Source organism: Cohnella herbarum, from assembly GCF_012849095.1.
GTDB lineage: Bacteria > Bacillota > Bacilli > Paenibacillales > Paenibacillaceae > Cohnella > Cohnella herbarum.
Genome location: NZ_CP051680.1, coordinates 2133846 through 2364531, shown reverse-complemented (window position 1 = coordinate 2364531; position 230686 = coordinate 2133846). Strand labels below are relative to the sequence as shown.

The window sequence follows — 230686 nt, the reverse complement described above, 5'->3', positions numbered from 1 at the left end:
TGCGGCGGAGGAGACGGACGCTTAAGGCTGACGCCTCGCAAGCCGATCGTACCTACAGAAGCGGAATTGGAAATCAATCCGCGGGCGCGATCATCCAGATTAAGAATCGCAGAGAAACTCGTAACCAACGAGATCGAATAGATATCGCTGAGAGGGGCACAAGGTAAACATGGCATATTACGGCAACTTGGCGCTTCGTCCGGAGCGCGTACAAGAAGAGAAGGTTCAGCCGGCAAGACCACCCCAGAGAAAACAAGAGCCGCAAAGAAAGCAATCCCCCCAACAGCGCTCGATTCCGATCGGAGAGAAGCTGCTTTATTTGCTGACGATTGGGTTAGTCGTGTTCGTCGCGGGCTTTATTATTTTCCGTTACGCGCAAATCTATCAAATTAACGGTGAGATTCAAGCGACTAAAAAGAATTACGAGCAAGTCATAGAGCAAAATAAAGAACAACAAAGAGAAGTCGAACGCCTAAACGATCCAAACCGAATTCAAGAAGTGGCAATAAAAGAACTAGGGATGGTCAAGGTTGGCGCGGGAATTACCGCTTCCAAAGACGATCAAAATGCTATGGCGAAGAAGCGCTGAGCATGATCGGGAAATGAAGAGGATTAAGCTATGACGAAACGAATTAAATTGCGGACGTTGCTGACGGGAGGGTTATTTACCCTCCTGTTTCTTGGTTTGATCGTTCGAATCTATTGGGTTCAAGTTGTGAAGGCCGATTTCTGGACGGAACAGGCGATGAAGACGTGGATGACGAGCGAGACGATCCGGCAGGAGCGCGGGATGCTGCTCGATCGCGACGGCAAGGTGCTGGCCGCGGATGCCCTCGCCTATACAATCGCCGTTAATCCTAAGCGAATCGCGGAACTGGAACAAGCTCATCCCGAATGGAAGCTGACGGATCGTATCGTATCGAAGCTCCATATCGTGTTAGGCACGTCTGAGAGCGATCTGCGGGAAATGGTCACTTCCAAGAAGGAAGACGGTACGTACCGGGACCAACGGGAAATCCGCCCGGATGGCTGGAAGGTCGACAAACCCGTCAAAGATCGTCTTGATGCTTTCCGCGAGGAATTACGCAAAATCACGGAAACGAAAAACGTCGGTCTTATTTTCGTGGAAGAGCAGAAGCGCACCTATCCGAACGATTCTTTGGCTTCGCATATACTAGGTTACGAGGATAAGGAAGGTAAAGCGGTCTACGGCTTGGAGAAAAAACTCAATAACGAACTAAGCGGATCTCCCGGCTTCATCAAGTACCAGAAGGACGGGGCGAGAACGCAGCTGCCTAACGGCGAAGTGGAGTTCAAGCAAGCGATGGACGGCAAAGACGTCACGTTAACGATAGATTTGGACATTCAGTTCTATATCGAAGAAGCGCTGAGAACCGCATACGCAACCTACAAGCCGAAGAGCATAACGGCCATCGCGGCCGACCCCGATACGATGGAAATTCTCGGCATGGCCAGCTTGCCGGATTACAATCCGAACAAGTATTGGGAGTTCGCGTCCAACCAGAACGCTTTCCGGGACAACGCGATCCAGTCGGTGTACGAGCCCGGATCGACGTTTAAGATCGTGACGCTGGCCGGAGCGGTGGAGGAAGGTTTGTTCGATCCGAACGAATATTATAAATCGGGTTCGATTAAATACAGTAAGAAGGACAAGCCGGTTAAAGACCATAATAACGGCGTAGGTTGGGGCGAGAACGGAATGATCACGTATTTGGAAGGGTTGCAGCATTCCAGTAACGTGGCGTTCGTCAAGCTCGGATACGAGAAGTTGGGCAAGGAACGGCTCGTCCAATATATTAACGACTTCGGTTTCGGGCAGAAGACGGGCATCGAGTTGCCGAACGAGGTTTCTGTGCCGTATAGCCTGGATTATCCGTCCGAGGTAGCCACGGCGACTTTCGGACAAGGGAAAGTGTTGGTTACGCCGATCCAGCAGGTGGCCGCGGTCGCCGCGGTCGCGAACGGCGGCAAGCTGCTGCAGCCGCACATCGTAAAGTCGATAAGCGATCCGAATACCGGGGCAAAGACGATAACCGAGCCGAAAGTCGTTCGCCAAGTCATCTCTCCCGAAACGTCACGCAAAGTCGGCGATTACTTGGAAACCGTAGTCAGCGACCAGAAGAACGGGACCGGCCGGATCGCCTACACTCCCGGATACCGCATCGCCGGCAAAACCGGAACGGCGCAGAAGGTAACGAAGAATGAAACGGGTAGCGGGTATTCCAAGGATCGATATGTCGTTTCTTTTATCGGATACGCGCCCGTCGAGAAGCCTAAAGTCGTACTGTACGTCGTCGTGGACGAGCCGCAGGTGGATAATGCCGGGGGAGGCGCGGTCGCAGGTCCAATCTTCAAGGAAATCATGACCAAGTCGCTAATGCATCTCGGCATCAAGCCGAATTTGCCGATCGATGACGAAGCATCGCCAACGGAATCCGCTGAATCCGGCGAATCGGCCGAGAAAACGGCAACCGTGCCTGACGTGACGGGATTGACGGTCACGCAAGCCCGTGAGCAGTTGAAACAGCGTTCCTTCCCGATCGGCGTGCTTGGCAAGGGCAACAAGGTGCTGCAACAGTTGCCGAAAGGCGGCAGCGTGTTGCCGTCGACGCAACAAATCTACTTGCTTACGGATGCGAAGCCCGGTAACGTGCCCGATCTAACGGGGTTGTCGTTGCGCGATGCGCTGGAGATGTGTTCGCTGCTTAAGGTCGTCGCTACGGTAGAGGGCGAAGGGTACGTTACGGGGCAGAAAGCCGTTAAAGTCGATGGAAAATGGATTCTTCAATTAAAGTTATCTCCCGCGGATCAACCCGCCGAGCCGCCCGGTTCGTCCCCTCCGGCCTCGCCCGAAGGCTGAGGGCTTGTTCTAACCCACTTGTCCCGAGAATAGTCTGGAACTAGGCGAAAGCCCGTTCAGACGTTCCCGGTAAAGGGGGTTTTTCATTTTGAAAATATCACAGGTTACGGTTCGGAAAAGATTGTATTTCGCGTTAGTGTTGGCTGTCGTTGCTTTTGCGGCATTAGTGATCAGACTCGGATACGTCCAATTGATGATCGGCGACGAGATTACGAAGAGGGCCGAGGATTCTTGGCGACGCGATATTCCTTTTCAAGCCAAACGGGGGGAAATCCTGGATCGCAACGGAACCCGTCTCGCCTACAATATCAGCTCTCCGACGATCTACGCGATTCCGGTGCAGGTCAAGGATAAACGCGAGACGGCCCGTCTATTGTCCGGCCCGCTAGGCATGTCGGAGGACAGCTTGTTCAAGAAATTATCGACGGTCGCGTCGAACGTAGAGCTAAAACCCGGCGGGCGCAAGATGACCCTCGAGAAGGCTCAGGAAATCCGCGGTTTGAATTTGCCCGGCATCGTCGTGTCCGAGGATAACAAAAGGTATTATCCGTTCGGAAATCTCGCCGCGCACGTTCTCGGGTTTACCGGAAGCTATAATCAAGGGCTGACGGGATTGGAGCTCAGATACGACGAGAGGCTAACGGGGCTGAAGGGCAACGTATCATCGCTCGCGGACGCCGCGGGACGCAAAATGCCGCAAACGTCGGATAAATTCGTGCCTCCGCAGGACGGCTTGTCATTGCAGCTTACGATCGATCAGACGGTTCAATCGATCGTCGAACGCGAACTGGATCAAGCGATGCTGCAGTATCAAGCGAATAGCGTGATCGCCATCGCCATGAACCCGCAAACCGGCGAAATCTACGCGATGGGCAGCCGTCCGACTTTCCAGCCGGACCACTATCAAGAAGTGTCCGCCGAGGTTTACAATCGCAACCTGCCGATCTGGATGACTTACGAGCCGGGATCGACTTTTAAGATTATTACCCTTGCCGCCGCGCTGGAGGAAGGGAAAGTGGATTTGGAACACGAGCATTTCTACGATCCGGGTTACATCGAAGTAGCCGGGGCGAAGCTTCGCTGCTGGAAGAAGGGCGGACACGGCAGCCAATCGTTCCTCGAAGTCGTCGAAAATTCCTGCAATCCGGGTTTCGTGACGCTTGGCAACCGGCTGGGAAAAGAGAAACTATTTTCGTATATCTATAATTTCGGTTTCGGGAAGAAGACGGGCATCGACTTGAAAGGCGAAGAGAACGGGATCATGTTCAAACCTAAACAGGTCGGACCGGTGGAGCTCGCTACGACGGCTTTCGGTCAGGGCGTCTCCGTAACGCCGATTCAACAAATAACCGCGGTATCGGCCGCCATTAACGGCGGTAAGTTATATAAGCCATTCGTATCGAAATCTTGGATACAACCGGAAACCGGAATGATTTTGGAAGAAACGAAGCCTGAGCTGGTGAGGCAGGTGATTTCTCCGGAAACGTCCAAGAAGGTGCGAGAGGCGTTGGAGAAGGTCGTCGCGCAAGGGACTGGGCGCAATGCTTTCCTGGACGGATACCGGGTAGGCGGGAAGACGGGAACCGCGCAGAAGGTCGTGAACGGTAAATACTCTAAGGACGAACATATCGTCTCGTTCATCGGTTTCGCGCCTGCCGACGATCCGCAATTGATCGTGTACGTTGCCGTCGATAACCCTCAAGGCATTCAGTTCGGCGGAGTCGTCGCCGCGCCGATCGTGCACAATATTATGGCGGATGCGCTGCCTTATTTAGGAGTTAAGCCAAGAACGACCCAAGTGGAAAAAGAGTTCAAATACGGAAGCGGCGAGCCGAAAGTCGTGACCGTACCGAATCTCGTAGGCAAAACGGTATCCGATCTGTACGAGGATATGAATTCGAACTTTCAGTTAGCAAGTTCTGGAAGCGGAAGCACCGTGATCAGGCAAGCTCCCGCAGCGGGAACGCGGGTTGATCAAGGTTCGGTTATTCGAATCTATCTAGGCGCATCGGACTAAAGTTCGTTTTTCCACTTGAATGATTAGGAGTCATTGGAACATAATGAGTGTACATTGTAGATAGGTTCGTCAGGAGGCCGTAAGTTAATGAATTTAAAAGAACTCTCCCAACAGTTGTTGTTATCCCGTATTATAGGAGATCCTTCGGTTGCGATTCGGAGCTTGGAAAGCGACTCGCGCCATATCGAGCCCGGATGTTTGTTTTTCTGCTTACCCGGACATACGGTGGATGGGCACGACTTCGCGGCTCAAGCGATCGAGCAAGGGGCCGCCGCGCTCGTCACTTCCAGAGAGCTGCCGATAGACGCCGCGCAACTCGTCGTGCCCAATACCCGGCAGGCGTTGGCGCAAATCGCGGACTTCTTCTACGGAAGGCCGTCGCATACGCTTCGTCCGATCGGCATAACCGGCACGAACGGGAAGACGACAACGTCTTACTTGATCGAGCAAATCTGGGCGGACGCGGGAGTGTCCGCCGGGGTCATCGGTACGATCGAAACCCGATACGGCGGACAAAGTTTTCCGATGTCGGGAACGACTCCGGACGTCCTTCAGCTGCAGCGTATTTTCCGCTCTATGGTCGAGAATGGAACGGAACGGTGCGTGATGGAGGTGTCTTCCCATGCATTGGAACAGGGAAGAGTCAAAGGCTGTCGGTTCCGTACGGCAGTATTTACGAATTTGACTCAAGATCATTTGGACTACCACGGGACGATGGAGGCGTATGAAGCGGCTAAGGGACTGTTTTTCTCCCGGCTGGGCAATACGTATTCCGATCAACCGGAGGATCGTACTTTCGCGGTTTTGAACGGAGACGACGAAGCGTCGGGGCGGTTCGCCAAGCTGACGGCTTCGGAGGTGCTTACATACGGAATCAAGAACGATTCCCATCTTAAAGCTTCCGAAGTGAAGATCACGGCCGGAGGAACTTCGTTCCGGCTAGAATCGTTCAAAGGCAACCGTCAGGTCGAATTGCGACTGGTCGGATTGTTTAACGTTTATAACGCGCTTGCGGCGCTCGGAGCCGCCTTGTGCGAAGGGATCGACTTTGACGCCGCGATTCATAGCCTGGAGCGGATTGAAGGCGTTCCGGGTCGCGTGGAGCCTGTTAACGAGGGGCAACCGTATGCAGTTATCGTCGACTACGCCCATACTCCGGACGGTTTGGAGAACGTGCTGAACACCGTCAAAGAATTGGCCACGGGCGAAGTCATTTGCGTATTCGGCTGCGGAGGCGATCGGGACAAGACGAAACGTCCGATCATGGGGCGAATCGCGGCGGAGCTAGCCGATAAATTAATCGTGACCAGCGATAATCCGCGCACGGAAAATCCGCAAGAGATTATTCGCGATATCGAGGCCGGGTTGAAAGCGGCGGGCGTTACGCCGGATCGCTACGAGTTGGAGCCCGATAGGCGGATCGCGATCGAAAAAGCGGTTGAAATGGCAAGCCCCGGCGATGTAGTATTGATTGCGGGGAAAGGCCATGAAACCTATCAAATCATCGGCGGGATTACGCACGATTTCGATGATCGCCTCGTGGCGAAAGAAGCGATAAGGAGTCGAATCTTGTGATGCGAGCAACGGTTCATGAAGTAAGCGAATGGAGCGGAGCGGGTGAGATTGTCGGATTAGCCGGGAATGACGACGTTCTGTTGACCGGCGTCTCCACCGATACGCGCAAGATCCAGCCGGGACAATTGTTCGTGCCTTTGCGCGGCGAACGGTTCGATGGCCATGATTATATTCGAACGGCTAAGGATGCGGGAGCTTTCGCTGCTTTGTGGGACAGAAGCGTTCCTTTGCCGGAGATAGACGTCCCTCTTGTCCTGGTAGACAATACGTTAGAAGCGCTGCAAGCTCTAGCCGTCGGATACTTGAATAACCGGTTATCCGCCAAGGTCGTTGCGATTACGGGCAGCAACGGCAAAACGACGACGAAAGACCTGATTTCCTCCGTTCTATCGACAAGGTTCCTTGTACATAAGACAGAGGGGAATTTCAATAATCATATCGGATTGCCGCTCACGGTTTTAAGCGCGGCGGAGAATACGGAAGTGCTCGTTCTGGAGATGGGGATGAGCGGACAAGGAGAAATTTCCTTGCTGTCGGCCATGGCGAAGCCGGATGCGGCTATCGTTACGAACATCGGAGAGTCTCATTTGTTGCAACTGGGAACGCGTAGGAACATCGCCCGAGCGAAGCTGGAAATTACGGACGGCTTGAAGCCGGGAGGGACGCTCGTCTATAACGGCGATGAGCCGTTGCTGGAAGATGAACTTGCCGCAAGAGCGCAGGATAAGCAGATCGATCTCGTGACCTTCGGCGAAAATCCAAGTAACGCCTGGGTAGCAAGGTATATTCGGGTGAACTCGGAAGGGACGCAATTTACGGTCAGCGCGGAGGGGGACCATTCCTTCGAGCTGCCGATACCGGGAAGGCACAACGCCGTGAACGCTCTAGCGGCTATAGCCGTCGGACGGCTGTTCGGATTGTCGTTCGAGGACATCGGAGAAGGGCTCAAATCCGCGAATCTGACCGGGATGCGAATCGAACGAAGCGTGGCTTATAACGGGGCAGTCGTTCTTAACGACGCCTACAATGCGAGCCCGACTTCGGTTCGGGCGGCGATCGGACTCGTTGCGGAACTATCGGGCTACCGGTGTAAATGGATCGTGCTTGGAGATATGCTGGAGCTCGGAGCGGATGAAATTGCTCTGCATGGAGAAATCGGACGTTACTTGAACGAGACCAAAGCCGATCGGGTATTGCTTTACGGTCCGTTGTCGCGCGAAACCTTCAAGGAAACGTCGCTGAATTATCCGGAAGGCTGCGTGCGCTACTTCGAGAACAAGGACGACATGGCTAACGATTTGATCGAAGAGCTGGCGCCTGAAGATTTGGTACTCGTCAAAGCTTCAAGAGGAATGCGCTTGGAAGAAATCGTTACGAAAATACAGAGAGGAGCCGGGGGGTGACGGAATGGATTATACTTCGATTTTTTGGACTTTAGGCGTATCCTTCGTGTTATCGGTGTTATTCGGGCCTCTTTTCATTCCGCTCCTGCGCAGGCTTAAATTCGGACAGCAGGTAAGGACCGATGGGCCGGAATCCCATTTAAAGAAGACGGGCACGCCGACGATGGGCGGCATTATTATTTTGGTCGCTTTGACGCTCGCGTTTTTGAGATTCGCCGATCAAGGGCTGGAATATTGGGCGCTGTTAGTCGCGTGTCTCGGATTCGGCCTGGTCGGATTTCTGGACGATTACATTAAAATCGTATTCAAACGCTCGCTCGGACTGACCGCGAAACAAAAGTTATTCGGTCAACTGCTGTTTTCCGCTATTTTCTGTTATATTTTATACAAAATGGATCATAGTACGGTTATCGGCGTTCCGGGTACGGATTGGTCCTTCGACTTGGGATGGGCGTATTACTTGCTCGTCGTCGTCATGTTCCTCGGGTCTACGAATGCCGTTAACTTTACGGACGGGCTCGACGGACTGCTGTCCGGGACAAGCGCCTTGGCGTTCGGAGCTTTCGCGATCATCGCTTTGGAAGCGACGCAGCCCCAATCGGCGGTGTTTAGCGCGGCCGTCGTCGGAGCCGTGTTAGGTTTTCTTGTATACAACGCGCATCCGGCGAAGATTTTTATGGGAGACACGGGCTCGCTCGGTCTTGGAGGCGGTATCGCCGCCGTTGCGATCCTCACGAAGACGGAATTGCTGCTCATCGTGATCGGAGGCGTATTCGTGCTCGAGATGCTCTCCGTGATCATTCAGGTCGCTTCGTTTAAGACGCGAGGCAAACGCGTTTTCAAGATGAGTCCGATCCATCACCATTTCGAGCTGTCCGGTTGGTCGGAATGGAGAGTCGTTACGACTTTCTGGTTCGTCGGATTGTTGCTGGCGGGAGCCGGATTGTTACTGTATAAAGTAAGTTAAGAGCGATAAAGGGGCTATTACGAGATGAAGCAACTTACTTCCTACCGGGGACGGCAAGTCGTCGTGCTCGGTTTGGCCAGAAGCGGCGTAGCTGCTGCAAAACTGTTTCACAGCGTCGGAGCGGAAGTGACCGTTAACGACAAAAAAGAGCTGGAACAATGCCCTGAAGCCGATGAACTGACGGCTTTGGGCATTTCTGTTGTGTGCGGGCATCACCCTGAAGGGCTCGTTACGAAGGAAACCGCGTTGCTGGTTAAGAACCCGGGCATCCCTTACGCGGCGCCGCCGATCGTCGATGCCTTGAGACTAGGGGTCGAAGTGATCAGCGAAGTCGAAGTGGCCGGCCAGATTTCTCCGGCACCGCTGATCGGGATTACGGGTTCTAACGGCAAGACGACGACGACCACGTTAACCGGCGTGTTGCTGGAAGCGGCAGGCTTAAAGCCGCTTGTCGCCGGCAATATCGGCATTCCGCTTAGCGAAGCCGCTCAAGAGGTATCCGAGGATGGATGGCTCGTTGCCGAGCTGAGCAGCTTCCAGTTAAAGGGGACGTCGGAGTTCCGTCCGACTATCGCCTGTTTGTTAAACGTTGCGGAGACGCATTTGGATTATCATGGCTCGATGGAGGATTATGTCGGTTCGAAGGCGAAATTGTTCGAGAATCAAACTTCGGACGACATAGCCATTTACAACGAGGATGACGAAACTTGTCGCAGGCTGGCTGCCGATTTCAATGGCCGGTTATTTCCGTTTTCCGTTACGCGGATTTTGGCGCAAGGAACGATGGTCATTCCGCCATATTCCGCGATTCGTCCGACTGAAGACGAGGAAGAGCTTGAACAAGAGAGATGGATCGTCCATCGGGGCGAGGACGGTTTGGAGCAGCGAATCATTCGCGTCGACGAGTTGGGCATTCCGGGACGCCATAATACGGCCAACGCTTTGGCGGCGATCGCGATTGCTCTATCCGCGGGAGCGAAGCCGCAGCAGTTGGCGGAGCCGCTGCGCAACTTCCGAGGCGTGGAACATCGCTTGGAATACGTCGGAACTTTTGGCGGCGTTAAGTTCTATAACGATTCCAAGGCAACGAATCCGATGGCGACCACGATGGCAATTTTATCTTTGCCTTCCCCTCTCATTCTTATCGCCGGAGGCTCGGACAGAGGTTCCGATTATATGGAGCTTTTGCCGATATTCCGTGATAGGGTGAAAGGATTGACCGTAATTGGAGAGACGAGGGAGAAAATAGCCCGCGTTGCGGCGTTGGGCGGTTTAACAAGCGTGAAAATCGTCGAACCTGAAGAGGACGCCGAGCAAACGCTTCGCCGAGCCGTCAAGGAAGCAGCCGCCATGGCGGCGCCGGGAGACATCGTGCTTTTGTCGCCCGCGTGCGCAAGCTGGGACATGTTCCCATCCTATGAGGTTCGAGGTCGCATTTTTAAGCAATCGGCGCATACGTTGTAGAAGGGGGCATGTCCCCACTTTTGCAAACCGTGAGGTGTCCGGTTCATGGCCAAAACCCGCTCCGTTCCCGATGTATGGATGATCGCCGCTACGCTTGGCATTCTGGCCATTGGCGTAGTGATGGTGTATAGCGCCAGCGCTGTCGCTGCTTTTCATGATTATGGAGATTCCTATTACTACGTGAAGAGGCAACTCTTGTTCGCGGTTCTTGGAATCGTCTCGATGTTCGTTATGATGAACGTAGAATATACGTTCTGGCGCAAATGGGCCGTCCCTGCTTTGCTTGTTTGCTTCGGCATGCTGATTATCGTATTGATTCCCGGACTCGGCGTCGTGCGCGGAGGAGCCCGAAGCTGGCTCGGAATCGGTTCTTTCGGCATTCAACCTTCGGAGTTTATGAAGCTAGCGATGATCTTTTTCATAGCGAAGCTGCTATCGGAGAAACAAAACCAGATCACGAATTTCACGAAGGGTTTGCTTCCGCCGCTTGGGATTCTGGGAGCGGCGTTCGGACTGATCATGCTTCAACCGGACTTAGGGACGGGCACCGTCATGATCGGCGCTGCCTTGCTAGCTATTTACGTCGCCGGGGCTCGACTTGCCCATCTAGGCGGTTTGGCGCTGCTAGGGGTGCTAGGGTTAGTAGGGTTAATAGCGGCAGCGCCCTATCGGTTGCAACGGATTACGGCATTCCTGGATCCTTGGCAAGACCCGCAAGGCGCGGGATATCAATCCATTCAGTCGTTGTACGCGATTGGTCCGGGCGGGCTCGTTGGTTTGGGTCTTGGGATGAGCCGACAGAAATATAATTACTTACCCGAACCGCAAACGGATTTTATATTTTCTATTATCGCGGAAGAACTCGGGTTTATCGGCGGTTCCTTGCTGATCATGTTGTTTCTGCTCCTCATATGGCGCGGAATGCGAACGGCGATTACGTTATCGGATCCGTTCGGCAGTTTGCTCGCCACGGGGATCGTTGGCATTTTCGCCATTCAGGTGTTGATTAACATCGGCGTCGTTATCGGGTTGCTGCCCATTACGGGGGTTACGTTACCCCTCGTTAGCTATGGCGGTTCGTCGTTGACGTTATTGTTAACGGCGCTTGGCATTTTACTTAATTTATCCCGTTATTCGAGGTGAAGTTCATGCGTGTCGTATTAACCGGAGGAGGTACGGGCGGACACATCTACCCGGCATTGGCCATCGGTCGCGAAGTCGAGGCCAGACAGCCCGGCTCTTCCTTGCTCTATATCGGAACGAGTCGCGGATTGGAGAGCCGGATCGTTCCGGAGCAAGGCATCGCGTTCGAAGACGTCACGATTACCGGCTTCCGCCGTTCTCTGTCTTGGGAGAACGTGCGGACGGTCATGCGTTTTGTGCAAGGCGTGCGTCGCTCTAAACAATTACTTAGAAAATTCAAGCCCGATGTCGTCGTCGGAACCGGAGGATACGTATGCGGCCCTGTCGTCTACGCCGCTTCGCGTCTCGGAATTCCGACGCTTATTCACGAACAGAACGTCATTCCGGGTCTTACGAATAAGTTTTTAAGCCGATACGTGGATGGAGTCGCTGTCAGCTTCTCCGAATCCGTCGGTCTCTTCGAGAAGTGTCCGGATGTCGAGTTCGCCGGAAACCCTTGCGCTACGAGGGTATTGAAGGCGGATCGGAACAAAGGTTTCTCGTCGTTAGGTTTAGCAAGCGGTACGCCGTTCGTGCTTGTCGTGGGCGGCAGCGGCGGAGCGAAAGCCATTAATCAAGCAATCGAGCAGACGTTGCCGATGTTGCACAAGATGACGGATACCCACTTCGTATTCGTGACCGGCGAAAGATTTTTCAAAGAAACGGAAGCGGCAATCCATCGGTTGAACCCGGAGGCTTCTAAACGGGTGCACGTGCTTCCGTATATTCACAATATGCCTGAAGTATTGGCCGCGGCGACTTTATTCGTCGGTCGGGCCGGGGCATCCTTCTTGGCGGAGGTTACTTCGCTGGGCTTGCCGTCCATCCTGATTCCTTCGCCTAACGTGACGAATAATCATCAGGAGGCCAATGCTCGAAGCCTTGCGGACGCAGGCGCGGCTATTATGATTCTGGAACGGGAATTGACCGGCGAATTGTTATTCCGGCATATGAGCGCCATCATGGGCGATGCCGTGCGCAGAGACTCGATGTCCCGGGCTTCGCGCGGAATGGGCATGCCTAAGGCGGCTGCCGCGATTTATGATCAGATCGTTCGTATACAACGAAAAAGATAAACTATCAGGTCCTTCGGAAAGCTAGCTAATGGGCGATTGTCACCACCCCCGCCCAGTCGTCATAAGATACAGCGTGATCGTGACTGCCGAACCGAGGCGGACGGTAACGACGGCAACGTGCAGCCCTGAAGGACGCGTAAGGAGGATAACACCATGCAACGATTGGTCGCTGAACTAGAACAAGCAGGAATCGGCCATGTGCGGGTGAACGAACCGCTTGCCGGACATACGACTTGGAAAATCGGCGGACCTGCGGATATTTTGCTGATCCCGGGGACGGAGGATGAACTCGCAGCAGCTTTGCGGATATTGCAAAGCCATGGCGTACCTTGGTGTATGCTCGGTCGGGGATCGAATACTCTGGTATCCGATAAAGGGGTTCGAGGAGCCGTCATTAAGCTAGGCGACGGTTTCGACGAAGTACGATTCGATGGCGAGACGGTGTCTGTAGGCGCGGCGTACTCGTTCATCAAGCTGTCGGTCATGTCGGGCAAGGAAGGCCTTACCGGCTTGGAATTCGCGGGAGGAATTCCGGGAACGGTAGGCGGAGCCGTGTACATGAACGCCGGAGCCCATAGTTCGGACATTTCGCGTATCTTACAGTCAGCCGACATCATTTGGGAAGACGGGAGTCGGGATGTATTTGGGAAAGAAGAGATGAAGTTCTCTTATCGCCATTCCATTTTGCAGGAACGGCGGGGGATTATTACCCGAGCGGTATTCCGGCTGGCGAACGGAGACCGTAAGGAAATCGCGGCGGCGATGGCCACTTATAAAGACCGGCGACGCCGTACCCAACCGCTCCAAATGGCTTGCGCGGGCAGCGTTTTTCGCAATCCGCTTAACGATCATGCCGCGAGGCTCATCGAAGCGGCCGGATTAAAGGGGCTGCGCGAAGGCGCTGCGGAAGTTTCCCAAGTGCATGCTAACTTTATCGTCAACCATGGCGGTGCGAAGGCTGAGGACGTTCTCACCCTCATACGACGAGTACAACACACTATCGAACAAACTTATGGAATCCTACTAGTACCGGAGGTTCTCTTGTTGGGTGAGCGGTAATCCGGAGGTGAAACCCTTGGACAATTTGGTGATTGAAGGCGGGCAGCCGCTTTCGGGCACCATTCGTATCCACGGAGCCAAAAATGCTGCTTTGCCGATTTTGGCCGCCAGCTTACTCGCGGAAGGAAAAGTGACGATCCGCAACGTTCCCAGGCTGCTTGACATCGAAGTCATGCTGGACATTTTGCGGGATCTCGGGTGTAAGGCCCGACATCAGGATGCGGTAGTGACGGTCGATTCGGCAGTCGCGACATCCTCTCACATTCCGGAGACGCTGATGCGGAAAATGCGATCATCGGTCTTTTTGATGGGACCGCTTCTCGCTCGTTTCGGGGAAGCTCAGCTCTACCAGCCGGGAGGGTGCGCGATCGGCGAAAGAAAGATTGATTTGCATTTGCGCGGTCTTGCGGCTCTTGGTGCGAATATAGAAGAAAAGGGCAGCAGAATCGTCTGCTCCGCCCGTCGTCTCAAAGGAGCCGAAATCAGTTTGGATTTTCCTAGCGTCGGCGCTACGGAGAACATCATGATGGCTGCCGTTCTGGCTCAAGGCCGGACGACGATCATAGGTGCGGCAAGAGAGCCGGAAATACAAGATTTACAGCAGTTTCTCAATCGGATGGGCGCGCAAGTATCGGGCGCCGGTACGGATACGCTCACGATAGATGGAGTAGATTCGCTGTACGGTTGCGATTTCGAGGTTATTCCCGACCGTATCGTTACGGGAACGGTCATGGTCGCGGCCGCCGCAACCCGCGGGGAAGTCACGCTTGAGAACACCCAACCGGGACAATTGACGTCGCTCATTCACGTCCTTCGTCGGGCAGGTGTTCAAATAGAGGTCGGCAATGATATAATGAGAGTCGGCGCGATTAAGCGCCCTTCCGCGGTCGATCGTATCGTCACGTCGCCTTATCCTGCTTTCCCTACGGATCTGCAGGCCCAGGTGATGACGTTGTTGGCGTTAGCGGACGGCGTGAGCGTTATGAAGGAAACGATTTTCGAAGGCCGCTTCAAGCATGTGGATGAACTGTGCCGCATGGGAGCCGATATTCGGGTCGATCTGAATAATGCTTTTATTCGCGGCGTACCACAGCTTTATGGAGCGACAGTCGAAGCGACGGATTTGAGAGCGGGGGCAGCTCTGGTTATTGCGGGGTTGGCTGCGCAGGGTCGAACCGTAGTGGAGCAAGTGCATCATATCGATCGCGGGTACGATCGAATAGAAGAGATGTTTCGCCAGATCGGCGGCAACATTACCCGCGAAGTCCACAAGAGCAAGGTCTACAGCTAAAGGTGATGGTTCCCCGCCGCAGAAGCCTTCTTCCGCTGCGGGGCTTTTTTGTTAAATTGTTGGACAAGGGGGGACGGATAGTGGCTGAAAGGATTCCCGCGTTAAAGCGCGAGGAGAAGATTCCACGCACTCGACGCGGGAAAAGATTGTTGAGACTTTTAATCGCACTGATTGTAATCGTGCTTATCGTGTTGTTTTTCCGGTCCCCTCTAGCCGAAATCTCGGAAATCCAAATCGCGGGCACCGAATACTTAACCAAAGAAGAAGTTTTGCAACAGCTCGACGTAACCCCCGGAGATTCTTTTTTCGTTCCGAGCATCGGCCAAATTAAGGAAAGGCTGAAAGGGCTCAAACCGATAGAGAAAGTGACGATTATTAAAAACTTCCCGGGAGTGCTGCGCGTCGAGGTCAAGGAGTTCCCGCAAGTCGCGGTGAAGCTTTCCGCGGACAATAAAGTGCTCGCCGTACTTTCCAATGGGTTGACGTTACCGATCCCGGAAGGTAGAGTGCTAGATAAACCGATTCTATCGGGATGGAAACCAGAAGATGCAAACTTGATTGCGCTGTGCCGAGTATTGAATGAATTGCCCGGATATTTACTTGCCGATTTATCGGAGATTCATCCGGATCCGTCCGTTTCTTATCCGAACCGGATCAAAATGTTTACCCGCTCCCGATTTGAAGTCCTTACGACAGTGGAGAAGCTGAAGGATAAAATACCTTACCTTGGCGATATCGTGCAAAATCGGGAGCCGGGAAGGATTATTATGTTGGAAGCGGACACTTATTTGCCCTATTCGGCGGAAAATGTTACAGATGCGCCTGGAGGAGCCGATAAAGTTAAGGAAAAGGACTCTACTCAATAAACCAAAAGAATGCTAGAATTTCTTTTAGGGTGAAATGGGTAGTGCGAAATGAGACTTTTTCATCTTCCTAACGTATAACCAAAAAAATTGTAGAAAAAAGAGGGAAAACCTCGTGGATGTGGAATATGTAGAGGAAGCATCCCTTGTACGCAGCTACTTTCATCGATCTACGGGAGGTGCCACCGGTTGAGTAACAACGACCTCATCGTCAGCCTGGATATTGGAACTTCGAAAATCCGGGTGATTATCGGGGAGATCAGCAACGGGGCCATTAACATCATTGGCGTTGGATCTGCAGATTCCGATGGAATCCGCAAAGGCGCCATTGTAGATATTGACCAAACCGTGCAGTCCATCCGCAATGCCGTCGATCATGCAGAACGCATGGTCGGTATCGGAATTAGCGAGGTTTACGTCGGGATCTCCGGCAATCATATTGCTTTGCAGAGTAATCACGGAGTCGTCGCCGTTTCCAACGAAGATAGGGAAATCGGAGAAGAAGATATCGAACGTGTTTTGCAAGCGGCCAAAGTGGTTGCCTTACCGCCTGAACGGGAAATCATTGGACTTGTTCCCAAGCAATTTTTAGTTGACGGGCTGGCGGATATTCAAGATCCGCGCGGCATGATTGGCGTTCGTCTTGAAGTTGAATGTACGATTATCACAGGAACCAAAGCAGCGGTACATAACCTGATGAGATGTGTTGAGAAGGCAGGTCTGCGTATTTCGGGCCTTATCTTGATGTCACTCGCGTCAGGTATGATGGCTTTAACCAAAGACGAGAAGCAAATGGGTACCGTTCTAGCCGATATAGGCGCAGGCTCGACAACGCTTGCCATATTCGAAGGCGGAAGTCTGGCAGCCGTTTCAACGCTTCCGATCGGCGGAGACTATGTGACGAGCGATATTTGTTACGGCCTCAAAACTCAAACGGAACACGCGGAGAAAATCAAGCTCAAGTACGGGTGTGCCCGTACGGAGGATGCGGCAGAGGATCAGAAGTTCAAAGTGATGAGGGTCGGAAGCAACATGGAGAAGGAATTCTCCCAGTTCGATCTTTCCAACATCATTGAGCCTCGCATGCAAGAGATTTTCCAAATGATCCGTCAAGAAGTCAAACGGCTTGGTTACCACGACAAAATTAATGGATACGTACTGACGGGAGGATCCGTCTCTTTACCTAGCGTTCTACCATTGGCGCAAATAGAGTTGGAATCCAATGTAAGAATCGCTGTTCCGGATTACATCGGTGTGAGAGATCCGTCTTTCAGCAGCGGTGTCGGCATGATTCAGTATGTAACCAAATACGTTCGAACGCGCGGCGCAGTCGGAACCAAACGCGCACCGAAAGCGAAAGCGGCCGGCGGCAGCACGAATACGGCGTCAAAGCCTGGCATTGTTGAATGGTTCAAAAACATGTTCAAGGAATTTATTTAAGCCGCCGCTTATTAAGGAACCATTCAAGCGAAGCAAGGAGGAGTTAGCAAATTATGTTGGAGTTTGATTTTGAAATGGAGCCACTCGCGAAAATCAAAGTCATTGGAGTCGGTGGCGGCGGCAGCAACGCTGTAAACCGGATGATCGAGAACGGCGTCAAAGGCGTCGAGTTCATTACCGTTAACACGGACGCGCAAGCCTTGCACTTAACGAAGTCTGAGCAAAAGCTGCAGATCGGGGACAAGCTTACTCGAGGTCTCGGTGCGGGAGCAAACCCGGATGTTGGTAAAAAAGCAGCTGAAGAATCCAGGGAGTTCATTACGAATACGTTGCGTTCCGCGGATATGGTTTTCGTTACCGCGGGAATGGGTGGTGGGACCGGTACCGGTGCTGCACCAGTCATCGCGGAATTGGCGAAGGAATGCGGAGCGCTTACCGTCGGTGTCGTTACTCGTCCTTTTACATTTGAAGGGCGGAAACGTTCTTCGCAAGCGGAAATCGGCATCGAGGCGTTGAAGGAAAAGGTAGATACGCTTATCGTTATTCCTAACGACAGACTGCTTGAGATCGTTGATAAGAAAACGCCTATGATTGAAGCATTCCGAGAGGCTGATAACGTATTACGCCAAGCCGTTCAAGGGATTACCGATTTGATCGCGGTTCCGGGACTGATCAATCTAGATTTCGCGGATGTGAAGACAATTATGTCGGAACGCGGATCTGCATTGATGGGTATCGGACAAGCAGCAGGCGAGAATCGTGCAATGGAAGCCGCACGAAAAGCGATATTGAGCCCGCTATTGGAAACTTCTATCGAAGGTGCTCGCGGTGTTATCATGAACATTACCGGCGGCTCGAACTTGTCTCTTTACGAAGTCAACGAGGCAGCCGAGATCGTTATCTCAGCGTCCGATCCGGAAGTGAACATGATTTTCGGAGCGAGCATTGATGAAAACTTGAAGGACGAGATTAAAGTCACGGTTATTGCTACCGGATTCGAGCACAAAGGACCTTCCAGACGTCCTGTTGCGACTCCTTCACAGCAACCTCAAGTAAATTCGGTCACGGAAACCGCTAGCGCGGCAGAGAGCCGTCAGACGGGTAATCTTCGTCCGTTCGGCAATCAGAGCTTATCGAGCGATCAATTGGACATTCCTGCGTTTTTACGCAATCGTCCGCGCAATGATCGTTAAATCTATTCTTTTTATGATAAAGCCTCGTATTCACACTTGTGGATACGGGGCTTTTTTGTCGTTTCGTAGAGAATAGAATTCGCTCATCTATTCCGAAGCATCTACGTCCATAAATTTATCCCGCCATCCCAAAGGACGGCGTAAGCCGTTTATGCCAGTCGACAAAAAAAGGTTTTGGGGGTCGGCAAGATTAGACAGACACCGAATTTGAAAGCGATTATACTGGGTTCATCCATCCCGGCCTGCCAATGCGCTACCGTTTTCCGGGCGAATAAGGATGGGGGGTTACCTATGATCGTTTATGTAGATTTAGTCTTCTTCACCAATCTTGCCGTTGATGGTACCGTTCTTCTAACAACCGCCAAAGCGCGTCAGCTTCGGCCATCCCGGGGTCGGTTATTTGCTGCCGCTTTTCTGGGGGCCGCTTATGCGGCTGTGATGTTCTGGGCTCATGTCCCTTATCTCTATTCTTTCGGAGCTAAGGTGTTGATCTCGCTCGTAATGGTTCTGCTCTCTTACGGATATGGGGGACCGTTGCACTTTATTCGTAACCTGGGCGCTTTTTACTTGGTGAGCTTTGCGACGTTAGGCGGGGTTATCGGGTTATCCTTTCTACTTCGGTCTGCGGAATCCCCTTGGAGCGGAATCACCTACACCTCGGATGGCGGATTGCTCTTGGAGTGGCAATCCCAACTCGGTCTGTTCGTGATCGCCTTCCTGTTATCCGTATGGTTATTTCGAAGTACATCGGAAACGAGACGAAAGAGGCAAGATCTGGAGCAACTGTTCTGGGAAGTTGAAATCAGGATAGACGACGGTAGTTGGAAAATGAACGCTCTCTTAGACACGGGCAATCGACTCTACGATCCGCTGACCCGTATACCCGTCATGATCATGGAGGCAAGCGTTTGGAAGGAACAACTGCCCTCGGGGTGGTGCGAGAGATTAAAGGGCGAATCCGCGGATAAGCTTATTTCCGAGCTGGATGCTCGAGCCTCCGAGGAATACCGGTGGGGTAATCGGCTCCGACTTGTGCCTTATCGTGCGGTTAACGGCTCTACGCGTCTTATGTTGGCCATAAAGCCTGATGTGGTCGTATTGTCTCGGGAAGGACATCCCCTTCTTCAAGTGAACCGGGTTCTTATTGGTTTAGATGGAGGCACGTTGTCATCCGAAGGAACTTACCGCGCCATCGTCCATCCCGACATGGCTCAAGCCGACCCTATAACATCGGCTCCATCTCAACCTGCGTGACAGGAGGTTAGCAGAAATGTTCGTGAACTTGAAATTAAGGTCCCAATTGTCGTTTTATCGCCTGTTATTCTGGTTTGGTTGGAAGAGCGAAGAAGTCTACTATATCGGGGGAAGCGAAGCATTACCTCCGCCTTTGAGCCGTGAAGAGGAAGAATATTTACTGGAAAGATTGTCGACGGGGGATGCGGCTATTCGGGCTATGCTTATCGAGCGCAACCTTCGACTAGTCGTCTATATCGCTCGTAAATTCGAGAATACGGGTATCCATATCGAGGATCTTGTATCGATCGGAGCCATCGGTCTTATTAAAGCTGTAAATACGTTTGATCCGGATAAAAAAATTAAATTAGCTACTTATGCTTCCCGGTGTATCGAAAATGAAATTCTGATGTATTTGCGAAGAAATAGCAAGACGCGTACGGAGGTCTCTTTCGACGAACCATTGAATATCGATTGGGATGGGAACGAGTTGTTGCTTTCCGATGTGCTAGGTACCGAGAATGATACGATTTATCGCAATATTGAAGAACAAGTCGACCGCAAGTTGCTTCATAAAGCTCTAGACAAGCTTAGCGAAAGAGAGCGAACAATCATGGAGCTTCGCTTCGGACTAGCTGACGGAGAAGAAAAAACCCAGAAGGACGTTGCCGACTTGTTGGGCATTTCTCAATCGTATATTTCAAGGCTGGAAAAACGCATAATTAAGCGGCTCCGTAAGGAATTTAACAAGATGGTGTAACAATTGCGAGAATATTCATGGTTTTCGCACTTCTTTTTTCGGTATCCATTAGTGTCAAACATCGGAATAAAAACCCCCTACCCGGAGATACTTTACATTAATGCTGCTCCCCGGGAGGAATTGCCTTGACCCGCAACAAAGTGGAGATTTGTGGAGTGGACACCTCAAAGCTGCCCGTTCTGACCAATGCCGAAATGAGGGAATTATTTCTCGCTCTGCAAACCCGAGGTGAGATTACCGCCAGGGAAAAATTAGTAAACGGTAATTTGCGTCTGGTATTGAGTGTAATCCAACGGTTCAATAACCGTGGAGAGTTCGTTGACGATCTCTTTCAAGTCGGTTGCATTGGCTTAATGAAAGCCATAGACAACTTTGATCTGAGTCAGAACGTCAGATTTTCTACCTATGCGGTTCCGATGATTATTGGGGAAATCCGTCGATATCTGAGGGATAACAACCCGATCAGAGTGTCCCGCAGCTTGCGCGATATTGCTTACAAGGCGTTGCAAGTAAGAGACCAACTGACGAATCAACACTCCAGAGAACCGACGATATTGGAAATATCGGAGGTACTGAACGTCCCGAAAGAGGATATCGTATTCGCTTTAGATGCGATTCAAGATCCGGTATCTTTGTTCGAGCCGATCTATCATGATGGCGGTGACCCCATCTTCGTTATGGATCAGATTAGCGACGAACGCAACAAGGACGTGCAATGGATCGAAGAGATTGCCCTTCGCGAAGCGATGAGGAAGCTCAATGATCGCGAAAAAATGATTCTATCCATGCGGTTTTTCGAAGGCAAGACCCAAATGGAGGTCGCCGACGAAATCGGCATCTCGCAAGCTCAAGTATCTCGTCTGGAGAAGTCAGCTATTCAGCAAATGCAAAAACACGTAAAAACTTAATTCCAGCGCTGTTTGAGAGGGTGAAGGCGACTTCATCCTCTTTGCGTTACTCGAGACAAATCCCTCTGACCATTATCCCTTTCGCTCAGTATTCGAGGATTTACCCCAATCCCAATCCCAATCCCAATCACAATCACAATCACAATACAATTAAAATCCAATCCAATCCAAATCAAAGTCACAGTTTCAGACTCTATGCCAAACAAACTTCATCCGCGATCCTTTAGAACAATTTCAACCCTTTCAATTCACAATCTCAACCAAGCTCAATTCTCCAAAACTCAATCCTTAACCGGCATTTGCATCCCCAGCCATAGCGACAGCTATGGTTCATCTTCAACCCATCCCCAGCTCATCTTCAACCCATCTAGAGCCTATCTCCAGGCCAACTCCAGCCTATCTCCAGCCTATCTCTAGCCTATCTCTAGCCTATCTCTAGCCTATCTCCAGCTCCAATCCATCTCATCTCAAGCCATCCTCAGACCCATCCTCAGACCCGTCCTCAATCCCTATAGCCATTATCCCCTTAGCTCAGTTTTCGAAATGAGTCAAGCCGAGTGATACGTTTCGGTGAAGGATAAAAAGCATGAATAGGAGCAAAGCAGTTGATGATCTTAACATAATCCAGTAACACCTAAGATTCTAACTCTGATATGCATGTGTTGGACTGCCTGATCAAGAAATCTACCCAGCATTTTTCAGGAGTTCAAAGTAGCTTCGCTTATGGAGATTGGAATTGTTCGAGCGGCCGATTAATGTAGGATAGTCTAAAGCAGGCGTCGTGCCACTATGCAGAAGGAGGGAGCTAAACCGGCTGGAATTTCTATTCGCACTATTGAAACCATAGCAAAATTGATCTAAATAAGATTGCAAGTGTTTAGAGCCAATGCCATTAAAAGTGAAATTTATCCAATTGGAAGCTTGAATGCTCATTTGGATGAGCGGGAAGTGTCTATTGCGGCTAAACTTCTGTGTAATGACTGTAATATCAGTAACTGAGGGATCAACGTATTGCGTGATGAAAGACTGACTCGCTGCGGGAGTAATACGGTCATGGATGAGGTGGTGATCGGGAACTTGCATGATTTTGAGGTGTGTGATTTGGTTGTGTTCATCGATAGAGGCGCCGGCGAGCAAAGGCTGCTCTTGCGGATGCCGGAACACCGTTGGATTGTAAGGATGACCATAGACTGACCAGTTGACCCGAACTACTCCGGAAAGCAGTTCAGATGAATCGGCGAAGGACATTGCATGTCGAATTTTGTGGCAAATCAGCCAAGCTGTTTTGTAGGTTGTACCTATGATCGAAGACAGTCTTGTAGCGCTGATTCCGCGAGGTTGCGAATGCAGAAACAAGGCTTGAAACCAAAGGATTAGAGGTGTGCGGCTGTTTTCCATGATCGTACCGGCTGTTATTGATGTTTGGACATGACAAGAACGGCATTCATATAATGGATGTTTACGGGTACGGATGAGGTAAAAATTTTCGTGCGAGCATCGTGGACAACGAAATCCTTCAGGCCAACGGGCGGAAAATAAAGCTTGAGTACACTTTTCGTCGGTGTCAAAGAGCTCACAAAAAAGCTCGTAAGTTAGTTCGTTATGCACCATGGATCACCTCTTTACAGGAACATCTGTTCTTATTTTATTTTACATAAATTGTGTGTTTTAGTCAAGGGTTAGAGGAAAGGGATGCTGATTTTATGATTCTGAACGAAGGGGATATTCAGATAGCGCGACGACGAATTACTGATCGAAGGGGATAATGGCTGCAGTAGCTGGAAGGTGATATTTAATCGCGATGGGCTGGGTAATGGAGGTGGTGAGGAAAAGTTTACTGATCGAAGGGGATGATGGCCGTAGTAGCTGGAATGTGATATTTAATCGCGATGGGCTAGGTATTGGAGGTGGTGAGGAAAAGTTTACTGATCGAAGGGGATAATGGCCGTAGTAACTGGAATGTGATGCTTAATTGGCTGAGGGGTGAGGCATTGGAAAAAGCGGGGGAGGAGTTTTTCTGAACGAAAGGGATAATGGCAGCAAAGGTTGGAGCGAGATGATCGATCGGCGCTGAGGGTCGTAAGGATGAACATGTGGAAGGACAGGAAGAAATTGCAACAAAGTTTTGCGCACAGACGTTTATTTATTATGCTCCCTGATGCGTACTCCGTACATTTTTCCAGACTGGCTCATATATTGGATAGTAGGGTACGAATGCCCGGTCGATTGGGGGCGAGGGAATTGAAAATATCGGACTTTCAGACGAAGGACGTAATCAACATAGTGGACGGAAAGAAGCTGGGGCAAGTTAGCGATTTGGAATTGGATTTACGTCAAGGACGGATTGATTCGATCGTCGTACCTACTTCCACTCGACTGTTCGGAATGTTCGGCAGCGGTAACGATGTTGTCATCCCATGGAGGAATATCGTAAAAATCGGAACGGACGTCGTGTTAGTGCGTTTGGATGATGCGAAAGTATATCGGCTAGAAGACGGGGAACAGCATTCGGGAAGATAGCGCGCCTAGGCGCTTTCTTCCGATTGCCGCGGAGCTATGTTAAACTGAGTTCGGAGGTGTGTATGACTTGGAGCCTTTTCAATTGCGCCTGGAGGACGAGGGATCTTCACTGTTATTGCTGCAATCTTGGTGCGATAGAGACGGGATAACCGCCGGATTCACAACTAGACATGCAGGGAATACTGCTCTTCATGTGGGAGATGAACCTCAGGCCGTAATAAACACTCGCAAAAAAATCAGCTCAAGTTTAGACTGGAAATTCGAAGTCTTCACATGCGCAGAGCAAGTTCATAGCAACGAAGTGTTTGTAGTGACCAAAGAGGATGCGGGGCGAGGCAGGGCGGATCGGACGAGCGCGATTCAAAGCACGGATGCGTTGATTACGAATGAAACCGATGTTTTGCTGGCGATGTATTTTGCGGATTGCGTTCCTTTGTACTTCTTTGACCCCGTAACCGAGAGTTTGGGACTTGCACATGCGGGATGGAAAGGAACCGTATCGGAAATAGCGGTAAAAACGGTTGAAAAGATGCGGGACGTATATGGCGCGCGACCGGAAAATCTGATGGCGGCTATCGGTCCTTCGATCGGGAGTTGTTGTTACGAAGTAGACGATCACGTGCTTCAACACGTATATCCGCTAGTACAATCGTTACGCGAAAATAATTCATTATTTAACGGGACGGACACGATTATAACTGATAAAACGGATAGTCGCGCGAACCTTGACTTGAAACATTTAAACCGACATCTTATGATAAAAGCAGGAATTTTGCCGAGCCGCATCGAAATGTCATCATGGTGCACAAGTTGCCGTAGTGACGTTTTGTTTTCCCATCGTAAGGAAAACGGGGTCACGGGACGGATGATGAGCTGGCTAGGAAAGAAATCGAGGTGATCGTTTCGTGACATTGCAAAGCCGTCTGCGAGACGTGGAAAGTCGGATTGAACAAGCTTGCATTAGAAGCGGCAGACAACGAGAAGAAGTAAAGATTATCGCCGTTACCAAGTATGTCTCCGTGAACACGGCCCAGGACGCGGTGCAAGCCGGCGTTTCACATATCGGCGAAAACCGCTGGCCGAATGCGAAAGCGAAATGGGATTCATTGAATGGACAAGCCGTTTTTCACTACATAGGATCTATGCAAACGAACAAAGTAAAGGATGTCATCGGAAAATTCGAATACGTTCATTCTCTAGATCGTCTGTCTCTGGCAGAAGCCATTCACAATAGGGCGGTATCGCTGGACATTCATGTTTCATGTTTCGTGCAGGTTAACGTTTCAGGCGAACAGTCGAAGCATGGCATGTCTCCGGATGAAGTTAAGCCGTTTTTGACCGAACTTCGTAAGTATGATCGGATAAAGCCGATCGGCCTAATGACGATGGCGCCTTACGAAAGCGAGCCGGAAGAGACAAGACCCGTATTTCGAGCGCTGAGGCAGTTAAGAGACGATTTAAACGAATGGTCCTTTTTGAAGGAGCCGCTGACGGAACTTTCGATGGGAATGTCCAATGATTTCGAGGTTGCCGTAGAAGAAGGGGCTACCTGGGTGCGTTTGGGAACGGTGCTGGTAGGGAAAGAAGACATAGAGGAGGGATAGTTATGGGCGTCATGAACCGGTTCTTGAATTATTTTGGTTTACAAGAGGAGAATGAGCTCGAGCAAGACATGGATCGCGAACGTTATGTGGGTTCCGAAGAGCAAGAAATTGAAACCCCTACGTTCGATTCGCGTAAACAATCAGGAAAGAATAACGTCGTTAGTATTCATTCCCAGAAAAACTCCCGGGTCGTGCTCACGGAGCCCCGTTCCTATGATGAAGCGCAGGAAATCGCCGATCAATTGAAATCCCGCCGTTCCGTCGTTGTAAACCTGCAGCGCGTCAGAAGGGATCAAGCGATTCGGATCGTGGACTTCTTAAGCGGTACCGTGTATGCACTCGGAGGCCACATCTCCAAGTTAGGACCGGACATCTTCCTCTGCACGCCGGATTCGGTGGAAGTGTCGGGAACGATTACGGAGATGTTGTCTGAGGAAACCGCTGACTACCCCAAAATGAGGTGACACCAGGTTGGATCAAATAGAAAGTTATATCGGTATTTTGTATCGCATCTACTCGTATATGATCATTATCTACGTACTTATGTCTTGGTTACCTTCCGTCCGCGAAAGCTTCGTAGGGGAACTGTTAGGCAAGTTAGTGGAGCCATACTTAAAACCGTTCCGCCGTCTGATTCCTCCTATTGGAGGAATGCTCGATATTTCGCCTATCGTTGCCTATTTCGCATTGGGCTTCGTAGCCCAAGGGATTATAGCCGTATTGAATTTCTTGTTCTAAGATTGAAGGTGTCAAATGTCGCATAGAGAAATTTACGAGCATTTTCATCCGGATGAAAAAGCATTCGTGGATCGCGTCTGGGAATGGGTCGAACGCGCCGCTGAACGTCACGAGACGAAGCGGACGGATTTTCTCGACCCTCGCCAGGCGCATATTTTATTTACGCTTGCGAATCGCCATCCCGATGCCCAAGTCCTGTTATCCGGCGGTACGGCTCAAGCCGAAAGGCAACGGGCAATCATCGCGCCCGACTATAAGAGGTTGGATGATGTCGATCTTGGTATCGCGGTATTAGTCATAACCTCCGAAGACCGCCGCATATCCGAATTGGATCATGGGGACTATTTGGGGGCGCTGCTCGGGCTTGGCATCAAAAGGGATAAGATCGGCGATTTGCACTTGAACGAGGATGGCTGCCATGCGCTTATTGCCGAAGAGATCGGTGATTTTCTCATCGGTCACATGAAGCAAGCTCACCGTATCGACGTAAGCGTCAGTATACGGCCTCTCGAAGAACTAAAGGAAGTCGTTATTAAGCTAGAAGAGCAAGTGTTATCCGTAGCTTCCATGCGGTTGGACGGTATCGCAAGCGACGTGTTTAGGCTGAGCCGGACGAAAATTCTCGCTCCGATCAAGGCGGGACGATGCAGGGTGAGTTGGAAGCCGGTCGAAGATCCGTCTCATCCGTTGAAGGCGGGAGATATCGTTTCGATGAAAGGGTTCGGCAGATTTAAGGTGCTCGAAGTGGAAGGCGTGTCGAAAAGCGGACGAATCAGAGTGAGAGTCGGTAAATTTGTGTAGCCGGTTAGAAGGATTTTCGCGGCTTTCGTCGAATTCAGTCATTGAACAAGCTACATAACATGGAAACTAGACTCTAGGAGGTGCGCCAATGCCACTTACGCCATTGGACATCCATAACAAAGAATTCGCACGCCGACTTCGCGGATACGACGAGGATCAAGTGAACGAGTTTCTCGATCAGATCATCAAGGACTATGAAGCGATGATCCGCGAGAACAAGGAGCTGCAAAATTTAGTCGCGGCGTCTCAGGATAAGCTCGGCCACTTCTCTAACATTGAGGAAACGCTAAGCAAAACCATCATCGTCGCGCAGGAAGCCGCAGACGAGTTGAGAGGCAATGCGAAGAAAGAAGCTCAGCTCATCGTGAAGGAAGCGGAGAAGAACGCGGATCGCATTATTAACGATGCGCTGTCCAAGTCCCGCAAAGTCGCTTTGGAAGTCGAGGAATTGAAGAAACAAGCGACGATCTATCGCGCTCGGTTCCGCGCATTGATTGAAACGCAGATGGAACTGTTGACGCAAGATGGATGGGATTCGCTGGATAGCCGCGAACCTCGTGGCATCGAAGCCTAAGTTCCGTCGGGAAAGATCCCTCTTGGGATCTTTTTTTGATTATATTATCGATAACGGGTTTGACAAAAGCTTCGCCAAAAAGTATAACAGGGATATAAGATTAATTCCTGAAATGTCGAAGACGGGAAAAAGTAGTCACGTTGTCCGAAATCCAGAGAGCTGGCGGCAGCTGCGAGCCAGCATGAGGAACGTGCCGAAAATCATCCCCGAGATGCTCCGTAGAACCCCGAGGACATGAAATGCCCAAGGGTAGTAAACGGCGCCGGACGTCCACCGTTATAGGGAACGCGCATGACGTAAGGAATCGCAGCCAAGCTGTCGAGCCTTCGATGCGTTGCGAGTTGCCGTCAGTTTCCCACGAGGAAGCAGGGCGGAACAAGGGTGGTAACGCGAGATAACCTCGTCCCTTTCCAGGGGCGGGGTTTTATTTATTGTCACGAAAGGATGAGGAACGATGCAACGCGTAGACGTTAAAGAAAAAGCAAGAACACGCGAACGGCGTATTTTGGAACAATGGAACCGGGAGGACACGTTCCGCCGGTCGATCGACAATCGCGAAGGGAAACCAAACTTCGTTTTCTATGAAGGACCGCCAACCGCTAACGGCAAGCCGCATATCGGTCATGTACTCGGTCGTGTCATTAAGGACTTCGTAAGCCGCTATAAAACGATGTCGGGCTATCGCGTTATTCGTAAAGCCGGCTGGGATACGCATGGCTTACCCGTCGAGCTTGGCGTCGAGAAGCAGCTCGGCATTTCGGGTAAACAAGAGATCGAAAAATACGGCGTCGAGCCGTTCATCATCAAGTGCAAAGAGAGCGTGTTCGAATACGAGCGCCAATGGCGCGAGCTGACGGAAGCGATCGCTTATTGGACCGATCTGGACGATCCTTACATCACGTTGGATAACAACTATATCCAGAGCGTATGGCATGTTCTGGCGACGATCCATGATAAAGGATTGCTGTACCGCGGTCACCGAGTAAGTCCGTATTGCCCTTGCTGCCAGACGACGTTAAGCTCGCACGAGGTTGCCCAAGGTTACGAGGATGTCAAAGATTTGACGGCTACGGCGAAATTCAAGCTGAAGGAAACCGGGGAATTCATTCTCGCATGGACGACGACTCCGTGGACGCTTCCAGCGAACGTCGCGCTTGCCGTTAATCCGGAATTGGATTATGTCCGAGTTCGCCAAGACGGAGAAGTATACATTATCGCTTCCGCTTTGGCTGACAAAGTCATGAAGGGCGAATACGAAACTTTAAGCACCGTCAAAGGTCGCGAGCTTGTCGGCCTTCATTACGAGCCGCTGTTCCCGTACGTGACGGTAGAAAACGCTTATCGCGTCATCGATGCGGACTACGTTACGGATTCCAGCGGTACGGGGATCGTTCACATTTCCCCGGCGCACGGGGAAGACGATTACCGCGTAGCTCGCCAGCACGAAATCCCAATGCTGATGGTCGTGAACAACGAAGGCAAATACATCGACGAAGTAACGGACTTGGCTGGTCGTTTCGTCAAGGATTGCGACGTCGACATCGTCAAGATGTTATCCGAAAAAGGCTTGTTGCACCACAAAGAAAGAATGGAGCATAGTTATCCGTTCTGCTGGCGCTGCAAAACGCCTCTCCTCTATTACGCGACGGAGAGCTGGTTTATCAAGACGACCGCCGTTAAAGATCAATTGATCGAAAACAATAAGTCGATCCAGTGGTATCCCGAGCATCTTCGCGACGGCCGCTTCGGAAAGTTCCTTGAGGACCTGGTCGATTGGAACATCAGCCGTAACCGTTATTGGGGCACACCGCTTAACGTATGGACTTGCGAATCTTGCGGTAAAGAGAAAGCACCTCATAGTATCGCGGAGCTTCGCGTTCTTGCCATCGGAGACGTTGCGGAAAATATCGAGCTGCACAAGCCTTACGTTGACGCGGTTCACCTTCGGTGCGAATGCGGCGGCGTCATGAACAGAGCTTCGGAAGTGATCGACGTCTGGTTCGACAGCGGCTCCATGCCGTTCGCTCAATATTTTCACCCGTTCGGGGACGAAGCGAAATTCCAAGAGCAATATCCGGCCGACTTTATTTGCGAAGGAATCGACCAAACTCGCGGATGGTTTTTCAGCTTGTTGGCGGTCTCGACGTTGTACAACGGCAAAGCGCCGTACAAATCGGTTATCTCCACGGGTCACGTTCTGGACGAAAGCGGTCAGAAAATGAGCAAGTCCAAGGGGAACGTAATCGACCCTTGGGAGATCATAGATGAATTCGGGACGGACGCTTTCCGTTGGTCGTTGCTAGCGGATAGCGCACCTTGGAACAGCAAACGATTCTCTAAAGGAATCGTGGGCGAAGCCAAATCCAAAGTCGTGGATACGCTCGTCAACACTCATGCTTTCTACGCCCTCTATGCATCAATCGACGGTTACGTAGCGGATGAGCACAAGAAGGTGCAAACGAATAACAAGCTTGACCGTTGGGTCATCTCGCGCTTGAACACATTAATCTCTGACGTTGCAAAAGGGTTGGAAGTCAACGATTTCCTGAATCCGGCCAAAGCGATCGAAACGTTCATCGACGAGTTGTCTAACTGGTACGTGCGTCGCTCCCGCGATCGTTTCTGGGGCAGCGGATTGACGGACGACAAGCTTGCGGCTTATCAGACGCTTGGAGAAGTTCTGTTGACCCTATCTAAGCTGATTGCTCCGTATGCGCCGTTCGTATCCGAAGATATTTACGGAAACTTGGGCGGCAAAGGAAGCGTGCATCTGGCGGATTATCCGCGATCGGATGTGGCGGCAATCGACGCGAAACTGGAGAGCGAAATGGCCGCTGTTCGAAACATGGTGGAGCTAGCTCGGAACATTCGTAACGAGTCTAGTTTGAAAACGCGTCAACCCCTCTCGGAATTACTCGTTTCCTTAAGCGGAGAATTCGATTTGTCGGGTTACGAGGACATCATTAAAGACGAGATTAACGTCAAAACGATCACGATCGTGAAAGACGACAGCGGATTCGTTAACTTTAACCTCAAGCTCAACTTAAAAGTCGCTGGCAAAAAATACGGCAAAAACGTCGGTCCGATCCAAAACGCATTTAAGGGGCTGTCAAGCGAAGAGACTCGCCATATCGTTCAGACGGGCAAATACGACTTCGTATCACCGGACGGCGAGGCGCTAACGGTGGAGCTAGAGGAAATTCTAGTCGAGAAAGAAGCGAAGACGGGTTTCGCGTCGGCATCCGGAAGCGGTCTTACTGTCGCGTTGAATACCGAAATTACGCCCGAGCTCGAGCAAGAGGGCTGGGTACGCGAAGTCATTCGCGCGGTGCAAGACACCCGCAAAAAACTGGATCTGCCGATCGAGAAAAGAATCGATCTCGTTCTCGAGGTCGATGCCGAGCTCGAAGCCGCGCTTCGCGCGTTCGATCACGTGTTGAAGGAAAACGTCCTCGTGAACCAAGTATCGTTCGGACGGACATCCGGTACGGAGGCCGTGCAAGCCGGAGAGAAAACGATCGGCGTCGCCATCGTAACGGAAGCATAATTAACGAGGCAAGTAGCTAAACATAATAAGGAAAACGAAAAGACGAGCTCCTGACTCCGACGGTTAGCGGAATAAATTACCGTTAACCTTCGGAAGGGCTCGTTTTTCATTCGGCGGACAGGGGTAATGAAGGAAAAAGACGCCTGAAGGGATGTGCGGTTATGGGCGACAATTCCAAAAACGAGAAACAACCGAAGGCGAATCAGATCAGCGTAAAAACGACGCCCGAGGCGAAAGCGGCGGCCGAATCGACAGAACGCTTGGCGCATGAAGCGAAAGATTTAAGGGGAACGCTCGGATTTCTGTCGGAGAAGCTTGAGCGTTTATCCATTGATATGGAGAAGGCGCAATTAAAGGAATACGTAAATCTTATGCACCGGCCGTGGCAGCTGATTTGGAAAAATTTCATCGCGGGATTATCGCGGGGAGTGGGCATCGCGCTCGGCTTTACTTTTTTTGCCGCGACGATCGTTTATTTATTGCAGTTTCTGGGGGCGCTTAATTTGCCTATCGTCGGGGATTACATCGCGGATATCGTGCGGATTGTGCAGCGTCAGCTTGAAATTAATCCTTATTGAGTTGCCGGAGTATGATGCTTTAATGCCAAATCTACGCAAATGTACCTTTCTCCAGCCGCTTCCTCTCCGCCCATTGCCTTGATGAGATTTAAGGGTGGCAATGGGCTCCAAGAGGCGGACGTAAACTCTCAGAAAGATACATTTACTTCGATTTGGCAACGCATCCGACTATTAATATTAATTTGATAAATCTCAAGGGATTTTATTTATAAGTGTCATCCACCACTTCATCCGGCTCGAGGAGATGGTCGCCTTCGTTGGAGGCCATGTATTGACGGTAAGCCCGATTGCGGACGATCGCTACGTTGTGGCCTGTAATGTCGGTGGCGAGGAAGCTTTCGAGCGGTTCGACGTAACCGTCGTTCTCGTCCGCTTCGATGGCCATGTTTCCGTAATCGTCGATGTTATTGCCTTCGGCCATGGCCGGACTGTTAGAAGAGCCCCATGATTCGACGATTTGCCAGGCATCCTCTCCGTCGAATCCGGTTTCGTCCCGTTCGTCTACGCTGCTGCGCCCGAAGGGCGGGTAAAGGAATAATTCCTCCGCGGGACGATTATCCGAAGTTTCTTGCCTAGGCTCATGTTCTACGCAATAGATCGCGGTCGGCATGGCTTCAAGCCGTTCGAACGGAATAAAGCTTCCGCAGGCGACGCACCGGCCATACTCTCCCGTTTCCATGCGGGACAACGCTGCATCGACTCGCTCCAGGCGGAAAGCTTCCTTTTCCAATAGGGCCAAATCTTTACTTCGTTCGAACATCTCCGATCCCGCGTCCGCAGGGTGGTTATCGATTCCGGATAGCTCTCCAGTTGAATCTCGGTACGAAGACGCCAAGCCGAAGTGGCCGTTCTCGTGTACTCTTTTTTCTAAATCGTCGCGTTCTTGAATCAATCGTCTCTTAAGCGCTTGAATTCGGTCTTGCCCTAACGAAAAAGTCAAGATGTCCACTCCCTTCATCTTCTGACTGCTTGTAGTTTTCTCGAGTTGCACCTGTTTTACGTGCGGATTACCGCGGGCAAGTATGGGGGTTCTGTCGAATTTTACTTGCCCTTCATGGACGCTCCTTATCGCAATGTGATAAAATCAACACGCAGGAGAAACGGATGAGGAGCGGATAAATCGGATGCAACGTCGAGTTTGGCCTATTTGGACCTATTATGTCATCGCAGTTGTCGTTTTTCTAATTGATTATGCGAGCAAAAAAATCATTAATCGCACGGTGGAACTGGATACCGAGAAAATTCCGGTTCTGGGGGATTTTTTCGTTATCACTCATATCCGTAACCGAGGCGCAGCATTCGGAATGCTTCAGGAGCAACGTCTGTTTTTTCTGATCGTTACGGTTGTCGTCGTCGTGGGCATTCTTTGGTATTTGCACCGTTCGTTCCGCTCGGGAAGCACGCTTTTGCTTGTTGCTTTGGCTGTCATTCTTGGCGGCGCGGTAGGGAATTTTCTGGATCGCGCGCTATTTGGAGAAGTCGTGGATTTTCTGCAATTTAACTTTGGGTCGTATACGTTTCCGATCTTTAATCTGGCCGATACCGCAATATGCATCGGCGTAGGATTAGTCATCTTGGATTCGTTTCTGACCATGAAACAGGAGAATAAATCGAATGGCAATGGAGATCAACCCCAAGAACAGCAATCCGTCTGAAGATCTTGAACAAGGAACCGAAAGTCAATTCAACTGGAAGATCGAAGACGGTCAATCCGGAGAACGGATCGACAAGCACATCGCGGAAACGCTAGCGGACAAGTCCGTATCCCGTTCGCAAGTTCAGGAATGGATCAAAATCGGAGCGGTTACGGTTAACGGCCAATCCGTGAAAGCCAACGCCAAGATTTCGCATGGAGACGAGATTCAAGTGTCTTTGCCCGAGCCTGAACCTTTGGAAGCTTTTCCGGAAAATATCCCGCTTGATGTCGTGTATGAAGATAGCGACGTTATCGTCATCAACAAACCTCGCGGAATGGTCGTTCACCCTGCGGCAGGTCATCCTAGCGGCACTGTCGTTAATGCGTTGCTATACCACTGCAAAGACCTTTCCGGGATCAACGGAGTCATGAGACCCGGAATCGTACATCGGATAGACAAAGACACTTCCGGCTTGCTAATGGTCGCGAAGAACGATCTTGCGCATGCGTCGCTTGCCGAGCAGTTGAAGGAGCATAGCGTGACCCGCAAGTATTACGCGCTCGTATACGGCGTGATGCAACATGATAAAGGAACGATAGACGCTCCGATCGGACGAGCTAACCACGACCGTAAATTGTACGTCGTAACGGATAAGAACAGCAAACACGCCATTACTCATTTTGCCGTTGCGGAACGTTTCGATGAATATACGCTACTCGAACTAAAGCTGGAAACCGGAAGGACTCACCAAATCCGGGTCCACATGAAATACATTGGTTTCCCGCTGGTCGGAGATCCCGTGTACGGGGGAAGAAGCGGCCGTACGCTAGGCATGACCGGCCAAGCGTTGCATGCGGGCATACTCGGCTTTAAACATCCGCGTTCGGGACAATATTTGGAGTTCTCGGTTCCGATCCCGAATGATCTGGAAGAAGCGTTAACTATTCTTAGAACCCGTTAATCGGGCTTGTACGATAGCGCTGCGATTTCTGCAAATGATGTGCATAAAAATCCATGGAGGTTCAAGTCGTTATAAGTCATAGTTTGAATCATAGAATGAGAAACTAATGGACTTATAAGGAGTGTCTGAACTTGACCGTGGAAAAATACCAATCGACCTTTATTCAAGAGCAGTTCGCAAGCCGCATCGGCGGAGCTAACTATGGTAAGGACACGAATATTTATAAATTCGAGAAAATCAAAAGGGCGAAAGCGGCAGCTAAAAAAGCTCACCCCGACATGGAATTAATCGATATGGGCGTTGGCGAGCCGGATGAAATGGCAGACGCCGGAATCGTGGCCAAGCTGGCGGAAGAAGCGGCCAAGCCGGAAAACCGCGGTTACGCCGACAACGGGATAACCGAATTCAAAGCCGCGGCAGCCCAGTATTTAAAAGAAGTTTTTTCCGTCGACGGCATAGACGCCGAAACGGAAGTTCTTCATACGATCGGCGCTAAGCCTGCTCTTGCGATGTTGCCGACGGTCTTCATCAACCCGGGCGATGTTACGATTATGACCGTACCGGGTTATCCGGTTATGGGAACGCACACGAAGTATCTTGGCGGAGAAGTGTACAATATCCAACTGACCAAGGAAAACAACTTTCTTCCGAATCTCGATGCGATCCCGGAAGATATCGCGCAACGCGCGAAATTGCTGTATTTGAACTATCCGAACAACCCGACGGGCGCCGCGGCTACCGTAGCGTTCTTCGAGAAGGCTATCGCGTGGGCGAAGAAGTACAATGTCGTTGTCGTTCACGATGCTCCGTATGCCGCGCTTACTTACGACGGAGTTAAACCGTTCAGTTTCTTGTCCGTACCGGGCGCGAAGGACGTAGGAGTTGAACTGCACTCACTGTCCAAGTCCTACAACATGACGGGTTGGCGGATCGGCTTTATCGCCGGTAACCCGCTTATCGTTAAAGCTTTCGGAGACGTGAAGGACAACAACGATTCCGGTCAATTCATCGCGATTCAGAAAGCGGCCGCATACGGTCTGAACAATCCGCAAATTACGGAAGCGATCTCGGCCAAATATTCGCGGCGCCACAATAAACTCGTTGCGGCACTGAACGAAATCGGATTCCGCGCCGAGAAACCGAAGGGCTCCTTTTTCTTATACGTAGAAGCTCCTAAAGGCATCGTGGGCGGACAACGTTTCGAGTCGGCGGAAGACTTCTCCCAATACTTGATTCGCGAGAAGTTGATCTCCACCGTGCCTTGGGATGACGCGGGTAAATTCGTCCGCTTCTCCGTTACGTTCATCGCGCAAGGAGAAGCCGAAGAAGCGCGCGTGATCGATGAAATCAAACGGCGGTTGACCGATGTGCAATTCGAATTTTAATCTAGCCGAATTCCTTGACACTTCATGTCGAACATGGGATAATCATTGTTAATGAAACGGGTACCTTTAACTCAGTCCTGAGAGGCTGGCAAGGTGGCGCAGAGTTGACACATATCTAAGGTTTTGCGGCCTTTAGCATGGGCATGTCCTGCAGACTTATTGCAGTGCGTGGACATGTTATGCGGACGCGAGCCCCGATATCCTCATCTGACTGATTCCTCCTTGCGTAAGACGCAAGGAGTTTTTTTATGTGCAAGTATCGCGTGAAGGAGAGGAGGGATCGAGATGTCAGACTCCCGCGTCATCATGGATGAATCCGCCATTCGGCGGGCGCTTACCCGAATTGCTCACGAGATGGTCGAGAAAAATAAAGGGATTCAAGGCTGCGTGCTCATCGGTATCCGGACAAGGGGCATTTACCTTGCCAAACGCGTAGCCGAGCGGATTTTGGAAATCGAAGGCCATCCGGTTGCGGTCGGCGAGCTGGACATTACCCGATATCGCGACGATCGGCCTCACATCGCCGAATCAAGCATCACGACTCCGGATGAGGAGTTGAAGCTTTTGGTAAAGGATAAACGAATCATCCTTTTCGACGATGTGCTCTATACGGGACGGACGATACGCGCGGCATTGGATGCTCTCATGGATTGCGGGCGACCGCAGTCGATCCAACTCGCGGTTCTGGTGGACCGGGGACATCGCGAATTGCCGATTCGTCCCGATTACGTTGGCAAGAACGTGCCGACCTCTCGGCACGAGCAGATTGACGTTTCGTTACAGGAGATCGACGACGACGATTGCGTCACGATTCTTCATCCGCGAGAAGCGGAGATCGGTCGATAACGTCAGCAAATGACAACAGCAGAGGAGGCGCAACAGAAATGGCAACATGGATACTAAACGCGAAGACGCTAAACCAGGAAACCGGCTCTACTGAGATCAAACACGTAAGGGTAGACAACGGACTTATCGCGGAATGGTTGGACGGCTCCGTTATGCCGGATACGGCTGGCGCAGAAGTCATCGATGCGCAGGGCAAGCTAATCTCGCCAGGATTGATCGATATGCACGTTCACTTGCGCGAACCGGGTTTTGAATATAAGGAAACGATCGCTACCGGAACCGAATCCGCCGCGAAAGGCGGTTTTACCGTCATCGCGCCAATGCCTAACACGCGCCCCGTGATGGACACACCGGAAACGATTCGACTCGTTCTGGATAAAGCGGCGACCGAAGGCGTCGTACGCGTACTGCCTTATGCGGCGATTACGAAAAACGAGCTCGGACGCGAATTGACGGACTTCGCCGCGCTTAAGCAAGCCGGAGCGATCGGATTCACGGATGACGGCGTCGGCGTACAGAACGCGCAAATGATGAAAAACGCGATGACTCTGGCTCAGTCGCTTGATATGCCGATCATCGCGCACTGCGAAGACGACACTCTTGTTGAAGGAGCGGCAGTCTCCGAAGGAGCTTTTGCTAGGAAACACGGTCTGAAAGGCATACCGAACGAATCCGAAGCGATTCATGTCGGCAGAGACATCCTGTTATCCGAAGCGACAGGAGTTCATTATCATATCTGTCACGTCAGTACGGAACAATCGGTGCGCCTGATCCGCTTGGGTAAATCCGTCGGAGTGAACGTGACCTCGGAGGTTTGCCCGCATCATCTGCTCCTCTCGGACGAACATATTCCGGACAGCATGGATGCCAACTGGAAAATGAATCCGCCGCTACGGACGCCTAAAGACGTGGATGCTTGCATTCAAGGTCTGGAGGATGGAACGATCGACATTATCGTCACCGACCATGCTCCCCATAGCGAAGAAGAAAAGGCTCGCGGCATGGAGAGGGCTCCGTTCGGAATCGTCGGTTTTGAAACGGCATTTCCGCTTCTTTATACGAAATTCGTCCGAACGGGACGTTGGAGCCTAGATTTCCTGATTCGCCGCATGACCTCCGATCCGGCAAGAGTATTCCGGTTACCTTACGGAACGCTGAAGGTAGGCGCACCCGCGGATCTTATACTTATCGATCTCGAGAACGAACGGGAAGTCGATCCCGGGAAGTTCCTTACGAAAGGCCGCAACACCCCGTTCACGGGGTGGAAATTATTTGGCTGGCCGACATTGACGATGGTTGATGGCAAGATTGTTTGGACAGAAGAGAACGGCATTAACCGCTAAGGAGTGATTGGGATGCAAGCTAGATTATTATTGGAAGACGGTACGTTGTTTACTGGAAAAAGCTTCGGCGCCGAAGGCGGATCCGTCGGCGAAGTGGTGTTCAACACGGGAATTACGGGATATCAGGAAGTCATTTCCGATCCGTCCTACTGCGGACAAATCGTTACGATGACTTTTCCGCTTGTCGGGAACTACGGCATTAACCGCGACGACTTCGAAAGCATTCGCCCGTTCATTCACGGCTTCGTGGTTCGCCGCCACGAGGACGTGCCCAGTAACTGGAGGGCGCAATATACAATCGACCAACTGCTGAAGGAGTACGGCATCCTCGGCATCAGCGACATCGATACTCGCATGTTGACGAGGATTCTTCGTCAACACGGGACGATGAAAGGAATGATTACGACGGGCAACGAGCGCGTAGAAGAACTGAAGGAACGCCTTGGAACGACGGCTTTGCTTCGCGACCAAGTGGCGCGTACTTCGACGAAGAACGTGTTCTCCAGCCCGGGAGAGAAAGAACGCATCGTGCTGATCGATTACGGCGCGAAGAGCGGAATTTTGCGCGAGCTGACCAAACGCGGCTGCGACGTCGTCGTTGTTCCGCAAGACGCAACCGCTGAAGACATTCGTCGCCTTAGCCCGGACGGAATCCAGCTGTCCAACGGACCTGGGGATCCGAAAGACGTGCCGCATGCGGTCAATACGATCCGCGAACTGCTGGGAGAATTTCCGCTGTTCGGCATCTGCCTAGGTCACCAGTTGTTCGCGCTCGCTTGCGGCGCGGATACGGATAAGCTGAAATTCGGGCATCGCGGAGGCAACCATCCGGTTAAGGAGCTGGAATCCGGCCGCTGCTTCATCACTTCCCAGAACCATGGCTATACGGTAAAGGAAGAATCCGTTTTCGGCACGGAGCTAGAAGTGACGCACATCAACAATAACGATAAAACGATCGAAGGCTTGAAGCATAAGAAATTCCCGGCGTTCACGGTTCAATACCATCCGGAAGCGGCGCCAGGACCTTACGATAACAGCTACTTGTTCGACCGTTTCTTGGAAATGATTCGCGACAATAAGATCGCCAACCCGGAACGCCCGCGCCAAGCGCAATTGTCGGAAACGCTGAGAGGAGAGCTGCTATATGCCCAGAAATAATGACCTCAAGAAAATTCTCGTTATCGGCTCAGGCCCGATCGTTATCGGTCAGGCGGCGGAATTCGATTATGCCGGCACGCAAGCTTGCCAAGCTCTGAAAGAAGAAGGCATCGAAGTCGTTCTGATCAACAGCAACCCTGCTACGATCATGACCGATACGAACATCGCAGATAAAGTTTACATCGAACCGATCAACCTAGAGTTCGTTTCCCAAATCATTCGCCAAGAGCGCCCCGACGGCTTGCTGCCGACGCTAGGCGGCCAAACGGGCCTTAACATGGCCGTTGAGCTGGCTCGCGCAGGCGTGCTGAAGCAAGAGAACGTCAAGCTGCTCGGAACGCAATTGGATGCGATCGAGCGCGCGGAAGACCGCGACCTGTTCCGCGAATTGATGCGGGAACTAGAGCAACCGGTGCCGGAGAGCGTTATCGTAACAACGGTTGAAGCCGCGGTTGAATTCGCGAACGGCCTGGGTTACCCGGTTATCGTTCGCCCGGCGTATACGCTCGGCGGTACGGGCGGCGGGATTGCCGCTAACGAAGAAGAGCTGCGCGAGACGGTCGCTAACGGAATCCGTTATAGCCCGATCGGGCAATGTTTGGTCGAGAAATCGATCGCGGGCATGAAGGAAGTCGAATACGAAGTTATGCGCGACGCGAACGACAACTGTATCGTCGTTTGTAACATGGAGAACTTCGATCCGGTCGGCGTTCATACCGGCGATAGCATCGTTGTGGCTCCTAGCCAGACGTTGTCCGACCGCGAATACCAAATGCTCCGCTCGGCTTCATTAAAAATCATTCGCGCATTGAACATCGAGGGCGGCTGTAACGTACAATTCGCGCTCGATCCGCAAAGCTATCAATATTATGTCATCGAAGTTAACCCGCGCGTAAGCCGCTCTTCGGCGCTCGCTTCCAAAGCGACAGGTTATCCGATCGCGAAAATGGCTGCGAAAATCGCCGTAGGTTATACTTTGGACGAAATCGTTAACCCCGTTACCGGACAAACCTACGCTTGCTTCGAGCCGACGCTCGACTACATCGTGGCTAAGATCCCGCGTTGGCCGTTCGATAAATTCACATCGGCGAACCGTAAGCTCGGCACGCAGATGAAAGCGACCGGAGAAGTCATGGCGATCGGCCGTACTTTCGAGGAAGCCATTCATAAGGCGGTCCGCTCCCTGGAAATCGGCGTTCACCGCATCTACTTGAAAGGCGCTAACGAGCTGTCCGACGAAGTATTGACGACGCGTCTGATCAAAGCGGACGACGAGCGCTTGTTCTTGGTAGGCGAAGCGTTCCGCCGCGGTTGGACGTTGCAGCATATCCAAGACCTGACGAACATCGACTGGTGGTTCTTGGACAAGATCGAACGCATCGTGCAATTCGAGGACGTTATCCGCCGCGAGCCTGCCTTGACGCCGGAAACGTTGCTGGCCGCGAAGAGAAACGGCTTCACGGACCGTGCTATCGCCGAACTTCGCAACGAAGGTCATCCGAACAGCGCCCTGACGAAGGAAGCGGATGTGCGCACGCATCGCTTGAACCAAGGCTTGAAGCCGGTTTACAAAATGGTAGATACTTGCGCGGCCGAGTTCGAAGCGACGACGCCTTACTACTATTCGACTTACGAGACGGAGAACGAGGTCATTCCGAGCGCGAAAGAAAAAATTATCGTGCTGGGATCCGGGCCGATCCGGATCGGACAAGGGATCGAATTCGATTACTCTACCGTTCATGCCGTATGGGCGATCCGCAATGCGGGTTATGAAGCGGTAATCATTAATAACAACCCGGAGACGGTTTCCACCGACTTCAGTACTTCCGACCGTTTGTACTTCGAGCCTCTGTTCTTCGAAGACGTCATGAACGTCATCGAGCAAGAGAAGCCGATCGGCGTTATCGTGCAATTCGGCGGCCAAACGGCGATCAACCTAGCGGCACCGCTTGCCAAGGCCGGAGTGCGCATTCTCGGTACTTCCTTGGAAAGCATCGACGAAGCCGAGAATCGCAAGAAATTCGAAGCGTTGCTTAGCAAGCTGAGCATTCCGCAACCGAAAGGAACTACGGTTACTTCGGTAGGCGAAGCGGTAGGCGCGGCGCAAGAACTCGGATATCCGGTTCTTGTTCGTCCTTCGTACGTGCTCGGCGGACGAGCTATGGAAATCGTATACTCCGACGAAGAGCTCCTTTCCTACATGGAAGTGGCCGTTAAAATCAATCCGGAGCATCCGGTATTGATCGACCGCTACATGCTCGGCAAAGAGATCGAAGTCGACGCGATCTGCGACGGCGACACGGTTCTTATTCCGGGGATCATGGAACACGTCGAGCGCGCGGGCGTTCACTCCGGGGACTCCATCGCGGTTTACCCTCCGCAATCGTTGTCGGATGATATTAAGCAGCAAGCGATCGATATTACGATCAAGATCGCTAAGGAATTGAAAACGATCGGTCTCGTTAACATCCAATTCGTCGTATGGCAAGACAAAGTGTACGTGATCGAGGTTAACCCTCGTTCGTCCCGTACGGTACCATTCTTGAGCAAAGTGACGAAAATCCCGATGGCGAACTTGGCCACGCAAGCGATTCTCGGCAAGAAGCTGATCGAGCTCGGCTACCAAGAAGGGCTTTGGCCGGAAGATGAATTCGTCTCGGTTAAAGTGCCGGTATTCTCCTTCGCTAAGTTGCGCCGGGTTGACCCGACGCTGACGCCGGAGATGAAATCGACGGGCGAGGTAATGGGACGCGACCGTTATTATGCGAAAGCACTGTATAAAGGTTTAGTCGGCTCGGGAATGAAAATCCCGAATTCGGGCGCGATCATCGCAACCGTCGCCGATAAAGACAAAGACGAAGCGATTCAAATTCTGAAAGGCTTCTATAATTTAGGTTACAAGCTGCTCGCCACAGGCGGAACGGCGGATGCCTTGGAAGCGGCAGGACTTAAAGTGCGCCGTGTGAACAAGCTTTCCGACGGATCGCCGAACATTCTGGATCTCATTCGTACCGGGGAAGCGCAATTCGTCGTTAACACGCTAACGAAGGGCAAGACGCCGGAGCGAGACGGCTTCCGTATTCGTCGCGAAGCGGTCGAGAACGGAGTAGTCTGCTTGACTTCGCTAGATACCGTTAGCGCGCTGCTAAACATGCTGCAAGCGTTAAGGTTCTCAAGCGAGCCTATGCCTGCTTTCCACTCTTAATAATGGCGTGCCGCCCGGTCCTCTATCCATTTGGGGATCGGGCTTCTATATGAACTTCAATGCAGAGGAGGCTTTTCTATGGCAGCACTAACTCGGTTAGAAGCAGCGGGGAAAATCATGGTTGCGCTAGACAAACCGGATGCCGCGGCCGCATTGGCGGTGGCCGATCAACTGCGGGGATCGGGGTGTTGGATGAAGGTTGGAATGGAGCTCTTCTACGCAACCGGTCCATCCATTGTGCAAGAGTTGAAGGCAAGGGGGTTTCGTATCTTCCTCGACTTGAAAATGCACGATATCCCGAATACCGTCCGCGGCGGCGCTAGGAGCATCACCCGAATGGGAGTCGACCTGTTTAACGTTCACGGAGCCGGAGGCATCGCCATGATGAAAGCCGCCGCCGAAGGGGTAAAGGACGCGGTAGATGCAGGCGAAGCGAAACAAGCGCCTATCGTCATTGCGGTTACGCAACTTACGAGCACGAGCCAAACCGTACTTAATGAAGAAATCGGCATCGCCGGGCTAGTAGAAGATGCCGTAGTCAGGTATGCTAAGCTAGCTCGCGAAGCTGGTCTTCAGGGTGTCGTCGCCTCTCCTCTCGAAGTCGCCGCGATTAAAGCCGCATGCGGAACGGACTTTGTTACGGTAACGCCTGGCATAAGGCCAAGAGGAGCGGATGCGGGCGATCAATCCCGTATCACGACGCCGCATGAAGCGGTAATGGGCGGAACCGATTACCTTGTCATCGGTCGGCCGATAACGGCGGCGCTTAACCCGTCTGAAGCATTGGACAACATATTGAAGGAGATGACCGAACAATGAGCGAAATTTCTTTGGAGCAATTGCCGGCATCCATCGCAGGCAACCTGCTGGATATCGGCGCGGTAAATCTTAGACCTAACGATCCGTTTACATGGACATCTGGAATGATCTCGCCGATCTATTGCGATAACCGCCTTACGATGAGCTATCCGGCTATTCGAGAGTCGATCGCCGAAGGATTCGCGACGCTGATCCGGGCGCACTACCCGGATACGGAAGTCATTGCGGGCACCGCGACGGCGGGAATCCCTCACGCGGCATGGGTCGCGCAGAAATTAAATCTTCCGATGGCCTACATTCGCGACAAAGCGAAAGGCCACGGCAAGCAAAATCAGATCGAGGGCCTCATTAAAGAAGGGCAGAAGGTCGTCGTGATCGAAGATTTGATTTCTACGGGCGGCAGCTCGCTCAAAGCCGCGCTTGCCGTTATCGAAGCGGGCGGAGACGTACAGAGCGTGTTAGCCATCTTCACGTATCAATTCGCGCTAGCGGAGGAAGCTTTCCGCGAAGAAGGAATAGAGCTTCAAACGTTGTCGAACTATTCGGCATTAGTAGAAGAAGCCCGTAATCGCGGCACGATTAGCGACGCGGACGTAAAGGTGCTGCAGTCTTGGAGAGCGGATCCGCAGGCTTTCGGCAAATAAAACGAATATGAGACTGCCTTCGTATGATGCGGAGGCAGTATTTTTTATGCAAAAAAGTTGATGAAAAATGGGACGACCTATGCTAGTATTGGTTCAATAGAACCAATGAGTGGGGTATTCATATGTCAAAGGAACTAATGGTTGCCCATTGTCCGGATTGCGGTAACGTATTTCAGAAAAACGTTCGAAACCTATGCTCGAGCTGCGCGGCGCTCTTAGACGAACAGATTGTTACGATGGAGCGCTATTTATCTCGCAACCGGTTTGCAACGACGGAACAATTGTCTCTAGCGACGAATTTGCCGGTTCAGAAAATTCGTGGCTGGATCAGGAAAGGCAAACTTCGCGTATTCGATTATCCGAACTTGGCCGATCAATGCGATCTATGTAGTGCTCCGATTCGAAGAGGGCATATTTGCCCGACTTGCTCCTCGAGAATCAACGACGATATCGCTAAGACGTTAGAACGGGAACGAAAAATGAAAGAACGATTAATTGCCGCCAATAGCTATTACCATAAAATCTAATGTTGTAGTAAATAATCGAGGCTGTTCACTTGGTTTCTAACCGGGGAATAGCTTCTTTGCGTTGTTTCGATCGCGTCATCTCAGTCTTAAGACTGAGATCAAAAGACTACCGCAGACCGTCGAGTAAGCCTAAAGGCTAGGGTACAATGGGGCTATTGAAGAGCGATTTGGAAAAAGAAGGAGAGGAATACATGTCCATTTTAGAGGTGAAGGGTTTGCGTAAATCCTTCGGGACCGTAAAGGCGGTTGAAGAGATAAGTTTTTCCGTTGAAGCCGGGGAAGTATTTACAATCATCGGGCCGAACGGGGCGGGCAAAACGACGACCTTGGAAATCATCGAAGGCTTGCAGGCTCCCGATGCGGGGACGGTTTCAGTGAACGGACTCACATGGGACAAGAACGCGGATCAGATTAAAAAGATTATCGGTGTTCAACCGCAATCCGGCGCTATGTTCGATTTATTGACCGTAGAAGAGAATCTTGACTTATTCGCTTCATTCTACCCTAGTTCTAAGCAGACATCGGAAGTGTTGGAAATGATTAACCTGACCGACCATCGCGGTAAAAACGTGAAGTCCTTGTCAGGGGGGCAGAGACAGCGGCTAGCGATCGGCCTTGCGATGATCAGCGATCCTTTGATTATTTTCCTCGATGAACCTACGACCGGACTTGATCCCCAAGCGCGCCGCAACATTTGGGATATCGTGCTAAAGCTCAAGGAGCTTGGCAAAACGACGATTCTAACGACGCATTATATGGAAGAAGCGGAGAAGTTGAGCGATCGGGTGTGCATCGTCGATCAAGGGCGAATCGTTACTCTCGACACTCCTGCGATGTTGATTGACCGGTTAACGAAAGAAAGAGAGGTTCGGCTGTTCTTCCAGGACGGCGAGGAAGCGGCCGAAAGAACGGAAGAGATTGCAAAGGAGCAAGCGACGGTCGTTCGCACTTTGCGCGAAGGCTCTTCGTTGAAGGTGTGGTCCGTTCAACCGGAGGAAACGTTGTACGGAATATTCGGATATACGAAGGAACGGGGGTACCGGGTCGAACAGGTATCCATTCGCGAGATGAGCTTAGAGGACGTATTTATTGCCTTTACGGGCAAAGAATGGAGGGACTAGGGTGAGCAACGGTAAACAATTGGGCAAGCTCTTCGGCGCGCAAATCAAGATGATGTTTCGCGAGAAGCAGGTTTGGTTTTGGAATCTTTTTTTCCCGATTATATTAATGGTTATTTTCATGGTCATATTCGGCGGCGGCAGCGACAGCGAATTTAAGGCTAAAATCGCCGTCGTCAAATCGAGCGCGAACGAAACTTCGGATATGCTCGAGAACGCGATCCGTCAGGTACCGGTTTTCGAGTGGAAATCGGAACAGCCGGTCAGCCAGGAGCAAGCGGATAAATGGATCAAAGATAAAGACGTTGACGCGGTTATCACTTTGCCGGCGACCAAGGAAGCGACTACTTTGGAATTCGTCGTGAACAAGGAGAACGAGAATGGCGCCACCACGCAGGCCATTAGAGGAATTCTGGATCAAGTCGTCCAGCAATCCAATTACGATGTCGCGAATATTCAGCCAACGTTTAATTTGGATATGAAGTCCGTTTCCAACGGCAGCGAGGATTTGAGTTACGTCGATTTTCTGTTAACCGGTATGATCGCGCTGGCAGTCGCGCAGGGCGGTTTGTTCGGAATGGTAGATATGGTGGAGATGAGACGGAAAGGATTGCTTAAGCGATTAAGGATGACTCCCGTTAAAATGGGGCTGTTCGGAGTCGGAGGCATGATGGTTCGCTTCGTTCTGGGCGTTGTGCAAATCGTTATTTTATCCTTGATCGGAGTGTTCGGTTTCGGAGCAAACTTGCATCTTGATTTTCCGACGCTGCTTGTCGGTTTCTTCATCGGCGCTCTTGCTTTTAACGCAATCGGTTATTTAATCTCTTCCTTCAGTAAATCGATAGAAGCCTATATGGGAATAGCCAATATCGCGAGTTTCTTGATGATGTTCCTTAGCGGAATCTTTTTCCCGACGAGCGGGTTTCCAGAATGGCTGGTGCCGGTCTCGCAGGTGTTGCCTCTGACGTACTTCGTAAACGGAATCCGGGACGGAATGGTCTATGGCAGCGGAATCGCTACCGGGGATTTCTGGACGGGAATCGGAATATTGGGAGTATGGGGCGTCGTTGCTTTCGGTCTGGGGGTTTTGATTTATCGCAAAGGGAAAGTGGAAGTCCGATAATTTACTCGCTATCGCCATTATCCCGTTCGATCAGGAACCGATCTCGAGTTTGCAGGCAGTAACTCGCTATCGCCATTATCCCGTTCGATCAGGAGCCGATTTGGTGTTTGCTGGCAGTAACTCGCTATCGCCATTATCCCGTTCGATCAGGAGCCGATCTCGTGTTTGCGAGCAGTAACTCACTATAGCCATTATCCCATTCGATCAGGAACCGATTTGGTGTTTGCTGGCAGTAACTCGCTATCGCCATTATCCCCTTTGATCAGTTGCGATTATTATGTTGTGATCTGGATTGGAATTCCTCTACGTGTTGTATCTCTACTTACTTAATTGTAACCTGAGCGAGAGGGATAATGGCCAGAGGCAGTACACTCGAGGGAATATTGGATTTACTGAATGAAGGGGATAATGGCAGAAGAGAATCGCACGGTGTTAGTAGGAAGAGCTTACTGAGCGAGACGGATAATGGTGATAGGCGTTACGATCGAGACTAAATTGGGTTTACTGAGTGAAAGGGATAATGGACGTAGGGGAGGCGCACAGTGCTAGTGAGGCGGATGGGCGGACCTACTGAGCGAGAGGGATAATGGAAGTAGCGACGGAAATAAAATAAGGACCGATAAGGGCTGAGGCGAAAGACGTCTCGGCCCTTATCGGTCCTTATTTGTGCTAATACCACGTGCGATGATTTACTTCAGGCGAGCGAGCCATTGTCGGATTTCATCGTTGGGCAAATCGTCAATCGACGGAGTGGGGACAGGCTCGTCGGAAACTTGATATTTGCTTTTCAGGACGAGTATGCGGCGAACGCTTTCGTCGATGCGCGACTCTTCGATTTTTCCGGATTTCACGGCTTGCAGCAACTTATCGTAGACTTGCTTGGCTACATCGTACCCATGGGCGACAAGAAGAATATCGCTTCCCGCTTCTACCGACTTGACGGCTGCATCGGCGATACCGTAGTGATCGGAGATGGCGCCCATCGTCATGTCGTCCGTAATGACTACCCCGTCATAACCAAGAGTGCCGCGAAGCTGTTCGCCGATAATGATCTTGGAAAAGGAGGCTGGCGCATCGGGATCAATAAGAGGGAAGAGGATGTGAGCGACCATGACGGCAGCCGCATCTTCCTCGATTGCTTTTCGGAATGGAACCCATTCCATTGCTTCAAGTTGTTCGGTCGTCTTACGGACGACGGGCAATTCAAGGTGCGAATCGACGGAAGTATCGCCATGCCCCGGAAAATGTTTGACCACGGCGATCGTTCCACCCTCTTGCAACCCCTTCATGGCGGCAATCCCCATGTCCGTTACGAGTGTAGCGTTATCGCCGAACGATCTGCTTCCGATAACCGGATTTTTGGGATTGCTGTTAATGTCGAGTACGGGAGCGAAGTCCACGTTAAAGCCCATGAGGTTAAGCTCTTGGGACAGTAAAGAGCCCATTTCCTTAGCAAGTTCCGGATTTCCTGTACGTCCAACTTTAGCGGCATCGGGCATAGCCACGAAATCTTTGGGAAGTCTGCTGACCTTGCCGCCCTCTTGATCGACGCTCATGAAGATAGGCAAGGGATTGACGGCATTCGCTTTCTTCAGATCGTTAACAAGCTTGGCGGAACCTTCAAGATCGGAAAAATTGTTTTTGTAGAGAATGATGCCTCCGACATGCTGCTCAGCAATCATTTTCTTCATGGACGAATCGATTGCCGTTCCGTCGATGCCCGCGAGTATCATTTGGCCGACTTTTTGTTCCAGCGTTAGGCGGCTTATCGTTTCCTTAATCGGATCCGTATCGGTTGTCGAAGAAGGCGAAGGCAATTGAGATGGCGAAGGGGTAGCGGATTCGACAGGCTGTTCGCCGCTAGGCGTTGGCATGACCGATGGGGACGAAGTTTCGGATGGCTCTGGAGTTGAATTTGCCGAGCATCCCACGAAGAGTAGGGATAGAAACAAACAAACGACGACGATACATATCGGTCGAGCTAAAATCGTTCTCATGATACGGCGAACCTTCCTCCTAAGCAAAAGGCTCCTGCGCTTTCCCTAACGGGGCGGCAGGAGCACATTTACATGAATTATACTTCGAAAGAACTTTTTAACGAAACGATACGATTAAAAACCGGATGACCCGCAGTTGAATCTTTAGGGTCTACGTTAAAGTAACCGTGACGGAAAAATTGGAACTTATCTCCGCCGGCGGAATCCTTCATCCCTTGTTCCACGAAGCCTTCCAATACTTCCAATGAATTCGGGTTCAGATGGTCAAGGAACGATTGTCCGTCCTCTTCCTCTTCATCGGTTATGAGCGGCTCGTACAGGCGGAATTGGGAGGGAACGGCATGAGTAGCTTCGACCCAGTGAATCGTGCCTTTCACTTTGCGGCCGGTAAATCCTGAACCGCTCTTCGTTTCCGGATCGTAAGTGCAACGCAGTTCGATCGCATTGCCATCCGCGTCATGGATGACTTCCTCGCATTTAATGAAGTATGCGTGTTTCAGACGAACTTCGTTTCCAGGGAACAGACGGAAATATTTTGGCGGCGGATTGTCCATGAAATCGTCTCTTTCGATGTATATCTCTCTAGAAAACGGAATCTGCCGATGACCCATGTCCGGATTCTCAGAGTTGTTCTCGGCATCCAGCCATTCCGTCTGACCTTCGGGATAGTTCGTGATGACGACTTTCAGCGGCTGCAATACGGCCATCGTACGAAGCGCCTTCAGTTTGAGATCCTCGCGGATAAAATGCTCCAACATTCTCTCGTCGACGATTCCGTAGCTTTTAGCTACGCCGATCTCGCGGCAGAACGCGCGGATCGCTTCGGGCGTATAGCCTTTGCGGCGCAGTCCGGAGATCGTCGGCATGCGCGGATCGTCCCAGCCGTCAACGGCTTTCTCGTCTACGAGCTGCTTCAGCTTTCTTTTGCTCATGACGGTATTCGTTAAGTTCAAGCGGGCGAACTCATATTGATGGGGGACCCACTTCATTTCGCATTCGCGTACGACCCAATCGTAGAAAGGGCGTTGATCCTCGAACTCCAGCGTACAAATCGAGTGGGTGACGCCTTCGATAGCATCCTCGAGCGGATGCGCGAATGCATACATCGGATAAATGCACCATTGATCCCCGGTATTATGGTGATGGGCATGAACGACCCGGTACAGAATCGGATCCCGCAAATTGACGTTCGGCGAAGCCATTTCGATCTTGGCGCGCAACACCTTCTGACCGTCCGAGAATTCCCCGTCCTTCATCCGGCGGAACAAATCCAAATTTTCCTCAACCGACCGATTGCGGTAAGGACTTTCTTGTCCGGGAGCGGTCAGCGTTCCTCTCGTCTCCCGAATTTGATCCGCGGTTTGGTCGTCTACGAATGCCAGACCCTTGCGAATAAGAACGAGCGCTCTTTCGTACATTTCCCCGAAATAATCGGAAGCGAAGAACAAACCGTCCCATTGGAAGCCGAGCCATTCTACGTCTTCCTTAATGGATTCCACATACTCCACGTCTTCTTTAACGGGATTGGTATCGTCGAATCTCAGGTTCGTTCTTCCCTTGAATTCGTCCGCGAGCTCGAAATTAAGGCAAATGGACTTTGCATGCCCGATATGCAGGTAACCGTTCGGTTCGGGAGGGAAGCGGGTTACGACTTCTTTGACTTTCCCCGAAGCGAGATCCTCTGCCACGATGTTTTTGATAAAGTTCGATGACGACGTCTTAGTATCCATGCGGATCAACCTTTCTCACACTAACAAGTTATATCCTCTAATAATACACAAAAATGACGTTGCTTATAAAGGGTTGAGCGAAAAAATGATGAAAAGTCGAATGCCGTCGAGAGGGATTCCACACGGTTAATGTTTTTTCTCCTAAAAAAATGATAAAGATTTAATTTTTTCAGTAACTTTTCAGATAGAAGCGTCGTTATAATCATTGAAGAGTTTGGTAAGGGAGGAAATGGTATGCTGTCATGGTTGAGCCGAGGTTCCACAGCGGAGAAGGCTGGCGAACAAACGGAAGCTCCGGCGCAAGAATCGGCTCCGGCCAAAGAATCCGCAAGCAAGATCGTTGCGGGGGAACCGCTGCTGACCGTTAGGAACGTAGAACGGTCATTCGACGTCGGCAGCCAGAAAATTCGCGTATTAAAGGGGATTAATCTAAGTTTGCAACCCTCGCAGCTGGTTATGCTTAGGGGGCGCTCGGGTTCTGGCAAAACAACTCTGATGAATTTAATGGGAGGGTTGGATACGCCGACCGAAGGCGAAATTTTTTTCAAGGATCGCCCGTTCCACAAGTGGGATGACGACAAGCGCACGGAGGTGCGTCGCAAGGATATCGGGTTTATTTTCCAAGCGTATGCCTTGATGCCATTATTATCCGCTTACGAGAATGTCGAGTTATCGCTCCGAATGGCGAATGTTCCTCGGGCCGAGTGGAAAGCGAGAATCGTTTCCTGCCTCGATCTGGTTGGCCTGTCGAAGAGGATGCATCACCGTCCTTACGAATTATCGGGCGGAGAGCAGCAACGGGTAGCGATCGCCAAAGCGATAGCGCACAAGCCAAGCTTGCTGTTAGCGGATGAGCCGACGGCGGAATTGGACAGTCAGATGGCCGCGCAAGTTATGCAAGTATTCAAGGAGATCGTGGCGACGGAGAACGTATCCATCTGCATGACGACACACGATCCTACAATTATGGAGGTAGCAGACCATGTCTATGAAATGGTGGACGGCGTATTCGTCGACAAGTAAACGCAATGCAATCCAACGAAGGAGCCGTAAGAGCGCTGGAGCCATAGCGGCATTAGCTCTTTCGATGGCAATAACAGGATGCAGCTTGCTTCCGAGCGAGCCCGAGGAAGAGGATTTGTCGGCGATCACGCTACCGAAAATTTCGGAAAAACCGCATTATGCAGTAGAGACGAAGACGTTGGAGACGACGGCCCAAGGTTCCGGGAGGGTCATGTCGACGCAAGAACAGCAATTATATTTTACTTTGGAAGGCAAACGCGTTAAGAAAATATACATACAGTCCGGCGACAAAGTAGAAGCGGGACAAACGATTGCCGAGCTGGATGTCGACGATCTGAAGAAGTCGTTAAACAAAGAATCGTTGGCGTTTAAGCGGAGCGAATTGGATATGAAGAAATTGCTTCGCGAGAAGGACACGATGGATGCGATCGAGTTCGAGACGCAAATGCTCAATTTCGAGGAATCCCGTCAAGCATTGGTGGATAAGCAAGAAGAAATTAATAAAGCGGTGCTGACCGCTCCGTTCGCCGGAACGATCGTTTCCGTAGCCGTGCAAGAAGGCGACCAGATCAAAGCTTATGATACGATCAGCGTAATCGCCAATCCGAGCAGCTTGGTCATTGCGGCCGAGTTAAGCAAGGACGATCTCGAAAGGGTAGCCGTCGGCATGGAAGTTCGCGTCGATATCAACAATTCGGGGCAGTTAGTAGGCAAGATCAAGCAGTTGCCGATCCCTTCCACGGAGAATAATCAGAACGGCGGCAACAAAGTTCAGAGCCTGAATGACTTCCTCTTGGTTCAGGTAGACAAATTGCCGAAAACGGTCTTAAGAGGAACTCCGTTATCCGTAGCCGTTATCGTCAATCGCAAGGAAAACGCGACGGTCATTCCGCTGGCGGCTCTTCGGACGATCGGCGCGCGCACTTACGTTCAAGTCGTCGAGGAGGATGGCAGCAAACGCGAAGTGGACGTGGAGGTAGGACAACAAACGTCTACCGATGCGGAGATTTTGAACGGATTGACGCCGGGACAGAAAGTCGTAGGGCGGTAAGCGATGAACGCACTCATTCGGTTTCTCTTTCGCAAAATGTGGAACACGCGCTGGATGACGCTTAGCACGCTTGCCGGATTGTTCGTAGCCGTTGCGTTCACGACGAGCATTCCGATGTACGCGGACGGAGCGCTCAAGCGAGTCGTTTCCCAGTCGCTTCAAGATAACAGTGAAGGCTTGCCGGCAGGTTCGATGTTGATACGATATCAATCAACGGACGGCAAGACGGATATGGAAGGCTTCGGTAACGTCGACAAGTATATTCGGGAAGACGTGAAGTCGAGTATCGGATTTCCCGTGGATGTCGAACAACGCAGCATGATGCTCCGCAGCGGGGAAGTTTCGCCTGAGGACCCGACCAAAGTGGACGCCAGCCGCACTCGTAAGCTGACGATCGCCTCTTTCGGCGGTTTGAAAGAGCAGGTGGAAATGGCTGGAGGCAAATGGTTCGCGGACCGCGCGGAATCGGATGGCACCTTGCAAGCCGTCATGATGGAAGAGGCGATGTTCCGCAACGACCTGCATGTCGGCGACGTACTGCTCTATCCGATTTCGGGAGGGCTGAATCTGACTCTGCGGGTTCAGATCGTTGGATCCTTTAAGCCGGCGGACGAAGCAAGCGCTTATTGGTACCAAGGCATGGAAGGGCTCATGAACAACCTGTACATCGCGGAACCGGCTTTCCTCGAGGATTTGGCCGGAAAGCAGAAAATTCCGATTCAGATGGCAGGATGGTATTCCGCGTACGATCTGCGGGAAATCAAGACGAGTCAGCTTTCGCCGCTCACAAGCAAAATTAATCGCATCGACATCGAAGTTTACAAGAAGCTGAAAGATACTTCTCTTGAGCTTAGCTTCGCCGACATGCTAACCGATTTCCGCCGCGACAGCATACAGTTGCAGACGATGCTGTTTACGTTGGCGGCGCCGATGATCGCGATGGTATTCTACTTCATCACGATGAACACCCAGCAAGCGCTAGAGAAGCAACGCTCAGATATCGCGGTAATTCGAAGCCGCGGAGCGAGCACGAGGCAGGTTTTCATGCTCTTCCTCTTAGAAGGAGCTTTGCTTGGGCTCGTTGCCTTGATGATCGGACCACTCTTCGGCTGGTTCATGGCCAAGAGTATAGGTTCGGCAAGCGGCTTCTTGGAATTCGTCGATCGCGAAGCGATTCCGGTCGGTTTCTCGAGCGACGGCGTTCTGGCCGGAGTAGCTGCGGTGCTCGTTGCGATCGCGGCAACGGTCATTCCGGCGCTCGTATTTACCCGGACATCTATTGTCGATTACAAGCGGCAGATGGCCAGGGGAGATCGCAAACCGTTCTGGCAAAAATGGTTCCTGGACGTATTGCTGCTAGGAGTTGCCGGCTACGGCTGGTATTTGTTTAACGAACGTCAGATGGTCTCGTTCAAAACCGGCATGACAACCGATCAATTGAACGTTCAGCCGTTCCTGTTCTTCGTTCCGGCTATTAGTATTTTCGCGGCGGGACTTGTTTTCCTGAGGTTATTCCCGCTCTTGCTGAAACTATTTAACCTGATCTGGAAAAGGATATTACCGGTTCCTTTCTATCTCACGCTCACGCAATTGTCCCGTTCGTCCAAATCGTATTATCCGCTCATGATTTTGCTCATTCTGACGCTCGGGCTAGGCGTATATAATTCTTCGGCCGCCCGTACGATCGGATTGAATTCGGAAGAACGGACGATGTACAAATACGGTGCGGACGTCGTCGTGAAGACGGTGTGGGAAGGTCAAGCCGAGTTCGAGAAGCCGACGCAAGGCGGAGGCGGTTCGGGCGGAGGAGCCGGAGGAGGCGGTGGCGGTGGCGGTCAAGGATCGCGTCCGACCCCGACGAAGTTCAACTATAACGAACCTCCTTTCGAGATCTTCCGTACGTTGCCGGGCGTCGAGCATGCGGCCAGAGTGCTGCAAACGAAAAGCAGCCTGACGATTTCCGGCAAGACGGCAGGTCAAGCGACGATCATGGGCTTCGACAATGTCGACTTTGCCCGCGTCGGCTGGCTTCGCAAAGATATGTACGCCACGAATCCGAATAAATATCTGGAGTGGCTGGGTCAAGTTCCGGAGGGGGCATTCATCTCCTCCAACGTGGCCAAGAAATTCGATCTCAAACGCGGAGACATGGTTCAGACGGTCATACAGGAACAACAGATCGAATTCATTATTCTCGATGTTCTGAACTACTGGCCTAGCCAGTATCCGGATCAGACGCCATTCCTGATCGCTAACTTGGATTACATCTACGATCAAGTACCGATGCTCCCTTACGACGTCTGGTTGAAGATGGATCCCGGAGCTAAAGTGGGCGACATCGTTCCGGTGCTTCAGAGCAAAGGCGTCGACATTGCTTCTATTGAAAGCATGAGAAGCGAGCTCGCCACGCAGAGCAAACATCCTGCCAGAGGCGGAGTGTTCGGGATTCTGAGCTTAGGTTTCATCGTAACGATTATCGTTTCACTGTCCGGTTACGTCTTGTTCTGGTTTTTCAACCTGTCGCGTAGGGTTGTACAGATTGGGATTTTGCGGGCGATGGGTTTATCCCGTAAACAATTAACCGGAATGCTATTGCTAGAACAAATCTTTACGGCAGGCTTATCTATCGGACTAGGGATAGGAATCGGAAAACTCACGAGTATTCTATTCTTGCCATTCCTGCAGACGACGGATAATTCCGCCAATCAAGTTCCGCCATTCCGCGTCGTGTTCGAGGCGACGGATACGATGAGGCTGTACATCGTCGTCGCGGTAATGATGACGATCGGCGTTGCGCTTCTGATTACGCACATCAGACGATTGAAGGTTCATCAAGCCGTGAAGCTCGGAGAGGAGCGATAAATCCATGATTACGTGCGAAGGTCTCGTAAAAATATACAAAGCCGACGACTTGGAGGTCGTAGCTCTTCAGGGACTCAATTTGTCCGTCAAACCCGGAGAAATGATGGCTATCATCGGCAACAGCGGAAGCGGGAAATCGACGCTTTTGAATATTCTTGGTGGGCTTGATCGCCCTTCCGCGGGTCAAGTTCAAGTCGGTCCTTGGAATCTGCTTAAAGTGAACGACGAGGATTTGGTGAAGTACAAACGGGATACGGTCGGATTCATCTGGCAGAACAACGCCCGCAACTTGCTTCCGTTCCTAAGCGCGCTCGAGAACGTCGAGATGCCGATGATGTTTTCCGGCAAGCTTGACCGGCCCTACGCGAAGCAATTGCTGGAGTGGGTAGGACTGAAAGACCGGATGCACAACAAGCTCCAACAGTTATCCGGGGGGGAGCAGCAGCGGGTGGCCATCGCCATCTCGCTCGCTAACCGCCCGCAGCTTCTGCTGGCGGATGAGCCGACGGGATCCGTCGACTCCCGCACGTCGGATGTCATTATGGATATTTTCCGCAGGTTTAACCGAGAGTTGGGCCTTACGATCGTTATCGTAACGCATGACTTGTCGCTCGCGGGCAAGGTTGACCGGGTCGTCGCGATCCGCGACGGTTTGACAAGTACGGAATTCATTAAACGTAACCCAAATCTCGACTTATCGTTGCCTTTATCCGAAGGTCAGAACCAGGAAGAAGTTCATGAGGCGTTCGTCGTCGTGGACCGGGTCGGCAGGCTGCAAGTTCCGAAAGAGTATCTACAGGCGTTATCGATCGGCGACAAAGCTACGATGGAGTTTGACGGCGATAAGATCGTAATTACGAAACCGAAATCCCTAGAGGAGGATCAATCCGCATGAACAAAAGAATTCGCAAGTGGACGATGACCGGACTGACGTTGTCCTTATTAGTTCCTACATTAGCGGCTTGTAACACGAGTAAAGAAAGCGAAGGGGACAATCGGCGCACGTTACGCATCGGAACGATGTACGGCAGCAAGCAGGATGAAACCTATTTCCGCCAGCAATTCACCGATATGTTCGAGTTTACCCACAATAATATCGATATCGAGGTCGTTCCGGCTATCGATTACTCCGAGATGCAATTCGAGGATCAATCCAAGGAACGCGAACAACCGGATCCGTTGGAGCGGGTTAAGGCGATTATGACGGGAACGAATCAAGTCGACGTCATGATTTTCGATATGAGCATGCTTGGTCAATTGGTTAACGAGAATCTTCTTAAACAGCTCGATCCGATGCTTAAGGAAGAGAAGATCGATACGACGGAATTCGTTCCCGCGGTAATCGACGGAATTAAAGATGCAGGAAACGGGTTCTTGTACGCCCTGACGCCTACGTTCCAGCCTTCCGCGCTGTATTACAACAAAAAGTTATTTTCGAAAGCAGGCGTAGAGCCTCCTAAAGACAACATGAGCTGGGATGACGTGTTTAACCTGGCAAAACGGATGAAGTCGGGAACCGGGAAAGACGCAGTATTCGGATTCTCCTTTAATCAATGGGGTTCTTCCGAAAACTTCTGGGATCTTCAGAACTTCGCCGCTCCTCTTCAGCTAAGAATGTTCGACGAGAAGGCCGAGACGATGACGGTAAATACGCCACAATGGGAAGCCGTTTGGAAAGCGGTGACGGATCTGTATAAGGACCATGTGACGCCTCGTCAAGAGGATATGCAGTACGATCAACCGCAGGGCGAGAACGTACGCTATAACCCATTCCAAGGCAGGCTATTCTTGAATGGCAAAGTGGCGATGACTATCGGCGATTACAGTATGATCAACGAAATCCAGCAAATGAACGACAATGCCGATAAGCTGAAAATCGAGAAGCTCGATTGGGACGTTGTTACGGCACCGTTCCACGCTGGCATGACGGGAGTCGGCGGAAGCATGTATATGGGCTCTCTTTCCGGAATTAACGCGACTGCGGCTAACCCGGACGACGCTTGGGAGTTCGTGAAATTCATGAACGGCAAAGATTGGGCGAAGCTGAAGTCCCGCAGCACTTACGAAATGTCGGCGCGCAAAGAATTCGTTAAAGTACGCGACGGAATGAGCTACAACGTCGAAGCGTTTACGAAGATGAAGCCAGCTCCGCAAATGATCTCATCTCTTAAGGATCAACAACTGTATCGTGAGAAGCCTAACCTGCAGATGGTTACCGAACTTGGGTCGAGAGCTTACTCGGAAGTGATCCAAGGCAAGAAAACGGTTAAGGAAGCGTTGGCGCAATGGGAAACGAAAGGCAACGACCTGTTGCAGAAGATCAAGACGAATCCGAAAGGCCAGATCGAAGGGATCTTCGAAGAGAACGGCGAAGGAATGTCGCCTGAGAAGAGGGCGGTCATGGAAGCGGCCGGAGAAGCGGTTATCGTTAACTAAACGGTGCGTTATAAAAGAAGCGATCCATCCGAATTCGGGTGGGTCGTTTTTTGTTGAAATCAGGGTAAAAGCAGGATTCAAAAATGCCAAACCCGTACATGCTATGAGCATCGACATATTCTACAATTCGGAGGGAACGACATGAAATGGATCTATTGGTCGAGGCTGTACGACAGTAAATTTCAAGCGGGATGCCTTGTTCAGCGCATGGAGCATGACAGTTGGGTGTTCGGGGTCGATGTTCCGCAAGAGATCGAGGTTTTTCGTTCCAGAAAGGGGAAATACGGCGTTCGTTATTTGCCTTGAGCGTCTTAATTGCTCAGATTGCCGTTGCCATATTGGCAACATGCGTACTCCTGTGCTAAGCTGTTCTCTAGGAAATAGGGGATGGAGGGACCAAAATGCGCAGAATACCACTCTCGGCGGATACGGCGGTTAAGCTTGCGGAGTATATGAAAGTTCCGCTCGAACATTTAATGCATATGCCGCAACATATATTGCTACAGAAGTTAGCGGAAATGGCGAAATCCCAAACTGGGGATTCGGAGAAAAACTTGGAAACGGAAGAAACGAAAAGTGAATAAAGTTCTTGACGTTGGCATGTTTAATGTAGTATATTATTACTTGTCGCCAATAAAGGCGAGATGCTTGAAATGACGCGGGGTGGAGCAGCCCGGTAGCTCGTCGGGCTCATAACCCGAAGGCCGCAGGTTCAAATCCTGCCCCCGCAACCAACCTTTCTCTGGACCGAGACGGGGGCCTTTAGCTCAGTTGGTTAGAGCGGTCGGCTCATAACCGATTGGTCGGGGGTTCGAGTCCCTCAAGGCCCACCACATGGATATTACTTAGAAGATTGCCTTAGGTTACATACCCACTGTGAACATGTTCTAAGCAACAATGTTCAGCTTGCCGGGGTGGCGGAATTGGCAGACGCACAGGACTTAAAATCCTGCGGTAGGTGACTACCGTACCGGTTCGACCCCGGTCCTCGGCACCATACTTATGAAATTAAACGCCTCACTTTCGAACTTGGACAACCAAGACCGGGAGTGAGGTTTTGCGTTGTTCGCAGTAGAGGAGCCGGATCGCGGAAAACGATCCGACTCCCCGACTTGTAAGTGGCGGCTCTTTAGTCAGTATGGTATCACGTTAGACATGAACCAATCTGATTATTTCCTCTTTTCAATATAGGTCAACAATGAAATGAGGAACACACCAAAAGCGAAGATGACTGAGAGCGTTTGAAAGATATCCATTAACAGCCTCCTCCTTTCGAGTTGAGCTGTCCGCCATCTTACAAGTGTAACTTTACTATACTTCTGTATGGGTATTTTTGGAAGTTGGCAACGAACTATCTTTCCACTCTTTTTCGACAGCGGACTTTATCAAACAATCTCTTCGAATCGGGTCATTTTGGATTATAATCAATACAGAGGTGGGACTTATGGGTACAGGATTAGCACATCCGAATTTGAGGAATGATTGGGGAAAATGGTTGGAGGACGAACACGCGAAGCCGTATTACATAGAGCTGCTTGAGCGTATTGAAGAGCAGTACCGCGAATGCGTCGTGTATCCTCCGCGCAACGATATCTATCGGGCATTGGAGCTGACGCCTTACGAGAAGGTAAGGGTCGTTATCCTCGGCCAGGATCCCTATCATGGACCGGGACAGGCGCACGGGCTGAGCTTCTCGGTGCAGAAGGGCGTGAAGTTGCCGCCGTCGTTGAAAAATATATATATAGAGCTGCAGGAAGACATCGGCTGTACGGCTCCGAATCACGGTTTTCTGGAACATTGGTCGCAGCAGGGGGTTCTCCTCCTGAATAGCGTCCTTACCGTCCGGGAAAGCCTTCCGAACTCGCACCGTAAGCTCGGTTGGGAGACGTATACGGATCGGATTATCAGCTTATTGAACGAACGAGAAACCCCGATCGCATTCGTGTTATGGGGCAAGCATGCGCAAGATAAGGGGCGGTATATCGATTCGTCGAAACATCTTGTGTTGAATTCGGTTCATCCGAGCCCGCTGTCTGCATACGGAGGCTTCTGGGGCAGTAAACCTTTTTCGCAGTGCAATGCTTTTCTAATGCGTAACGGTTTGGAAGAAATCGATTGGCGAATACCGGATTGAGGCATGGGCGATCGTCTATAAAGAGATTACGATAACAAGAAGGATAGCCCTCATCGCGAGGACTATCCTTCTTGTTCGTTGCGGTATCGATTATTTACCTGGAAAAGGAGCTATTGGTTGCTCTTGTCCCAATATGGCTTTGAATCCCGATGGAATATAGGTGACCGCAGTAATCTTGGCGAGAGCCTGAGGGTACATCATATCCGGATCGGGTTGTATCGCCCGATACTGAATGACGGCTTCGCCTTTCACGAATTGAATGCCGGTAATCTCGAGTCCGTAACCGCGATGCGGGGCCGTCACGGAAAGCGTAACCCGCGTGACGGAATCCGTTTCTTTATCCGTGGCGAGGTGAGCATCGCTTAACACGGCGGTTTCCGGAGGCGTCACCGGAGGGGTAGTCTTGATGAACTTAAGCGTCCGGTTAATCATCGTGGCAGCCTCCGTTCGCGTGATGTTGCTGCGCGGGTGGAATTTTTGCTTGCTGTCGAGGGTAGCGATTTTGGAAATAAGCAGCTTCTGAATGCTATCCCTATAAACATTCGTCACTTGTTCCGCATCGGCGAATGAATGGTAAATATCGATCCAGGCGTACGATCCCTTATGGCTTAGCGCTCCGAACAACCAGTAAGAGAATTGCTCCCGCGTGACTTTGCTGTTCGGATCGATATCTTTCGGTAGCCCTAGCCCATTGAATTGCGCGATGATGAAGTGTTCCGCGTAAGAAGCGTTGTCTTTGACTTTCGTGTAATAGTCGCTTGCCATCGGTTGCTTGATAAAGCGGATATTATCGATGTTTAAGTTCAAACCTTCCACGATCATTGTGACTGCAGCGGAGACGCTAATGCTGCTCTTGTACCGTATGCTGTTAGATTTACTGTCTTTACTCGCGTAAGCCGAGCCGCCGATCGCCATGCTGAATATAGCGATTAACATTAACAACATTACAGGTGTTTTCAAAACTTTGCTCATTATTGTTCCCTCCATTATCTATTTCATCTTTTACCCGTTAGGTACCCCTTAGACGCCAACCAACTGGCAAATGTTGCGAAAAGAAATAAAAAAGTAAAATTCGGATCAGGCAAACATGAAAATCCCCAGTAGGCTCTTGTGAGCTTTCCGGGGAGATCAAGGAAATTAACTTAGTACATGTCGAGAACAAACTCCTTATTCGAACAGTTCATCCATGAGGCGGTTAATCTCCGAATTACGTTTCGAGGTGTCTTGTCGATCCAAACGGATTTCTCCGTTGTCGATAACGACAACATCCCCAACCTTCGCTTCGTTCGGCAATGAGGCCCTAGGGAAGTCTCTAGTAGTACCATCCACTTCAATGACTGCCGTCTCATCCTCGAACCGATCAATTACGCCGCGTTCCATCATTTCACCTTCAGGAAAGATATTTTTTTACCGTCGCTAATCGCTGTAACCGTTCCGTTAAGGTCAGTTCTATAGGTCGTAACATTAGCGGATTTAAGCCGGTTTAATATCGTTGCCGCCGGATGTCCGTAACTATTATCGCCAACGCTAATGACCGCATACTTGGGCGAGACGGCTTTCAGCAATGCTGGACTCGTCGAAGAGACTGAACCGTGATGTCCGGTTTTTAAGACATCGGCTTTTAACGTCTTTTTCGCAGCGATCATGTCGGCCTCCGATTTCTTCTCGGCATCTCCGGTGAAGAGGAAGGCATTCGTTCCATAAGCGAGATGGAGAACGGCGCTCCATTCGTTCAAGTCGTCTCCATAAGCTTTGACAGGACCGACGAAGGATGCTTTCACGCCCTTCAACGGGAGGGTAACGCCGGCTTTCGCTTCCTTGATCGTTAGCCCTTCTTTTTTAACCGCCAGCAGGAAGTCTTTGAACGTGTCCGTCGTGTGGGATACTTTGGGGGCGTATACCGATTCGACCTTAAAATGAGTTAACACCGTATCGAGCCCGCCGACGTGATCCGCATCGGGATGGGTGGATATCATAATTTCTAGATCATCCACTCCTAATTGTTTCAAGTAATCGACGACGACATCTCCGGCTTCGTTTTTTCCGGCATCGATCAGGATATCATCCCCGGCGGGCGTCTTTATGTACGTGGCGTCGCCTTGTCCGACGTTAAGAAAGTACACGGATAGCTTTCCTTTGGCAGGCGGCTTGATTTTATCGGCTTTGAGCTTAGCGTCTCCGGACGAGTTGGGCGATTCTGTGGGCGTGGGAGTTTGTGTCGAGCCGTTACCGTTGTGATAGTGGTATTCCCCATCTTCGAGTCCCCACTTCGCGCAATTCGTGCGACAGGTGTGACCGCCCTTGGCATCCGTAGCTCCAGGATGTGCCATAGCGATGTTAGTACTTAACAGGAAGGTTGATAACAGCAATAGAGTTGTTCGTGCTGTGCGCATGGGAGTTCTTCTCCTCTATGATGTGATAGGTCTATTTTACAGGGGAGAAGGGTGAATACCAAGCGAATAATGATAGAATTCGACGATCATGAGGATTTCGTTTAAAAAGCAAATTAAGGGAGGCCTTAAAGACCTCCCCGTTTATCTCCTTTAAAGTGATCGTTCAAAATACCAGAATAAACCTTTGACTACGCATATGTTTATAAATCTGAAACACAATAAGATGTCTTGCCAAACCAATCCTAGGGAGTGTTGTATATGCGAGAAGGTTTGATTCCTGCGGTTCTCGGAACTGTAGTTACGGCTTCCGGTTGTACAATTCTTCGGTCTCCTAGGGTTTGGTGCCGCTCACTTCATTCTTGGAGCGATCGATTTGATTGAACATCGGGATCGATAATTTTGGCGAGAATAAAAGGTACTAGTTCGGTGATCATAACTAGAAAATGAAGGAGTGATTAGGTATGGGAGAATGTAGATATGTTGCTGAAGTTAAAACCTCAAATGAGGGCGGATCAGGTACAGATGACGATGTTCTACTCTCAATTGCTTCATATACAAAAGTTCTCGACGGCAACGGAAAAGAAAAATGGAGCAATGAAGTTAAATTGGCTGATTGGAATCTTGATACGGATAACGATGATTTTGAAACCGGGGCTGTGAACAAGTTCTATCGTGAAGATATTTATTTTGCAAATATAGACAGGATTAGTTTGGAGATTGTGCCTAATGGTACGAATGTTACACCCTCTTCAGCTTGGAAAGTGGAATACGTCAAAATAATTCGAACGTATGCTGGGGAGAGCACTTCGTTTATATTCCCAATAAATACATGGATGGGTATCGAGGAACGGGATCCAAGTCAAAATGATCTGAAAGCGATCGTAATTGCTGACAAGACAGGAGTGATCTGTCATTACAAAAAGGTTATGACTGATGATCTAAATTTGAATATGAAAACGGCTTTTGAAAATTGCAAATGAAGTTTGGCTACAAAATTAGCCCTTTTTTGTATCGTAAGAAGGGATTTATTTTTAATTAATTAACTTGAGTGTTGCAAAAATATCGCCGTCGACAGCCCTCAGTTAAAGGCAAGATCTTAGAAGCTTCGTCGAATAACAAAATAGAAAGAGGACATCGTTCCTTTGCGGAGAAATTGTCGTTTACCAGACCGCAATTTCCAGATAAAGGAGATGTCCCATTCTCATGGCAGCTCTCTATCTACCGATCGTCAAGTTCATTTTGGCTCTCAAATTAGAGCTTTCTAAAGCTTTCTAAACCTCACGAAATCACATGTTTTCACTTGTTCACGGCATTATTCTTTGTGCAGGGCGAAAGAATATTACACAGATTCGAAACGCCACTAGGAAAGATTCCCATCTAAGCAGCACCACTAATTTCCTTAATCACGCCCCCTGGTGCGTGAGCCGCATGCAGCGCCGACGGATGAATTTCGTTATGGAGAAAATCCGGACGAAACATACGTAGCGTTGCGACTCCCGACGTCTTGTCTGTTTCATCGTGGATGATACTTGCTGCAAGAAGGAAACCTCGACGAAGAAGATGGAAGCCCTTAGCTTTCAGTATTCGCATGAAGCAGGAAAATCAGTTTGGTGCCACTGCGTTGTTACTGCTCACGTGGTAAGCGAAGGCAGTTCTTACGCATGGGATTTCCATCCTTATTATCGTGAAGAGTATTGCACTGAACATGACTTGCCTTCAAGAGCAAAAATGATCTTGCCCTTGAGATGATCGAAGCATTCCCAGCTACGCCAGATGAACAGATTTACGTTCTCATGGATAGTTGGTACACCAGTGAAAAGGTTATTAATGCCTGCAATCGCAAGGGATTTCACGTCATCGCCGCTGTAAAGAACAACCGGCTTATCTGCGTGAGCGGCTTAACAATCTCCATGGTTGATTTCGCTGTCCAGTATCTTCACAAGTCTGACCTACGCTCCGTTACGGTGGAAAGTCAGGGGACGTACTGGATTTATGAATACGAAGGACCATTAAGCGAAATGGAAAACGTCAAGGCTTTGCTATCTTGGAAAGATGAATACGCCGATTCGAGCAAACCTCAGGTTTGTCTCCTATGCACGGATCTAAGCTTGGATCTCGTTACAATCCAACGCTATTACCACGTCGGTGGAACATCGAAACTGGCTATCGTTATTTCAAGGAGCTATTAGGCTTTGACCAATATCAGTTGCTTTCATTCGAAGGCATTCAGCGGTTTTGGGCCATTCAGTTTCTGACGCAGAACTTTTTGGAAACACAACGTCAGGATTGGATGAAGAAAGACAAGCATCTCACGCTTGGAGATGTGGTGAATCGGATTCGGCAAGAGTATTTCGGGCAAATCATTGTTTAAGTTTACCAACAAGCCCTAGAGAAGAAGCCGCTAATCGACATCCTAAAACATCTCAAGATACCTGCCTAAGCTACCGATCGATTGTTCCTACTACAAGTCTGTCTAATTCGGCTCTACGATGAAGAAATTGCAACACTCAAGTTAATAAATGTACCCGAGAGCCGAAGCCCTCGAGTTGATCGTGGTCGATAGTGATCGATCTTGTTTCCACTTGCCTATCAGACACCATCTATATTCGTACTCGAGGGTTGAAAAATTATTATCGTAAACCGATCCTATAAAATAGGCCCCGCTTAGGTTGCGGAGCTTCAAATATTTCACCTGTAATCGTCTCGTACTGCTGCTCGTTGATCTTTCCCGCAATGACAAACTTAGCGACGTCTTCCGGGTGATACCGTCCAGCATCGTAAAGTCGCTTTACCGTTCCATACCAATCCACTTAGAGCACCCCCTTGTCCGCGAGTTCGAGTAATAGCGCTGCTTGTTCCGTTTCTGACTGCTCTAACCGGCGCTCCGTATCGTCTAGCCTGATTCGCGTATCGACGAGTTCGAGCGTCAGCATGGCGGACTCGTTTTCGAGTTGGGTTATTCGTTCGCCAGGTTCCAATGGTAATGGGTCAGGACGTTCTGTTCGAGATTGTTCTATATATTCGCTCAATTCATTGTTAAAAACGTAGGCTATATCGACAACAGTATTTGAGTCAAGCCTTTGCGTGTTTATTTTCGTCAACCCACCAAGAGCGTGCACTGAACGATAAGTCTCACCGATAATTTCCTCAAATACAATTCCGTTTTCAACGTACTTCCTTGTACTCTCTGACATTTTGGTATCACCTCACATTTTATAAAACTTCGTAAGCATAACGAGCAGTTACAGAATATCCGGCGCCTGCAATAGGTACAATAACTTGTACTACTAAACTACTATTGAAAGCCAGATCAAAATTCCTTTTCTCGTTGTATTCAAACCCAGTAGGGGTGTGATACAATAATCTATTTTCTCCTGCTACTGCGACCTCATACACAAGAATCCCGTCAATAATAACTTGTGTCGTATAGCTCAAGCCGACATTGGAGTAAGTTGCTAGCTGCTTCAAAGAGCCTTGGCCACTAACATTGATTACTAGTACGGTTTTTGCTACTTCAGCGTTGATAACGCTCGTCCCTGTTTTACCGCTTCCGTATCCTGCCACTGTATTCCACGCCCCCCCATTATAGAACTGAAGTTTGTTTGCGTTAACTCGTAATCGTCCATCATGCCACAGCTCATGCGCTACTGCACCTGCGCTGTAACCGCCGACTTTCCATTTGTTATCGGTATCGATACCAAAGTGACCCGCAAACAATCCCGGTCTGTGAAACATAGCAAATGCCGCGCTTCCAGGGGTACCATCACTATTCACGCTAAATTGCGCCCCACCTCCCGCACTTGATATAGCTCCAACGCTTCCTGTAGTGTTTAGTGGCCCCGTCATATTGCCACCTGATAATGGTAATCGCGTGTTAACCTCTGCTAACCTAGCAATGTCGTCCATCGCTACAGGAGCAGCCACCTTGGCCCGACCGGCGGAGTCGCGCAATACAGTACGATTAGCCGTTGCAGCCGTGTCCGGACGCATAGATATCCAAGTCGGCGTAAAAATGGCGTCAGCCGTCGTTGCTATCGCGCCAGTGTCAAAATACTCCATCGTAATCGAGGCGTGATTAAACCTGATTCCGCGCGCGCCCATAGTTGCGTGACTATTGCTAAAACGGTACTCGTTGCTATTTGACGTGTAGCAATTTTGTGCAATTAGCCCGTATCCGCTACTGTTAGCGCTCAAGTCAACCCACGATCCGGCGCTGATCTCGCGACCAGTGGTCTCTACGCGTAACAGCCCGGTAATTTGTCCGCCCGACTTAGGCAGAGCGGTGCTAGCCACGTTCATGACATCATTAACTGCTTTTGGCGTCGCCGCTAGATTCTCGGCTGTGCTATTCGTAGCGCTGGAGAGTTGCACCTTACCCTTTGTCGTCAGCGTGGCGTCGGGGATGTCGGCATTTTCAAGAGCTTCGAATAATTCCGTAATCGCCCCGGCCGCATCCTTAGCAATAGTCGGCACCGACGTTAGATCCCCAATAGCCAGATCGATCACATCCATGTTTTCATTCAATACGGTTATGTCCGCTATTTCGGTCTTCAAAGGTTTCTTTAAACCAATATGCGAGGTCAGTTCAGGCATTTTCTTCAACTCCTTGTCTCCAGTTATTTTCCTATCACCTATTGGTGGCAAACGTACGACAATATGAGTAAATGAGGAATAATTTAGATTTTTTTGAGTCCTAATTATGTGTTATTGTACTTTGATCATGGTATATTTAAATCATCGGAAAACCGAACAGAGGGGACCGCAGGGGCATGAAGGCGCTCTGAAAAGCCATCGTTTCAGGATGGCTTTTTATTATGCGGTGAAAGCTCCGACAGCGGTTCCGATTTTGTATAACTGTGGGTGCCGGAAGATAAACGGAACGTAGAGGTAAAACCAAACAAGCGGCAATTTGAGGATTGCCATTCATGGGTGAGAGTCCTATGATCCACAGAGATTTACCATGCGTGTAAAAGTCCAAGGCTCTAAGTCAAACCTACCCTTCCCATAGGAGGGAGTTAAGGACGGGGAAGTTGAGCGGCGCATAAAGATTCAAGTAGGTCGGTGGGAACTCCAAGTGGGTTCGGCGCTGGCTTTCTCAATTTGCGGACGTAGCATAAAGGTAATGCTTCGGCCTTCCAAGTCGATTACTTCGGGTTCGATTCCCGCTGTCCGCTCCATCACTTATTCCTGAGAGCTCAATACATCATTGCATATCGTAGATAAGATCTTGAGAACTCTCGTTATCGTTACGCCGGATCTCCCCAAATCATCCCAAACCCCTTTCTGACAACATTGACTGCCGGCAGGGGTAAGTGCCAGCAGGGTGGGATGCTCACTCCTTGGACGTTGATGCCAAGCGTCTATAAGGTTCGGATCGGCAGCGCATGCGGCCAGCTTCAATAATGGCCGTTTTTAGATCGAAGCCTTTAACCGTTCTGTCCGGACGGATTCGCGCTTTGGGGATGCCTGATAAGCTTCCTTTCCGAGTGTCGGTTGAAGGTTTCGGTGTATCGAAAACTAGATTGGATATAAGAACTAACGTTCGTGTATAATGAGAACACCAAAAGTAAAGGGTGATCCATTATATGAGTGGTTTTGATCCCGTCATTTCACTTAATGCTCACATCGCTTTGTTGACACTGGTCGAAGATGCCAAAAAAGAGTTAGAAGCTGTGAGGGGAATTATACTAATGGCTACCAAGGCCCTAGGTCGAAGTCTCATGGCGGAGCTTGAGAAGTCCCGAGAGGTAATGAAGGTTAATAAAATGTGGGTGCAAGATAGTCCAATCGGCGATAGACGGTATCGGTATTCTTTTTCCGGGCATCGCGATGAACACGAGATTTCACAAAACGATTTAGATCTACATCGCAAGATGATTATGGGGACTATAGAAAAGAGCTTGGCGGATAAATAAAAAAAGAGTGATGCTTATGCTTGTTTATGGCTAATAAGCTCGAGGGCAATGGTCTATGGGAATCATCTTGGGGCGCAATTAGAATAAAAGGAAATGCCATCCTTTTTGTCGAAGTATGACTTGGGGAAGGAGGAGTTTGATTGGAAAAGTGGGAATATATGACTCATAAAACGGAAATGCAAAGTGGTTGGGTTGATCATGTTGAAACTTACAATGATGAACTAAACAGTTTTGGGGAGCAAAATTGGGAACTAGTCTCTAGTTATACTATTGACTCTAGAGGTACTACATTGGCGATTATTAGTGTATTTAAGAGGCGCAAGGCATAATGTGATAACAAATCCTAGTTAAATATTACTCTGCGATTGGTGAAATGGAGATGTTTGGTTATCCCGTTCCAACGACAGAAGGACGTACACTTCTTACCGTAACTATGATCAACGGACTCGAAAAGGAATACGATCTATCCATGGCTGAGGTTAATGCATTCATCTCATGGTATGACGCTAAAGACGCCGGATCTGGATTCGCTAAGTATAAATTCGTAAAAGCGTGGAACAAAGGGCCGTTTAAGTCACGAGCCGAGTACGTGATCTTCGATAAGATCCTTACGTTTGATGTGGACGAGTATGATGTAGTAAATCCATAGTTGATTAGCCCGTTGGCTTCGGCTGGCGGGTTTTTCTATAAACAAAACCCCGCTTAGCCGAGTGGCCGGGCGGGGCTGAACAGTCTCATTGATTAGCTTATGCGCTACGGATAGGTTCGCAAAAAGTACAGTGATATTTTCAAAAAATAAGTATTTGACAGATCCTAAAAGAAACAACTGCAGGCTAGGACTTGATTAGACTTTCGCTAAAAATTATATTTCGTTAGGTACCTCAGCGTATCTAACAATGGATCTCATACGCTGCTGCTTTACTTGCATAGTGGATTGTTTCATCAACATAGATTTTTGCGACTCTTCTGTACAAGTGGGGATTTTCATCAAAAAATTCTCGTGTTACATAGGGGACCACTATTTTCTTAAGTCCTCATTTGAAATATGGGTCATCACTATTCACCACCCTTCGGAAATAATGTTTCCTTCCGATTCAAAATTATCCGAGTAAATAACTTACTATTGAGAGGAGCAATTATCCATGAAAGCAACTATTGACGCATAATTCAATAAACAAACGATCGATTCGAAAAAGGAACTCATGCAATCAGCTTTGTCGGGAAGTAGTTGAACTTCGAATCGATGAGATCGATGACGTTACTATCACTGCCGAATTCAGCAAAAAAACGAAGGATACAAAAAAGACTGTTTTGGAGTTCATTGTAAAAGGTGATGTTTCAGTTGAACATTCATTCGAGCTTTATAAGCTGGCTGGGGATGATGTAACGCTAACGATTGAAAAATCGTCGATTTCGACCGAGTTCAAGCAGGCATCTAAGGGAGTAACTGGAAAAATCAATCCGGACGGAACGGTCGATGTCGACGGCAATCAAATGAGCTTCGACGAAAGGTTTCGCGGTCCAACGGGATTAACAAGTGATTCGACGGCTAGCATCGCGATTCGGAATGTAGATGAACCTGAGATGAGGCATATGTTTATTGATAAGGTTGATCGCTGCGTTAATAGACTTCCGGAACTGCAGAAGAAAATTATTAAACTGAAATATATGCAGGACGAAGAAATTTACGATTACCAGGTGTATCAGATCGAGCTAGGGATCGCCGAAGGGACATTCACCAAGTTCAAATGGAAAGCTTTTGAGAAGCTGGCCGGGAACTTTATATAAGCAAACTGGTGTTTAGGAAGTGGTTAGAGGGAACTAATCATAATAAATTCCAAAAAAGTGAGGGCAGGGGCGCATGAGCTCCTGCTTTTTTTGATTCTCAAAACTATAGTTGTTTCCAATTGATTACATTATTATAAAAAAGCATTATTTCAATATTGTTCTAAGGAATGTGAGGGAATCTTGTAGTGCAATCGCTATTTTTTTTTAATATCACTTTTATTGTAATTCTATCTTCGTATCTTAACTCTCGTAAATTATATAATGATGAGGTGTCTCACATGTTTAGTAATAAGCTCTTAAAAGGAGCGTTCATTGCACTGATTGTTGCAGGAGTTGGACCAATTTTCACGGTACTCTTATATAAATACATCGACGAAGATATTGCGAAAGTTGGACCGGTAGGTGATTGGTTAGCAGGATCTACGGTCCCTTTTCTAACTTTAGGTGCATTTCTTGTAGCATATGCTACTTTTAAAAGTCAAAAAAAGGAACTTGAATTATCAAGGTTGGAATTTAAAAAACAAAATGAAATGTTAGATAAGCAAAGATTCGAAAACACTTTTTTTATTATGCTTAAAGAATTACAAAGATTTCATGATACTAATCGAGTAAGGGAAGAGCTCGGTCCTGATCTGAAATATGATGCATACGTGGAATCTATATCTTCATTAAAAGTAAAATGTGTGATCTCTGAGGATAAACTGGAAAAAGAATATAATAGGTTAAGGCAGAGTGACAATGCTTCAAATACAATTTTCTATGTCTATAAATATAGGTTTCATGAATATCTCGATGGAATCCTTAATATGCGTGATGAGTTAGACTCAAATGGTATTAATAAATTATATCGATATGTAGATAAAATATTTGAATTGATAAGACGTAGTAACCTTACTAGTGCTGAAGCAATTTTTTATGCTGATTTCCTCAGAATATACATCTCCTCTGAAGCATTAATTTCGTTGTTTTATTATTCATTATCTGGACTTAGAGATCCGGAGAGTTGTTTTAATGAATTTTCTAAATACAAACTATTTGATCTGATTCACGGGAACGCGGACATTTGTATAGATAGTTCTGATTACAAGTTCTTTAATTTCTTATCGAAACTTAGCGACGAGGATAAATCAAAAATAGATCCATCAATAAATTGGGAAAATATAACAAACCAAAAAGAACGCGTTTAGATATTATGCAATTCGTATCAAATTCGTATCACGCAACTAAAAAGAACATTATTTATGAAATTAAAAAACTGTAAAACAAAAAAGAACCCTTACGATGTAAGAGTTCTGGCCGTTTAAGTATGGTGATCTGAACAGGGATCGAACCTGTGACCCCCACCCTGTCAAGATGGTGCTCTCCCAGCTGAGCTATCAGATCATGTTATTTTTCGCGGCGACAAGTAATATAATATCAAGTTGGCGATCTGAAGTCAATCACTTTTCAACATTTTTTTTACACAATTCACGCCAAGGTTTCAAGGCGGGATTTCTCGCAAAAAAAGGGATGTTTCTCGTTTAGCCGACATACAAATGTAACAACGGTATTCGGCGGGAGGAACGGCGATGAGAGACGCGGCATTGCTAACGGTTTGGTTAATTGGTCTGTTCGGGTTAATCGGTTGCGTGATGGCAGCGGTTGCACGATTTGTGAAGAAGGACTCGATGAAGTACGATAAGCAGTTTACATGGCAATCCTATCCGTCATGGGAAAGTAAACGAACCGAGGGGACGACCACGAAGCTCGGGCTTAGCGACAATTAATACAATACGTATTGCAAAGAGGGATGGCTGCAAGCCGATGTCGGCGCGCAGCCATCCCTAAATTCGTTTATTCTTCTTCGTCCCATTTGCGCGAATAAGCTTTCTTGGTTACCCACAGGACGATCCAGATTAACAATACGGCGATGATGGCGCCAAATATAAACGTGGCAAGCAAGGGATGACTTCCTTTCGTGCGGTGGTATTACTCTATCATACCGGATTGTCCGGCAAATGTTAACCGAGCGAGCTCGTAAGTCTTCTGCTGCTCAATGAACCTCATGAGACCGGTGCGCCCGATGAATTCCGGTTGGTCATCTCCATAATGCATCAAATACAGTCGCTCTTGGATATGAGCAGGGAGTGTCAGCAATTGAGACAAGCAAGCATGAACAACGCCCGGCGGATGTAATTGGCAGTCGTGGAAGATAAGCTGTACTCCGCGCTTGCTTACTAAGGACTCCAACAATTCGCCATCGAAAACGATATCCCCGGAATAGAAAAAGAAACCGTTAAACAACAAAGAGTAGTTGGCTTTGTTCGGAATATGATTTGTTGCGATCAACTCCACTTGCAAACCGGGGAGGAGTTCATGAACGATCCCTTCCGCGATCGGGCGAAGCACGAAGTAATCGCTCAACGTATCGGACGGATTCTGCTGAAGTCCGCCCTTAAGCGAATTTTCCCATAACGGCTCCGCTAACGTATCGGCAATATATAGGGTCGGCTTACGGCCGTAAATAAATTTCATTTGAAAAGCAAACTCTTCCAAGCCCCCGATGTGATCGCCATGGATATGGGTGATAAGCACCGCATCCAGGTCATTGAAGCTGTATCCCAACTCGTGAAGCGCTTTGGGGGCGGTTATTCCGCAGTCCACCAATAGGCGGCGGCCATCGACGGTGAACAAAGCATTATTATTATGGAATGCTTTGGCAAAGGCGCTGCCCGTACCTAACATTTGAACTTTCATATCGATACCCCCTACAATGGATGCGGTAATGTTCAACGATAACTTTAATCAATGTACCATAATTTACCTCGTTAAGTAAGAAGCTTTGTCGAAAAAACATATTTGGCGGCAGTGACGTTCTGGGCGCATTTCGCATAGTCTGAGGGGAAGTTGTTTTCTCCTATGCGCTAGCGAAAGGAAGATCCCGATGTCGAAGGTGAACAAGAAGAAGAAATCCGTTGCGGCTGCCGAACAGCGAAGGGCGCAAATGAAAATCGTGACCTCCGATGTTTGCCTGGTGTGCAAGACCCCATGCAAAAGAGGGCTTGATTATTTGGAGCATTTGAAAGAACCGGGATCGGTCGGCTATGGCGTTCCTTGCGTGCTTACTTTACCCTCTAAAAAATGATCATTTCCCAGGCGAGCGCAAGCTTCGCTACGATGCGACATACCGCGTCGAAGCATGGATTAGAAAATCTTAAGAAATTTTTAACCTTCAAGCGCAACTTTCCGCCCGACCGTCGGTATAACCAAATACAGACGAGGAAGTGAGTCGGCGAAGACGGAGGATGCGAATAATGAAAGCTCGTAAACTTATATTGTTAACATTAACGTTTACTTTACTCTGCGGTAGCGTCGCCTATGCGGATACCGTTACACAGAAATGGCGAGTATTGGTCAACAAGAAGTGGGAAGAAGGAAGCGATGGCGTCATTGTCGACAACAAGGCGTACATTTCCTCCCAAGTCGTATCGGATAAGCTTCAAGCCATCGTGATTAAGGACGATAGCGACAAGAAGATTTCGGTATTTAAACCAAACGTGCATATGCTGACAAGCTCGGGCAGCGACATCTTCGCGGAAGTTAAGCAGAGCAAGACGGCCAAGTTTAATACGTTTATCCAAGTGGACTCGTTAAAAACGGAAATAAGCGCATTAAAGCTAACGATCGCGAATCCGTACGGGGAAGAGACGCTTATCGAGCAACGCAAGTCGGGCGATAGCGATTTCCCTGACGGCAAGAACGATTTCTGGATTACGATGAAAGATATCTCCTATAACTTCGATTCGGTGGGCATTTATACGCTTCGCTTCTCGGTGAAACCCGCGGGAGAAACTTCCTTCCAAGTCGTATCGGAGAAAACGATCGCTTCCAAAAGTTAATGACAATCGGCGCTTAAACCTCATGTAGGTTTAGGCGTTTTTCGTTTGACCCCCGTAACCGGAAGTGTTACGATACGTTAGTAGGTAAAATCAACCGATTGAACGGAGGTTCGCCATGAGCGATCATGTCCACGACGAGAATTGCGAACATGACCACGACGAAGCCGTATTCATCGTAACGGATGAGGACGGCAACGAGCACGAGATGGTGCTCGTGTACACATTTGAAACCAATGATCGCGCTTATGCCGTTCTGTTGGACCGTAACGATCCAGAAGATGATGGCGTTATTTTCCGTGTCGAAGAAGAGGGCGAAGACGAAGTTCTCGTCAACATCGAAGACGATCAAGAATGGGAAACGGTCATGAAGGTATATGAAGAGTTGGCTGCCCTTGAGAACGATAACGGGTAAGCAGCAGTCATTTACGATGTGAGTCATTTACAGCAAGATAAAGCAGAAGCCAACGTCCCCGAGGATGTTGGCTTCTGCTTTATTTATAGGTTTTTTGATTATTTGCGAGGATTGAAATAGATCGTACGGCCGTTAAACATTTTCACTTCGGCTTGCAGTTGTTTGCCGATCCATTTACATAATTCGTTCGCCTTCGCTTTGTCCCCATGGGTAGAATCGTTCGGCAAGACGAGGTGAATATAAGGTACCGATGCACCATTGTCTTCCCGCGTACCGGTTCCGACAACGATATAGCGGTAGAGAGGATTAGTCCCCTTCAGGTAAAACCATTGCTCTTTGGCTTCAGGTTTAGTCTCGATGCTATACGGGAACGCGGCATCGGCGTAATCCCAGCCTAGCTGTTGGCCGGTTAAAGCCATTTGCTCCCGGTAATGGTGAAGCTGTCCCTTAACGGCGTCCAGATCGATTTCGGCTACGGTCGAGCCTTGCACAAGCGAAATGTAAGCGCTTTGACTCATCGGTTCCACCCCCACGCTCATGATAGCATTTCCATCTTTTGTTGGCAACGGGTACCAGTTACGCGCAACATAAAAAGGAAGGGTCCGATACTCGAACGCTCGGGTATCGGACCCTTTCGTAAATCAGGAAATCGCCGTTTCTTCCATAATGACCTTTACGTTCGTGACGGAACGATCTTCCGGACCTTTGACCGGAAGCCCAACTTCGAGATGATCGATAATATAATCGACGTTTTCTTGCGAAATGACTTCGCCCGGGAGAAGAATTGGAATACCCGGCGGGTAGACGTATATGAACTCGGCAATGATTCGACCGGCCGATTCCTTGAAGGGCACGAGTTCGGTTTCCCCATAGAAAGCATCCCGAGGCGTGAGGGCGAGATGCGGGATTTCCGGTATTTTAACGATAACTTCCGGAATTTCATTCGTATCCGCGTGATAAGCATCGGACATCGCTTTTAAGGATTCCAACAAGATCGCAATCGATTCCTCGTCATCGCCTGGAGTGATGAGACAGAGGATGTTATACATGTCGCTAAGCTCAACTTCAAGCCTGTAGTGCTCCCGAAGCCAATTTTCCGCATCGTATCCGGTGATGCCCAGATGACGTACGTGTATCGTCAATTTCGTAGGATCGTAGTCGTAGGTCGCTTCATCCCCAAGCAGTTCATCGCCGAAGCTGTATAGCCCCGGAATTTGATTAACGGCCGAACGAGCTTTTTTCGCAAGATTCACGGTCCGTTCCGCAAGCTGCTTACCATGCAAAGCCAGTTGACGTCGAGCCGTGTCCAGAGAAGCAAGCAATGGGTAAGAGGTAGAAGTGGTCATTAGCAAACTCAGAATCGTTTGTACGCGTTGCGGATTAACCAAGCCTTTGCGAACGTTTAGAATCGAGCTCTGGGTCATCGAACCGCCGAGTTTATGAATACTCGTTGCGGCCATATCCGCTCCGGCTTGCATGGCGGACAAAGGCAATTCGTCGGAAAAATGAATCAAGGCGCCATGCGCTTCGTCGACGAGCACCGGAACATCGTATTCGTGTACCAGATCGACGATTTCCTTAAGATTCGCGCACACTCCGTAATAGGTAGGGTTAATGATCAGAACCGCCGAGGCATCCGGGTGACGTTCCAAGGCTCTTCGAACGGAACGAGTCGTTACGCCGTGATCAATCCCTAGATTCGTATCTCTGACAGGAGATAGGAAGACGGGACGAGCGCCTGCGAAAATAATCGCGGACAGAATCGATTTGTGTACGTTACGCGGCACGATGATTTTGTCGCCGTTACCGCATACGGACAAGATCATCGTCATGATGACCGTGCTCGTGCCCTGCACGGAGAAATAGGTTGCATCCGCTCCGAAGGCGTCGGCGGCAAGCTGTTGCGCTTCGAGAATGACGCCGACCGGTTGATGCAAGTCGTCAAGCGGCGCGATATTGATCAAGTCGATGTCTAGAATGTTTTGTCCGATATATTCGCGATACTCGGGATCCATACCTGAGCCTTTCTTATGGCCCGGGATGTGAAATTGCACTGGATTCTGCTTCGCGTGGGAACGCAGCGCGTCGAATAACGGAGTACGATTATGATCCAATAGAAGTTCCCTGCCTTTCTGAAACATGCGTTCTGATGGGTTCGAATGCGTAGTGCAAACAAGCATGAGTATAACAAAAATGCGGGGGAAATCAACAACTGTCTAATCGAAGCGAAGATTGTCACCAAAACGTCAATAGATCAGATTTGGAACAAGGCCTTCAATATGCTACGATCAAGTAAGATTGTCGATCTGATTTATACGTTTTATCGCTCAAGACAGAGGAGAGAGAATTTTCCGTGAAAAGCAAACTAGCTATCGTAGGACTTATGCTCTTTACGATTTTTATCGGCTTTGGCATCATTATTCCGGTACTCCCCGAATTGGTGACGGAAGCAAGCAAGGAGACGGCGAATTGGCATACGGGCGCGATGCTTGCGATCTATTCCTTGATGTCGTTCTTGCTTAGTCCGGTTTGGGGAGGGTTATCCGAACGGATTGGCCGTCGTCCCGTCATTATGACGGGTGTTTTGGGATTCGCGATCAGCTTCTTGTTGTTCGGATTATCGGGAGATAATCTCGTTATTATGTATGCTTCTCGTATTCTGGGAGGGCTGTTCTCTGGTGCCGTCGTATCCTGTATTGTTGCCTATGTCGCGGATATTACGACCGAGGATGAGCGAACGAAAGGAATGGCCGTCGTTGGGATGAGCATCGGACTAGGGTTTACGTTCGGACCCGGTTTTGGCGGGTTCCTAAGCGAAATTACTCTCCATACTCCTTTCTATGCGGCAGCCGCGCTTTCGCTTATCGTATTTATCGCTGCTTGGTTCAAACTTCCGGAGTCGCTTCCGCCGGAGCGCCGCGCTTCCAAAGAAGCGGCCAAGAAAATCTCTCGATGGACGGCTTTCCAAGGACCGCTCAAATTTTTGTACGTTCTTGCCTTCTTCGTTACTTTCTCATTGGCGATATTGGAAGCAACGTTGCAATTGTTCGGGATGGAAAAGTTCGGCGTAACCCCGCTTCAAGTAGGGATGATGTTTTTCTTCTGCGGTCTTGCGGGGGCTCTCGTGCAAGGCGGCATCGTGCGACGTCGGGTGAAGAAAGGACAAGAAGGGCAGTACATTGCGATCGGATTGTTAATCTCCGCCTTGGGTTTCTTCTTGCTGCTCACCGCGAATAGCTGGGGAATGGCAACCGTATACTTATGCATATTCGGTATTGGCAACTCGCTCATCAAACCATGCGTCACCTCGCTGATTACCCAGAAGACTACGGTCGGTCAAGGCATTGCGTCTGGACTAAGCTCGTCTATGGATAGCTTGGGCCGAATCGTCGGTCCGTTGCTCGGAGCGGCTCTGCTCGGAGCTACTTCTTGGCTGCCATTCGTCGTCTCCGGTTTTCTCTCGATTGCCGCTCTTGGATTACTTGCTCAATTCCGAGTGCAAGATAAGAGGCAGAAGGCTCAAGCCTAACATGCCAAACATGACCTAACCTGTCTAAACAGAAAATAAACATCGTTACTACCGAAACCGGGGGCTATCGCCTTCGGTTTTTTTGGTGCTTACGTGGAAAATGACTTTCGTCACTCGAGAAGGGTGACTCGTTGCACCTTCGGAATCCGCGTCGGACAGATACAATGAGAATCATAGAACGACTATCGTTCAGTTCACATCCGGTTCATACTCACGCCTTATATTAGGTGTGGTGGAAAGAGGAACCAAACAAACCAGATGTAGTCAAGATCAGACTTTAGTCTAGGGTGAAGTCCGGTCTTCAGTCGTTTCTCGAGATGCTGTTTGTTCCATTATGCTGAAAGCAAGAAAACGTTGGAGTGGAAGGGGAACAATAAGTTGAAAAGTTTCATTAACGGTGCATTTCGCAACAAAGCAGCAATGATTATTATCGTGATTATGGTTTTAGGAATGGGGATTCTGAGCTACACCAAACTTCCTATGGAGTTCTTACCCGAAGCGGATAATCCTCAAGTAACCGTGTCCGTTATCGGACCGGGATACGATGCTTCTTCGATGGACAGATCGGTTACGGGGCCACTCGAGAAATCGTTGTCCGCGATCAAAGGAAAGACGAATGTCTTCTCGACTTCAGGGGACGGCTTCTCGCAAGTGAACTTGAACTTCGATTCCAGCACGAACATGAAGGAAGCGAAACTCGAAGTCGAGAAGGCGGTTAACTCGGTGAATCTTCCCGATAACGTGTCCCCTCCGTATGTCGTACAGTTCAACACTTCGATGATTCCGATTTCGTTCGTCACGCTGACTTTCGCCGACGGTGTAAGCGATGCGCAGAAAGAAACGTTGGAACAGCAGGTTCTTGAAGACTTCCGGGCGATAGACGGCGTTGGCGAAGTTCAAATGTCCGGTAAATCGCAACCGAAAGTAAGCATCGTTCCGGATGCCGCTAAACTTGCGGCCAAAGGCGTTCCTCTGCAAGCATTGTACGGCGTCCTTCAGGGACGAAGCGCTTCTGCTTCTGTTGGTGAAAGCACGTTGGATGGCCAGATCGTCAACTTGAACGTTTCCGCAAGCTTGCAGGACGTAGAATCCGTGAAGAAGCTTCCCGTAGCGGCAGGAGTAACGCTCGGAGACGTGGCGAACGTAACGTTCGACGACGATAAGGAAAGCACGTTCCGAATCGATGGCAAGGACGCTCTTGAATTCGTGATTTCCAAGGGCGCTAATTCTAACGCGGTCAATGTTGGCAAGGGCGTAGACGAAATCATAGAGAAATATAACGAAGAAAATAAATCCGTGAATTTGAAAGTGATGATAAGCACGTCAGAGCAAGTCGTCCATTCCGTTAACAGCATGATGAGAGAAGTTCTTCTCGGAGCCCTGTTCGCGACGATCGTCATCCTCATCTTCATGCGGAATGTACGGGCAACATTGGTTACGATCGTATCCATCCCGCTTTCATTGGCGATGACGCTCTATCTGTTGGATTTGTCGGGCATCACGCTTAACATTCTTACGCTTGGCGGAGTCGCGGTCGCCGTAGGGCGCCTGGTCGACGACAGCATCGTCGTTATCGAGAATATTTTCCGCCGGCTGCAGAAAGAAAAGTTCTCGCCGGAATTGGTTATTGATGCCACCAAAGAGGTAGCTAGGGCGATTACGGCGTCCACGTTGACTACGATTGCCGTGTTCTTGCCGATGAGCTTGCTAAGAGGAGGACTGCAATCGTTCCTGCTGCCGTTCGCATTAACGATGACTTACTCCCTACTATCGTCGTTGCTCGTCGCTCTTACCGTTATCCCGCTAATGAGCTCTGGCGTGCTTCGCAATTCCCAGATCAAAGAGCATCAGCCTTCCAAACGATTCGTCAAATTACTTGAATGGAACCTGCGCTTCAAATGGCTTCCAATCATCGCGGCTTTCTTACTGCTAATTGGTTCCATCGCTACGTATATCTCGATGCCGAAAGGTGCGATCGACTCGTCAAGCGCGGAAAACTTAACCGTAAGCTTGGAATATAAACCGGATACGCCGGTTGCCGAGGTCATGGAGAACGGAAGCAAACTCGAAGCTTTCCTGATGAATAGGGAGGAAGTGGAATGGGTTACTTTGGCGAACGGCAACAGCGCCGATGCCGCTAAGTACGGTTCCGTATCTTCTCCGACTCTTGTGTCTTACATGCTCAAAATGAAAGAAGGCGCCGATGCCGAGAAAGTCATGGAAGCCGTTAAATCCGAACGCGCTAACTATCCGGGAGCCGAATTGAATACCGGAACGGGCAACTTCATGGCCGGCGGAAGCTCGACGCAAGTATTCGTCGATATAACGGGGAACGATTTGGATTCCATCGGCAAAACGGCAGAAGAAGTCATCGCGAAGATCAAACCGGTCAAGGATGTTCTTAAAGTCGAGAGTAACCAAGAAGAGAAGAAAACGGTCTATACGCTTCAAGTCAACCCGACGGAAGCGAAGGCCGGAGATATCGCAATGCAACTTCAGGGCATGTTGAATCCGGTTCCTATTGGCGCGATTACCGTCGACGGGCAATCCGTGCAGGTTCTGCTGGAGCCAACCTTGAAGCCGAAGTCCGAAACCGATCTATCCTCGCTAACGGTCATGACGGATTCGGGACCGAAGCCGGTGTCCAGCGTGGCCAAATGGGTTAAAACCGAGCAGTCGACGACGTTCTTCCACAAGGATGGCAAAAGCTACGTTCGCGTATCGGCTTCCGTAGAACCGTCTCAATTGTCTGCCGTAGGTGCCGAGATCAAGAAGCAATTAGCGGACGTGAAGCCGCCAGAAGGAGTCAAATTGAACATAGGCGGCGCTTCCGCCGATCAATCGGCGGATATGATGAGCCTGTTCAGCATGATGCTAGTTTCCATAGGTATCGTATACCTAATCATGGTGATTACGTTCAAAACGCTTAGAGCGCCTCTTGCCATTATGACTTCGATTCTGTTCGTTCCGATCGGGGCAGTGCTCGGATTGATCGTAACCGGAGTAACGCCCGACTTTACCGCGATCTTCGGTGTCGTCATGTTGATCGGAATCGTCGTCACGAATGCCATCGTTCTGATCGACAGAGTGAAGCACAACGAAATCGACAGGAACATGTCGATTCGCGAAGCTTTGCTAGAAGCAGCAGGCACGCGCATGCGTCCGATTCTAATGACCGCTATCGCGACGGTCGGAGCCATGCTGCCGCTAGTATTCGGCTCTTCGGAAAGCGGAAGCATCGTCTCCCAGAGCCTTGCCATCGTCGTTATTGGCGGCTTGGTCGTCTCGACATTGCTGACGCTTGTCATCGTTCCTTGTATCTATGAGCTTCTTCATTTCCGCAAGTCCGCTAATCAGCGCAAAACGATTGCAACGACAGTCCGCGAGGTAGCGGCGGAATAACTTCATAAGCAAAAGCAAAAAGGAGCCTGCATCTATCTGCTAGGCTCCTTTTTGCTTTTGCTATGTCCGCAGATCCAACCTCTGACCATTATCCCGCTCGCTCAGTAGATGCTCTGGCAGATCTAACTCTCTGGCCATTATCCCGCTCGCTCAGTGGATGCTCTTGTAGCCCCAACCCTCTGACCATTATCCCGCTCGCTCAGTGGATGCTCTTGCAGCTCCAGCCCTCTGACCATTATCCCGCTCGCTCAGTATAAGAAATTGCAGCGTATCTATCTGAGCGAAGGGGATAATGGTCATAAGGTGCTCCAAGCGGCAGTTGCTGAGCGAAGGGGATAATGGCTATAAGGAGCACCAAGCGGCAGTTGCTGAGCGAAAGGGATAATGGCCATAAGGAGCACCAAGCGGCAGTTGCTGAGCGAAGGGGATAATGGCCATAAGGAGCGCCAAGCGGCAGTTGCTGAGCGAAGGGGATAATGGCCATAAGGTGCACCAGTCCGCAGTTGCTGACCCTCCCCCTCAGTATCAGGCAAACGCCATCCGGTACAACGGCAGCAACGTACGGTATGTCTCGTCTACAAGCTTCAAGAATGCTTCGCCATCCTGGAGCACTTTGTCGTCGCGCATAATGTGAATTCCGCAAGTGAGCTCGGAAGCTTTAACTGTTCTAAGGCGTTCGAATAAATCCGACAACTCGGCGTCCGACAATTCGCTATGTTTGAGTCCTGTCGGAATCATATGATCCTTGGACCAAACGAAATGAGCGGGAACCGCGTTGCGAATCGAATTCAGTTCGCGCAGAGCACGTTCCGCAAAGACGTTCTTATTTGGGCACTCATAGATAATGGCGAATTGAACGAACACGTGCGTGGACCAAAGCCCGATTTGAAAGTGGGGGTGCGCCTTGTATCCCCGTTTGTTGTTCGCGAAAGCAACCCAAGAATCGTTGGGCGCGTTTACGGTTCTGCGAGCATGCTTGGCGACATGCGTGAACATTTCTTCCTCGCACATTGCTCCTAGCATAGGAGTAACCAGTTCTCCGAGGTGGTGAAACTTCGGACGGACCCTGTCTATCAAAGCCTCCATTCGAGACTCTAGTCCTTCAATTTCGAATACCTCGAAATCACGATTGTCGAATCCGCTAAATGCGATAGCTGTAGTAGGTGTGCTCATAAGAGAATCTCCCTTGCTGCGTAGTTTAATTTTTCAAATAGAAAATGGCAATTTGCGTACGGTCCCTAAGCGCTAACTTACCTAGAATTTCCGATATGTAGTTTTTTACCGTACCTTCGCTCAGGAACAGGGCTCCGGCGATTTCTTTGTTGGATTTGCCATCCGCGATGTGCCGGACGATATCTTGTTCGGCCGCGGTCAATCCTGTACCCGAGAGATCTTTCCCCTTACCGGAACGATCAGCCGCCGCTCCCGCTGCTAGCGACAGCATCTCGTCACGAGAGTTTAACATGCCCGCGAGCTTGCGAGCAATGTCCGGATGGATAAGATGATTACCTTCGTGCACCGATTTGATTCCGGATATAATTCGCGCGGGCGGAACGTTCTTAAGCAAATAGCCGTTAGCTCCATTGCGTATAGCTTGAACGATATATTCATCATCGTCGAAGGTGGTCAGAATCAGCACCGAAGGCGGATTATCCAGAGATTTAAGCTTAAGGGTTCCTTCGACTCCGTCGCACACGGGCATCCGGATATCCATCAGGACAATTTGCGTTTCCGGATGGGACTTGGCGAATTGATAGCCTTCCTCGCCGTTCCCGCATGTTCCGATAACTTGTAATTCGGGATCCAAGTCTAGAATCAGTTGCAAGCTTTCACGGATAAAAGGGTCATCGTCTACGATAAGAACTTGTATCATGAAATCATTCTCCTCCTGCTCGGTGACCGGTCTCCTGGATTGGAACGATCGTCGAGATGACGAACCCGCGTTCCAACGACACCCGGAGCTGTCCTCCAATGACCGCAAGTCTATCTTGCATTCCTGTTAACCCCATCCCATAAGAAACGGACTCGGGGAGCTTGCCGTTGTTGGTGATGCTCATTATGACTTCATTTTCGGAGAAATCAAGTCCTATCTTCACCGTTGAAGCGCCGCCATGCCTAACGGCGTTCGTTATCGCTTCCTGCGCATTTCGGTACAGTACGAACTCGATGCTAGGATATAGCGGGAAGGGGATCCCGGTGAGCTCGAACGATACGTCTATCTGCATATCCCGCGCGGCGTCTTCGATGAGACGGTGCAGCGCGTATTTCCTGTCGGCGTGAGATTCGACAGGTTGAAGCTTGCGAACGGTATAACGCATATTGTTCATGCTTTCCTCTAACTGCCCGCGAACTTGCTCAACCATGCGAACGGCTTGCTGAGGATGGTGCTCCATGAGCTGAAGCGCAGCTTCCGTCATCATTTTCACCCGAATAAGCCGGTGCCCCAGGTCGTCGTGAAGCTCGGTCGCGATTCGCCCACGTTCTTGGACCTGCGCATAATTTTCGACCTTTCGGGCGTATTCAAGCGCTCTTGTTCTTTCTTGCTCGATATGTTCTTGCCTTTCGAACAACACTTCTATTTCTTTTTCCAGATCAGCTTGTTTACGAATTATCGTAAAATTTGCGCTTAGCAGGAAGAGGAAAGCAAGCCAGATTAAATTCATTACCCACGTCGTCTGAGCGCTGTCCGTAATCGCAACTGAATTTAGAATAACCCCTGACAAAATAACAATGGTTACGATCTCTAAGGGTTTACGGAAATAGAGGTAAGCGGATATCATACCGGAGTAGATAAGGAAATAGAGCACGCCTCCATACGTATGCGCGAGCGACCCGAATCCGATCAGTTGTAGCGGTAGTAATACAATGGCGAACTTCGGGATGATCTCTATAACCCGGACGGAAAGCAATGCCAGTAAAATGGATCCAACATAAAGAGCTTCGGAAGGGGGAGCGGTAATGTATATGGTAGCGATCGCAGGCAGCACGATGAGTAAGTGCACTAGCCAGACAAGCAGTAGCCGCATGAAGACGCTCCTTCTCATTGGAACTGATAGGAACATTATAACATTGTGAAAATGACTTTTGTCACCTCCTGTCTTCCCGTAGAGATGACCAAGGGTACCTGCGGGAAACCGCTGGATTGCTTACAATAAGATAAACGAGTCGGGAGAGGGGAAATCAAGCATGGCGTTGGTACAATTCAATGGGGTCGTCAAGAAGTACGACACGAAACTAAGCGTAAATCATTTGAATTTAGATATCGCCCAAGGAGAGATTTTCGGGTTGTTGGGACCTAATGGCGCAGGTAAAAGCACGACAATTCATTTGCTAGCGGGACTTCTAAGCATGGATTCGGGAGAAATTACGCTAGACGGGTATTCAACGGCGATAGATCCGCTTGAAGTGAAGCGTCGGATCGGGTTGGTGCCTCAGGAATTGGCGATCTACGGCATGCTTACCGCAAGGGAAAACGTTACGTTTTTCGGCAAGCTGTTCGGATTAAAAGGCAGTCTGTTGAAGGAGCGGGTAGAGGAGGCGCTTGCGTTCACCGGATTGCTGAATTACGCCAAAGACAAACCGGATACGTTCTCCGGCGGGATGAAAAGAAGGCTTAATATCGCATGCGCCATTATGCATCGGCCCAAGCTAATTATTATGGACGAACCTACCGTCGGCATCGACCCGCAATCTCGGAATCATATTCTGGAATCCGTCAAAAAATTGAACGCCATGGGATCTACCATTATTTATACAAGTCATTACATGGAGGAAGTCGAAGCGATCAGCACTAGGGTCGGCATCATGGACCAAGGAAAGTTAGTGGCGCATGGCACTAAGGAAGAGCTTATCGAACAAGCCGGACTCAAAGAGAGGCTCATGCTCGAAACGAACAAATGGACCGAAGAAGCGATTGCGGAAATCCGCAAACATCCGCGTGTCACCGCTTTCCAACGTAGGGAGGGGACGCAGATTGAGCTTGTACTGCAAGAGTCGCAAACCTACCTACAGGACATTTTGTTCATCTTGGGCAAACATGATTTGAAGCTGCAAAAGCTAACCCGGGTAGAACCGGATCTGGAAAGCTTATTCTTGACGTTGACGGGACGTACGTTGCGGGATGGCGTTTAAGATTTAAGCTATCGGAAGGAGGACGATTGCCTTGAGATTAGTGTTATTAATGGCTTGGAACGAAGTCATACAATTATTTAGAATCCGTACCGTTGTCCTCATGTTATTGGGGCTTCCGCTACTGCTAATATTTCTGTTAGGTAATGCACTGGAGAGCGATTACAAACCCGTCAAGTTGTCGATTTACGCAGTAGGGTCGGATCCTCTAGGCGACGCGGCGGTGAAATATCTTACTTCGTCGTCCATCGAAGCTTATGTAAGCCCTCGAATTCGCGAGAGCGAGGAAGAAGTTCGGGAGGACTTGCGCACTGGTAGGGCCGATTACGGGATAGCGGTAGATCAAAGCGGTCTTCACTATTATCCGGGGAAGTTCACCGAACGGAATATGATCGTTGAATCTAATCTTAAACGATTCGTAGCCGATGTTAACTTGCGGCAATCTGCTGCCATCGTGCTTCCCGAGCTTTCCCAAGAACAAATCAGCAGAAGCGGGGAGTCAGCATCGTCTCGCGAGCTCGTACAAATCGGCAATCTGGTTGCACGCGATAGTGCGGATTTTAATAACTTTTCGGCTTTGCAGTACTATTCCGTCGCCTATTTGATCATGTTCCTGCTCTACTCCGGCATGACTGGCGCGATTAGCCTTTCGGAGGAACGGGATAAAGGAACTCTGCTCCGCTTGTACGCGATGCCGGTTTCGCTTAACGCAATGCTGTTCGGTAAGCTAATGGGCGTAATTTTCTTTGCTTTCATTCAAGCAGCCATTATCGTACTGTTCACCAAAGGAATATATGGCGTCGACTGGGGCGGGAATTACGGCGGGATCGCTCTCATCTGCGTGCTCGTGTCGATGGCTACCGTATGTTTTGCGGTTATTCTAGCGTCTTTCATCCGAAGTCGCAGAGCCATAGATTCTATTTTCAGCTTGCTCATCCTGGTTATGACCTTCCTAAGCGGCGGAATGATCTCAGATTTAGGACCAACAATTAGGCAACTCGGCAAATTCACGCTGAACCATTGGGCTAACGAAGCGCTTCGCACGATGATGGCCGGTGGGACTTGGCAGGATAGCTGGCATTTTGTCGCCATTCTGAGCGTAATTACGGCGCTTCTCCTTGGCTTGTCAATCGTTAGATTCAGGAAGGCGGTGGCGCTTGCATGAGCAGCCTGATCATAGCTAATCTCAACATTCGCAGAACGCTGGGTACCCGGAAAGGTTTTCTTGTGCTGGCATTGCTACCGATCCTTATTATTTCGCTCATCGTGGGCTTATTCGGCAATTCGTCGGATGATAAAGTTAAAGTCGCGGTGTTAAATGAAGACCAGGCTTGGTTAAGCGACTACGTGTTGGTTTCTATTCGATCGGTTGACACCTATGAGGTTGTTTTACAGGATGGGAAGCAAGGAATCCTGGAGCAATTGAAGCAAGGGGTATATGACGGAAAATGGGGCGCATTGGTCTATATCCCGTCAGGTTTCACCGATAAGTTGCTGCGGGGCGAGCAAACGGCCGTTAATCTGTTTCGCAAGAATGAACAGCTATGGAATTCGTCGCTTGGCATCACGTTAACGGATGCGACGGAACGGCTTGCCCGGAACGTCCAGCTTGCAGCCGATTCCGACCCGGCTCCCGGGCAATTGGACAATGTCGTTCGGCAACTGTTGGAACAACAGGACAAGGTCAAACTTGCCGTCACGAGCGAACAGCTCGTTCCGCCTAACAATAACGCGTATGTTCTCGTTATCGGGTTGATGCTTATGTTCGTCATGATCTTGGTGAACCAATCCATTCATGGCATCCTGGAAGATCGCGGTAACCGGACGATGGCCCGTATATTTTCAGCTCCCGTGAGGGCATGGGAAATCGCGTTAGGCAACTTCTTAGGTTGCTTGCTGCTAGGAACGTTGCAACTCGTTCTTATTCTCGCCGTAACGCGTTACGTTCTCGGATTCGACTTCGGGGTTTCATTCGGCAAGCTGCTCGTCATCATGGAATTTTTCTTGCTCGCGGCGGTAGGCATATCGTCGGCCGCGGCCGCAATCGTCAAGAATGCCGCCCATCTAAGCAGCATTAACAATCTGGTAGTCATCCCGACGTGTATGCTCGGCGGATGTTTCTGGCCGGTTACGATGATGCCCGACTTCATGCAGAAACTCTCTCATTTCATGCCGCAGAGATGGGCGATCGTTGCGCTAGAGCAAGCTTCATCCGGTGCTTCCTTGCAAGAAATCGGATTGCAGCTTGGAATACTGATCTTGTTCGCCGCCGTGTTATTGGCCTTCGGCTCCTACGTTCTGAGGCCTGCCGAGAGTTGAGAATAGAACGACGAAACCCGCCCGGAAATCGGTAGCGGGTTTGTTTTCGCAAAAAATAGGAAGGAAAATAGTCAAGAAACCAAGTTGCCATAACATAAGATGGAGTATAAGATAGAAGTAAGCCACAATATTCAGACAATTCGGTCAACATCTCAAACCATGCGATAACGCAGGAGGGGGGATGGCCGTGAACCGCAGCCATGAAGTGGAATATTGCAACCTGGAGCTTCGTTTTGATCGTCGCCAAATTCAGAATCTGATCCGAGAGTTAATCCAGGAAGGTTATTCCCTGTACTGGAACGAGAACGAGCACCAATTTATCGTATCCGTGCGAACGGGACGGAGGCTTCTCAAGCTAAGGTTCCTGAGGGTGCTCAATCGTTACAAAATGGTAGGAGATTACCTGGTCAAGGATGAGAAGCTGGCGCAATGGATCGAGAAGCTCATTAACGATTCCCGCGGCCACGCCATTGTGAAGAGGTTCCACGATCGTCAGGTGCTTAGAATCGAGAATATCATGTTCGGTGAAATTATCCGTCTCGTGGAGGTGTCCGGCATGGAACATCGGATTATTTTTCAGAAAAGACCGCAAATTACCGTAGAAGACATGGTGCAGGCTTTCAAATCGAGAAGAGCCGAGCATCGAGCGGGTGTTCTTCGTCTTGAAATCGACTACGAATTAGCCGTTCTGCACGAAGCGATCGTGAATGAATGGCCGGAGACCATCGAAGCCAGCAAGGAAAGATTAAAGGGAATGCGAACCGAAATGCTGCTTCTAGAACTGTAAGAAGCGGCGTCCCCCACATACAACAAAAGCGGAGCTCCTCCTGTAAAGAGGAAAACTCCGCTTTTTTCTGTTGATCGATCCGTTATGGAGAAGGGCGATTAGTTGCCTTGCGCGAATTCCAATTCAATGTGGATCTTGATCGCATCTCCAACGAGCAATCCGCCCGTTTCGAGAGCGGCGTTCCAAGACAATCCGAATTCGGAACGGTTGATGACTCCGTCGGCGACGACGCCGAATTTCGTGTTGCCCCAAGGATCTTTAGCAGGCCCGGAAATCTCTGTGTTGAGAGTGATGGATTTGGTGACGCCGGCAATCGAGACATCGCCGGTAAGCTTGTAATCGTCTCCGCCTGCGGATTCGAGAGCGGTTTTCTTGAAAACAATGTGCGGGAACTGCTCGACATTGAAGAAATCCGGGGATTTCAAGTGTCCGTCGCGTCCTTCGTCTTTGGTGTTGATGCTGGCGGCGTCGATCGTGATCGTAGCTTCCAAGGCGGAAAGATTGTCTTGGTCGGCCGAAACTGCCGCTTCGAAGTCATTAAAGCTTCCCCGAACGTTCGTGATCATCATATGACGTACGCTGAAAGTAATGCCGCTGTGAGACTTATCCAGATTCCAAGTGGTTGCTGCCATCATTAACACATCCCTTTACTTTTTATATATACTATTAAATAATAAGTAACCGAAAAAATCAAGAGGAAAATGGGCAATCATGGAAAAGTAAATGGAGGTTTTCATCTGCGCGTAAAAAGAGTACAATAATCCTATTGTGAAAATTTTGTACTAAAAGGATGAATAAAACCATGTCGAATGCAAACATTGGCGTCGTCGGCTTAGCCGTAATGGGACGTAACCTTGCTCTCAACATCGAGAGCCGTGGATTTACCGTCGCGGTATATAACCGCTCGAGAGAGAAAACGGACGATTTGCTGAATACGGACGGCAAAGGCAAAAACCTTGTCGGAACGTATTCCGTGGAAGAATTCGTGGCTTCTCTTGAGAAACCTCGTAAAATTCTGATCATGGTTCAAGCCGGAGCGGGAACGGATGCAACGATCGAATCCCTCATTCCGCATTTGGATCAAGGCGATATTATTATCGATGGCGGCAACGCGTATTTCCCCGACACGCAACGCCGCAGCAATGACCTTAAAGCGAAAGGTTTCCACTTCATCGGAACGGGCGTTTCCGGCGGAGAAGAAGGCGCGCTTAAAGGGCCTTCCATCATGCCGGGCGGACCGGAGGAAGCTTACCGTTTAGTAGAGCCGATCCTTACGGGCATTTCCGCTAAAGTGAACGGCGACCCATGTTGTACATATATCGGACCGGACGGTGCCGGACACTATGTCAAAATGGTGCATAACGGGATCGAATACGGCGACATGCAATTGATCTGCGAAGCTTATCAATTGTTGAAAGACGTACTGGGCGTTTCCACGGACGAACTGCACAACATCTTCGGCGAATGGAACAAAGGCGAGCTCGATAGCTACTTGATCGAGATCACGACGGATATTTTCGCTCAGAAGGATCCGGAAACCGGCAAACCGATGGTAGACGTTATCCTCGATGCCGCAGGCCAAAAAGGAACAGGAAAATGGACAAGCCAAAGCGCCCTCGATCTAGGCGTGCCGCTATCCATCATCACGGAATCCGTTTTCTCCCGTTTCCTCTCCGCAATGAAGGAAGAGCGCGTTGCCGCAAGCAAAGTGCTTAAAGGGCCGAAAACGAAAGCTTTCCAAGGCGATAAAGCCGCATTCATCGAGAGCGTGCGCAAGGCGCTGTTCGCCAGCAAAATTTGCTCGTACGCGCAGGGCTTCGCGCAAATGCGCGCAGCTTCCGACGAATACGGATGGGATTTGCGTTACGGCGACATCGCGATGATTTTCCGCGGCGGTTGCATCATCCGCGCGCGGTTCTTGCAAAACATCAAAGACGCGTACGATCGCGAGCCGCAGCTTCGCAATCTGTTGCTGGACGAGTACTTCAAGAACATCGTGGAGTCCTATCAGGATGCATGGCGCGAAGTCGTGTCCACGGCCATCGCGTACGGCGTTCCGGTTCCTTCGTTCGCTAGCGCCATCGCGTACTATGACAGCTACCGTTCGGAGCGTCTGCCGGCTAACTTGCTGCAAGCGCAACGCGATTATTTCGGAGCCCATACGTTCAAGCGTTTGGACAAAGAAGGTTCCTTCCACCACAACTGGATGAACTCTTAGTTTAAATCGCGCGGCAGGAACTCGCCCAACATCGCGCGGAAGCACGCGGTCTCTTGAGAGCTTGGACTGCGTCGATGCAGCAGCAACAAGGCCATATCCGCGAAACAGGCAAAATGGGCAAGCAGCTGTGGCCGATCGAGCCCCGACCATTCGGGCGCTCCGTCGGCCACTTTTTTCTTGATGAAGCCTAACGCCCATAATACGTCTTCCCTGCAAAGAGGGTATGACGGATCTAGTAGACGGCGAAGCGGTTGCTCGGAATGCGAGATCATTCGATTATTGTCCAATATGCAGCATCACCTTTGACGATGTGTTCGTACACTATCAAAGTTACGGATAAACTCGTCGTTTTATACCTTAGGATCGATATGCTATGATATTAAAAGCGTAAAATCAAGGAATGGGGAACTCGTGAACGGTTAAATCGACGCTCAAGTCGATTGTTGTCCGGGTGCGCGGGTTGGGCTATACGATGTTGTCGGGGGATAGGCCTCGAAGATGCCATCTCTTATGGCTGGCGGTGCGGAGGGAACGAGCCAACGCTTTGCTGGAGACGAGGCGCCATGCCTACGATTCCGAGCAAGAGACGGTAGACGCGTCCGATCGCACGCCTTTCGAAGTACCGGTTTTGCTAATGGACGAGGTTTCTAAACCGCGATATTAAGGAAGCTGGTTCCAAGCAAGCATTCCGCCAACGAGGTTCGTCGTTCCCGTATAACCGAGCGACGATAAGTATTGGCAAGCTTGATCGCTGCGATATCCGCTACGGCAAATGAAAATAACTTCTTCGTCTTTCGGAATCGAGGCTAACTGCTGCGGAACCTGTCCTAAAGGCAAGTGTAACGCTCCTGGAATCATGCCTTGCGCGACTTCTTCTTCCTCGCGAACGTCGATGAGGTGAATTTGTTCTCCGGCATCTAACCGGGATTTAAGTTGTTCGACTGTAATGGTCGCATAGTTGCTCATGATCGGCCAACCTTTCTTCTTCTGAATATAGGTTCATCATATGAAACTGCGCAAGGGCTGTCAATGTAAGGACGGGGGAAACGATGAAGATCGCGATCGGCGTTGCCGTAGCTGGGTTCTTGGGGGCAATCGCCCGTTATGAGATCGGATTTCTTTTTCCGCGATACACGGATCCGGCAGCGTTCCCTTGGGCTACGCTAATGATTAATCTGGTCGGCTCCTTGCTCCTCGGCCTGTTGACGGGTTGGTTATTGAATCGATCTTCTGCGCCCGTTTGGATAAGCGACGTCATCGGTACGGGTTTTCTGGGTTCGTTCACGACGTTCAGCGCTTTTAGCGGTCAGTTGTGGCACCTATTCCAGTCCGAAGCTTACGGTTCGGCAATCGTTTATTTGCTGGTTAGCGGAGCGGGCGGTTGGTTGTTGGCATCTAAGGGGATCGGTTGGGGAAGGGGCCGCGGCGCATGAACGGATTAGGGTTAGCCGCCTTGGTGGGGATCGGCGGATCGATCGGAGCGTTGCTGCGATACGGAATCGGTCGTTTAACCGTTCTCAAGGGCAAACCTGGCTATTACGGAACGTTATTCGTAAATGTTCTAGGTGCTTTCGTGATCGGCCTGTTTATAGGACTGAATCTGGAGCGGGAGCATGCGGCAACGTATGCGTTCGCCGGCATTGGCGTATTGGGAGGTTTAACGACCTATTCCACCTTAAACGTCCAGAAAGCGACGCTTTATCGCAACGGATCAAAGAAAACGTTAGTTTACTATCTGGCCTTAACCTACGTCGGAGGGATCGCTTTAACGGTTCTTGGCGTCGGATTAGGGGATCTACTACATACATAGTTTCCAAGGAGCGTGTTATTCATGGATATGATCGTTACCCCAACCGGAAAGCTCGAAGGAGAAATTCAAGCGCTATCCTCGAAAAATTATACGACGCGTTATTTGCTCGTTTCCGCGTTAGCGGAAGGGACAAGCACGATTCTCTATCCGGCCCATAGCGAGGACGGCGAAGCAATGCGGCGCTGTATCCGCGATCTAGGGGCCGTGGTGGAAGAGGATGACGAGAAAATCGTGATCACCGGCTTCGGGCGGAACCCGCGCGCGACCAAAGAACTGAACGTCGGCAACGCGGGAGCGGTGTTGCGTTTCGTCATGTCGGTCGCGGCGTTGCTGCCTGAAGTACATTTCGTCAATGCTTATCCCGAGTCGCTTGGCAAACGTCCGCACAACGATCTGATCGTGGCGCTAGAGAGCATGGGCGTAACCATCGAGCATCAGAACGGGCGTCTGCCGATGACGATCAAAGGCGGCAATCCCCGGGGCGGTAAAATTCAAGTGTCGGGCAATGTCAGTTCGCAGTTTTTAAGCTCATTGCTGTTCTTGACGCCCCTATTGGATGAAGACAGCGAAATCGAAGTGCTGCACGACTTGAAATCCAAGGTCGTGATCGGACAGACGCTCGAAGTATTGGCGCAAGCGGGCATCGTGATCGAAGCTTCGGAAGATCTGATGCATTACCGGATTCCCGGCAAGCAGAAATATAAAGCTCAGACGTATACGGTGCAGGGAGACTATCCAGGCTCCGCGGCGATCTTGGCCGCCTCTTCGGTAACGGAATCGGACGTTATCGTTCATCGCCTTATGGAAGACAGCAAACAAGGCGAGCGTGCCGTCGTTGACGTATTGCGCGCGATGAACGTCCCTCTAACGCACGAGAACGGAATCGTTCACGTGAAGGGGAACGGTCGTTTGACCGCGGGCGAATTCGACGGAGACGAATTTACCGACGGCGTGCTCGCGATGGTTGCGGCGGCCGTATTCGCCGAAGGAACGTCCCGTTTCTACAACGTGGAAAACTTGCGCTATAAGGAATGCGACCGAATTACGGACTACTTGGCCGAGCTTCGCAAAGCTGGAGCCCGCGTCGAAGAGAAGCAAGACGAGATCATCGTGCACGGCCGTCCCGAAGGCGTTGAAGGCGGGGTCGAAATCGACGCTCACTTCGACCACAGAGTGATCATGGCGCTGACGATCGTAGGTTTGCGTTCCGCGCAGCCGATTCGCATTAAGGACGCGCATCATGTCGCGAAGTCGTATCCGATCTATTTCGATCATCTCAAATCGCTTGGCGCCAAGGTCGAGTGGGTAGACTAAAACGAATCCAGAACCAATAGGGAGGCATGTTAAGATGTCGTACATACATCCGTCGCGCGATGAAATCAAGCAAATTTTGCAGGATTCGCAAACGATCGCGGTCGTCGGATTATCCGATGATCACTCTAAAGTGTCGTATATGGTTTCAGAAGCGATGCAGCAAAAGGGATACAAGATTATCCCGGTTAATCCGAAGGCGACGTCCATTCTCGGCGAGACGAGTTATGCTTCCCTGAAGGACGTTCCCGTTCCGATCGATATCGTTAACGTTTTCCGGCGCCCGGAGCATACGCCTCCGATCGCCCAGGAAGCCGTTGACGTCGGCGCTAAGACGTTGTGGCTCCAACTAGGCATCGCGAACGAAGAAGCCGCGTCGATCGCCACGGAAGGCGGTCTCCGGATGATTATGGACCGCTGCATTAAAGTCGAGGACTCCATCCTCCTCCCGAACGGTAAAGGTTCGAATTAAAACATTGTAGATAATCTACGGTTGAGGACGACGATGTATCTCTCTCCAGCCGCTTCCTCTCCGCCCATTGCCTGATTAGGTTAATAAGGTGGCAATGGGCTCCAAGAGGCGGACGTAAACTCTTACGAGAGATACATCTTTGTCCTTTTTTCGGATTATCTATATTAGTTTTAAATCCCCGCACACTGTCAGAAACCGTTCGGAAGGAGGATAGGAGAAATGTATGGTATAGGATATCTGCAGAGATTGGGCCGGGCGATGATGCTGCCGATGACGGTGCTTCCGGCCGCGGCCATTTTCCTAATGCTCGCGCGACTGCCATGGGATTCGTTCGGATGGCCACAGGTGCCCGAGCTTCTTTATGCTGCGGGGATGGCCATCTTCCAATACATTCCGTACGTGTTCGCGATCGGCATCGCGCTCGGAATGTCGAACCAGACGGCGACCGCGGGAATGGCCGCGTTAACCGGCATGTTTATTTTCCAAATCGTCACCGTCACTTACGATCCTAACGGCGTTCAACCATCGATGTTCGCGGGAGCCGTGATCGGGATTATTTCAGGCTGGGCGCACGATCGGTTCAAATCCTTCCAGTTGCCGGAATTTCTGCATTTTTTCGGGGGCTCCCGGTTCGTTCCTTTATTCATGAGCGTCGTAGCTCTCGTATTTGCTTGGGTCATGATCGGAGTCGGAGAAGGCTTAAGAAGCTGGGCGGCATCCGCGGGAACTTTGGTTTATTCCGCAGGCGGCTTCGGTATTTTCCTGTACGGATTTTTGCATCGCATTCTGGTGGCGTTCGGCCTCCATCATCTATTGAATAACCTCTTTTGGTTCCAAGTCGGGCAATACGAAGGGGCCGATGGAGCGGTTTACTTCGGCGATTTGCCGCGCTTCTTCGCGGGCGATCCATCCGCGGGCATATTCATGGCCGGATTGTATCCGACGATGATGTTCGCGCTGCCGGCTGTCGCGTTCGCGATTATTCACGAAGCTCGCGAGGATTTGAAGCCCAAGACGAAGAAGCAATTCCGGGTAGCCGCGCTGAGTTCTTTCCTCACCGGCGTGACGGAGCCGATCGAATTTGCCTTTTTATTCGTGGCCCCGTACCTGTTCCTCATTCACGCTCTTTTGTCGGGCGGATTAATGTGGCTTGTCTACGAGCTCGACATTCATCATGGTTTTACCTTCTCTGCGGGAGCGCTGGAGTATCTAGTAAATATGCCGCTGGCGCAAAAGGGTTGGTTGCTCTTGCCGATCGGCATTGCGACGGGACTGATCTATTACGTCATGTTCCGATGGAGCATTCGTCGCTTCCAATTGGCGACGCCCGGACGCGAAGACGCCACCCGGTTGGACGACTGGGCAGGCGATATCCCTTATCGGGCGCCCCTGATCCTGCAAGCCTTGGGCGGCAAAGAAAATATGGTTCGGCTTGAGGCTTGTATCACGCGGTTGAGGCTTACGCTGGAGGATGACCGGAAAGTCGACGTGCAATCGCTTCGCCACTTGGGCGCGGCCGGCGTTATTCGGCTCGGCGGAGGTCATGTTCAGGTCGTGTTCGGAACGTTCTCCGAGCTTATCCGCGAAGAAATACATAAGCATATGCAGATGGACGTTCAACAAGTGCAGTTTCATTCCCCCGTCCAGGGCAGGATGATTCCCCTCGAAGAGGTGGATGATCCGATTTTCGCCCAACGATTGGTCGGTCGCGGCGTCGCGTTCATTCCGGACAAAGGAGAGCTGGTCGCTCCCGTACAAGGAAAGATCATTCACATCCACCCTTCGATGCATGCGATCGGTTTGCTGACGAAAGACGGACTAGAGGTTCTGCTGCATGTCGGCATTAATACCTCGCAGATGGAAGGCAAGGGCTTTACGCTCCTAGTGAAGATGGGGGATGAAGTTTCTCCCGGTCAGCCATTGCTGAAATTCCATCTTCCGACTTTGAAGCAACACGCCAAATCGTTGGCGACGCCTATGGTCATAACCAATAGCGATATCGTTAAATCGTGGCGGTTTGCACCGTACAAGGTTGTTAAAAAAGGTCAAGCGGCCGTCATGTCGGTTGTCGTGCATCAGAGAGAGAACAAGGGGGCGGAGAAATGATACAAGCTTTGGGGGCCTCGCAAGGAATTGCTATAGGGAAAGCGTTCGTTCTCCCGCATTGGGAATGGGAACTTCCGGATCAGAAGATCGACGTGGCGGATTTGGCCAAAGAGTTCGATAGGCTGTATGAAGGAATTCGTCGCTCCAAGACCGAGATCAACCAAATGAAAACGGAACTGGACGAAGTCGTCGGTTCGGAGGAAGCAAGCATCTTCGACGCGCATTTGGCGATTCTTGAAGATCCTGTGTTCATGAATGAAATTCAAGGGATTATTCAAAGACAATACAAGGTCGCCGAGGTCGCCGTTAAGGAAGCGATCGACCATTTCGTTACGATGTTCGATCTTCTGGACGACGAGTATATGAAGGAGCGGGCGCTCGATATTAAGGACGTGGGAAATAGGCTGCTTAAGCATTTGCTGGGAGCTCCCGATATTTCCTTGCCCGAAGATACGCAACCTTTCGTTCTCGTCGTTAGGGAGCTATCCCCGTCTCAGCTCGTTCATCTGAAGCCGGAGCTCGTGCTGGGAATCGTCACGATGGTCGGAAGTCCGACCTCGCATGCAGCGATCATGGCGAGAGCTTTCGGGATCCCGATGGTCATGGGCGTGGAAGGAAAGATCGAGCAAACGATCAATACCGGGGATTTACTCATTATCGACGGCGGTACCGGCATGCTTCAAGTCGACCCATCGTCGGAAACGGTGTCCAGGTATACGGATTTGCGCAAACGGCAGATCGCCGTAAGAGAACAACTGCTAACGATTGCCGAAGTGCCTTCCGTAACGCCGGATGGAGTTTCCATAACGTTGGCCGCTAATATTAGCTCTTTGAAGGAACTGGAGGCTGCGCTCAGTAACGGAGCGAAGGGAGTCGGATTATTCCGCACTGAATTCCTCTATATGGACAGGAGCCATTTTCCGACCGAAGAGGAGCAGTTCGAAGTTTATCGGGCGGTCGTGCAGAAGCTTAAGGGCGAGACGCTGATTATCCGAACGCTCGATATCGGCGGGGATAAACAGCTTGATTACTACGAGCTGCCCGAAGAGGAAAATCCTTTTCTTGGTTTCAGGGCGATCCGATTCAGCTTGGAGCGTAAAGATTTATTCAAAACGCAGCTTCGCGCGATTCTTCGCGCTTCAGAGTATGGCGACGTTCAGATTATGTATCCGCTGATCACTTCCGTAGAGGAAGTTCGGGAAGCGAACGAAGTGTTGGCCGAAGCCAAACGGGAGCTGAGTGAGGAGGGAATCCCTCATCGCGCTTTTACGAAAGCGGGCATCATGATCGAGGTTCCGGCAGCGGTCGCGATCGCGGATTTATTGGCCGAGGAAGTGGCGTTCTTCAGCATCGGGACGAACGATTTGATCCAATTTACGCTAGCCGTCGATCGGATGAACGAACAGATCAGCCATATGTACGAGCCTTATCATCCTGCCATCCTGCGCATGATCCGCACGGTGACCAACGCAGCTAAAGCGCAAGGGATACCCGTAAGCATCTGCGGCGAAATCGCGGGCGACGTAAACGCGATTCCGATATGGCTAGGTTTGGGGATCGAGGAGCTTAGCTTGTCGGCGCAAGCGATTCTTCCCGTGAAGGAGAGCATCCTGCGTACGAAGGCTTCGGATAGCCGCAAACTTCTAGAGGATGTGTTCCGCTGCAAAACCGCGAAAGAAGTGCGTGCGCTCGCCGATCTGTTCCGCGCGGAAACCGCGCTTGCGCCGGGAAGCGTTCAGCCTCTCATCTGACGAAGCCGCGCTAAACCGCACTATGCCGAGCGAAAAGAAAAGGCCTCCTTGCGCTTACCGTTGGATGGACCAAGGGGAAGAGCAGGGAGGCGCTTTGCTTATCGGCCGAACAGCAAGTCGCAGAAGGCTTTCGCATACGGTGGAAGATCGGGCGGTCTTCTGGCGGATACGATATTCCGGTCGATGACGACCGCTTCATCCAGCCAGACCGAGCCGGCATTTTCCATATCGTCCCGGATTCCCGGGGTAGAAGTAACGGTTCTGCCCTGCAAAATCTTGGCGGAGATAAGCACCCACCCGGCATGGCAAATTTGTCCGATCGGCTTGTCCGCGTCGTTCATTCGGCGTACGAAATCGAGAACGCGCGCATCTCTGCGGATTTTATCGGGTGCCCAGCCTCCGGGCACGAGCAGCCCGTCGAATCGATCGGCGTCGAGATCATCGTAGGAAATATCCGCGACCGCGGGAACTCCGTATTTGCCGATATGTTTTTTCCCTTTTTCGGGACCGGCATAGAGGACTTCGGCTCCTTCTTCGCGTAAACGGTACACAGGATACCATAGCTCTAGATCTTCGAATTCGTCATCAAGCAAACAAACGACTCTTTTTACCGTAGTCATTATCGTAATCCTCCATTCATTAGTCTGGTTAAGTAGAAATCTATTGTACCAAATCATCGGCATTCGTTCACGCAAGTCTTATTCATTGGAGGAAAAGCGCGATATGAAGTCAAAATGGAGATATGTTCCCGCCGTAGTCTGCATGGTTGCCATCTTCATCTCATCGTCCCGAAGCGGGGATCAATTAGACAGCGTTCTACCTTGGGTGCAGAAGTGGCTTCCAGGGTTAGCGGATTTCAATCCGATGCACTATGTCGCCTACTTCATCTTAGGCCTTACGGTTGCCTTTGCATTGGGGAAACGGGCCGCAACGTGGTCAGGATGCCTGTTAAACGTCATCATCTGCGTACTGTACGGGCTGTCGGACGAGTGGCACCAATCGTTCGTTCCGATGAGGAGTCCCGATCCGCTTGACCTGCTTCACGACGGAATGGGAGCGGCCGCCGCGGCCTTGATTGTCTTGCTCGTGCTTACCGTGCGCAACCGAAGAGGTTCCAGAAATTACACGGGCAGGTAAAGCAGGATAATAAAGTTCCGGAGCGAATATATTTCGGGTAAGCTCTTTGTTCATTAAGGAGAGAATCCCGTTGCTTAAACATTGCTCTTGCGGAGGCGAAATGCACCTTAAACTCCGCACCGTCATTTTCGCTAAAAAAGTGAATATTAACAACGTACCGGTATATAACTGTTCCGATTGCGGACGAAACGACGTGTTTCCCGGAGTGAAAGAGGATGTGGGAAAATTGGTCGGTCAGCTTGGCGTCACTCCGGCACCTCACAGTATCCCTTTCGATCAAGTTCACGAGTGGGCGGGCGTATTGTCGCAAGCTTTGTTGCTCTCGGATTCCTTGCAAGCTTCGGTCATTGCCAGAGCCGCGGAGGAGCGAATCAATCAATTGCTCGATCTTTGGCTGATCGCATCCTCGTTGGAAGACGAGACCTGGAAACAAGAATTGCAAAGCCGGCTATCCCAACTGAGCGCACAATACATATCCTAGTGCTGGGACGGGGGAGTTTTTCCCTCGTTTTTTTGCGAATGATTCCTTTTTCTGCTACGATATTCGTATTGACTTCGATTCTCAAGGAGGCTATACCAATTGGCGAACATTCAGCAACTGACATCATTAGACCAGTGGGAGCAAGTGCGGAAGGGAACGACCGCTAAGCCGCTGCTTGTATTTAAGCATAGCACGAGTTGCTCGGTTAGCGCCGGAGCGCACGAAGAATTGATGCGCTTCATTGAAGACGACAAAGCAAATACGGTCGATTACGCGATCGTTCACGTAATCGAAGATCGTCCGGTCAGCAATACGATCGCCGAGCAGTTGGATATTAAGCATGCATCCCCCCAAGCCATTCTCGTACAGGATGGCCAGCCTGTCTGGAACACGTCGCATTGGCATATTACGTATTCTTTTCTGTCGGAAAAGCTGGGTTCTTCTGTGAACAATTCCTAATCTCGACTTCATGCGTTCATTAAACCTTATGTTTGATTGCTAAACATGCGGTTTTGTCGTATGATTACCTTAATAATCCATGACTGGACAAGGGTTTGCAATCCAGTCTTGAACATTGGAGCGAATTATTGTGACGGTAACCATTTACGACGTAGCACGCGAAGCTGGCGTTTCAATGGCGACAGTATCCCGCGTCGTCAACAACAACCCCAACGTTAAACCGCAAACTCGTAAGAAGGTCTACGAGGCGATAGAACGTCTGGGCTATCGGCCGAATGCGGTCGCGCGCGGTCTAGCCAGCAAGAAAACGACAACCGTAGGCGTTGTCATCCCCGATATCGCGAATGCGATATTCGCAGAAGTTGCAAGGGGCATCGAAGATATTGCCAACATGTATCACTACAATATTATTCTTTGTAATGCGGACAAACGCAAAGACAAAGAAATACGGGTCATTAACACGCTCTTGGAGAAGCAAGTCGACGGACTGCTATTCATGGGCGGAGCCGTGACGGAAGAGCATATTCAAGCTTTCAGAACGTCCAACGTTCCGATCGTGTTATGCGCGACGACCGACGAGAAGGGCACGATTCCGTCCGTCGATATCGATCATGAAGCGGCGGCGTTCGATGCGGTTAACCGTCTTATCGCCGAGGGTCACCGAGAGATCGCGATGATCAGCGGTACTTTGCAGGATCCAGCGAACGGTTATGCCCGTTATCAGGGTTACAAACGCGCTCTGGAACAAGCCGGATTACCTTACCGGGAACAATACGTTCGGGTCGGCAATTATAAATACGAATCGGGTATCGATGCGATGCAATACTTCCTTGATCTCCCGGATCGTCCGACCGCCGTGTTCTCCGCTACGGACGAAATGGCGATCGGAGCCGTCCATTGCATTCAGGATGCGGGTTTGAACGTACCGGCGGAAGTGTCCGTCATCAGCGTGGATAACAGTCGCATCTCCTCGATGGTTCGTCCTCTTCTCACAACGGTCGCTCAACCGATGTACGACATCGGAGCGGTATCGATGAGACTTCTCACGAAACTGATGAAGAAGGAATCGGTAGAGAACGCTAAAGTCACTCTTCCGCATGAATTGATCATTAGGAAATCCGTTGCAGGTCCAAGAGGGAACTAAGACGTTGTTAAACAAGAGCCCTGCTCCGGCATGTACGTAGCCGAAGCGGGGCTTCTTTATGAATAGCGAATGGGAAGGATGAGCGGTATGTCTTACGGTACGATTGGAATCATCGGTGCGATGCAGGAGGAAATCGAGCTCTTGCTGGCGCAATTGGACGATAAGCAGACGGATTGCCATGCCGGTATTACCTACCATCAAGGGTTGTTTAAGGGCAAGAAGGTCGTTCTGACGCGCTCGGGAGTAGGTAAAGTAAACGCGGCGGTCTGTACGCAACTGCTCATCGACCGATATAGCGCGGATGCGGTCATTTTTACAGGCGTGGCGGGAGCGGTAGACCCCCAATTGAACATCGGGGATATCGTCATCTCCACGAGCAGCGTTCAGCATGACGTTGACGTGACGGCTCTCGGATTCCCGCGGGGGACGATTCCATATCAGGAAGTATCGGAATATCCTTCGGATGCCCGGTTAATCTCGCTTGCGGAGGAAGCCGGACGGAAAGTATATCCGGGACGTTGCTTAACGGGTAAAGTGCTTTCGGGAGATCAATTTATCGCCGATCGCTCGGTGGTCAAAAGATTATTCGACGAGCTTGGAGGAGCGTGCACGGAAATGGAAGGCGCTTCGGTCGCTCAAGTGTGCTACATGAACGACATACCGCACGTGATTATTCGGTCCATGTCGGACAAAGCGGACGGATCCGCGCACGTGAACTTCGCAGAATTCACCATCGAAGCGGCTAACCGGTCGTTCGCGATCGTGGAAGAGATGATTAAAGTAATATAAGCTTCGGCAGCTTGCCTATACCCAATATCCCGTTCGCTCAGGGTCGAATCCGACGACGAAGAATACTTCGTCTGAGCGACGGGGATTGCTGAAGATAACAGAGATAACAGAGACAACGCGGACACCAATAAGAAGACCGTCATCGGCGGAAATGCCGACTGACGGTCTTCTTGTTGGTCCTAATTATCCGATATGCTGCAGAGCAATCTCCAGATTCGCTTTGTTTTTCTCGCTGATTTCCTTTCTTCGCGGCATGGGCGTCCAAGAAGCGACGTCGTCTAACCACGTCTTCGGAAGCGGCCCGTCGGCTTTATCGCTGCTAATGTCAGGCCATTGTTCCGGCAGCAGACCGCCATTCGGCTCCGAATCGATGCTCGCCAGAAGGGGATGCTCGTTCATCTCGAGCCATAACATGCCCCAAGCTCTAGGAACGACTCTCCAATGATCATAGCCGCCTCCGCCGAGGGCGACCCATTTGCCTTGCGTGTAACGGTCGGCAAGTCGATGAATGATCTTCGGCATCTCGCGATAGATTCGCATGCTGCAGTGAATGTGCGCCAGCGGGTCATAGGCATGGGCATCGCAACCGTGTTGGCTGACGATAATATCTGGCCGGAAGGAGCGGGCGGCGTGTTCAACCGCTTGATTAAAGCAAGCGAGCCACGAATCGTCTTCCGTATAGGGTTCCATGGAGATGTTAAGGCAAGCTCCATAACCGGAAGAGTCGCCCCTTTCATGAGGAAAACCGCTCCCCGGAAACAGGAATTTACCGGTTTCATGAATGGATAACGTGAACACTTCGGGGTCGGTATAGAAAAACCACTGCACGCCATCGCCATGATGAACGTCGGTATCTATGTATAATACGCGTGCATTATATTTTTCCCTAATGTACGAAATGGCCGCCGCGGCATCGTTATACACGCAGAAACCGGATGCGCGATCGGGAAAGGCATGGTGCAGCCCGCCGGCCAAATGCAGGGCGTGTTCGGCGCGACCGGACATAACCGCGTCCGCCGCGGCTATAGAGCCCGCGGATATCGCCACGGCCGATTCGTGCATGCCGGGAAAGTAGGGAGTATCCCCGTCCTCCTCAAGTCCATACCGGATTGCTTGTTTAATCGCGTCATCGCTAGGCGAGTCCGTACTAAGATCGATTACGCAGTCGATATAATCGGAACGATGAATGGCGCGTATGATCCGTTCCGTCTCCTCCATGGAGAAGGACGGAGCTACTTGATCGTTATCAATCGCATCGCATTTACTTAAAAGGTCTTCCGTCAATTCCAACCGCACGGGGTGGAACGGATGTTCATCCGAGAACCGATAACGCCCGGAATCCGAGTTGTTGATCCATAACGTCCTAGAGGCCAGAGAAGGTCGCCTGCCTTTCTATAAGCTGCGCGCGACGGCGCCGTATCGATAAGCTAGCGATTCGCACCGAACCTAGCTCATGCTAATACATAAAGCGTTGCCGGAAACGAACCCGATCGAATTGCTCCACCGATGATAATGGGACGTCCTTGCCGATTCGCACCATCAGACAGTTGGCCGGATGGGCGCATATTTCCGGATCGTCCGTGGCAAACCAGACCATGCCGACCGATTTCATCAGACGCTCCATCATTTCGCGGTATTCCCATACGTTTAATCCGCTGGATTCCAAATCCCAGTGCCAATAATATTCCGTCGTGAACACGATCATATTGTCCAGTTGCCCATGCTCGAAAGCGGTTGAGATGAGCGCTTTTCCGAGCCCGAAATTCCGATAATCGTCCGCGACTTCTATGGCTCCAAGCTCGACCAAGTCCAACATTCCGCCTTCCGACCAGCGTTCCATCTCATCGGGATAATGGAAGGTGACGTATCCCACGATGACGTCGTCTTCCCGAGCCAAGATGATTCTTCCTTCCGGCAATTCGGATATTTCGACCAGCGCCTGATGCTGTTCTTTCGGCTTTCGAAAAGCATCCAGCTTAGGATGAAGAGAGAGCGTGCGCAAAAATTCCGAAGGTACGGGGCCCTCTACGATAAGGGATCGGCCGTTTCGGTCAATTGGATAACGGACATACGATTTAACATGCTCCATGCCGTTCCCCCTTTAACGTAGCTGTAAAGTCAGACTTTATTATACCTCATACGTGACAAGCGAGGGAACCGTACTTTGGGAAGTTAAGCCAAATTTCTCCCTCAGCTTACGGAAAAAGTCCCTAGTTCTTATGCCCAGCTTGCGTTCACTGTGTTATAATGACTTTGGCAGAAAATCTACGGCAAAAAGGCTGTCGGTTAATGGACATGAAAGCGCATTCCTCCAAGGGTGCCCGCAATTCAATGGGAAGGTGATGGATCGTGACATTTCAATCGGATGAAAAATTGGCCGTCACGGCGAAGGTGTCGAACATGGCATCCTACGAAGAGGCGGTAAAAAGCTTTAACTGGGCAGAGGTCGAGAAGCATTTTTCTTGGGCTTCCACCGGCAAGGTCAATATGGCGTACGAAGCGATCGATCGACATGTTGACAATGGGCGCGGCGATAAAATCGCGCTTCATTACAGCGATAATCAGCGTGAGCAGAGCTATACTTTCGCGGAAATGTCGAAGCAATCCAATAAGTTCGCCAACGTTCTGCGCGACTTAGGCGTGGACAAGGGCGATCGCGTGTTTATTTTCATGCCGCGGACGCCGGAACTGTACTTCAGCTTGTTCGGAGCGCTCAAAGTCGGCGCGGTCGTCGGACCTTTGTTCGAAGCATTCATGGAAACGGCGGTAAGAGACCGTCTTCAGGATAGCGGCGCGGTAGCGATCGTTACGACTCCGTCTCTGTTGTCGCGTATCCCGCGCTCGGAGTTGCCTGATCTTAAGCACGTTATCGTGTACGGGGATTCGGTCGAAGAGGGAAATGGCATCATTGATTATCGTTCGGTCATGGATAGCGCTTCCGACGTAGCGGAATTAACGTTCCTCGATCGGGAAGACGGCTTGATCCTTCATTATACCTCGGGTTCTACCGGTAAGCCGAAAGGCGTATTCCACGTTCAGAATGCAATGCTGCAGCATTATCATACCGGACGAGTCGTTCTGGATTTGAGGGAGGACGATGTTTACTGGTGCACAGCCGATCCGGGCTGGGTAACGGGAACATCTTACGGCGTGTTCGCGCCATGGCTTAACGGAGTGACGAACGTCGTACGCGGCGGACGGTTCAGTCCGCAGGATTGGTATTCGACGCTTCAAAAATATAAAGTGACCGTATGGTATAGCGCGCCTACCGCATTCCGCATGTTGATGGGGGCAGGAGACGACGTCGTGAAGTCGTACGATTTAACTAGCCTTCGCCATGTGCTCAGCGTAGGAGAACCGCTTAATCCGGAAGTCGTACGTTGGGGCAATAAAATTTACGGACAACGCATCCATGATACATGGTGGATGACGGAGACCGGCGGGCAATTGATTTGTAATTACCCTGGCATGGAAATCAAGCCGGGCTCGATGGGACGTCCGGTACCTGGCGTCCAAGCCGCGATCATCGACGATCAAGGCAATGAGTTGCCGCCGTTCCGCATGGGTAACCTTGCGATCAAGACGCCATGGCCGTCTATGATGCGTAAGATTTGGAATAATCCTACGAAATACGCCGAATACTTCCACATTCCCGGCTGGTACGTATCGGGCGATTCCGCCTACCAGGACGATGAAGGTTACTTCTGGTTCCAAGGCCGGATCGATGACGTGATTAACACGGCAGGCGAGCGTGTCGGACCATTCGAGGTGGAGAGCAAGCTCGTCGAGCATCCGGCCGTTGCCGAGGCTGGAGTTATCGGGAAGCCGGATCCGTTAAGAGGAGAAATCATCAAAGCGTTCATCTCGCTTCGCGAAGGCTTTTCGCCGTCTGATGAACTTAAGGCGGATATCGCCAAGTTCGTGAAGGAAGGGCTGTCCGCCCATGCTTCTCCGCGCGAAATCGAGTTCAAAGACAAGCTTCCGAAAACTCGCAGCGGCAAAATCATGCGCAGGGTTCTGAAAGCTTGGGAGCTGAACTTGCCGACGGGCGACTTGTCCACGATCGAGGACTAGAACGAATAGGATTTGAAAATAAGTGAAGCGCCCGCCTTCGTCATCGACGAAAGCGGGCGCTTTTTGTTTTACTTTCCCTGCCGTCTTCTGGACGGCGGGGAAAGAGCGTTAAGAATTAGGTTCCGGATTTGACTTCGACGGCGGATGTAGGCGATGATTCGCCCGACGGGCTAACCGCCGATACGCGGTACCAGCCTGCGGACATGGGAGCGATATACTCGAAAGCGGTCGATTCCGTCGAGCCGAGAAGCTTGTATTTCCCGTTCTCCGTTTCGCTGTACCAGACTTGATACTTGGTCACGCCTTCGCTAGCGGAATTCGCGTTCCAAGACAGCGTAACGCCGATATCCGTTCCTTGAGCGATCATACCGCTTGGGGTTGAAGGCGCGTTATCGCTGCCATTCGGAATTCCCGGTAACCCGGGATCGATGTTTCCTCCCGGGACGTTAGGATCCGGGAAGTTCGGATCGCCGCCCGATGAACTGCCGTCGGTCGATACTTTCTCGCTCGGAGCCGATTCGCGGCCGGCTACGTCGACTGCCGTTACGTAATAGCTATAGGATTGGCCGGAACTGATGTAATTTACGAACTTCGCTGCTTCGCCGGTCGGAACGGAAGCCTCGATCTTCTCGAACGTTCCATTGTTAATGGAACGGTACAATCGATAGCCGGCAACGTCTTCCTGGGTGGAAGGGGTGAACGTAATTCTTGCCAGGTTATTCAACTGTTCCGCAGAGACGTTCGCCGGCGGATTAGGATTGGCGCCGTCGTCGACTCGCGGATCGATCTTGGAAGGCGCGCTTTGCGCGGCATCCTTAGGCAAATAATACGAAAGCGCTTTGCGGCTTTGGGCTGCGACTTGTCCCAGCTTCGCCTTTAACTCTTCGATAAGCGTATCGAGAGGCGCTTCCCTAACGACCATGACGGACTCGCGCAGCAGATCCTCCGGCGTCCCATCCTGAGGTAAGTAATTGACGCCGTTATAAGAAATGTATTTCACTTTGACGAGAGCATCGTCTTCTTCGGTCGGGATGAATTTACGGTTAAAGATATCCGTAACCAGCTTACCCGCTTCTTTCGTTAAAGCCGTAGGCAGTTTGCCGCTGACGCTGGATACGGTCATGGATACGATACCTTCGGGCTTCTCGAACGATTTCGTCGGGAAGAGCTCGGGTTTGGCTTCCGTCACTTCGTTCATGATTTTCGCCCAGATCGATCTGGCGCGTCCGTGACTGTCGGAAGATAAAGTATGGATAACTTTTTCGTGACCCGACCAGACGCCCAGCGTAATGTCCGGAGTGTAGCCTTGGAACCAGACGTCGCTGTAGTTCTGGGTCGTACCGGTTTTGCCGACGACCGGAATCGTCTTGTAATTTTTGAATTGCGACATGATCGAAGTTGCCGTACCGTTCGTGACGACCGTACGAAGCATATCCGTCATAAGGTAAGCGGACTGTTCGGAGACGATCTGTTTAGGATCCGCTTTGTGTTTATACACGATCTTATTATCGGAATCGCGAATATCTTCGATCAGATAAGCATCGTTGAAAACGCCTTTGTTCGCAATCGCCGCATACGCGTTCGTCAATTCTTCGACCGACGTTCCGTATTTAAGGCCTCCGATAACCCCCGTCTGCGCGCCGTCATCCTCTTTCACTAATGTCGTAATTCCGAGGGAACGGGCAAATGCCCAAGACTCTTTGATCGTGACTTTGTTTAGGAATATTTTTAACGCGGGAATATTGTACGAACTATTCAGCGCTTGGCGCGCGGTGACGAGACCCGAATAACGATTATTGGAGTTTTTCGGAATATGGTAACCGCCTCCGCCGTTCTTCAGAATGATCGGCGAGTCGTCAATAATGCTTCCCGGTTGAATCAATCCCTTATCGATCGCGGGCAAGTATGCGGCGATCGGTTTCATGGCAGATCCGGGCTGACGCACCATCTGGGTAGCGAAGTTCATTTGCTCGATGTGGAAGTCGCGACCCTCGATCATGCCGAGTATCGCGCCCGTCTTCTGATCCATCATGACGGCGGCGATTTGTTCGACGCCTTTAACAGGATGGTCGGGAGCGAAATTTTCCGGATTTTCGGCGACTTGGTGCATCAGATTATATACTTTTTTATCGATAGTCGTCGTGATCTTGTAACCGCTGCGGAGCAATTGTCCTCGAGCGTCTTCGATCAGCGCGGAATTTTCCTTCTTCTTCAGATCCTCGCGGGTAAGATCGGGATTTTGTTGAAGAACGAGCAATTCCGCTGCTTGGCGTTCGACTTCCAACATGAGATAAGGGTACGTGTTGTATGCTTTCTCGCTTGGCTTGGCCAGCGAACTGTACAAATCGAATGCGAGCGCTTCTTCATATTGCGCTTGGTTGATTTTATTTTCTTCGAGCATGCGGTCCAGAACGAGCTTCTGACGCGTTACTGCGCGCTTGAAGTTGGTTTCGTTAAACTCGCCTTTTCCGTTGAAAGCGGAAAATCTGGAAGGCAGTTGCGGAACGCCGGCCAAGTAAGCCGCTTGCGCAATATTCAGGTCGTCCAGATTTTTGACTCCGAAGATGCCGTTGGCGGCCGCCTTGATCCCGAACACTTGATAGCCGGAAGAGCCGTTTCCGTATGGAACCTTATTTAAGTAGGCCGTTATGATTTCTTTCTTGCTTAAGAATCTTTCTAGTCGCAACGACAGGAAAATCTCTTTGGCTTTCCGGCTGGACGTCTGGTCCAAGCTTAAGAATACCCGCCTAGCCAACTGCTGAGTGATCGTGCTTCCCCCGGTTTGGACGCTTTCGTTCAGCAATTGTTGTTTGACGGCGCGTAACAATCCGTTTGTATCGACTCCGGGATGGGTAAAGAAATTTTTGTCTTCTATGGCGATGACCGCATCGATGATTTTTTGCGGGATTTGGTCGTAGGTGACCGGCCGCCGATCTTCCTCCGACCGTAATTGTCCGATGGGAGATCCGTCATTGAAATATACGAAACCGGTTATCGCATTTTCGCTGATTTTCTCTTGAATGAGGCTGCGTTCGCGGATCGGATCGTCTTCGACGAGCGAAGCGATGTATCCGGTCACCGCTCCCGCGCCGACGAGTCCGGCAAGCACCCCGAACAGGATAAGCCATAGCACGGTAAAGCCTGCGATTTTCCCCGCTGTCTTGAAGCCCTCGCCTTTTGGCTTAGGATCGGAAGGGGGTTGTTTAGTATTCGTCATATAGAGTGCCTCCTTCAACAAACAGAACTATTATAGCACATTTACCCAACGTTTGACTTCTTTCGGGAATGAGTGCTTCATAGGAGGCATACAACCGCTATTGTTGATTTACAAGCTTTTCTAGTTGATCTCTTACGTCGACGCCACTCATTCCCCCGTGGTAACAAATGACGGCTTCGATGTCGTAATCCAACAATTTCTCGATCGAACGGTTCGCGGCGTTCATATCCAGCGTCGTTTGCGGAACCGGGCCGCGCAGCATTCCGTCCTTGCAAGTAAGGGCGTCCGCCGCAATGAGAAGCTTGCTTTGTTCGAGATAAAGACTGATATGCCCAGCCGTATGGCCCGGGGTATGGATGACGGTAATTCCTCCGCAATAGGGCAGCCGTTCCTGATCGTCCACCGTATGGTCAACTTGAGCTATCGGAGTGTATTCCATCGACTTCAGAATTTCTTGACGCTTCTCCTCGGGAAGGGAGCTCAGCAAGCCGGACATTGCTTGAGGGCTGGTCTTAATCAGTGGCAATCGCCCTTCGATATAAGGCTTATCGAGCTCGTGGGCGTACAGTTTCGTATGTTCACCGCATTCTTTGAGGATTTCGGCTAAGCCGCCTACGTGATCGAGATCCTGATGAGTGAGAATAATAGCGGTTAAATTGTCGAAGGAGAAGCCCGCATCCTTAAATCCTTCGCGTATTTGCGCGACATTCGTAGCCATTCCCGTATCGATTAGAACAACATTTTGGTCATCCCAGAGAAGCATAGGGTTTAGCGAAGAACGCGTTCCGAAAACCTCGTAAGGAATTTCGATCATCTTAACGTTATCGGGTATTCTCATCGTGGAACTCTCCTTTTAGATGGGGATTTGGCCAGCGATTGAATTTATTATTGACAAACACGGAGATGTATGATATGATTTATATATCTTTGTATAATAAACTAATCAAGGGCCGTAAAGATCTTATCACTCTTTTAGGTTACTTTCAACTCCCTTATATAAATAAAAGAAGGCTGCCCGGCTAGGGGTGGCCTTCTTTTGCGATTTATTATGCAACTCTAATCGTCCCCTAATCGATGTTTGCGGTACTCGTTCGGAGAACAATCCGTTCCTTTCTTGAATACTTTGCTGAAATATTTCTCGTCTTGAAATCCGACCATCTCCGAGATTTGTGCGATCTTTAAGGGAGTGTCGGCGAGCAGTTTTTTTGCACGATCGATACGGGCCCGCGTAATGTAGTCGGTTAAGTTTTCGTTCATTTCCTGTTTGAACTTGCGAGAGATGTATTCCCGGCTAAGAAAGAAGCGGTTGGAAATGTCTTGAAGGGACAATTCTTCATGAAGGAACTGGTCGATGTATTTGGCGATCGCCTGCATAGAGCTGGAGCTCGAACCGGCTTCATCCGACAAAAGCTCGCTTATCGAGAGCGCCTCCCGTAGATAGCTTGCCTTCCATTCCGCAAGGGTAAAATCCCCGTTATTGTCAAGCACGGCGGTCAGTTGGGTTTCCCCGGGAACAGCCGCGGGATCGGAACAACCTTTCTTCCACATCGATTGCGCAAGCCGGAATTCTTGCCACCACAGTTGTATTTGTTCGAGATTGATGATCTCGCATTGCTCGACGGCTTTGAACCAGGCTTCGAAAGCAGGGGACAACAGTTCCTTGTCTCCGCTTAGAACCGCGTAACGGATTTTTTGTTCATGCTCCGTGAAGAAAATGGAATTTTTAGGAACGGTTTCGAGAGCAGAGAAACATTGAATCCATTTTCCGGTGCTGCGCAGATTGCGAAGACGGATAGCCGCTCGAGCCTGTTTGTAAGAAGTTTGCAATTGGCCGGGAAAAGCGACGACGTTTCCGACACCGAAGCAAAATCTCGTTTTCAACACTTTATAGATGCCTTCGTTTATTTCCGTTAAGAGATTTTCCGCGCGGTCGGTATCCTTCCATAGCAGGATAATGATTTCGTTCTCTTGCCCCCAGTGTCGGAAGGCAAAGCCGGATTTCCGATCGCGCAGAAATTCATTGCAAATGTTAATAAGGGAGAAGATCAGCAAATCCCAGCCCGCCGCGAATTTGTCGCGGATGAAAGGGGGAGTAAGTTCTAAACTTAGCATACATAATCGCGCTTCTACTATGGGGCGGGTAGTACCGAATTGTTGCTGAAGCGTCTCTTGGATAATCGAATGATCTAAGGGCTCGTTCAACAGGGTGGAGAAAAATTTATCAAGGTAAACCGGTTTAAGCTGGTTGATCTCCATATTTTGCGTTCGATTTCTGGATCGGGCTTCTTCGTCGCTTGTCCATTCCACGATCGCTTTGGACAAAGCCGCCAGAAGCTGGGTTTCGTCGATAGGCTTCAATAAATAGTCCATGCCGCCGTATTTAACCGTCTGCCGGACGAATTCGAAGTCGTCGTGTCCGCTAATGACAATGATCTTGCTGCACGGCGCATGCTCTACCGCCCATGCCAGTATTTCGACTCCCCCTAAATGGGGCATCATCATATCCGTAAATATAATCGCGGGCTTCTCCGACTCGATCAGACGGATCGCCGCCTGGCCGTCAGCTGCTTCAAGAATATCGGTTATTCCGAAGTTGTCCCAAGGGACAAGCAGACGAATGGCTTCCCTAACGTGTTTCTCGTCGTCTATGATTAACGCTTTCATACAGCCTTCAGCTCCTCTCCGAACGGGATACGTACTTCTACGATCAGACCTTCTGGCTCGGCGGCGGAAAGTACGATAGAGGCCGATTCGGAATAGTGAAGCCGCAATCGAGAGAGGACGTTCGACAAGCCGATTCCGCTGTCCTTTCCCGGAAGAACGGAATCCTCGATGGTTAAGCGATCGTTCACGTCTGTCATTTCCTCTTCGGTCATTCCCGCGCCGTTATCTTGGACCCGTATGATTAAGATTTGCTCTCGCAAGTCGCAAGAGATCATCAACCGGGCGGGCTCCTCGTCGCTCTGCTTAAAGCCGTGCTTGAAGAAATTTTCGACGAGCGGCTGCAAGATCATCTTCGGAACGAGCAAGGAACGCGCTTCTTGAGCCATCCGGTACTCGATCTCGAGGGAAGTGTCGAACCGTTGTTTTTGCAAGTCCAGATAAGCCTGCAAGTATCCGAATTCCTTTTCCAATTCCACGATCGTTTCCCCGGCGTTCATGTTATAACGCATCATTTTCCCCAAAGAGGTGACGAGCGAATAAATTTGCTGATCTTTATGTTGCAGGGCTACCGTCCCGATCGATTGCAGCGCATTGTAGAGAAAATGAGGATTTACCTGTGCCTGCAACGCTTTGAGCTGATTGGTTTTGTTGGCGAGCTCGAGACGATACTCCTTCAGGATCAAATTATTGATCGTTTGCATCATCGACCTGAACCGTCTGGAGAGAAGTCCGATTTCGTCGTTGCCGCGAATGTCGATATCGACGTTCAAATTTCCTCTTTCGATCTGGTTGACGTAACCGATCAGGCTTAATAGCGGTTTCGTGAATCGGAAAGAGATGAATAACGTTGCGAGTACCGCGACGGTCAGAAATAGGATGCCGACCCATGAATTGATCTTAGCGATGCCGTCCGCCGTCCGATAGAGGTGCTCGTAAGGAGACAGCTTAACCAAGTACCAATCCATCATGGGCGTCTTAACCCGATCGTAGAAGACAATTCCGGCAAAATCGGAATCTTCCCATTTCAAGTAGCCGTTCGCGAGATCTCCCTTGCGAATTTCATCCAACCATCGTCCGTCCGAGAGGGTTCCGGCTGATTCGTCTTCCGAGGAAATGATCGTATTTCCGGCGGCATCTACGATATAAAATTTCTCATTGCCGGCATCGTACACTTGCCGATTCAATTCGATGAGCGCGTTAAGCTTGACGTCGATGGACAGTTGGGCCAACAACTCTTCGCTGGGCGCTAGAAATATCGGCCGGTGGAGGGTGAAGACGATCTCTCCTGGATCTGTCGACCGAGATTCCAACCCATAGCTGTGACTTGGATGGCTCGGCTCGATGTAGGGTTTCTTAGCGAGCAGATTGAAGTTGCCGGTTGGAATGTCCGACTGTATTTTACCGCCGCCGTTGCTGAGCAAATAAGTCGTGTTCTGGGCTACGACGTGAAGCCGGACTTGATAAAATTCCTTTACGCTTTGGTAAATATTGAGCAAGTGATCCTGAAGCAGATTACGGTTGCGTATTACGTCGGATAGATCGTTAGGAAACACTTCGTCCTCCATGTTGTGCTCCAAGATGTAGTACAAAGAACGGGGGACGTTAATAGAGTTGTATACCGCCAAAGATTTCTGGTTAATATTTTGCATGTAACTTTGAAGATTGGCTTTGCCTAGCGATAAGAGACGAGCGTTTTTCTCGTAAGCTTCATCCGTTATCGAACGTTTCGTCGAATTATAAGAGATGACCATCGAAGTAACGATCGGCAAGATCGTCGCGATGAGAAGCAGAAGCATCAGTTTGTTGCGGATGGTATTGCGAAACGGGGATAGCTTCAGCATCGGGGGTCTCCTCTCCTACGCTTGTCTATCACACAGTAAACCATGCTTCGGCGATGGTCAATATGGTCAATATATTCCACCTGGCATATCATCATTCTCTGTGGTTGCATCGAATTGCCCGGCCTTATACTTGGGACATGGAAGGTAATCCTGAGCGTTAAGCACCTAGAATTCGGAGGGGAGCATGGATAAAATGAAGCTCTATAACAGAGGACGTTATCAAAATTGGCTTCAACAAATCATTTTTATAGGACCAGGACTCCTATTTTTCATTTTGATCGTTGTAGCGCCTTTCATGATGGGTTTTTATTACACGTTTACGGACTGGGACGGCATCTCAAGCCATGCGAAATGGAGCGGAATGGCCAATCTGAACAAGATTTTTACCGATGACGCAAGGTTTTGGACGTCTTTCTGGTTCACGCTAAGATTTACCGTCGTCGCCGTCATTTCGACCAATGTCGTCGCGTTCGCGCTGGCCATGCTGTTAAATCAAAAGCTGAAAACGAAGAACGTATTGCGAACCGTCATTTTCTTGCCGAACGTGATCGGCGGATTGCTGCTCGGTTACATTTGGTATTTTATTTTTGTTCGCGGCTTCGCGGCGATCGGCGAATCTACGGGGATCGAATTGTTTAATCTGGCTTGGCTCGGAACGAAAGAAACGGCTTTCTGGGGAATCGTTATCGTGTTCGTTTGGCAAACGGCTGGGTACATGATGGTGATCTATATCGCGGCTCTCGTCAGCGTTCCTAAGGAAATGCTCGAGGCGGCGAAGATCGACGGGGCGAATTCGCGTCAGATGCTCAGAAGCATCGTCATTCCGATGATTATGCCCGCGGTTACGATTTGTTTGTTCCTTACGACTTCCAATGCGTTCAAGATGTTCGATCTTAATCTGTCGCTTACGGGCGGAGGGCCCGGATACGCTACGGAATCGATCGCCTTGAATATTTATCGCGAAGCGCTAACTTATAGCCATTATGGGCTCGGAACCGCCAAAGCGATGATTTTCTTCTTCGGCGTTGCATTGATTACCGTCACGCAAGTGCTGCTGACGAAGAAGCGGGAGGTGGAGGTCTAATGGAAACGAGGAAACGATATTCGGCGGGGTTATTCGCGGCGGAAATCATCGCGATTCTGGTGGCGCTCCTCTTCTTGTCGCCGTTCTACTTTCTGATCGTCAATTCGTTCAAGAAGCTTAAAGAAATACTGCTGGACGCGGCCAAGCTGCCGGAGCATTTCGGTTTCGATAACTTTCGCCGGGCTTGGGAGGCCATCGATTTTCCGGTCGTGTTCATGCATTCGGTCGTGTTGACGAGCTTGAGCGTAACGGGACTGGTAATCGTAAGTTCAATGACGGCTTATCGGATCGTGCGCCATCCCAGTTTGTTTAATCGGCTGTTGTTTACCGTCTTCGTAGCGGCAATGATCATTCCTTTTCAATCGGTTATGCTGCCGCTTATGAAAATAAGCGCGATGTTCGAATTAAGAGGACACCTGTACGGGATCGTGATTTGTTATTTGGGCTTCGGCGTTTCGCTGTCGATGTTCCTGTTTCACGGATTTATCAAATCTGTGCCCAGAGAGATCGAAGAGGCCGCGGTTGTGGACGGTTGTTCCCCGTACGGCGTGTTCTGGAAAATCGTATTCCCGATCCTGCGGCCGATCGTGGCAACGGTCGTCATCTTGAACGTGCTTTGGATATGGAACGATTATTTGCTGCCGGTATTGGTCGTCAACAATACGTATACGACGATCCCTCTTGCGATCCAGCTATTCTTCGGTCAATATTTACGAAAATGGGACATGGCCATGGCCGCTTTAACTTTAAGCACGATCCCGATCGTTCTTTTCTTTCTATTCCTGCAAAAGCACATCGTCGAAGGGATTGCGGCCGGATCGATCAAAGGCTAAAATTTTGACTATACCGATCGAAATAATCAAGATTTTACACTAAACAGTACAATAAATTAGGTGTTGTACCTAATCTTCCCCAAATTATAATGACGCTGTAGCACCGGAAATAAATAACCTTGGGAGGTCAAACCATGAACAAAAAGTTATCGATCTTGTCCTTGCTTGCCATACTGCTTGTCGCGCTGATCAGCGCATGCGGTAAAAATAACGGAAACGGCGAAGCAAGCAGTCAGGCGGCTTCGTCCGCGCCTGCTTCCGAAACGCCTTCCCCGGCTCAAGAAACCGAGGTTGTTAAGAAAGACGTTACGATTCGCATCTATCAATTTAAGGTCGAGATCGCAGAAGCATTGAACAAAATGGCTAAGGATTACGAGGCGGAGACCGGAGTTAAAGTCGAAGTGGAGACGCACGGCGGCGGCGAAGATTATAGCGCGTTGCTGAAAGCGACGCTTGCCGCTGGCGAAGAACCCGAAATATTCAACTCGTCCGGTTGGGCGGGATTCGAGCCTTACGTGGATCGGGCGACCGATTTGACGAACGAACCTTGGGCGAAAGACTTAGTCGAAGCCTCGAAGGCGCAAATTACTCGCGACGGCAAGCTTCTCGGCATGCCGATGAACCTGGAAGCTTACGGTTTTACTTATAATAAGGATTTGTTCGCCAAAGCCGGGATTACCGAACTCCCGCAGACGCTTGAGGATCTTGAGGCGGCGGCTAAGAAATTGAAAGACGCGGGAATCATTCCGTTCGCTCTTACGAACGAGTGGTGGTCGATGGGGATTCACACGCTCAATATCGCATTGGCTAACCAGGCAGATCCTGCCGCTTTCATCGAAGAGATCAAAGCCGGCACGAAAACGTTCAAAGACGATCCGATTATGAAGCAATGGATTCGGTTGGTCGATATTATGTTCGCTAACGGTCAAGAGAAGGCGATCACGACGGACTATAACACTCAAGTCGCGGAATTCGCTTCCGGCAAATACGCGATGATCCAGCATGGAAACTGGATCCAAGGGATGGTCGACGAAGTCGATCCGAGTCTGAATCTAGGCATGCTGCCCGTGCCGCTTCTCGACAAGCCGAACGTCTTCACTGGCGTGCCTAACAACTGGATCGTGAACAACAAATCCGCTCATCCGGAAGAAGCGAAAGCGTTCTTGAATTGGATGGTAACGTCCGAAACCGGTAAAAAATACATTTCCACCGACTTTAAGTTCGTACCGGCCCTCAATTCCATCGCTCCGAACCCGGAAGCGGTAGGCAAGATCGCGGGAGATTTCGCGGTATTTGCCCCGGCTAACCCTTCCCAAGTGAAGAGTTGGAACTGGGATCGATTCCCTGACGGAATTACGCAGCAGTGGGGAGCGGCTATGCAAGAATACTTGGGCAAACAAATCAACGGCGATCAATTGCTCGAGAAGTTCGATAAAGCCGTTGCGGATATCGTGAAAAGATAAACGTAAGGCAAATAAAAATGGCTGCTGCGGACATCTTGTCCGCAACAGCCGTTTTTATCGTAATGAGATCGATCGCTTACAGTGCCGGAGGCGTGAAAGTCCGCTGGGCGAATTCCGCGTCGAGCATGAAGAAGGCATTGCTGTCTTTGTCGATGCGCTTGAGTTTGTTGATGATGCTGTCGAACATCGCTTCCTCTTCGACCTGCTCGTCGATAAACCATTTCAAAAATTGAATCGTCGCGTGCTCCCGATCGTTCATGGCGAGATCGGAGAGGTGATAAATACGTCTTGTAACTTCTTGCTCGTGCTCGTAAGCATGTTCGAACGCGTCCAGCGTCGAACCGTATTCGTTGTTCGGCGTTTCCATGCCGGACATCGTGACGCGTTTGCCGCGATCGTTCAAATACTTATAGAGCTTCATCGCGTGGAATTTCTCCTCTTCGGCTTGCACCATGAAGAAATTCGCGAATCCGTCCAAGCTTTCGCCCGAGCAGTACGCGGCGATAGCCAGGTAGACATGAGCGGAATATAGTTCGAAATTTAGCTGGTCGTTCAAAGCTTTGGTGAGATCGTCTTTTAACATATGGCCACACTCCTCTGAACTTTATAGGATATACCCGAATTGTACCATAAATCCGCGGGTCATCCTATCCGGTGCTTTAATTTCTCGTACAGCGCTTCAGGAGAGGGGGCGACGATGATTTCGGCTTTGCCGATCAACACCATGCACTGCTTCGTGCAAAGCTTGCATTCGCCTAGGCAGTCTTTTTTCTTCTGTTTCATATCGGGAAACTCAGCCTTGAGCGTCTTATAGACTGCTTTGGAGCCGTGCTTGAAGTTTCTGCAGCAGTACTTGATTTTTTTCATGTTCGACCGACTTTCTCGACGATTCATCATTTTTATGTATTATCTCTGAATCGTCTCCGTTATAAACGCTCACCGTCATCCTTATGGTCGGGGATAGCCGTTTATTCATGGAAGATTGCACTCCCCTTTGAATGATATTAATTCTCATTATCATTGTCAATAGGGCAAATAAAAAACCACTCCAATGAATGGAGTGGTTTCGGAAGGTTACGATTAACGGCTGTAGAACTCGACGATTTGTTTAACGTCGATATCTTGGGACAGCTCGCCGCGGTCCGGAAGACGAATGTACTTGCCTTCCATAGCGTTGGCATCGTATTCTACATAGCCAGGAAGGTGGTGACGACCTTCGGAAGCTTCTTTGATCGATTTCAGGGAGCGGGAACGCTCGCGAAGACCGATTTTGTCGCCTACTTGCACGATGTAGGAAGCGATGTCGACTTTCTTGCCGTTGACAGTCACGTGGCCGTGAGATACCAATTGGCGGGACCCGTAACGGGAGTTAGCCCAACCTAGACGATACACGAGGTTGTCGAGGCGGCTTTCGAGCAAGAACATGAAGTTCTCGCCGGCAATACCTTGTTGCTTCGACGCGCGATCGAACAAGTTGCGGAATTGCTTCTCGTTCAAACCGTACATATGGCGAAGTTTTTGTTTTTCTTGCAATTGCATGCCGTATCCGCTGATTTTGCGGCGCGTATTAGCACCGTGTTGTCCAGGAGGGAATGCGCGTTTCAATTCTTTACCGGATCCGCTCAGAGAAATTCCAAGGCGGCGACTTAACTTGAACTTAGGACCTGTATATCTTGACATGAGTTAGAAAGCTCCTTTTTCAAAATGAAATTTTCTGAAAATGGGTTTCGTTGCGCGGATTTCTCCATAACCGAATTATCGGTTCCAGTAGGGATGTTCAGCCGCAGCCCGCTGGCGGATCGTCCGAGAGGGTGTCACAAGAGCTAAGCCCAGTATTCAACAAGTTATATTATAAGAAACTGTACGTAATTGTCAAGAACCTTCTCGTAAAGCGATCGGAGAAAAATAAGAAATAGGTCTATAGACTTCTATGAACCTAGTGCAAAAATCACTGTTTCATTGTATAGTAAAGGAAAGAAGACATCGGGGGACGGAGGTGTCGGGTATGGTCAATAAGAGGAAGACACAGCAACAACAAGAAATGCCGGACGAATTCGAGAATCCATCCCGCACCCGTCAGCAGTTGCCAGGTTGGCTGCAGAAGCAGGATCTATCAGAAGCGGACCTTCCTTATATTCATCCATTGCTAGTAAGCAGCTTTACGAGCTGGCAGGAGGAAGTAGACGGCTTCCCATGGCTGGGCGGGGATTTAATATTGCTTCATCCGGACGGTACGAGAATATCGGCCGACATACAAACGGAAGAGAACGATTCCGATTTCTTGTCATGGGACGCGGGAGAGATCGGGCCTACGGCCGCGAGCACTGCGCTTGAGACATGTCGTCCAACGCTAAGTCGTGCCGATGAACATATGCACCCGAAGCTTAAGGCGTTCGACTCGATCGCCGTTCCTATTTTTACCCGCACGACCGGATTTCCATGCGCGATAGCCGCATGTTTGTTGCCGGCGGGCACCGCTCAAGCCGGTGACCTTAAGCTGCTGCAAGCGGCGGCGCTCCACATTCGAACTTGCATTTACCGGCATTTCGAGAATTTATTCGTGGGCGGTCTATTAAGGGAACGTAAGCTTTCGAAGAAAGAAGAAAGCCGCAGAGATATTCTGTTCGACGTGATGCGTAGGCTGAACGACCATATCGAAGTCGAGAACGTTCTGACAGAAGTGCTAGATAGCTTAGAGAAGTTATATCCGATTTGCAAAGCGGATTTGTTCTTATCCCAAGACTATAACAGTTCGAACGAGAAGGTAAAGCCTTTGGCCTTTCATCTCAACGATATGGATCTGTGCAAGTCGGCTTTCGTGGATGGGAAAATACGCGAAGAACGTATCGGCGGACGTCATCAGCTCGCATTGCCTTTGTCGGGTAAACAGGGCGTGTACGGAGTGCTGAGACTGGATTTGCCAGACACCGAGTTCGACGAAGCGGATATCGGTTTCTTGTCGATGTTAGCAGCGGCGGCGGGAGCGGCGTTCGAGAAGGCGAAGCTGCACGAGCAAGCTAATGTATTGGTCGGCGAACTGCGATTGATCAACGAGCTTACGCAGCGGCTTAACAGCAGCCTAAAGCTTTCGGATACGATGCAATTTGCTTCGACGGAGCTGCTCGGCATATTTAAATCCGACTTTTGCTGCATTCTGCAATTCGATAAGGCTTCGCAGGAATTTATCGTCATTTCCGCTAACGTGGCTGAAATGATCGGAGAAGCTTATTCGAGCGAATACGGCTTTTGCGGAGTGATGTGGTCGACCAAGGAGCCGATTATTTTATCGGATTATTGTTCCGCGACGCCTGTGTCGTCCCACCTAATGGACGTGACGAACTCAAGATCGCTCTTGGCTTCTCCGCTATTGTTGAACGGAGACGTCATAGGCGCCGTAATGATCGCGAAAAGAGAGCCCAACCACTTCTCTTACGACAATTACAAGCTGTTGCAGGTATTGTCGGCTCATCTCGGTTTGGCGATGTCCAATGCCACGCTTCACGCGGAAGTGCGGAGAATGGTCATTACCGATAATTTAACCGGATTGTATGCTCGCCATTATTTGAACGAAAGAATCGGTCGCAAGCAGACGAGGGACAGCTCAGGTTCGCTTATCGTCGTCGATATCGATCATTTCAAGAAAATCAACGATACTTACGGACATCAGGTCGGAGACGATATCCTGATTCAGGTCAGCGGCATTATTCGCACTTCGATCCGCGATAGCGATATCGCAGCCAGATGGGGCGGAGAAGAACTCGCGATCTATTTGCCGTTGCTTGGCTTAGAGCAGACGGAACGGGTGGCGGAGAGAATCCGGCAAAGGGTCGAAGGCGAGACGAAGCCGCAAGTCACGGTTTCATGCGGAATTTCGGAATGGCGGATAGCCGACGAAAAGATCAGCGTAGAATCGTTGTTCTACAAAGCGGATATGGCGTTGTACGAAGCGAAACACCATGGACGAAACTGCATCGTGGTCGGTTAAACGATTCAGACTTACTCTTAATCCGAGTGTTAGAGGGCAGCTTGTTCGAAGTCGCGAGACTTTGGACGGGCTGTTTTTTTTGCGATTAATGGAATAGCCGCGGAGAAAGGGGAGAGGATACGAAACGAAAGGGGTTTATCATATGCTGAACATAGCAAGAAAAGCGGCTATAACGACAGGAGCGGCGATGTTGTTCATCGGAACGCAGGGGTGTCAATTGATCTCGACCTCTTTGCCCGCGGATAAAGCTTTTGCGATGTCGGCCTCGGCTCTTTCCGGGAGCGAACGTTACGGATTTGCCGGAGAGGTGTCCGTACTCGATCCTGGCGGATTTGTCGGAGGCCGGGCTGCATTCGAAGGAGAAGTCACGATGCATGGCAAGCTGAGCATGCAATGGAAATCGAATAGTTCGGCAACGATGGAAGTAAATTCGCAACAAACGACCGCTTATCGACCCCTGCAGCTTCTGGAGTCCATTAAAGGCGATTCCGCAACGATCACTTACGCCGAGAAGCCTGTTCCGAATCAACCGGTACGCATGCAGATCAAATTAGACGATACGGTCGCGAGAGATCGGCTGGCCCAAGTGTTAAGGGACGATTTCGCGCTCCTGCGCGCCGATAACGGTCTTCTGCGGGGCGATCCGGCTAAGGCCGAGCAAATATTGCTTGCGGCGAACAAACGGCTGGAAGAGGCGCTGAGCACTTTGGAGGTTACGACGGTATGTCAATGGACGGCGGATCCGAAAAGCTGGTTTCCGTCTCAATTAAAAGAAGAGTCGACGCTCTCGTATCGGTGGAATGGAAAACCTTACAAGGAAAAGCGAATTTCCGAAACGAATTTCTCATTAAAGGGGTAGTTCAAAAAGAAGCATCATCCAACCTTCTCGGTGCTGAAAACCGGACTTTTTGAAACACACACCTAAAGCCCAAAGTGGTACAATAAAATCGATCGGATTAAGCAATAACGGTTAAATAAAGGAGAGATTGACGGATATGCGGGATTCGCGATTGCAAAAACTAGCCGCCAACTTGGCGGGATATTCCATTAAGGTTCAACCGGGAGACAACGTGCTTATCGAGATGATCGGCACCGAGAGAGAACTGCTGAAGAGCTTGATCGAAGAGGTAGCCCGGCTAGGGGGAAACCCGTTCGTTGAAATCGAGGATCGTTCCGTAACTCGGGCTTTGTTGAAAAATGCGAACGAAGAGCAATTGTCGACTTGGGCTGCTTACGATCTCGAGAGAATGAAGCAGATGCAAGGCTATATCGGAATTCGCGCAGGAGAGAACGTGAACGAACTCGCCGACGTACCGGCCGATAAAATGAAATTGTACGATCGGATTCATCGTCACCCGGTTCATCTGGAGCAACGGGTGAAGAAGACGAAATGGGTCGTGTTGCGCTATCCGAACAGTTCCATGGCGCAATTGGCTAACATGAGCACGGAAGCGTTCGAGGACTTTTACTTTGACGTTTGCAACTTGGACTATGCCAAAATGGATCGTGCGATGGATCCCTTGCAGCACCTTATGAGCAAGACGGATAAAGTAAGGATCGTATCTCCGGGAACCGATCTTACTTTCTCGATTAAAGGAATCGGCGCGCAGAAATGTTCCGGAGAACGTAATATCCCGGACGGAGAAGTCTATTCCTGCCCGGTGCGCGATTCCGTGAACGGTACGATCGCTTACAATACGCCTAGCGTATATAACGGTTTTACCTACGAGAATATCAAATTTACGTTCGAGAACGGTAAAATCGTCGAAGCGACCGCCAACGACACGGACCGCATCAACGCGTTGCTGGACAGCGATGACGGAGCGCGACATATCGGCGAGTTTAGCCTAGGCTTTAACCCGTACATTTTGCATCCGATGAAGGATACGCTATTCGACGAGAAAATCGCGGGAAGCCTGCACTTTACGCCAGGGCAAGCCTACGAGGTAACCGACAACGGAAACCGCTCCTCGATTCATTGGGACCTCGTATTGATCCAAAGACCGGAATACGGCGGCGGGGAAGTGTACTTCGACGATGTCCTTATCCGCAAGGACGGAATATTCGTCATTCCCGAACTCGAAGGCTTGAACCCGGATTCCTTGAAATAATGCGATAACCTCTTGCGTGAATTTAGGGGAACAAGGTATGATGTTGAGGAGATTGATTTTGCCTAATATTTAGGAGGGGATACCATGTCTAATAATGCGGCTATTGTAGAGTTGTCCCAAGCGGCTAACAAATTCCGTTCTTCCATCGTTCTTCAAGCTGAGAACAAGTACATCGACGTTAAAAGTATCCTGGGCTTGTTTACGACGCTAGTCGGCAATTTTTCTTATGAACTTCACGTTCATGGGCCGGATGCGGAAGAAGCGAAGAAAGAATTGGGATCGATTTTCGCTAAGCACAACTTGAACGTTAAAGTAGTGGAATAGCAACAAACGATGGAATCATAGTAAGTTCGAGACATCCCGTCCGGTTGGACGGGATGTTTTTGTACAAAGGGCTGCCATGATCTTGTACTTCTGAGCAATATCGTCTAATATAAAAGTGATAGCTAGAGATGATTGGCGCGCAACGTTGCAGTCGATGAACAGGAGCTCGCTTTATATTGGGATTTTGGGCACAGGGGGAGTGGGAATGGCAGCATCGGATACTTTGGTCGATCTGAATGAAAAGGCAATACGTCTGCTCCAGGAAGATGCAGATAAAATCGAAAAGTTGATCGCGATCCAGATGGAAAATCTGACGACCCGCAAATGCCCGCTATATGAGGAAGTTCTGGACACCCAGATGTACGGTTTCTCGAGAGCGGTTGATTTCGCGGTACGGACAGGATTAGTCGTTGAAGGCGCAGGGAAATTGCTGATCAGCCAGTTGGAACGGAATCTGGCGATTTTATACGAGGCTTTGGAGAAGAAAGAAGAGTAGCACCCTGGCGGGGTACTACTCTTTTTTTTGCGCGGTTCCGAATACATGTCCGGACTAGACGAAGTAAAACGAGACGCCCAGAATGGCGTACACGATCAATAGCAGCTTGCCTTCGAACCAGGTCGTGGACCCATCCCTCGATATGGAAGTGGCGATCAATACTGCGACCCCGATTGCGGCGATCTCGATCGTCGTAAAGATAAGGTTCATTTCTTTGCCGAACAATAGGCTAACGAAGACAAGCACGGGGGCGACGAACAAAGCGATCTGCAAACTGCTGCCGACGGCGATCTCGACTGCCGCTCCCATTTTGTTTTTCAGCGCTAACATAACCGCCGCGCTGTGCTCTGCCGCGTTGCCGACGATCGCGACGACGAAGGCTCCGACGAACAACTCGGACAAGCCGAAGCGAGCGGAGAAGGTATCAAGCGTATGAACGAGCCATTCGCTTATGAAAGCAACCATTACGGTGGCGACAAGCAACAAAATGATGGACATTCGCTTAGACCAAGCAGCGTTCTCGCCATGATCCGCTTTCGTATCTTCGTGGTCTCCTAAGAAGCTTTTGTGAGTAAACATGGAATAGAATAACCAACCGAGATAAGCGAAAATAAGGAACGCCGCGACGATGATGCTAATGTTCATCGTATCATGCTCCGAGATGTGCTCGGTTTTGACGAAGATCGCGGGAATGAATAGGGCGATAACCGCTAACAGCATCAGAGACGCGTTCTGCCCGGCTAAGTGAACGTTAAACTTCTGTTCCTTGTACTTTAGTCCGCCGACTAACGCGCTTGCTCCAAGGACGAGGAGCAGGTTACCGATGATCGCGCCGGTGAGGCTGGCCTTGACGATGTCGAACAACCCTTCCTTGATCAGGAAGATCGCGATAATGAGCTCAGCCGCGTTGCCGAACGTCGCGTTAAGGAAGCCGCCTAGGCGTTGTCCGGCATAATGGGCGACGGATTCGGTAGCTTTGCCGAGAAGCCCGGCCGCGAATAAGATCGCCAGTCCCGCGCAGGCGAATTCGATCACCGCTCCCCACTTCATATAGTGCGATAGGGCACTCAGCAGGAAGGTTACGATCAGGAGAGGGAAAAACAACTTTTTCAAAGTCAAGCACCTCATGAATGGACAAATTTTGGAATCGTTAATTGGCATTTATTACTATACCCAATTCGTATAATGATGTAAACGGGGTTCCGAAAGTAAAGCCGGAACGGGTGTAGCCGGAATCTCTTGCGGTTGCTTCTGGTCTAGTCTTCCATTACAATGGAAGCATAACAGGTTCGGGAGAGTGAGCCGCCATGACGGAAGAGTTACAACAAGGATTGATTCGGATTTCAGATGATGTCGTCGCCACGATTGCCGGATTAGCGGCATTGGAGACCCCTGGAGTTGCCGCCATGTCGGGCGGGATTTCGGAAGGCTTGGCCAAACGGTTAAGCGGACGGAACGCGCAGAAGGGCGTTTCCGTCGAGGTAGGTCAAGTGGAGGCAGCCATAGATTTAAGAATCGTCGTGCAATACGGCATTCCTATTCAAGAGGTCGGACGCCGACTGCAGGATAACGTTCGGGAAGCCGTTGAGAACATGACCGGACTTAACGTTGTGGAAGTGAACGTGAAGGTCGAAGGCGTAGCCTTCAAGGATGAAGAGCAGCAGGATGATGCCCACCGGGTAAAGTAGAATAGCGTTAAGCGGAACCGTCAGACTTTCTGGCGGTTTTATTTATGGATATGGGGAAAAACGGAACGAGTTTGTTCAAACGATCAATCGTGTAACGGCTCATTTACTACTATTGGCTTTTCTATAGCGTGGAAATTTTAGTAACTGCAATTTCATGCTGGGAGGAGGCACGAGGGCCCAAAAAGTTCTTCAACATTTTCTATTCCCATTTCGATGGGCTGAATTTAGTCGCAAAGCTCCACGGCAAATCCATTAGAGCACAAAGAGAACCTTACACCCTGCCAAAGTTGGCTAACGATCGGGGAAGCGCACTGAGAGTACCTTACAACTACCGAAGGTTGGCTAACGATCGGGGAAGCGCACTGAGAGTACCTTACACCCGCCGAAAGTTGGCTAACGATCGGGGAAGCGCACTGAGAGTACCTTACACCTACCAAATTTCGGCTAACGAACCACGAAACGAACGGAGAGTACCTTATCTCCGCCAAAGGTTGGCTGACGAACCTCGAAGCGCACTGAGAGTATCTTACACCTACCAAATTGCGGCTAACGAACCACGAAACGAACGGAGAGTACCCTTATCTCCGCCGAAGGTTGGCTAATGCTCCTCAGAGAGAAAGTGTGCTGCAAGCCGCTGGGAGCGGTCTAATTGGTCGGAAGTGATGAGCTGGTTAGGACAAAACCCAAAAAAACGAGATCAAGCAACGTCGAGGCTGCTTTGATCTCGTTTTAGATTACATTTTTCTAAAGCGGGAATTGGAGGAGTTCGTACCGGAATCGGAAGAAACCTTCTCGACCCGGTTATATTCCCTCGAGATGCTAAGGAGAATCCCCATGCCCGTAAGCAATGTTAGCATAGATGAGCCCCCGTAGCTTATAAAGGGCAAAGTGACTCCGGTAATAGGGATCGCGCCGCTTACCCCGCCCATGTTAATGAGCGCTTGTATGGCGATCAAGGACACGAGGCCGATACCGACTAACGTTCCGTAAATATCCGGGCACCTAAGAGAAACGATGAGCGCTCTCCATAGGAAAACGATATAGAACAAAATAAATATCGTCGTTCCGACAAACCCGAGTTCTTCGCCGATGACCGCAAAAATAAAATCGTTATAAGCGTAAGGTAAGTAAAACAGCTTCTGCACGCTATTGCCTAATCCGGTTCCGAATAGTCCTCCATGCCCGAAAGCTTCGAGGGAACGCGTCAGATGGTAACCGGTCCCCTGTTGGTCCGCCAGTGGATCCAAGAACGCGGTAAAACGCGCTCCGCGATAACCGAAATCGGTACCGGGATTCATTAGGAGATACAAGCTTGTACCTAGCGCCGCAAGGCCGAGCAGAACGCCTGACGATAGCAGAATATGCTTCAGATTCGACCCTCCCGCAACGACGATGGCCGAAGCGCACATGACGAGAATCGCGCAGGAACCGAAATCCGGTTGAAGCATAATAAGAAAGGCGAAAAATCCGACGACGATCATGACCGGGAGAAGTCCCTTCTTGAAGTCGCGGAATTTCTCGTCTTTCTTCGCGATGATAGCAGCCAAATACATGATGATGGCCAGCTTGGCGAATTCCGTCGGCTGAATGCCGAAGATCCAACTGGTAGCGCCGTTTTTCGTATCCCCGAATATCGGAACGAGGAATAACAGGACGAGAGTTCCGATGAAAAACAACATAAACAGCTTCTTGTATTTTTGAAAATGAATATTCATCATCACGAGCATAACAAACGTGCCTAGCCCGACAAACATCAATTGGCGCTTCACGAAATAGAGAGCGTCATTGTTGAAGTCAGGCTTGGACACCGCCATGCTTGAACTTGCGCTGAATACCATAACCAGTCCGAAACCCACGAGCAGAAGCGTCAGAATAAGCAACAGAAAATCTGGCGTGCCCCGCTGGCCGCTCTCCGGAGTCTTCATCGCCGATTCCTCCGCGCCGCTAGGAGAGCAGCTTCTTTAATTCCTGCGCACGCTGAGTTGCGGTATTCAAGATCGGTTCTGGGATCGGAGACTCGTAATCGAGTCCGTGAGGGAAAGTCGCGCGGCCGATATATACGGCTTCCACTTCAAGGATCGCGTCCGGATTTTCTAGCTTGCCTTCAACGGCTCTAGTCGTAATACGCAAGAAATAATCTTGACCATTCGAGCGATCTTGCAGCTTAAGGTCATATGTAGCGCGGCGATATTCCCATTGCCAACGTACGAAGCCTAATTTATCGCTGGAATCGTCCAGGTGTCCGAGGTCGCTGCGAATTCCGTTTAATCCCGTATTGTCGAGTAACATGGATAATCCTCCTTATCAAAACAAGCGTGTTTCCTTTACATGATAGACGGTTTACGAGCCTTCTGCAAGCGTCGTCGGCATACAAGTTCGAACGTTCATTGACAATTATCTCCTCGTATCCTCGGGAAGGTTACGGAGGCGCGGGCTTTCTGATACAATGATTACAAACAGACGGATTACGGAAAGGAGGCGCCGCCATGACGGTCAACGAACAGACGCTGCATTCCTTATATGAAGATATGGTAAAATGGCGCCGGCATTTGCATCAACACCCAGAGCTTTCATTCCAAGAATTCGAAACCTCGCGCATGATCGCGGATTTGCTGGAAGAGTGGGGCTTAGAGGTTCGCCGAGGAGTAGCCGGAACGGGAATCGTGGCCAAGCTCGCCGGCCGATTGCCGGGCCGCACGATCGCGTTGCGGGCGGATATCGACGCGCTGGCTATTCAAGACGCCAAGGATAGCCCTTATCGGTCTTCCGTTTCCGGGGTCATGCATGCCTGCGGACATGACGGACACACGGCGCAAATGCTTGCCGTCGCTCGTTATTATAGCTTGCACGTCGAAGAAACCGCCGGGACGAGACTGTTCATATTCCAACCGGCGGAAGAAGTGCTGCCCGGAGGAGCGATTCGGATGGTGGAGGAAGGAGTTCTCGAGGGGGTAGACGCGATCTACGGCATACATTTATGGTCGCCTCTTCCTTACGGAACGGCTGTTACGCGTCCAGGCCCCTTCATGGCGACGCCGGATGAGTTCGAGATCGAGATCATCGGGAAGGGGGGGCACGGCGGTTTGCCCCACGAGAGCAGAGATGCTCTCGTGACGGGAGCTTCGCTAGTCATGGCGCTTCAGACGATCGTGGCCCGAAACGTGAATCCTCTCGAAGCGGCGGTTCTCTCGGTCGGACGGATGGCCGCGGGCTCCGCGAACAATGTCATCGCAGGCAGTTGCAAGCTCAGCGGCACGGTGAGATCCTTCAATAAAGAAATGCGCTCGCTCGTTCGCCAGCGGATGGAAGAAATCGTTAGACACACTTGCGAAATGCATGGCTGCGAATATAAGATGAGTTACTTCGAAGGGTATCCGCCGGTCGTCAACGACGAGGCAGAAGCCCGCAGAGTGCTTCGGATCATCGCCGATGTGCTTCCGGAAACCGCATCGGGGCCGTGCGAGCAGATTATGGCCGGCGAAGATTTCTCTTATTATTTGCAAGAGAAGCCGGGATGTTTTTTCTTCGTAGGCGCAGGTAAACCGGATGGGTACTCGCCTCCTCATCATCATCCTCTTTTCGATATCGAAGAGAAGGCAATGCTTCATTCCGCTAGGCTTCTAATCGCGGTAGCGAATGATTCAGCCGCGGACATGGAGTGAGAACAGACAACAGATACTCGATCCTATCCACTATCAAACCAAAGTCATTTTCCAAGGATTCATACTGGGGGATGGCTTTTTTTCTATCCGATTAACGCACGCGCGTCGTGATTGAAGCTTATAAATTTTTCGGGAAGGGAAAGCTGTAGAGATAGGAGGGATGCACAATGAATCAGTCTCGGCCGTTATGGGTGCAGTCGGATGGGACGGTGTTATTAGACGAACGGAATCCCGAATACGAACAAACCCGGGATTTCCTAAGGGAAATCGCCGAACTGCGCAAACGTCCGGGCACCTGGCACACCTATTGCGTAACTCCGGTATCACTATGGAACGCGGCGGCAACGGGTTTAAGTTCAAGCGCTGTCCTAAAGCGATTAACCGAGCTGTCGCGATATGCCCTGCCCCGTTCGTTAGAAGACGAAATTCGAGTACATATGAACCGCTACGGTCAAATTCGCTTAAAGGCTTCGGAAGGCGGATTAACGCTTACGACCGAAACTTTAGAATTAATGGAGAAGTTATGCGAATGGGAGAACGTAAGATCCGTATTTGCCGGAACTCCGTCAGGAACAAGCGTTGCGATTCAAGGAGCCTCACGCGGATGGATCAAACGAGAACTGGCGGAATTAGGGTATCCCGTCAAGGATGAAGCAGGTTTTCATAGCGGCGAGGCTCTGAATATGAACCTTCGCGAAATTACGGCAACGGGCAGGCGGATCGAGCTAAGGGACTATCAAAAGGAAGCGGTGGATGCTCTGCTCGGCGATGGCGCGCGAGACGGAGGAAGCGGTGTCGTCGTACTGCCTTGCGGAGCAGGTAAAACATGGGTCGGAATGGCCGCAATCGCAAAATTAAAGTGCGAAACGCTCATTCTGACTCCGAACGGAGTGTCCGTCTCCCAATGGATTTCCGAGCTTCTGAAAAATACGACTTTATCGGAGGATGAGGTAGGAGAATATACGGGACAATCGAAAAACGTGAAACCCGTCACTGTCGCGACCTATCAGGTCCTAACTTACCGGCGCACGAAAGAAGATGACTACCCCCATCTGCAACTATTCGTAAACCGGGATTGGGGGCTCATTATTTACGATGAAGTTCATTTGTTGCCTGCTCCGGTATTTCGTATGACGGCGGATATCCAAGCGACTAGGCGGCTGGGATTAACGGCTACGCTCGTAAGGGAAGACGGCAGGGAAGGCGATGCTTTCGCCTTGATCGGTCCGAAGCGATACGAAATTCCTTGGAAAACGATGGAGAGCCAAGGCTGGATTGCGCAAGCGGCATGTACGGAGGTGAGAGTGTCGCTGGATCCCGGTACCGCGATAACTTATCAAGCGGCGCCTAAGCGCAACCGCCATCGCATCGCAGGGGAAAACCCGCGCAAAGCGGAAGTCGTGAAAGCTTTGCTGAAACGTCATAGCGGCGAGCCGACCTTGATTATCGGACAATATCTGGATCAGCTCCGCGAGTTATCCCGCGAGTTGGACCTTCCATTAATTACGGGAGAGATGCCGCACGGAAGCCGCAAACGGTTATTCGACCAGTTCAATCAGGGGGAAATCGACGTGCTTCTCGTGTCCAAAGTCGCGAACTTTGCCGTCGACCTTCCCGACGCTTCGATTGCCATCCAAATCTCGGGCAGCTACGGTTCGAGGCAGGAGGAGGCGCAACGATTGGGGCGCATTATGCGGCCGAAGCAATCCGGAGCGGGCGCTGCGTTCTATTCGGTAGTCAGCGATGGGACGGATGAAATCGAATTCTCGCGCAATCGAGGGAGATTTTTATTGGAACAAGGGTATCCGTACGCGGTGGATCAATGGGATCGAAATGACAACAAGCTGCCAACAGAGGAGTTGCTCCCATGAACTTAGCGATGTCACTCGAACGATTGCCTGATTCGATCAGAAGGTTGATCGTTGCCGATCCGACAATCACAGCCAGGTACGATCAGGGCGAGAAATTAGAAGAAATTCTCTCCAGTCGGGAATGGGCTGCGGATTGGCTCCGGAGCAATCGGGGATTACCGACGACTCAAGTTCTTAGAACGATATTAATTGGATTCGCTAGCCTGCCGTTTGAGCTTGAATCGGCTTTAAAGCTTATAACCGAGAAGACAGAGCTGACCGGGGCGGAAACGCGTATTGCGGTGGTCAGGCTGCGGAGAGCGGGTATCGTGTTCGCGGTTCGCAAAGCATGGGGCGATCAATTGCTGTACATCCCGACGGATAACATAACGTTATGGCAATCTTTCCTGCTGCCTGTCGATGGCGAGCCTTTGAAGGAAACGGACTCCGATGAGATTAGCTATTGTCCGACGGCATTCCGCTTACCGTTGTCGCTGGAATTGTTGTCCGTATGGCAGGAAATTCAACGACAACCTATCGCATGGACGAACAAGAGCCCTATAAGTCGTTCCATAGTCAACCGATTGACGGATGAGATGCGATTAACTTCCGACGAATTAGTTTGTTTATCGTTGGTTTACCCGCAACAGGATCGAATGCCTCCTCAGGTTGCTTTGGCGCTTGATCTCGGAATACATATCAAAGCTTTGAAGAATGAAGGGAACGTCATTCGCATTTCCGATTCGGGTATAGCCGATTGGTTAACGCATTTGCCCGAATCCGCCGATCGCGAGTTACTGGCTCGAATCGTGATCAGATATGTTTCCGCGTCGCCGGTCATGCATTTAACGTTCTCGGCGCTCTTGACGCTTATGGATAGCAATTGGTATCCCGATAATCGATTAACGATTCTGGATGGAAATGAGGGAGCGATTAACGACGTTTTGAATTTGATGCAATCCTTCGGTTGGTTGGAACGCGGAGATCTTCGAGGACAAGCGGTTTTTCGGTCAAAGCTGCGAATCGGCGATTATTCGAATGGGAAAAATCAAGACATTCAAGACGCAGGACAATGGTTTGTTCAACCGGATGGCGAAATTCTTGTTCCGCCGGAAACGAGCTTGAGGCAAAGATGGGATTTGGCGGAGATAGCGGAAAGAGTGACGGCGGATGCGATATTCGTTTATCGCTTAACCCGATCGTATTGTTTCCAAGCGTTTAATGCCGGTCATTCCGAGCAGTCGATGATTGCTTTTCTGGAAAATGGCTCGGGCGCCCCATTGCCGGAATCGGTCACGAGGTCGATCGGGGATTGGTTTGCGCCGTTGGGAAAAATTCGTTTTCAAGAAACCGTGCTGCTGCGTATGGAAAATTCGTCCGTCGCCGCCGCGCTCCTTCAAGATCCGGATACGGCGGAAATGTTAGGGGAACGGATAAGCGAGCGCGATTTCGTCGTTATGCCATCGGCGCTTAAGAAGTTGCGATCAAGGCTGCACCAAATCGGATACCCGCCGTCGGAACGTCGGCAAACGGAAACGGGCAGTCCCGAAGGGGCAGAGTCGGTAGCGAAAAAGGAAGGCGATACGGAGGGATATACGGAGCCTGGGTGGATCTACGGACGTCAGAGGTTATCCGCATTCGAAGCGGATCGGTCGTTGCCGGCTGTAGAAGAGCTGTTTCCGGGAATGTCGAGCATTCCGGAAGCATGGCTGACGAAGCCAAGGACCTATCATTCCACAACCCGTAAGGAACTGATTCGAAGAGCGATAGATTGGCAAGCTTCCATTCAAGTTGAACGGGACGGTATCGTTCAAACGTTGGTTCCGAAAGACATACGGGAAGACGGGGCGAGATGGGAAGTGGTGGGAGAATGGCGGGTTATACCGAATTCGAGCGACTTCGCGCCGGATGATCGGCGCCGTTCGCGGCAAGCGACCGTCGTGGGTTCGGAGGAAATCGCCGAGGTCATGATTATGCTGCCTTCCTTGGAGGAGCTCGAAACCCATTGACCGGATGTGAGCATTCTGTGTTATTATAATGGGGTATGGCAAAGCCGAAAGGTGAGGTGAGGCCGATGGCCAGCATGACTCAAACCCTCCCTGCGGCAGAACAAGGTGTGATGGAAGCGCCTGCCGATATGGCAATGCTCCTATCTCACGCCTTCGAGCTGGGGGATTTTCTTAAGAATTCCGCTCTAGCCGCGGAATACGCTTATTGGAAAGATAAAGTTCTTCAAGACGCCGAGGTGCAGAGCTTAAGCAAGCAATTCTCCAAAGCGAAAGAGAAATTCACCGAATGCGAAAGGTTCGGAAGATTTCATCCGGATTACAATGCCGCATTGGATCAAGTATACGAGATGGAAAGCCGGCTGGATCAGGTTGAATCCGTGCGGATGTACAAAGCGGCGGAAAGCTCCTTGGACGAACTGCTTAATGATATATCCCGAACGTTGGCGCATGCCGTCTCGGTCAGCATCAAGGTTCCGGACAACAATCCGAATCCGAAAGCATCCGGTTGCGGCAACGGAGGAAGCTGTTCGTGCGGAAGCGGCGGATGCGGTTGATCAGATTTAACAGAACCGGAGGTTAGACATGTTTGCCGAACGGACAGGTTATATCGTATGGTTTAGCGATTCGAAAGCGGCCAAAGGGTTGGACAAATACGGAACGTTGCACTATATGTCCCGCAAGATGCAATACGCCGTAATGTACATGAACGCCGACGTTGCGGAGGAGGCCGTTCGAAATTTGCAGCGATTGCCTTTCGTACGCAAGATCGAACGCTCCTACCGTAACGAAATTAAGACCGAGTATGAGAAGAATGTGCCTGACAAAACTCGGTTTTACGGACTTTAAGGCATTAAACCAATAGGTCGCTCGGAGAACCTCCCGGATAATGGGAGGTTTTCTTCTGAATACAATTACAGTATATGGGATTATTTCCATATCGAGATGGGTATAATAATAATTTGAATTGACGGATAGTTGAAGCGGCTATTAAACTAGTAACAATTCTGAATTAATGCTGTACCTGAAAGAAGCGCTGCCGCTTGAAGGCAGCGAATATCAAACAAATAGAATAGGGGTAACGAAATGAAGAAAAAATGGTTATCAACGATTATGCTTTCCGCAGCTGCTCTGCTAGTCGTCGCAGGGTGCGGAAACAAGGCAGAGAACGGTAATAATGGCGGCGCTTCCACGCCGCCAGCCAGCGAATCGGCTTCTCCATCCGCAAGTGCGCCGGCTTCTAACGCGGAATCCAAAACTTACAAGATCGCGATTTCCCAGATCGTTGAGCATCCATCGTTGGATGCGACCCGTGAAGGCTTTCTCGCAGCGCTGAAAGATGCCGGAATCGTCGACGGAGAAAATCTTAAGGTAGACGTTAATTTTGCTCAAGGAGATCCGACGAACAACTTATCGATTGCCCAGAAAATCGCATCCGATAAAAATGATTTAGTGCTCGGAATCGCGACGCCCTCCGCTTTAGCCATTGCGCAGAACGTAAAAGATACGCCAGTTCTGTTCGCGGCCGTAACAGACCCGCTTGCCGCTAAAATCGTTACAAACCTGGACCAGCCGGGAGGCAACATCTCCGGTGCTTCCGATACGAATCCGGAAGCGATCAAAGAACTGATGAACTTCATAGCTGCTAATTTCCCGGATATAAAAAATGTCGGCGTCGTCATTAACGAAGGCGAAGAAAACGCCGTGGTCATGGCGAAGACGGCAGAAGAAGCATTAGCAGCCCACGATATTAAGCTGGTAAGAGCAGCAGCTGCCAATACATCCGAGGTTAAACAAGCTGTGGATTCGTTAGTCGGCCGCGCGGATGCTATCTATATCACGCTGGATAACACAGTCGTGAGCGCTGTTGAATCGATAATTCAAGTCGCGAACGATAAAAAGATTCCATTCTTCTCCAGCGACAGAGATACCGTAGAGAAGGGCGCGTTTGCAACAGTAGGCTTTAAATATTTCGATCATGGTTACCAAGTCGGTCAGATGGCCGTCGAAATTTTGAAAAATGGCAAGAAACCGGCTGAAATGAAAGTTACCGTTCCGGATAAGCTGGATTTGATTCTAAATCTTAAAGCCGCCGAGGCTCAGGGGATTACGGTTACGGATGCGATGAAGGATCAAGTTAAGGACAAAGAAACGAATATCATTCAGTAATTGGAATTGGAGTGAGCGACTCCCGTCGTTTACTCCAATTTTCTCTGTAGGAGGCTAACCATGCTGGATTCAATTTATGGGGCTATTGCGCTGGGTCTTCTGTTTGCTTTAATGGCTCTCGGGGTCTATATCACCTTCCGTATTTTAGATTTTCCCGATTTAACCGTTGATGGTAGCTTCGCTACAGGCGGTGCGATTGCGGCGATTCTGATTACGCACGGGTATCACCCGGCTATTGCTACCTTGGCTGCGTTCGCTGGCGGCCTTGTTGCTGGCGCATGCACAGGTCTTCTGCATACGAAAGGGAAAGTGAACGGATTATTGGCGGGTATCATAATGATGATAGCCCTATATTCCATTAATATTAGAATTATGGGTGGGAAACCCAATATTTCAGTAGTGAATACTGAAACCTTATTGTCGCCGATCATGAAGCCGATCGGATTGTTTATTCTTGTTTCTGCTATTGCAGTCATTATCGTGAAGCTATTGTTAGACGCATTCCTGCATACGGATGTAGGCCTCGCGCTAAGAGCGACTGGAGACAATGCCGGAATGATTCGTAGCTTCGGCGCTAACACCGATCTGACGAAGGTTCTAGGCGTTAGCTTATCCAATGGATTGGTAGCGGTTTCCGGAGCGTTGATTGCCCAACAGGGAGGCTTCGCCGATATTACGATGGGGGTTGGAATGATTGTCATCGGATTGGCTTCGGTCATTATCGGCGAGGCAATCTTCGGCACTAGAACCGTATTCATCGCTACGCTGGCGGTCGTGCTCGGATCGATCGTATACCGTATCGTTATCGCGTTGGCGCTTAGGGTCGAATTGTTCAGAGCCTCGGATTTGAAGCTTGTCACTGCCCTTATCGTTATCATCGCGCTCGTCGTACCGTATGTGCGGCGCATGATGAAGCAGAAGAAATTGGCGCGCAAGCGCACGATAGAGCTTACGGCAACGCTAGCCTCGGGTAAAGGAGGCAAAGTCTAATGCTGGATTTGGTAAACGTATCCAAATTGTTTAACCCCGGAACTTTGGATGAGAAGATTGCATTAATGGATGCGACACTGCGATTTAAACCCGGCGATTTCGTGACCGTGATCGGGAGCAATGGTGCCGGTAAGTCTACTTTAATGAATATCATCTCGGGCGTAATGAAGCCGGATATCGGCAAAGTGTTAATCGAAGGCAATGAGATTCAGCACATTCCCGAGCATAAAAGAAGCCGTTGGATCGGACGGGTATTCCAGGATCCGATGGCGGGTACGGCTCCGCGGATGACCATTGAAGAAAATTTAACCATGGCCTATAAGCGGGGCAAGAGTAGAGGGTTAGCCTGGGGAGCGACATCCGCCAAGCGGCAGTTGTTTCGCGAGCAGCTCTCTCGTCTCGGTATCGGCTTGGAAAATCGGATGAGCGCCAAAGTCGGGTTATTGTCCGGAGGAGAACGTCAAGCGCTAAGCTTGCTGATGGCTACGTTCACGAAGCCGCAGATTCTGCTTCTCGACGAGCATACGGCGGCGCTGGATCCGGCCCGGGCGGAGTTGATTACCCGACTGACGGAAGAAATCGTTCGGGAAATGAAGCTGACGACGCTCATGGTCACCCACAACATGGAGCAAGCGATCCGGTTAGGTAACCGTTTGATCATGATGGATAAAGGCCGCATTATTCTAGACATTACGGAGCAACGCAAACAAAGCTTAACCGTCGCGCAATTATTAGGAGAATTCGAGAGGATCAGCGGACATCAATTGTCGGACGATCGGATCGTACTCGGATAATTGCGTTACTAACCAGATCGCCGGAAGTTCTCGGCGATCTTTTGTACATTATTGATAATCGATGAATAGTTATTCGACTAAGATCAAAGAAACGATGATATAAATAATATTATCCAAATTTCGGTATTAAAGGAGTAGTTTTATTTTATTGTTGAATCATCGGGAATAAATGCGGTAAAATGAACTTAAGTTCCTAGGAAACATTTGGAGATCTATGAGTCATTGGACCTAATATCGGGAAGGGGATAGCCCGGTGAAGGATAAACATACGGAGCGTTGGAATACTTACGAACCCTTCCATGTCATTCTTGGGGATAAGAAGGTTGCCGATATCATCATCACCAATCACGCCCGGACGAGATGGACGGATCGGGTTGAAAGCGACAGAACCGGTTATTCCGATATTGCCGAGTTTATGTGGGAATGTTTGAAGGACGGCCGGATCGTTTCCTATTACCGGAACGAACAAGACGTATATACGATCGATGACGATCTTGTCTTTGTTGCGGAATTTGCCGTAAGCGAGACGGACACCGATCTGCTCGGCAATCCCCTGCACAAAATGATCGTCGTAACTTTCCTGGGAAGAATGTCGGAAACGATGGAATTGCGCGATTTGAAAACCTATTATTCTTGGCTACGTCATTCTAGGCGAATGACGCTCATTAAAAACAATCGTAAACGCCGTTAAGGCATTCCCATACACAGCAGCCGGGTAGGAGGGTTAACCTCGCCCGGCTGTTCGTCTTTTCGACGTACTTAAAACCTGACTTTTAGAACACATACTTATGGTATAATTCGATATAAATAATCGGACGGAAGGCGGGATAAAGTGGCGCTGAACGTACATCAACTGCATATCTTTTACACGGTCGCGGAACGCGGAAGCTTCTCGGCCGCAGCCCAAGCATTGCACATGACTCAACCTGCCGTCACGATGCAAGTACAAGCGCTCGAGGAGCGATTCGGAACGAAACTGCTAAATCGGACGACCAAGAAGCTAGTGTTGACGGAAGCCGGCCACCGGTTGTTGCCGCAGGCTCGTAAAGCGGTTGAACTTATGCGGGACACGGACGAGATGATGATTAAATTCATCGAGGAGTTGAAAGGGCGACTGCAATTCGCGGCCAGCTTGACGATTGGAGAATATGTTCTGCCGAGGTTGCTCGGCCCTTTTTTGCGGAAGTTTCCGGAAGTTTCCGTCGACATGAAAGTGATGAATACGACGGAAATCATTGAGGCCGTCGCTAACCAAGGCTTGGATTTCGGCATTATCGAAGCCCCTTGCGATGTGGCCGGATTCGACGCGGAGCCGGTTATGGATGACGAGTTGATGCTGATTACTCCCGCGAATCATCCTTTCGCTTATCGGGACGAGGTAACGCTAGAAGAGGTTATTCGCGAGCCGATGGTGTTACGCGAGAAAGGTTCGGGAACCCGGCAGATTATGGAGGATGAGCTGCTTCGTCATGGAATCAGCGAAGAGAATCTTCGGGTCGTGAGCGAATTCGGCAGCACGGGCGCGGTGAAGTCGGCGGTAGAAGCAGGACTGGGTTTGTCTTTGCTTTCCGTATGGACGATTAAACATGAGCTCTCGTTGGGACTCTTAAAACCCGTAAAAATCTCCGGCGTTCGTTTCACGCGTCAATTTTATGCGGTGCGACTGCAGTCCTCGTTGCTCCCGATGCCGGCAGCAGCGCTTTTACACGATCTGAGGGAGCTGTCCCATGAATAAAGTAGATTTGCATACCCATACGACGGCTTCGGACGGGATGTTCCCACCTGCGATGAATGTAAAGCTAGCGAAGGAAGCCGGGTTGTCGGGTCTGGCAATAACGGATCACGATACGGTAGCGGGAGTTCCGGAAGCGTTGTTAGCCGGAGCGGAGCTTGGCATCGCTGTCGTGCCGGGAGTAGAGATCAGCACATCGGAACAGGGGAAAGACATCCATATTCTCGGGTATGGAATCTCTATCGACGATCCCGAACTCTTATTGCGCCTTCAAGCTCTAAGAAATACGAGAAATCGCAGAAACGAGGAAATATTGACGAAGCTTGCGGAACTCGACATGCGAGTCACTCTCGAGGAACTGGAATCCGCTGCGGGCAAGTCCAGTAAGAAGGAAGGTTCGATCGGCAGACCGCATATTGCTCGGGCATTGATGGACAAAGGCTACGTAACCGATATTAGAGAAGCCTTCGATCGCTATCTCGGCGAGGGCATGCCGGCTTATGCGAATTTGGCGCGAATTGCCCCCGTTGAAGCGATCCGGTGGATTCACGATGCGGGAGGTATCGCCATTATCGCCCATCCGGGTCTTTACGATATGGACGAGCTTGTGCTCACGTTATTGGATACCGGGGAGGCGGACGGATTGGAAGCCTTCCACTCGAATCATGATCGCGAGATGGAGCAACGTTATGCGAAATGGGCGGCAGGTCGCGGCAAGATGGCGACCGGCGGATCCGATTTTCACGGAATTAAGGATGGGGTTTCTTTTCACGGCGCGCTCGGAAGTCGGTGGACGGATGCGGATATCGTAAATAGGCTAATAATGACGAAATAATAAAAGCGGCTGAACAGGAGGTTCCTGTCAGCCGCTTTCGTTATTTCACTGTCGAAGGCATCTGTTGGACAAGGCTTTCGTCCGGAGTCACGAACAGCGTCTTCTGCCCGTCGTAGATGACGAAGCCGGGTTTGGCCCCGTTCGGCTTGCGGACATTGCGAATGCGGGTATAATCGACCGGAACGCTGCTGGAAGCTCGGCCTTTGGAGTAATAGGCAGCCAATACGGCGGCTTCGCGCAAAGTATCATCTCCGTATTCCGTGCCGCGAATCAATACATGGGAGCCCGGAATATCTTTCGTATGCAGCCACGTATCCGTAGACATCCCTAACCGGTTGGTAACGTAATCGTTCTGCGTATTGTTTTTCCCGACATAGATCGGAATTCCTTCGCTTGAAGTGTAACAGAGAATGGAAGGGGCATCTTTCTTTTTCTTCTTCATCCCTTTTCTTAAACCGCGTTCCCGGATGTATCCTTGCTCGATCAGTTCCTCGCGGATTTCTCCGATATCGTTCGGCGTAGCCGACTCGAGTCCTTGCAGGACGGACGCCAAATATTCTATTTCCGTTCTCGTGGATTCCATTTGCTCGGTTACGATCGCCCTGCTGTTCTTCTGCTTATTGTACTTGCGGAAATACCGCTGGGCATTCTCGTTCGGCGTCAGAAGCGGATCGAGGGCAATGGTCACCATTGGTTGCTCCTCCTCGTAATAATCGACGACGTCCACGGTTTTATCGCCGCGTTTGAACGCGTGCAAATGCGCGGTAAGCAATTCGCCCATTCGGCGAACGAGATCGGCTTCCTCCGCTTCCTTGAGCGTATCTTGCAGCTTTAGAAGCTTCTTCTCGTTTTTCGCCATTTCATTGAGCAGGAACCGGTTCAAATCCGTCGTCCGTTGCCGGACCAAATCACGGGAAGCTTTGTCTCTATAGAAAATTTCAAGGCATTGATGCATCGAGTCGAAAGCTTGCGCCTCGCCTTTCGCATGAGTCAACGAAACGGCCGAGAACAAAGCCTTGCCATCCTCCGACAGGACGATATTCGGCTCGTATTCATGCCCCGATACCTGCTTCATCATTTGGTCGAAAACCGTCCAAGGCTCTTGCCGCTGAGTTGCCGCCCGGTAAGCAATCTCGCGGGTAACGAGAGGACTCAGCCCGGTATAGGCATGAAGAAGGGCGCCGGAGACGGCATTCTCGTCGGTTATTCGATTCGCGGGAGGAACGGAAGCCATCGTTGCTTCGAAACTAGACATAGTAGCGTCTAGCGGATTGACTTTGTCTTGGGACGGCGGCGAAACATACGCGCTTCCGGGCAATACGACCCGGTAGCTGCTAATAGCCGGCGTAACGTGCCGAATCCCGTCGTGGATAATGCCGGTTGCCGGATCGAGCAAGATTAAGTTGCTATGGCGCCCCATGATTTCCAGAACGATCGTTTTGAACGAGGAGTCCCCCAATTCGTCGCGGTGGCGCACGTCGATTTCGACGATTCGCTCCAGACCGACTTGACGGACGGCTTCGATGACCCCGCCTTCGCAATATTTACGCAATAACATGCAGAACATCGGGGGCTCCTGAGGATTCGCCCACGGTTGTTCGGTCCAATGAATGCGCGGCATGGAGGGGTGCGCGGATAATAACAATTTGCCGTTTACGCCCTGTCCTCTAATATGCAGGATCAGTTCGTTGTCCGTAGGTTGATATATTTTATGAATGCGAGCTTTGACGCTTGCTTGAAGCTCGTGTACGAGCGCTCGGGTAACGATTCCATCCAATGACATAGCCGTGTCTCCTGTCGCATCGCTTGGGATGCGCGATTTTCTGTCTTCCTATGATGCCATACATCGTAACAAAGGGAAAGCTTTGCTCGCGGAAAGGGACAACCAAGCGGGATATTTCCCGGCTTGTCTGAATACATATAGGGCATAAATGCGGATAAGGCGGAAGGGGATGACCACAGTGGAAGGAAAGGCATGGCACCAGTTAAGCGAGGAACAGTTGCTTGAGACGTTGGGCACTCATATTACGAAAGGACTTTCACCGGAAGAAGCGTCCAATCGATTGCAGGCGCTAGGGCCTAATGAGCTTGCGGAGAAGAAGGGAGAATCTCCCCTTAAGCTTCTGCTTAATCAGTTTAAGGATTTTATGGTGCTCGTATTGCTTGGCGCGACCGTAATCTCAGGATTGCTTGGGGAAATGCTGGACGCCCTGACGATCGTGGCGATTATATTGATCAACGGTATTCTCGGTTTCTATCAGGAGTTTCGCGCCGAACGATCGCTTCGCGCGTTGAAGGAACTGTCCGCTCCTTCGGCTAAAGTCATTCGCGACGGACAGTATCATCATATCCCCGCACGGGATCTCGTAGCGGGAGATATCGTTCTCCTCGAGAGCGGAGATCGGGTTCCGGCCGATCTTCGTTTCGTCGAATGCAACGAATGTTCGATCGACGAGGCCGCGCTAACGGGAGAATCGGTGCCGGTCGTCAAGGAAGCGACTCGAATCATAGCGGCCGAACTGCCTCTCGGAGATCGGAAAAACTGCGGGTATCTCGGAACGATGGTAACGAGGGGAACGGCTAAAGGTATCGTAACGGTTACAGGGATGCAGACGGAGATGGGGAAAATCGCCGATCTGATCCAGCAGACGGAAGAAGCGGATACGCCGTTGCAGCATCGGCTCGAGCAACTGGGTAAAATTCTGATCATCGTGGCGATAATTCTGACGATCGTAGTGGTGCTAGCCGGGATTTTGCACGGACAACCGATGTACGAAATGTTCCTCGCGGGCGTGAGCTTAGCGGTTGCCGCGATTCCCGAAGGCTTGCCGGCCATCGTAACGATCGCCCTCGCGCTCGGGGTACAGCGAATGATCAAACGAAGGGCGATCGTGCGCAAGCTCCCTTCCGTCGAGACGTTAGGCTGCGCATCCGTCATCTGCTCGGACAAAACCGGAACGCTGACGCAAAATAAAATGACGGTAACGCAGCTGTGGCTGGGCGGCAGATCGATCGAGGTTACCGGAGAAGGGTACGAGCCGGTCGGCATGCTTCGCGAGTCCGGCAAAGGCATCGACGCGAAAGGGGATCCGTCTCTGCGCAGGCTGACCCAGATCGCGGCTCTATGCAACAATTCGGATCTATCGCAGCAGGAGAAAACGGAAGATCCGAAGAAACGCAAACCAGGCAAAGCCGAACAAGTCGGAGGCGAACCGCTGGAGTGGAAAATCAAAGGCGATCCTACGGAAGGGGCTTTGCTCGTACTCGCGGCCAAAACCGGAATGGTCAAATCCGCGTTGCAAGCCTTGTATACCAGGGTCAAGGAATTTCCGTTCGACGCGGAGCGCAAAAGAATGTCCGTTCTCGTCTCGCATCAAGGCGGGAAGCTGATCTGCACGAAGGGAGCGCCGGATCTGCTTGTCGGACAATGCTCCTATGTTCTATGGGGCGATCAAGTCGTTCCGTTTACGGGTACTTTGAAGCAGAAGGTGCTGACGGCGAACGAAGCGATGGCTCGAGAATCTTTGCGTGTCCTAGGTTTAGCTTACCGGGAAGTCAAGTCATACGACGAATGCGGCAACTACGAGCAAGCCGAAACCGGCCTGATCTTCGTCGGGTTGACGGGAATGATGGATCCTCCGCGGAGAGAGGTCAAGGAAGCCATCCACAAATGCCGCCAAGCGGGCATCAAGACGGTCATGATCACAGGGGATCACGGCATTACGGCGGAAGCGATCGCGAAGACGTTAGGGATTATCGGACGCAACGGCAGAGTCGTGACGGGAACGCAGTTGTCGGCCATGAACGATGAAGAATTGGAGCAAATCGCCGACGAAGTACAGGTATATGCGCGGGTATCTCCCGAACATAAGCTCAGAATCGTTCAAGCGTTGCAGCGGCGCGGTCACGTCGTCGCGATGACGGGAGACGGCGTGAACGACGCTCCGGCGGTGAAAGCGGCGGATATCGGCATCGCGATGGGGATTACGGGTACCGACGTAACGAAGGAAGCATCCGCGCTCGTCCTCGCGGACGACAATTTCTCCAGCATCGTCGCCGCGGTAGAGGAAGGTCGCGGAATTTACGAGAATATTCGCAAGTTCATCCGTTATCTTCTCGCATCCAACGTCGGAGAGATCATGACGATGTTCATGGCGATGATGGCAGGTCTTCCGTTGCCGCTTGTGCCGATTCAGATTTTATGGGTGAATCTGGTCACGGACGGACTGCCGGCCATGGCGCTCGGCGTCGACCAAGCGGAGAGCGATCTCATGCAGCATAAGCCGCGCTCCGCCAAAGAAAACATCTTCGCCAGACGTCTTGGCTGGAAGATTATCAGCCGCGGCATTCTGATCGGCGTATGTACGCTGGGCGCATTCATCGTCGCTCTGAAAGCGGGAGCCGGACATCCGCAGCAGCTCATTCACGCGCAAACCGTTGCTTTCGCGACGTTAGTCATGGCGCAGCTCATTCACGTATTCGATTGCCGCAGCTCCCGTTCGATCTTCCATCGCAAGCTGCTGGAGAACAAGTTCCTCGTGCTGGCCGTGCTGTCATCGCTAGTGCTTATGCTCGCGGTTCTATATGTACAACCCTTGCAGCCGGTATTCAAAACCGTTCCTCTAGATCTGCGCGATTGGGCGCTGGTTCTTGTCGCGGCAGGCATTCCAACGTTCGCGATGGGAATCGGAAGCGTGCTCGGCACGTCGAAGCAGAAGAAAGGCGGCAAGATCACGTTCGGTGGAAATTCCGCTCCTCCAACGATGGCGAGATAAGACGAACAGCCCCGCGCCGAATAAACCTTCGGCGTCGGGGCTTTTTTCGGCTTCGAGTCGGCGGCAAACATCCCAGAGGCGTCATCGGTTATCGATAAGGACGAATTGTTCGGGGTGGGAGCGGATATAAGAGCTAATCGATTTCAGACTGTCGGTGCTAACGGCTTGGAAACGTTCGAATAGATGACCCGTAACGTTAAGAAGCTCCTTATCTTCATCTAGATGTCTAAGCGCGGCGTCGCCCCAAGTCAAGCCCAGTTCGAGATTCCTTGCTTGAAACGTTTCTTTAGTTTCCTCCAGCAACCGAATCATGGAACGGTCTCCGAAAAAATTCAAGCCGTTCATAACGCCAGACCAGTATCCGGATTGATCAAGCAAATAGGACATCCAGCAGTAATATTCCGCCGCGGAATTTATGGCGTGGTCGTACATCACTCTGAACATGCATAAAGCCTGTTGTCCTTCCGTAAGCTCCGAGATGGCTTGTGATTTGATGGTTGCGTTCTTGCCTCGGATTCGTCGGAAGGTTGGTTCCATGCAAGTCCAGCTTAAACGTTCGTCGCTTAAGGAATCGAAGTCGTTCTTGGTTATTTTCACTATCGCCATTTGATCTCTCCTTTTTTGACTAACATGAATGTCAACCAAAAGAACAAAATTTTTTCTATCCCCTTAATACCGCCAAAGCCGAAGCTACGGTTTGCTCCAGAACGAGTTTCAACCGTTCCTTGACCGCACTGTCAGCGGTTCCCCCCGAGTTAAGTTCTTGCTGCAACTGATCCATGTAATTCGTGCCCTGGGACACGGCTCCCCAGAACTGCAAGGCCAACAGGTTGGCGTCGCCTTGACGAATCGTTCCTTGACGAATCCCGTTTTCTACGGCTTTCCTCATCGGCTGAATTAAGCTCTTCATCCATTCGAACGGAGAAAATTCCTCGGACGTATACAAATAATGAACATCCAGGCTGATTCTAGAGAAGAAGCGGGATCTAGCCGGATCTTCAAGCACTTGCTTGCAAACGATCGTCGCATATCCTGCGAACAAATCAAGGGGAGGACCTTCTTGCTCGAAATAGGATTCGGTGAACTTGCGCGTTTCGTCCATCATGGAGTCGTAAAGCTCGCGAAACAGCGTTTGCTTCGATTTGAAATAATGGTACACCAGTCCGCGCGCCAGACCGGCTTTCTCCGCGATTTCGCCGATTTCGGCAGCCGCGTAGCCCTTCTCCGCGTAAACGGCGACGGCAGCCCGTAATATTTCTTGCGAGCGTTGTTTGCGGATTTGTTCATTTTGTTCCTTCGTGCGCGGGGACATGTAGCATTCCTCTTTTTCATTGACATTCATGTTAATCAAAAATATACAGAACGTACCCGTCGAAGTCAATCAACGGATTACGCATAGGCGCGGAAGGTGAGTTCGTAAGCTTTCGCATTCGGAATTTCGATAGTGGATTCAAAGACTCATCGTGTATAATAAACGGTATTGAATACGTGTTAGCAGGAGGAAACGGAATCATGTACATAAGCAAAAAATTGATGTTGCTCGGCTCTGGCGAGCTCGGGAAAGAAGTCATTATCGAAGCGCAGCGGCTCGGAATCGAAACCGTCGCGGTGGACCGATACGACCACGCTCCGGCGATGCAGACTGCGCACAGGAGTTACGTCATCGATATGTTGGACCGCCAAGCGCTGCGCGAAGTCGTGGAACGCGAGAAACCCGATCTTATCGTACCGGAGATCGAAGCGATCGCGACCGCGGAGCTCGTGAAGTTAGAGGAAGAAGGATACCGAGTGATTCCGACCGCGCGGGCGGCGCAACTGACGATGGATCGAGAGGGGATCAGGAGGCTGGCTTCGGAGACGCTCGGTTTGCCGACGGCCGGGTATCGTTTCGCCGATACTTATGAGCAATTCGCGGATGCCGCAAGGGAAATGGGATTCCCGTGCGTCGTTAAACCGCTCATGAGTTCATCCGGTAAAGGGCAAAGCGTCTGCCGCTCGGAAGAGGATCTGGATCGGTGCTGGAAAATCGCGATGGAAGGCGGCCGCGTTCAGCAGGCGAGAGTCATCGTCGAGGAATTTATTACGTTCGAATCGGAAATTACGCTGTTAACGGTTCGGTCCGTAAACGGTACTTTGTTCTGTCCCCCGATCGGTCATATCCAGAAAGACGGAGACTACATTGAATCGTGGCAACCGCACGAGATGACGGAAGTACAGATCGCGGAAGCGAAAAGAATCGCCGGAGTTATTACGGATGCGCTCGGAGGTACAGGGATTTTCGGAGTGGAGCTGTTTCTTGCCGGAGACAAAGTATACTTCAGCGAAGTATCCCCGCGTCCGCACGATACGGGATTGGTCACTTTGGTCAGCCAGAACCTGTCCGAATTCGCTTTGCACGTAAGAGCGATATTAGGTTATCCGATCCCGGAAATCTATGTCATCGCTCCAGGGGCAAGCCGCCCGTTAAAAGCGGACAAGGAGTTAGCGGAATATCGGATCGAAGGGATAGGGGAAGCGTTGTCCGTTCCGCAGACGCAAATGCGCGTATTCGGCAAACCGGTTACGAAGGCGGGACGCAGGATGGCGGTCGCTTTATCGACCGGAAACTCCGTCTCGGAAGCGCGCGAAAGAGCGAAGAAGGCTTTGGATTCCCTTCGCATCGAAGGGGAATAACTTCCCCGATAGTCGGAAAAGTGCAAACAAACGGAGAATTGTTGTATGCTCATCCCTTTGAATGACCGTTATGATAAAAACATAAACCGGAAATCGGTACGATGACGGGCTTACATTCTCGGGAGGTATGGAACAATGGAATTCACGAAAATGCACGGATTAGGAAACGACTTCATCGTCGTCGCAGGAGAGCAGCGCCTTCCGGACGATGTGGCGGAATTAGCCATACGGACTTGCAACCGATTTTTCGGGATCGGCGCGGACGGCTTAGTGTATATTTTGCCTTCGGACAAAGCGGACTTTAAGATGCGGATCATCAACTCCGACGGATCCGAGGCGGAGCAGTGCGGCAATGCGATCCGTTGCGTGGCGAAATACGCGTACGATAACGGCTTGACGAGCAAGAAGGAGTTAACGATCGAGACGTTGGGCGCAGGCGTTCAGCCCGTCCAATTACAGACGTCGGAAGGCAAAGTCTCTCTCGTTACCGTCGATATGGGGCAGCCGATCTTGAACGGATTAGACGTACCTACGACGATCGACGCGAATCCGGTTATCGGCCATACCGTATCGGTCGACGGACGCGATTTCGCCTTTACGGCCGTCTCCATGGGAAATCCTCATTGCGTCATCTACGTGGACGACGCGGCCGGATTCGATCTGGCGACATGGGGACCGAAGTTGGAGAAACATCCTTTGTTCCCGCGAAAGATCAACGTGGAGTTCGCTACCGTCAATTCCCGCAGCCAAGTGGACATGCGGGTATGGGAACGGGGCGCAGGTCCGACATTGGCTTGCGGAACGGGAGCCTGCGCGACGTTGGTGTCGTCCGTCTTGAACGGCTTGACGGACCGCCAGGCGACGATTTCCCTGGCAGGCGGCGATCTATCGATCGTCTGGAACGAGGACAACGACCGGATTTACATGACCGGTCCGGCAGCGTTCGTGTTTACGGGCAACTTAAACTAATTATGGGCGATAAGTTAAGTTCATTAGCAAACCAGCCGGCGCCGGCTGGTTTTTTTGCGACTATTCGGAATAAGCCCATATTCGCCGAAACCGGGTTTACTTCTTCCGATTCCTGTGGTATTCTCTAATTCGATACTTATAGAAATATACTTTTTCGAAGCCGGGGTGAGAGGACGATGGTCGAGGATAACGCGGAGATCGGGCAAGCGGTTAAGGTATACAAGGCGTTGGGAGAGCCGACAAGGCTGAAGATCGCTCTGTTGCTTACCGAGGAGAAAAATTTGTGTTGTTCCGATATCGGCAGCAAACTGGAATCCGTCGCCGGTTCGACGCTGTCGCATCATCTGAAGCAGCTCACCGATTGCGGATTGCTTAATCTTCGCAAAGACGGCACGTATATCTACTATAGCGTCAATCGTGATATGGCGGAGAAGTACGCGCCCTATTTGTTGGTGTAATTTTTTTTGACCTATATTTCTATATATTTAGAAATATAAAAACAAACAATTATTGGAGCGGAGAGAGAGGAGTTTGAACAACATGTCGAATTCTTGGAAAATTTACATGCTGGCCGTCGTTAGCTTCTTGGTAGGAACGTCGGAAAATATTATCGCGGGAATTCTGGATATGGTCGCCGGAGACGTCGGGGTGTCGGTCGCCGCCGCGGGACAGCTCATTACCGTCTTCTCGCTGGCTTATGCGTTCGGTACGCCGATTCTGATGGCCCTCACCTCGAGAGTAGAACGAAGGAAGCTTATGTTGGCGGCGCTGGCCGTATTCTTCGTCGGAAACGTCGTTGCGGTCACGGTAACCGGATATCTTTCGCTGATGGGCTCCAGGGTTATATTGGCTCTAAGCACGGGAGTGTTCGTCGTGGTCGCGTTAACGGTCGCGGCCAAACTGGCTCAACCGGGCAAGCAAGGAAGCGCGATCGCTACGCTCGTTATGGGATTCAGCACCTCTCTAATCATTGGCGTACCGTTGGGCAGAGTGATTGCTTCCGCTTACGATTGGAAGCTGATTTTTGCGGGAATCGGCGTACTGGGACTGCTGGCGATGCTTGCCATTCTGCGTTTGATCCCGAGATCCGCCGGAGAGGAGCCGGTGCCGATCAAAGCGCAATTCGCATTGCTTAGGAATCCTAAGATCGCCGTCGCCTTATCGGTTACCTTTTTCTGGATTTTCGGTTATTCCATTGTCTATACGTACATTTCCCCGTTTCTCCTGACGGTTACGGGAATGGGCGAGCGGGCCGTAAGTATCGGCTTGTTCGCGTTCGGCATCGCGAGCTTAATCGGTTCTAAGCTTGGTGGGTTCAGTACGGATAAGTGGGGAATCCCGCGAACTTTGATCGGAGGCATGCTGCTTCATTCCGGGGTGTTGTTCCTGATAGCCGCCTTCTCGCAATCGGCTGCCTTAATGTTCCCGCTGCTCATGTTATGGGCTTTCGCGGCGTGGTCGTCCGGACCGACGCAGCAATATTATTTGATGACTTTGGCACCCGAGGCTTCCGGCATTATGCTTAGCTTGAATTCTTCCGTGCTGCAACTGGCCATGGCGGCCGGGGCGGGCATCGGGGGAGTTATCGTGGAAGGGGCATCATTGTCCGCGGTCGGTTGGTTAGGCGCGCTGGGGGTCGCGATAGCGGCAGCCTTGGCGGCAACCTCATTCGGTCTATCGAGGGCGAGCGCAAGAGCGGCGTTAGATGAGAAAAAGCTGCGAGTAACCCAGGTCGAACCGGAAACGATTCCGTCCCGATAAGTGAAATTCCTTGCAACCCGATCCTTAGGATCGGGTTTTTCCATTTTCCCCGGCTCGAAATTGTGCTACATTAAGAATACTTTAGAGATGGAATGGAAGGGGAAGCTTCATGAAACCGGATTTGCGAACGGCGCTCACTCTTAAGCCCCTGGTCGGCGACGGCGCGATGGCGACGTACTTATACCAACTCGGCTTGCCCGTCGGGGTATCGTTCGAGGAATTTAACTTGCTCAAGCCGGACGTCATTGCCGACGTTCATCGCCGCTACGCGGCCGCGGGAGCGAATATTATCGAGACCAATACGTATTCCGCTCAACATAATCGATTGTCCAAATACGGTTTGGAGAAGAAAACCGAAGAAATCAACGCCGCGGGCGTCGCGATTGCGCGCAAAGCCGTAGGCCAGGACGCCTACGTGGTCGGCTCGATAGGAGCCGTTAGGGGCGGAGCGGGTAAAAACGTAAGAACGGCTATCGTAAAACGCGATTTCGAGGAACAGATCGGGGCGCTGCTTGCCGCGGACGTTGACGGGCTGTTGTTGGAGACGTTCTTCGATCTCGAAGAGTTGTCTTTGGCTTTATCCATTATCCGGAAAAAAAGCGATATCAGCGTCATTTGCCAATTCGCGGTAGAGGATCCTCACCGGACGCACGACGGCATTCTGTTGCCGGACGCTTTCCGCCGGCTGAAGAGCGAAGGGGCGGACGTTATCGGGTTTAACTGCCGAAGCGGTCCTAACGGCATCTTGCGCGCCCTCGAGACAATCCCAAGAGATATAGGCGTGCCGTTAAGCGTATTTCCGAATGCCGGCATTCCGGATTACGTAGACGGCAAAGTCGTTTATTCCGCGACGCCGGAGTATTTCGCGTCCTCCGCGATTAAATTCGCCGATGCGGGAGCGAGATTGATCGGAGGCTGTTGCGGAACGACGCCGGAGCATATCGCGGCTATCGCCGGAGCTCTTCGCGGCTATTCTCCGCAAACGCCGGAGCAAAACGCGGTCCAAGCGGGTACCGCTCAGCCCGAGCAGACGGTTGAAGTTAACGAAGTATCGCCGCCTCAGATCGTTGAACCGAGCATAGTCGATCTAGTACGCGAACGCCATACGGTTATCGTCGAATTAGATCCTCCCCGCGATCTGGACATCACGAAGTTCATGGCCGGCGCTCAAGCGTTGAAAGACGCGAAGGCGGATGCGTTGACGATGGCGGACAACTCGCTTGCCGTAACGAGAATGAGCAACATGGCGCTCGCGGCGTTGTTGAAAGAAAGAGTAGGCATTCGGCCTTTGGCGCATATCGCGTGCCGCGATCGCAATTTGATCGGCACCCAAACCCACATGATGGGATTCGACGCGCTCGGAATCGATCATGTTTTGGCGGTGACGGGGGATCCGGCTAAGTTCGGCGATTTGCCGGGATCAAGCTCCGTGTACGATTTGACCTCATTTGAAATCATACGTATGATCAAGCAGCTTAACGACGGAATCGCCTTCTCCGGCAAGCCGTTGAAGCAAAAAGCGAAATTCGTCGTCGGAGCCGCCTTTAACCCGAACGTTAAACATTTGGATAAAGCGGTTCAACGACTGGAGCGCAAAATTTCTTCGGGCGCGGACTACATCATGACGCAGCCCGTATACGATCCCGAGTTAATCGTCCGGATCGCAGAGATGACCAAACATTTGACGATTCCGATTTTCTTGGGTATTTTCCCGCTCGCGAGCGGACGTAACGCGGAATATTTGCATAACGAAGTTCCCGGCATTCAGCTATCGGATTCCGTCCGGCAGCGAATGAGCGGACTAGAAGGCTCTGCCGGCCGCGCGGAAGGCGTGAGAATAGCCGAAGAGCTGCTGGATGTCGCGATGGCTCACTTCAACGGTATCTATTTGATGACCCCGTTCATGGCTTATGAAATGACGGTTTCTTTGACCGAATACGTAAGAAGCAAGAGCAAGAGTTTGAATGCAGGGAAGTAACCTGCTTCATCCTCTTGTCCCTCCATGGGATTTGAAGTACAATAAAGCAATAAATCGATAGATGAAGAGAATAGGCATTTTCAAGCAAGCAGTATGCGGCGAGCCGCTTTCGGCAACACTGGAAGCGTAGTTCGGGAGTCCGTCCATATCCTGTTTGGTAGGAATGCCGGGGGGAAAGTGCTAACCATGGCGATCAAGCTGATTAATATCGGATTTGGCAATATCGTTTCGGCGAATCGGATTATATCCATCGTCAGCCCGGAATCGGCGCCGATTAAACGGATTATTCAAGAGGCGCGCGACCGTCATATGCTGATCGACGCGACATACGGCCGTCGTACGCGCGCGGTCATCATAACCGATAGCGATCACGTGATTTTGTCGGCCGTTCAGCCGGAAACCGTCGCTCACAGGTTATCTACCAAAGACGACGAAAACGATGAATGAATTGGGGAACACCATGAGCAGAGGGATTTTATTCGTATTATCCGGTCCTTCCGGAGTCGGCAAAGGAACGGTATGCGGCGTATTACGGCGCAAACTTCCCGAGTTGATTTATTCGGTATCGGCAACGACTCGTTCGCCGCGCGAAGGCGAACAGGACGGGGTTAATTATTTCTTCAAGACACGCGAGCAGTTTCATCATATGATAGAAACGGATGCTCTATTGGAGCATGCGGAGTACGTCGGCAATTATTATGGGACGCCTCGCGATTTCGTGGAGAAGACGCTTTCCGAAGGGAAGGACATTATTCTAGAGATCGAAGTACAGGGCGCGTTAAAGGTGCGGGAGAAATTTTCCGAAGGCGTATTTATTTTCTTGATGCCGCCGTCTCTTAACGAGTTGAAACAAAGAATCGTCGGCAGGGGGACGGAATCCCAGGCAACGATCGACCATCGTCTATCGGTTGCCGTGGAAGAGATGAACCTGCTTCACCATTACGATTACGCTGTCGTGAACGACGAGATCGATCAGGCATGCAATCGAATCAGTTCCATCATCACCGCCGAGCACTGCAAGCGGGAAAGATTTCTTGGCGAGTTATTCCAGCAACTGGAAACCGTCAAAACCGCGGATAACGTCTGAAAGAGGTGATATCATGTTATATCCATCCATTGATGAATTGGTTAAGAAAGTAGACAGCAAGTACACCCTGGTCGTTGCGGCTTCCAAGAGAGCGCGGGGATTGCGCGAAGGCGTTATGTGTAACCTAGGCGCCCCTAAATCGCATAAGTTCGTAGGCGTAGCGTTAGAAGAAATTTACCACGAAGCGATCAAAGTCGAGCATCTGAAGACGAATACGTTAAACAGAGACTAATCTATCGCGAACGGATATGTAAAGGAAGACGACAACCCTTGCGGTTGTTTTTTTTCTAGCAGGGACTTATCCGGTCGTTTAGCATAAGCTCGATACAACCGTGTACCGCCGTCTCGAAGACGGCGAAGCCGGTTTACTTGGGGGGGCAAGGAACATGGGCAAGACGTTAACGGGAAAAACGATCCTGTTAGGAGTAACCGGCGGGATAGCCGCATATAAAGCGGCGACGTTATGCAGCCGTCTGGTCGGACTTGGAGCAACGGTGAGAGTGATGATGACGGAAGGGGCAACGCAATTCATAACGCCGCTGACGCTGCAAACGCTCACCCGTCATCCCGTAGCGACGGACGTCTTCGATGAACGCGATCCGTCGATCGTCCAACATATCGATTGGGCGGATTCGGCGGATCTGGCCGTCATCGCTCCGGCAACGGCGAATATGCTGGCCAAGCTGGCCAATGGGCTTGCGGACGATATGATCAGTACGACGTTGCTCGCAACGACGGCTCCCTTGTTGATCGCGCCGGCTATGAACGTGCATATGTGGGAGCATCCGGCGGTTATCGATAATGTCAACAAGCTAGCCTCGCGCGGCGCTACGTTCGTGGAGCCCGGAACGGGGCAGTTGGCGTGCGGATACGTCGGCAAAGGAAGATTGGCCGAACCGGACGAGATCGTGGAAGCCATCGTGGCGATGCTCGTATCTCCGAAACCGTTGTCGGGCAAGAAGGTGTTGGTAACGGCGGGAGGAACGGTGGAGCGAATCGATCCCGTTCGTTACATTACGAACGATTCTTCGGGTAAAATGGGCTTCGCGATCGCGGAAGCCGCTAGGGATCGTGGCGCGGAAGTCACGTTAATCTGCGGCAGAATGGAAGCGGAAGTCCCTCACGGAGTAAAAATCGTTAAGGTAGATTCCGCAACGAGTATGTATGACGCCGTCATGGACAGGCTAGCGAACACGGATCTCGTAGTCAAGGCCGCCGCGGTTGCCGATTATCGTCCCGCTAGCCAAGCGACGCATAAAATGAAAAAAACGTCGGAAACGTTCACTTTGCAACTCGTTCGCAATCCCGACATTTTGCAGGCGATCGGGGAATGGAGAGTTGCGCAGCCGGATGGCGCTAAGCCGTTCATTATCGGCTTCGCCGCGGAAACGAACGACGTGGAGAAACATGCGCTCGACAAATTACAGCGCAAGAAATGCGATTTGATCGTCGCCAATAACGTGACGGAAGCGGGCGCGGGCTTCGGAACCGAGACGAATATCGTCAGCGTATATGGACCGAAAGGGCTCGTCGAACAGTTACCGCAAATGTCCAAAAGGGCCGTAGCGGAGAGGTTATTGGAGATCGCCCAAGCCGTTATCGGAGAACAGAACCGGAAAGGAACGGAGCGATGACGGTTGCCAGAGTGATCGTAGACGTACCGAGCCGGGATACGGATCGGACGTTCGATTATTTAATTCCGGATCGATTGTCGGGCTGGGTCGAGATTGGCAGTCGAGTTGCGGTTCCGTTCGGTCCCCGTAAGCTTCAAGGGATCGTGACCGGGCTGGCGAGCGACGCTGAAGTCGAATACGCCAAGCTGAAGCCGATCGAGGAAGTGCTAGACGCGATTCCTCCGTTGTCCGCGGAATTAGTAGAGCTGGGGGTGTGGATCAGCAAGAGATGGTTATGCCCCCTGACGGTAGCTTTGCAAGCGATGTTGCCATCCGCGCTGAAAGGAAAGTCGGAGAAATACTTGTTTCCGGCCGCCGGAGCGGAGTGGTCCGATGAAGAGACCGCCTTGAGTGGCGGTCTCTTGCTTGCGCTGAACAAAGGCAAACCGATCAAGCTGACAACTCTGCTGCAACAGTACCCGGATCAAGGATCATCCCTTAAGCTGTGGCTTAGCCAAGGAAGGCTGGAGGAGCGCCAACGCGTCGAAGACCAATTATCGGTCAAAACCGTTCAAACGGTTTTCCCGGATCTACCGGAAACGCTACTGCAAGCGATCGAGCATATTCCGGCCAGGGCGAATAAGCAACGCGAAGTGCTGCGATATTTAGCCGAGAACAACGATCCGATCGCGGTGCTGAAGCTGACCGAAGCCGCGGGAACGACTTCGTCCACGATCAAGTCGCTCGCCGAGCGAGGGTTGGTCGAGATTCGGGCGGTGACCGAAGATCGCGATCCTTACGCGCATCGTGATTTCCCGGCATCCGCTCCAATGAGGTTGACGCCGAAGCAAGCCGCTGCGTTAGGCCCGATTCGATCGGCAATCGACGAGAGCCGATGCGCTACGTTCCTTCTCCATGGCGTCACGGGCAGCGGTAAGACGGAAGTTTACTTGCAGGCGATCCAGCGTTGCTTGGAATTGGGGCGGGAAGCGATCGTCCTCGTTCCGGAAATCGCCTTGACGCCGCAGATGGTCGAACGCTTCAAGAGCCGGTTCGGTTCGAGGGTTGCCGTCCTGCACAGCCGCTTGTCCAATGGCGAACGATACGACGAGTGGCGCAAAATTCGCGAAGGTCGAGCGCAGGTAGCGGTTGGCGCGCGTTCGGCGGTATTCGCGCCGTTCGGCAAGATCGGTCTAATCGTTATCGACGAAGAACACGAAACTTCATATAAACAAGAAGAGAGTCCGAAATATCACGCCCGCGACGTGGCGGTTGAACGTGCTCGCCTGCACGATGCGGTCGTCGTGCTCGGTTCGGCGACTCCGGCGCTGGAAACCTATGAAGCGGCCGTCTATAGCGGAAGGGAGACGGGGCTTCGCGGAACCGAATATATCGCATTGCCCGAAAGAGTCGCCAATCGTCCTCTGCCAGGGGTAAGCATCGTCGATATGCGGGAGGAGCTAAAGCTCGGCAATCGGGCCATGTTCAGCCGACCGCTGGCCGACGCGATCAGGAATCGATTAGAGAAGCAAGAACAAATCGTCTTGCTCCTGAACCGACGGGGTTACGCAACTTTCGTCATGTGCCGGTCCTGCGGATACACTGCCGCGTGCCCTCACTGCGAGATTTCGTTAACCTATCATCGAGGCTCGCAAAATTTGCGTTGCCACTATTGCGGATACTCCGAGGCGGAGCCGAAAACCTGTCCGAGCTGCGAAAGTCCCCACATCCGCTTCTTCGGAACGGGGACGCAGAAAGTCGAAGAATCGCTCGCGGCGACTTTTCCCGGGATCAGGGTCATTCGGATGGATGTAGATACGACGTCGGAAAAAGGCTCCCACGAGAAATGGCTGACGGAATTCCGTGAACGTCGAGCGGATGTATTGCTAGGGACGCAGATGGTCGCCAAGGGATTGGACTTTCCTTACGTCACTTTGGTCGGCGTACTCGCGGCCGACGCGGCTCTTCGATTGCCGGATTTCCGGGCTTCCGAGAGGACGTTCCAATTGCTGACGCAGGTTGCCGGAAGAGCGGGACGCCATGAATTGCCCGGAGAAGTCATTATTCAAACCTACGATCCCGAGCATGAGTCGATTACGTACGTGCAAGGCCATGATTATAACGGTTTCGTGGAAAGGGCCTTGGTGCTAAGGAAACAGCTCGGTTACCCGCCGTATGGAAGGCTATTATCCGTTACTTTTTCTCACGAGTCGGTGCCCATGTTGCTTTCGATAGGAACTAGTTTTGCGACGGGAATGCGGGAAAAAGCAGCCGCGCTCGGCATTCGCAAGGATTTCGACATGGGCGGGCATACGGCTCTGGAGGTATTGGGGCCGGTTTCTTCGCCGATTGCCCGATTGAAAGATCGCTACCGTTTTCAATGTATGGTAAAATATCGGGGAGACGTCGATGCCAGCTTGTTGACCTCTCGCGTGCTAGAACAAATGGGAGATGCGGTTAAACGGTCCGGCGTGCAGATCAGCGTCGACGTAGATCCGCAAATGATGCTTTGAGAGGAAGTTCAAAAAGTCAACTTTTGATTACGAAGCGAAGCAAGAAGCTTATTCGGCATCGAATCTTGAATTCAGCCGGGCCTTCCGGTGCTCACGTAGGTTTTTCCTACGCTCCGCTCCTCAGTCCCTAGCTTCATCCAACCTTCTCGGTGCTGAAAACCTGACTTTTTGAACTCGTACTTTAAGATTTGCTTTAAGAGCATCGGAAATACTTAAGTAATGAAAAGGACGGATGCCGTTATGTCAATTCGGTTAATCGTGAAACACCCTGATGCCGTGCTTCGGGAAAGAGCGCAGGAAGTGACGAAATTCAATGCCAACTTGCATAAGTTGCTGGACGACATGGCGGATACGATGTACGACGCCGACGGAGTCGGGCTAGCAGCTCCTCAGGTCGGAATATTGAAGCGCGTCATCGTCGTAGACGTGGGGGATGAACATGAGCTCATCGAGTTGGTAAATCCTGTGATCGTCTCGGCGGAAGGCGAGCAGTTAGGGCCGGAAGGCTGTTTAAGCATTCCGGGGCTGCAAGGGGACGTTCGCCGAGCAAACCGGATCGTCATCCGGGGCCAAGATCGGAACGGCAAGCCGATACAATATGAGAGCACGGAATTTCTTTCGAGAGCTTTTCAACACGAAGTGGATCATTTGAACGGCGTTTTGTTCATAGATTCCGCGGAATCGGTCTACGAGGCTCGGAAACCCGAAGATCAGCAGCAGGATGGAGCGTAACATGAAAATATTGTTTATGGGAACGCCGCAATTCGCGGTTTCTTCGTTAGCTGCTTTGCTAGAGAATGGATGCGAAGTCGCGGCGGTCGTCACGCAACCGGATCGGCCGAAGGGCCGCAAACGGGAACTCACCCCGTCTCCGGTCAAAGCGTTTGCGTTGGAACGCGGACTTCACGTTATCCAGCCCGAGAAACTTCGTTCTCCGGAAGGCGTCGCCGCGGTCGCGGACATCGCGCCGGATTTGATCATTACTGCCGCTTACGGACAAATTCTGCCGAAGTCGGTTCTAGAGTTGCCGCGATTCGGCTGTATTAACGTACATGGATCGCTCTTGCCGAAGTACCGGGGCGGAGCGCCGATCCAGCGTTCGATCATTAACGGCGAGTCGGTTACCGGCGTAACGCTTATGTATATGGCGGAGGGTTTGGACACCGGCGACATGATCGCGAAAGTCGAAGTTCCGATCGCCGAACAAGATACTTCGGGTTCGATGTTCGAGAAGCTTAGCGTGGCGGGCGCGCAACTGCTGATGGAGTGGCTTCCGCGTATTGCGGAAGGTTCCGTGACCCGTACGCCGCAAAACGATAGCGAAGCGACTTATGCCCCGAATCTGACGCGCGACGACGAGAAGTTGGATTGGCGGATTAGCTCTCGGCAGTTGTTCAATCAAGTCAGAGGCCTCTATCCGATGGCGGGCGGGTTCACGTATTTAGACGGCGAAGTATTTAAGGTTTGGGGAAGCCGCGTTCCGGAAGAGCAGGATAGGGCTCTGAAACCGGATTGGCAGAAGTCGGCTCCGGGAACCGTGTTGGAGACGGGAGCTTTCGGAATCCGAATTCGCACGGGAGACGGCAGCATCGTGCTTACCGAAGTTCAGCCGGCCGGCAAGAAAGCGCTGGCTGCCGCTGAGTATGCGAAAGGCGCGCGGCTAGTTCCCGGTAAGGTGCTCGGGTAATCCCCGGGCTTTTTTTTAACTTTCAGGGCGATTTATGTACTTCTCGCTCATCTACAGGAATACCTAAGTGTATAATTCACGCTTCGTGTCTTATGAAAATCGAATGAGGCAATCGAATCTCAGCAGTAAAAACTTAATAAAAACGCGTAACGTCGTCAAAGACGGCGATTTGTCGTTTTTGCTTGGCGATTCAGAAACTTGAGTGCGGATAGGATGCGAATAATGAGTAAAACAAACCGATTGCCGGGAGGCAAACCGCAAGGAGCGCGGGAAATCGCGATGAGCGTCCTTCATAACGTGGAGACGCAAGGAGCCTATAGCGGACTTGAACTAAATCAGGCTCTTCAGTCGGCCGAGCTGTCGCGTCCGGACGCATCGCTTGCGACGGAACTTGTCTACGGAACGATTCAACGGCTGAATACGATAGATCACGAATTAAAAGGCCGGGTAAAGGGTTGGCCCAATAAAATCGATCCTTGGGTGCGAAGCTTGCTTAGAATGAGCTATTATCAGCTTCGATGGTTGAGTCGGGTGCCTGCCCATGCGGCGGTGGACGAAGCGGTGAGGATCGCGAAGAAGCGGGGCCATGCCGGAATCGGCGGACTTGTGAACGGAGTGCTGCGCGGGTTGCTAAGGGATGGACTGGAGTCCACTTTGCCCGTTAACCTGCCTGCAACGGAACGGATTTCGCTGACCCATAGCCATCCGCTATGGCTCGTGGAACGGTGGGTAGCCGAATACGGGGAGCAACTCACGGAAGAGATGTGCATGGCCAACAATGAGCATCCCCATGCTTCCGCGCGTGTAAACCGACTGAAAGCGACTCGCGATCAGGTTATAGCGGGCATGTCGGACGCCGGGATGGAGGCGGTTCCGTCTCCCTTAAGCCAAGAAGGCATTATCGCGTTCAAAGCGGGTAACCTCGTCCATTCGGATTGGTTTAAGCAAGGTTTTATTTCCGTCCAGGACGAGAGTTCGATGTTGGTCGCGGCGGTCGCCGCCCCTAAACCGGGCATGCAAGTATTGGATTGCTGCGCCGCTCCGGGAGGAAAATCGACCCATTTAGCCGAAATTATGCGCAATGAAGGAAAAATAATCGCCAATGATGTGCATCCTCATAAGGAGGCGCTTATTAAGCAGCAAGCCGACCGTCTCGGATTAACTTGCGTGGAGACGATGACGGGCGATGCTCTGGAATTGCCGGAACGGATCGCGCCGCAATCTTGCGACGTCGTGTTGCTCGATGCGCCATGCTCCGGGTTCGGCGTCATTCGCCGCAAGCCGGAGATCAAATGGAATAAAACGGCGGAGGATATCGAAAGCTTGTCCCGCTTGCAAGGTCGATTGCTTAGACAAGTCCAATCGCTTGTCAAACCGGGAGGCACGCTAGTCTACAGCACGTGTACGATCGCGTCGGAGGAAAACGAAAGCACGATCAAGAGCTTTCTGGCCGAATTTCCCGAATTCGTGTTGGACGCCGAATGGCCGGATGAAGTTCTGGTGCCGCTTCGAGCTGCCGGCAAGCTGCCGGAAAACTTCTCGGGCATGCTCCAGCTTCTCCCGCAAATGTTCGGGAGCGACGGTTTCTTCATTGCCCGATTACGGAAGCAATCCCAATAAAATTATGTTAAAATGAACGAATGGTGGTGACGAAATTGGACATGGAACAAAAAGTACGCAAGGAAAATAAAGAACAAAACGACGCGGAACAAAACAAACCTTTTATCTACGATTTATCTTTGGAAGATATTCAAGAGTGGATTAAAGCGCAGGGGGAGCCGGCTTTTCGCGCGGGTCAAATTTTCGATTGGATCTACGTTAAGCGCGTAGGCTCCTTCGAAGAAATGTTGAATTTATCTAAGCCCCTTAGAGAGAAGCTGGCCGCTAACTTCCGGTTTATCACGCTAACGGAGATCGCGAAGTTCGAATCCAAGGACGGAACGGTGAAGTTCCTATTCGGCTTGCACGACGACCATGCGATCGAAACGGTCATTATGCGCCATAACTACGGCAATAGCGTCTGCGTGACGACGCAGGTCGGCTGCAGGATCGGCTGCACGTTCTGCGCTTCTACTCTAGGCGGTCTTAAGAGAAGCTTAACCGCAGGGGAAATCATTGCCCAGGTCGTTCAATCGCAAAGAATATTAGACCCTCTTAACGAGCGGGTTTCCAGTATCGTCATCATGGGCATCGGCGAGCCTTTCGAAAATTACGATGCGACGATGCAGTTTCTACGCACGATGATTCATCCTAAAGGGCTGAACATCGGGGCCAGACACATTACCGTATCGACAAGCGGAATCGTGCCAAGCATGATCAAGTTCGCCGACGAGAATACGCAAATCAACTTGGCGATTTCCATCCATGCGCCTAACGACGCGCTTCGTTCGAAGCTTATGCCGGTTAATCGGCGGTTCCCTTTCGTGGACGTCATTAACGCTTGCAAATATTACATCGAGAAAACGGGTCGGCGGATTACGTTCGAATATGCTTTGATCGGCGGAGTCAACGATCGTCCGGAGCATGCGGAAGAACTAGGCGACGTGCTTCAGGGCATGTTGTGCCACGTGAACCTGATTCCCGTTAACTATGTGCCCGAACGGAATTACGTGAGAACGCCGCGGGACGATATTTTTGAATTCCAGCGCGTGTTGCAGAAGAAAAACGTTAACGTTACGATTCGCAGGGAGCAAGGCCATGACATTGCTGCGGCTTGCGGTCAATTGCGGGCGAAGCACATGGAGACGACGACGGGGTGATAGGTATGAAAACGGCATTGCGGAGTCATGTCGGTAAAGTAAGGCAAATTAATGAGGACCAAGCCTGGAGCGGTAATTTGTCAGGAGGCATTACGGCGGCTATCGTCGCGGACGGGATGGGCGGCCATCGCGCGGGTGACGTTGCCAGCTCTCTTGCCGTGGACAGCCTGGTACAATCGTTGCAAGCTTGGGGCGGATCATCTTCGATCCAGGAAAGCGTGCCGGCGCTTAAGGATATGATCCGTAAAGCGAATAAAGTCGTATACGAAACGGCGTCCCTGAACGATCAGTACCATAACATGGGGACGACGGTCGTTATGGCATTGTTGGACGGAACCGCCGGATTGATCGGCCACATCGGCGATAGCAGAGCTTACCGTCTGCGCAGCGGTCAATTTGAACTGCTGACGGAAGATCATACGCTCGTGAACGAGCTCACGAAATCCGGACAATTAAGTCCGGAGGAAGCCGCGCACCATCCGAGACGGAACGTATTGACGCGAGCGCTCGGTACGGACCGCGAAGTGGAAGCCGACGTTCAGGTTATCGATTGGCGGAGCGGAGACCTGATCTTGTTATGCAGTGACGGGCTAAGCGGATTAGTCGAACCCGTCGAGGTCCAATCAACGCTCGAGGATCCGAACGTACAACTGGAGCAACAAGCGCAGAAGTTGATCGATCTAGCGCTAGCGGCGGGCGGAGACGACAATGTGACCGTCGTGCTTGTCGCAAGCGAGGGACTGGCTGATGCCGCAGGAGGGATAACAGCATGATCGGACTTACGCTTAGCGGGCGTTACGAACTGCTGGCTCGTGTTGGCGGGGGCGGTATGGCGCTTGTATACAAAGCGCGGGACTTATTGTTGAACCGTTTCGTAGCCGTAAAAGTATTGCGCCAGCAATTTACGCACGACGACGATTTCGTGAAGCGATTCCGCCGCGAAGCTCAGGCTGCCGCGTCTTTGTCGCATCCGAATATCGTGAGCATCTACGACGTCGGTCAAGTGGAAGACACTCATTATATCGTAATGGAATTCATGGACGGGGCAAACTTAAACGAGATCATTCGCGATCGCGCTCCGTTGCAAGCGGACGAGGCCGTGAAAATCACGGCGCAAATTTGCGATGCTTTGGATCACGCCCATCATAATCAGATCATTCATCGCGACATTAAACCGCATAATATTCTGATCGGAAATAACGGAAGGGTTAAGGTGACGGATTTCGGAATCGCCCGTGCCGTCACTTCCTCGACGATTACCCAGACGGGCTCCGTCATCGGTTCCGTCCATTATTTCTCTCCCGAGCACGCCAAAGGCATAGCCACCGGCGAGAAATCCGATTTATATTCGCTCGGAATCGTGCTTTATCAGATGCTGACCGGCAGGTTGCCTTTCCTGGGAGAAAGTCCGATTAGCGTCGCGCTTAAGCATTTGCAAGAGCCGTTCGAGCAGCCGCGCAAAGTGAATCCTTATATCCCGCAAAGCGTCGAGAACGTTATTCTCCGCGCGATGCGCAAAAACCCGCAGGAGAGATACCAATCCGCGCGGGAAATGCTGATGGATCTGGAAACTTGCTTGCAGCCGCAACGGTTAAACGAACCTCCCGTGCAATATTTAAGCGACGAGGACAACGAAGAGGACAGAACGAGGGTCATTCCGGCTATCCGTCCGGATATGCGAAGTACGATCGAAGCTCCGGCGGTGAAAGTGTCGAACGCGAATAACGACGAGCGTTGGAATCCCGACGGTTCGGGAGTACGCAAACGCAAATGGGTATTGCCGACGGTTCTCGGAGTGTTGGCCATCGTCCTGATCGGAGTTCTGATCTGGGCGGTCTCGGCATTAAAACAACAGATGCCGGACGATATCTTGGTGCCTGACGTGGTCGGAATGACTGAAGCTAAAGCGAGAGATGAGCTCATAGCGGCCGGATTTACGATCGCCGATCCGATTCTCTATGAAGAGAGCGAGGAGAAAGACGCCGGCATCGTCCTTAAGCAAGACAAGGATCCGAACGTCGAAGCCAAGGAAGGGTCCCCCGTTCAATTGACCGTGAGCATAGCTAAGGATCTTCCCTTGATGCCGGGGTTGACCGGACAATCCTTTGACGAAGCAAGCAACAAGCTTCAAGAAATGGGCGTTAGCAAGGATAACATTATTCCGAAAGAAATATTCGATAAAAGCGATTTAGGAACTATTCTTGAGCAGTTTCCGCTCGCGGATGCGAAGTTTGATCCTACGGCTACAGACACGAAGATCATTCTTACGATCAGCAAAGGCGAGGAAGCTTTCAAGATGCCGAATCTGATCGGCAAGACGGAAGACCAGGCAAGGGCGATCATCGCTAAGTCGAATTTAAAGGAAAAAATTATTCGGGAAAAGAGCTATACTCCGAAAGGAGAAGTGTTCAAGCAGTTCCCTTTCGAAGAAAACGAAATGGTGACGCCTCAGACCGAGATTACGATCTATGTGAGCAGCGGATATCCCGATGATTCGCGAGAGCAGAAACTAAGCATCACCGTGTCGCCGGCGGTTGACGGACAATCGAGTAAAATCAGAATCGTAACCTCCGACGCGACGGGCGATAACATCGAACGCGGGACGCACACGATCAGCGCGACGACTTCGATTCCGATTTCCCTGATACTGTCTCCGACGAAGGACGGCGAAATCAAGATTTACCGCGACGATAAATTAGTCCAGACCGAGCCGGTTCCTTATCTCATCCTTCCGGTTACGAATACGGAAGAGCCGAGTCCGGGCGATAACGGCGAAGGAACGGATCCGCTCGAGTCTCCAACGGACGATGCCGGAGCGGATCCGGTGGATGGCGAGATCACGAACCCGTAATGAATAGAAATAGGAATAAACGAGATAGAAGGAATGACAACCAGAGCCGATTCGGGCTAGGAGAGGAGTTGCATACCCGATGCCCGAGGGCTTAATCGTAAAAGCTTTAAGCGGTTATTATTACGTGCAAAATTTCGACGGCGGACAGCCGGTGCAATGCCGAGGAAGAGGAATCTTCAAGAAACGGGGACAATCCCCGTTAGTCGGGGATCGCGTCGTATACAGCGACACGGAGAACGGTGAAGGGACGGTCGAGGAAATATTGGCTCGCAAGTCCGAGTTGATCCGTCCGCAGATCGCGAACGCCGACTTGGCGATTCTTGTTTTCTCCGTCGTGCGTCCGGAAATCAGCCTCGTATTGCTCGATAAGTTTCTCGTGCACACCGAGCATGCAAGGATGGATGCCGTCATCGTGCTCACGAAGCTGGATCGGATTCCCGATGGAGAAGAAGGCGTTCGTATCCATCGGGATATCGAGAATGCACGCAAGCTATATTCGTCCATCGGATATCAAGTGCTGTTGACTAGCGCGCACCAGGGCGAAGGGATGGAAGAGCTGCGTTCGGCGCTCGCCGGCCATATTAATATGCTCGCCGGACAATCGGGCGTCGGCAAATCTTCTCTCGTTAACGCGCTCGTACCTGGCCTTAAGCTTGAGACGAACGAGATCAGCGACAAGCTTGGCCGGGGGAAGCATACGACCAGGCATGTCGAGCTCGTTCCGATTGCCGGAGGCGGATATATGGCGGATACGCCGGGATTTAGCCAACTTGATTTCGCGGAACTCGGCATCGACGAGATCGGCTCCTGTTTTCGCGAATTCGCGGAGCTATCTTCCGGATGCAAATTCCGTGGTTGCACCCATACGCACGAACCTCGCTGCGCCGTTATTCAAGCTAAGGAGGAAGGATCCGTCGCAACGAGCAGATACGACAACTACGTTAACTTCATGACGGAATGGAAAGAAACAAAGCGGAGGTATTAACATGACAATCATCGCACCCTCAATCCTTGCTTCCGATTTTGCCGCGCTGGGGGACGAAGTCCGCAGCATTGAAGCCGCGGGAGCGGATTGGGTTCATATCGATATTATGGATGGACATTTCGTGCCGAATCTGACATTCGGACCGCCAATCGTGTCTATGATCCGTCCGGTTACGAAATTGTTCTTCGACGCGCATCTGATGGTCGAGAATCCGCAATCGTTGTTTCCGGCATTGGCAGCGGCCGGAGCGGACCGGATTACCGTGCACCCGGAAGCTTGCGTTCATCTCCACCGGACCCTCTCGGAAATCCGCGGACTCGGAATGAAGGCCGGTGTCGCCTTAAACCCGCACACGCCATTATCCGTACTTGAATATATATTAGATGAAATCGATCTCGTACTCATTATGACGATCAATCCAGGCTTTGGAGGCCAATCGTTCCTGCCTTCCATGCTGCCTAAGCTTCGCCAGCTTCGCGAGATGCTGGTACGGCACGGCCGCCAGGATATTTACATTCAAGTAGACGGAGGCATCAATGCGGAAACCGCCGTTCAAGTGAAGGAAGCGGGAGCCAATTCCTTGGTGGCGGGCACCTATATTTTCAATCATGAGGATCGGGAAGCCGCAATCGCTTCCTTGCGATAAGCTATCATTTAAACATTTGGGCTGTCTCATCTCAATTGTCTGGTATAGGACAAATTCAACTCCGCATACATTGGAATCAATAGCGCTTCGAACGTTAGAAGCCGGCAAGGGTTCAGCCTGCGGAGGGGGGATGGGAAGATGAAGTTTTACACCATCAAGCTGCCGAAATTTTTGGGTGGCTTCGTCAAAGCGATTCTCAACACTTTTCACAAAAATTGACGCCTACGAGGGCTACGACACAAAAAAAAGAACCGTCAGATTGCCTGACGGTTTTTTCTTCATGGCCATTAAAGCCGATTGCGTGAATTATACGCGAGTTACTGCTCCGGATTTCAAAGCACGTGCGCTTACGTATACACGTTTAGGTTTACCGTTCACCAGAATGCGCACTTTTTGTACGTTAACCCCCCAAGAACGGCGGGTAGTGTTATTCGCGTGAGATTTGTTGTTACCGGAACCTGGTTTTTTCCCTGTGATATAACATTTACGAGCCACTAAAAATACACCTCCCTGCCACGTCCATACAAATACTTCACTATCTTAGCACAGCGGGTAACTTGATGCAACGGAAAAAGCGGGCAATAACGGACCTAAACGCCTTAATGATGAGATTTCCCCATAATACGGCTTCATTCTCCCCTTTTTTTATAGTACAATGAGATATGGTCCATAATAAAGGCATAAAGGAGTGAATTTCCATGCCTCTGCAGCTTGTCTCGGAGAACGGAAAAATTGATGTCGCTGATCAAGTCATCGCTGTAATCGCCGGTTCTGCGGCATTGGATTGTTATGGACTCGTTGGAATGGCTTCTCGTAAAGGATTGAAGGACGGAATCGCCGAGCTGCTAGGTCGCGAGAACTTGTCTCGGGGCGTGGAAGTGCGCCATGAAGGCGAGCTCGTTCATCTCGATCTTTATGTCATCGTAAGTTACGGAACCAAGATTTCCGAGGTGGCACATAACATTCAATCTAAAGTAAAGTACGTCTTAGAAGAGGTCGTCGGATTAAAAGTCGATCTGGTGAACGTGAATGTTCAAGGAGTGCGAGTATTGAAGTAGCTTATTAGGAAGGGGAATTCAGCATTGAGTAAGCGCTTCTTGAACGGTAACGAATGGGCGGCCATGATTCTGGTCGGGGCGGAGCGGTTAACCCGCAACGTAGACCGGGTGAATGCCTTGAACGTGTTTCCCGTGCCGGACGGCGATACGGGAACGAATATGAACTTAACGATGACGGCCGGAGTGGCCGAATTAAAAAATAAACCATCCGAGGAAGTCGGACGCGCGGCGGAAGTTCTGTCGAAGGGACTTCTGATGGGCGCGCGGGGCAATTCGGGAGTCATCTTGTCCCAATTGTTCCGTGGATTCGCGCGGGCCATTTCCGGCCAGCGCGAGCTCACGGTGCCTCTGTTCGCCAACGCTCTGCAACAGGGAGTTGATACCGCTTACAAAGCGGTCGTTAAACCTGTCGAAGGGACGATTCTGACCGTTGCGCGCGAAGCCGCGCGTCATGGTCTCAACGCGGTGCGTCGCACGTCCGATCTTAAAGAATGGATGCTTGAAGTTCATGCCAAGTCATTGGAGACTTTAGCGAGAACGCAAGATATGCTGCCGGTATTAAAGCAAGTCGGCGTCGTCGATTCGGGCGGGCAAGGACTTGTTTATTTGTACGAGGGTTTCGTGGACTATTTAAGCGACGGGAATTTCGAATCTTCCGTCGAGCAGGAATCTTACGCTAGGCCGGTTCCGCCTGTTCAACAGGTTGCAGCCGCGCCAGCAGTCCGAATAGCCGGAGCCCCGAACGCGGCTGCGCAATCGAAGATCGCTACGGAGAGCATCGCTTTCCCTTACGATATGGAGTTCTTCATCCAGCGGGTGACGACGAGCTCGCCTTTCCCGGAACAAACTTTCCGCAAGGCTTTGGAACGGGACGGAGATTCGATCATTCTCATCGAGGACGAAGGGATCGTGAAAGTTCACGTTCATTCCAGGCGGCCGGGAGACGTCATGAATTTAGCGCTGACGTATGGCGAAATTACCCATATTCATATTCTTAACATGCAAGAGCAGCATCGCGAGCTTCTGGCGCAACAACCGGAAACGAAGGAAAGAGGCTTGCCTTTAGTGAACTCGGATGAACCTGCTTACGGTACGCCTGTCGTCGATTACGCTTTGCCGGGCGTCGTTAACCTGCCTTCCGTAACGGCTTCTCCCGAGAGCGAAATGAATCCGGACGTATACGAGATGGCTTCCTACGGCGTCGTAGCCGTAAGCGTCGGGGAAGGGAATGCGGAACTGTTCAGAAGCCTCGGCGTAGATATCGTGCTTTCCGGCGGACAGAGCATGAACCCGAGCACGGAAGATTTGCTTGGCGCGATCACCTCCCTATCCGCCCATCACATTATCGTGCTGCCGAATAATCCGAATATTATTATGGCTGCCAAGCAAGCCGCGGAGCTGTCGGAACGTCCCGTAACGGTGCTCCCAACTCGGACGTTGCCGCAAGGGATGGCCGCGATGTTGGCCTTCCAAGAGAACGATTCCGAAGCTTCGAACGTTGACCGGATGACTAAAGCCTACGAGCGCGTGATTAGCGGTTCCGTGACCCAGGCGGTCAGAGATACCGACATGGATGGCATTGCGATTAAAGAAGGCCATTATATCGGCATCAAAGACAAAACGATCGTAGCTTCGGCATCGTCGCTAATCGAGGCATGTCAGTCTCTCTTAAGCGAGTTGATCGTATCGGGCGGAGAAATCTTAACGATTCTGACCGGAGAAGACGCCGACGAAGAACATACGGAAGAGCTGGAACAATGGCTCGCCGAGCAATATCCCGACGCGGAAGTCGAGGTGCACGAAGGCGGACAGCCATTGTATCCTTACTTGTTCGCTGTAGAACCGTAATCATCCAAATTGGCGATGGAGGGACAAGCAATGGCATCTGTTGTTCTGGTGACGGATAGTACGGCGGATATTCCGGTCGAAATTCGGGAGAAGCTTGGCATATCGATGGTGCCGCTTAAAGTTAACTTCGGGGATGACAGTTATTTGGACAACATCACGTTGCAGCCGGCGCAATTTTATGAGAAATTAACGTCGTTCGGAGGTCTCGCGACGACTTCGCAGCCTTCCCCGGCGGATTTCTACGAAGTGTACAAAAAGCTGACGGACGATGGCCACTCGGTTATCTCGATCCAATTGTCGGCCGCGCTGAGCGGAACCTATCAATCCGCGACGATCGCGAAATCGATGCTTGACGAAGGCGCCGACGTTACGATCATCGACTCTAAATCCGCATCTTTCGGATATGGGAAATTGGTCGTTACCGCAGCCGAGATGGCGCTTGCCGGAGCTTCCAAAGAAGAAATCATCGAGAAAGTCAATTGGATGCGTTCGGAACTGCGGCTCTATTTTCTCGTAGACACATTGGAGTATTTAGGAAAAGGCGGACGTATCGGCAAAGCTTCGGCGGTTCTGGGTTCGCTTCTAAATATTAAACCGATCTTATCCATAGATGCTGAAGGAACGGTATTCCCATTCGATAAAGCAAGAGGGCAGAAACGGGCGATGGCTCGAATCGCCGAAGTGTTGGAAGCCGATTTCAAGGACAAACCGGTCAATCTAACGATTGCCTCGACCCCGGGGCACGTAGCCGGCGTTTCCGAAATGACCGAACTTATTAAACAACGGTTGAACGTTCAAGTGTACCAAGAAACGGAAATCGGGCCGGTTATCGGCACGCATGCGGGTCCGGGTACGATCGGATTGTTCGTGTTCCCGTTAAGCAAATCATAGAAGAGATTTAGTCTATAAAGAGGTTGGTCTAATGTCTAATCATTTGTTCCAGATTCCTCTGACGAAACTTCAAGGCGTGGGTCCTCAGAAAGCGGAGGAGTTCCACGCCTTGGGTATTTCCACCGTCGGAGATTTGCTCGAGTATTACCCGTTCCGCTACGAGGACTATAGAATACGCGAATTAAGCGAAGTGAAGGACGGGGAACGGATCACGATCCAAGGGACGATCGCCTCGATGCCTTCGATGCAGCGATACGGCGGGAAGTCCAGGCTGATCTGCCGGGTTACGGTGGAGTCGATGCTCGTGACCGCGGTTTGGTTCAATAGAGCGTTCCTGAAGGATCAATTAACGCTAGGTAGAGAAATAACCCTAACGGGAAAATGGGATCAACGAAGACGCCACTTAACGGTCGCCGATTCGGAATTTCCCGATCGCAGCTCGGCCAAGACGGGGACGCTTCAACCGGTTTATTCCGTCGGCGGAAGCATCACGCAAGCGGCGATCCGGAAGTTGATCGACCGTGCGTTAAATCAGTTCGGTTCGCTTATTCCGGAAATTTTGCCTCCCGAGCTGCTGGACAAGCATTCGCTTATCCCCCGCCGGGAAGCCATCTCCGGCATACATCGCCCCGAGAACACCCGAGAAGGCACGGAAGCGAGACGCCGAATGGTGTACGAGGAGTTGTTCTTGTTTCAGCTTAAGCTGCAGGCTTATCGTGCGACGCATCTCAAGCAAGCCGACGGCTTAGTCCAGCCCGTTAACAATGACGAGATTCGCAGCTTTGTAGGCGCTCTTCCGTTCTCGTTAACGGATTCGCAGAAACAGGTCATTAACGAAATTCTTCACGATATGAAGCAGCCCTACGCCATGAATAGACTGCTCCAAGGAGACGTAGGCGCGGGTAAAACGGTGGTCGCGGCGGTAGGACTGTACGCTACGGTTAGGGCGGGACATCAAGGCGCGCTCATGGTGCCTACGGAAATTTTGGCGGATCAGCACGTCCGATCGCTGGGTAAGATGTTCGAACCGTACGGCATCCAAGTCGGTTTGCTGACCGGCAGCCTCACCGAACGCAAACGCCGGGACCTGATCGCTTCCTTGCAGATGGGATTGCTGGATATTGTCGTCGGAACGCATGCGCTTATCCAGGAGGACGTGTTTTTCAGGAGCCTTGGCCTAGTCGTAACGGACGAGCAGCATCGCTTCGGCGTAAACCAGCGAAGTATTCTGCGGCGCAAAGGGATGAACCCGGACGTGTTGACGATGACGGCAACGCCGATTCCAAGGACGCTGGCGATAACCGTATTCGGCGACTTGGATGTATCTACTTTGCGAGAGCGTCCGAAAGGACGCAAACCGATCAAGACGTATTCGGTAAAGCATCAAATGATGGATAGAGTTCTCGGTTTTATTCGCAAGGAAGCGGAGCAAGGAAGACAGACGTTCTTTATTTGCCCCTTGATCGAAGAGTCGGAGAAAATCGACGTTCAGAACGCGATAGACTTGCATATTCAGTTAACTCAAGCTCTCCCCGAGCTGTCTATTGGCCTGCTGCACGGACGGATGACGGCTGGGGAGAAGGAAGCGACGATGGCCCTCTTCGCGGCAGGGAAGACGAACGTTCTCGTGTCTACGACCGTGATCGAGGTAGGCGTCGACGTTCCTAACGCGACTTTGATGATCGTAATGGACGCCGACCGATTCGGATTGTCCCAGTTGCATCAGCTAAGAGGCAGGGTCGGACGCGGAGAACATCAATCGTTCTGCATTCTCATCGCCGATCCGAAGTCGGAGAACGGACAGGAAAGAATGAAGGCGATGACGGAAACGGACGACGGTTTCGAAATCTCGCGCAGAGATTTGGAAATTCGCGGACCCGGGGAATTTTTCGGGACGAAACAAAGCGGTATGCCGGAGTTTAGACTGGCGAATCTGGTCAATGATTTCGAGGTGTTGGAGCAAGCGAGGGACGATGCCGCGGCGCTGACGGCCATGGAGCAATTCTGGTCTTCTCCGACTTACGCGGAGTTAAGGGAAAACCTGGCGAGGGATGCCAATCTGAACGGCGAACCTCTCGATTAGGGATTTGTCGTTGGAAAAGCGGGCTCAGTCATTTTGCGTCTTTCGGTGGCATATGATGTACCGAATAGCTTGCCGGAAGGAGTGTGACCCCGTTTGAGCCCAGGCTGGCAAAAGTTCGGCATCAAGGCCGAGTTCGTGGAACGAGTTAAAGTGAAAATGAAAAACCCTGCGACAAAAGAGCGTATTAAAGGTCATCTAGAGGGCGCCACGAAAAGCGACTTGCAGGACCGGACGAAAGTTCGTAGATGGGTGAAGACGTTTGCCAAGATCTTAAATGAACCCATAACGGAGACGCAAGAGGATCAGTTGGTTAATTTTATCATCGCCCAGAAAATCGATCCCAACAATATGCTGCATTTGTTAAAGCTCTATACGATGTTCAAGTAAGCCGGAATGATCAATCAAACAGCGCCCCTCCCGGATTTAAGCCGGTGCGGGCGCTGTTTACGTTATTCCAAGACGGTAGAGCCAACTCTCTTCGTCGTAAAATACACATGTAACCCCTGTAGTTTGTCCACGCGCAAGCGTGAATTGGACATACACTATACCAACTTCACAAAGAAGGAGGTTAACGATATGGGTGCATTTTTAGATCTGCGCAGCTCAATGAACTCCAGCATAACCGGTTCTCCAGGTACGGCGATTTCGCCAACCCCAGCATTGTTCGGAGTGATCGGCTTGCAGACGAATAACGTCGTAAATAAAGTAATAACGCTGACGGGGATGGTGGGAGTCAGCTCGCTCTTGGTCGGCACTACGTTCGCCATTCAAATTTGCCGCGGCACGACGGTCTACAATCCTGCTAACGTCATCTATACGATGGTGCAAAGCGTTCGGTTGTCCGTATTTGGCGACACGTATGCTTTCACCGCACAGGATCTGCTCGCTCCAGCAGCGGCAGAAACGATCTATAGTTCCTTTATTTTCGGAGGAGCGTTGCTCGGACTTCTATTCACGGGCGTACGTACTGGACCGGAAGTGTTCTGGGGTATCGCCTCGCAAGGAGCTCCAGGCTGACAATCCGAGCATGGAGAGAAGAGGTCGGCGACAGGGGTCGCCGGCTTTTTCTGCGATTTCGAACCCTTTCGGAGAAAATCCGAAATAGAGAACGGTGTCTCGGCGGTCAGGGTTTATTCTTCTTCCGTCGGTAGCAGTTCCTTCAGCATGTCGCTAAAGTCGTCGATCGGTACGGCCAAGCCGGCCGGAACGATCCGGTCTTCATGAGAGATTTCCGTAGTGGCGTATACAACGGCGATGGCTTTGCCATGTTCATCGATGACCGGAGATCCGCTGTTGCCGCTGAATACGGGCGCATCAAGGGCCATTGCCGGCTTCTCGCGGCCTTGAATCGGTACCATGCCGAGTATGTTTCCTTCATTGGCGATTTGCGTGAAATAAAGCGGGTTCCCGATTACATAGACGTGATCCCCCGGTTGCCATTGCCGCTTCTCCCTCTCGATTTCAATGAAAGGAAGCTCTTGACTGCCGATGTCTATTTTCAGCAAGGCAATATCCAACTCGGGATCGCCGCCCGCCAACTCCGCTTCGAACCCCCGTTCGCTTTCAGGGAATTTAACTAAGGTATAAGCATTGTCTTCGATCACGTGATAATTGGTCACGATGTATCCGCCAGAGATATGGAAGCCGGTTCCTTTGCCTTTGTCCGAACTGACCAAGACGACCGCCTCTTTGTAATTTCGGATTTCTTCCCGGATGGACAGTTCTTTCGATTTAAATAAGAAGGGCAGCGTCTTCATGTTGTAAATTTGCGGCCAGAACGCGAGTATATTTCCGATTAGAGCGGCCACGAGCAGGGACACGATCGTATTTCTTATCCATTTGCGCCGTGCGGGAGAAGGAGCTTCGGATTCCTCTTCGACGTCTTCCCACTCCTCATCGGCATAAGTCTCGTAAGTTTCATAAGTTTCATAAGTCTCGTAAGATTCGAGAGTGTCTTTGTTACGCTCATCCTCGGAAACAGGCAAAGACTTCCCGTCGTTTCTATTCGGATTGTTTTCCATGCTTGTTCCTCCTCGGCCTAACGTTTATCTATCCTGCCATTGTACCATAATCGTTTTCGGGATAAGACAGGAACGGCGGGGAATTCGCATATTTGATGCGATTGTACCTACACCACCTGTCCAAGCAGGGAAGGCTCTCGCGACATAAAATGGCTCGAGGTTGGATGCAAAGGAGGAGCTATGTGGTTACCGTCAGCTTATGCATGATCGTGCGTAATGAGGAGAAGGTGCTTTCTCGCTGCTTGGATTCCGTTCATGATTTAATAGACGAAATCATCATCGTAGATACCGGATCGACGGATAAGACGAAGGAAATCGCGGCCCGTTATACGGACAAGATTTACGATAGGGCATGGATCGACGATTTCGCGGACGCGCGCAACTATTCCTTCTCGTTCGCGACGATGGATTACATCATGTGGTTGGATGCGGACGATTACTTGAAGGAGTTAGACCGCGCCAAACTTAAAGCGTTGAAGGACTCTTTGGATACGGAAGTGGATTCCGTAGTCATGTCGTATCATCTTGCGTTCGACGCTTATGGAAATCCGCTCTTCATGTCCAGACGGAACAGGATCGTCAAGAGAAGCCGGCAGTTCAAGTGGTACAATCCGGTCCATGAGTATTTGCACGTCGACGGAAACTATTATTTAACGGATATCGCCGTATCGCACGATAGGGTTCATACGGATACGGGAAGAAATTTGCGAATTCTCGAACAGATAGTTAAGCAGGAAGGCGAAGTCTCGGGGCGCGATGTTTTCTACTATGCCAACGAGCTGGCCGACGCGGGTAAGAACGCCGAAGCGGTGGAACAGTACCTCCGATTTCTTGAATATCCGGTCGAATACTTCGAAGACAATCTTATGGCATGCGCCAGGCTCTCGGCATGTTATCACCAATTAGGGAATCATGATCTGAAATTATCGATATTGCTGCAATCTATGATCTACGACGTCCCGAGAGCGGACTTCTGTTGTTCGATCGGACAATGTTTCCTCGATCAGGAGGAGTTGAACAAGGCGATCTTCTGGTTCAACCTGGCTCTGCAGCAGGAGCTTCCGCAGAACCATTTCGGGGTGCTAAACCTCATCTGTTGGACTTGGCTTCCTCATTTTCAACTTTGTATCTGTTACGGATTAAAAGGCGAATTGGACCTTGCATACGAGCATAACGAAAAGGCTCTAAAGTATTTGCCTAACGACGAGAATCTACTTCAGAACAAAGAAAAACTCGAACAAGCGCTGCAGGCCGAAGGGGGATAACGATGAGCACCAGCATTATCCTCGTCGTTCATAACCAACTGGCAATGACCAAGCGATGCGTCTTAAGCATCCGCAAATATACGGATCCGGGATCTTACGAGATCATCGTCGTCGATAACGCTTCTACGGACGGAACGGTCGGCTGGTTGCGGGCGCAACCTGACATTCGATTGCTCGAGCAAGCGAAGAACGTCGGATTTCCGGCAGGATGCAATATCGGTGCCGCAGCGTCGGCCGGGGATCGAATATTGCTGTTGAATAACGATACGGTCGTCACGCCGCGATGGTTGAGTCAAATGGAACTGGCCATCGGGAGCGACGACCGAGTCGGAGCCGTCGGGCCGCTGACCAACTTCGCCGGATACGGACAGACGGTCGAGACGTCTTACCACTCGATGGACGAGATGCAACGTTTCGCGGAGATTTACAACGTTTCCTCGCCGAATCGGTGGGAAGAAAAAATGAAGCTGATCGGGTTCTGCCTGCTCGTTAAACGCGAAGCTTGGATGAAGGTCGGACCTCTCGACGAGGCGTTCGGAATCGGCAATTACGAGGACGACGATTGGTGCGTCAGGGCGAGATTGTCGGGATATAAGCTTCTATTATGCCGAGATACGTTCATTCACCATGAAGGCCATGCCTCCTTTAAGTCCGTTAAGGATACGTTCAAGAAGGCGATGATCCATAACGGCACGTTATTCATGAACAAATGGGGATTTCATCCGCATATCGCGGTGAATATCCGATCCGATCTGCTTCAGCCTTTGCAATCGGTTAAGCCCGGGATGAGCGTCCTCGAGATCGGCTGCGGTTGCGGAGCGACGCTGCTCGAGCTTCGTAACCGGTACAAGGATATTCGGTTATTCGGATACGAGAGCGAACAAGCCGCTGCTCGAATCGCTTCGTTCGTAACGGAGAGAACATGGTCGCAGGAGGAAGACATCCAGATTCCGGTCGGTTCTAAAGGGTTCGATGCGATCATTCTTAACGATATTTTATCTCTCCCGGTTCCGCTCGACATGCTGCGGAAAATATATAGATGGCTAAGACCAGGCGGAATTGTCGTGACCAGCGTTCCGAACCGAATGTACGTAGAGTATGTCAAAGCTTATCTGAAGCCCGCGAATCCAGTGCCCCATGAGGCGTTCCTCTCCAAAGAAGAAACGATCGATCGGTTTCGCAATGCGGGCTTTGAAGAGGTTGAAATGACGATGATTGCTTCGGAGGAGACGAAAAAGCATGAGATTGACGCCCTATGCTTACTCGCCGGAGAGAAGCGAAGAGACGAATTTACCGCGATTTATTTCATAGCTAACGCGATAAAGGCACCGGTCGGAGGACGTAAACCGACGAAGGCGCCCGTTCCCGCGGGTTCCGCTAAACCGGTGAAGCCGGAGGAGCCTGCAAGCGAATCGCCCGCACCTTCCATGCCGACGCCAGCAAAGTCGGAAATTCTTACAGAATCGACGGTGACGCCATTGACCTATTTACCTAAAGCCCAGGAAGACGTCGCCTTTACGGGGGAAAGGCTTATCCTCAGTTCGGCGGTTTCCGGCTCGCACCCCGACGTGCTCGCCGAGCACGTGTATCGTTACCGTCTTGCGCAACGTTACTGCATTGGCAAAACCGTTCTAGATGCTGCTTGCGGAGCTGGATACGGCGTTCGCATGATGAAGGACGGCGGGGCTATCAGCGTGACCGGAGTAGACATCGACGCAGCGTCGGTGCACCTTGCGAATCGAGATTACGGAGGGGATGGCGTTTACTATCAGATCGGAAACGTGTTGCAGCTTCCGTATTCCTCCGAATCGTTCGACGTTGTCGTTTCCTTCGAAACGATCGAGCACGTGCCCGACGGAACCGCATGGCTAAGGGAAGCGGCGCGCGTGCTCCGTCCGGGCGGAAGGCTAATCGTATCGACGCCGAACCGGGAAGTGACCAATCCGGATCGGTTGTACGGAGAGCAAGTGCGCAATCCCTATCATTGTTTCGAATACAGTCTGAGCGAGTTTGTCGGAGAGCTGTCGGCTTTGTACGATATCGAGGGGTTATACGGACAAACCTTCGTAGGCAAGCATGGGCAAGTCGCTCCGGAATGGAGCGATATAGCGGCCGCCGTAGGAGGCGTTACGACGATGGCCGGATTTAACCCCGATATTATCCGATATTATGGGCCGGCTTCCTTAAGCCGCATGAAGAACGCTCGACCGGCTTACGTAATAGCCGTATGCCGGAAGAAATAAGCCGATAAGGAGGACTCGGCATGGAGGGGGAATTGCGGCCGAGCGAGCACAAGTTGTATTTTCTCGGGGAAAACGCGAATTTGGAAGCTCCGGGATTGATGCATGGCGCCGAAGAAATATCGATCGGTAAAGAGGCCATCGTGAGCTCGGGTCATCGATTGATCGTGACTTCGCCGATTAACGGTTCGCGGCCGAAAATCATTCTAGGAGACGGCGTACAAGCGGATATCGGCCTGATCGTAACGGCAGAGAATCACGTTGAATTAGAGCGGTTAGTCTGGTGCGGACCGCATGCGGTGCTGTCGGATACGGAGGCCGAATACCGGAAAACCGGTCTTCCGGTCTCTAAGCAAGGCTACCGCCATGCCGGGATAAACCGTTTGATTGTCGGAGAAGGCACCTATATCGGAGCGCATGCGGTAATCGAAGGTGCCATGAAAATCGGGAAAGGCTGCGTGATCGGAGCAGGCAGCGTCGTTCGCGGCGACGTACCGGACTATTCCGTCGTCTGGGGCGTTCCCGCCAAGCTGACGGAAATGTTCGATACCGTTGCCGAGGAATGGATTAAGGTCGAGACGGAAGAGGAGATTGCGGACGTTCTGCGTCGACGTAGAGACCGGCCTCTGTTATCGATCTGCATTCCGACTTATAACAGAAGCAAGGAGCTTAAGGTATGTCTCGATTCCGTATTGCCGCAGACCAGCATTAACGGATTGATCGAAGTATGCGTCTCCGATAACGCTTCGGACGACGCGACTTCCGCCGTGCTCGCTCAATACGTGATGAAATATCCGCAGCTAAGAACGATCAGACAATCGGAGAACATCGGCGGCGAGAGAAATTTCGTGGAAGTCGTGAAATTCGCGAAAGGAAAATTCGCGAAGCTCCAAGGGGATGACGATTATTTTATCCCGGGAGCCATCCAGCCGATTCTCTATGCGCTCTTATATCGGAAAAGCCGATTCCTGTTGATCGACGTGCTCAGGAACGACGGAACCGTTGAAGTATTGGAAGGGATGGATAGGCTCGTTACGGAGCTTTCCATTGCCTCCGGATTCATTTCCTCGATCGTGGTCGATCGCGAGGCATTATTGAGCTTACCCGAATTGGATCGGTTTATCGGCACGAGCTTGAACCACATTTATTGGCTTTATGCTTTGCTCGAAGAGGATCCTAGGTTTACCTTGCTTAAGTTCTCGATGTTCAGTTACGCGTTTAATGCTCCCAGAGGCTACAATTACGGAGATGCCGCGATTCGGGGGTACTTGGAAATTTTGCGATATTTCGTTGGGAGAGGACTATCCGAGCCGGTGTATGTAGACGAGAAAAAGGTGCTGCTAGACCGATTCGTCTTGCCGCGCTTGGAAATGATGATCGAAGTCGGCTTCGAATTCGATTTCGAAGGATTCGAAGCCGTATTCACGGAACATTATGAAATGGAGCCGTATTATCCGGAGTATCTTGCCGAGGTGCGGAGAATCATCGCTTTGACCGGGAATCGCTAAACGGGAAGCGATAAGGGAAGCGATAAGGGATAGACATCTTCGGGCGGTTTGTTATAATAGGTGTGGAAAGAAGCGGGTTTCGCCAATTGAATACGCCCCGGGGGAGCTGGAACAAGGCCGGCTGAGAGTGCATCCCATAGAAGATGCAGACCCTTATTACCTGATCTGGTTAGTACCAGCGTAGGAAGGTGGGAGCAGACCAGCTAGCGATAGAGCGTGCTGGCGTGCCATACGTCTTTTGCTATTTAAGACGCCCTCCGGAATCGGGGGGCGTTTTTCGATTTTTTCGTGAAGCTCTCTTCTCCGCATTAGCAGGATAGAGAGGGAGAGGGAAATGAAAGGAAAGAGTAAAGTTTGGCAAGGTTTGGGATTAACGGTATTAGCGGGCATGCTGCTGGCCGGGTGCGGCAACAATGGCAACAATGGCAACTCCGGAGCTTCCGGAAGCGTCGCGCCATCTTCGGAAGGTTCGGCATCCCCGTCTGAGGCGTTGCAGAAAGTGACGCTCGTGCTCGACTGGACTCCGAATACGAACCATACGGGATTGTATGTCGCCAGGGATCAAGGGCTGTGGAAAAAACATGGATTGGACGTAGAGATCATTCTGCCGCCGGAAGCGGGAGCAAGCGCCCTTGTGGCGAACAATACGGCGGATTTCGGGGTCGGGGCACAGGAAAGCATGATCTTGGCGCGCGAGCAGGGCTTGCCGCTCGTATCCATCGCGCCGATCATCCAGCACAATACGTCGGGATTCGCGTCTCCCGTGGACAAGAACATCAAGGAGCCTAAAGACTTCGAAGGGAAATCTTACGGCGGTTGGGGTTCCCCCGCCGAGCAAGCCGTAATCGAATCGATCATGAACGTTCAGCAAGCGGACGTCGGCAAAGTGAACTTCGTAAGCGCGGGTACGGCGGATTTCTTCACAGCGGTGAAGAAAGGCATCGATTTCGAATGGATTTTCTACGGATGGACGGGAATCGAAGCGGAACTGCGGAACGAACCGGTTAATATGGTGTACTTGACCGATTACAGCAAGCAATTGGATTATTACACGCCTTTGCTGTTAACGAACGAGAAGCTGATTCAAGAAAAGCCGGAGCTCGTGCGCGCTTTCTTGGCGGGAGCGTCGGAAGGCTATCAATATGCGATCGACAATCCGGACGCGGCTGCCGATTTGTTGATCAAGGCGGTTCCGGAATTGAACGCGGATCTGGTAAAGGCGAGCCAGAAATGGCTAAGCCCGAAATACAAGGACGACGCCCCGCGTTGGGGAGAGCAGAAGCGGGAAGTGTGGTCCGGTTATGGCGATTGGTTGAGCCAGAACGGGCTGATGAAAGAAGGATTGAACTACGACGAGATGTTCACGACGGAGTTCCTGCCGAAATAATTAAAGTGTGAGGAGTGGAAAACGATGGCTCAAGCGCTGCTAAGCATACAGATTTTACCGAAGGTAAAACCGGGAGAAGAGGTTATTCCATACGTCGACCGAGCGATCGAAATCATTAAACAGTCGGGAGTCGCCTACCGGGTAGCGTCATTGGAGACGACGATGGAAGGCGAATTGGATCAATTGATCGACATCGTTAAGCGGATGAACGCCGCTATGTTCGAGATGGGCAGCCCGTCCGTCATGTCGCAAATCAAACTGGTCGTAGACGGCCAAGAGGGCGCTTCGATGGCTCGGCTGTTGCAGAAATATCCCGATGGGCAATAACCGAACTAGAGGGATATGGCTGCCTGTCGTCACGTTGTTCGCGTTCGTGGGAGCGTGGGAAGCCGTATGCGCGATCTTCCGGATCGAAACGTTCACTTTGCCCGCGCCGTCGGATATCGCCGTTACGATGTACGAAGATTCCGGGGTTTTGTGGGAGCACGTCGTCGCGACGTTTTCTTTGGCACTGGCAGGGCTCGTTTTAGGATTAGTAATCGGGATCGTAGTCGCGATCGTTCTGCACGTGATTCCTTTTCTTAGGGAAGCATTCGCTCCGCTCTTAGTGCTTTCTCAGAACGTCCCCCTTATCGCTTTAGGGCCGTTATTGATGATTTGGTTCGGGTTCGGCTTAACGCCTAAGCTGATCCTGCTCGTCCTCGTATGTTTTTTTCCGGTTACGTTATCGATTCTAGTCGGTCTCGGACAAGCCGAGCCGCAATTGCGAGAGTATTTGGGAATGATCGGCGCCTCTCGGTGGGAGAAGCTGAAGAGGCTTGAATTTCCGGCCTCCTTGTCCTACTTGTTCTCCGGCTTGCGGATCGCGGCTACCTACGTCGTATCATCCGCGATCGTCGCCGAGTGGCTCGGGGCGAACAAAGGGATCGGTTATTACTTGAAGCTAAAGTTTAACGGATTCGACCAACCGGGCGTATTCGGCTCGATCGTCTGTATCGTCACGCTGAGCTTCTTGTTCTACTATGCGGTCGTCATCGCGGAACGCCTAACGATTCGGTGGAAACCGCGTCCGCAAAACGACTGGAAGGGGGCTTCCTCATGAGGAACTCCGTCGGAAGCACGCTGGAACTCATCGGAATCGACAAAGCCTATATGCGAGGCAAAGAGCGGGTATCCGTATTGAGCGACATCCGTCTGCATGTTAAAGCGGGCGAGTTTGTCACTTTAATCGGGCCTTCGGGCAGCGGCAAATCCACGTTGTTCCGATTAATCGGCGGCGTGGAGCGTCCGGATGGCGGACGAATTCTGATCGATGGCAAAGAGGTCACCGGACAACGCGGACTGATCAGTTATATGCCGCAGCAACCGGCATTGTTTCCTTGGTTGTCCGTTGAGGATAACATCTCGTCTGCTCTCGTTACTGCCGGAACCTCGAAGAAAGAAGCTAGAGAACTGGCTGCCGACTGGCTTGAGAAAATCCATCTCAAGGCAGTGGCCAAGGAATACCCTCATGTACTGTCCGGAGGGATGCAGATGAGGGTGAGCTTCTTGCGCGCGCTGCTCATGAAACGGAACGTCATGTGCTTGGATGAGCCTTTCGCTGCTTTGGATGCTTTGACTAGAGCGGACATGCAGCGCTGGTTGCTAGAGCTGTGGGAAGCGGACAGGCGCTCGGTATTGTTCGTCACGCACAGCATCGAAGAAGCGCTCATGCTGTCGGATCGCATATACGTGTTATCTCCCGCCCCCGCAACGGTGTTGCGCGAGATCGTGATCCCATTTGGGCGTCCGCGCAGGGCCGACGTCTGGACGTCTCCCGAGTTCGTCGATTTGAAGAAAGAAGTGCTGGAACTGTTGGGCGAAGGGGATGCGGCGCTTGTTTGACGCTCACGTTCATTTGGATTTATACGGCGATGCGGAGCGGGAGGAAATAATGGAAAACTTGGATTCGTCGGGAATCGAAGGACTTGTGGCCGTTTCGATGGGGATGAACTCTTGTATCGCAAACCGCGAAACGGCCATTCGTTGGTCAGGACGGATCATGCCGGCTTATGGACATCATCCCGAGCTGTCTCCGCTGGAGGAGCCGGAAGTGAACGTTCTATGCGACTGGATACGGGAGCGGGATGCGGGAAACGAGGTTTTCGCGATCGGAGAAGTAGGGCTTCCCTATTATACGCGCAAGGATGCGGAAACGAGCGGGAACGCGTTCGATCTAAAGCCGTATCTGTTCCAATTGGAACGTTTCGTTCGGTTGGCCGCCGAGCTGGACAAGCCGATCGCGCTTCATGCGGTGTACGAGGATGCCGACGTCGTCATGGACATGCTTGAACGTTACGCGATTCGTCGTGCGCACTTCCATTGGTTTAAAGGGAGTTCGGCGGCGATTGCGCGTATTGTTCGGAACGGCTACATGATATCGATAACGCCTGACGTATTGTACGAGGCTGCGATCAAGGAATTGGCGATAAGGGTCCCGCTGCGTAATCTCATGGTCGAAACCGACGGGCCTTGGCCGTTCGAGGGACCGTTCGCCGGGAAACCCACCGTTCCCGGTATGGTTCGCGATGTCTTGATCGAGATCGCAAAGTTGCGATCGGTCGAGGTGAAAGCCGTCCAAGAGGTCGTTAGGCGCAATTGCCTCTCTTTTTACGGTTGGGATGATTTATAGCCTTTAATTGTGATGCTCTCAGATTACATTTTTCGACATTTTTCATAGAATTTCATGGTATAATCGGTAAAAAACCGGAGGTGCGTAGCGGTGAATGACTGGTATTTCGATCGTTATGGACAAACAGCGTTCTTGTTGGTGGAAGGGGATCGATTCGTTAGCCGGAACGGTCGCAATCTCGGTTGGCTTCAGCAGGAAAAGCAGGTTTATACGCTGACGGGTCAGCCCATCGGTTATTTGGAGAAAGGCGTTCTGAGGGATCGTTCCGGCGGCATCGTCGGATTTGCGAGATCCGCTACGGCCTACTTGCCTTCCATCCCTGGAATGAGCGGCGCTCCGTCGGCCCCATCGATTCCCGGAAGGCCGCCTAAGCCGGGATTTGCCGGCTCGGTTAGCGATCCGGGAAACGGCGGGTGGTCTAGCAAGTCGGTTCGTGATTTTTTCGGTACGGATATTTAGAAAGCGATGCAAATTTAGGCTTCATCTACCGCTAAGTGGATTTTTAGCACGTTGAGCCAATAGGGGAGTTAGACAATGAAAAATGATCGTCATCGCCCTAGCCTTATTTCTTGCCGTTCCGAATGTAACGAGCGCAGTGCCGCAAGTCGTCGGCGGAAGTAAAGAAGAGAACCAGAAGCTTGAACAATCCAAAAAACTAGCTCGATACGTAAAAGAATATCAGAAGAAGAATGCATGAAAATAAGTTGGAGATAAGAAAAAGCGGCCTCCGGAATCGATATTCCGGGCGGCCGTTCTTTCGTGTTGTCGCAAATCCGACTTTCAGCCTGCCTACAATTAACAAGGGGGTGGTCAGCTGACTGGCGGACCATAGATCTTTTATCTGTGAACAAAGGATAAAAAAGAGAGTTGTCTGAGCAACTCCCTCGAAAAGTTATAAAGGCATTGTCCAAACAATCTCCGCAATTCGGACGCATACCTGATGCTTATGGGTTTGAAGAAGAACATGATCAGGCTTGACGTCTATAATAATACCCTCGATTCTTCCCCGCGTTGTTTCAAAGCAAACGTAACATCCGACTAGCTTTTTGAGAGCTTCGACCACGTAGGGGTCGACTAACGAAACGGTTTGTATTTGACTAGGATTAATCTGAGCCGGACTGACCTGATTAAGGTGTTGATGATACAAATGAACCACTCCTCGGGTTATATTCGATCACATCATATGCGGTTGCCTATACCGAGGAGTGGGCTATGGAACTCACTAACGCTATTTTAACTTATATCTAAACTTGTCTTTATCGTCGCCCTGGTCGACAACAAAAAACATGTCAATCGCGCCAATTTCGAATAGTTCAGTCATGACAGACCTCCAAAGAGTGTTTTCTTAGTCATACGAATGCTAGAATAAGATGTTTCACCGGAAGCCGCGCAAAGTCGTTCCTGCAGGAGGGCGAACGGTAAGAACCTTCAATTTTCAACCCTGACATCCAAGAATATTAGGAGTGATCGCTATGCCGCCAGTAGAAAAACCAAAGAAGAAAGCCAAGGATAAGAGACCGACGCGCGACGAAGCTATTCTCGAAGAAATCGGGGAGAGACTTGTCGAAGCGAAGAACGAGGAGTCCGAAGTCGTTCTAACCGTTTGGGGGTTGGATGAACCGGTACAAGGCGTTATCGTCGCATTAGATACAAGGACAAGATTAGTCCATGTTGAGAAGCAAGGTGATCTAACCAAAGTACCGTTTATGGATATCATGAAAGTAGATAACCCCGATTGATCGGACTTTCTTCCATATGTAGCGTACCTGGAGGTTCAGTGTTTTAAACAAAAAAGTCGACCCCCGTCTCGCGACGAGGGCCTTCATGGGAGAGGAGAAACCGGACGAAGATCTTATGGGGAAACGTAAGTCTTCTCCGCGGTTGTCCCCGACACCTCTCGGCGCCGGTACTATCATTGTGACCTTAGGCAAGGAAAATATACGCAGTCGCGGAAAAAAATTAGTAGGCGAAAGCACGGCGACCGAACACGGATATTCTAAGCTTTTGAAACACGGGAGAATGTGGTAACATTACACCAGTTAAGCTCACGGCTAACGGTACTACTTAGCGCGATATAATGGGGTTGAGAAAGTGCGAGTCATTTCTGGACAAGCCAAAGGACATCCGCTCAAAGCGGTTCCAGGCAGCAATACCCGTCCGACGACGGACAAGGTGAAGGAATCCCTATTCAGCATGATCGGACCTTATTTCGATGAGGAAAACGTGCTGGACTTATTTGCCGGCACCGGCGGATTGGGAATCGAAGCTTTAAGCCGAGGCGCGGCTAACGCCGTATTCATCGACGCCAGCTCGCAGAGCGTAGAAGTAGTCAAGCGCAATCTGGCTTCGACGAAATTGGCGGATCGGGCCGAGGTCTATCGCAACGATGCCCGAAGAGCGTTAAAGCTGCTAGAACGAGCGGGAAAATCCTTCGATTTGATATTCTTGGATCCTCCTTATGCGGTGAAGGATTGCGATGCCTTATTGATCGACATGGCTTCGAGAGGATTAGTGGCCGACGGCGCGATAGCCGTCGTGGAACACCATCCCGATGTCGTTTACCCCGAGAATATCGAGGGTTATGAGAGAACAAGATACGCGACTTATGGAGAGATAGCTTTGTCCATATATCGATATCAACAAAATAACGAGGCGGAGCCCGGTCTTCCCTCGGACTTGGAGGAGGCGACCGAACGATGAGCCCTCATCAAACTCGCATGGAACACGAGTTCCGGATCGCGGTTTACCCCGGGAGCTTCGATCCCGTTACTTTCGGACATCTGGATATTATACGCAGGGCGGCCAAACAGTTCGACCGCGTCATCGTGGCGGTATTGAACAACACGGTTAAAACTCCGTTATTTTCGGTTCAAGAGAGAAAAGATTTATTGGCCGAGGTTACGCGAGATCTGCCTAACGTGGAGATCGACAGCTTTCGCGATTTGCTCGTTCGCTATATGCGATCCCGTCAAGCTCAGGTTATCGTTCGAGGTATCCGTTCCGTTACGGACTTCGAATACGAGCTTCAGATGGCATCGACGAACCGTCAACTGGACGAAGGCATCGAAACGGTATTCATGATGACGAATCCTAAGTATTCCTATTTAAGTTCAAGTATCGTAAAAGAGATCGCGAAGTTTAACGGTCCCGTGCAGGATTTGGTGCCGCCGACGGTCGAGGTTGCGTTGCAAGGGAAGTATGCCGCTTCAGACGGAGAGCAAAACAAAAGAAGCAAGATGGATGGATTGTAAAGCCGACGATTTTCGTTCGGCTTTTTTTAATCCCTTTTTATTTACGCTTATCCGGCGTTTTCGGTCTGATCAGCGCCGCTAACAGGGCGAGTATTATGAACACTCCGAAGCTAGCCAGCGCTATCGTGAGATTGACGGAAAGATGGTTCCAAGCGTTAGGAATCCCGCCTTCCGCCGCCCAAACTTCCATCGTTGTCGGACGAAGAGGCCAGATGCCGACGATAAATTGCTTAACGGGTTCGGATAGCGCCGCTATCGCCAGAGGGTAGACCACTACCAGTGCCAAAGCGCAGTGGAGCAGGCGGCTGGCGATAATCTTCAACCAAGGAAATGGCGTTTCAAGCCCGAAAGCGGCTCGAGCCTGCAGCAGGCCGCTCCAGCCGCTCCAAGCCAACGCGGCGGCGATAAGGGCGGCGGCTTGCGCGGGAGCGGACGAGAACAACGCCGAACGGCTGCTTTCGTATGCGCCTAAGTGCATCTCGTAAATTCCCGGGATCGAGAGCCACAGGTCGTTCCCGGGGGCAAACAGTTGGATCAACCGGACGACGACGGCGCTCATCATCATCAATCCGCCTACCGTCATCAAGGTTCCGACGGCATTCGTTACGGAATCCGGCAATAGCTTGCCCAAAGGCCTGCCGTCTTCTTTCCGCGCATCGGCAGCGGCTCTTAACGCTCTTTGCAGGAGCGCGCGGGAGTGATTTAGCGGGATTCTCGGAACTTTGGGTTTGCGCGCTTTCGCGATGCGCGACCATACGAAACCGGAGAGGATGGCGGATAACCACAATCCTATTGCGATAGCCCAACCGAGTTCGGGCGATTGTAGAAATCCGCAGCCGATGACGAGCACGATCAGGAAAGGATTAGGCAAGTGAGATACGAGTAATACCGTATCGACGTCGTCTTCGTGGATCATGCCGTTCTCCCGGAGTCTTGCCGTTTCCTTGGCGCCAGCGGGAATTCCCGCGGACCAACCGAAGGCGATCGCCCAGCCGGAAGCTCCGGGCAAGCGGAATAATCCGCGAGTCAGCGGTTCGGCCAGCGTCGCGATGCCGTGAAGCATGCCGGAAGCGGCCAACAGCTCGGCGAGCATAAGCGGAGGCAGCAAACCGGGGAATACGTTTTGCCACCAAATTTGGAGACCGGAGAGGGAGGCTCTGAAAGCTTCGCCGGGCGAATGGACGATCCCTGCTACGACTAACAGCGCAGCCGCGCCAAGCAAGAGCGAAACAAAGGCCGATCCTCTTCGCCTAGAAACTTTACCCATGTTCAACGCCCCTCCCTGAACTATACGATACAAATGCGAGTTCAAAAAGTCGGGTTTTCAGCACCGAGAAGGTTGGATGAAGCTAGGGGCTGAGGAGCGGAGCGTAGGCAAAACCTACGTGAGCACCGGAAGGTCCGGTTGAATTCAAGATTCGATGTCGAATCCGCTGCTTGCTTCGCTTCGTGATCCAAAGATGACTTTTTGAACTACCTCTACAAATGTACGTCCGTGAGGGAGGGGTTAGACCTCTTGTCCGATATGAAGAGCTTAGAGGCGAATAGGGGCGGCGGTATAATCGCGCATGGCCAAGGAGGCATCCCCTTCCCGGAAAGCGAGAGAATAGACCGCCGAGGCGCGTGCATCCATAGCCAAGTAAGGCCAATCCCCTTTGGCTGCAGAAGTAATGACGGGTACGCTGGCCGAGACGCGCATATCGCGAAGCAAACGCCGGCCGCGCTCATTAAATCCGAGAACGCGAATATATTCTATTCCCGAGGCAAGCTTATCGGGGCTTAGCAGTTCCTTGCGGTGACCGAGCAGAATGCGAAGCAACGTGCGTTGCAGCTTCGTATGGGTATATCTTTTCGTTTTCAGCTCGCGAAGCAGAGCGGAGACGGTCAGTTCGGGCAAACCCGACAGGATGTTCTTAATTCGGTGCTCCAGACCTTCGGTTACTTCGGCATACGAAGCGAGTTGCGACTCCTCCTGGCGAAATAACTCGTGGAAGAGCTGACGTTCGAAGCTTTGCCAATGAATAGGCGCCCGTCCGGCCGCTACTTCGCGTTTCAGGATGTCCAAGGTCGAGCTTGGCACATAATCGGTAAGTTGGTCTAACGTGCCTGATTCGCCAAGCAGGAGCTTGCGGAGGGCGGTCGCGCTGGCAATCCGAACGTCCGTAATATCGGATTGACCGTAATCTGATTTCTCCCGGCGCAGAGAATAGGGAGTCATCCGGCTGTCGATTTTGCGCATCGACATTAAATAATGCAAACCGAGCGTATGATTGGGCTGCGTTAGCGAGAAGGCATGTTCGTTCAAGCCTTGGCGCTCCAGGAAGGCGGTGGCGGCAGCGGTGAATGCTGATGGATAAGGCAAACCTTCCTTGAGCTGAGAGTTCAGAAGGGTAACGAATTCAGCCGGCTCTTCAGTTAAGAGTTCTGCCATCCTTTGCAACGATGCCAGGTCTCCGCTTTCGCTGCCGAAGCAGATCGAATCGACGACCCCGGTCGCTTCTAGAATAGAGACCGCGCCGTAAGCGAACCACTGCGCGGGCTGGGAGCTATAGGCGACCGGCAACTCTAGAACGAGATCGCACCCCGCTCTTAGCGCCATCTCCGCCCGAGCCCATTTGTCGGCCATCGCCGGTTCGCCGCGCTGCAGGAAATGGCCGCTCATGACCGCAACGACATTTTCGGAACCCGTTAATTTCTTAGATTGCTGCAAATGATAGAGATGTCCGTTGTGTAATGGGTTATACTCTACAATGACGCCGACCGTTGACATGTCCGTCTCCTTACAACGGCATCGCCGTTTAACTTGAACGATCAGAAAGTATAAATTTTATGTCTTTATACTCATCTGATCGCTCGATATAAACGTGTACCGCCGTCTCGAAGACGGCGAAGCCGTTTAACTTGGATGATTTCTTTTGCCACAATATAACACGCGAAGCGCCGGGAAGAGAAGATTGATCGGAAACGCACTGTTATTGTTGACAAAGGACACCGAATCTCGATATAATAATTTTTGTTTGTTTGGAGTGATATCATTGTTGCTAAAAGTACAAGAGCTTGTGGCTCGGCAGCAGCCGATTGAGCTACAGGGAACTCTCGACATGGCGGAATTGTTCCGGGATAACTCGGAATACAACCCGCTCGCCCCGATGAAATTCGACTTAGTGGCGAAAGCCGCCGACGATCGAATTCTCGTGTCGGGTCAACTCTCCTGCGACGTTCGCATGCAGTGCTCGCGCTGCTTGGACAAATTCGACGAAACCATCGCTGTTCCTTTCGAGGAGCAATTTCGGATCGTCGAGGACGGAGAAGCCGATTTAAGTGAAGATGATGAAGCCGTACCGGTAACGGAAGAGCGGATCGATCTTTCTCCTTATTTGGCGGAAGAACTCGTAGTCCAGCTACCGTACGCGCCCCTATGCAGCGAAGATTGCAAAGGATTGTGCCCGGAATGCGGGATGAACCTGAACGAACAATCGTGCGGTTGCAATACGGAGAAGATAGATCCCCGTATGGCTGCGCTTCAGGATTGGTTTAAATCTCAGAAAGAATAAGGTTCGGCCCCGAGTCGCGACGTTATTCGGACCTGATAAGGAGGTGGCAGCAATGGCAGTCCCTTTTGCGAAGACATCGAAAGCCCGCAAACACAAACGCCGGACGCACTTTAAGTTGGTAGTTCCTGGTATGGTGAAATGCGAGCAATGTGGAGAATTGAAAATTTCGCACCGCGTATGTAAAGTTTGCGGTACGTACAAATCACGCGAAATCATCAAGCAATAAAGCTTAGACGCGTCTGGATTCACGACGGGGAAGCGCATTCGACCGCATTGCGGCTGACGATGGCGTTACTTGCGTTCGTTGCATGCCGGCGCGTTTTTCTTTAAACTTTTTTGGCACCAGGTATTAAAGGCTATCAACAAAAATGGTACTCGTAATCAAAGGTTGACCTTTTGACTTACTTTTCTACAGAAAGCGGTGGTGAGTATGGAACGGCTTCCTAAACGTCAGCGTCATCAACAGCTTAGCAAGCTATTGGACGAGAATCCGTTTCTCACCGACCGGGAACTGACTCGTCAATTAAAAGTCAGCATACAGACGATTCGTTTGGATCGGCTGGAGCTTGCCATTCCGGAATTGCGGGAAAGGCTAAAGCTGATGGCGGAGCGGTCGTACGACTCCGTTCGGTCTTTGCCTTTGCACGAGGTTATCGGCGACATCCTGGATTTGCAATTGGACAAAAGCGGGATTTCCTTATTCGAGATCAACGACGAGCACGTCTTCTCCCGTTCGGGTATCGCACGGGGACATCACGTGTTCGCCCAAGCGAATTCTCTGGCAGTCGCGGTCATCAACGATGAAATCGCTTTGACGGCATCCGCGGATATCCGGTTCATTCGTCCCGCCCGGTTGGGGGAGAAATGCATCGCTAAAGCATACGTTAGAACGAGCGGCGAGCAAAAAGGGAAAGCGAAGGTTGAAGTGTTTACATACGTTGGCGAAGAAATGGTGTTTCAAGGGAACTTCATTATTTATAGATCAGCGGGAGAATCGAAATCATAACGCGCGTGTTCGAAGAAAAGCCGGGTTTTATCGCCTGGCAGCCATCTATTGAACAAAGTCACAAAAGGAGTGTATCTCATGCGGATTGCTATTGATGCAATGGGCGGCGACCATGCGCCCCATGCACAAGTCGAGAGCGCACTTTCAGCGGCTGCCGAATGGCCGGATACGCATTTGATCTTGGTCGGCAATCCGGAAGTGCTTCAGCCGTTGCTAGGTCAAGGGGCTCCTCGGAATATATCTATCGAAAGCGCAATGGAAATCATCGCGAATGACGATGAGCCGGTCAAAGCGGTCCGTCGCAAAACGAATTCCTCCATGGTCGTGGCCGGCAGACTCGTCAAGGATGGTCTTGCGGATGCGATGATTTCGGCGGGGAATACGGGAGCGTTGATGACTGTAGGCTTGTTGGTCGTTGGCAGGCTGAAAGGCATCGAACGTCCGGGATTGGCGGCGATTTTCCCGACTTTGGACAATGTTGGCGTTCTAGCTCTCGACATGGGGGCTAACATGGACGCGAAACCCGAGCATCTGCTGCAGTACGCGCTGATGGGGAGCGTATATCGCAGTAAGGTGCATGGCATCCATAAACCTCGCGTTGGTTTGCTTAACGTAGGAACCGAAGCGGCGAAAGGCAACGAACTGACGAAGCTCGCTTTCGGAATGCTTGAAGAGGCTCCGATTAATTTCGTCGGAAATATCGAAGCTCGCGACGTATTGGACGGGAAGTGCGATGTCATTATATGCGACGGTTTCTCGGGCAATATTATGCTGAAGTCGCTGGAAGGCGCGGCGTCGACGATCTTCAAGTTATTGCGCGAGGAACTGACTTCGTCTTTCACTTCCAAATTGGCCGCCGCCGCGCTTAAACCGAGCTTCCGCCGGGTCAGGGATAGAATGGATTATAACGAATACAACGGCGCGCCGTTGCTTGGCGTTAACGGATTGGTCGTCAAAGGGCACGGTTCTTCGGATGCCAAAGCGATGAAGACCGCGATCCGGCAAACCCGTACGGCAATCGGCAACGGGCTAATCTCGGCGCTAGCCGATGAAATCAGCGGAAAGTGAGAGAGGCGCATGAATGGAATTTCCGTCGGCATCCTAGGAACGGGTAAATACGTTCCGGAGCGCCGCTTAACGAATCAAGAGTTGGAACAAATGGTCGAAACGAACGATGAATGGATCGTCACCCGCACCGGCATACGGGAACGGAGAATCGCGGCCCCGGAACAAGCGACGTCGGATTTGGCTTACGAAGCATCGCTTCAAGCTATTAAAGCCGCGGGGATTACGGCGGAGGAAATCGATCTGATCGTCGTTGCAACGATCACGCCCGATATGTTCTTTCCGTCGACCGCTTGTTTGCTTCAAGAGAAGCTCGGCGCGAAAAAAGCCGCGGCTTTCGATCTGTCGGCCGCGTGTTCCGGGTTTATTTACGGACTGGCGAACGCATCAGGCCTGATCGCGACGGGGCTATACCGTCACGTGCTCGTCGTCGGGGCTGAATGCTTGTCCAGAATTACGGATTACTCGGATCGCAATACTTCGATCCTGTTCGGAGACGGCGCCGGCGCGGTCGTATTGGGTCAAGTTCCCGAAGGCCGCGGCTTCAAGTCGTTCAAGCTCGGAGCCGATGGAGCCGGAGGAGATCTGCTGAGGATATACGGCGGCGGATCGCGTTTGCCTTCTTCCGAGCAATCCGTCGCGGATCGCCGTCATTTCATCGAGATGAACGGCCGGGACGTATTCAAGTTCGCCGTTAGGATCATGGGGAACTCCGCGGAAGAAGCGCTTGCGAGTGCGGGTTACGAAAAGTCGGATATCGATCTTCTGATCCCTCATCAAGCGAATATTCGCATCATTCAATCCGCGCTGGAAAGACTGGACTTATCCGAGGATAAGGCGATGATTAATTTGGACAAGTACGGCAACGTATCCGCCGCATCCATTCCGCTTGCTCTTGCCGAGGCAGTCGAGCAAGGAAGGGTCAAAGAAGGCGACTGCCTCGTGCTCGTCGGATTCGGCGGCGGATTGACCTGGGGCGCGTCTGTTCTGATCTGGTAAGGTTGAGGAGGAATCACTTTGGGTAAAATCGCATATGTATTTCCCGGACAAGGCGCGCAAGCGGTCGGGATGGGAAAGGATGCTTACGAGAGTAACGCGAAGGCGCGCGCGATCTTCGATCAGGCGGATGCCGCGCTCGGATTTCCGATATCGAAGCTAGCGTTCGAAGGGCCTGACGACGAATTGCGTCAGACCGCGAATACGCAGCCCGCGCTGCTGGCGACGAGCATCGCATTGCTGGAAACGTACAAATCGCAAAACGTGAAGCCGGATTACGTAGCCGGACATTCTTTGGGTGAATACAGCGCTCTCGTTGCGGCCGGCGTACTGGATTTCGGCGATGCCGTTCGGCTAGTGCGGGCGCGCGGTCAATTCATGGAGCAAGCGGTACCGAGCGGTCAAGGCGCAATGGCGGCCGTATTGGGAGCCGAACGCGAGCAGTTGCAATCGCTTTGCTCGACGATAACCGCCACCGGCGACATCGTCGAGCTTGCCAACGTGAACTGTCCCGGTCAGATCGTCGTGTCCGGTTCCGCCGAAGGCGTCGCCGCCGTTGGCGAGAGAGGGAAAGAAGCCGGTGCCAAGCGGGTCATTCCGCTGGACGTCAGCGGACCGTTTCACTCCTCGCTCATGCAACCCGCGGCGGACAAGCTCGCGGGAGAACTTGCGAAAGCGGAGTTTCGTTCCGCGCAAGTTCCCGTCATCGCTAACGTTCACGCAAAGCCGGTAACGTCGGGCGATGAACTTCGCGAATTGCTCGTGCAACAAGTCGTTTCTCCCGTTCAATGGGAGGATACGATCAAGTTCTTGATCGGCCAAGGCGTCGATACGTTCGTCGAGATCGGTTCCGGAACGGTGCTTGCCGGCTTGATCAAGAAGATCGACAAATCCGTGCAGGTGATTTCGATCAACAGCGCGGCGGCGGCAACGGCAGTTGCACAATGAAGCTGAAACAGCGACAATGTACGGGAGGGTGACCGGATTTATGACGAAATGGGATTTGAACGGCAAGAGCGCGCTTGTGACCGGAGCTTCCAGAGGAATCGGTCGTTCGATCGCGATCGCGCTTGCGGAAGCGGGCGCGGACGTGGCGATCAACTATTCCGGAAGCGAAGCGGCTGCCGCGGAAACCGTCAAAGCGGTAGAGGCGTTGGGCCGCAAGGCGATCATGATCAAAGCGAACGTCGGCAAGGCCGCGGAGTTCGACGAAATGGTGTCCACGGTACTGGAATCTTTCGGTAAATTGGACATCCTCGTGAATAACGCGGGCATTACGAGGGATAACTTGATTATGAGAATGAAGGAATCGGAATTCGACGAAGTCATCGAGACGAACCTGAAGGGCGTATTCAACGGACTAAAGGCCGTAACCCGTTCGATGATGAAGCAGCGTTCCGGCCGCATTATCAATATCTCGTCTGTCGTAGGCGTGCTCGGCAATGCCGGTCAAGCTAACTATGTCGCGGCGAAGGCGGGCGTTATCGGGCTGACGAAGTCCGCGGCCAAGGAATTGGCATCCAGGGGAATCACGGTTAACGCCGTTGCCCCGGGTTTTATCGAATCGGATATGACCGACAAGCTTCCTGCAGAGTACAGGGAGAAATTGCTTGGCGAAATTCCGATCGGTCGGATGGGCCGTCCCGGGGACATCGCGTCGGCCGTCGTTTATCTAGCCTCGGATGCGGCTTCCTACATGACCGGCCAAACGATACACGTCGATGGCGGAATGTATATGTAGTGGCTTTTTGTCCATGATTCACGTATAATACGTTAAGGGAGGTGAACCGGATGTCCGATGTACAAGAACGTGTAAAACGCATCGTTATCGAACGCCTAGGTGTTGAAGAGGCAGAGGTAACAGCCGAAGCATCCTTCAAAGACGACTTAGGCGCTGACTCTCTCGATGTGGTAGAACTCGTTATGGAACTCGAAGACGAATTCGACTTGGAGATTTCAGACGAGGATGCAGAGAAGATCACAACCGTGGGAGAAGTCGTTAAATACATACAATCTCATGCGTAATGATCGACCGGGTCCCGTTATCGCGACGGGACTTCTGCACATTTAAGCACCGCTTCACACTCGGGAGCGTAGATAGAATTACCCTGAAGAGGTGAATGGGTTTTGACACAACGCGTTGTCGTTACAGGCATGGGCGTGGTAACGTCCCTTGGCTCCGATTTGCCCACGTTCTGGAACAATCTGTTGAACGGCAAATCAGGCATAAGCTTAATAGAAGCATTCGATACAACCGAATATACAACGAAGATTGCCGCAGAAATCAAGGATTTCGATCCTGGCGTATATATCGATAAGAAAGAATCCCGCAAGATGGACCGTTTCGTGCAATTCGGCGTTGCGGCCAGCAAGCTTGCTCTCGAAGACTCGAAGCTCGTCATCGGCGAAAACGCGGATGCGGAGCGGGTAGGCGTAATCGTAGGTTCGGGAATCGGCGGTTTAGGCACATGGGAAGATCAGCATACGATTCTGATGGAGAAGGGACCTCGTCGAGTGAGTCCGTTCTTTATCCCGATGATGATCGCGAACATGGCCAGCGGCCAAGTTTCGATGAGCACGGGCGCCAAAGGTCCGAACTCCGCGGCCGTATCGGCTTGCGCTACCGGAACGCACTCTATCGGCGATAGCTTCAAAATGATCCAACGCGGAGACGCGGACGTTATGATCTGCGGCGGAGCGGAAGCAACGATTCGTCCGATCGGCATGGCGGGTTTCTGCGCGATGAGAGCGATGAGCACGCGCAACGAAGAGCCCGAGAAAGCAAGCCGTCCGTTTGACGTCGATCGCGACGGGTTCGTTATGGGCGAAGGCGCGGGAGTTCTTATTCTAGAGTCTCTTGAGCACGCTAAGGCAAGAGGCGCGCATATCTACGCCGAGATCATCGGTTACGGAATGAGCGGAGACGCCCATCACATGACCGATCCGGATCCGGACGGAGCGGCTCGTTGCATGAAGAAAGCGATTAAAGACGCCGGAATCGCTCCGGAAGAAATCCAATATATCAATGCTCACGGAACTTCGACGGGCATCGGCGACAAATCCGAAACGACCGCAATCAAAAGCACTTTCGGAGATTATGCTTATAAGCTTGCGGTTAGTTCGACCAAGTCGATGACAGGACATTTGCTCGGCGCGGCCGGCGGCGTCGAGGCGGTTATTCTCGGATTGACGTTGAAGAACGGGGTTATCCCTCCGACGGCCAATCTCGATAACCAAGATCCGGAGCTTGATTTGGATTACGTACCGAATAAACCGCGTGAGGCGGATGTGAAAGTGGCCTTGTCGAACTCCTTCGGATTCGGCGGCCATAACGCAACGATCATCATGCGTAAATACGAAGCTTAATGAACGATATTAGGCCAATCATACGAAACCTAATAAGCGCGTGAACGTCGACGCAGGCGGCAAATGCTGCCTGCGTCGATTGTTTATGTGGTGCAGATGAGGTGAAGGATCGTGAAGGAAGGTTTTCAGCAACTGCAGGAACGCGTAAATCTTAAATTTCGCAATTCCGGGCTGTTAAAGCAAGCGTTCACGCATACTTCTTACGTGAATGAACAACGAGGAGCGCGAATCGCGGATAACGAGCGGTTGGAATTTCTCGGGGACGCCGTACTTCAGTTGACGGTATCCGAATATTTGTATCGCCTCTACCCGGATTCTCCGGAAGGGGAAATGACCCGTTTGCGGGCGAGTATCGTCTGCGAACCATCGCTTGTCCGTTTTGCCGAGGCGCTCGAATTCGGGCAGGTCGTGCTGCTCGGCAAAGGGGAGGAGCAAACGGGAGGCCGGACTCGGCCTTCCTTGCTCGCGGACGCGTTCGAAGCTTTCTTGGGCGCGCTTTATTTGGATCAAGGGTTGGATGCCGTTCGGGATTTTCTGGAGCGTCATCTTTTCTCTCAGTTATCTCGCGACGGTCAAGCTCCGCTGAAAGACTATAAAACGGAGCTTCAAGAGAAGGTTCAACAGTTGTCTATGGGCGCTCTGGATTACCGGATCATAGAAGAACGAGGCCCCGCGCACGATCGGGAATTCGTCTCCGTCGTGTCCATCGGCAAGCAGCGTTTAGGCAAGGGGATCGGGCGTTCGAAGAAAGAAGCGGAGCAGCAAGCCGCCTCTCAAGCGCTTACCGCGTTTGCGAAACAGTATCCCGGGTAACCGATTGACTCGAGAGGAGTAATTATCCTTATGTTTTTGAAAAGAATCGAGCTGGCTGGGTTTAAGTCGTTCGCGGATCGCACCGAGTTGGAATTCGTACGCGGCATTACGGCGGTCGTCGGACCGAACGGCAGCGGTAAAAGCAACATCTCGGACGGCATCCGCTGGGTACTCGGCGAACAAAGCGCGAAATCGCTTCGCGGCGGCAACATGCAGGATGTTATTTTTGCCGGAAGCGATACCCGTAAAGCGGTTAACTTCGGCGAGGTATCTTTGACGCTTGACAATATGGACAAGGCGTTGCCCTTGGACTTCAGCGAGGTTACGGTTACCCGCAGGGTTCATCGGAACGGAGACAGCGAATATTTAATCAACAAGCAGCCTTGCCGTCTGAAGGACATTACGGAACTGTTCATGGACACGGGGATCGGCAGGGAAGCCTATTCGATTATCGGACAAGGCCGCATCGAAGAGATTTTGAGTACGCGTTCCGAGGATCGCAGAGGAATATTTGAAGAGGCTTCCGGAATCGTAAAGTACAAGAGTCGGAAAAAGGAAGCTCAGAAGAAGCTCGAAGATACCGAGAACAACCTGATTCGGATTCACGATCTTGTCAGCGAGCTTAAAGGTCAGATCGAGCCTCTGAAGGAGCAGTCCGAGAAAGCCGAATTGTACAAAACGTTAAAAGACGAATTGAAAAACAAAGAAATCGCGCTATACGTTCATCAGATTGAAGGCGTTCATACGAATTGGACGCAAACGAACGAGAAACTGACGGCTCTTCGCGACGAGCAGCTTGGATTATCGACGTTCGTCAGCAAGCACGATGCGATCTTGGAAGAAGAACGGCAAACGCTCGTCCAATTGGAAGAGCATCTCGAGAGACTTCAGGATGAACTGCTTCGTTGCAGCGAAGAAACCGAGAAATCCGAAGGTTACGTGGAATTGCTTAACGAGCGTAGCGGGCATTTGGAACGGACGCGCGAAGGATTGCGGCAGTCTCTCGCTTCGGCGGAAGAGCGGTTCGAGCAAGCGACCGCGGAAGAGGCGGTACTAAAAACCAAGCGTGCCCAATTGGAGTCGGAGTTGGTGGAATTGTCCGCTAAGCTGGCGGACGAAGAGGATAGATTAGCTCTGGCGGACGGGAGCACGGAAGTCGAGGAGCGGCTGAAAGCCGATCTGTTCGATACGTTAAACGCGATGGCTCAGGCGCGTAACGACATCCGTTACGGCGAAGGCCAACGCGAAGTGTTGGAACGGCGCGTGGCCCGGATCGCCGAAGAGGAAACGAAGTGGCGCGAGCAAATGGACGGGCTGCAAGCCAAGCGCGCATTGCTTGAAGAGCGGGTTGCCGCAGTTACCCGCGCGCTGACCGAAGTACGCGACCGTTACGTCGCGGAAGGGGCTAGATCGGGCGAGGTGCAGCGCAAACTCGAGGAATCGCAAGCGGCGGTGCGCCGGTTCGAACAGAAGAAGGAAGCCCTTGTATCCCGTAGGGACACGATTAAAGAGCTGCAGAACGATTACGACGGCTTCCAGCACGGCGTTCGCGAAGTGCTTAAAGCCTCGAAACGCGGTTCTCTCCATGGCGTGCACGGTGCCGTAGCCGAGTTGATCAGCGTGCCGGGGCATTTGGAAGTCGCGATCGAAACCGCATTAGGAGCGGCTTTGCAGCATATCGTCATGGAAGACGAGAAAAGCTCGCGGACCGCGATCGCATACTTGAAGCAAAGACAATCGGGCCGCGCGACGTTCTTGCCACTAGACGTCATTCGAGCCAGAAATATGTCGGATAGCGATCGTCGCACGCTTGAACAGGCCGAAGGTTTCATCGGTATCGCAGCAGAGCTTGTCGGCTCCGAACCGAAATATTCGGCGATCGTGAGCAGCATGCTCGGCAACGTGCTTATCGCAGAGAACTTGGAACTTGCGAACCGGATCGCTTCAAGGTTGCAGTACCGGTTCCGCGTCGTCACGCGCGACGGAGACATCGTTAATGCCGGAGGTTCGATGACGGGCGGTAGCCTGCAGAAGAAATCCTCCAGCTTGCTCGGGCGACAGCGCCAGCTGGAAGAGCTGGAGCGCGAGATCAAGGAAGCGGAAACGGCGAGAGAACGCTCGAAAGCGGAAGCCGATGACTTGAAGAAAGAGCTGGCCCAAGTCGGACAGAACATAGAGCAGCTTCGAAACGCCGGGGAGCAAGAGAGGCTAAACGAGCAGCAAGCGGCGGGGGAGTTAACCCAATTGCTGCAGGACGAGAAGCTGTTAGAGGAACAGAAGGCGGAGCTGCAAAGCGAGAAAGCGGCTTTCGACGCGGAAGCGGGAGGGCTGAATTCCAGCAAGGAAGAAGCCGAAGCAAGGCTCGCCGCCCTTACCGAAGAGGAGAAACGCATCCAAAGCCGGATTCAAGAGGCCGAGGAGCTGCGGCGCAAGAGCGCATCCGCGAAGGAAGAGCTTCAGGCGATGCTGACCGAGCTGAAAGTGTCTATCGCTCGGATTGAACAATCTCGCAGCGCCTTGGATGAGCAGTCCAACCGTCAGAGAGCCGAAATATCGCGCTTAACGGCGGAGAGAAAACAGCTCAAAGAGTCTCTTGAACACAATGAAGCGGAATCGGCGCGTACGTTGGAAGAGTCCGTTGAGCATAGGGAACGATTGAACGAGCTTCGGATCCAGAAGAAGCAATTCACAGAAAATCTCGAGTTCAAACGCGCGGACCGCGCGGAGAAGCAACGGGAACTGGAACTTAAAGAAGGCGAGACGAAGGATCAGCGGGCTAAGCTGAGAACCGTCGAAGAAGGTTTGCGTCAAGCGGAGATCGCGGTCAACCGAATGGATGTCGAGCTCGACAACCTGTTGCGGAAGTTGACCGAGGAATACGAGATCGGCTTCGAGCTTGCGAAGGAGCGGTATCCGGTTCCGGAAGACATCGTTAGTACGCAGAACGAAGTCCGCGACATGAAACGGAAAATATCTTCGCTCGGAGACGTGAACTTAGGAGCGATAGAGGAGTACAAACGCGTTTACGAGCGTTTCCACTTCTTGTCCGAGCAGGAGAATGACCTGATCGAGGCGAAGACGAAGCTGCACGGCATCATTCGCGAGATGGACGACGAGATGTCGAAGCGTTTCCGCACGACGTTCGAGGAGATACGCAAGCATTTCGTCGTCGTATTCTCCCGTATGTTCGGCGGAGGACGAGCGGATCTTATTCTGGTAGAGCCGGATCGACCGCTCGATACCGGGATCGATATCGTCGCCCAGCCTCCGGGCAAGAAGCTAACGAACCTTCAACTGTTGTCCGGGGGAGAGAGAGCGCTGACGGCCATCGCGCTGTTGTTCGCGATCCTTAACGTTAAGCCGGTACCGTTCTGCGTGCTTGATGAAGTAGAAGCGGCATTGGATGAAGCTAACGTGGCTCGTTATGCTCAATACATGCGCGAGTTTTCCGATTCCACGCAATTCATCGTCGTTACCCACCGTAAGGGAACGATGGAGGAAGCGGACGTGCTGTACGGGGTTACGATGGAAGAAGGCGGCGTATCCAAGCTCGTCTCCGTGCGGCTTGAAGACACTGAAGAGATGACTGCTACAGCTTAAGCGACGGGTGGTTCGTGGAGAAGAATAACGGTAGAAAACACCGTTAATTGCTCCAGAATGGGCTCATTGTGAGGAATAGCGGTGGAAAACACCGTTATTTGCTCCAGAATGGGCTCGTGGTGAGGAATAGTGGTGGAAAACACCGTTAATTGCTCCAGAATGGGCTCATTGTGAGGAATAGCGGTGGAAAACACCGTTATTTGCTCCAGAGTGAGCTTGTGGTGAGAAATAGCGGTGGAAAACACCGTTATTTGCTCCAGAATGGGCTCGTGGTGAGGAATAGCGGTGGAAAACACCGTTATTTGCTCCAGAATGGGCTCAAAGAGAGGAATAGCGGTGAAAAGCACCGTTATTTTTGCGAAGTGTCGTTTGTTGGAATAGCAATAGGTTGGAGGAAACGGGCATGAGTTTTTTCAAGAGGCTTAAAGAAAGCATCGCGTCGAAAACCGAAGCGGTAACGAGTAAGTTTCGCGACGGGTTGGCGAAAACTCGCGATGCTTTCGTCGGCAAAGTGGCTGAACTGTTCACGCGCCGCAAGAAAATAGACGAAGAGTTTTTCGAAGAGCTGGAGGAAATCCTGATCGGAGCCGACGTCGGCGTGAATACGGTCATGGGATTGATCGACGAGCTTCGCGATGAAGTGAAAAAACGCAAGATCGAGCAGCCGTCGGAGCTTCAGCCGATTTTGTCCGAGAAGCTTATCGCAATGCTGCAAGGCTCGGAGGAAGAAGTCGGGATCAAGGAAAATCCGAACGGGATAACGGTTATCTTGTTCGTCGGAGTCAACGGCGTCGGCAAAACGACGACGATCGGAAAGCTCGCTTGGCGATATAAGCAGCAAGGCAAGAAGGTGCTTTTGGCTGCGGGAGACACGTTCCGCGCGGGCGCGATCGAGCAACTGGAAGTGTGGGGCGGCAGAGTTGGCGTAGACGTTATCAAACAACAGTCGGGCTCCGATCCGGCGGCGGTTATGTTCGATGCGGTTCAAGCGGCGAAAAGGCAAAATGTCGACGTGCTCATCTGCGACACGGCCGGCCGTCTCCAGAACAAATCCAATTTGATGGAAGAGTTGGCGAAGATTCATCGCGTCATTCAGCGCGAAATTCCCGGAGCTCCCCATGAGACGTTGCTTGTGCTTGACGCAACGACGGGACAGAACGCGCTTCAGCAGGCGAAGCTATTCGGAGAGAAAAGCGGAGTCACAGGGTTAGTATTGACTAAGCTAGACGGCACTGCAAAAGGCGGAATCGTCATCGCAATCCGAAACGAGCTGTCGCTGCCGGTCAAGTTCGTCGGACTTGGCGAAAAAATGGACGATTTGCAACAGTTCGACGCGGACCAATTCGTGCATGCCTTGTTCGCGGATTTGGCGGTTAACGAGGATGCCGAAGGGGAACCTTCGAGTAATTGAATAAAAATGGAACGAGCCACCTTACTTGGGAATTTGCCGAGCATGGTGGCTTTTTTGCGGATCGTATAGTCTAACTAAATTCATCATCTTATGTTATATAAAATAACAAAGATATGACTTATTGCTTGTAAAAAACATTATTAATAACTAGAATCACCAATAATAAAGAAAATTTAATCCTTTATCTCTAACCAATACGTTACATACTTATTGCAAAGGAACAATTATACCTCTAAAATGTTATATATATTTACATACAAATCACATTAAATATCGCATCGTTGAACTCATTGAGCATTGACCTTTACTTCTTAAAGCGAGTGTACAAATAAGTCAGGTTTTCAGCCAGCATTCGATATCGAACCCGTTTCTTGCTTCGCGTCGCGATCAATAGATGACTTTCTGAACGACTTCTTAAAGGGGGGACGGACATGTATTTGACAGTTGAGCAGGCTTTGTCGGTATATCCTCTTTCGGAAGGGAAGCTTATAGCAGGGCATTCGGGTATCAATCGAATCGTAAAATCCGTAAACGTCATGGATGCGCCCGATATTACGGATTGGATCAAAGAAGGCGAAATGCTGCTATCTACGGCGTATCTTCTCAAAGACGATCCGGAGGATGCGATGCGTCTAATGCGCAGGCTTAACGACTGCGGATCCGTCGGACTTGGCATTAAGCTGGGCAGATTCTGGAACTGCGTGCCGGATGCGTTGATCGAGCAGGCGAACGACCTGGGTTTTCCGCTTATCGAGCTGCCTTACGCGTTTACGTTCTCGGACCAGATGAATGGGCTTTTTCAAGCCGAAATGAAACGAAACACGGGCATATTGCAAGATGTATTAAACAAACAAATCCGCTTAATGAGGTTTGCGCTTCAATCCGAGCCGATTCACCGGCTGTTCGCGGCTGTGACCGATATTATCGGAGACCCGGTTGCCGTTATCGGTTCCAGAGGCCAATTGGTCTATAACTCGTCGGACTTGTCCGAAGATGCGCTGTTAACAGGTCAGCAACCGACGATCAAGTACCCTAAATGGATTAAACGCAGCGACTGGCAAGCTTATCAGGTCCCTCTGATGAAACAGGAACTGTGGACGGGTTATGCGTTGTTTTTCAGTACCCGCTTGTTCCTGTCGCCGATAGAAGAGAGTCTCTATCTGCAAGCCGCCGAGCTGTTGTCTTACCATCTGAACTTTAATTACGAGGATTACTTCGAGCATTCCGTTCAGAAGGATTTCGGGATTGTTATCAAGCGGCATCTCAAGCACGGGCTCCCGATCGAGTCCGTTATCGAATACGAGCAACGCTGGGAGATCGATTTGTTCAAACAACCGTACCGCTGCGTGTTGACGGATTTCCCTTTAACCTTGCAATCCGAAGTTCGCGCGGAAAAACTGGAGTGTTTAAAGAAGGAATATTTAAGCCATGCGCGGTTACAGGAACTAAAGGGGATTCATTTCGTCGTAGACGAAGGGGTCGTTTCCTTATTTCCCGAACGAACGGAAGATGGCGGAGAAAGCTTGATCTCGGCTCTTGATTCGTGCTTCTCGGGGAAAGCCGACCGGGCGGAAGTGCCGACCGTGTCGATCAGCAGCAGGAAAAAGAAGCTCGAGCAGCTGTTCGAAGCCTTCGACGAATGCAGGGAAACCCATCGGTTGGCCAAGGACTGGGGAATGAACGACAAGTTGCTCAAATTCGAAACGCTGGACATGGCGTTTATTTTCGAATCGGTACCCAAGGAAAAAATGAAAACCTATTGCGCTCGTTGGTTAGGCGGGCTGTTGGGAAGAGATCCGGAATACGTGCAGGAAATGCTGAGGACTCTTGAAACTTATTTGGACAACGACGGGCAATTAAACGAAACGGCTAAGAGGCTGTTCATTCACCGGAATACGGCGACGTATCGAATCGAGAAGCTCGGCGAATTGCTCGACGTGGATTTCAAGAGTATCGACGATCTGCTGAGGTTGAAGTTGGCTTTCTTGTTCAGGAGGCTTCTCAATCGGGAGAACTCCGCTTCGGAACGCATACGGTAAAGGAAACAAGGTTTGCAATTCTGAGGAGGCGGCTCCATGACGATCAAACATATTCGCAATGCCATCATTATGACCATGAACGCCGGGAATGAAATCATTAAAGGCGACGTCGTTATCTCGAACAATTTGATTACGGCAATCGGCGAGAATTTGACGGTGAAAGCCGACGTCGTGATCGATGCCGGATGGAAGGTGCTGCTCCCCGGTTTCGTTCAAACCCATATTCACCTATGCCAAACGTTATTCCGCGGTCGAGCCGACGATTTGGCGTTGATTGATTGGTTGCGACTTAAAATATGGCCGCTGGAAGCCGCGCACGACGAAGATTCGGTTTACTACTCGGCATTGCTCGGGTTAGGAGAGCTGATCCGCAGCGGCACGACGACGATTCTCGATATGGAGACGGTAAGAGGGACGGATGCCGCTTTCAGAGCCATCGAGGAAAGCGGAATGAGGGCTCTCTCCGGCAAAGTGATGATGGATCACGGTACCGAAGTTCCTCTTGCGTTGCAAGAAAATACGGAATCATCGCTGCAACAAAGCGTGGATTTGCTGGAGCGATGGCATGGAGCTGCCAACGGTCGAATCCAATACGCCTTCTGCCCGCGCTTCGTCGTTTCCTGCACGGAGGAGTTGCTTATCGGGGTAAGGGATCTGTCGGAACATTACAAGGTGAAGGTCCATACGCACGCGTCCGAGAATTTGGATGAAATCGCCTTGGTCGAGGCGGAGCGCGGGATGCGCAATGTCGTATATCTCGATCACATCGGTCTTGCGAAACCGAATTTGATTTTGGCCCACAGTATTTGGCTGAACGATGAGGAGAAGGCGATCATCCGCGATCGCGGCGTAAAAGTAACCCACTGTCCGGGCTCTAATATGAAGTTAGCATCCGGTATCGCGCAGATTCCGGAATTGCTTAAAGAAGGAATTCCCGTGGGCTAGGAGCGGACGGGGCGCCGTGCAATAACAACTTGGATATGTTCCAAGAGATGCGGTTGACCGCGTTTATTCAGAAAATCCAGCACGGTCCGACGGTTATGGACGCAAAGACGGTACTGCGTATGGCAACGATGGGCGGGGCGGAAGTGCTCGGGATGGAGAAGGAGATCGGGAGCATCGAAGTGGGGAAATTAGCAGATATGCAACTGCTCGATTTAGAAGATTTCCACGTCTACCCTTCTTATGACGCCGATTTATTTTCCAGAGTCGTCTATGCCGCTACTCGCGGCGATGTGGATACGGTACTTATCGACGGTAAGATCGTCATGCAGGGGAAAATCGTGAGGACGATCGACAGGAGAGCCGTCCTTAGCGAATCGAATCGAGCATTAAAAGGGCTGTTAAGCAGAATCGGGTAGAAATGGAGGACGGGACGATGGATAACTTCTCGATATTGGCCTATGCGCATGAATCAGGCAAACCGGCTGTGTTGGCGACTTTGCTGCATGCGGAAGGTCACTCCTACCGCAAAGCCGGAGCTTGCATGCTGCTCTTGTCCGACGGAAGCCGGATAGGGAGTCTGAGTCCCGGGTGCCTGGAATCCGATCTGCATGAAAGGGTCGGAGATCTCCTGTTATCAGGCGAAGCCGAGCTGATCGCTTACAACCTTATCCCGGAAGAGGATGCGATCTGGGGACAATCGATGGGATGCGGCGGGATCCTTCAAATTTTGCTGGAGCCGCTGGGAGATGCTGCAATGGATTTACTCAAGCAAGCTTATCTCAAGGTGGAAGCGGGTTTCGAGTTGGAATGGTTAAGGTACTCTTCCGGGCGCCGCATCGAGTATGCCGTCAGATCTTCCATACCTGGCAGTAATCGGGATAATGCGCATTCAGGTAACGAATGGCGTAATCCGTTGTTCTCGACGCGATTTGCACCTCGGAGCAGGTTGTTCGTGTTCGGTGCCGACGAGGGGACGATACCGATCGTTCGATTAGCAAGAGACGTCGGTTTCCGGGTTGCGGTTGGGGATTGGAGGGTGATCTTATGCAATTCGCAACGATATCCGAATGCGGAGCTTGCGGTTGGATCGACCGAGAAGATCATCGCTGCATTAAACCTTAGCTCGACTGATTATATATTGATTTGCAGTCATCAGATCGCTAAGGATCGAGAAATGCTAGAGGGGATACTGCCGCTAAAGCCGTCGTACCTTGGTATTATGGGGTCCGCTAGCCGAATCGATCGCCTCCTGGAAGGGGTTCCCCCTATGGACTTCATTCATGCTCCCGTAGGAATCGCTATCGGCGCCGACGGGCCGGAGGAAATCGCGGTCAGCATCACGGCGCAATTAATCGCGGTAAGGAAAGCGCGGAGAAGAGAACGGGGAGTGGGCGGCATTGCGATTACGAATGGCGGGAATCTACTTGGCGGCTGGGCAGAGCAGCAGAATGACCGTTCCGAAGCTTTCTTTGGAGCTTGCGCCAGGTAAGCGATTAGGAGCGATCGCGCTCATGGAAATGATGGCCTGTACCTACCTGGATTCGGTTGCGGTAGTCGTCCGGGATAATGATGAGCTAAGGTGGATGCCAGGACCCGAGGAGTTGAACGAACGTACATCGAAGCTGAAGGTCGTTACTTGCAGTCAAGCTCCACTGGGGATGTCTTACTCGATTCGCGAGGGATTGCAGGCGGTGCTTCCGTCCGACCCGCAAGCGATTATCGTCGTCTTAGCGGATCAACCTTTCATTACGGCTAAATTGCTGGATCGTTTGGCTAATGCCTATGCGGAAAATCGGACTTTGGATTACGTGGCTTGCGCTTGCGGCCCGATCTCCATGCCTCCGGCCTTATTCGCTCCGAGCACGTTCGATGCTTTGGACCGTTTGCATGGGGATGCGGGCGCGCGTAAACTATTCGTCTCTTCCGATTATCAGGGAGAACGGGTGGAAGTAGATTCTGATTATACATTCGCGGACGTGGATTCGCCTTCCGATCTAGAGCGGGCCAGGCGCTATTGGGCGGAATGGATTCGGGCTTCCGGTAGTTCCGGCAATATTCGGGCTTCCGTCGTTTCGGATTCATAATGACATGATTTTACTTGGAAAAGGAGGGGGAAAAGATGGCTTTCGGGCAAGATGACAACATTCGGTCTCCCTCCGTATGGCACCCTCGGGATACGACGGAGGCATGGACGTACAAGAAGTTGCTTGACGCGGATGCGGTGTACGTGGCAGGGGGGACGCTGCTGAGAACGCAATGGGAATCGGGGGCGGTTCCCGTGCCGAAACATATGATCGACTTAAGCTCTATTCCCGGAATGACGGGGATTACGATAGATGAGCATTCGCTTACGATAGGCGCGCTTACGACGCTCGGGACCTGTCGTTACGATGCCCACGTCAACAAGCTTTTCCCGATACTGGTCGATGCTATCCGTTCGATCGCGGCAACGTCGGTGAGGAACTTGGCTACGATCGGAGGGAACGTCGCTTCGCGCGTCGGAGATTCTCTTCCGGCCTTTATCGTTTGTTATGCCGATTTCGAATGGAATACGGGGTTTAGCCCGATGACGGAAGATTCATCGGAATGGGTCGAACGGATACAGGTTCAAATGCCTAAAGCTTCCCATTTGTTAACCCGTATTCGCCTTCCTTTATTCGCGGAGACGGATACCGTGCCGAAGAGATTCGGAGCTTATCATAAAGTAGGGCGTAGGGAAGCTTTTGCGCCGTCTCTCGTTACGGTCGCCCTCAACGGTGGAATGAAAGCGGACGGGAGAGTAGCGAACATCGCCATCGCGGCAGGCGGAGGACAAACGATTCCTCATCGGCTGCACGCGGCTGAGAAGCTATTGAAAGGCGAGTTTTTGAGCAAAGAGCTTCTGAGAGAGGTACATCATGCGATCATGGCCGGTTATAAGCCGAAAACGGATCCTTTTGCAACGGATGCCTACCGAAAGAAAACGGCCGCGAATCTGATCGTAACCGAGCTATGGAAAGCTTACCTTGATTGGACGAACGAGGGGAGGGAGCCGAATGGCGCTAAGTCGATCGTCTAGCGGGGAGAGATGGCGGATTAGGCCGGACGGCACGGAGAAGGTGACCGGTAAACTGGCTTACCTGACGGACATGTCGAGAGAAGGAATGTTGATCGGCAAGGTGTTGCGCAGTCCTCATCCGCACGCCGGAATCGTATCGATTCACACGGATAAGGCGAGGAAGATTCCGGGAGTACGGGCGGTTATCACGCATTCGGACATCCCGGGCATGAACGGATTCGGAATTGTTAACCCCGACCAGCCGGTATTTTGCGAGGATAGGGTTCGTTATATCGGCGACGCTATCGCCGCGGTCGCAGCCGAAACGCCGGAGATTGCGCAGCTTGCGTTAGATAACATCGAGGTGCATTACGTTCCTCTTCCCGTCGTCGACGATCCGGTCAAAGCGCAAACCAAGCAAGCGCCCAAGCTGCATCCGGGAGGCAACGTCCTTCACCGGAATCAATACGGACACGGCAACGTGGAGATGAGCTTCGCGAAATGCGCGCATATCGTGGAAGAAACCTATTCGACTCCGAGGCAAATGCATACCTACATGGAGACGGAGGGAGGCTTGTTCATTCCCGAGGAAGGCGGCAGATTAACGGTTTATTCCCCGACTCAGCATGGTTATAAAGATCGAATGCAATTGGCGAGGATATTGGCCTTGCCGGAGTTCAACATCCGGGTGATCTCAAGTCCTATAGGAGGCTCCTTCGGAGGCAAAGACGAGTTAAACGTGCAACCGTACGGGGCATTGCTCGCGTTGGTAACGGGGAAACCGGTGAAGATCCACAACTCGCGCGCGGAGTCCGTACGTTCGGGGTTGAAGCGGCACCCGATGACGATCAGGATGAAAACCGGCGTTGACGCGAATGGCGCAATTCTAGCCCATCAGGTCGATATCGTCGCGGATACGGGAGCTTATGCAACGCTTGGCGCCGAAGTGCTCAACTTCGCGATCGAACACGTTACCGGACCGTACCTGTACGAATCCGTGGCCGTCGAAGGCGTATCCGTCTACACGAATAACGGAGTGTCCGGCGAATTCCGAGGCTTCGGAGGGAATCAGGCAATATTCGCATTGGAGGGTCAGATGGATCGGTTGGCTGCTAGGCTCGGGATCGATCCTTGGGTATTTCGAGCAAGAAACATGCGCAAGCCGAAAGACCCGGGGCCGGTCGGACAGGCGATCGTACCTACGGACGGAGCGGATCAAGTGTGGCAATCGCTTGCCGGGAGCGAATTGTGGTTAAACCGTCATCATCAACCCTCAAGAGAGCCATGGATTCGCAGTGGGACGGGAGCCGCATTCGTCATGCATGGTTCGGGTCTTGGCTTCGGGATTCCCGATCCAGCCGGCGGAATGCTGGCGTTGTCCGATGACGGCAAAATCGAAGCGATCTTCGGTTACGAGGAGTTCGGGCAAGGGTTGATCGCGACGCTGGAACTGATGATGATCGAACAATTCGGATTCGGCGCCGAAGATCTGCGAATCGTTATCGGGGATACGGATCTCGTTCTGCATGGAGGATCGAGTACGGCATCCCGGGCAACCAGCATGATGTGGAAGTCGCTGCAGAAGCTTCGCCAGCCTTTCTTGAACCGACTGCTCGAAGAGGCATCGAGGGTACTCGCGTTACCCGCGGATCAACTGAAAGTCGGAATCGGCGGGATTCGGGATCGTACCTCGGATGAATTGTTGCTTCCTTATCCCCGGCTAGCCGGGGAAGCATCGGAAGAGATTCGGTTTCTCACGCATTTTCCGTTTCCGACATCGCCGACTAAACGTATCGGCGCGCACTATTTATACACGTATTCGGCTGTTGCCGTTCAAGTGGAAGTTAACGCGCTAACCGGCAGGGTAAAGCTGTTGAAGCAGTACCATGCGGTAGCGGCTGGGCCGGTCATGAATCCTCAAGGTTATTTGGGTCAGATCGAAGGCGGTAGCGGAATGGCCGTCGGTTTCGCGCTGATGGAAGACGCCGTAATGGAGGGAGGTCATTATTTAACGAAAAATCTGGACTCGTATTTGGTGCCGACATGGACCGATCTGATGGGGGATGTCGAGGTTCATGCGATCGAGGAGCTTCCGGAAGAGGACGATCATGGGCCTAGAGGCGTAGGGGAAATCGGTTCGGTCGGCGTTGCGCCCGCGATCGCGGCAGCGGTATTCGATGCTACTGGCATAAGAATAAATAAACTGCCCATAAATCCCGAGTTGTTGCAGGAACTCCCCGAGTTTCTAAGAGAGGAGGCGAACAGCGAATGATGAACAGGGGATTGGCGGAGATGCGTTCGGAAAAAGGGATTTCGTGCGAGATTAACGGGCAAATCATTAAGTTAGAAGTTCCTCCCTCGAGAAAGTTGTTATCGATATTGCGAGATGACCTAGTAATGACGGGAACGAAAATTTCTTGCGAAATCGGGCGTTGCGGAGCTTGTATGGTATTGATCGACGGCGAGCCGACGAATGCCTGCTTGACGATGGCCTACCAGTGCGAGGGGAAGCGGATAACGACGATCGAAGGGTTAAGCGTCGACGAGATCGACCCGATTCAGCGGTGTTTTCTCGAGGAAGGCGGTTATCAATGCGGTTATTGCACTCCGGGAATGATTATATCGGTTAAAGCGTTGCTAACCCGTAATCCGGATCCAAGCCAGGAAGAAATGACGGAGGCGCTATCGGGTAACCTATGCAGATGCACTGGCTACGGGGGGATTATTCGTTCCGTTCGCAAAGCCGCATTACTAGGGAGGGATACTTCATGAGAACAAAGTTAGCCATTCCGATGCTGGTCGTTAGCAAAATGAGTCGGGAGCAATTTACCGAAGTGTTGGGCGGCATTTTCGAGAACGCACCATGGGTAGCGGAAAGCGCATGGGAGCAACGGCCATTCAAGACGCGCAAACAGTTGCACGATGCGATGTTGGGAGTCATTGCTCGCGCTCCGGAAGAGCAAATTACCGCTTTGTTCCGGGGACATCCCGATCTGGCAACGAGGTTGGAAGTGACTGAATATTCCGCGGCGGAACAGCAAGGCGCCGGCCTCAGCCAATTAACCCAAGACGAATATGAAATATTCGCAGCGCTTAACCGCGAATATACGGATAAATTCGGATTCCCTTTTATTATGGCGGTCAAAGGGAAGGGAAAGAACGAGATTAGGATGGCGATGAAAATTCGCGTCCATCATTCGGAAGCGGAGGAAAGGGAGACGGCGTTAGGGGAAATCGGGAAAATTACCGGTTTCCGCCTGGAACAACTGCTGGAAGCTTAAACGGACGACGGGGAGAGGGGAACTATGCGGAAGCTGCAGAACGGTCGAACGCTTTACTATGGCAAGGGGGACGTCTTGACTTATCGAACGTACGCCGCCCCGTTAAACGTGGAAATGATCGAGGAATCTTCGTATCGCGGTAACGAAAACGTCATTTTCGCACATAATATCAAGTTCTCCGTAAGCGGTGAATCGCTATTGACTTCTTTTACGGAGGGGGACAACAGTCGAGTTGTCGCGACCGATTCGATGAAAAACTTCATTCTCGGGCAAAGCGTTTTATACGAAGGAAACACGACCGAAGGGCTGCTAAGCTTTCTAGGAGAGAGGTTTCTCGCGAAATACGCGCATATTACGGGAATCGATATCGAGGCAACGCGAATTCCGTTCGGCCAAGTCACCGTGAAGGGGGATCGCGGTTTCGCAAACAGCGACCTCGTATACAGGGCAATGCACAATGAGACATCGCATGCGAGGCTTGAGCTTGTTCGCGTATCGGAGGGATCGGCGGTCAATGCGATGCGGAGCGGATTAAACGACTTGCAACTCATTAAAGTAAGCGGAAGTTCCTTTTTCGGTTTTATTCGCGACGAATACACGACTTTGCCGGAAAGCTACGATCGGCCGCTATTTATTTTTCTGAATATCGATTGGAGCTATACTCATCACTCCGATGCTATAGGCGGGAGCGGGTACGTCGCAGCGGAACAAGTACGCGATATCGCACACCATGTGTTTCATGAATATAAGACGCCGTCGATTCAGTATTTGCTTTATCGGATCGGCTTGCGGATACTCGGCCGATTTCCGCAATTGGAGGAAGTTTTCTTCGAATCCAACAACCGGACATGGGAAACGTTCGTTGAGCCTAAGGGATTTGGACAAGCGGCAGTTTACACCGAGCCTCGTCCGCCGTACGGTTTCCAAGGATTCACGATGACGCGCGGCGATCTGGCGGAAGCGGGGAACGACTAATGGGAGCTTCCGGCCGAATTACGACGCACGTGCTGGATATTTCCCATGGCAAGCCGGCTTCGGGAATGATCGTTCGGCTCTGGAAGCGGGAAAGCGGATCGACGACGCTTGAGCTGTTGAAAGAAGACCGGATCAATTCGGATGGACGTCTGGACGCGCCGTTGCTTGAAGGGAAAAACATGGCAACCGGCGAATACGAGCTTTCGTTCGATATGGGCAGTTATTTCAAAGAGGTTCGCGATATGGAGTCGCTATTGTTCGAGATTATTCCGATCCGATTCCGGGTGGCGGACGAGAATAGCCATTATCATGTTCCGTTGCTTGTCGCCCCTGGGGGATACAGCACCTACAGAGGGAGTTAGGGAGGAATGCAAGTGGGTGAAAGGATTCGTTTCGATCATAATACCGAACTTAACGAATTAATCGATACACTGGCCGAGTTTAGCGAAACTGCCGAGGGAGAAAGAGACGGCGTTACGCGCCTGCTGTATTCGGAACCGTGGAAAGCTGCGCAGAATTTTCTGGCTCGGACGATGCGCGAAGCGGGATTATCCGTTCGTTTCGATAAGGTCGGCAATCTGATCGGTAGACTCGAGGGAAGCGACCCGTCCTCTCCTGTCATTCTGACCGGTTCGCATATCGACACGGTCAGAAACGGCGGAAAGCTGGACGGCGCCTATGGAATCATCGGGGGCATCGCGGCGTTACGCGCCTTGAAGGAAACTTACGGAACGCCCGTTCATCCCTTGGAAGTCGTATCCTTCTGCGAGGAGGAAGGAAGCCGGTTTCCGATCGCTTATTGGGGGTCCGGGAATATGACCGGGCAGTTCGACTGGCGCGGAGGACAAATGGTAAGGGATTCGGAAGGAGTAAGTTTGCATGCGGCAATGGAAACTTCCGGATTCGGTAGGGAGGATCAAATCGATAGCGTTCGCTCGGATCTGGGCGCGTTCGTAGAGCTTCATATCGAGCAAGGGGTAATTTTGGAGAGAATGGCTAAGCAAATCGGGATCGTGGAAGCGATCGTTGGCCAGCGCAGATATTCGGTAACCTTGCGAGGAGAAGCCAATCACGCCGGGACTACGCCGATGAATATGAGGACCGACGCGCTGGCCGGCGCCGCGGAGTTGATCGTGCGGCTGGAGCAGCTGGCAACCAGAGCCGCGGCGCTGGTCGCCACTGCGGGAAGGCTTCAAGCGGCGCCGAATATTCCGAACGTCATACCGGGCGTAGTCGAGTTTTCGCTCGATATTCGTCATGACAACGAGCGGACTTTGTCTTGGTTTTGCGATTATTTATTCCAGGAATACGAGGATATCGCTAACCGGAGAGGACTGGCGCTCGAAGTTACGCCTTGGTTGGCGACGACGCCGGTTCCCATGAGCCGTCCGCTCACGGAACGAATCGAACAAATATGCGGCCGCTTGTCGTTGAATCACAGGAGAATGTTCAGCGGCGCCGGTCACGATGCGCAGTTATTTGCCGGTCTTTGTCCAACGGCGATGATCTTCGTTCCGAGCAAAGCGGGGATCAGCCATTCGCCCGAAGAATTTACCGCGCCGGAACAGCTCGCGGACGGGGTTTCGGTGCTAACCGCTCTGCTACATGAATTGGCTTACGAGGAGCATGAGAGATGAACCTATATTCGGAACTGTCGCCATCCCCGAGAACGATTATGACTCCCGGACCGGTTGAAGTCGACCCGCGCGTGTTGCGAGCGATGTCTTATCCGATATTAGGGCAATTCGATCCTGAATTTACGGCGCTCATGAACGATACGATGGCGATGCTCCGTTCGGTTTTTCGTACCGAGAACGAATGGGCGTTCCCGATAGACGGGACGTCCCGCTCGGGCATCGAAGCGGTTCTTGTCAGTCTGATCGAGCCGGGTGACAAAGTACTCGTTCCCATCTTCGGACGGTTCGGTTACTTGCTGCAAGAAATCGCGGAGAGATGCGGGGCCGCGGTGGTCGTGCTGGAGAAATCCTGGGGAGAAGTTTACGATCCGGAGGAAGTGATCGCGGCAATTTTGCGGGAAAAGCCGGATTTGGTGGCCATCGTCCATGGCGAAACTTCCACGGGACGGATTCAGCCGCTCGAGGCGATCGGTAAAGCTTGCCGGGAGCTGGATGTCCTCGTCGTAGTCGATGCGGTCGCGACCATCGGAGGCGTTCCGCTCGAGGTCGATGCTTGGTGTCTGGACGCGGTGATCGGAGGCACTCAGAAATGCTTGTCCGTCCCGTCCGGGATGGCGCCGATTACTTACAATGATCGGGCGGAACGTAAAATCGCGCGACGGAAATCAATCGAGAGAGGGCTTAGGCAGTCCGGCGGCGATTCGAGTAACGATGCGCGACAAATATCTCCGATCCGTAGCAACTATCTCGATCTTAGCCAGCTCCAGGATTACTGGAGCCCACGTCGCTTGAACCATCATACGGAGATGACCTCCATGCTGTACGCGCTAAGGGAGGGCTTAAGAATCGTGCTTGCGGAAGGGATGGAAACGCGGTTCGCGAGACATCGTTTGCAGGAGACGGCTCTTGTGGCCGGGCTACAGGCGATGGGACTGTCCCTGTACGGAGACGCTAGATGCAAGCTTACCGTCGTGACTTGCGTCCGCATCCCGCCCGGAGTAGACGGGGAGTCGGTTCGATCGATGCTGCTGGAGCTGTTCGGCATCGAAATCGCGAGTTCCTTCGGGCCGCTTAAAGGGGAAATATGGAGAATAGGCACGATGGGCTACAGCTGCAGCCGCAAAAACGTCCTTCATCTGCTGGGGGCTCTCGAAGCCGTTCTCGTTCGCCACGGCGTACATATCCAAACCGGAGCGGGCGTTCAGGCGGCAATGGATATTTATTGTTCCTGATGTCTATCCAATTATGATAAATTTCGATTGCACCCAAGAATCTTACATGATACCATTTAACTACTAATACATATCGGTCGTGAAGCACGCGCCGCTCGTTGTCCTAATAGGGCAATGTGCGGTTTTTTGCTTTTTCGCGCCTATGAGAAACGGGGGAGCGCATGGTTGATCACGATAGGCTGTATAAAGAATTGCTACAAACTTTCTTCAAGGAATTCGTGGAGTTGTTTTTCCCGCAGGTGTCGCAATGGCTCGACTTTAATCATATCGTGTTTCTTTCGGAGGAAATTTTCACGGATTTGAAGGGAGGCAAGAGGGGAAGGGTTGATCTGCTCATCGAGACGAAGTTGAAAGGAGAAAATGCGATCCTAATCGTCCATCTAGAACCTCAATCCTATTACGAAAAGGATTTTGCGGAAAGGATGTTTCTTTATGCAAGTCGGTTGTATGAGAAATACCGATGCAAGGTTCTGCCGATCGCTATATTTAGCCACAGTCGGAAAACGAAGGAGCCGAACGAGTTCTTCTGGAAGTTTCCGTTTCTAGATGTCATGAGGTTTCACTATTATGTCCTGGAGATCAAGCATCAGAATTGGCGCGATTTTATACATTCGGATAATCCTGTGGCTGCTGCTCTTTTGAGTAGTATGGGGTATAATAAGAAAGATAGATATGAAATCCAACTAGGGTTTATTCGGATACTGTTAAGATTAAAAATTGATCCAGCGCAGATGGAATTGCTGACGGTCGTTTTTGAAACCTATTTTAATCTCACTCCCAAGGAACGTTTCAAGTTGGAGGGCGAAGTTATGAAAAGAAATCCGCAAGAGGAGGGGGAAATGATGGAGATCATTTCAAGATGGAGGAAAATGGGGCGTGAGGAAGGGAAAGTAGAAGGAAAGCTTGAAGGAAAGCTTGAAGGAAAGCTCGAGGGCTTAGAAGAAGTAGCCGCGAGGCTGCTCGACAAGGGCTACCCTGTAGAACTGATCACCGAGGTGACGGGATTGCCGGCTCCGAGTATTCAAAAGCTGCAGGAAGCAACGAGTTCGTGATTATCGGCCCGAGAGAGATGTTAAGGGATTTCCCTTGACATCTCTTTTGCTATTGGGTAACATAGTGAAAGTGGTTGGGATGTAAAGGGTTTATCCTTGACAATGAAATCGCGGAAAACGTCGGCCCGATCGTCGGGCTGCGCAGAGTAATCCGCGCGGGAATGAAGGGAGCAGCCATTGTGAGCGGTGAGAACGCGCTAGAGAAGACGAACCGAATCAATGAGTTGTATGATTTCTACGGACCTTTGTTAACCGACAAACAGCAGACTTTCTTGAAATGTTACTTCCATGACGATTATACTTTAGGTGAGATCGCCGCCGATTTTCAGATTAGCAGACAAGCGGTATACGAGCATCTCAAACGAGCCGAGCAAGTGCTGGAGGAATACGATTCCAAGCTTGGGCTTGTCGAGCGGCATATTAAGCTGCAAGCAGGCATCGAGTTGCTGGAATCGCAGATTGCCGCCTTGCCGCGCGAGTGGCGCGAATCGCTCGCGGACACCGCCGCCAAGCTGCGGAACGCGGAGTGACTTTCGTTAGCCTAACCGATATCGCAGATAGATTTTTAGTAAAATACCGTTCCGAAGGAGGGATGGGAAATGGCATTCGAAGGATTATCGACCCGGCTGCAGAACGTATTCGGCAAGCTGAAGGGCCGCGGCAAAGTTTCGGAGGACGACGTTAACGAAGCGATGCGCGAAGTGCGCCTAGCCCTGCTTGAAGCGGACGTAAACTTTAAGGTCGTCAAGGATTTCATCGCGAAGGTGAAAGAGAGAGCCACCGGTCAAGAAGTGGTGAAAAGCTTTACGCCCGCGATGGTCATCATCGACATCGTTAACAAAGAACTAACCGAACTGATGGGCGGTACCCAGGAGAAGCTCGCGAAAGCGAACAAACCGCCTACCGTCATTCTCATGGCCGGTTTGCAAGGTGCCGGTAAGACGACGTTGACGGGCAAGCTCGCGAAGCTGTTGCAATCCCAGAATCACAAGCCGCTTCTAGTCGCGGGCGATATTTACCGCCCTGCCGCCATTAAACAGCTGGAAGTGCTCGGCGGCCAAATCGGAGCTCCGGTATTCACGCTCGGCGATCAAGTCAGTCCCGTCGAAATCGCGAAACAAGGCGTTCAGTTGGCTAAGGAGCAAGGCAACGATTACGTGCTGATCGATACGGCCGGCCGATTGCAGATCGATGCCGAGCTGATGCAAGAGATCAAGGACATTCATGCCGCGGTCAATCCCGACGAAGTATTGCTCGTCGTCGACGCGATGACCGGACAAGAAGCCGTTAACGTCGCGCAAAGCTTTCACGAGCAACTCGCTCTGACCGGGGTCGTTCTGACGAAGCTAGACGGCGATACTCGCGGTGGAGCCGCATTGTCGGTCAAAGCCGTGACGGGATGCCCGATTAAATTCGCTTCCACGGGCGAGAAGATCGATCAGCTTGAAGCGTTCCATCCGGATCGGATGGCTTCCCGAATTCTCGGCATGGGCGACATGCTCTCCCTGATCGAGAAGGCGCAGACGAACATGGACGCGGAGAAGGCTAAGGAAATGGAGCGCAAAATGCGCACCGCGGACTTTACCTTCGACGATTTCCTTGAACAGATGGAGCAGGTTCGCAAGATGGGACCTCTGGATCAGCTTCTTGATATGATGCCCGGAATGGGCAAGCTTAAAGGGAATCCGAACTTCAAAATCGACGAAAAGCAAATCGCGCGCACGGAAGCGATCGCCAAATCGATGACGAAGGCGGAGAAGAAAAAGCCCGACATCATTAATTACAGCCGTCGCAAACGGATCGCCGCCGGTAGCGGAACGACGTTGGCCGACGTCAACCGTCTTCTGAAGCAATTCGAGGACATGAAGAAAATGATGAAACAGTTTTCAGGCATGATGGGTCCCAAAGGCCCTAAAGGCGGTCTCAAAGGGCTCAAAAACATGCTCGGCGGCAAAAATATGAAGTTTCCGTTTTAAGATCGTTTCCGCTAAACCTGATTCTTGTCAAGGAGGTGAAAGTCAATGTCAGTTCGCATTCGTTTGAAACGTATCGGTGCTCATAAAGCTCCGTTCTATCGCGTAGTCGTATCGGATTCCCGTTCCCCGCGCGATGGTCGTTTTATTGAAGAAATCGGCTTGTACAATCCGGTTGCACAACCGGCTCAAGTACAAATCGACGAGGAAAAAGCTTTGAAATGGCTGCAAAACGGCGCGCAAGCGTCCGATACCGTTCGCAACCTTCTGAGCAAAGCCGGCGTTTTGAAGAAATTCCACGAATCCAAGCTCCAGAAGTAATCGTCTAAATACCGGAGGGCTGAGCCATGGAACAATTGATTCGGGTTATTGCCCGAGCGTTGGTGGATCATCCGGAAGACGTGCAAATTCAGGTCAAGGAAGACGCGAGAGGCCTGGTGTACGAGCTTTCCGTTCATCCCGACGATGTCGGCAAAGTAATCGGCAAGCAGGGACGTATCGCGAAAGCGCTACGTACGGTAGTCTCTTCCGCTGCGGTTAAGGAGCGGAAGCGCGTCATCGTGGACATTGTCTCGGAATAATTGGCTTATGGGGCCGTATCGTGCATTATGCGCGGTACGGCCTTTCTTATAAAATAGAGGAACAGCCCTAGCGTTTACATGATGCGTTTGCTTACCTAGACTTAGGTGCTATATTATAGGTGCTGAAGTTTTAGATTTTAGGGGGTTTATTCCATGTCCGACGAGCGATTGCTCAACATAGGTAAAATCGTGAACACTCACGGGATTAAAGGGGAGCTTAAAATATATCCCCAGACGGATTTCCCCGAGGTAAGGTTTAAGGTAGGGAACAAGCTGAAAATGTTTCCGCCGGATTCCGGGTCTCCGGTAGAGATCGAGATCGTGGCCGCGCGCGAGCAGAAAACGATGTATGTCGTTAAAATAAAGGGCTACGATAATATCAACCAAGTGGAGAAATTCAAGGGTTGGGAGCTCAAAGTGACGGACGACGAACGCGTACCGCTTCCCGAAGGGGAGTATTATTTCCGAGACATCGTAGGTTGCGAGGTCGTATCCGACGAGGGCGAGACGCTCGGTACCGTTACGGATATTTTGTCTCCGGGAGCGAATGACGTCTGGGTGGTGAAGATGGCGAAGGGCAAGGAGCTGCTGTTGCCCGTCATCGACGACGTCGTACTGGACGTGGACGTGACCGCCCGCAAAATCAAAGTGCACCTGATGGAAGGATTGCTCTAAAATGCGCATTGATGTTTTAACGTTATTTCCGGACATGTTCACCGGCGTGTTCGGCTCGAGTATTCTGGGCAAAGCCCGCGATAAAGGAATCGTTTCGCTGAATACGGTCAACTTTCGCGATTTCTCGAACAATAAGCATAACACCGTCGATGATATGCCTTACGGGGGCGGCGGGGGGATGGTGCTCAAGGCCGAGCCGATCTTCGGCGCGGTAGAGCACTTGCTCGAGGAACAGGCACGGTTGGCCATGGATACGGCAGTCAGGAAACCCCGCATCGTGCTTATGTGCCCTCAAGGCAAGCCTTTCTCGCAGGAGGTTGCCCAGGAGTTATCGGAGGAATCCCACCTGATCTTCGTTTGCGGCCATTACGAGGGCTACGACGAGCGCATACGCGAATATTTGGTGACGGACGAGCTGTCGGTCGGCGATTACGTGTTAACGGGCGGCGAACTCCCGGCGATGGTCGTCGTCGATGCCGTCGTCAGGTTGCTTCCCGGCGTGCTCGGGAACGAACAATCCGCCGTTACCGATTCCTTTAGCGACGGCCTGCTCGAATATCCGCACTATACGCGCCCGGCCGAGTTCCGCGGCTGGAAAGTTCCCGATACGCTCTTATCCGGCCATCATGCGGAAATCGTGAAATGGCGCAGGAAACAATCGCTGGAGCGGACGTTGGTTCGTCGTCCCGAGCTGCTTGAACGGGCGGAACTGACGCCGGAAGAACGGAAATGGTTGAAGGAGAAGCGGATCCAGCTAGAGCGGGCAACGCAATCTTCGAAGTGATGGTTGTATTTTATTCGTGAATATGATAAAATTTCAAATGTTGTTTTGTCTATGCTCTCCGTAAGGAATCGGGACAAAATCAGTGAACGAGTAGGACGGTCCTCTGCACGCCAAGATCCGAATGCCGACATTCGGGGAGCGGGGTACGAACGTCTGTTATGGAAGGAGTGAACACTCAATGAGCAACCTAATTCAAGCGATCACGCAAGAGCAATTGCGCAAGGACGTACCTAATTTCCGTCCCGGCGATACGCTGAAAGTACACGTGAAAGTCGTCGAGGGTTCCCGTGAGCGCGTACAGCTGTTCGAAGGCGTTGTTATTAAACGTCGCGGCGGCGGAATCAGCGAAACTTTCACGGTTCGTAAAATTTCTTATGGCGTTGGCGTAGAACGTGCTTTCCCAGTACATTCCCCTCGCATCGAGAAAATCGAAGTGGCTCGCCGCGGTAAAGTTCGCCGCGCGAAACTGTACTACCTGCGCAACCTGCGCGGTAAGGCAGCACGGATCAAAGAAATTCGATAATGAGCGTCAGAGGAGGGCTTGGCAAAGTTCAAGCTCTCCTTTTTGCATTCTATAAGAAAGCTAGAGGCGATTGCGAATGGACCTGAATCGAAATCCTAAACCAAACGAATCGGCCGAGCTTGAAACGGCATCGGCTTCCGATGAACAAGCGATTCGCGAGCAACAGACCGAGGGAAGTCGGGCGGAACGCCCGAATGGCTCAGAGGACGGAACTTCCGGATCCGGGAGATCGAACAAGCCCAAGAAAAATCGAGCCGGAAACGAATTGACGGAATGGATTAAAGCCTTGGCGATAGCGGGAATTCTTGTTTTCGTCATCAGATGGTTTCTGCTCAGTCCGTTTATCGTCGATGGTCAGTCCATGGAGCCTAACTTTTGGGATCGCGAACGCATCATCGTGAACAAAATCCTGTACGAAATTCGCGAGCCGAAACGCGGAGAGGTTATCGTATTCCATGTGCCGGAACAAGGACGGGATTTCATTAAACGGGTCATAGGCGTTCCTGGCGATACGGTCAAAGTCGAAGGCGACAACGTATACATAAACGGACAGCAAGTAGACGAGACTTACCTGAAGGAAGCCTATGAGAAAGCCCATGCGGCAGGCGCCTTGTATAACGAGAACGACGGCGATCGTTCCAACTTTCCGAACATCACCTTTCCCGACGGCGTAGTGCCGGAAGGAACCGTATTCGTTATGGGAGATAATCGTTCGAACAGCGAAGATAGCCGTATGATCGGGTACATTCCGCAGGATCGGATCGTTGGCCGGGCGGATTTGATCTTCTGGCCGATCAAAGATTTCAGCTTAGTGAATCATTAGGGATAGCGAGGGGATATCCCCTCGCGTTTCTGTCTGTAAGAGAGGTGATTAGAGTGACGATACAATGGTTTCCGGGGCATATGACCCGGGCGAAACGCCAAATCGAAGAGAAGCTAAAGCTCATCGACGTCGTATTCGAACTATTGGACGCCCGTATTCCGCAATCGAGCCGAAACCCGATGGTTGACGAAATCACGAGCACGAAACCTCGGCTCGTATTGCTCAATAAAGCGGATTTGGCGGACGCGGATCAGACCGCGGAATGGAGCCGTTATTTCCGCTCGCAAGGACTTGCGACGCACGCTATCGACGCGAACGCGGGATCGGGAGTGAAGGAACTCGCTAGCAAGGCCAAGGAATTGCTGCAGGAGAAAATCCAGAAGCAGATCGACAAAGGGATGAAGCCCCGGCCTATTCGCGCTTTGATCGTCGGGATTCCGAACGTAGGCAAGTCTACGTTGATTAACCGGTTGGCGGGTCGGAACATCGCCGTTACCGGGGATCGCCCGGGGGTGACGAAAGGCCAGCAATGGATTCGATTCGGCGGAGAATTAGAACTGCTCGATACGCCGGGTATTCTATGGCCGAAATTCGACGATCCCGTTGCGGGATTCCGATTGGCGGCAACGGGAGCGATCAAGGAAGATGTCCTTCATCTCGATGAAGTCGCATGTTTCGTCTTGAAGGTGCTCGTCGAAAATTACGGTTCCGCTTTATCGGAACGTTACGGCTTAGAGGGACTCCCTTCCGAATTGCCGGATATGCAAGCCGCGATCCAAGTGTTGGAAAGTATCGGCAAGCGCCGGGGTTGCATCGTAAGCGGAGGACATGTCGATTACGAGAAAGCGGCGACGTTGTTGTTGCGCGATCTCAGATCGGGCAAGCTTGGCCGCATGACGTTGGAAAGCCCTGAAGAAACGAACAAGTAACGAAATATGGATTTGTTTCGAATCATGTAAGCTGCTCTTCCGGGAAACGAACCCGTAAGAGCAGTTTTTTGTTTGACGGCGGCAGGATGTATGTTAAATTACGAGTAAATCCCATGCGAGGGCGGTAAGCCATGCTTTATTATTTCGCGGCGCTTCTTGCGGCCGCTCTGATCCTCATCATCAGCAACCCCCAAAGCGAGATTAACCGTTGGGCGGCGATATTCCTAAGCTTCGCTTCCATTGGAGGGTTGAGCGAAGAGGTCAGGGGAGCCGGATACGAAGGTTGGGCCAATGCGATTCAATTTCTGAATTTAACCGCGACTCCTTATGCGGTCTTGATTTTTTGCATCGTATATTCGGGTATGCCGGACAAAAGGAATCGGTTAGCGCAAGCGTGGCTAAAGTGGGTGTTGCTCTTGCCGATAGCCTTGACGGCAGCGATGACGCCGTTTGAACCCGCGATGAAGATCGACTACGGATGGCTGTTGGTTTGGGCGGGTCCTTATTATGTGGCAGGGTGCGTGTTGCTTGTCTTGTCGCTCGCAAGGGAGAGCAACCGAAGCAAGCGAAGGAACAGACTCGTGACGACGCTGATCGTCGTTCCGACCTTGCTCGCCGCGTTGGCGTTCATTTACGTTGCCGGGGCGTTCTATCCGGAATTCGAGTTTTTCGAATACGTGTCGTACTTCCTGATCTATTCCTTCCTGTTGGCACTTCTATGCGTCTTCGTCTACGGCGTGTTGGGCGTAAGGCTGAGGATCGAACGGGATCCGCTTGACGATGCGATGAAAGTCGTTAGCACGGGGACGCGATTGCTTAACCATACGCTGAAGAACGAAATCGGTAAGATCGCGATCAGCGCGGAAAACCTGAAAAGGACGACTCCGCCGGAGGACGAGCTTTCCGGTCAGCATTTGCGGATCATATCCGAATCTTCGGATCATATGCTTGCCATGGTCGAACGGATCCATAGCCGGACGAAGGATATCGTACTGACGCCAAAGCTTAGCAGATTGGATCGATTGGCGGAGCAATGCGTTGAAAGCTGTCGCCCGTTGCTCGTAGAGAAAGAAATCGCCATCGAGATGGCGTTCGAAGCGAATCCGACGCTCTTATGCGATCCTATACACATAAAGGAAGCGATCGGGAATCTGTTGTCGAACGCGGCGGAAGCAACGCAGCCTGGCGGGATCGTCCGCGTGACCGTCAGAGAGAGCGCTAAAGGAGCTAGCTTAACTGTAGAGGATACGGGGAATGGGATCGACCAGGAAGCGTTAACGCGCGTATTCGAGCCCTTCTACAGCACGAAAAACAACAGCCGTAATTTCGGATTGGGGTTATCTTATGTTTATAACGTCATGAGGAAAAGCGGAGGTTCGGTAGACGTCTCGAGCCGAGTAGACGTGGGGACGCGATTTACGTTACATTTTCCGAAGGGTTAGCCGAATGAAGGAGCGGAGCGCCATGTCGAAGGACGAGCATATCAAAGTATTGTTGGTGGAGGACGATCCGGACTGGATCAAAGCGATGACGGCGTTCTTGAATCATGAGGAGGACATTCTCGTCGTCGGCGCTGCGATGCAATCGGAAGAAGCTATCCGGTTAGCCCGGACGTTGGCGTTCGATGTCGTGCTAATGGACATTCAGTTGACGGAAGGCGGAATGGAAGGAATCTATGTTGCCGCCGAGATCAACGATATTCATCCCGCCAAAATCATCATGCTGACGTCGGTCGGCGACGAGAGCGTTATGACGCAGGCTTTTACGGCCGGAGCCGTTAACTATATCGAGAAGACGCGATTTAAAGAAATTCCTCAGGCGATTCGCAGCGCTTATCATCATCCGTCGGCGATGGATGCTTTGCTGAAGGAATTCGCAAGACTCAAGCGCGAAGAACAACTGAAGGAGTTGACGCCCGCGGAACGCGAAGTGTTCGAGCTCATCGAAAGCGGTTATACGCAACCGCAAATGGAGCAGAAGCTTCATAAGACGGAAAGTACGCTTAAAAACCAGGTAAACAAAATTTTGAAGAAGCTTGGGGCGAAGAGCAGCAAGGAAGCGGTAGAGAAGGTGCGGAGGAAAGGGTTGAAGTAACGGGTTGACGTTTGGGGAGAGCGGAAAAGGATTGAAGCAGCGGGTTGTTGATTGAGGAGAGCGGAAAAGGATTGAAGTAGCGGATTGTCGATTGAGGAGAGAAATTTGGGTGTGATAATGTCGGGAGGTACTACGTTTCGTAGTACCTTATTGCCGTTTGTCCCTCGAAAGTTGGAACTAAGCGAAAGCGGCTAAACGAACTATAATAAAGCTATCGAATGGAGGAAGCGAAATGCACGAGACAACGAACGGTCGAGCGGAGCCGATCATATTGCTGATCGACGGACAATGCAATCTGTGCCACTGGATTACCCGATTCGTCATCAAGCGGGATCCGACGGCCAAGTTTCGGTTTGCTTCGCTTCAATCCGATCGCGGACGAATGTTGTTGAAATCCGGGAAGTTATCGACGACGGATCTGGATACGTTCGTGATGATCGATAACGGTCGGTACTATACGAAATCCTCGGCCGCATTGCGCGTCTGCCGTAAGATCGGAGGCGCATGGGGGCTGTTATATGGCGGGATGGTCGTACCGAGAGCGATTCGCGATAAGGTATACGAGTTCATTGCCCGACATCGCTATCGCTGGTTCGGCTATAACGAAAGCTGTTTGATTCCGACGGAAAACGTGCGTAAACGATTTGTGGACGATCCTGAGGAGGCACCGGGAAATGAAGGCTAAGCCCATCTATGTGGAAATCCCCATGATGACGGATATGGAAACGTTGTGGGAACATACGCAAAAGCCCGAGCTGCACCAGCAATGGGACTTGAGGTTTTCGGAAATAAAATATTTACCGCGCGATGAAAATGAGGAGACGCAAAAATTTCTGTATCGTACGAGAATAGGATTCGGAATCGATATTGCGGGCACGGGAGTCACGAAGGCATCGACCGAAGGACGGAACGGGCAAAGAACATCGGCTCTGGCTTTCGGTTCGAACGAGCCCATCTCGTTAATTCGCGAAGGGGCCGGCTATTGGCAGTACAAGCTGCGGACCGATGGAGCGGGCGTCGTCTTCATTACGAAATACGATTATCGTACGAGATTCGGCTTAGCCGGCAAATGGGTAGACCGATGGCTGTTCCGACCGTTATTCGGATATGCGACGGCGTGGAGCTTCGACATGCTGAGGTTGTGGGTGGACAAAAAGATTTCGCCCGCAGCGAGCTTGGAAAGGGCGTTTACCCATTACTTTGCTTTGCTCCTTCTTGTCGCGCTTTGGCTGTACCAAGGCATCGTACCGAAGCTCATGTTTCCGAATGCCGGCGAGATGGAGTTGCTTCGGCAGACGGGTTGGTTCAAGGGCATGGAGGAGATAGCGTTGCCGGTCGTTGGCATCGCGGAAATAGGCTTCGCTATTCTCCTTTGCTTGAAACACCGGGAGCGGTGGGTGTTCAAGCTACAGGCTTGGGCATTGCTAGGTCTCGGACTTGCGGCGATAGTCGGCAATCCGGACCTGTTGCAAGCCCCGTTTAATCCCTTAACGCTAAGTATAGCCATGTTCGGGATGGGGGTATTGGTCTCGAGAACGATACGGAATTTACCGGACGCGGGAAAATGTCGTCGACAACCGGACGAATCATAAACGGCGCGGGCGCGAACGAAGGAGGAGTAAAGGATGAGATCGATTTACGAGCAAGTTCTCGGGAATGATTTTCATAGGCTGCATCCCCGAATTCAAGAACGTTTCGGATTCAAGAGCAGCGATCGGGTAGCATCGATCGGGCAAGGCGTGATGGAACGAATCTGGTATTCCAAATGGGCGACGGTTCCGCTGTTCGTAGGAACGTTCCGTCATATCCTTTTTCCGCAAGGCGGGGAAAAGGTCCCTTTTACGATCGGCAATTATGCCTACGTCGATTCATTCGGGCGCGAGACGGTAACCTGGTGCAGGAAATTCAAGTTTCCGAACGCTATCCGCAGCTTCGACGCCACGATGATCTATAGTCCGGAAAGGCAGGGCATCGTCGATTATTTGGGTACGAAGCAGCATCTTGCGGTCGACTTAAGCATTTCCGCCATGGAAAACGGAGGTATCCGAATTCGTTCGGGCGAGCAGCGGTTTTACGAGAAGAGCGTCCGGTTCCGGTTTCCGGCTAAACTGACGGGGATCGCCGACGTATGCGAATGGTATGACGACGGGGAAGGCGCCTACAAAATTTCCGTGGCGGTTAACAATCCGATGATCGGCCCTGTTTTCCGTTACGAAGGCCGATTTCAGGCGCGGTTCCAAGAAACCGATGCCGGAAACATTCCGTTGGATGTCAAACCTTTGCGCGAGGAGCGTCGCGAGTGAAGGCGCACCTGCGTGCTCGAGGGAATAAGCGGTTTGAGAGATAGAGATGCTCCGGCGAGGTGATAGATATTTTACGTAGGAAAATCGTTTCAATCCAAAACTATAGTGGTTCGTTACATTCCATCATGATACTGAAAATCTAATCTAAGTGTAAAATGTACATTTAGTTTGACTTGAATTCCTCATTCCCAGCTTCTAAATGTAAAACATAGAAGCGACCGAGCCTAGGTTGAGTAACTTAGCAGGCGTAAACCCTGCTTGGAAAGGTGCTAGCCACGCCACCAATAGCGAGTCTTGGAACGGGAATGGCAACATGGACGTTTAAGCGTAGACAGTTAGGGTGCAGGCCTGAAAGTGATTGAGCCTCGAAATGCATAAATCGGGAAGGTCGACGGGCTTATGTTCCCGGAAGACAACACAACTTCAGACGCTAAAGGCAAGAACGGAGAAGCTTCCCCGGGGTCGAAGAGCCAGGCATGTATACCAATGGTTACTCAGCAACTCGGGAGGCCCTGACGCTCTTCTGCGAGTAAAGTACTCGTTAGGAACCACAGCAGGAGTATGTCAAACAAGCCGTAAAACGTGAGAATGACAAATGGCAGTCAGGGAGTCGGATCGCCGCATATTACCGTTGAAGCTAATGTAATGTTGGTGGAGGGAAGGCAGGCGACACAGCATCAATCTTGGTAAGGACACATTTACCACACGCCGAGGTGGAGAAGAAATGGAAACGAAATTAGCAAGAATAGCAGAAATGGCCAAAGCCGACCCGAAAGTTAGATTCACGTCCATCGGACACTTCATGGATGCGCAAGCGTTAATGGAGAGTCACGAGGCGATGGAAACGGGAAAGGCAACGGGAATCGACGGCGTTACGAAAGAGAGCTATGAAGAGAATTTGGAGTCGAACGTAACGAATCTGGTGGGAAGACTGAAGCTGAAAAGCTACAGACCGCAACCGGCTAGAAGAACTTACATCCCGAAGGACGAGAAAAGCATGCGCCCGCTCGGCATACCCGCCTATGAGGATAAGCTTGTGCAACACGCGCTAAAGCGTGTGCTAAACGCTATCTACGAGCAAGATTTCATGGATTTCTCCTATGGATTCCGCCCAAATAGAAGCATGCACGATGCATTGAAGAAACTAACCGAGGTCATTCAGTACGGGAAGATTAGTTATGTGGTAGACGCGGATATTCGCGGATTCTTTAACCATGTCGACCATGAATGGTTGATGAAATTTCTCGAACTGAGGATTGCTGACCCAAACATCCAACGTCTTGTTAGACGCATGCTGAAAGCAGGTATAGAAGAGGGTGGCGAATTTGAACCAACGGAGGAAGGTACTCCACAAGGTTCGGTCGTGTCGCCGATACTTGCGAATGTCTATTTGCATTACGTGTTGGACACTTGGTTTACGGTCACGGTAAAGAAACAATGCAAAGGGCAAGCTGAAATCGTGCGGTTCGCGGATGATTTCGTATGCTGCTTCCAATACAGAGAAGATGCGGAGCGGTTCTATGCTGCACTTCTGCTCAGACTTGAGAAATTCAAACTGAAAATAGCGGAAGAGAAAACAAAAATCATCGCGTTTGGACGTTCTGCGGAGGAAGAGAGCAAGCGAGAGGGTGGGGGGAAGCCGAAAACATTCGACTTCCTAGGATTCACTCACTACTGCTCCAAGAGCCAAAAAGGCGCATTCCGAGTGAAACGAAAGACGAGCGGAAAGAAATTTAGGCAGAAGGTCAAAGCGATGAAGACTTGGATTCGGTTTAATCGGCATATACAGCAGCAGGAATTTCTGAAGACGATTCGATCTAAATTGTCGGGGCACTACCGGTATTACGGGGTTACGGACAACTTTAGCAAGATGAAATCCTACTATTTTCAGACGATAAACCTAATGTTTAAGTGGCTAAATCGTAGAAGTCAACGGCGGAGCTTCACAAGGGAAAGATTCTACGAAATTATAAAGGACTTCAGATTGCCCAAACCTCGTATATACGTCAATATCTACGAATGACCAATTTGCAAAGGATGCTGTGAGGAGCCGTATGCGGGAATTCCGCTCGTACGGATCTGTGAGGGGTATGGGGCACAATCCACGAAGGAGAGGCCCCGCCTACTCGACCACTTAAATCGATAGAATTCGTGTTCAATTGAAATAATCGGCTGAACTAGTTGCAGGTTTTACACTTAGTCGTTAGAGAGAGTAAAACTTCCAAAACTAGTTGTAGTTTTTACACTTAGGTTTATAAATTCCCATATTTTTCTGGGTTGCTAGAGCGATAGTTGATAGATTTGCATTCGTTTAAGGGGGACCTTATTGCCGTCAATATAGATAAATGATCTCCAGTAATTTTCATGTTCTCTTCGGTCATGGTATAGCCTTGGCGCTGCTGCTTTATTTTTTGTTACCGATACGATAATGCGAAGACGCAATACAAGATGCGACTGGTTGGCCGTCTTTAGATGTGTAGCCATACCCCCTCTGACTGGGTTTATGTTCATAGGAATCATATGGGGAAATGATCTTTTGAACCATAGCGGATGATAAATGAGATTAGAGTAAAGTAGAGTAGATAACCGCCCGGTTTAGGTTTTGGGGGTGGTTATTTTGTATACATGTAAGAAAAGTGGGCGAGTCCATAGATCCTGTAACCGTCATTTTGAACGCTACAAATCTTCGCGAGTTAGTGTCCCGTCCGTAACGGTCATTGTGACCGGTTCAAGTCGCCAGAATATCGGTTTCTTATCTGTAAAGGTTATTTTGATCGTTACAGATCTATGGAGAGTCGGCTTCAAGATTTCGTAAGCGATTGAAACAACCTATTTTTATCAGTTATACGAGCATTAAAGGATTCTTTGTCCGCAAACCCCTTAATACAAGCTGATTGCTAATACATGAGGAGTTCTGCGTCCTTTTGGCGAGACTCCTTACTCCCAAAAGGACGGTGAAGCCAGTTAAATAACGATTTTGCTTACATGCCGCCTCATAAACACTAAGATTTGAAACAGAACATTTACAAAATAAGGCTTGGCATTCGGCATTTCATGTCGGACAATAGAAGGATGTTGCGGATTTAGGAGGCATTATGGCGAATGGACGAAATGATCAATCGTTTACAATATGAGAGCGAGCTTTGGGCTCAAGGGTTGACCGCGATCGCGGGAGTCGACGAGGTCGGGCGAGGCTGTTTGTTCGGGGACGTGGTAGCGGCGGCGGTCATATTGCCGGTCGGGCTCGTGTTGGAAGAGGTCAACGACTCGAAACAAATCAGCGAGAAAAAGCGGGACAGGCTGTATGACCAAATTCTCGAGGAAGCGATAGCTTGGTCCGTTGGTAGGGTCGATTCGACCGTCATCGATACGATCAATATCAGGCAAGCTTCGAGGCTGGCAATGAAACAAGCCGTGCAAGGGTTAGGCGTCGTACCGGAATATTTGTTGGTAGACGCGGAATCCGTCGATCTGAACACCCGGCAGACGGCGATCATTAGAGGAGATAGTTTAAGTCAATCTATCGCGGCCGCCTCCATCGTAGCGAAGGTAACACGGGACAGGCTATGCGCCGAAGTTTGGGAATCCTTGTATCCGGGATACGGGATCGCAGTACATAAAGGGTATGCGACAAAAGTTCACCGCGAGGCCTTAAAGGAATTGGGACCGACGCCTTTACACCGTCGAAGTTTCCTGAAGGGATTGTTCGCCGAGCAGCAGAAGCTATTCTGAGCTTCAACGAGCGCGATTTA

General features: G+C 51.2%; 217 protein-coding genes, 5 tRNA genes, 3 pseudogenes, 1 riboswitch and 1 other annotated feature (1 of these 227 running past the window's edge). Of the genes and pseudogenes, 182 read left to right on the top strand and 43 right to left on the bottom strand.

The genetic code is table 11. From position 1 onward, the window contains the following. The 18 genes from rsmH to sigG form a co-directional block, all read left to right on the top strand. Positions 1-141 carry the end of a 16S rRNA (cytosine(1402)-N(4))-methyltransferase RsmH gene (gene rsmH, locus HH215_RS10685; protein ID WP_169279886.1) on the top strand. 831 nt of this gene lie to the left of the window's left edge, so 141 of the gene's 972 nt are visible here — the last part of the coding sequence; its start codon lies beyond the left edge, outside the window; its stop codon occupies positions 139-141. A gap of 28 nt (positions 142-169) precedes the next feature. Then, positions 170-589 carry a cell division protein FtsL gene (gene ftsL / locus HH215_RS10680; RefSeq protein WP_169279885.1) on the top strand — a complete coding sequence of 140 codons (420 nt, stop codon included), beginning with the start codon at positions 170-172 and terminating at the stop codon, positions 587-589. A gap of 30 nt (positions 590-619) precedes the next feature. Then, on the top strand, positions 620-2881 hold the full coding sequence (locus HH215_RS10675; RefSeq protein WP_169279884.1) for a penicillin-binding transpeptidase domain-containing protein: 2262 nt from the start codon (positions 620-622) through the stop codon (positions 2879-2881). A gap of 88 nt (positions 2882-2969) precedes the next feature. Then, positions 2970-4898, top strand: coding sequence for a stage V sporulation protein D (locus tag HH215_RS10670; RefSeq protein ID WP_169279883.1), 1929 nt, complete (start codon positions 2970-2972; stop codon positions 4896-4898). Positions 4899-4985: 87 nt separating this feature from the next. Further along, on the top strand, positions 4986-6473 hold the full coding sequence (locus HH215_RS10665; protein WP_169279882.1) for a UDP-N-acetylmuramoyl-L-alanyl-D-glutamate--2,6-diaminopimelate ligase: 1488 nt from the start codon (positions 4986-4988) through the stop codon (positions 6471-6473). After that, a complete protein-coding gene (locus tag HH215_RS10660; RefSeq protein WP_169284329.1) occupies positions 6473-7876 on the top strand; it encodes a UDP-N-acetylmuramoyl-tripeptide--D-alanyl-D-alanine ligase in 1404 nt (467 codons plus the stop codon). Before HH215_RS10665 ends, HH215_RS10660 begins: the two co-directional genes overlap by 1 nt. A 4-nt stretch (positions 7877-7880) precedes the next feature. After that, positions 7881-8843, top strand: a complete 963-nt coding sequence (mraY, locus tag HH215_RS10655) for a phospho-N-acetylmuramoyl-pentapeptide-transferase (protein WP_169279881.1) — start codon at positions 7881-7883, stop codon at positions 8841-8843. Between the two features lie 24 nt (positions 8844-8867). After that, positions 8868-10307, top strand: a complete 1440-nt coding sequence (murD, locus tag HH215_RS10650) for a UDP-N-acetylmuramoyl-L-alanine--D-glutamate ligase (RefSeq protein WP_169279880.1) — start codon at positions 8868-8870, stop codon at positions 10305-10307. A gap of 45 nt (positions 10308-10352) precedes the next feature. Further along, complete coding sequence (gene spoVE / locus HH215_RS10645) at positions 10353-11450, top strand: stage V sporulation protein E (RefSeq protein ID WP_169279879.1); 1098 nt, start codon at positions 10353-10355, stop codon at positions 11448-11450. Positions 11451-11455: 5 nt separating this feature from the next. Next, on the top strand, positions 11456-12565 hold the full coding sequence (gene murG / locus HH215_RS10640) for an undecaprenyldiphospho-muramoylpentapeptide beta-N-acetylglucosaminyltransferase (RefSeq protein WP_169279878.1): 1110 nt from the start codon (positions 11456-11458) through the stop codon (positions 12563-12565). 153 nt (positions 12566-12718) lie between these two features. After that, a complete protein-coding gene (gene murB, locus HH215_RS10635) occupies positions 12719-13624 on the top strand; it encodes a UDP-N-acetylmuramate dehydrogenase (protein WP_169279877.1) in 906 nt (301 codons plus the stop codon). 16 nt (positions 13625-13640) lie between these two features. Continuing rightward, complete coding sequence (gene murA / locus HH215_RS10630) at positions 13641-14915, top strand: UDP-N-acetylglucosamine 1-carboxyvinyltransferase (protein WP_169279876.1); 1275 nt, start codon at positions 13641-13643, stop codon at positions 14913-14915. 80 nt (positions 14916-14995) lie between these two features. Then, positions 14996-15781, top strand: coding sequence for a cell division protein FtsQ/DivIB (locus tag HH215_RS10625; RefSeq protein WP_169279875.1), 786 nt, complete (start codon positions 14996-14998; stop codon positions 15779-15781). 186 nt (positions 15782-15967) lie between these two features. Then, positions 15968-17218: a cell division protein FtsA gene (ftsA, locus tag HH215_RS10620; RefSeq protein ID WP_169279874.1), complete on the top strand. Its 1251-nt coding sequence runs from the start codon at positions 15968-15970 to the stop codon at positions 17216-17218. Positions 17219-17271: 53 nt separating this feature from the next. Beyond that, complete coding sequence (gene ftsZ / locus HH215_RS10615; protein ID WP_169279873.1) at positions 17272-18411, top strand: cell division protein FtsZ; 1140 nt, start codon at positions 17272-17274, stop codon at positions 18409-18411. Between the two features lie 291 nt (positions 18412-18702). Continuing rightward, positions 18703-19665, top strand: a complete 963-nt coding sequence (gene spoIIGA, locus HH215_RS10610; RefSeq protein ID WP_169279872.1) for a sigma-E processing peptidase SpoIIGA — start codon at positions 18703-18705, stop codon at positions 19663-19665. A gap of 16 nt (positions 19666-19681) precedes the next feature. Beyond that, positions 19682-20404: an RNA polymerase sporulation sigma factor SigE gene (sigE, locus tag HH215_RS10605; RefSeq protein ID WP_169279871.1), complete on the top strand. Its 723-nt coding sequence runs from the start codon at positions 19682-19684 to the stop codon at positions 20402-20404. A 125-nt stretch (positions 20405-20529) separates the two neighbouring features. Further along, positions 20530-21312 (top strand): RNA polymerase sporulation sigma factor SigG, encoded by a 783-nt coding sequence (gene sigG, locus HH215_RS10600; RefSeq protein WP_169279870.1) that lies wholly within the window; start codon positions 20530-20532, stop codon positions 21310-21312. A gap of 684 nt (positions 21313-21996) precedes the next feature. Here the strand turns inward: sigG and HH215_RS10595 are convergent. Beyond that, entirely contained in the window at positions 21997-22923 is a 927-nt protein-coding gene (locus tag HH215_RS10595) for a transposase (RefSeq protein WP_169279869.1), read from the bottom strand. 630 nt (positions 22924-23553) lie between these two features. On the opposite strand from HH215_RS10595, the gene HH215_RS10590 reads away from it, so the two are divergent. From HH215_RS10590 to HH215_RS10550, 9 genes are all read left to right on the top strand, one after another. Then, positions 23554-23832, top strand: coding sequence for a YlmC/YmxH family sporulation protein (locus HH215_RS10590; RefSeq protein ID WP_169279868.1), 279 nt, complete (start codon positions 23554-23556; stop codon positions 23830-23832). A gap of 67 nt (positions 23833-23899) precedes the next feature. Further along, positions 23900-24730 (top strand): peptidoglycan editing factor PgeF, encoded by an 831-nt coding sequence (gene pgeF / locus HH215_RS10585; protein WP_169279867.1) that lies wholly within the window; start codon positions 23900-23902, stop codon positions 24728-24730. A 7-nt stretch (positions 24731-24737) separates the two neighbouring features. Continuing rightward, entirely contained in the window at positions 24738-25436 is a 699-nt protein-coding gene (locus HH215_RS10580; RefSeq protein WP_169279866.1) for a YggS family pyridoxal phosphate-dependent enzyme, read from the top strand. Positions 25437-25438: 2 nt separating this feature from the next. After that, positions 25439-25900 carry a cell division protein SepF gene (locus HH215_RS10575; protein ID WP_169279865.1) on the top strand — a complete coding sequence of 154 codons (462 nt, stop codon included), beginning with the start codon at positions 25439-25441 and terminating at the stop codon, positions 25898-25900. A 7-nt stretch (positions 25901-25907) separates the two neighbouring features. Next, on the top strand, positions 25908-26174 hold the full coding sequence (locus HH215_RS10570; protein ID WP_169279864.1) for a YggT family protein: 267 nt from the start codon (positions 25908-25910) through the stop codon (positions 26172-26174). Positions 26175-26189: 15 nt separating this feature from the next. Then, entirely contained in the window at positions 26190-26975 is a 786-nt protein-coding gene (locus HH215_RS10565) for a YlmH family RNA-binding protein (RefSeq protein WP_169279863.1), read from the top strand. Positions 26976-27063: 88 nt separating this feature from the next. Beyond that, entirely contained in the window at positions 27064-27549 is a 486-nt protein-coding gene (locus HH215_RS10560; RefSeq protein ID WP_169279862.1) for a DivIVA domain-containing protein, read from the top strand. Between the two features lie 109 nt (positions 27550-27658). Further along, positions 27659-27960, top strand: a binding site (T-box leader). 43 nt (positions 27961-28003) lie between these two features. Further along, positions 28004-31096, top strand: coding sequence for an isoleucine--tRNA ligase (ileS, locus tag HH215_RS10555; protein WP_169279861.1), 3093 nt, complete (start codon positions 28004-28006; stop codon positions 31094-31096). Positions 31097-31257: 161 nt separating this feature from the next. Continuing rightward, positions 31258-31674, top strand: coding sequence for a DUF5665 domain-containing protein (locus HH215_RS10550; RefSeq protein ID WP_254450437.1), 417 nt, complete (start codon positions 31258-31260; stop codon positions 31672-31674). Positions 31675-31876: 202 nt separating this feature from the next. Here HH215_RS10550 and HH215_RS10545 read toward each other — a convergent pair whose 3' ends face one another. Further along, positions 31877-32614, bottom strand: a complete 738-nt coding sequence (locus tag HH215_RS10545) for a TraR/DksA C4-type zinc finger protein (RefSeq protein WP_254450436.1) — start codon at positions 32612-32614, stop codon at positions 31877-31879. A 184-nt stretch (positions 32615-32798) separates the two neighbouring features. Between HH215_RS10545 and lspA the strand changes: the two genes are divergently transcribed. The 12 genes from lspA (at position 32799) to HH215_RS10485 (ending at position 46440) form a co-directional block, all read left to right on the top strand. After that, entirely contained in the window at positions 32799-33329 is a 531-nt protein-coding gene (gene lspA, locus HH215_RS10540; RefSeq protein WP_169279859.1) for a signal peptidase II, read from the top strand. After that, complete coding sequence (locus HH215_RS10535; protein WP_169279858.1) at positions 33289-34272, top strand: RluA family pseudouridine synthase; 984 nt, start codon at positions 33289-33291, stop codon at positions 34270-34272. Before lspA ends, HH215_RS10535 begins: the two co-directional genes overlap by 41 nt. A 131-nt stretch (positions 34273-34403) precedes the next feature. After that, positions 34404-35657 carry an LL-diaminopimelate aminotransferase gene (locus HH215_RS10530; protein ID WP_169279857.1) on the top strand — a complete coding sequence of 418 codons (1254 nt, stop codon included), beginning with the start codon at positions 34404-34406 and terminating at the stop codon, positions 35655-35657. Between the two features lie 285 nt (positions 35658-35942). Next, on the top strand, positions 35943-36503 hold the full coding sequence (pyrR, locus tag HH215_RS10525; RefSeq protein WP_169279856.1) for a bifunctional pyr operon transcriptional regulator/uracil phosphoribosyltransferase PyrR: 561 nt from the start codon (positions 35943-35945) through the stop codon (positions 36501-36503). Between the two features lie 38 nt (positions 36504-36541). After that, positions 36542-37846 carry a dihydroorotase gene (pyrC, locus tag HH215_RS10520; protein WP_169279855.1) on the top strand — a complete coding sequence of 435 codons (1305 nt, stop codon included), beginning with the start codon at positions 36542-36544 and terminating at the stop codon, positions 37844-37846. Positions 37847-37858: 12 nt separating this feature from the next. After that, complete coding sequence (locus HH215_RS10515) at positions 37859-39004, top strand: carbamoyl phosphate synthase small subunit (RefSeq protein WP_169279854.1); 1146 nt, start codon at positions 37859-37861, stop codon at positions 39002-39004. After that, positions 38991-42209, top strand: a complete 3219-nt coding sequence (gene carB / locus HH215_RS10510) for a carbamoyl-phosphate synthase large subunit (RefSeq protein ID WP_169279853.1) — start codon at positions 38991-38993, stop codon at positions 42207-42209. The genes HH215_RS10515 and carB overlap by 14 nt, the downstream gene beginning before the upstream one ends. 78 nt (positions 42210-42287) lie before the next feature. Further along, positions 42288-43028, top strand: coding sequence for an orotidine-5'-phosphate decarboxylase (gene pyrF / locus HH215_RS10505; protein ID WP_169279852.1), 741 nt, complete (start codon positions 42288-42290; stop codon positions 43026-43028). Continuing rightward, positions 43025-43672, top strand: coding sequence for an orotate phosphoribosyltransferase (gene pyrE / locus HH215_RS10500; protein WP_169279851.1), 648 nt, complete (start codon positions 43025-43027; stop codon positions 43670-43672). Before pyrF ends, pyrE begins: the two co-directional genes overlap by 4 nt. A 122-nt stretch (positions 43673-43794) precedes the next feature. Next, positions 43795-44199 (top strand): hypothetical protein, encoded by a 405-nt coding sequence (locus tag HH215_RS10495; RefSeq protein ID WP_169279850.1) that lies wholly within the window; start codon positions 43795-43797, stop codon positions 44197-44199. A 191-nt stretch (positions 44200-44390) separates the two neighbouring features. Beyond that, a complete protein-coding gene (locus tag HH215_RS10490) occupies positions 44391-45320 on the top strand; it encodes an ABC transporter ATP-binding protein (RefSeq protein ID WP_169279849.1) in 930 nt (309 codons plus the stop codon). Between the two features lies 1 nt (position 45321). Then, on the top strand, positions 45322-46440 hold the full coding sequence (locus HH215_RS10485) for an ABC transporter permease (protein ID WP_254450435.1): 1119 nt from the start codon (positions 45322-45324) through the stop codon (positions 46438-46440). Positions 46441-47129: 689 nt separating this feature from the next. Here the strand turns inward: HH215_RS10485 and nagZ are convergent. Beyond that, the gene (nagZ, locus tag HH215_RS10480) at positions 47130-48437 is read right to left on the bottom strand and encodes a beta-N-acetylhexosaminidase (RefSeq protein ID WP_254450434.1); all 1308 of its coding nucleotides are present in this window, start codon (positions 48435-48437) and stop codon (positions 47130-47132) included. 77 nt (positions 48438-48514) lie between these two features. Next, complete coding sequence (locus HH215_RS10475; RefSeq protein ID WP_169279848.1) at positions 48515-50167, bottom strand: glutamine--tRNA ligase/YqeY domain fusion protein; 1653 nt, start codon at positions 50165-50167, stop codon at positions 48515-48517. A gap of 234 nt (positions 50168-50401) precedes the next feature. Here HH215_RS10475 and HH215_RS10470 point away from each other — a divergent pair, with 234 nt between their 5' ends. The 10 genes from HH215_RS10470 to HH215_RS10425 all read left to right on the top strand — a co-directional run bounded on the left by HH215_RS10470 (position 50402) and on the right by HH215_RS10425 (position 58536). Continuing rightward, positions 50402-51190 (top strand): ABC transporter ATP-binding protein, encoded by a 789-nt coding sequence (locus HH215_RS10470; protein ID WP_169279847.1) that lies wholly within the window; start codon positions 50402-50404, stop codon positions 51188-51190. After that, entirely contained in the window at positions 51150-52241 is a 1092-nt protein-coding gene (locus tag HH215_RS10465) for an efflux RND transporter periplasmic adaptor subunit (RefSeq protein ID WP_169279846.1), read from the top strand. Before HH215_RS10470 ends, HH215_RS10465 begins: the two co-directional genes overlap by 41 nt. Positions 52242-52244: 3 nt before the next feature. After that, positions 52245-55103 carry an ABC transporter permease gene (locus HH215_RS10460; protein WP_169279845.1) on the top strand — a complete coding sequence of 953 codons (2859 nt, stop codon included), beginning with the start codon at positions 52245-52247 and terminating at the stop codon, positions 55101-55103. Between the two features lie 4 nt (positions 55104-55107). After that, positions 55108-55998, top strand: a complete 891-nt coding sequence (locus HH215_RS10455; RefSeq protein WP_169279844.1) for an ABC transporter ATP-binding protein — start codon at positions 55108-55110, stop codon at positions 55996-55998. Continuing rightward, complete coding sequence (locus HH215_RS10450; protein ID WP_169279843.1) at positions 55995-57539, top strand: extracellular solute-binding protein; 1545 nt, start codon at positions 55995-55997, stop codon at positions 57537-57539. Before HH215_RS10455 ends, HH215_RS10450 begins: the two co-directional genes overlap by 4 nt. 141 nt (positions 57540-57680) lie before the next feature. Next, positions 57681-57845 (top strand): hypothetical protein, encoded by a 165-nt coding sequence (locus HH215_RS10445; protein WP_169279842.1) that lies wholly within the window; start codon positions 57681-57683, stop codon positions 57843-57845. A 95-nt stretch (positions 57846-57940) separates the two neighbouring features. Beyond that, a complete protein-coding gene (locus HH215_RS10440; RefSeq protein WP_169279841.1) occupies positions 57941-58123 on the top strand; it encodes a YycC family protein in 183 nt (60 codons plus the stop codon). 73 nt (positions 58124-58196) lie between these two features. Further along, positions 58197-58273, top strand: a tRNA-Met gene (locus HH215_RS10435). A gap of 22 nt (positions 58274-58295) precedes the next feature. Then, positions 58296-58372 (top strand) — tRNA-Ile (locus tag HH215_RS10430). Positions 58373-58447: 75 nt separating this feature from the next. Further along, a tRNA-Leu gene (locus HH215_RS10425) sits at positions 58448-58536 on the top strand. A 172-nt stretch (positions 58537-58708) separates the two neighbouring features. Here the strand turns inward: HH215_RS10425 and HH215_RS37015 are convergent. Next, entirely contained in the window at positions 58709-58795 is an 87-nt protein-coding gene (locus tag HH215_RS37015; protein WP_375140519.1) for a putative holin-like toxin, read from the bottom strand. Between the two features lie 188 nt (positions 58796-58983). Between HH215_RS37015 and HH215_RS10420 the strand changes: the two genes are divergently transcribed. Beyond that, a complete protein-coding gene (locus tag HH215_RS10420) occupies positions 58984-59673 on the top strand; it encodes a uracil-DNA glycosylase (protein ID WP_169279840.1) in 690 nt (229 codons plus the stop codon). A gap of 90 nt (positions 59674-59763) precedes the next feature. On the opposite strand, the gene HH215_RS10415 is transcribed toward HH215_RS10420, so the two are convergent. The 3 genes from HH215_RS10415 to HH215_RS10405 all read right to left on the bottom strand — a co-directional run bounded on the left by HH215_RS10415 (position 59764) and on the right by HH215_RS10405 (position 62066). Next, positions 59764-60645, bottom strand: coding sequence for an S-layer homology domain-containing protein (locus tag HH215_RS10415; RefSeq protein ID WP_169279839.1), 882 nt, complete (start codon positions 60643-60645; stop codon positions 59764-59766). Between the two features lie 195 nt (positions 60646-60840). Beyond that, positions 60841-61056 carry a DUF3006 domain-containing protein gene (locus tag HH215_RS10410; protein ID WP_254450433.1) on the bottom strand — a complete coding sequence of 72 codons (216 nt, stop codon included), beginning with the start codon at positions 61054-61056 and terminating at the stop codon, positions 60841-60843. Further along, complete coding sequence (locus HH215_RS10405) at positions 61053-62066, bottom strand: MBL fold metallo-hydrolase (protein ID WP_169279838.1); 1014 nt, start codon at positions 62064-62066, stop codon at positions 61053-61055. Before HH215_RS10405 ends, HH215_RS10410 begins: the two co-directional genes overlap by 4 nt. Before the next feature lie 258 nt (positions 62067-62324). On the opposite strand from HH215_RS10405, the pseudogene HH215_RS36355 reads away from it, so the two are divergent. The 3 genes and pseudogenes from HH215_RS36355 to HH215_RS10385 all read left to right on the top strand — a co-directional run bounded on the left by HH215_RS36355 (position 62325) and on the right by HH215_RS10385 (position 64437). Beyond that, a pseudogene (locus tag HH215_RS36355) lies at positions 62325-62463 on the top strand (asparagine synthase). 64 nt (positions 62464-62527) lie between these two features. Then, positions 62528-63046 (top strand): hypothetical protein, encoded by a 519-nt coding sequence (locus HH215_RS10395; protein ID WP_169279837.1) that lies wholly within the window; start codon positions 62528-62530, stop codon positions 63044-63046. Between the two features lie 1112 nt (positions 63047-64158). Further along, a complete protein-coding gene (locus tag HH215_RS10385; protein ID WP_169279835.1) occupies positions 64159-64437 on the top strand; it encodes a hypothetical protein in 279 nt (92 codons plus the stop codon). Between the two features lie 259 nt (positions 64438-64696). On the opposite strand, the gene HH215_RS10380 is transcribed toward HH215_RS10385, so the two are convergent. The 3 genes from HH215_RS10380 to HH215_RS36020 are packed head-to-tail and all read right to left on the bottom strand — an operon-like array spanning position 64697 to position 66659. Continuing rightward, positions 64697-64876, bottom strand: coding sequence for an XkdX family protein (locus tag HH215_RS10380; RefSeq protein WP_169279834.1), 180 nt, complete (start codon positions 64874-64876; stop codon positions 64697-64699). Continuing rightward, the gene (locus HH215_RS10375; RefSeq protein WP_169279833.1) at positions 64877-65260 is read right to left on the bottom strand and encodes a hypothetical protein; all 384 of its coding nucleotides are present in this window, start codon (positions 65258-65260) and stop codon (positions 64877-64879) included. A 19-nt stretch (positions 65261-65279) separates the two neighbouring features. Further along, positions 65280-66659, bottom strand: coding sequence for a tail fiber protein (locus tag HH215_RS36020; RefSeq protein WP_217362289.1), 1380 nt, complete (start codon positions 66657-66659; stop codon positions 65280-65282). Positions 66660-67168: 509 nt separating this feature from the next. On the opposite strand from HH215_RS36020, the gene HH215_RS10365 reads away from it, so the two are divergent. The 5 genes from HH215_RS10365 (at position 67169) to HH215_RS10345 (ending at position 70956) form a co-directional block, all read left to right on the top strand. Further along, positions 67169-67243, top strand: a tRNA-Gly gene (locus HH215_RS10365). 408 nt (positions 67244-67651) lie between these two features. Beyond that, complete coding sequence (locus tag HH215_RS10360; RefSeq protein WP_169279832.1) at positions 67652-67981, top strand: hypothetical protein; 330 nt, start codon at positions 67652-67654, stop codon at positions 67979-67981. Positions 67982-68121: 140 nt separating this feature from the next. Further along, positions 68122-68310, top strand: a complete 189-nt coding sequence (locus HH215_RS10355; RefSeq protein ID WP_169279831.1) for a DUF4177 domain-containing protein — start codon at positions 68122-68124, stop codon at positions 68308-68310. An 826-nt stretch (positions 68311-69136) separates the two neighbouring features. Continuing rightward, positions 69137-69769, top strand: coding sequence for an ArpU family phage packaging/lysis transcriptional regulator (locus tag HH215_RS10350; protein ID WP_169279830.1), 633 nt, complete (start codon positions 69137-69139; stop codon positions 69767-69769). A gap of 278 nt (positions 69770-70047) precedes the next feature. Then, positions 70048-70956: a hypothetical protein gene (locus HH215_RS10345; protein ID WP_169279829.1), complete on the top strand. Its 909-nt coding sequence runs from the start codon at positions 70048-70050 to the stop codon at positions 70954-70956. 120 nt (positions 70957-71076) lie between these two features. Here the strand turns inward: HH215_RS10345 and HH215_RS10340 are convergent. After that, a tRNA-Val gene (locus HH215_RS10340) sits at positions 71077-71152 on the bottom strand. A gap of 185 nt (positions 71153-71337) precedes the next feature. On the opposite strand from HH215_RS10340, the gene HH215_RS10335 reads away from it, so the two are divergent. After that, positions 71338-71535, top strand: coding sequence for a hypothetical protein (locus HH215_RS10335; RefSeq protein ID WP_169278021.1), 198 nt, complete (start codon positions 71338-71340; stop codon positions 71533-71535). Positions 71536-71737: 202 nt separating this feature from the next. Here HH215_RS10335 and HH215_RS10330 read toward each other — a convergent pair whose 3' ends face one another. Then, positions 71738-72505: an MBL fold metallo-hydrolase gene (locus HH215_RS10330; RefSeq protein WP_174887610.1), complete on the bottom strand. Its 768-nt coding sequence runs from the start codon at positions 72503-72505 to the stop codon at positions 71738-71740. A 187-nt stretch (positions 72506-72692) separates the two neighbouring features. On the opposite strand from HH215_RS10330, the gene HH215_RS10325 reads away from it, so the two are divergent. The 3 genes from HH215_RS10325 to HH215_RS10315 all read left to right on the top strand — a co-directional run bounded on the left by HH215_RS10325 (position 72693) and on the right by HH215_RS10315 (position 74059). Next, positions 72693-72893 carry a hypothetical protein gene (locus HH215_RS10325; RefSeq protein WP_169279828.1) on the top strand — a complete coding sequence of 67 codons (201 nt, stop codon included), beginning with the start codon at positions 72693-72695 and terminating at the stop codon, positions 72891-72893. A gap of 169 nt (positions 72894-73062) precedes the next feature. Then, on the top strand, positions 73063-73647 hold the full coding sequence (locus tag HH215_RS10320) for a copper amine oxidase (protein WP_169279827.1): 585 nt from the start codon (positions 73063-73065) through the stop codon (positions 73645-73647). A gap of 115 nt (positions 73648-73762) precedes the next feature. After that, positions 73763-74059: a DUF1292 domain-containing protein gene (locus tag HH215_RS10315; RefSeq protein WP_169279826.1), complete on the top strand. Its 297-nt coding sequence runs from the start codon at positions 73763-73765 to the stop codon at positions 74057-74059. 98 nt (positions 74060-74157) lie between these two features. Here HH215_RS10315 and HH215_RS10310 read toward each other — a convergent pair whose 3' ends face one another. Both HH215_RS10310 and HH215_RS10305 read right to left on the bottom strand, forming a co-directional pair. Beyond that, a complete protein-coding gene (locus HH215_RS10310; RefSeq protein ID WP_169279825.1) occupies positions 74158-74577 on the bottom strand; it encodes a DUF1885 family protein in 420 nt (139 codons plus the stop codon). A 123-nt stretch (positions 74578-74700) separates the two neighbouring features. Further along, the gene (locus HH215_RS10305; RefSeq protein ID WP_169279824.1) at positions 74701-76173 is read right to left on the bottom strand and encodes an aminotransferase class I/II-fold pyridoxal phosphate-dependent enzyme; all 1473 of its coding nucleotides are present in this window, start codon (positions 76171-76173) and stop codon (positions 74701-74703) included. Positions 76174-76412: 239 nt separating this feature from the next. Here HH215_RS10305 and HH215_RS10300 point away from each other — a divergent pair, with 239 nt between their 5' ends. Continuing rightward, positions 76413-77588, top strand: a complete 1176-nt coding sequence (locus HH215_RS10300; RefSeq protein WP_169279823.1) for an MFS transporter — start codon at positions 76413-76415, stop codon at positions 77586-77588. A gap of 378 nt (positions 77589-77966) precedes the next feature. Then, on the top strand, positions 77967-80990 hold the full coding sequence (locus HH215_RS10295) for an efflux RND transporter permease subunit (RefSeq protein WP_256376719.1): 3024 nt from the start codon (positions 77967-77969) through the stop codon (positions 80988-80990). Between the two features lie 525 nt (positions 80991-81515). Here HH215_RS10295 and HH215_RS10290 read toward each other — a convergent pair. Genes HH215_RS10290 through HH215_RS10280 form a run of 3 tightly spaced genes read right to left on the bottom strand, consistent with a single transcriptional unit; the run spans position 81516 to position 84016 of the window. Next, positions 81516-82163 (bottom strand): YktB family protein, encoded by a 648-nt coding sequence (locus HH215_RS10290; protein WP_254450432.1) that lies wholly within the window; start codon positions 82161-82163, stop codon positions 81516-81518. Between the two features lie 25 nt (positions 82164-82188). Next, positions 82189-82863: a response regulator transcription factor gene (locus HH215_RS10285; protein WP_169279822.1), complete on the bottom strand. Its 675-nt coding sequence runs from the start codon at positions 82861-82863 to the stop codon at positions 82189-82191. Between the two features lie 4 nt (positions 82864-82867). Continuing rightward, the gene (locus HH215_RS10280) at positions 82868-84016 is read right to left on the bottom strand and encodes a sensor histidine kinase (protein ID WP_169279821.1); all 1149 of its coding nucleotides are present in this window, start codon (positions 84014-84016) and stop codon (positions 82868-82870) included. 160 nt (positions 84017-84176) lie between these two features. On the opposite strand from HH215_RS10280, the gene HH215_RS10275 reads away from it, so the two are divergent. From HH215_RS10275 to HH215_RS10260, 4 genes are all read left to right on the top strand, one after another. Further along, a complete protein-coding gene (locus HH215_RS10275) occupies positions 84177-85121 on the top strand; it encodes an ABC transporter ATP-binding protein (protein ID WP_169279820.1) in 945 nt (314 codons plus the stop codon). A gap of 40 nt (positions 85122-85161) precedes the next feature. Continuing rightward, the gene (locus HH215_RS10270) at positions 85162-86283 is read left to right on the top strand and encodes an ABC transporter permease (protein WP_254450565.1); all 1122 of its coding nucleotides are present in this window, start codon (positions 85162-85164) and stop codon (positions 86281-86283) included. After that, complete coding sequence (locus HH215_RS10265) at positions 86280-87437, top strand: ABC transporter permease (protein WP_169279818.1); 1158 nt, start codon at positions 86280-86282, stop codon at positions 87435-87437. Before HH215_RS10270 ends, HH215_RS10265 begins: the two co-directional genes overlap by 4 nt. A gap of 187 nt (positions 87438-87624) precedes the next feature. Continuing rightward, entirely contained in the window at positions 87625-88224 is a 600-nt protein-coding gene (locus HH215_RS10260) for a YkzI domain-containing protein (protein WP_169279817.1), read from the top strand. A 98-nt stretch (positions 88225-88322) separates the two neighbouring features. On the opposite strand, the gene HH215_RS10255 is transcribed toward HH215_RS10260, so the two are convergent. After that, entirely contained in the window at positions 88323-88859 is a 537-nt protein-coding gene (locus tag HH215_RS10255) for a YceI family protein (protein WP_310735582.1), read from the bottom strand. A gap of 167 nt (positions 88860-89026) precedes the next feature. On the opposite strand from HH215_RS10255, the gene gnd reads away from it, so the two are divergent. Beyond that, a complete protein-coding gene (gnd, locus tag HH215_RS10250) occupies positions 89027-90442 on the top strand; it encodes an NADP-dependent phosphogluconate dehydrogenase (protein ID WP_169279816.1) in 1416 nt (471 codons plus the stop codon). On the opposite strand, the gene HH215_RS10245 is transcribed toward gnd, so the two are convergent. After that, the gene (locus tag HH215_RS10245; RefSeq protein ID WP_254450431.1) at positions 90439-90729 is read right to left on the bottom strand and encodes a hypothetical protein; all 291 of its coding nucleotides are present in this window, start codon (positions 90727-90729) and stop codon (positions 90439-90441) included. The genes gnd and HH215_RS10245 overlap by 4 nt on opposite strands. Before the next feature lie 173 nt (positions 90730-90902). On the opposite strand from HH215_RS10245, the gene HH215_RS10240 reads away from it, so the two are divergent. Further along, the gene (locus tag HH215_RS10240) at positions 90903-91106 is read left to right on the top strand and encodes a nucleoside/nucleotide kinase family protein (RefSeq protein ID WP_169279815.1); all 204 of its coding nucleotides are present in this window, start codon (positions 90903-90905) and stop codon (positions 91104-91106) included. On the opposite strand, the gene HH215_RS10235 is transcribed toward HH215_RS10240, so the two are convergent. Continuing rightward, complete coding sequence (locus tag HH215_RS10235; protein WP_169279814.1) at positions 91103-91408, bottom strand: rhodanese-like domain-containing protein; 306 nt, start codon at positions 91406-91408, stop codon at positions 91103-91105. The two genes, HH215_RS10240 and HH215_RS10235, sit on opposite strands and share 4 nt — an antisense overlap. Before the next feature lie 83 nt (positions 91409-91491). Between HH215_RS10235 and HH215_RS10230 the strand changes: the two genes are divergently transcribed. The 6 genes from HH215_RS10230 (at position 91492) to ptsP (ending at position 97892) form a co-directional block, all read left to right on the top strand. Further along, on the top strand, positions 91492-91875 hold the full coding sequence (locus HH215_RS10230; RefSeq protein WP_169279813.1) for a fluoride efflux transporter FluC: 384 nt from the start codon (positions 91492-91494) through the stop codon (positions 91873-91875). Further along, complete coding sequence (locus tag HH215_RS10225; protein ID WP_169279812.1) at positions 91872-92252, top strand: fluoride efflux transporter FluC; 381 nt, start codon at positions 91872-91874, stop codon at positions 92250-92252. Before HH215_RS10230 ends, HH215_RS10225 begins: the two co-directional genes overlap by 4 nt. Before the next feature lie 21 nt (positions 92253-92273). Then, a complete protein-coding gene (aroA, locus tag HH215_RS10220) occupies positions 92274-93566 on the top strand; it encodes a 3-phosphoshikimate 1-carboxyvinyltransferase (protein ID WP_169279811.1) in 1293 nt (430 codons plus the stop codon). A gap of 34 nt (positions 93567-93600) precedes the next feature. Next, a complete protein-coding gene (locus HH215_RS10215) occupies positions 93601-94035 on the top strand; it encodes a CoA-binding protein (RefSeq protein WP_169279810.1) in 435 nt (144 codons plus the stop codon). Between the two features lie 219 nt (positions 94036-94254). Continuing rightward, positions 94255-96141 (top strand): glucose PTS transporter subunit IIA, encoded by a 1887-nt coding sequence (locus tag HH215_RS10210; protein WP_169279809.1) that lies wholly within the window; start codon positions 94255-94257, stop codon positions 96139-96141. Further along, entirely contained in the window at positions 96138-97892 is a 1755-nt protein-coding gene (gene ptsP, locus HH215_RS10205; RefSeq protein ID WP_169279808.1) for a phosphoenolpyruvate--protein phosphotransferase, read from the top strand. The genes HH215_RS10210 and ptsP overlap by 4 nt, the downstream gene beginning before the upstream one ends. A gap of 98 nt (positions 97893-97990) precedes the next feature. Here the strand turns inward: ptsP and HH215_RS10200 are convergent, their stop codons facing one another. Continuing rightward, positions 97991-98512 (bottom strand): type 1 glutamine amidotransferase domain-containing protein, encoded by a 522-nt coding sequence (locus tag HH215_RS10200; protein WP_169279807.1) that lies wholly within the window; start codon positions 98510-98512, stop codon positions 97991-97993. Positions 98513-98615: 103 nt separating this feature from the next. On the opposite strand from HH215_RS10200, the gene HH215_RS10195 reads away from it, so the two are divergent. The 5 genes from HH215_RS10195 (at position 98616) to HH215_RS10175 (ending at position 101902) form a co-directional block, all read left to right on the top strand. Next, the gene (locus tag HH215_RS10195) at positions 98616-99029 is read left to right on the top strand and encodes a VanZ family protein (RefSeq protein WP_169279806.1); all 414 of its coding nucleotides are present in this window, start codon (positions 98616-98618) and stop codon (positions 99027-99029) included. Positions 99030-99099: 70 nt separating this feature from the next. Continuing rightward, entirely contained in the window at positions 99100-99510 is a 411-nt protein-coding gene (locus HH215_RS10190) for a TraR/DksA C4-type zinc finger protein (RefSeq protein WP_169279805.1), read from the top strand. Positions 99511-99609: 99 nt separating this feature from the next. Beyond that, entirely contained in the window at positions 99610-99969 is a 360-nt protein-coding gene (gene ytxJ, locus HH215_RS10185) for a bacillithiol system redox-active protein YtxJ (RefSeq protein ID WP_169279804.1), read from the top strand. 130 nt (positions 99970-100099) lie between these two features. After that, complete coding sequence (ccpA, locus tag HH215_RS10180; protein ID WP_169279803.1) at positions 100100-101113, top strand: catabolite control protein A; 1014 nt, start codon at positions 100100-100102, stop codon at positions 101111-101113. A gap of 87 nt (positions 101114-101200) precedes the next feature. Continuing rightward, complete coding sequence (locus HH215_RS10175; protein ID WP_169279802.1) at positions 101201-101902, top strand: 5'-methylthioadenosine/adenosylhomocysteine nucleosidase; 702 nt, start codon at positions 101201-101203, stop codon at positions 101900-101902. Between the two features lie 183 nt (positions 101903-102085). On the opposite strand, the gene HH215_RS10170 is transcribed toward HH215_RS10175, so the two are convergent. Together HH215_RS10170 and HH215_RS10165 are read right to left on the bottom strand one after the other, a co-directional pair. After that, on the bottom strand, positions 102086-103255 hold the full coding sequence (locus tag HH215_RS10170; protein ID WP_310735612.1) for an acetoin utilization protein AcuC: 1170 nt from the start codon (positions 103253-103255) through the stop codon (positions 102086-102088). Positions 103256-103358: 103 nt separating this feature from the next. Continuing rightward, positions 103359-103991 (bottom strand): GNAT family N-acetyltransferase, encoded by a 633-nt coding sequence (locus HH215_RS10165; RefSeq protein ID WP_169279801.1) that lies wholly within the window; start codon positions 103989-103991, stop codon positions 103359-103361. A 311-nt stretch (positions 103992-104302) separates the two neighbouring features. Between HH215_RS10165 and acsA the strand changes: the two genes are divergently transcribed. After that, the gene (gene acsA, locus HH215_RS10160) at positions 104303-105976 is read left to right on the top strand and encodes an acetate--CoA ligase (RefSeq protein ID WP_254450564.1); all 1674 of its coding nucleotides are present in this window, start codon (positions 104303-104305) and stop codon (positions 105974-105976) included. Positions 105977-106091: 115 nt separating this feature from the next. Here acsA and HH215_RS10155 read toward each other — a convergent pair whose 3' ends face one another. The 4 genes from HH215_RS10155 to HH215_RS10140 all read right to left on the bottom strand — a co-directional run bounded on the left by HH215_RS10155 (position 106092) and on the right by HH215_RS10140 (position 113698). Further along, positions 106092-109193, bottom strand: coding sequence for a penicillin-binding protein 1A (locus HH215_RS10155; RefSeq protein ID WP_169279799.1), 3102 nt, complete (start codon positions 109191-109193; stop codon positions 106092-106094). Between the two features lie 97 nt (positions 109194-109290). Next, positions 109291-110031 (bottom strand): MBL fold metallo-hydrolase, encoded by a 741-nt coding sequence (locus HH215_RS10150; RefSeq protein ID WP_169279798.1) that lies wholly within the window; start codon positions 110029-110031, stop codon positions 109291-109293. Positions 110032-110249: 218 nt separating this feature from the next. Further along, on the bottom strand, positions 110250-111857 hold the full coding sequence (locus HH215_RS10145; protein ID WP_169279797.1) for a response regulator: 1608 nt from the start codon (positions 111855-111857) through the stop codon (positions 110250-110252). Continuing rightward, a complete protein-coding gene (locus tag HH215_RS10140) occupies positions 111854-113698 on the bottom strand; it encodes a cache domain-containing sensor histidine kinase (RefSeq protein ID WP_169279796.1) in 1845 nt (614 codons plus the stop codon). The genes HH215_RS10145 and HH215_RS10140 overlap by 4 nt, the downstream gene beginning before the upstream one ends. Before the next feature lie 184 nt (positions 113699-113882). On the opposite strand from HH215_RS10140, the gene HH215_RS10135 reads away from it, so the two are divergent. The 3 genes from HH215_RS10135 (at position 113883) to HH215_RS10125 (ending at position 117078) form a co-directional block, all read left to right on the top strand. Next, on the top strand, positions 113883-114782 hold the full coding sequence (locus HH215_RS10135; RefSeq protein WP_254450430.1) for a carbohydrate ABC transporter permease: 900 nt from the start codon (positions 113883-113885) through the stop codon (positions 114780-114782). Continuing rightward, positions 114782-115615 (top strand): carbohydrate ABC transporter permease, encoded by an 834-nt coding sequence (locus HH215_RS10130; protein WP_169279795.1) that lies wholly within the window; start codon positions 114782-114784, stop codon positions 115613-115615. The genes HH215_RS10135 and HH215_RS10130 overlap by 1 nt, the downstream gene beginning before the upstream one ends. Before the next feature lie 134 nt (positions 115616-115749). Next, entirely contained in the window at positions 115750-117078 is a 1329-nt protein-coding gene (locus HH215_RS10125) for an ABC transporter substrate-binding protein (RefSeq protein WP_169279794.1), read from the top strand. Between the two features lie 76 nt (positions 117079-117154). On the opposite strand, the gene HH215_RS10120 is transcribed toward HH215_RS10125, so the two are convergent. The 3 genes from HH215_RS10120 to rpsD all read right to left on the bottom strand — a co-directional run bounded on the left by HH215_RS10120 (position 117155) and on the right by rpsD (position 118758). After that, a complete protein-coding gene (locus tag HH215_RS10120; protein ID WP_169279793.1) occupies positions 117155-117661 on the bottom strand; it encodes a ferritin in 507 nt (168 codons plus the stop codon). A 59-nt stretch (positions 117662-117720) separates the two neighbouring features. After that, on the bottom strand, positions 117721-117945 hold the full coding sequence (locus HH215_RS10115; RefSeq protein WP_169279792.1) for a DUF1450 domain-containing protein: 225 nt from the start codon (positions 117943-117945) through the stop codon (positions 117721-117723). Positions 117946-118158: 213 nt separating this feature from the next. After that, entirely contained in the window at positions 118159-118758 is a 600-nt protein-coding gene (gene rpsD / locus HH215_RS10110) for a 30S ribosomal protein S4 (RefSeq protein WP_169279791.1), read from the bottom strand. A gap of 325 nt (positions 118759-119083) precedes the next feature. Between rpsD and HH215_RS10105 the strand changes: the two genes are divergently transcribed. The 5 genes from HH215_RS10105 to HH215_RS10085 all read left to right on the top strand — a co-directional run bounded on the left by HH215_RS10105 (position 119084) and on the right by HH215_RS10085 (position 123994). Further along, positions 119084-121063, top strand: a complete 1980-nt coding sequence (locus HH215_RS10105; protein WP_169279790.1) for a sensor domain-containing diguanylate cyclase — start codon at positions 119084-119086, stop codon at positions 121061-121063. Between the two features lie 142 nt (positions 121064-121205). Continuing rightward, positions 121206-121922, top strand: coding sequence for a hypothetical protein (locus tag HH215_RS10100; RefSeq protein WP_169279789.1), 717 nt, complete (start codon positions 121206-121208; stop codon positions 121920-121922). A gap of 136 nt (positions 121923-122058) precedes the next feature. Beyond that, the gene (locus HH215_RS10095) at positions 122059-123174 is read left to right on the top strand and encodes an aminopeptidase (RefSeq protein WP_169279788.1); all 1116 of its coding nucleotides are present in this window, start codon (positions 122059-122061) and stop codon (positions 123172-123174) included. Between the two features lie 84 nt (positions 123175-123258). Beyond that, the gene (locus tag HH215_RS10090; protein WP_169279787.1) at positions 123259-123498 is read left to right on the top strand and encodes an HPr family phosphocarrier protein; all 240 of its coding nucleotides are present in this window, start codon (positions 123259-123261) and stop codon (positions 123496-123498) included. Positions 123499-123703: 205 nt separating this feature from the next. After that, on the top strand, positions 123704-123994 hold the full coding sequence (locus HH215_RS10085; RefSeq protein WP_169279786.1) for an Fpa/YlaN family protein: 291 nt from the start codon (positions 123704-123706) through the stop codon (positions 123992-123994). Between the two features lie 54 nt (positions 123995-124048). On the opposite strand, the gene cax is transcribed toward HH215_RS10085, so the two are convergent. Beyond that, entirely contained in the window at positions 124049-125107 is a 1059-nt protein-coding gene (cax, locus tag HH215_RS10080; protein WP_254450429.1) for a calcium/proton exchanger, read from the bottom strand. A gap of 194 nt (positions 125108-125301) precedes the next feature. On the opposite strand from cax, the gene HH215_RS10075 reads away from it, so the two are divergent. Next, complete coding sequence (locus tag HH215_RS10075) at positions 125302-125682, top strand: Asp23/Gls24 family envelope stress response protein (RefSeq protein WP_169279785.1); 381 nt, start codon at positions 125302-125304, stop codon at positions 125680-125682. A 734-nt stretch (positions 125683-126416) separates the two neighbouring features. Here the strand turns inward: HH215_RS10075 and ftsW are convergent. Then, entirely contained in the window at positions 126417-127607 is a 1191-nt protein-coding gene (gene ftsW / locus HH215_RS10070) for a putative lipid II flippase FtsW (RefSeq protein ID WP_169279784.1), read from the bottom strand. A gap of 19 nt (positions 127608-127626) precedes the next feature. Continuing rightward, complete coding sequence (locus HH215_RS10065; protein ID WP_169279783.1) at positions 127627-127971, bottom strand: YugN family protein; 345 nt, start codon at positions 127969-127971, stop codon at positions 127627-127629. 197 nt (positions 127972-128168) lie between these two features. Here HH215_RS10065 and HH215_RS10060 point away from each other — a divergent pair, with 197 nt between their 5' ends. The 11 genes from HH215_RS10060 to HH215_RS10010 all read left to right on the top strand — a co-directional run bounded on the left by HH215_RS10060 (position 128169) and on the right by HH215_RS10010 (position 139720). Next, the gene (locus HH215_RS10060) at positions 128169-129344 is read left to right on the top strand and encodes a M20 metallopeptidase family protein (protein WP_169279782.1); all 1176 of its coding nucleotides are present in this window, start codon (positions 128169-128171) and stop codon (positions 129342-129344) included. 167 nt (positions 129345-129511) lie between these two features. Then, a complete protein-coding gene (locus HH215_RS10055; RefSeq protein ID WP_169279781.1) occupies positions 129512-131215 on the top strand; it encodes a DNA repair helicase XPB in 1704 nt (567 codons plus the stop codon). After that, entirely contained in the window at positions 131212-133203 is a 1992-nt protein-coding gene (locus HH215_RS10050) for a helicase-associated domain-containing protein (RefSeq protein ID WP_169279780.1), read from the top strand. The genes HH215_RS10055 and HH215_RS10050 overlap by 4 nt, the downstream gene beginning before the upstream one ends. 65 nt (positions 133204-133268) lie before the next feature. Continuing rightward, positions 133269-133757 (top strand): YlbF/YmcA family competence regulator, encoded by a 489-nt coding sequence (locus tag HH215_RS10045; RefSeq protein WP_169279779.1) that lies wholly within the window; start codon positions 133269-133271, stop codon positions 133755-133757. 28 nt (positions 133758-133785) lie between these two features. Next, complete coding sequence (locus tag HH215_RS10040) at positions 133786-134049, top strand: YlbG family protein (protein ID WP_135150394.1); 264 nt, start codon at positions 133786-133788, stop codon at positions 134047-134049. 237 nt (positions 134050-134286) lie between these two features. Beyond that, positions 134287-135369 carry an ABC transporter substrate-binding protein gene (locus HH215_RS10035; protein WP_169279778.1) on the top strand — a complete coding sequence of 361 codons (1083 nt, stop codon included), beginning with the start codon at positions 134287-134289 and terminating at the stop codon, positions 135367-135369. Positions 135370-135429: 60 nt separating this feature from the next. Continuing rightward, positions 135430-136359, top strand: coding sequence for an ABC transporter permease (locus tag HH215_RS10030; protein ID WP_169279777.1), 930 nt, complete (start codon positions 135430-135432; stop codon positions 136357-136359). Then, positions 136359-137153, top strand: a complete 795-nt coding sequence (locus tag HH215_RS10025) for an ABC transporter ATP-binding protein (protein WP_169279776.1) — start codon at positions 136359-136361, stop codon at positions 137151-137153. The genes HH215_RS10030 and HH215_RS10025 overlap by 1 nt, the downstream gene beginning before the upstream one ends. A gap of 253 nt (positions 137154-137406) precedes the next feature. Continuing rightward, positions 137407-137844 carry a hypothetical protein gene (locus tag HH215_RS10020; protein ID WP_169279775.1) on the top strand — a complete coding sequence of 146 codons (438 nt, stop codon included), beginning with the start codon at positions 137407-137409 and terminating at the stop codon, positions 137842-137844. A 141-nt stretch (positions 137845-137985) separates the two neighbouring features. Continuing rightward, entirely contained in the window at positions 137986-138888 is a 903-nt protein-coding gene (locus tag HH215_RS10015; RefSeq protein WP_169279774.1) for a LysR substrate-binding domain-containing protein, read from the top strand. Continuing rightward, the gene (locus tag HH215_RS10010) at positions 138881-139720 is read left to right on the top strand and encodes a PHP domain-containing protein (RefSeq protein WP_169279773.1); all 840 of its coding nucleotides are present in this window, start codon (positions 138881-138883) and stop codon (positions 139718-139720) included. The genes HH215_RS10015 and HH215_RS10010 overlap by 8 nt, the downstream gene beginning before the upstream one ends. A gap of 40 nt (positions 139721-139760) precedes the next feature. Here HH215_RS10010 and HH215_RS10005 read toward each other — a convergent pair whose 3' ends face one another. Further along, positions 139761-141503, bottom strand: a complete 1743-nt coding sequence (locus tag HH215_RS10005) for an Rqc2 family fibronectin-binding protein (protein ID WP_169279772.1) — start codon at positions 141501-141503, stop codon at positions 139761-139763. A gap of 178 nt (positions 141504-141681) precedes the next feature. Here HH215_RS10005 and HH215_RS10000 point away from each other — a divergent pair, with 178 nt between their 5' ends. Then, the gene (locus HH215_RS10000) at positions 141682-144495 is read left to right on the top strand and encodes a calcium-translocating P-type ATPase, SERCA-type (RefSeq protein ID WP_169284316.1); all 2814 of its coding nucleotides are present in this window, start codon (positions 141682-141684) and stop codon (positions 144493-144495) included. Between the two features lie 81 nt (positions 144496-144576). Here HH215_RS10000 and HH215_RS09995 read toward each other — a convergent pair whose 3' ends face one another. Beyond that, positions 144577-145101: a hypothetical protein gene (locus HH215_RS09995; RefSeq protein WP_169279771.1), complete on the bottom strand. Its 525-nt coding sequence runs from the start codon at positions 145099-145101 to the stop codon at positions 144577-144579. A gap of 55 nt (positions 145102-145156) precedes the next feature. Beyond that, entirely contained in the window at positions 145157-145807 is a 651-nt protein-coding gene (locus HH215_RS09990; RefSeq protein ID WP_169279770.1) for a TetR/AcrR family transcriptional regulator, read from the bottom strand. Positions 145808-146007: 200 nt separating this feature from the next. Here HH215_RS09990 and purT point away from each other — a divergent pair, with 200 nt between their 5' ends. From purT to spoVM, 19 genes are all read left to right on the top strand, one after another. Next, the gene (gene purT, locus HH215_RS09985; RefSeq protein WP_169279769.1) at positions 146008-147168 is read left to right on the top strand and encodes a phosphoribosylglycinamide formyltransferase 2; all 1161 of its coding nucleotides are present in this window, start codon (positions 146008-146010) and stop codon (positions 147166-147168) included. Between the two features lie 135 nt (positions 147169-147303). After that, positions 147304-148137, top strand: coding sequence for a diaminopimelate epimerase (gene dapF, locus HH215_RS09980; RefSeq protein ID WP_169279768.1), 834 nt, complete (start codon positions 147304-147306; stop codon positions 148135-148137). A 176-nt stretch (positions 148138-148313) separates the two neighbouring features. Then, positions 148314-148595, top strand: a complete 282-nt coding sequence (locus HH215_RS09975; RefSeq protein WP_169279767.1) for an ArsR/SmtB family transcription factor — start codon at positions 148314-148316, stop codon at positions 148593-148595. Positions 148596-148677: 82 nt separating this feature from the next. Further along, positions 148678-149898, top strand: a complete 1221-nt coding sequence (locus tag HH215_RS09970; protein ID WP_169279766.1) for an MFS transporter — start codon at positions 148678-148680, stop codon at positions 149896-149898. Positions 149899-150007: 109 nt separating this feature from the next. Further along, positions 150008-151876 (top strand): bifunctional homocysteine S-methyltransferase/methylenetetrahydrofolate reductase, encoded by a 1869-nt coding sequence (locus tag HH215_RS09965; RefSeq protein ID WP_169279765.1) that lies wholly within the window; start codon positions 150008-150010, stop codon positions 151874-151876. A gap of 186 nt (positions 151877-152062) precedes the next feature. Next, complete coding sequence (gene remA, locus HH215_RS09960) at positions 152063-152323, top strand: extracellular matrix/biofilm regulator RemA (protein WP_169279764.1); 261 nt, start codon at positions 152063-152065, stop codon at positions 152321-152323. A gap of 13 nt (positions 152324-152336) precedes the next feature. Further along, positions 152337-152963, top strand: a complete 627-nt coding sequence (gmk, locus tag HH215_RS09955) for a guanylate kinase (RefSeq protein WP_169279763.1) — start codon at positions 152337-152339, stop codon at positions 152961-152963. Between the two features lie 13 nt (positions 152964-152976). Then, on the top strand, positions 152977-153195 hold the full coding sequence (gene rpoZ, locus HH215_RS09950; protein WP_169279762.1) for a DNA-directed RNA polymerase subunit omega: 219 nt from the start codon (positions 152977-152979) through the stop codon (positions 153193-153195). Between the two features lie 154 nt (positions 153196-153349). Beyond that, positions 153350-154597 carry a bifunctional phosphopantothenoylcysteine decarboxylase/phosphopantothenate--cysteine ligase CoaBC gene (coaBC, locus tag HH215_RS09945; protein ID WP_169279761.1) on the top strand — a complete coding sequence of 416 codons (1248 nt, stop codon included), beginning with the start codon at positions 153350-153352 and terminating at the stop codon, positions 154595-154597. Next, complete coding sequence (priA, locus tag HH215_RS09940; protein ID WP_169279760.1) at positions 154594-157089, top strand: primosomal protein N'; 2496 nt, start codon at positions 154594-154596, stop codon at positions 157087-157089. Before coaBC ends, priA begins: the two co-directional genes overlap by 4 nt. Positions 157090-157329: 240 nt before the next feature. Then, positions 157330-157821, top strand: coding sequence for a peptide deformylase (gene def, locus HH215_RS09935; RefSeq protein ID WP_169279759.1), 492 nt, complete (start codon positions 157330-157332; stop codon positions 157819-157821). Between the two features lies 1 nt (position 157822). Beyond that, entirely contained in the window at positions 157823-158776 is a 954-nt protein-coding gene (gene fmt / locus HH215_RS09930; protein ID WP_169279758.1) for a methionyl-tRNA formyltransferase, read from the top strand. Positions 158777-158998: 222 nt separating this feature from the next. Next, positions 158999-160396 carry a 16S rRNA (cytosine(967)-C(5))-methyltransferase RsmB gene (gene rsmB / locus HH215_RS09925; protein WP_169279757.1) on the top strand — a complete coding sequence of 466 codons (1398 nt, stop codon included), beginning with the start codon at positions 158999-159001 and terminating at the stop codon, positions 160394-160396. A gap of 41 nt (positions 160397-160437) precedes the next feature. Continuing rightward, positions 160438-161535 carry a dual-specificity RNA methyltransferase RlmN gene (gene rlmN / locus HH215_RS09920; protein WP_169284315.1) on the top strand — a complete coding sequence of 366 codons (1098 nt, stop codon included), beginning with the start codon at positions 160438-160440 and terminating at the stop codon, positions 161533-161535. 5 nt (positions 161536-161540) lie between these two features. Beyond that, on the top strand, positions 161541-162308 hold the full coding sequence (locus HH215_RS09915) for a Stp1/IreP family PP2C-type Ser/Thr phosphatase (protein ID WP_169279756.1): 768 nt from the start codon (positions 161541-161543) through the stop codon (positions 162306-162308). Beyond that, a complete protein-coding gene (pknB, locus tag HH215_RS09910; protein WP_169279755.1) occupies positions 162305-164386 on the top strand; it encodes a Stk1 family PASTA domain-containing Ser/Thr kinase in 2082 nt (693 codons plus the stop codon). Before HH215_RS09915 ends, pknB begins: the two co-directional genes overlap by 4 nt. A gap of 79 nt (positions 164387-164465) precedes the next feature. Continuing rightward, the gene (gene rsgA / locus HH215_RS09905; RefSeq protein ID WP_169279754.1) at positions 164466-165371 is read left to right on the top strand and encodes a ribosome small subunit-dependent GTPase A; all 906 of its coding nucleotides are present in this window, start codon (positions 164466-164468) and stop codon (positions 165369-165371) included. A gap of 1 nt (position 165372) precedes the next feature. Continuing rightward, positions 165373-166017: a ribulose-phosphate 3-epimerase gene (gene rpe / locus HH215_RS09900; RefSeq protein WP_169279753.1), complete on the top strand. Its 645-nt coding sequence runs from the start codon at positions 165373-165375 to the stop codon at positions 166015-166017. Positions 166018-166155: 138 nt separating this feature from the next. Beyond that, entirely contained in the window at positions 166156-166236 is an 81-nt protein-coding gene (gene spoVM, locus HH215_RS09895; protein WP_041064529.1) for a stage V sporulation protein SpoVM, read from the top strand. A gap of 87 nt (positions 166237-166323) precedes the next feature. On the opposite strand, the gene rpmB is transcribed toward spoVM, so the two are convergent. Then, positions 166324-166512: a 50S ribosomal protein L28 gene (gene rpmB, locus HH215_RS09890; protein ID WP_120976086.1), complete on the bottom strand. Its 189-nt coding sequence runs from the start codon at positions 166510-166512 to the stop codon at positions 166324-166326. A 203-nt stretch (positions 166513-166715) separates the two neighbouring features. Between rpmB and HH215_RS09885 the strand changes: the two genes are divergently transcribed. From HH215_RS09885 to HH215_RS09860, 6 genes are all read left to right on the top strand, one after another. Then, on the top strand, positions 166716-167075 hold the full coding sequence (locus tag HH215_RS09885) for an Asp23/Gls24 family envelope stress response protein (RefSeq protein ID WP_169279752.1): 360 nt from the start codon (positions 166716-166718) through the stop codon (positions 167073-167075). A 24-nt stretch (positions 167076-167099) separates the two neighbouring features. Continuing rightward, complete coding sequence (fakA, locus tag HH215_RS09880; RefSeq protein ID WP_169279751.1) at positions 167100-168923, top strand: fatty acid kinase ATP-binding subunit FakA; 1824 nt, start codon at positions 167100-167102, stop codon at positions 168921-168923. 30 nt (positions 168924-168953) lie between these two features. Further along, entirely contained in the window at positions 168954-169814 is an 861-nt protein-coding gene (gene fakB / locus HH215_RS09875) for a fatty acid kinase binding subunit FakB (protein WP_169279750.1), read from the top strand. A 31-nt stretch (positions 169815-169845) separates the two neighbouring features. Further along, positions 169846-171897, top strand: a complete 2052-nt coding sequence (gene recG / locus HH215_RS09870) for an ATP-dependent DNA helicase RecG (RefSeq protein ID WP_169279749.1) — start codon at positions 169846-169848, stop codon at positions 171895-171897. 93 nt (positions 171898-171990) lie between these two features. Continuing rightward, positions 171991-172284 (top strand): stage VI sporulation protein F, encoded by a 294-nt coding sequence (locus tag HH215_RS09865; RefSeq protein WP_256376718.1) that lies wholly within the window; start codon positions 171991-171993, stop codon positions 172282-172284. Between the two features lie 189 nt (positions 172285-172473). Further along, positions 172474-172914, top strand: a complete 441-nt coding sequence (locus HH215_RS09860; RefSeq protein WP_169279748.1) for a hypothetical protein — start codon at positions 172474-172476, stop codon at positions 172912-172914. A 113-nt stretch (positions 172915-173027) separates the two neighbouring features. Here HH215_RS09860 and HH215_RS09855 read toward each other — a convergent pair whose 3' ends face one another. Further along, entirely contained in the window at positions 173028-173918 is an 891-nt protein-coding gene (locus tag HH215_RS09855) for a S1 family peptidase (protein WP_169279747.1), read from the bottom strand. A gap of 182 nt (positions 173919-174100) precedes the next feature. Between HH215_RS09855 and HH215_RS09850 the strand changes: the two genes are divergently transcribed. The 10 genes from HH215_RS09850 to HH215_RS09805 all read left to right on the top strand — a co-directional run bounded on the left by HH215_RS09850 (position 174101) and on the right by HH215_RS09805 (position 183686). Further along, complete coding sequence (locus HH215_RS09850; protein WP_169279746.1) at positions 174101-175183, top strand: glycosyltransferase family 2 protein; 1083 nt, start codon at positions 174101-174103, stop codon at positions 175181-175183. 2 nt (positions 175184-175185) lie between these two features. Beyond that, on the top strand, positions 175186-177426 hold the full coding sequence (locus HH215_RS09845; protein ID WP_169279745.1) for a methyltransferase domain-containing protein: 2241 nt from the start codon (positions 175186-175188) through the stop codon (positions 177424-177426). Positions 177427-177446: 20 nt separating this feature from the next. Beyond that, a complete protein-coding gene (locus tag HH215_RS09840; protein ID WP_169279744.1) occupies positions 177447-178931 on the top strand; it encodes a glycosyltransferase in 1485 nt (494 codons plus the stop codon). A gap of 89 nt (positions 178932-179020) precedes the next feature. After that, positions 179021-179135, top strand: a riboswitch (TPP riboswitch). Between the two features lie 130 nt (positions 179136-179265). Beyond that, entirely contained in the window at positions 179266-180318 is a 1053-nt protein-coding gene (locus tag HH215_RS09835) for an ABC transporter substrate-binding protein (protein ID WP_169279743.1), read from the top strand. A 24-nt stretch (positions 180319-180342) separates the two neighbouring features. Then, positions 180343-180645, top strand: a complete 303-nt coding sequence (locus tag HH215_RS09830) for a thiamine-binding protein (protein ID WP_169279742.1) — start codon at positions 180343-180345, stop codon at positions 180643-180645. After that, positions 180635-181420 (top strand): ABC transporter permease, encoded by a 786-nt coding sequence (locus HH215_RS09825; RefSeq protein WP_169279741.1) that lies wholly within the window; start codon positions 180635-180637, stop codon positions 181418-181420. The genes HH215_RS09830 and HH215_RS09825 overlap by 11 nt, the downstream gene beginning before the upstream one ends. Continuing rightward, positions 181417-182202, top strand: coding sequence for an ABC transporter ATP-binding protein (locus HH215_RS09820; RefSeq protein ID WP_169279740.1), 786 nt, complete (start codon positions 181417-181419; stop codon positions 182200-182202). Before HH215_RS09825 ends, HH215_RS09820 begins: the two co-directional genes overlap by 4 nt. Continuing rightward, positions 182186-182989 (top strand): TatD family hydrolase, encoded by an 804-nt coding sequence (locus HH215_RS09815; RefSeq protein ID WP_169279739.1) that lies wholly within the window; start codon positions 182186-182188, stop codon positions 182987-182989. Before HH215_RS09820 ends, HH215_RS09815 begins: the two co-directional genes overlap by 17 nt. Positions 182990-183079: 90 nt before the next feature. Then, entirely contained in the window at positions 183080-183448 is a 369-nt protein-coding gene (locus HH215_RS09810; protein WP_169279738.1) for a 4-fold beta flower protein, read from the top strand. 82 nt (positions 183449-183530) lie between these two features. After that, positions 183531-183686: a hypothetical protein gene (locus HH215_RS09805; RefSeq protein ID WP_169279737.1), complete on the top strand. Its 156-nt coding sequence runs from the start codon at positions 183531-183533 to the stop codon at positions 183684-183686. A gap of 195 nt (positions 183687-183881) precedes the next feature. Here HH215_RS09805 and HH215_RS36705 read toward each other — a convergent pair whose 3' ends face one another. After that, complete coding sequence (locus HH215_RS36705; protein WP_169279736.1) at positions 183882-184145, bottom strand: DUF2642 domain-containing protein; 264 nt, start codon at positions 184143-184145, stop codon at positions 183882-183884. 316 nt (positions 184146-184461) lie between these two features. On the opposite strand from HH215_RS36705, the gene HH215_RS09795 reads away from it, so the two are divergent. The 3 genes and pseudogenes from HH215_RS09795 to coaD all read left to right on the top strand — a co-directional run bounded on the left by HH215_RS09795 (position 184462) and on the right by coaD (position 186240). Next, the gene (locus HH215_RS09795) at positions 184462-184728 is read left to right on the top strand and encodes a YolD-like family protein (RefSeq protein WP_169279735.1); all 267 of its coding nucleotides are present in this window, start codon (positions 184462-184464) and stop codon (positions 184726-184728) included. Between the two features lie 349 nt (positions 184729-185077). Beyond that, a pseudogene (gene rsmD / locus HH215_RS09790) lies at positions 185078-185689 on the top strand (16S rRNA (guanine(966)-N(2))-methyltransferase RsmD); the annotation flags it as partial. Then, positions 185686-186240, top strand: coding sequence for a pantetheine-phosphate adenylyltransferase (gene coaD, locus HH215_RS09785; protein WP_169279733.1), 555 nt, complete (start codon positions 185686-185688; stop codon positions 186238-186240). The pseudogene rsmD and the gene coaD, both read left to right, overlap by 4 nt. A gap of 37 nt (positions 186241-186277) precedes the next feature. Here the strand turns inward: coaD and HH215_RS09780 are convergent, their stop codons facing one another. Both HH215_RS09780 and HH215_RS09775 read right to left on the bottom strand, forming a co-directional pair. Continuing rightward, on the bottom strand, positions 186278-187507 hold the full coding sequence (locus tag HH215_RS09780) for a hypothetical protein (RefSeq protein WP_169279732.1): 1230 nt from the start codon (positions 187505-187507) through the stop codon (positions 186278-186280). Positions 187508-187774: 267 nt separating this feature from the next. Then, positions 187775-189010 (bottom strand): nucleotidyltransferase, encoded by a 1236-nt coding sequence (locus HH215_RS09775; protein ID WP_169279731.1) that lies wholly within the window; start codon positions 189008-189010, stop codon positions 187775-187777. A gap of 265 nt (positions 189011-189275) precedes the next feature. On the opposite strand from HH215_RS09775, the gene HH215_RS09770 reads away from it, so the two are divergent. From HH215_RS09770 to smc, 11 genes are all read left to right on the top strand, one after another. Then, positions 189276-189794 carry a YceD family protein gene (locus tag HH215_RS09770; RefSeq protein ID WP_169279730.1) on the top strand — a complete coding sequence of 173 codons (519 nt, stop codon included), beginning with the start codon at positions 189276-189278 and terminating at the stop codon, positions 189792-189794. Between the two features lie 52 nt (positions 189795-189846). Further along, positions 189847-190020, top strand: a complete 174-nt coding sequence (rpmF, locus tag HH215_RS09765; protein WP_115990919.1) for a 50S ribosomal protein L32 — start codon at positions 189847-189849, stop codon at positions 190018-190020. Between the two features lie 204 nt (positions 190021-190224). Further along, on the top strand, positions 190225-190800 hold the full coding sequence (gene fapR, locus HH215_RS09760) for a transcription factor FapR (RefSeq protein WP_169279729.1): 576 nt from the start codon (positions 190225-190227) through the stop codon (positions 190798-190800). Positions 190801-190878: 78 nt separating this feature from the next. After that, positions 190879-191868: a phosphate acyltransferase PlsX gene (gene plsX, locus HH215_RS09755; RefSeq protein WP_169279728.1), complete on the top strand. Its 990-nt coding sequence runs from the start codon at positions 190879-190881 to the stop codon at positions 191866-191868. A 9-nt stretch (positions 191869-191877) separates the two neighbouring features. After that, positions 191878-192864, top strand: a complete 987-nt coding sequence (locus HH215_RS09750; protein WP_169279727.1) for a beta-ketoacyl-ACP synthase III — start codon at positions 191878-191880, stop codon at positions 192862-192864. Between the two features lie 18 nt (positions 192865-192882). Continuing rightward, the gene (gene fabD / locus HH215_RS09745) at positions 192883-193809 is read left to right on the top strand and encodes an ACP S-malonyltransferase (RefSeq protein ID WP_169279726.1); all 927 of its coding nucleotides are present in this window, start codon (positions 192883-192885) and stop codon (positions 193807-193809) included. Between the two features lie 40 nt (positions 193810-193849). Next, positions 193850-194602 (top strand): 3-oxoacyl-[acyl-carrier-protein] reductase, encoded by a 753-nt coding sequence (fabG, locus tag HH215_RS09740; RefSeq protein ID WP_169279725.1) that lies wholly within the window; start codon positions 193850-193852, stop codon positions 194600-194602. 50 nt (positions 194603-194652) lie between these two features. After that, complete coding sequence (acpP, locus tag HH215_RS09735; RefSeq protein WP_115990925.1) at positions 194653-194886, top strand: acyl carrier protein; 234 nt, start codon at positions 194653-194655, stop codon at positions 194884-194886. A gap of 102 nt (positions 194887-194988) precedes the next feature. Next, positions 194989-196227, top strand: coding sequence for a beta-ketoacyl-ACP synthase II (gene fabF / locus HH215_RS09730; protein WP_169279724.1), 1239 nt, complete (start codon positions 194989-194991; stop codon positions 196225-196227). 111 nt (positions 196228-196338) lie between these two features. Further along, positions 196339-197040, top strand: a complete 702-nt coding sequence (gene rnc, locus HH215_RS09725) for a ribonuclease III (RefSeq protein ID WP_169279723.1) — start codon at positions 196339-196341, stop codon at positions 197038-197040. A gap of 30 nt (positions 197041-197070) precedes the next feature. Beyond that, positions 197071-200640 (top strand): chromosome segregation protein SMC, encoded by a 3570-nt coding sequence (gene smc, locus HH215_RS09720; protein ID WP_169279722.1) that lies wholly within the window; start codon positions 197071-197073, stop codon positions 200638-200640. On the opposite strand, the gene HH215_RS09715 is transcribed toward smc, so the two are convergent. Beyond that, positions 200637-200936 (bottom strand): hypothetical protein, encoded by a 300-nt coding sequence (locus tag HH215_RS09715; RefSeq protein WP_169279721.1) that lies wholly within the window; start codon positions 200934-200936, stop codon positions 200637-200639. The two genes, smc and HH215_RS09715, sit on opposite strands and share 4 nt — an antisense overlap. Before the next feature lie 107 nt (positions 200937-201043). Between HH215_RS09715 and ftsY the strand changes: the two genes are divergently transcribed. From ftsY to rnhB, 30 genes and pseudogenes are all read left to right on the top strand, one after another. Further along, the gene (gene ftsY, locus HH215_RS09710) at positions 201044-202051 is read left to right on the top strand and encodes a signal recognition particle-docking protein FtsY (RefSeq protein ID WP_169279720.1); all 1008 of its coding nucleotides are present in this window, start codon (positions 201044-201046) and stop codon (positions 202049-202051) included. Between the two features lie 431 nt (positions 202052-202482). Next, a complete protein-coding gene (locus tag HH215_RS09705) occupies positions 202483-204090 on the top strand; it encodes a PucR family transcriptional regulator (RefSeq protein ID WP_169279719.1) in 1608 nt (535 codons plus the stop codon). A gap of 36 nt (positions 204091-204126) precedes the next feature. Next, positions 204127-205451: pseudogene (locus tag HH215_RS09700) on the top strand (5'-deoxyadenosine deaminase). Between the two features lie 17 nt (positions 205452-205468). Next, on the top strand, positions 205469-206524 hold the full coding sequence (locus HH215_RS09695; RefSeq protein WP_169279718.1) for an XdhC family protein: 1056 nt from the start codon (positions 205469-205471) through the stop codon (positions 206522-206524). Beyond that, on the top strand, positions 206433-207119 hold the full coding sequence (locus tag HH215_RS09690) for a nucleotidyltransferase family protein (RefSeq protein WP_169279717.1): 687 nt from the start codon (positions 206433-206435) through the stop codon (positions 207117-207119). The genes HH215_RS09695 and HH215_RS09690 overlap by 92 nt, the downstream gene beginning before the upstream one ends. A gap of 35 nt (positions 207120-207154) precedes the next feature. Then, the gene (locus HH215_RS09685) at positions 207155-208093 is read left to right on the top strand and encodes an FAD binding domain-containing protein (protein ID WP_169279716.1); all 939 of its coding nucleotides are present in this window, start codon (positions 207155-207157) and stop codon (positions 208091-208093) included. Continuing rightward, a complete protein-coding gene (pucD, locus tag HH215_RS09680; RefSeq protein ID WP_169279715.1) occupies positions 208071-210344 on the top strand; it encodes a xanthine dehydrogenase subunit D in 2274 nt (757 codons plus the stop codon). Before HH215_RS09685 ends, pucD begins: the two co-directional genes overlap by 23 nt. Further along, entirely contained in the window at positions 210341-210844 is a 504-nt protein-coding gene (locus tag HH215_RS09675) for a (2Fe-2S)-binding protein (protein ID WP_254450428.1), read from the top strand. The genes pucD and HH215_RS09675 overlap by 4 nt, the downstream gene beginning before the upstream one ends. Further along, the gene (gene uraD, locus HH215_RS09670; RefSeq protein WP_169279714.1) at positions 210841-211353 is read left to right on the top strand and encodes a 2-oxo-4-hydroxy-4-carboxy-5-ureidoimidazoline decarboxylase; all 513 of its coding nucleotides are present in this window, start codon (positions 210841-210843) and stop codon (positions 211351-211353) included. The genes HH215_RS09675 and uraD overlap by 4 nt, the downstream gene beginning before the upstream one ends. 24 nt (positions 211354-211377) lie before the next feature. Then, entirely contained in the window at positions 211378-212328 is a 951-nt protein-coding gene (gene pucL, locus HH215_RS09665) for a factor-independent urate hydroxylase (RefSeq protein WP_169279713.1), read from the top strand. Continuing rightward, entirely contained in the window at positions 212328-212690 is a 363-nt protein-coding gene (gene uraH, locus HH215_RS09660; RefSeq protein ID WP_169279712.1) for a hydroxyisourate hydrolase, read from the top strand. The genes pucL and uraH overlap by 1 nt, the downstream gene beginning before the upstream one ends. A gap of 6 nt (positions 212691-212696) precedes the next feature. Beyond that, positions 212697-213965 (top strand): Zn-dependent hydrolase, encoded by a 1269-nt coding sequence (locus tag HH215_RS09655; RefSeq protein WP_169279711.1) that lies wholly within the window; start codon positions 212697-212699, stop codon positions 213963-213965. Further along, the gene (pucG, locus tag HH215_RS09650; protein WP_169279710.1) at positions 213962-215197 is read left to right on the top strand and encodes a (S)-ureidoglycine--glyoxylate transaminase; all 1236 of its coding nucleotides are present in this window, start codon (positions 213962-213964) and stop codon (positions 215195-215197) included. Before HH215_RS09655 ends, pucG begins: the two co-directional genes overlap by 4 nt. 161 nt (positions 215198-215358) lie before the next feature. Next, on the top strand, positions 215359-216249 hold the full coding sequence (locus tag HH215_RS09645; protein ID WP_169279709.1) for an Rpn family recombination-promoting nuclease/putative transposase: 891 nt from the start codon (positions 215359-215361) through the stop codon (positions 216247-216249). A 179-nt stretch (positions 216250-216428) separates the two neighbouring features. After that, entirely contained in the window at positions 216429-216779 is a 351-nt protein-coding gene (gene ylxM, locus HH215_RS09640) for a YlxM family DNA-binding protein (protein WP_169284312.1), read from the top strand. 69 nt (positions 216780-216848) lie between these two features. Further along, positions 216849-218225: a signal recognition particle protein gene (gene ffh / locus HH215_RS09635; protein ID WP_169279708.1), complete on the top strand. Its 1377-nt coding sequence runs from the start codon at positions 216849-216851 to the stop codon at positions 218223-218225. 45 nt (positions 218226-218270) lie between these two features. Beyond that, the gene (gene rpsP, locus HH215_RS09630; RefSeq protein WP_169279707.1) at positions 218271-218543 is read left to right on the top strand and encodes a 30S ribosomal protein S16; all 273 of its coding nucleotides are present in this window, start codon (positions 218271-218273) and stop codon (positions 218541-218543) included. 26 nt (positions 218544-218569) lie between these two features. Continuing rightward, complete coding sequence (locus HH215_RS09625) at positions 218570-218803, top strand: KH domain-containing protein (protein WP_115990949.1); 234 nt, start codon at positions 218570-218572, stop codon at positions 218801-218803. A gap of 153 nt (positions 218804-218956) precedes the next feature. Further along, positions 218957-219478 (top strand): ribosome maturation factor RimM, encoded by a 522-nt coding sequence (gene rimM, locus HH215_RS09620; protein WP_169279706.1) that lies wholly within the window; start codon positions 218957-218959, stop codon positions 219476-219478. Between the two features lies 1 nt (position 219479). Beyond that, positions 219480-220262: a tRNA (guanosine(37)-N1)-methyltransferase TrmD gene (trmD, locus tag HH215_RS09615; protein WP_169279705.1), complete on the top strand. Its 783-nt coding sequence runs from the start codon at positions 219480-219482 to the stop codon at positions 220260-220262. Between the two features lie 178 nt (positions 220263-220440). Beyond that, a complete protein-coding gene (rplS, locus tag HH215_RS09610; protein WP_169279704.1) occupies positions 220441-220785 on the top strand; it encodes a 50S ribosomal protein L19 in 345 nt (114 codons plus the stop codon). Positions 220786-220861: 76 nt separating this feature from the next. Continuing rightward, positions 220862-221608 (top strand): signal peptidase I, encoded by a 747-nt coding sequence (lepB, locus tag HH215_RS09605; RefSeq protein WP_169279703.1) that lies wholly within the window; start codon positions 220862-220864, stop codon positions 221606-221608. A 53-nt stretch (positions 221609-221661) separates the two neighbouring features. Next, positions 221662-222537, top strand: coding sequence for a ribosome biogenesis GTPase YlqF (ylqF, locus tag HH215_RS09600; protein ID WP_169279702.1), 876 nt, complete (start codon positions 221662-221664; stop codon positions 222535-222537). Between the two features lie 131 nt (positions 222538-222668). Beyond that, complete coding sequence (locus HH215_RS09595; protein WP_169279701.1) at positions 222669-223979, top strand: sensor histidine kinase; 1311 nt, start codon at positions 222669-222671, stop codon at positions 223977-223979. A gap of 22 nt (positions 223980-224001) precedes the next feature. After that, positions 224002-224631 carry a response regulator transcription factor gene (locus tag HH215_RS09590; protein WP_169279700.1) on the top strand — a complete coding sequence of 210 codons (630 nt, stop codon included), beginning with the start codon at positions 224002-224004 and terminating at the stop codon, positions 224629-224631. Positions 224632-224863: 232 nt separating this feature from the next. Beyond that, positions 224864-225316: a thiol-disulfide oxidoreductase DCC family protein gene (locus HH215_RS09585; RefSeq protein WP_169279699.1), complete on the top strand. Its 453-nt coding sequence runs from the start codon at positions 224864-224866 to the stop codon at positions 225314-225316. Further along, complete coding sequence (locus tag HH215_RS09580; protein ID WP_169279698.1) at positions 225306-226223, top strand: DoxX-like family protein; 918 nt, start codon at positions 225306-225308, stop codon at positions 226221-226223. Before HH215_RS09585 ends, HH215_RS09580 begins: the two co-directional genes overlap by 11 nt. Positions 226224-226256: 33 nt before the next feature. Beyond that, positions 226257-226934, top strand: a complete 678-nt coding sequence (locus HH215_RS09575; RefSeq protein ID WP_169279697.1) for a DUF4166 domain-containing protein — start codon at positions 226257-226259, stop codon at positions 226932-226934. A 724-nt stretch (positions 226935-227658) separates the two neighbouring features. Next, positions 227659-228957: a group II intron reverse transcriptase/maturase gene (gene ltrA / locus HH215_RS09570; protein ID WP_169279696.1), complete on the top strand. Its 1299-nt coding sequence runs from the start codon at positions 227659-227661 to the stop codon at positions 228955-228957. Positions 228958-230045: 1088 nt separating this feature from the next. Further along, positions 230046-230666 carry a ribonuclease HII gene (rnhB, locus tag HH215_RS09565; protein WP_169284311.1) on the top strand — a complete coding sequence of 207 codons (621 nt, stop codon included), beginning with the start codon at positions 230046-230048 and terminating at the stop codon, positions 230664-230666. Positions 230667-230686 lie beyond the last annotated feature (20 nt).

What these genes read in the sequence shown, in the direction of transcription:
- ftsL (WP_169279885.1), top strand. Translation starts at nt 170, where the DNA reads ATGGCATATTACGGCAACTTGGCGCTTCGTCCGGAGCGCGTACAAGAA.
- HH215_RS10675 (WP_169279884.1), top strand. Translation starts at nt 620, where the DNA reads ATGACGAAACGAATTAAATTGCGGACGTTGCTGACGGGAGGGTTATTT.
- HH215_RS10665 (WP_169279882.1), top strand. Translation starts at nt 4,986, where the DNA reads ATGAATTTAAAAGAACTCTCCCAACAGTTGTTGTTATCCCGTATTATA.
- HH215_RS10660 (WP_169284329.1), top strand. Translation starts at nt 6,473, where the DNA reads ATGCGAGCAACGGTTCATGAAGTAAGCGAATGGAGCGGAGCGGGTGAG.
- mraY (WP_169279881.1), top strand. Translation starts at nt 7,881, where the DNA reads ATGGATTATACTTCGATTTTTTGGACTTTAGGCGTATCCTTCGTGTTA.
- murD (WP_169279880.1), top strand. Translation starts at nt 8,868, where the DNA reads ATGAAGCAACTTACTTCCTACCGGGGACGGCAAGTCGTCGTGCTCGGT.
- spoVE (WP_169279879.1), top strand. Translation starts at nt 10,353, where the DNA reads ATGGCCAAAACCCGCTCCGTTCCCGATGTATGGATGATCGCCGCTACG.
- murG (WP_169279878.1), top strand. Translation starts at nt 11,456, where the DNA reads ATGCGTGTCGTATTAACCGGAGGAGGTACGGGCGGACACATCTACCCG.
- murB (WP_169279877.1), top strand. Translation starts at nt 12,719, where the DNA reads ATGCAACGATTGGTCGCTGAACTAGAACAAGCAGGAATCGGCCATGTG.
- ftsZ (WP_169279873.1), top strand. Translation starts at nt 17,272, where the DNA reads ATGTTGGAGTTTGATTTTGAAATGGAGCCACTCGCGAAAATCAAAGTC.
- spoIIGA (WP_169279872.1), top strand. Translation starts at nt 18,703, where the DNA reads ATGATCGTTTATGTAGATTTAGTCTTCTTCACCAATCTTGCCGTTGAT.
- sigE (WP_169279871.1), top strand. Translation starts at nt 19,682, where the DNA reads ATGTTCGTGAACTTGAAATTAAGGTCCCAATTGTCGTTTTATCGCCTG.
- HH215_RS10595 (WP_169279869.1), bottom strand. Translation starts at nt 22,923, where the DNA reads ATGGTGCATAACGAACTAACTTACGAGCTTTTTTGTGAGCTCTTTGAC.
- HH215_RS10575 (WP_169279865.1), top strand. Translation starts at nt 25,439, where the DNA reads ATGGGCGTCATGAACCGGTTCTTGAATTATTTTGGTTTACAAGAGGAG.
- HH215_RS10565 (WP_169279863.1), top strand. Translation starts at nt 26,190, where the DNA reads ATGTCGCATAGAGAAATTTACGAGCATTTTCATCCGGATGAAAAAGCA.
- HH215_RS10560 (WP_169279862.1), top strand. Translation starts at nt 27,064, where the DNA reads ATGCCACTTACGCCATTGGACATCCATAACAAAGAATTCGCACGCCGA.
- ileS (WP_169279861.1), top strand. Translation starts at nt 28,004, where the DNA reads ATGCAACGCGTAGACGTTAAAGAAAAAGCAAGAACACGCGAACGGCGT.
- HH215_RS10550 (WP_254450437.1), top strand. Translation starts at nt 31,258, where the DNA reads ATGGGCGACAATTCCAAAAACGAGAAACAACCGAAGGCGAATCAGATC.
- lspA (WP_169279859.1), top strand. Translation starts at nt 32,799, where the DNA reads ATGCAACGTCGAGTTTGGCCTATTTGGACCTATTATGTCATCGCAGTT.
- HH215_RS10535 (WP_169279858.1), top strand. Translation starts at nt 33,289, where the DNA reads ATGGCAATGGAGATCAACCCCAAGAACAGCAATCCGTCTGAAGATCTT.
- pyrR (WP_169279856.1), top strand. Translation starts at nt 35,943, where the DNA reads ATGTCAGACTCCCGCGTCATCATGGATGAATCCGCCATTCGGCGGGCG.
- pyrC (WP_169279855.1), top strand. Translation starts at nt 36,542, where the DNA reads ATGGCAACATGGATACTAAACGCGAAGACGCTAAACCAGGAAACCGGC.
- HH215_RS10515 (WP_169279854.1), top strand. Translation starts at nt 37,859, where the DNA reads ATGCAAGCTAGATTATTATTGGAAGACGGTACGTTGTTTACTGGAAAA.
- carB (WP_169279853.1), top strand. Translation starts at nt 38,991, where the DNA reads ATGCCCAGAAATAATGACCTCAAGAAAATTCTCGTTATCGGCTCAGGC.
- pyrF (WP_169279852.1), top strand. Translation starts at nt 42,288, where the DNA reads ATGGCAGCACTAACTCGGTTAGAAGCAGCGGGGAAAATCATGGTTGCG.
- pyrE (WP_169279851.1), top strand. Translation starts at nt 43,025, where the DNA reads ATGAGCGAAATTTCTTTGGAGCAATTGCCGGCATCCATCGCAGGCAAC.
- HH215_RS10495 (WP_169279850.1), top strand. Translation starts at nt 43,795, where the DNA reads ATGTCAAAGGAACTAATGGTTGCCCATTGTCCGGATTGCGGTAACGTA.
- HH215_RS10490 (WP_169279849.1), top strand. Translation starts at nt 44,391, where the DNA reads ATGTCCATTTTAGAGGTGAAGGGTTTGCGTAAATCCTTCGGGACCGTA.
- nagZ (WP_254450434.1), bottom strand. Translation starts at nt 48,437, where the DNA reads ATGAGAACGATTTTAGCTCGACCGATATGTATCGTCGTCGTTTGTTTG.
- HH215_RS10475 (WP_169279848.1), bottom strand. Translation starts at nt 50,167, where the DNA reads ATGGATACTAAGACGTCGTCATCGAACTTTATCAAAAACATCGTGGCA.
- HH215_RS10470 (WP_169279847.1), top strand. Translation starts at nt 50,402, where the DNA reads ATGCTGTCATGGTTGAGCCGAGGTTCCACAGCGGAGAAGGCTGGCGAA.
- HH215_RS10465 (WP_169279846.1), top strand. Translation starts at nt 51,150, where the DNA reads ATGTCTATGAAATGGTGGACGGCGTATTCGTCGACAAGTAAACGCAAT.
- HH215_RS10460 (WP_169279845.1), top strand. Translation starts at nt 52,245, where the DNA reads ATGAACGCACTCATTCGGTTTCTCTTTCGCAAAATGTGGAACACGCGC.
- HH215_RS10455 (WP_169279844.1), top strand. Translation starts at nt 55,108, where the DNA reads ATGATTACGTGCGAAGGTCTCGTAAAAATATACAAAGCCGACGACTTG.
- HH215_RS10450 (WP_169279843.1), top strand. Translation starts at nt 55,995, where the DNA reads ATGAACAAAAGAATTCGCAAGTGGACGATGACCGGACTGACGTTGTCC.
- HH215_RS10445 (WP_169279842.1), top strand. Translation starts at nt 57,681, where the DNA reads ATGAAATGGATCTATTGGTCGAGGCTGTACGACAGTAAATTTCAAGCG.
- HH215_RS10440 (WP_169279841.1), top strand. Translation starts at nt 57,941, where the DNA reads ATGCGCAGAATACCACTCTCGGCGGATACGGCGGTTAAGCTTGCGGAG.
- HH215_RS37015 (WP_375140519.1), bottom strand. Translation starts at nt 58,795, where the DNA reads ATGGATATCTTTCAAACGCTCTCAGTCATCTTCGCTTTTGGTGTGTTC.
- HH215_RS10420 (WP_169279840.1), top strand. Translation starts at nt 58,984, where the DNA reads ATGGGTACAGGATTAGCACATCCGAATTTGAGGAATGATTGGGGAAAA.
- HH215_RS10415 (WP_169279839.1), bottom strand. Translation starts at nt 60,645, where the DNA reads ATGAGCAAAGTTTTGAAAACACCTGTAATGTTGTTAATGTTAATCGCT.
- HH215_RS10410 (WP_254450433.1), bottom strand. Translation starts at nt 61,056, where the DNA reads ATGATGGAACGCGGCGTAATTGATCGGTTCGAGGATGAGACGGCAGTC.
- HH215_RS10405 (WP_169279838.1), bottom strand. Translation starts at nt 62,066, where the DNA reads ATGCGCACAGCACGAACAACTCTATTGCTGTTATCAACCTTCCTGTTA.
- HH215_RS10395 (WP_169279837.1), top strand. Translation starts at nt 62,528, where the DNA reads ATGGGAGAATGTAGATATGTTGCTGAAGTTAAAACCTCAAATGAGGGC.
- HH215_RS10385 (WP_169279835.1), top strand. Translation starts at nt 64,159, where the DNA reads ATGCACGGATCTAAGCTTGGATCTCGTTACAATCCAACGCTATTACCA.
- HH215_RS10375 (WP_169279833.1), bottom strand. Translation starts at nt 65,260, where the DNA reads ATGTCAGAGAGTACAAGGAAGTACGTTGAAAACGGAATTGTATTTGAG.
- HH215_RS36020 (WP_217362289.1), bottom strand. Translation starts at nt 66,659, where the DNA reads ATGCCTGAACTGACCTCGCATATTGGTTTAAAGAAACCTTTGAAGACC.
- HH215_RS10360 (WP_169279832.1), top strand. Translation starts at nt 67,652, where the DNA reads ATGAGTGGTTTTGATCCCGTCATTTCACTTAATGCTCACATCGCTTTG.
- HH215_RS10345 (WP_169279829.1), top strand. Translation starts at nt 70,048, where the DNA reads ATGTTTAGTAATAAGCTCTTAAAAGGAGCGTTCATTGCACTGATTGTT.
- HH215_RS10335 (WP_169278021.1), top strand. Translation starts at nt 71,338, where the DNA reads ATGAGAGACGCGGCATTGCTAACGGTTTGGTTAATTGGTCTGTTCGGG.
- HH215_RS10330 (WP_174887610.1), bottom strand. Translation starts at nt 72,505, where the DNA reads ATGAAAGTTCAAATGTTAGGTACGGGCAGCGCCTTTGCCAAAGCATTC.
- HH215_RS10325 (WP_169279828.1), top strand. Translation starts at nt 72,693, where the DNA reads ATGTCGAAGGTGAACAAGAAGAAGAAATCCGTTGCGGCTGCCGAACAG.
- HH215_RS10320 (WP_169279827.1), top strand. Translation starts at nt 73,063, where the DNA reads ATGAAAGCTCGTAAACTTATATTGTTAACATTAACGTTTACTTTACTC.
- HH215_RS10315 (WP_169279826.1), top strand. Translation starts at nt 73,763, where the DNA reads ATGAGCGATCATGTCCACGACGAGAATTGCGAACATGACCACGACGAA.
- HH215_RS10310 (WP_169279825.1), bottom strand. Translation starts at nt 74,577, where the DNA reads ATGAGTCAAAGCGCTTACATTTCGCTTGTGCAAGGCTCGACCGTAGCC.
- HH215_RS10290 (WP_254450432.1), bottom strand. Translation starts at nt 82,163, where the DNA reads ATGAGCACACCTACTACAGCTATCGCATTTAGCGGATTCGACAATCGT.
- HH215_RS10285 (WP_169279822.1), bottom strand. Translation starts at nt 82,863, where the DNA reads ATGATACAAGTTCTTATCGTAGACGATGACCCTTTTATCCGTGAAAGC.
- HH215_RS10280 (WP_169279821.1), bottom strand. Translation starts at nt 84,016, where the DNA reads ATGCGGCTACTGCTTGTCTGGCTAGTGCACTTACTCATCGTGCTGCCT.
- HH215_RS10275 (WP_169279820.1), top strand. Translation starts at nt 84,177, where the DNA reads ATGGCGTTGGTACAATTCAATGGGGTCGTCAAGAAGTACGACACGAAA.
- HH215_RS10265 (WP_169279818.1), top strand. Translation starts at nt 86,280, where the DNA reads ATGAGCAGCCTGATCATAGCTAATCTCAACATTCGCAGAACGCTGGGT.
- HH215_RS10255 (WP_310735582.1), bottom strand. Translation starts at nt 88,859, where the DNA reads ATGATGGCAGCAACCACTTGGAATCTGGATAAGTCTCACAGCGGCATT.
- gnd (WP_169279816.1), top strand. Translation starts at nt 89,027, where the DNA reads ATGTCGAATGCAAACATTGGCGTCGTCGGCTTAGCCGTAATGGGACGT.
- HH215_RS10235 (WP_169279814.1), bottom strand. Translation starts at nt 91,408, where the DNA reads ATGAGCAACTATGCGACCATTACAGTCGAACAACTTAAATCCCGGTTA.
- HH215_RS10230 (WP_169279813.1), top strand. Translation starts at nt 91,492, where the DNA reads ATGAAGATCGCGATCGGCGTTGCCGTAGCTGGGTTCTTGGGGGCAATC.
- HH215_RS10225 (WP_169279812.1), top strand. Translation starts at nt 91,872, where the DNA reads ATGAACGGATTAGGGTTAGCCGCCTTGGTGGGGATCGGCGGATCGATC.
- aroA (WP_169279811.1), top strand. Translation starts at nt 92,274, where the DNA reads ATGGATATGATCGTTACCCCAACCGGAAAGCTCGAAGGAGAAATTCAA.
- HH215_RS10215 (WP_169279810.1), top strand. Translation starts at nt 93,601, where the DNA reads ATGTCGTACATACATCCGTCGCGCGATGAAATCAAGCAAATTTTGCAG.
- HH215_RS10210 (WP_169279809.1), top strand. Translation starts at nt 94,255, where the DNA reads ATGTATGGTATAGGATATCTGCAGAGATTGGGCCGGGCGATGATGCTG.
- ptsP (WP_169279808.1), top strand. Translation starts at nt 96,138, where the DNA reads ATGATACAAGCTTTGGGGGCCTCGCAAGGAATTGCTATAGGGAAAGCG.
- HH215_RS10200 (WP_169279807.1), bottom strand. Translation starts at nt 98,512, where the DNA reads ATGACTACGGTAAAAAGAGTCGTTTGTTTGCTTGATGACGAATTCGAA.
- HH215_RS10195 (WP_169279806.1), top strand. Translation starts at nt 98,616, where the DNA reads ATGAAGTCAAAATGGAGATATGTTCCCGCCGTAGTCTGCATGGTTGCC.
- HH215_RS10175 (WP_169279802.1), top strand. Translation starts at nt 101,201, where the DNA reads ATGTCTTACGGTACGATTGGAATCATCGGTGCGATGCAGGAGGAAATC.
- HH215_RS10165 (WP_169279801.1), bottom strand. Translation starts at nt 103,991, where the DNA reads ATGGAGCATGTTAAATCGTATGTCCGTTATCCAATTGACCGAAACGGC.
- acsA (WP_254450564.1), top strand. Translation starts at nt 104,303, where the DNA reads ATGGCATCCTACGAAGAGGCGGTAAAAAGCTTTAACTGGGCAGAGGTC.
- HH215_RS10155 (WP_169279799.1), bottom strand. Translation starts at nt 109,193, where the DNA reads ATGACGAATACTAAACAACCCCCTTCCGATCCTAAGCCAAAAGGCGAG.
- HH215_RS10150 (WP_169279798.1), bottom strand. Translation starts at nt 110,031, where the DNA reads ATGAGAATACCCGATAACGTTAAGATGATCGAAATTCCTTACGAGGTT.
- HH215_RS10145 (WP_169279797.1), bottom strand. Translation starts at nt 111,857, where the DNA reads ATGAAAGCGTTAATCATAGACGACGAGAAACACGTTAGGGAAGCCATT.
- HH215_RS10140 (WP_169279796.1), bottom strand. Translation starts at nt 113,698, where the DNA reads ATGCTGAAGCTATCCCCGTTTCGCAATACCATCCGCAACAAACTGATG.
- HH215_RS10135 (WP_254450430.1), top strand. Translation starts at nt 113,883, where the DNA reads ATGGATAAAATGAAGCTCTATAACAGAGGACGTTATCAAAATTGGCTT.
- HH215_RS10130 (WP_169279795.1), top strand. Translation starts at nt 114,782, where the DNA reads ATGGAAACGAGGAAACGATATTCGGCGGGGTTATTCGCGGCGGAAATC.
- HH215_RS10125 (WP_169279794.1), top strand. Translation starts at nt 115,750, where the DNA reads ATGAACAAAAAGTTATCGATCTTGTCCTTGCTTGCCATACTGCTTGTC.
- HH215_RS10120 (WP_169279793.1), bottom strand. Translation starts at nt 117,661, where the DNA reads ATGTTAAAAGACGATCTCACCAAAGCTTTGAACGACCAGCTAAATTTC.
- HH215_RS10115 (WP_169279792.1), bottom strand. Translation starts at nt 117,945, where the DNA reads ATGAAAAAAATCAAGTACTGCTGCAGAAACTTCAAGCACGGCTCCAAA.
- rpsD (WP_169279791.1), bottom strand. Translation starts at nt 118,758, where the DNA reads ATGTCAAGATATACAGGTCCTAAGTTCAAGTTAAGTCGCCGCCTTGGA.
- HH215_RS10105 (WP_169279790.1), top strand. Translation starts at nt 119,084, where the DNA reads ATGGTCAATAAGAGGAAGACACAGCAACAACAAGAAATGCCGGACGAA.
- HH215_RS10100 (WP_169279789.1), top strand. Translation starts at nt 121,206, where the DNA reads ATGCTGAACATAGCAAGAAAAGCGGCTATAACGACAGGAGCGGCGATG.
- HH215_RS10095 (WP_169279788.1), top strand. Translation starts at nt 122,059, where the DNA reads ATGCGGGATTCGCGATTGCAAAAACTAGCCGCCAACTTGGCGGGATAT.
- HH215_RS10090 (WP_169279787.1), top strand. Translation starts at nt 123,259, where the DNA reads ATGTCTAATAATGCGGCTATTGTAGAGTTGTCCCAAGCGGCTAACAAA.
- HH215_RS10085 (WP_169279786.1), top strand. Translation starts at nt 123,704, where the DNA reads ATGGCAGCATCGGATACTTTGGTCGATCTGAATGAAAAGGCAATACGT.
- HH215_RS10075 (WP_169279785.1), top strand. Translation starts at nt 125,302, where the DNA reads ATGACGGAAGAGTTACAACAAGGATTGATTCGGATTTCAGATGATGTC.
- ftsW (WP_169279784.1), bottom strand. Translation starts at nt 127,607, where the DNA reads ATGAAGACTCCGGAGAGCGGCCAGCGGGGCACGCCAGATTTTCTGTTG.
- HH215_RS10065 (WP_169279783.1), bottom strand. Translation starts at nt 127,971, where the DNA reads ATGTTACTCGACAATACGGGATTAAACGGAATTCGCAGCGACCTCGGA.
- HH215_RS10060 (WP_169279782.1), top strand. Translation starts at nt 128,169, where the DNA reads ATGACGGTCAACGAACAGACGCTGCATTCCTTATATGAAGATATGGTA.
- HH215_RS10055 (WP_169279781.1), top strand. Translation starts at nt 129,512, where the DNA reads ATGAATCAGTCTCGGCCGTTATGGGTGCAGTCGGATGGGACGGTGTTA.
- HH215_RS10050 (WP_169279780.1), top strand. Translation starts at nt 131,212, where the DNA reads ATGAACTTAGCGATGTCACTCGAACGATTGCCTGATTCGATCAGAAGG.
- HH215_RS10045 (WP_169279779.1), top strand. Translation starts at nt 133,269, where the DNA reads ATGGCCAGCATGACTCAAACCCTCCCTGCGGCAGAACAAGGTGTGATG.
- HH215_RS10040 (WP_135150394.1), top strand. Translation starts at nt 133,786, where the DNA reads ATGTTTGCCGAACGGACAGGTTATATCGTATGGTTTAGCGATTCGAAA.
- HH215_RS10035 (WP_169279778.1), top strand. Translation starts at nt 134,287, where the DNA reads ATGAAGAAAAAATGGTTATCAACGATTATGCTTTCCGCAGCTGCTCTG.
- HH215_RS10030 (WP_169279777.1), top strand. Translation starts at nt 135,430, where the DNA reads ATGCTGGATTCAATTTATGGGGCTATTGCGCTGGGTCTTCTGTTTGCT.
- HH215_RS10025 (WP_169279776.1), top strand. Translation starts at nt 136,359, where the DNA reads ATGCTGGATTTGGTAAACGTATCCAAATTGTTTAACCCCGGAACTTTG.
- HH215_RS10010 (WP_169279773.1), top strand. Translation starts at nt 138,881, where the DNA reads ATGAATAAAGTAGATTTGCATACCCATACGACGGCTTCGGACGGGATG.
- HH215_RS10005 (WP_169279772.1), bottom strand. Translation starts at nt 141,503, where the DNA reads ATGTCATTGGATGGAATCGTTACCCGAGCGCTCGTACACGAGCTTCAA.
- HH215_RS09995 (WP_169279771.1), bottom strand. Translation starts at nt 145,101, where the DNA reads ATGGCGATAGTGAAAATAACCAAGAACGACTTCGATTCCTTAAGCGAC.
- HH215_RS09990 (WP_169279770.1), bottom strand. Translation starts at nt 145,807, where the DNA reads ATGTCCCCGCGCACGAAGGAACAAAATGAACAAATCCGCAAACAACGC.
- purT (WP_169279769.1), top strand. Translation starts at nt 146,008, where the DNA reads ATGTACATAAGCAAAAAATTGATGTTGCTCGGCTCTGGCGAGCTCGGG.
- dapF (WP_169279768.1), top strand. Translation starts at nt 147,304, where the DNA reads ATGGAATTCACGAAAATGCACGGATTAGGAAACGACTTCATCGTCGTC.
- HH215_RS09975 (WP_169279767.1), top strand. Translation starts at nt 148,314, where the DNA reads ATGGTCGAGGATAACGCGGAGATCGGGCAAGCGGTTAAGGTATACAAG.
- HH215_RS09970 (WP_169279766.1), top strand. Translation starts at nt 148,678, where the DNA reads ATGTCGAATTCTTGGAAAATTTACATGCTGGCCGTCGTTAGCTTCTTG.
- HH215_RS09965 (WP_169279765.1), top strand. Translation starts at nt 150,008, where the DNA reads ATGAAACCGGATTTGCGAACGGCGCTCACTCTTAAGCCCCTGGTCGGC.
- remA (WP_169279764.1), top strand. Translation starts at nt 152,063, where the DNA reads ATGGCGATCAAGCTGATTAATATCGGATTTGGCAATATCGTTTCGGCG.
- gmk (WP_169279763.1), top strand. Translation starts at nt 152,337, where the DNA reads ATGAGCAGAGGGATTTTATTCGTATTATCCGGTCCTTCCGGAGTCGGC.
- rpoZ (WP_169279762.1), top strand. Translation starts at nt 152,977, where the DNA reads ATGTTATATCCATCCATTGATGAATTGGTTAAGAAAGTAGACAGCAAG.
- coaBC (WP_169279761.1), top strand. Translation starts at nt 153,350, where the DNA reads ATGGGCAAGACGTTAACGGGAAAAACGATCCTGTTAGGAGTAACCGGC.
- priA (WP_169279760.1), top strand. Translation starts at nt 154,594, where the DNA reads ATGACGGTTGCCAGAGTGATCGTAGACGTACCGAGCCGGGATACGGAT.
- def (WP_169279759.1), top strand. Translation starts at nt 157,330, where the DNA reads ATGTCAATTCGGTTAATCGTGAAACACCCTGATGCCGTGCTTCGGGAA.
- fmt (WP_169279758.1), top strand. Translation starts at nt 157,823, where the DNA reads ATGAAAATATTGTTTATGGGAACGCCGCAATTCGCGGTTTCTTCGTTA.
- rsmB (WP_169279757.1), top strand. Translation starts at nt 158,999, where the DNA reads ATGAGTAAAACAAACCGATTGCCGGGAGGCAAACCGCAAGGAGCGCGG.
- rlmN (WP_169284315.1), top strand. Translation starts at nt 160,438, where the DNA reads ATGGAACAAAAAGTACGCAAGGAAAATAAAGAACAAAACGACGCGGAA.
- HH215_RS09915 (WP_169279756.1), top strand. Translation starts at nt 161,541, where the DNA reads ATGAAAACGGCATTGCGGAGTCATGTCGGTAAAGTAAGGCAAATTAAT.
- pknB (WP_169279755.1), top strand. Translation starts at nt 162,305, where the DNA reads ATGATCGGACTTACGCTTAGCGGGCGTTACGAACTGCTGGCTCGTGTT.
- rsgA (WP_169279754.1), top strand. Translation starts at nt 164,466, where the DNA reads ATGCCCGAGGGCTTAATCGTAAAAGCTTTAAGCGGTTATTATTACGTG.
- rpe (WP_169279753.1), top strand. Translation starts at nt 165,373, where the DNA reads ATGACAATCATCGCACCCTCAATCCTTGCTTCCGATTTTGCCGCGCTG.
- spoVM (WP_041064529.1), top strand. Translation starts at nt 166,156, where the DNA reads ATGAAGTTTTACACCATCAAGCTGCCGAAATTTTTGGGTGGCTTCGTC.
- HH215_RS09885 (WP_169279752.1), top strand. Translation starts at nt 166,716, where the DNA reads ATGCCTCTGCAGCTTGTCTCGGAGAACGGAAAAATTGATGTCGCTGAT.
- fakB (WP_169279750.1), top strand. Translation starts at nt 168,954, where the DNA reads ATGGCATCTGTTGTTCTGGTGACGGATAGTACGGCGGATATTCCGGTC.
- recG (WP_169279749.1), top strand. Translation starts at nt 169,846, where the DNA reads ATGTCTAATCATTTGTTCCAGATTCCTCTGACGAAACTTCAAGGCGTG.
- HH215_RS09860 (WP_169279748.1), top strand. Translation starts at nt 172,474, where the DNA reads ATGGGTGCATTTTTAGATCTGCGCAGCTCAATGAACTCCAGCATAACC.
- HH215_RS09855 (WP_169279747.1), bottom strand. Translation starts at nt 173,918, where the DNA reads ATGGAAAACAATCCGAATAGAAACGACGGGAAGTCTTTGCCTGTTTCC.
- HH215_RS09845 (WP_169279745.1), top strand. Translation starts at nt 175,186, where the DNA reads ATGAGCACCAGCATTATCCTCGTCGTTCATAACCAACTGGCAATGACC.
- HH215_RS09840 (WP_169279744.1), top strand. Translation starts at nt 177,447, where the DNA reads ATGGAGGGGGAATTGCGGCCGAGCGAGCACAAGTTGTATTTTCTCGGG.
- HH215_RS09835 (WP_169279743.1), top strand. Translation starts at nt 179,266, where the DNA reads ATGAAAGGAAAGAGTAAAGTTTGGCAAGGTTTGGGATTAACGGTATTA.
- HH215_RS09830 (WP_169279742.1), top strand. Translation starts at nt 180,343, where the DNA reads ATGGCTCAAGCGCTGCTAAGCATACAGATTTTACCGAAGGTAAAACCG.
- HH215_RS09825 (WP_169279741.1), top strand. Translation starts at nt 180,635, where the DNA reads ATGGGCAATAACCGAACTAGAGGGATATGGCTGCCTGTCGTCACGTTG.
- HH215_RS09820 (WP_169279740.1), top strand. Translation starts at nt 181,417, where the DNA reads ATGAGGAACTCCGTCGGAAGCACGCTGGAACTCATCGGAATCGACAAA.
- HH215_RS09815 (WP_169279739.1), top strand. Translation starts at nt 182,186, where the DNA reads ATGCGGCGCTTGTTTGACGCTCACGTTCATTTGGATTTATACGGCGAT.
- HH215_RS09805 (WP_169279737.1), top strand. Translation starts at nt 183,531, where the DNA reads ATGATCGTCATCGCCCTAGCCTTATTTCTTGCCGTTCCGAATGTAACG.
- HH215_RS09795 (WP_169279735.1), top strand. Translation starts at nt 184,462, where the DNA reads ATGCCGCCAGTAGAAAAACCAAAGAAGAAAGCCAAGGATAAGAGACCG.
- coaD (WP_169279733.1), top strand. Translation starts at nt 185,686, where the DNA reads ATGAGCCCTCATCAAACTCGCATGGAACACGAGTTCCGGATCGCGGTT.
- HH215_RS09780 (WP_169279732.1), bottom strand. Translation starts at nt 187,507, where the DNA reads ATGGGTAAAGTTTCTAGGCGAAGAGGATCGGCCTTTGTTTCGCTCTTG.
- HH215_RS09775 (WP_169279731.1), bottom strand. Translation starts at nt 189,010, where the DNA reads ATGTCAACGGTCGGCGTCATTGTAGAGTATAACCCATTACACAACGGA.
- rpmF (WP_115990919.1), top strand. Translation starts at nt 189,847, where the DNA reads ATGGCAGTCCCTTTTGCGAAGACATCGAAAGCCCGCAAACACAAACGC.
- fapR (WP_169279729.1), top strand. Translation starts at nt 190,225, where the DNA reads ATGGAACGGCTTCCTAAACGTCAGCGTCATCAACAGCTTAGCAAGCTA.
- plsX (WP_169279728.1), top strand. Translation starts at nt 190,879, where the DNA reads ATGCGGATTGCTATTGATGCAATGGGCGGCGACCATGCGCCCCATGCA.
- HH215_RS09750 (WP_169279727.1), top strand. Translation starts at nt 191,878, where the DNA reads ATGAATGGAATTTCCGTCGGCATCCTAGGAACGGGTAAATACGTTCCG.
- fabG (WP_169279725.1), top strand. Translation starts at nt 193,850, where the DNA reads ATGACGAAATGGGATTTGAACGGCAAGAGCGCGCTTGTGACCGGAGCT.
- acpP (WP_115990925.1), top strand. Translation starts at nt 194,653, where the DNA reads ATGTCCGATGTACAAGAACGTGTAAAACGCATCGTTATCGAACGCCTA.
- smc (WP_169279722.1), top strand. Translation starts at nt 197,071, where the DNA reads ATGTTTTTGAAAAGAATCGAGCTGGCTGGGTTTAAGTCGTTCGCGGAT.
- ftsY (WP_169279720.1), top strand. Translation starts at nt 201,044, where the DNA reads ATGAGTTTTTTCAAGAGGCTTAAAGAAAGCATCGCGTCGAAAACCGAA.
- HH215_RS09705 (WP_169279719.1), top strand. Translation starts at nt 202,483, where the DNA reads ATGTATTTGACAGTTGAGCAGGCTTTGTCGGTATATCCTCTTTCGGAA.
- HH215_RS09695 (WP_169279718.1), top strand. Translation starts at nt 205,469, where the DNA reads ATGGATAACTTCTCGATATTGGCCTATGCGCATGAATCAGGCAAACCG.
- HH215_RS09685 (WP_169279716.1), top strand. Translation starts at nt 207,155, where the DNA reads ATGGCTTTCGGGCAAGATGACAACATTCGGTCTCCCTCCGTATGGCAC.
- pucD (WP_169279715.1), top strand. Translation starts at nt 208,071, where the DNA reads ATGGCGCTAAGTCGATCGTCTAGCGGGGAGAGATGGCGGATTAGGCCG.
- HH215_RS09675 (WP_254450428.1), top strand. Translation starts at nt 210,341, where the DNA reads ATGATGAACAGGGGATTGGCGGAGATGCGTTCGGAAAAAGGGATTTCG.
- uraD (WP_169279714.1), top strand. Translation starts at nt 210,841, where the DNA reads ATGAGAACAAAGTTAGCCATTCCGATGCTGGTCGTTAGCAAAATGAGT.
- pucL (WP_169279713.1), top strand. Translation starts at nt 211,378, where the DNA reads ATGCGGAAGCTGCAGAACGGTCGAACGCTTTACTATGGCAAGGGGGAC.
- uraH (WP_169279712.1), top strand. Translation starts at nt 212,328, where the DNA reads ATGGGAGCTTCCGGCCGAATTACGACGCACGTGCTGGATATTTCCCAT.
- HH215_RS09655 (WP_169279711.1), top strand. Translation starts at nt 212,697, where the DNA reads ATGCAAGTGGGTGAAAGGATTCGTTTCGATCATAATACCGAACTTAAC.
- pucG (WP_169279710.1), top strand. Translation starts at nt 213,962, where the DNA reads ATGAACCTATATTCGGAACTGTCGCCATCCCCGAGAACGATTATGACT.
- HH215_RS09645 (WP_169279709.1), top strand. Translation starts at nt 215,359, where the DNA reads ATGGTTGATCACGATAGGCTGTATAAAGAATTGCTACAAACTTTCTTC.
- ffh (WP_169279708.1), top strand. Translation starts at nt 216,849, where the DNA reads ATGGCATTCGAAGGATTATCGACCCGGCTGCAGAACGTATTCGGCAAG.
- rpsP (WP_169279707.1), top strand. Translation starts at nt 218,271, where the DNA reads ATGTCAGTTCGCATTCGTTTGAAACGTATCGGTGCTCATAAAGCTCCG.
- HH215_RS09625 (WP_115990949.1), top strand. Translation starts at nt 218,570, where the DNA reads ATGGAACAATTGATTCGGGTTATTGCCCGAGCGTTGGTGGATCATCCG.
- rimM (WP_169279706.1), top strand. Translation starts at nt 218,957, where the DNA reads ATGTCCGACGAGCGATTGCTCAACATAGGTAAAATCGTGAACACTCAC.
- trmD (WP_169279705.1), top strand. Translation starts at nt 219,480, where the DNA reads ATGCGCATTGATGTTTTAACGTTATTTCCGGACATGTTCACCGGCGTG.
- rplS (WP_169279704.1), top strand. Translation starts at nt 220,441, where the DNA reads ATGAGCAACCTAATTCAAGCGATCACGCAAGAGCAATTGCGCAAGGAC.
- lepB (WP_169279703.1), top strand. Translation starts at nt 220,862, where the DNA reads ATGGACCTGAATCGAAATCCTAAACCAAACGAATCGGCCGAGCTTGAA.
- HH215_RS09595 (WP_169279701.1), top strand. Translation starts at nt 222,669, where the DNA reads ATGCTTTATTATTTCGCGGCGCTTCTTGCGGCCGCTCTGATCCTCATC.
- HH215_RS09590 (WP_169279700.1), top strand. Translation starts at nt 224,002, where the DNA reads ATGTCGAAGGACGAGCATATCAAAGTATTGTTGGTGGAGGACGATCCG.
- HH215_RS09585 (WP_169279699.1), top strand. Translation starts at nt 224,864, where the DNA reads ATGCACGAGACAACGAACGGTCGAGCGGAGCCGATCATATTGCTGATC.
- HH215_RS09580 (WP_169279698.1), top strand. Translation starts at nt 225,306, where the DNA reads ATGAAGGCTAAGCCCATCTATGTGGAAATCCCCATGATGACGGATATG.
- HH215_RS09575 (WP_169279697.1), top strand. Translation starts at nt 226,257, where the DNA reads ATGAGATCGATTTACGAGCAAGTTCTCGGGAATGATTTTCATAGGCTG.
- ltrA (WP_169279696.1), top strand. Translation starts at nt 227,659, where the DNA reads ATGGAAACGAAATTAGCAAGAATAGCAGAAATGGCCAAAGCCGACCCG.
- rnhB (WP_169284311.1), top strand. Translation starts at nt 230,046, where the DNA reads ATGATCAATCGTTTACAATATGAGAGCGAGCTTTGGGCTCAAGGGTTG.